Consider the following 230,686-nt stretch of genomic DNA (forward strand, 5'->3'; position numbering starts at 1 on the left):
GAAACAGCTGAACAGCGGTTACTGGAAGCTTCCAAGAAGTTCATGATCTTTTACAGCAATCTTACCCCATTCGTTTATATCAAGGCTGAGGACAGCGGAGTGCTGCTCACCATCAGGTATCTCACATTGCCCAAAACGAGACGGATCACTGAACATCGGATCTGGGAGAACATCCTGGAGGAGTTTGCCAAGGAAGAGGACATTGACTTTGCCTATCCTACACAGCGGATATACTACAACCCGAGTGAGGGCAAAGGCGGGACCATTAAAAACCCTCTGAAGCACTGATTACCTAAAAATTCTTAAAATACTTTTTGTATTGCCATACCCTTGGAAGAAAGGCGAGGTATAAAAAGGGATATGTAAGCATTGTTAACACTGTGTTACCCATGCTAAAAGTGATGCGGTCTTCTATGCGGGCTCCATCACCATCCTTGAAAACATGATGTTCGTGATGCCAATTCTTCAACCCAAGAGGAAGAATTACGCCTTCGTCAACAAAAAAGGCATGTTCATTCTCCTCGTGATCCTGTGTGATTTTGCTTTTCCATTCCATGTTCAAGGGAAACCTCAAGTGGACAATATCTCCGGATCGTGATCCGTCAAAGCGGAGAAGCTTTGCCCCTGGTGGTAACAGGAATTCAAATAATGTTCGGTCAAACGCACGAAAGACCGATTGCCAGTCTCCTTTGACATCAGAGCGCAGTATAATCTTCATAATTCAAAAACAGCCATACGTACACTTATGTTCAGCAACTAAGCGCCCCAGGGATTTTCAGGCTTTGAACGTCTTTGGGGTGGTTTGTCATACGGACAGTGACGACAACCGCTTCCACAGCAAAACCCTCGTCGGCGAAGATATTCTTCTGTGAATACCAGGTTGCCGTTTTCGATGTAATAATCCCGACCTTTGGCAGGTTTACTTTCCATTAGCTTAAAATAAAATAAACCTGCCCCTTTTTACAGAGGCAGGTTACCCACTAACCACATCGAGACGAAATGGTTCTCTTTAGTATCTATTTACTTTCTTTCGAACGTCAGAAAATCAGTTCCTCCATTGCCGCCACTCACATCGATCAGCTCAATTTTTGAAGAGGTCCGTGATTTGATATCCCAGTCATCGCTTAACTCGGCGAATTTTTCCGGCGAAATGAAATTAATATTGAAATCAATATCTCCTTCATCCGGGTTGTCATCATTGCTGTCGTCGTCACGTGTTACCGACCATGTTCCGGATACTTCTGTTGATCCATTCTTTGCAATAATCGAACCATTTTCGTTGAAAGTAAACGTATAGCCGGCATAGTCAGCCGTTTCATCCTTATCATCGAAATAGTAGGTAATGATCCAGTCGCCCGACTTAGCCAATGACTGGACATCTTCAATCTGAGATTGTATATCAGGTGTAACTTCGTTGTCGTCGCAGGCGGCTAATATCATTATCATTCCCACCAGCAGGTAATTCAGAGATTTCATCAATTTAGTTTCTTTAAGGTTAAAAATGCGGTGTCTTCATCCGTCTGTTCTTCCAGGTCGTCGGTTGATTTTATTTCTGTTTCGTCGTAAGAAATGATTTCCCAACTATTCTTTAGTGCCTTTATGGCATCATCCAGATCTACACCATTGTCTTCTATGGATATTTCAAGTTCAATATTTCCGGAGTTTCCATCAGACTCCCATGTACCCACGATTTCGCGGTCATTATTTTTCAGATGCAGAATCCCATCAGGCCTGAATTCAAGGATATACGACTGAAGATCTGAGGTATAATCGATCTCATCATTCAAAAGCGAGACCATCCAGCGACCATCGGTGATTACAGATACAAATTCACTATCATCGACATCATCATCGTCGAAATCGTTATCATCATCTTCATCACAGTCGTCGGCCACATCTTCAATAAGATCTTCCAGACTGTCATTGTCCCTTACTACTATCTCCTGTCCGTCCCAAAGCACAATAGTTATTGGGAAGTTGAAGCTTATAAAGTCGTCATCATCGAGGTTATCAATCAATTCATAGAGTTCCTTATCGTTGTTGATTGTAATTACATCAGCCAGTTGATTTGAAGCATCGTAAACCGATATCGTAAAAGGATATTCGAAGTCAAGACATTCGATGTCATCATCGGCTCCACCTTCGGTACAATCTTCAGTAAGTGCCTCCAGTTGATCTTCATTGTTTACCAGAATCTCTGAATAGTCTGAAGTGACAACCGTAATTGGATATTTAATATCAAAGGAATCGTCATCATCACTCTCCTCAATGAGTTTTTCCAGGTCATCCAGGTCATCGGAAGAACTTACCAGGTATTCAATATCATTCAGATATACGCTGTATGGGAAGGCGAGATATATGCAACTCGAGCCATCAACAATATTGTCGAATGAACCATCATTGGTAGCAGTACGCTGTATAAGGATCGCTGTCTGGGAATTGGCCGTAACCACATTTTGTGGTGATGGATCGGTGATTTCAACAACTTCCTCCTGGCATCCTGATAGTGCTGCAACGAGCAAGGCGAAAATGAGTGTAAAGTTTATTTTCATGTTAAAAATTTTGTGCTTTCACATACTAAACCGGTTGAGTAACCAGATTCCTACCCTTGGATAAAAAAAACTTTTAAATTGGTAGCAAAATTATCCTGATGGCAGAAGAATCCGGTGTTTGTAAGGAAGAGCTTTTTAATGGTATTTTTCGGAAATACTCGAAAGATCTGTATCAGTTCCTTTATTATAAGTTCGGTGCAGACCGGAATCCCGAAGATCTTGTACAGGAAGCTTTCCTGAAATTATGGAATAATTGTGCAAAGGTACCTCCTTCAAAGGCCCGGTCTTTTCTTTTTACAGTGGCGAATAACCAAATGCTTAATGACCTGGACCGCGCTAAAACAGCTCTCAAATACAGGAATGAGGCAGATTTAAGGCATATCGACAAGGAATCACCTGACTATAAAATGGAAGAAAGTGAATACAGTGACCGGCTCAAAGCTGCGATAGATTCGCTGAGTGAAGAACAGCGGGTTGCGTTTTTACTGAACAGAATTGAGGATAAATCGCATAAGGAAATCGCAGAAATGCTGAATATATCCAGAAAGGCAGTTGAGAAGAGAATCTACGGCGCCCTGAAAAAAATCAGAAAATTTCTCGAAAAAAGTGATGATGAGGGTAGGAATCCCGAACCTCCGCCGGTTATATAACCAGAATACCATGAAAAACGAGGAAATTATACAGAAATGGCTGCGGAATGAGCTGACCGATGCGGACAAGCAAATTCTTATTGATTCAGGCGACTGGGAAGAACTTCAGCGCATGATGAAGGCACTTTCAAATTTTCGTGCCCCTGAATTTAATGTGGAGGAACAACTTTCAGTATTACAATCGAAACAGCACCGCAAAGCTTCAAAACAACGCTGGCTGTTGCCTGTATTCCGCGTGGCAGCGGCTGTTTTGCTGCTGATCAGCGCATATGCTGTCTTTTTCAATAACCCGCTCACAGAATATCAGACGCGTGCCGGAGAGGCGTTGTCGTTTTATCTTCCAGATTCAACGCAGGTAGATATGAATGCTGAATCATCTGTTAGCTATAGTAAAAACGAATGGCAGGCGCAACGGACTGTGAACCTGCAGGGAGAAGCATATTTTGATGTAATTCCGGGATCAGTCTTTGACGTGAACACATCCAACGGGATCATCAGGGTCGTCGGAACTGAGTTCAACATTCGTTCACGCGATAATTATTTCGAAGTGACATGCTATGAAGGAAAGGTATCCGTTATAAGAGGAAAGACAGCTGAGCTGCTTACACCCGGGGAAAGAGTTCGTGTTTTTAATGGCCAACTGACACTTGATAAGATTGAACTGGAACCGGCTCGAAATGGCATACAACGTTATGAGGAAAGCCACTTCAAGAGTGTTCCGTTATTTGCTGTTGTTGATGAGCTGTCCAGACAATTTGATATTGAAATTGAGTTGAATAACCAGAAACGCGATATCGTATTTACGGGTGCCTTTACGCATGAAAACCTTGAATTGGCACTACGGGCTGTTTGTATCCCGCTGGATTTGAATTTTGAAATATCAGAGAATCGTGTGATTATAAAATAACTTGACTGCTCTAAAGTATTACCCACTGGTACTTGCAGGCTTTCTTCTTTGTTTCCAGGCATTTGGCCAGGATCCGAATAATCCGGAAAGCCGTCCCCTCCGACTGATTCTCCAGGAAACAGAACAGAAATTTGACGTTTCGTTTTCGTATGCCGATTCCATACTTGTGAATCTTTCCTGTAAGACACCCGACTATTCACAATCATTAGATGCAGTCCTTCAATATATTTCTTCGGAAACAAAGCTGGTCTTTGAAAAGATTGATGACAGGTTTATTGCGATAAAAAGAGCTCCTGACAAAAAACCTGAACTAGTACGCATCTGCGGCAAACTCATGGATCGCATTTCAGGTGAACCGATACCTTTTGCTTCCATTGTTGCAGGCGATAAATTCACCACGAGCGATAGCAATGGAAATTTTCAAATGGAAGTTCAGGCGGATGCGATCATACAGATCCGATCATTGGGATACATTGCATTTGAAGGAAGTGCAGATAGTTTGACTTCCTGTAACCCTGTTCAGCTGACTCCTTCGGTGACTACCCTGGATGAAATTGTTATTCGTGAGTATCTTACAGCAGGAATCGACCTTACCGCAGGAGGAATTTACAAGGTGTCCGGTCAGCGCCTGGGTATGCTGCCGGGGCTCATAGATCCGGATGTATTGCAGTCGATTCAGACCCTTCCCGGGATTCAAAGTGTTCAGGAGTTGGTAAGTGACATCAATATCCGGGGAGGCACACATGATCAGAACCTTATTTTGTGGGATCACATTCGCATGTATCAGACCGGCCATTTTTTTGGCCTGATCACATCTTTCAACCCGTACCTCACTAACGAGGTAAGCCTCATTCAGAACGGAACCCCCTCCTGGTATAGCGATGGTGTTTCAGGTACATTAGATATACGAACGGAAAATACCATCGCCGATGAATTTAGCGGTGGTGCAGGAATAAATATGATCAGCGGAGATGTATTTGCACATGTTCCGATCATTCCGAATAAACTGTCAGTACTCCTTTCTGCCAGAAGATCGATTGCCGACCTTGTAAGATCCCCCACCTACAGGTCATACTATGAAAGGGCATTTCAAAATTCGGATATTACCGGCGGTAGTGACACGAGTTTGGTATCAAAACAGGAAGACTTCGTGTTTAATGACATCTCTGTAAAAATCCTGGCTAATCCCGATAAAAAGACGCCAATCAGAATTAACTTCATGCGTGCAGCCAATGAGATCTCCTATGAAGAGAGTGCGCTGGTAGGTAACGAGCAAGAAACCCGAATCAGCGGCCTGAACCAGCAGAGCACTGCTCTTGGACTGGATGTTTCAAGGAATATCACGGGCGATTTGACTTTAAGGGGACGAATGTATTATTCGTCTTATTCACTGGGCGCCACAAATAATGACATATTCAATAATCAGCGCCTTATCCAGGAAAACGACGTACTTGATACAGGTCTGAAATTTGATCTGCGTTATGCACTGAATCCCAATCTCCTTCTGGAGGCCGGATATCATTTTACCGAAGTTGGGGTAAGTAACCTGGAAGACCTTAACAATCCGGAATTCAGGCGATATGTAAAACGTGTATTGCGCACACATGCCGGATATGCCGACATTACCTATCAGTCATCCAGTAAAAATACCTGGCTGCGCGCAGGCGGGCGGGTGAATTATCTGGACAAGTTTAACCGGTGGATCCCCGAGCCACGCTTTTCATTTAGACAGAAAATCTACGGACAGCTCTTTCTTGAAATTGCGGGAGAACGTAAGTCGCAAACGCTGGCCCAGGTAATTGATTACCAGACAGATTTTTTGGGCGTGGAAAAAAGAAGGTGGATTCTGGCCAATGACGGAGACATTCCGGTAATTATTGGCAGCCAGGCATCAGCTGGTGTTCAATTTAAAACAGATAATTTCATTGTGCGCACCTCTGCCTACTACAAATATGTGGAAGGTGTAACCACCGCTAGTCAGGGCTTCCAGAATGAATATCAGTTTGACCGCATTTCAGGAGAATATGAGGTACGTGGCGTGGATGTTTTATTGAATTATCGTCGTGAGAACTGGAATTCATGGATCACCTATACCCTTGGTGAAAACACTTTTTCTTCAGACTCTCTATCTCCTTCCTCCTTCCCTAACACATTGGATATCCGGCATACGGTTTCATCCGGACTGTCATTTGAAACAACCAGCATCAAAATTGCAGCTGGGATTAACTGGCACAGCGGGAAGCCTTACTCGAGACCCGTTGAGATCGGGCCTGCAAGACAAATTACCTTTGAATCGGTCAATAATTCAAGGCTCGACTATTATCTTCGGCTGGATGCTTCTGCGGCTTATAAATTCAGTCTCGGCGGAAAAGTGCGTGCGGAGACTGGCATTTCTGTGTGGAATATTCTGGACAGAACCAATACCGCCAATATATTTTACAGGGTCGATGATAACGACCAAATTGAAGAGATCAGGCAGAATGCACTTGGATTTACGCCAAACGTGATGTTCAGGATCTATTTCTAATAATTTGAATTGGCAACTGCCTCTGCTGCAATTCGCCCACTGGTCATGGCGGCATTCAGCGATGGATTCAGAAGGTGATCTCCTGCAAGAAAAATATGCTCCTGTATCTTAGCTTCCGTTGGCTGTATGAAACATTGCATATCGTCAATAACGGGAAGAGCCTGAGCAATCGTAAATACCCCGACCTCCTTTAAACGACGGCCGGTAACATCTTCCATCTCCTTACGTACCCTTTCAGAAAACGAAGATGTGTCTGCGACCGGCCCAATGACCGTAGCCGATAGAAGCGAACTTCCAGCGGGTGCATATCCCGGATAAATATCCGTCATAAAACAAAAATTATTGACCAGTCGGTCCTCGCCCGGCAAAAGTCCGATTAACGGCTTTCCAATTGACGAGGATTCGGCGCTAAAATAGAAATTGGTCACCTCATGAAATTCAGCTCTTTCATGCCCCAGGCCGTTCAGGATTTTTGCCGGATGTGTAGCAATAATCAGATCGTCATATTCAAATGTCTGATCCCCGGCACTCACAATCCCGGGTTCGACCTGATCGACCTTCACATTGAATTTAATCTCGGTTCTCTTTAGTTTATCTGATAACTGCCCGGGGATGGCCTGAATCCCTTCAGCAGGAATGGCAGCTTTTCCTTCTGCGAACATTTTGAAAACAAATTGAAACATGCGGCTGGAGGTTTCCAGCTCATTTTCCAAAAATATCCCGGCAAAAAATGGTTTAAAAAACTGGCTGATAATGCGCTCTGAGAAACCATAGGATCTAAGAAAATCGATTGTGGCAACAGAAGGCTGTTCAAATATTTCGGAGATAGAAAGGGATGTCACCCGTGACGCAAGTTTTATCACTTTCAATTTATCTGAAAGTGTTCCGATCCCGGAAAAAAGCATTGGAATGGCCGCCGCCCAGTTCCTTCGCGGGTCAAGCAATGTGGTTGTTTTATTTTCTCCGAATATCATAGCGCCAGGCTCAAAATACTGGAGGTCCAGCGCATCAAAGTCAAGATATTCCCGTGCCTCCGGATAATTGGTAAGTAACACCTGAAATCCATGGTCCATGTAAAAACCGTCACGCACAGTGGTCTGCACCCTGCCACCGACCTTGCTATCCGCTTCAAGGATCAATGGCGAATATCCTCTTTTTTCCAGTTCGATGGCGGCCACCAGCCCGGAAATACCAGCACCGATAATTATTACTTTTTTATCCATGTCCAAGAAACAACCGGTTTAGTAAAGTGTTTGAAAGACTTATTTCCAGCGATCATCCCAATCATTCTCCAGTGCGGCTCTTCGGATTCGTTCGCGGAATTCCGGTGTGTGGATGTAACCGGTCTCCCGGCTACTGGATGTAAGGTGGTAGAATCCGCAAATTTCACAAAGATAGATCCCATTCGGACTACCCGCTCGTTCCCCGTACTTCGCCAGTACACGCACCAATTCTTCCTCGGCTATTGTACGGTTATCATGACAGACTTTTCCTGAAGAGCAATTTCTCATGTCCTTACCTTGTTAACGATGTGATCAAATGCTCGTGTTGCGGAAATTCCGCTATTAACTCCTCACGTATTGCAAGATGAAAATCATGAAAATCAAATCCGGGTGCCACCGTACATCCTACCAGGCTGAAAGCGGTATGGTCATTTACCCTTGATGCGAACCAGTGATTGGCCGGAACAACTGCCTGCAAACATTCACCACTGGAAAGATCCCTTCCAAGCACTATTTCAGTTTGTTTACCCCTTGGATCAATCACATACACCGTCATGCTTCCGCCTTCATAGAAATGCCACATCTCATCCGACTTGATTCGGTGAAAAGCACTGAAATTACCCGAAGTAAGCAGGAAATAAATCCCGGTTGAAACATTCCTTTGGTCTGATGTCCAGGTCGGAGTCATCAGATCCTGTGACCTGTAAGTTTCCCTGTAGTAACCCCCTTCCGGATGAGGCATGAGTTCCAGCATTCGGATGAGCTCTTCGATCCGGTCTGACTTCAAATCCACTCCTGGTTATTTATGGTTCTTTCCGATTCAATTGCTCCCGAATGCAATGTGGATGCCGGTTCAAAGAGCAAAACCCAAACTTCCTCGTCATTTTTTGTATAGGGATAATGTTCAACACCTTTAGGTACCACAATCAATTCCCCCTCACGGACTACTTCTTCAGAATCACGGTACTTCATATACAGTACACCCTTAATTACCATAAAGAGTTCATCTTCATTTTCATGACTGTGCCACATAAAACTGCCGGACAGCCGGGCAAGTTTTACCTGCTGGCCGTTCAACTCGGCAATAATATGCGGGTGCCACTGATGGGTGAATTTTCCGAATTTTTCTAAGATATTAATGGTTTTCATTTTTTCACGTAGGGTACTGCGTCCAGAATGTAACGGATTGCCTCCATTCGCGCTCTTGGCTTTTTGTTTGCCTTTATGATGATCCAGGGGTTTTCTTCTGTATTTGTTTCAGCAAACATCTTTTCCTTGTATTCCGTATAAACAGGCCAGAGTTCCTGGGCCTTTTCATCTACAGGAGACAGCTTCCACCTTTTCAGCGGATCTTTACGGATATCTTCGAAACGCAGTGCCTGTTCTTCCTTTGTGATCGAAAAATAAAATTTAATCAGGTGAATTCCGTCGCTGGTAATCATCTTTTCAAAGGCGTTCACCTCATTCATGAAGCGCTGGTATTCTTCGGGTGTACAAAAACCGTTAACCGGTTCGACCACAGCACGATTATACCAGCTCCGATCGAAGAAAACTATTTCACCCGGATTCGGCAGCCGCTGGATATAACGCTGAAAATACCACTGCCCCTTCTCAATTTCAGTGGGCTGAGGTAAGGCCACTACCCTGTAGTGCCGTGGATTCAAATGATGTGTAATCCTGCGGATCGCACCGCCTTTCCCGGCTGCATCCCTTCCCTCGAAAAGAATACAAAGTCTTTTCCTGTGATTAATAATCCAGTTCTGCAAGGCAATAAGCCGCACTTGTAGTTTTTCAAGTTCCTTTTCGTAAAGCACAAACCTGAGTGCCTTTTCGGGGGATACATTCCCGGACTGTTGCAGCATGTGCATTAAGGCTGAATTTGAATTCAGGCTTTTTATTTCAAGCGGCTTTAATCGGTTCTTTTCCATAACTATTAACTGTCAAAGGATGTAACAGAGCGATGATACCGGTTCACAAGATTCGGATCCGGCAATATGAGTGCATTCGTATCAGACTTTCCATCGTATTCGAACTGAGAAAGGACGTAACGAATGCTTTCAAGCCGCGCTATTTTTTTCTTGTTAGTCTTTACGATAATCCACGGACTGAACGAAGTATGCGTCATGCTGAACATCTGATCTTTGTAGTAGGTATACTTATCCCATAATTCCTGGCCTTTCTGATCTACCGGGCTCAGTTTCCACTGCTTCAGCGGATTCTTACCCCTTGCCTGAAATCTTTTAGCCTGCTCTTCCTTGGTGATCGAAAACCAGAATTTAATTACAATGACCCCATCTTCAAAAAGCATATGTTCAAACTCCGGGACCTGCCGCATAAACTGACGATACTGGTCTTCATTACAAAATCCCATTACCGGTTCCACCACAGCCCTGTTATACCAGCTGCGATCGAAAAATACGATCTCACCTGCATTGGGCATTACTCCTATATACCGGCGAAAATACCATTGCTTGCGCTCCAGATCGGTAGGTTTTGAAAGCGCCACAACCCGCATAGCACGCGGATTCAGATGTTCTGCAAACCGCTTGATGGCACCCCCTTTTCCCGCGGCATCTCTTCCTTCAAATATGATTGCCACCCTTAAATTGTTGGCGATCACATGAGCCTGTAATTTCACCAGCTCTATCTGAAGATCCCTCAACTGCTCCTCATAGTGAATATTGAATTCTATTTTGCTTATGTCGCGTTTGCGATCCCTAAGCTTCTTCCTGAGGGTATCTTTATCTTTTAGTTGTTTGAAATCTTCTGCCGTAAGCAACTGAGAAGGATCAAGCTTATTTTGCAGCGCCTTATCAGTTAATATAAATTGACTCATTGATTATTCGTTAGATAGCAACCTAATTTACAAGAATTGTGAAAAGAATGATATTAATCCGTTTTAAATTGAACGCTGAATTTCACTTTTAAGAACGGATGCAACCATTGCATCAATGCTGATTTCATTGGTTTCATGGGGAATAGAGTTTGTCGTAACCACTCGAAGAATGGCATCATCATGTAAAATCCGCTCTGCATCCCCGGCAAATATTGCATGGATACCAATGCAGATGACCTTCCGGCCCGTCTGATTATATATTGTTGAAGCTGCCTGCTTCATTGTCCTTCCTGTTGAAAGAATATCGTCCACAAGAATCGGTTGTCTTGTCCCGGCCAATTCCAATCCACGCGGATCAATAGAAACCGAAAAATCTCCCTGCCGCATTTTCGCAAGCACTACATAGGGACAGCCCAGTTTATCAGCCATCGCAGAAACCCAGGGCTTGCTTTCACTGTCAGGTCCGATCAGAACCGGGTCAGGAACATTCCGTTTAATCCAGTCTGTAACAATGCCGGTTGCTCTCAGTACACGTGCCTTCCCCTTGTATAGATCATTCAGGTCTGTTATCCGATGCAAATGCGGCTCAATGCAAATAAGCTCATCTATCCTTCGGGAAATAAACTGCTGCATTATTGAAGCTGTGATCACCTCTCCCGACTGAAATCGAATATCCTGCCGCATATAGGGCAGATAAGGTGTGATAATACTGATCGTTTCGGCACCCATTTCTCTCGCTGTTTTACAAATGAGCATGAGCTCAATGATCCTGTCATTAGCGGGAAATAACGAGCCATAGATCCAGAGGTACCTGCCATTAAGGTCTGTCGGAAAGCGTATGTAACTTTCCCCATCAGGAAAATGACGGATTTCAAGCTGTATTAGCTGAATGCCCAGCATAGCTGAAATTTCCCGGGCAGAATGCTCATAGCCCGGGAAACTGGCAAGAATGTGTTTCTCAGGCAATTGTGATAACATGATCTTCTGTCTTTAAGAAATTGAGTGCATAATCCAGCTCACCGGTAGATTGGGAGTGGATCACAAAAAGCAGGTCACCCTTATGCACTTTTCGCCCTAGTGGTGCATCAAACCAAACACCAGCTTCCGGGTCTGAAGGAGCGCCAGCCAGCTTGGCTATCCTGGCCAGTTTACGATTGTCTATTTCAGTTATCGTTCCCGACTTTTCCGCGTAAATGTTCCTGGTATATTTGGCAATTCCAGGTTCAGTAAATCCCCCCTGAGCCATGCAAATTGCCATAAACTTGTCTAGTGCCTCGCCTGATTCCAAAATTCGCCGGGCAGCATCTGTGCCTTTTCCTTTCAGCTCCTGATCTACCAGCTCAAGAAGTTCACCTGCGAGCTGAATAGACTTTTCCTTTAATGCCCCGGGAGCCTGGGGATCATTCCGCAGTACCGCTAAGACGTCATGCGCTTCAAGTGCGGGCCCGATACCGCGACCAATGGGCTGACTGCCATCAGTGATCAGAACCTTGAGAACAAACCCAAGTTCCTTCCCTACAACTTTAAAATAATACTTTAGACGTTCAGCATCTGATTCACTCCGAACCTTAGCCGTTGATCCAACAGGAATGTCAATAATAAGGTGTGTGCTGCCTGCAGCGGTTTTCTTTGAGAGAACAGAGGCGATCATCTGACCTTCACTGTCGATATCCAGCGATCTTTCGACGCGTATCAGTGTATCATCTGCCGGACTCAGGTGATTTTCACCGGAAACAATGCAGCCATTATGCAAATAGACTATCCGCTGAATCTCTTCCAGGTCCAGTCCGACCTGCGTCATCACACGCATTGTATCTGCCGTACCCGCAGGTGACGTGATTGCCCGTGAAGATGTTTTTGGTATAGTGATTCCGGCAGCTGCGACGATGGCAACCACAATGGGAGTCGTACGATTTCCCGGCAAACCACCAACGCAGTGCTTGTCGGCAATTACCGACTTTTTCCATTTCAACCGGTCTCCTGCATCCACCATAGCACGTGTAAGTGCGATTATTTCATCGGTCGACAGTGAATCCCCTGCACATGCGGTGATGAATGCCGACAGATGAACTGCCGCATACCGCCCTTTCACAATGTCCTGAATTATCTCCGTCATCGCCCCGAAGTCCAGTGTTTTCCCATAAATTTTTGAGCGCACATGGCGTAAGGACTTGATATCACTTAAATGACTGATTTCTAATAAGTCACCTTCCTTTACCTTGAGCATTTGTGCAGCACCATTCGATAAACCTGCTTCGCCAATTTTCAGCAATGATTCTGACGTCACCATCTGTATACTGGCAACCAGCGATCCTTTATCACTCTTCACACGAACACGTGTGAGGGCTTCAAAGCCTTCAGAAACACAAACCTCACTGTCCTTGCGAATGAAGATCATATGCTCCTGGAGGGTCTCTATGCCAAGCTCCTTGTAAAGAGGTCTTCGGTCTGTTTTATTGATTATTTCTGACATAATACTTCGGCTTCTTCTATGATTCGGTCTTTCCTCTGTTTACTTCTTACCACACGGTCGAGCACATTGGGTTGGGCTATAAGTTCTGAACACAGCAATATTCCCAGGTCGATCAGTGCACGTTTTTCGGCCCTGGCAATGGTTGTAAGGCAGGTTACCGGATGCAATCCGCTGGACTCAATCAGATCTTTCAAAGAATATTTTTTAGGGTGTCCCCAGGAAACAAGCCTGAGGTCCGAGCACCGGCCATATTTCTCTGCATCTTCTGAAAAACGGGTATTGGTCACGAGCCAGCCCTCTTTTTTCCTGTTTTCGTCCGATAGTCCGCCGGCAATATCGATGAAACGGGAATTGAAATAAAGCGAGGTTTTAACATCTGATTTCCTTCCCTGATCGGTGTGATATTTACACTCCATGAATATGACCTTTTCCGTATTTTGCGCAAAAACATCGACCTCGTGCGTAACGCATTTGCCCTTTTGAATAAGATTGGTCTGTACTTCATAACCGTTATTTTCCAGTATTTTAGCCATGAATCCCTCAAAGGGATATCCTGCAGGTCCTAACTCCAGTATGGCGGACTTCAGTGAATACCTTGCTGCGGTACTGTTCTGCTGTTTTTTCAAATACCGAAAAGCCTGCTTATAGATTTCCTTCGTCGTAATAAGATCATGCATACCTTTCATTACGTATTCTACAACCTCATCTGCCAGTAGTACATCAGCCCCTGCTCGCTTTAATGAATTTCTTAGTTTATTGGCATCAAACTTTACTTTATCGCCGGAAGCTTTAATGACAGTATAGTCCTGATCATTCATGATTTCGTTATTTTCTTTATTATCCGGATGATAAACAATGGAGCAGCACTTGCCAACAAAATAATCAGCCAGGACCTGGGCTGAGGCATTGCCAGGCTGAGGATTTCGTTTAGGAAGGGTACCAAGAGTGCTATTGCCAGAAGAATCAAACAAAGCACAATGGCGATCCAGAGAAAGCGGTTCCTGAAAATTGGATTCCGGAAGAAGGAATCGCCTGAGCTGGTAAGATTAAACGGGTGGATCAACTGAGCCAGGGCCAGTGAGAAGAATGCGATCGTATTGGCTTCAGCGTAACTATCTGAGAGAAAATGTACACTGTAGTAATAACCCGCCAGGATAGTCAGGGTCATAACTGCCGAATACATGAATATTGATATCCAGCTTGAGCGATCCAGGATGGGGTCATTGGGATCCCGGCTATGATGTTCCATCACCCTTTCATTTCCTTTACCCATTCCCAGTGCAAGCGCTGGAAACACGTCGGTAACAAGATTCAGGAAAAGAATTTGAAGGGCAAGCAACGGTAACGAAGTGGAAAGAAAGGCCGCAATGGACACAACCATAATTTCTGTGAGGTTACACGAGAGAAGGTAAATTATAAAGTCCCTGATATTCCCAAAAATGATCCTCCCCTGTCGGATGGCTTTCACAATTGATGTAAATGCATCATCCTGAATGATCATGTCTGCCGCTTCTTCTGCCACCTGCGTACCCCGTTTGCCCATAGCGATTCCTATATCAGATTTCTTTAGTGCCGGGGCATCATTCACGCCATCTCCGGTCATTCCCACAATATGGCCATTATCCTGATAGTAGGTCACCAGCTGCAGTTTCTGATAGGGAGTAACGCGCGAGAATATGTGGGCACCTTCAACCATCGATTCCCATTGAGCCCCCTCAGTTTTATCCAGATCTGAACCGTGTATGATTTTTAATTCTCCGGAACCAAGTCCAATCTGCCGGGCGATCGCCTCTGCAGTGGCAGGATGATCCCCTGTGGCCATTATAATTGTTATACCGGCTTTATGGCATTCCATAACAGAATTTTCCACATCACTTCTGGCAGGATCGAGAAAACCAATCAGACCCAGAAAGTGAAGATCCGCATCAATGCCGGATGGCTCCTTTGTATGTCGATGTGCTGCGAATGCCAGCACTTTCAGACCCTCTCTTGCCAATTGTTCTGTGTGCTGATTCCATTCATCCAGAAATTCGTCGGTAATGGGGATGTGGTCCCCGGCAGACACACATTTATCGAGCAATTCTGCCGGACTTCCCTTTGCGACCGAAAGAAACTGTTCCCCGTGCTTGTAAAGGTTAGCCATATACCGAATATCACTATCAAAGGGTAATTCATCCACCTCTTTCCATTCATCCCTGATTTTTTCAAAATCCGCAGGATTTTCCTTTCTGAAGTAATCCCATAGGGCTGTCTCTACCGGGTCTCCCTGAAGGTCTCCATCCTGAGAAATGGATGAATTATTGCATAAAACAGCAGACATCATCAGCAGTTGCAAAACTTCCCCATCATCGGCCACAGGGACGACGGTATGTACCACCAGCTGATTTTCCGTAAGTGTTCCGGTTTTATCGGTTATGATAACGTCTGTTTCACCAAGTGTTTCAACCGCAGCCAATTTTTTAATGATCACATTCTCGCGTGAAAGCAGCATCATACCGCGGGCAAGTGAAATGGTTGCCACAATGGGCAGGCCTTCCGGAATGGCTGCCACAGCAAGTGCTATAGCTGTCTCCAGGATCAGGTAAAATTCATTTCCGCGAATCCAGCCGGTAGCTATAAAAATGAGGATCAGCCCCAGTGTTAGCCAGATCAGTTTTTTTCCAAACTGATTCAGCTTTTCATTCAACGGTATTTCGTCTTTATCTGCCGATTCAACCATTTGAGAAATTTTGCCTATCTCGGTATCAATTCCGGAATGAACAATCACGGCAACCGCATTACCTTTTGTAATAGAGGTGCCCTTATAGAGCATATTCACCCTGTCTCCCAATGATGTACCCTCTTCCAGTACAATTTTAGATTGTTTCACTACAGGAACTGATTCACCTGTAAGGCTGGCTTCATTTACTTCAAGTCGCTGATCTTCCATGAGGCGGGAATCAGCCGGAATCATGTCTCCGGCCTGCAACTGAATTATATCACCCGGAACTAGCAAACGTGACTCTATGGTTATTAACTCGCCGTTCCTTCTCACCTGGCAAAATGTCTTATCTAGCTTACGCAGGGCCTGCATTGAATGGATGGCCTGTGATTCCAGGGTATAACCGATACCGCTGTTCAGCAGGATCACACAGGCAATGGCAATGGACTCTGCAATATCTCCAAAGAAGTATGAAATGACGGCTGCAATTAAAAGCAGGTAAACGATCGGACTTTTGAACTGTCGAAGTAATATCTGCCACCTGGGAGTTTCGAAGGAACCTGGCAATTCATTATATCCATATTGTTCCAGTCTGTTTTCGTTTTCAGCGTCTGTAAGACCTTCCGATGTAACAGCTAAAGCCTTCAGTGTATCCTCAATGGATAGTGCGAAGGGATTCTCTATGGTTTTATTCTTATTCATTTGCCTATGATTCCCATGTTAGCGAATTCTCGTGCCAATTCGTTTGGCATAATGAAATGATTTAGCGCCAGAATGAGGGATCTGTGCGTAGAATACATTTCCCGGTTTACTGTGAGGGCGGTAGAAATATCGAGCGGTGGAACCTCTTTTTGAAATTTCTTTTCAGAAATGAGCAATGGTATGTCGTCGTAGTTCTTCTGAATTTCAGCACTTAGTTTAATCAGCATTTCCATGTCATGCGCTGTGGCAGAAAAAAAGATAACGGCATGTTCAATAAATTGGCCTGAGTTTGACTTGAACGCCTGGTAGAGATTCATCAACGAGTCGATGCCGGCATTTTCGAAATCCCGTAGATTCGGCTCTATATCCTTCAGGCTCTTGGCGGAATGAAGCGCATAGCGAACCACAAGCATTATCTGATTGAGTCGCACAGATTCTTCCGGTTGGAGCTTTTCCTGCTGTAGACTGTTGTAAAAGGCAAAAATTTCGGACTCCAGCTGTTTGACTTGAAGGTACTGCTTGCTAAATGCATCCCTGCCCTGCCAGAAGCTCGAATGAACCTGTTTGAATGCCAGCCTATTCAATTGTATTACATCTTCAAGAAGTCCGCCCGTTTCGTTCTTTAGTGCCTGAATGGCTTCTTCGGATAATTCAAATGAGCTGATTTGGTGAATGAATCTGCCCATGAATGGTGTTGACTTTTTAAAACGGTTTTCAAGGAACCGGGCGAAATATGAAAGTGTTGGTGCAAAAATCAGTATCCCAATCAGGTTAAACGAGCTATGAAACGCCACAACTGCCATCAGTGGATCGGCGATCCCTAGTACTTTCGTGATAAAATTGGTGATGGGTACCATAAAGATGAAGGCTATTATATCCGTCACAAGGTTGAAGAGAAAGTGCCCGAGGGCTACCCTTTTCTTAATAGGGATACCGGGCATACCTCCTATCAGAGCAGTAATAGTGGTACCCAGATCAGCGCCAATCACCATGGCTGTAGCAGCAGGGAATGTAATGATGCCACTGTTCAGCGCACTTAAGGTAATTACCATCGTGGCAGAACTGGATTGAATTATCGCGGTGAATATGAATCCTACCAACAGAAAAACTACCGGGCCATAATTGGCATAGGGCGACAGATCAAAGGTTTGGGCCAGAAAATCAATGCTGGTCTTCATAAAATCAAGTCCGAGAAACATGAATCCAAACCCGATGAGGAGGCGACCGATATTCGAGGGCTTTTCATACTTGCCAAGAAGCAGATAAGTGATGCCACCAATGGCAAGCATGGGCAGGGAAAAACTTTCAATGCTGAATTTAAATCCAAAGATTGCTACAATCCAGCCTTTCAGTGTTGTGCCCAGGTTCGATCCAATGATGATACCCAGCGCGCTCGTCATGGTCATTATTCCTGCACCTACCATGGCCAGGGTCATCAATGATACCACCGAGCTGCTTTGAAGAAGTGCAGTGATGACAATTCCGGCAAGGATCGCCTTGATACGGGTATTGGTATTATTGCGAAGAAATACACGAAAAGACCTGCCTGCAAGCGTGCGCAGCGCTACCTCGATCTGCGACATTCCAAATAGAAAAATGCCCAGACCTGCAAGAAATTTCCAATAGTCAAATTGGTCCCACATCGTTATGGAAGGTACCGAAATAACTGTTGCATAGGTTATGACCTTACTCAAGTTCGGCTTTGATTGTAATCACTTATTGCTATCGGGCTCAACAAATGATTCAGACTGATTAACATCATTTGTCAGGTTGAATCAAGTCATGGTTAATACCATCTAAAAAATGCTATTTTCTTCCGAACGATCTTGAACCTCCGGAAGAAATAGTTCCGGATAAAATAATGTTGTTATGGATGCCCAGAGAATTCTCGTACCTGTTGATTTTTCGCGTTGTTCAATGAATGCCTTGAATAGTGCAGTTCACATTTCAAAACACTTAAAAAGTGAACTCATTCTATTTTATGTAAAACAGGAAATGATTCTTCAGGATAATGAGCATTCACATTTTGAAGACGACTTGCTGGATCCTGATCTGGAAAAGAAATTCAAACGGCTTCAAAAGGAAATATCTGATCTCAGGAATATACCACACAGGCATATCACTCGTCTTGGTGAAGTTGACAAGGAGATCGCACGCCTGGCAGCAGAGGAAGAAGCAGACCTCATCATCATGGGCACCAAGGGTACAAGTGGAATATACGAGGTGCTCATGGGAAGTAATGCGTACTCCGTAGTTCGTACAAGTAAAATTCCCGTCCTTGTAATTCCACAAGGCTCCCAGATTGATGAAATACATCATGTTGCACTGGCCGGGGATTATAAACCGATTATGGCAGAAATGCTGGAGCCGGTGAAACTGCTTGCCGGCATTGATGGTGCCGACATTCATATTGTTCATGTTGGAGAGTCTGCCAATCTTAATGAAAAGGAAAAAACAGAAGCGATGAAGTACGACAGGTATCTTAAGAATTACCGTCATCATTATCATCTTATCGTCGGAACAGATGTTGAAGAATCTCTGAACGACTACTGTTCAAAAAAGAATATCGACATTCTCGCCATGATCCCACGGAAGCATAAATTGTTTGACCGTGTTTTTGACGGAGGCGAAACCAAGAATATGGTGTTTCATACCGACATTCCTTTATTAGCAATCCCGGAATAAACCTAAAAGACCATGAAAATCCTTGTACCAGTAGACTTCTCTCCCTCTTCAAAACGGGCCGTTACATTAGCAGAACAGCTGGCCGATGCATTGGATGGTAAGGTTATGCTCATGCATATTCTGGAACCTGTCGGTGGCGATGTTGCTTTTGTGGCTGATTATGATCAGATGATCACAGATGCTCAAAAAAGTCTTGACGGAATCCGGTCTTCCATCAGGGAGAAACGCATGGGTTCCGTTGAAACGGTTGTTGAGGTAGGATTTCCTACTGAGCGAATTCTGCACAGAATAGAAAAGGACGGCATTTCCCTGGTGGTTATGGGAATGGAAAATGATATGTCCTGGCTTGATCGTGATGTGTTCGGCAGCAATGCCTATGACATTATCAAAAAGGGAAAATGTGCAGTTCTGACCGTTCCCGTAGATTGCAAAGTCAGCAGCCTGAATAAAATCATGCTGGCTGTTGAATTACGGGAAAAAGAAAATATCTATCTGCTATCCTTCCTCAAGAGAATAGTCAGGGAATTCAATTCCGAATTGTACATAGTTCATGTTTCTTCTTCAGAACATGTGGATCTTACATTTGCCACATCTGATTCCATATTATGGCTGAAAGGTCAGCTTGAAGATGTGCCACATCACTTCATTAACCTCAAAGCGGAAAATGTACCTGATGCTCTGAACCTTTATGCCGAAGATCATGACATGGGACTGATGGTCCTTAGTCCGGAAAAACATTCATTCATTCAACGTTTGTTTGAAGGAAGCACAACAAGAAAGACGGTGCTCCACGCAAGGGTACCGATTCTAACATTTCCAATAGACTATTAAGACTACGATTATGAAACCTGCAAAGAGACAGTATGGTGTTTGGCTTGATTCCAGGAAAGCCTACATTTTTGAATTGGGTAAGGATGATTTCATAACAATCCAATCAGATATTGAAGAATATAATCCAAAAGGTGGGTACGGGACACAGGTACCATACCAGTTCCAGGATGCGACATCCGAAAGCACCTACCTTGAACGGAAAAAACAACAGGAGAAAAAATACTTTACCGATATCATATCAGCATTACAACATGCCGAAAAGATTGTTATAATGGGGCCTGCAGAAACCCGCAAGCATCTTGAAAAGGCAATCAATGAAGACCATAAACTAAAGGGTAAAGTAGAAGATAATCTTCCGCTGGATTCTCTAACCGAAAACCAGATCCGTGCTCAGATAAGGGATTATTTCAGCGTTCATTAATTGCGCCCAGTTCTTTCGAATAACCCTGCATTAAATCCAGGTATCGGGCAGCTTCGCCCAAATAAGCATCATTATGAGCATCGCTGATGGCTCTCAGAAGATTTACTTTTGCGCGGACGTTGGCACGGTAGGCTTTGTAAAAAACAAAGAGGGCATATTCCCTTTCGTTTCTGCAGATCGGGTAATTTGTGTTATAATATTCAAGAAAGACTTCAGCGAGTTCACGGCAGCCGAATGACTCCAGGTCCATACAGAAAAAAGCGATCTCATTCAGAAGATCTATGCGACGATAGTCCGGGTTAAATTCAATACAATCAAAAATTATGGGTCTTTCGGCCAGAAAAATATTTCTGGAATGCAGATCACCGTGACAGTCCCTGACAAATCCAGAATGCCCCCTTTCCTGAAGCATCAGGTGATTTTCATTCAGAAAACGGGTATTCAGATCAATCATTTGCCTGATGATAATCCCATATTCCTCTCCCAATTTTTGCGTTACATACTGCTCGTGTTGCTGAATGGCATTAACCTTTACCAGTAACCCCTCCGTATCCTGATTGTCGAATCGAGTGGTTTTCGAGTGAAACGTAATTAGCTGATCTGCAATGGCAAAAATATCCTGATCCCCAACCATTCCTCGTGTGAGAAGCAAATCCATACGGCGCTGATCGGGCAGTCGCTTCATGTGAACGGCAAAATCAATGGTTTCTCCCATGGATGTACCAATAGCAAATCGATCCTGTAATCTGCTTACTGTAACAACCCCTAAATAAATACCCTGAGTAAGCCGGTTGTTCAGTCGGACTTCCTCCTGACAGAAATATTTTCGTTGTTCCGGTGTTGAGAAATCCAGAAAATCATAATGGATTGGCTTTTTGATTTTGAAAACATCCTGATCGCACAGGATTATCCAGGAAATATGCGTTTCCTGTAACTCTGGTTGATTACAGGCACAGGAAAAGGAGCCCTTTTGAATAAGGTTATCAATATCGTCCCGGTTCATGGTAAGCCTGCTCAGGCAATTGCTCCATGCCAAAGACCCTTAAGGTTCGCCGGCAGCGCGTTTTCAATATCGGCACTTTCACCTGCTGAAATATGTCTTTTTAGTACAGTAATCACTGCTCTCAGCGCGTTTTCACCATCTTTCAGGGTCATGAAATCGTGGTGTCCTGCGGGATAGTCCTCATGGATCATTTCCCGGATCAGGCTTCCTGTATCCCGGATTGTCCTGTTGGGCTTTTCATGATATTTCCAGCCATCAACATAAAGTGCCTTGATAATGAACGGCAATTCAGCCAGCAAATGAAATGATTCCTGAATAGGCAAGCGTTCACGGAGTGCATGGAGGACGGATCTAAGTACGCGAAACGCGAGATCCCGGTTATTTTCCATTCCTAACTGTTCAGCCACCTCATCCAGAATCAGGTTGCCTTTTTCTGTATGTTTATTAAAATCCATGATTAGCATTTTTAAGTATTCTCAGTTCTTAACGGTCGTGGCGGGCTTAAAATCTTCGAGATATTTTAAGGCACGCTTAATCATCTCATCAAGATTTTCATTGGTTGAATCAAGTGTGAGATGCTCCCTGCGCATTGGTTGAAAATTCTTTTTGATTAATAAGTGGATCGGGTAATCCGCATCACTTTCGGGGCGATTAACATTTAGCCGGGTGCGGATAAGGGTATCCTCAGCCCTTATTTCTATCCATGCAATTCGACAACCAATAGATTCAGCTTCATGATTGAATGGATCCCTGATTTCTCTGGTGAAGAAAGTTGCATCCATCACAAGGGGTTCTCGGCGATGCAGGTAATCGTACATGATAGCCAGCATCTTACGGTAAACAGCAAGTTTCTCATCATGAGAATAGGTGGGAGAATTAAATAATTCACGCCTGAGGCTATCCGAACTGATGTAGGTTCCCTCAAGTCGTTCTGCGAGCTTCCTGGCAAAATAGCTTTTACCACTACCGGGTAATCCAAATACGGCGACAATCATTGCCTTTTCTTTTCAATGAAGTTACAAAAAAGCAGTCAGACGGCTGTTGATTCGCATCAAGGCGCGCAGTGATTCTGGTCAGTAGAATGATGCATAAAAAAAGCAGACCATGTTGGTCTGCTGATAATTTTATCCAGGCTGTAATACTACCAGGTTGTGTCTTTCAGGTTCTGGCAAGCCCGCATGATGTCACGCTGACTGATCTGCCCGAGTAATTTACCATCCTTTACCACGGGAAACCTCCGAATCTTCATTTCGAGGAATTTCCTGGCAGCGTCAAAAATATTTGTTTCCGGAGGCAGGGTATACACTTCCCTTGTCATATGTTCCTCAACACGGCCTGATAAATTCGGTGTATTGTTATATTTTCCCCGAACTACCTCTTTCAAACAGTCACCTTCGGAGATAACACCAACCAGGTTTTCATTCTCATCAACGACCGGCCCCCCCGATATTTTCTTTGTGATCAGGGTTTTGATTACGATATCCATTGTTTGATTCGGACTGAAAGTGATCAATCGACGTGTCATGTAATCTTCGACATGAACATCTTGCATTTTGTGCCCTTTTTCCTTGACGACAGCGACACCCCGATAGCTCTTTACCATGATTATAAAGTTTGGTCCTTTCTGAAAATACAAAAAAATGATGGATTATCAAGATTTTCTATTCACTTCCATGTGTATCAGGGGATAATATTGGCATAGACACACTGGTTTTTCTTATTGATGATAGGTATATTGAACTGATATTGTAATAAAAATAAATCGGGTTCAATTATGACCAAGTCTGTTTTAGTTTTTTGTATTATCATGGCTTTTTGTTCCTGCAAAAGTACCAACACTATGAGTTCTTTTGATTTTCTCACACAAAAAGCCTGGGTGCTGACTCAAATGAATGGAGCATCAATTCAGGATGACCTGTTTACAGGTGAGTTGCCATTTCTTGAATTTAGTGATGGAGGCGGACTTACCGGATTTTCCGGGTGTAATAATTTCAATGGAAATTTTTCACTTACTGACGACGGAATTATGCTGGATCCTGGTGCAATGACCCGCAAAATGTGTCCCGGAGACGGTGAACAACAATTTCTGGATGCACTGGCCAAAGTGGATAATTTCGATGTCAACTCTGAAAGTCTTGTTCTTCGCGGAAATGGCAATAATCTACTTTCTTTCCAGCCAAAATAAAAAACGGGAACCAAAAGGCTCCCGTTTAATAATGGAACGGCATCCGGCAAATTATTCCTTGATCATGAAATAGACCGGTATTACCATTCTAACCCGCACTGTCTTTCCACGTTGTTTACCCGGGATCCATTTAGGGGCGCTTTTAAGCACTCTTACCGCTTCTTCATCACATCCGCCCCCTATTCCTTTTACCACAAGGAAATCCTGAAGGGAACCATCCGCATTCACAACAAATTGTACATAAACACGGCCACTGATCTGCATGCGAAGTGCCTTTGACGGATATTGCAGGTTTTCAGCCAGGTATGTCATAAAGGACTGCATTCCACCTACAGGTTCAGGTGCCTGTTCAACAATCAGAAATATCTCATCTGCATGCTCCTCTTCAGGTGCATCCATGTTTTCAATGATTACCTCTTCAATTTCCATATCTTCAGTAATCTCCATATCAAGATTGATCTCAATCTCTTCAATGATCTCTTCCTCACTCACTTCAACTATATTGGGTTGCTGTATGACTTTTTTGGGAGGTGGAGGTGGTTGTTCAGTTACCGGAATATCAAGCAATTCTTCAACCTGAGAGATATTAGCCTGCAGATCTATATTGTCTGCGCGGTCGTAAAACTTCCAGTTGAATAGCGTAACAATAGCAAGCATGCTCACCAGGAGGCCTATACTTGCAAACAACATTTTACGGGTTTTAAACTCTTCATATCGCTGGCGTTTCAGACGGATCAGATCGCCAACAAAATCGGCCCTCTCATATACCTTTCTGGTATTTTTATGACTGATGATCAGCGAGGGTTCTTGTGCGGGTTTTTGTAAGGGTAACATAACGCTGAAATTTTGTTCCATTAATCATATAGGAATATCACTATTTCAGCACAGTTTTAAACTGACCGGTATAATTCGTCAGCCTGATTGATATCAGATAATCAGCTGTACATTTATCATGCTAAGGTGAACTATTTGGTCTACAGAGTTATCTCCCTGCCATTTTGCATGGCGCTCTGATGAATGGCTTCTACAATGCGAATGTCCTTTAAGCCTTCTTCCCCGGGAACCAGAACTTCTGTATTTCGCAGTATTGCCAGCGCATCATCGTCCATCTGTCGGGCCTGCTGGTTGGGAATGTTTTGATTCAGCACCTTCCCGTCACTTGTGGTTCCCTGAATACCTGTATAGGATTGAAACGGACTGAGCTCATACCAGCCATTCTTGCAATCAACATGGAGTGTGTTCAGGCTTTCTGCAAGGCTTGTCTTGCATGTTGCCTGAACGCCTCCCGGGAATGTCAATTGAAAATGTGTGATCTCATCTGCCTTGCTGAAGATTTCAGGGCGCGTATATTCATAGGTTGCTTTAACCGACAAGGGCTCTGAATTGGTTGCGTAACGAACCGCATTTAACGGGTAGACTCCCATATCATACATGGCTCCCCCTCCCATTTCCTTGTTTAACTTCCAATGACTGGTTCTACCCTCACGGTAACCCGCCTCCGCAGAAAGTGAGATGATATTTCCATAAGGTCGTGTTTCTGCCCATTTCATGATTTGCCTGGTATTTGGTTCATGCTGCATGCGATATCCGATACTTAAATAACGTTTGTTTTTCCTGCAGGCATCAATGATAGTCTGGCACTCAGCGGCCGTACGGGCCATAGGCTTTTCACACCACACATGTTTACCTGCCTCAGCAGCAATTACACTGTATTTTGTATGCAACGAAGGAGGAAGGACAATGTAAATGACATCAATAGCGTCATTGTCAGCCACCTCATGCATATTTTCGTAGGAGTAAACATTCCTGTCCGAAATTCCATACCTTTCCTGCCATACCGGTATTTTTTCCTTGCTGCCCGTAACAATGCCCCGTAATTCACAATACTCTGTGAGCTGAAGTGCTGGTGCCAGCAAATCGGTACTGTAATATCCTAGTCCGACTAAAGCTACGCCTAACTTGCGGGATGGCTGACCGTAAATCCGTGTGAGTGGAATGCCTGTTGAAAGTACGGCAGCCCCGGCAGCCATTTTTTGGAGAAATCTGCGTCGTTGAATTGTCATAGTGTTTGGAGTTTGTTTAGAGCACGGGCTATTATTTCCTGGTGATCAAAAGCCAGTTCTGGTAGATTATTCGTATGGAACCAGCCGGCTTCCTTTGCATCATCACCGGCCTGAATGGCGGGTGCAGTCTCAAAGTATACCATGTATGCAACAGAGACTGTTCTTCCCCTGGGGTCACGTCCGGGTCTGCCAAATACGCCTACTTCGATGAGTTCATCACCCGCTGTAACATGCGTTTCTTCAAGCAGCTCCCTTCTCGCAGCTTCCGGAATATCCTCGTCGGGGTCGACAAATCCGCCGGGCAGCGCCCACGATCCCCTGAATGGTTCATTTTTACGTTGTATGAGTAAAATTTGAGGAATATCTCCACTGGCGAGTACGATAATATCGACAGTAAGTAAAACAGGTACTGGCAAGGTCATGCCAGAAGTTACATCAATATTTTTTGCAAATCAATCAGATAAAAAAAAGGGCCCAAATTTGGGCCCTGAATAAAAAATTAAGTTTGGTAGTTCAGGCTAAAAAATAGTTATTCAAATGACTTCCATGAATTATATTCATCCATCAGTACCTTCAGATCCTTGAAGGAATATTTATTGCTTTCCACATCTTTGGTGAGATATGAATGATCAGCGATATAACTTACAATTGTGGTCTTGAAACTGTTAGAAGAGATTTCACGTGGCAATAATTCGTCCGATCGTTTCAGAAGATAGATACTGCGGCCATCACTTAGCTCGGAAGCATAAAGAACAATTTCACCCCAGCTTAACGTTCTGATCCATACTGATTGCCCACTACGGTTACTCGACTGATCGATATAGAGTGTATTGATGTATTCCACCGTTTCACCGTTGAGCACAACCGTGATTGAACGAATCTCACTGCTCTCGACCTCCGTATTTTGGCCGGTTTCAGAATCCTTAAAAATAACTGCCTTGGCAGTGGCGGTTTCAGGCACTTTTACAAGCGTACTCAGGCGACTACCATCAACACGAAGCACCTGTCCCGGTATAAAATTATCTTCATCAGCTGCGTATAAAGCCACACTCAAAAGACATAAGGATATAGCAATTCTGATCGTTTTCATGTCCATTGATATCGCCCGCACCTTTGCTGTAACCTTTCATGTAAGGTATGCGTGAAGAATGCCCTAAGTAATTACTTAGACGTCTGAATATCAGTAACTTTATTGCTTCTTGAGCTGAAATGCCCGTGTAATATTAAATCCAAGGTGGATATCTCCGGCAAAAAAATCATTCATTGTTTCAGCAATAAACCCCTTTTCAATCATAGAACGTGAATTTGTCAGCTGAATCTGAAAAACATGTCCGCCAGTTTCAATATCAATGCCGATGGCCAGTGAATTGTAACTATCGTCATTCAGCGGTTCAACCTGATAATAATATTCAAGGTTTAGCGAGATCCTTTTGCTAAGCTTTACTCTTCCCCCTGCGCCAATTGCCAGAATATCATTTCGCAGGTCATTCTCCCCTATTAAGTTAAAGTGAATGTAGGATGGCATAAGCTGTAAGGAAACCGATTCACTGAATTTATGTGCAATCAACAACTGTGTGGTATAGGCAAGCTTGTCCTTGAAAGACAAATCCTTTTCGGGCTGTCGAAGTGTTTTAACTGTTCCGGAAGTAAAAAGTGTAACTGAAACAGGTGAACCAACACTCTTCTGTCGAATGACCCTGTATTTGAGAAAACCATCAAAAGTTTTTTCAAACGAACTTCGGCCAATTCCAATGTAGAGCTTATCCGATATTCCATACTCCAGTCCAAATCGGATGTTACTGTTATCGAGTCCAAAAAGGTTATAGCCCCCGCTGCTCAATTCGCCAAACCGATGCGAAATAATGAACTCAAGCGTCCCTGCTCCTCTTGTTTCCACAGAATGACCATTAATCAGACGTGTACCCTTAAAGGTCGATTCAATTATTTGAGTGGCTTCAACCTGTTCAGATTCGAGGCTTTCTAACAAATCATTCTGTGCCAGGCCTGGAAGGGCAATGATCATCAGGCTGACAAAAGAAAAAAACGTTCTTAACATGGATTATGGTTTTTAGAAAGAAAATTCCGCAGTTACATCTACGACTTCAGCAATATTCTTTATGACCAGTGTTGGAATCTCTATTTCATGGTCCGCCACGGTAACTTTAAAATTAGTCGTCACATGAAGAACACCACTTTTCTTCTCAAAAATAACTTCAGCTGTAATTTTTCGGGTGACCCCGTGTATAGTAAGATCACCGATCACTTCCCGTGATATTTTTTCTGAAGGGTTGAGCAGCGACCCATTAAAATCCTGGATGTTGCCAATGAATGTAGCCTTGGGATATTTTCCGGACTCCATATAATTTTCATTGAAGTGTTCCTGCATCAACGACTTTTCAAATTCAAAACCACGCATCAACATAGTCACTGCTACTTCTCCGGTGGTGCCATCGATTGCTGCCAGTGCCTGACGGTTCACAGCTTCGATATCTTCCAGCGGAGCTTTTGAGTAAAAATGAACAATCCCTTCCCGGTCAATGAGACGCTGGGAATGGGAAATTCCTATCGAGAATATTGCAAAAAGCAGCGTTAAAAATAATTTCATCTGAGGATACATTTACTGAGTTGGACGTCGAGGAGCATGCCTGTGCAGACTCCCTCGACAGTAATCATTTCATTTATTTCAATTGATTTCGGTAACTCGCTGATAACTAGGGCACAACTTATCAGCAATTGATTATTTGATTTAAGTAAGACAACTCCGCTTTCAGGGTTATAACTATCAACCAGACCCGAAACAGCCAGGCGTTTTCCGCTGAATTTCTCCATAGCCGACGTTTCATCCTGGCTAAATTCTTCTGCCAGCTCAGACGCAGTCAATTCATACTCAACCTTTTCCTGATCAGGCCAGAGGATTGTCAGCACCAGTAACAATATTGCCATCCCCAGTACAGCGAGATAAACATTCTTTCTTTGCATCACTAATTATCCCTCGCACCGTCATCAACCCAACAGGCGATCAATTGCTTCTGTTCCTCAGAAAGGGTGGCATTCGGCGGCATGGTTCCATTACCAGTACGGGTTTTGATGCGGTCTGCATTCGAAACCACATTTGCGAATTCACGGAAATCAGGCGGTTGTGTACCAGCGTGACATCCTGATATTGCACAATTGTTAACGATGATCGGTGACACTTCAGCGTCCCAGCTGGTTCCATTAAAAACCTTTACAGTCTGCGATGTTTCGCAATCCTGAGCATCTGAGATAAGAACAGTATACTCCCCTGCCGTAAGCTGACTGAATATGGCTTCATCCTGAAACGGCCCTCCATCAATCGCATAAGAATAAGGGGGAACACCTTCTATGGCGGTGACTTCTATAGCGCCATTATCTGAACTGCAACCCGCATCAGTAAGACTAACTGCACCGAATTGCACTCCATCGAGATTGTTCACGGTTGCGGTGACGTTCGCACTGCACGGTGAATTGTCCTTCACAGTAACCGTGTAGACGCCTGCAGCCACGTTGGTGAACTGACCATTCGTATTGCTGTTTCCACCATTAAGTGAAAACGTGTAATTTCCATCACCTCCGGTAGCACTTACGGTTATCGCCCCATCCGCATTACCGCAATTTGCATCGGTTGTGCTGCTGAGTTGAATTTGAAGTCCGTATGTGGAACAGTTTACAGATGGTTCTTCCTGTTCGCTCTGACAGCCGAACAGAAGAATGATTAGCGAAAGTATTGAAAGTTTCTTCATAGTGTTTTGTTTAAAGAAGGGGCGATATTCAGGGAATATCACCCCCTACTAACCATATCAACCAGTTATTAGTTATTCATTAATTTTAAAATGTTTGCGAATTGTAAACATCATTCCGGAACCGAACAGGTCGACCTTTCCAAACCCCACTTGCTTCATCGGAATCTTCGCATACGGTTCGAGCCTCAGTGATAAATTCCTTCCAATGGTCGATTCGACCCCGAATGAGCCATTGAAGTACCCAAGCCATGCACTGGAATTCTCCGTAGTTTCCCATCCTTCTGAACCATAATAATTCGGCACACTGAAGTCATACTTGTAATCCTCATTGAGTATGAAATAATTGCTGATCCCGGCGCCGATGAAAAACCTGATTTTCGAATCAGGGTTAATAATGAAATTCAGATTGATCGGTAAATCGAGTATGCCGCAAACTGCGCGTACCTCATCCGGAATCATACCATCGGTATAATAATCCCAATAGCCTTCCGGTGGATTATACTGGTCACCTGATGCCAGATATCGCTTATTGCTGTACAATAATCCGGTATTGACCGACCACTGTCGACTGAAAGTATAGAAGACCTGTAACCCGAACTCACCGGATACTCTCCAGGGATCGCCATTTCCTGTACTGTTGAAGTCGGGTGAAATGCCCAACCCAATACTCCAATTGCTGAAGGTATCTTCCCTCTCTTCATCTTCATTCTCCCCGACAGATAATTGTTGAATGGTATTATCAGGAATACTGATATAGACTTTTTCAGGCATCCATAGATTCAGACTTTGCGGAAATGGCTCAAATGGCTTAGGTTCCCATGAATGAAGCAGCCCTGCCGGGAGTTCAGGGAGTTTGCCCCCCTCCTGTCGGAGGTTTATATCACCGGCATTCAATTGCTCGTCCGAAATTGTTTCAACCTTAGTATTACCCGGGTTATTATGATTCAAATTGTGATTTATCTCGTCAGATTCCCTCTCAAAACCTGGTTTGGGCTGGTTGTTTGCCAGATCCCCGGAATCTGAAGATTGTTTACTATCCCCGGGGCGGGCGATTGTCCCGGAATCGGTTTCAGTAGCCGGGTTGGACCCTTCAGAATTATCAGTGATTTCCGAGCGGATACGCTGCGTATTTTGGGAATCATCCGCTTGACGGGATACAGCGGCATCAGAACGGGTATCTCCCATTTCTTCGGTTTTCGGATTTTCCTCCGCAATCTGAGGGCTATTGTCCTCCCCACCAGCATTCTCCACAGTGAAATAACTATGCATGATCCAGCCGGAAAGAAATGCAAGAATTACCAATGCAATCCAACCCCATGGACGTACGCCATTATTTCTTATCCCTCCCGCAAGAAGATCATCCTCATCAAGCCGCTTCTCCAGGTTTTCCCAATCTCCTTCATTAAATGGAAACTCCACCTGTCTCAGCCTTTTCTCAAAGAATTTTTCTATATCGTTATTTTCTTTATCCATTTCGTACGCCAAAATATTCTTTCAACATAATCTGCAACTTTGCTCTGGCCCGTGAATAATTCGATTTTGATGTCCCGGTTGATATATTCAATAGTTTTGAAACTTCTTCATGTTTGTAACCCTCAATAGCCACCAGGTTAAATACGGTTCTGTAGGCATCCGGCAGCTTTTTCACAAGCGACAACATTTCCTCATAAGTGATAGATTCCAGAATAGTACTTTGCCCGGCAATCGTTTCAGTGTGATATGTATCATCCTCAAAAAGCATTCGGCTCTTTCGCTTAAAATGATCGATTGAACAGTTCACCATCACACGTTTTAACCACGGCTCAAATGGCTGATCCAGTTCAAAGGAGCGTATATATTTAAAAGCCTTGAAAAATCCATCATTCATGATTTCAACAGCATCCTCGCGGTTTTCACCATATCTCATACAAATACTCATGGCAAAACTGTAATAACGCTGGTACAATTTTTTCTGCATCGCCCGGTCGTTATCCCTGCAGCCCTTAATAAGGTTGACAATATCATTGTCAGGTTTGTCCAAAAGTGGTTACTGGTTGGTTAGGTATTGGTATCTACCTGCAAACTATAAAAAAAGGTTGCGTGTGGTTATTAAATAATCAGGTAATTCTTACTTTGGAGCCTTAAAGACAATCAATGGGTGCTACTCAATACATTTTATCCGGTCTTGGAATTTTTGCATTGGGATGGATTTTATATAAAGTTATTGACGAATCTGTTCAGGTAACTAAAATCATTTTCAATTATTCGACGCAATACAGGTTCAAGCATCTCTGGCATCGTCATATGATCCGCCGTCCTCTAAAAGAAAAATACAGGGTTATTCTTCAGGACTACTTCATCTACTATCTGAAATTAGGGGAAGAAGACAAGCAGCTTTTCGAAAAACGGCTGCAGCAATTCATCGACATGAAGGAATTCATCGTGAGGTCAAAATCACTAACCCTGAGTGATGAAATGATTGTTCTGATCTCCGCAAGTGCAATTCAGCTTACTTTTGGTTTTCCGGGAATATATTTCACCCATTTTCAGCGGATCCTGATCTATCCGGACAACTATTACTCGCTTATTACCCAGAAATATCATCAGGGTGAGGTGAACCGTGCTGGAATTATCGTTCTGTCATGGAAAAACTTCCTTAGTGGGTATACCGACCGTACCGACGGAAGAAATCTTGCATTGCATGAAATGGCTCATGCGTTGCTCCTTGAAGATAAAATTGTGAACGGGGAATACGAGTTCCTCTCACGAAGGCATCTTCGCGCGTGGGACTTGCTGGCCACGATGGAAATGGAACGAATCCGCAACGGTCAATCGATCTTCAGGGAATACGGAGCTACAAACCGATATGAGTTCTTTGCAGTGGCAATCGAAATATATTTTGAAAAACCGTACGAACTGAATGCTTACAGTCCGCAACTCTACCGAACCCTGTCAAATTTACTGAACCAGGATATTATCAAACTTCATTCGGCATGAACGATGAAAGGGTGACCGAAACCAATCACCCTTCCTTGAGAAAGTAATTACCTATTCCTCAAATTTAAAAACAACGGGCAAACTGAATCTGTATGCAACAGGTGCACCATCCTTCATTGCAGGATTCCATGCGGGCATCAGATTAACAACCCTAAGTGCTTCTGTATTCAGCAATTCGTCCTCAGCCGGTTTTGTAACCCGGGCATCACGAATGCTTCCATCCGGAGCAACGACAAAGTCTACTACTACCGTACCTTCCGATTCATTTTCGCGAGCTTCTATGGGATAAGTGAGATTCTCGCGCACAAAATCATTCAACGTTCCTGGTCCGGCAAAAGAAGGCATATTCTCCTCTGTGAGGAAGGTATATACCATATTTCCTTCCTCATCAATGAAGAAATCCTGACCCTCTTTTATAACGCCAGATTGTTCTTCTGCGTCGTCCATTACTTCTTCCATGTCATCCGCATCGATCACCTCGGTTTCAGATGGCTGTGGATTGCAGGCAAATAGTAATGCACCACCCATGAAAACGATTGGGATTATTCGTTTTAATAACATAGCTATCAGGTTTATTTTCCTCAGAGAATTTACTCAATTTTCATGAGAATAAATATGAGATAAATCAGAACATATAGCGCAATGCAATACTGAATGAGACGATTGCAACAAAGTAAATGATCAGGCCTAAATTCATTCTGGTAAGCAATGGCTCGAGTGTATCACCGCTTGCTTCATCCCGTGACGGGGCAGACCGGAAAGCGGAGATGAGCAGCGCGACCAGTAAGCTCACAAAAAAACCAATGGCATTCCACCAAAACCAGAAAATAGAATTTCCTACGACAAGCCACATGAAAATATTTACGCCCACCCCTGTCAAAAGGCCGGTATTCATTGAAAATGCACCTACACGCTTAAATCTGATCGCAACGAGAAATGTCGCAAGGATCGGCCCGAAAAAAACGGACCCTATTTTGTTTATCGCTTCAATGACCGTTGGCGCTATATCACCTGCATAAAATGAAAGTCCGATACAAACCAACCCCCAGAAAAGTGATGTCATTCTGGAATATCGAACATACCGGTCGGGTGGCACGGACTTACCTCTTAAAACAAAATCTTCAGTTGTGACTGCGCTTAGCGAATTAATGGCAGAACTTAATGAAGACATAGCTGCTGACAGGATTGCAACAATCAGAATTCCTATGATCCCGTGAGGGAGGTAATCCCTGATAAAGACAGGAATCATTAGATCAGGCTTATCTGCCGGGATCTGAGCGATAAATTCCGGGGTATTCATTGCAAACACCCCAACAATCAACCCCATGATGCAGTAGCTCAATGTGATAGGGAACCGGAGGAGACCGTTATAGAACAACGTCTTTTTTACAGTCGCCAGGCTATCCGCTGCCAGCAGACGCTGAACCTGGCTCTGATCAGTCCCATAGTAGGATGCATACAGGAAAAAACCACCAAAAAGCATGGGCCAGAAGCCAAAGGACTCCCCTTCAGCAAACCCGAGTGATCCAAAATCCACTGCTGTTAACCTGTCTGTTTCGACTAATTCAGTAAATTGACTCCATCCACCCAGCAGATCAAGACCGTAATAAAGACATATGAGAATACCGCCGAATAAAATGATCATTTGGATCATATCACCGTAAACCACGGCTTTCATTCCTCCCTGGTATGAATAGATGAGTGTAACCAACCCGATTACCAGTATCGTTTGCCAGAATGGAATACCAATAACGCTCATGATAATGAGAGCAACCGCATAGATCATAACGGCCGTTGCAAATGCGCGGCTAATCTGAAAAACCAGGCTCAGAAGCAATCGGGTGGAAATCCCAAAGCGTTTCTCGAGATATTCATAAATACTCACCACGCCGCTCCGGTACAGTGCTGGTATTAAAACCGTGGCAAGAAAAATCATAGCCAGCGGAACAGCAAACTCGTAGCTGAGCCACTGCAGTCCCCCTCCTTCCCGGATCCCCACAAATGCAGGGGCAGACATAAAGCTTATGGCGGAAAGCTGTGTTGCCATCACCGAGAGACTCAGTGGAAACCAGCCAAAAGACCGCCCGCCAAGGAAATAATCTTCCTTGTTGTTTTGCTGCTTAAAAAAATAACCAAGACCTAAAAACCCAATGGCATATAGTATGACGATCGTGTAATCGAGTGTATTCATTAGACGTGGTTTAATCCGGAATCGGTTAAAATATAAATTTTAAGCTCGGAGTAAAAAGGAATTCCGTATTAATGCCGCCTGTAGAATACAGCTGGTTAACTTAATAGCAGGCTGACCCGTGATACAACTTATACCTTACAGAAATTTATAATTTGGTGGCTCTATACCATTCATCCGAAGATAGAGGTTCGCCTTTGCCCGATGATTGGTAACGTGGTCATGAGCAAAAATCACTGCCTGTCCGCGCGTAATGGTTGTGTTCTTTCCAAAAGGAAGTTCTGCTGCGAGATCTTCACTGCTCAGTGTGCCCATTGCAGCCATCATATCGTCAAATCCTTTGGCAACAAGACCCCTGATCTCATCCTTAGACATAGTTGAGGCATCGGGCTCTTCATATTTGATGCGATTACCCTTCATCATTGCCTCGCTGAAATAGTGAAGTGAATAGCCGATATGAACCATCTGGCTTCCAAAGGTCTTATTGACTTCGGTAGGCTGATAATTAAAGTTTTCTGCCGGCATTGCATCCAAAACTTCCAGCGTGTGGCTTTTGGCCGTTTCCATCAGTGGCATGGTGAGTACAATAAATTCCGGTGTTTCTTTAGTACTACTGGTGAATGCCCCGAGTGTGAGGACCAGTGCTGAAGCCAGTGTGAGCGTAATCAGTATTGAATTCTTCATGGTAAATTGGGTTAGTCGATGAATAAATAATTGAGGCGACAATGCCTCTGGGCTTTAATTTAGTTTTACGAAGACAATTTTTGTCAGGTTGTGTTATTTTACTGAACTTCACAATGAACCTGATTAAAATACAATGAAATACCTTCAATTTACAGACGGAACAAAGATACCTCAGCTCGGACTCGGCACCTGGAAATCAGCACCAGGTGAGGTCTATCAGGCAGTGATAGATGCTGTAAATGCAGGCTATCGCCACATCGATTGCGCTGCTATTTACGGGAATGAGTCGGAAATAGGAGAAGCACTTACCCATTTACTTAAATCAGGATCTGTAAAACGGGAAGATCTTTTCATCACATCCAAGCTCTGGAATAATGCGCATCAGCCGGATGCAGCGCATCTGGCACTGAAAAAGACCCTTTCGGATCTTCAGCTGGATTATCTGGATCTATACTTAATCCATTGGCCCATTTCAATTAAGGTTGATGCCGGTTTTCCATTTACAGGTTCCGATTTTATAAGTCCTGAAGAGCTCCCGTTCACCGTTACATGGAAAGCGATGGAGTCAATGAAAAAAAGTGGTTTAGCGCGGCATATCGGTGTGTCAAATTTTTCCATTCCAAACCTGAATAAACTCATCAGAAGTGCCGAACTCATGCCGGAAATGAACCAGGTGGAAATGCATCCGTTTCTGGCTCAAAAAGAATTATTCCACTTTTGTTCAGACCATGACATCCTTGTTACAGCCTACTCGCCGCTCGGATCATCGGATCGTTCGTCGGGCATGAAAGCAGATGATGAACCCTCTCTCCTGCAAAATGAAGTGATTCAGGGAATTGCAGGTGATCTTGACTGTAGTCCTGCCCAGGTATTACTCGCATGGGCATTACAGCGAGGTACCGCGGTGATACCTAAATCCACCAATAAGGGTAGGATTGCAGAAAATTTCAGGGCCCAGGACATATCCCTGAGCAGTGATCAGATGAAGAAACTGGAGGCTTTGGATGGCACCTACCGCTTCGTGAATGGCAAATTCTGGACGCCTCAGGGAAGTCCGTATACCCTTGAATATCTCTGGGGATAAACAGAAATAACTTTTTTGGGTTATACGATTATGCAACAGATGGCATTTATGCGTATAACCCTCAGGGCGGCCGCAATCTATAACATTGTATGGGGTGCGTGGGTCGTATTATTCCCACAACATTTTTTCTCACTTGCAGAGATGTCACCAATTAATCACCCGTTGGTTTGGCAGGGAATGGGAATGGTAATCGGAGTTTACGGCCTGGGATACTGGTGGGCTTCGTTCGACCCGGTCCGTCACTGGCCGATTGTCGCTGTGGGTTTTCTGGGCAAGCTCTTTGGTCCACTGGGATTTGTCATCAATTACCTTCAGGGCAATGTGCCTTTTAATTTTATTATAACCCTGATCACCAATGATTTTATCTGGTGGATCCCGTTCTACATAATCCTTAAAAATGCCGCTAATGAGGGCTGGCCTTTACGCACAACTACCAACTGATCATGAAATATAAACAAACCAGACCGGCCTCATTCGACGAGCACGTCTATTCAAAGAAATATATCATCAACTCCCCGGTTTCTGAGGTTTGGAACGTGCTCATGCGCGAGTCTACTTTCAGAGATACACAATTATGGCCTTTCAGGGTAGAATTTGATTCAGACGGAGCAGAAGACCGAATGACAGTGGGTATGGATAATGTCCACCACGGACCTCTCATGCTGTTTACCGGAGTTCTTACGGAAATACGCGAACGTGAATATCGTGATCTCCACTATTACCTTGGAAGCTATTTTCTGAGTGTCCGATGGATTCGCCCTGCACGGCTGGAATTTTTTGTGGTGGATCAAGGAGATAACACCGGCCTTGAATTACGTCTTACCACATATGTGAGGCCCTGGATTAAAGGTATATGGAATAGTATGCTATCAGTATTCTGGCTTAATTTCGGATCCTGGTTCAACAGGTACGTTAAAAAGCAGATCAGAAGAGCGTAGAAATTTCAGGCTGATTTGATTGAATTCTTTTGGATCATCGATGTTGCAGATATGTCCGGCACCATCAATTTCATGTATCATTACACGCCGGTTTTTTGAGGCGAATTCTCTTGCTGTTTTCAGAAAGACATAATCATCAGAGCCCATTACCACCATAACCGGAAATTCTATCTGCTGATTCCAGAATCTAGTAAGCAGCCTGAAGAATTCATCATACAACGTTACCCAGCGCAAATACGCCTCGGGATCAATTTTTCTTGCCTGGAGCCTGTAAATCCTGCGGGATCGCTGATGACTGTCCTTTGGCATCAGCAAATAGGAGAACATCGAATACATCATTCTGTAAGGAAGAAAAACATTAAATAACCTTGCCGCAGCGACGAACAGGCGTATCGGTACATTACCCCTGAATATGGCCCCAGCCATTACTGCCGCGCGAACCATCCCAGGCGCACGCATAGAGAGATCCTGCAGCAGAACACTTCCAAATGAAAGAGATATAAAAACCGCGCGTTGAATACCCAGGTGAAACAGAACCTCGAGTATATCCGAAGAGATTAATTCGAAGGTATACGAATTTTCATTCTTGCCCTCTGATTGTGACTTACCGTGATCCCTCAGATCCAGCAAAAGAACCCTGAAATGCTCCTGATATGCATCGGTCTGATATTTCCAGGTTTCAATACTTCCTCCTGCGCCATGAATAAATACAGCCCAGGGAAGTCGGCTATCCTGATTGATGATTTTGTAATGTAACACGGATAAGAACATTTGGCGGAGAAAAAAGTTAAGAACTGCATGGAGTATGTAAACATTTTCCGCAGTATGGCCGACTTTGGACTTGTCGTGCTGATCTGGTTGGTACAGATGATCATCTACCCTGGGTTTAATGTTATTGACCCGGCATCATTCGATAACTGGCACAGGAAATATATGGTTCTGATCACTTTTGTGGTTGCGCCTCTTATGTTTGCACAGGTTTTCCTGACTGGAATACAGCTATGGATGAATCTCACAATAATCAACATAGCCAGTATGGGATTGATCATTTCTGTTTGGCTCCATACTTTTTTTAAAGCAGTGCCTCTGCATAATTCGCTTGCCCGGGAGGGCAATCAAGCGCCGATCGTGGATGAACTGGTGAAAGCAAACTGGTACCGAACCATCATCTGGTCACTTATCTGGCTATTCGGGTTAGCTGCATGGTTGTTTACTTGATAGTGAATTCAAGTTGGTTTATTAACCCGGAAGGAGCAGAAGAATCTGTTAGGTCTTCATCAAATAAACGATCAATCCTGTTCCCGGATAGGTCCTCAATTGTATTTTTAATTTCAACTATATATCTACCTGTTATCCAATTACTTATAGGAGTAAATACTATTCGGCTTTGCTCAGTTGAAATACTAACTACACCCTGAACCTTCTCTCCGTCGGCCTTCATGATCTGGATTGCAGCAGGCGCAGATAAAAGGTCTAGCGGCTCATTGGACATGATAATCAATGACTGTTTTGTATTTAGCTCAGGAAACTTCATTTTCCAACGGGATGGGTCAATTCGGCTGCGGTCTGCCCGGGTTACATAAAATTTTTTTGAAACCGCCTCTGGTAACGGCTGCCCCTGTGCACTCATCCATCCATTCAAAATAAGTAGTTCATAGGATGTGCCTTGCCTGAGTGGATTACCTTCCTCCCGGTTAGGGATAAGATCACGCTTTATGCGGCCGGGATTTAACCACAGGGTAAGTGTATCACCACCAGGATTCCATAGTTCAGGGGATAGATCGAGGAAGACATTTTCGAGAAATCCATTCTGCCCTTGTTCACGGATCATTACAAATTCTGAACTTTTGCCTGACTGCATTTCACGATCGAAGACCAACTGCATTTTTAGCAAATTTTCAGGCAATGAATCCGGCGTTGGGTGGATCGAAAGTAATCGGGGTGGATTGGAAACGTTATCAGGCGTTCGAAAGGCCGCTATCCGTTCTCCCAGGTATGTAACCTCGTAATCAGAAGCAAAATCCAACGGCAGGAAAGGCAGGAAAGTAATGTAATGTTTTCTGACTTCCCAGCGGCCGGCGACCTCCCGCTCTGCTGATTTCAGGTATAGTTTAAGATGCTCCGGCGTTGAAACTTCTACTTCCAGATCAACTTTCGATATGCCACTTTGATCCAAGAGGAAATTAGCCTGCCCCAAGACGGACAGGCTTATTACTGTAAAAATGGCGGTAATGAAATATTTACAACCAGAAATCATTCCCGGTAATAAGATCGAGATCCCCATTGGATTGCCGTTTGAGCATAATCCAGCCTGAATCCCCCCATTTATCCATTTGAATCACATTGGTCATCGGAAAATTTAAATAAGGAACACCTGCTGTAGCTGCCGGTATATCAACCGGTTCAGTAAGGCTACCTTCATACGAGACTATATCACTCAACAGTATTTTCATCACCGGGCGATTTGAATTAGCCATCAGCAGTACTTCCCTGCCGTCTTTTTCAAGTATCACCATGTCCAGCGGAGTATTACCGGCACCTAATTCAGCGACGGTTCGTCCCTTAATGTGTTCACCTTTCTTTAAATCAGAAAGCGGAAATAAAACAAGAGGGGTACAGGTATAGCTCGCGATGACATAGGTTTCATTATTTAATGTAGCAGTTGTGAAGGTCTTAACAGGTGAGTGAGTTTCATACTGGCCGTGCGCTGCATGATAAATTTCAAGCGAAGCATCCTGTTGATCATCTGAAAATGGATAGCTAATACTTCGAAACGTACTTCCGAATTCCTGGTTTGAAAGGCCTGTTACAAGTAACTGGTCCCCCGAGAAGTGTATATCAGAAATAGCCCAATGGCGAAGCGGACGCCCTCTCCTGTCTTTGCTGTCCTCTTCTACGGCATTGGCAATCGACTTTTGGCTGTAGCTCACAGTAGAAAGATCCACCGGGTTAATGGCTCCCGACTGATCAACTGTGAGAAGAACAGGTTGATTATTTTTTGCATGAACGGCCATGTAAATCACACCACTTTTCGGATGCACTGCCATGTCCTGAATCGTTATCATATCAACGCTTGTCCCCAGAACCTGGGCAATGGAGATATCAATTTTTGACAGGTTTACTTCGCCGAACGAAGCTGTTGATTCCTGGCTGGTGGCTAATGCAAAAATCTTGGCTGATTTACTGTCTCCAATAAAGAGAATGCCTTCCGGACTGAATGTAAGGGCATTGATGGATTGTACTTCTTCGCTGAGAGGCATAGGCTTATCTGAAGAATAAGCCATAACCACAATCAGACAGAAGATGCCTGTAAGTATAGATTTCATAAAAGTGGTGGTTTGGTGTATACATTAAATATACTCAAACAAACCACCGAAGGTTTCATTTATTCCAACTTATTGAGCGGGAAAATCCCTGAACAGCATTTCTACTCCTTTATTGATACGCTTGATCATTTCACTTTCCTTCCCTGAAATTGTTCCTGCTGCTACACCCTGCCAAACGAGATTGTCGGTTTTGGTGTCGACAAAATCGAGCACAACAGTACCTTCCTTATACTGATTCACCACAACTTCCTCGCTTTGCCAGGAATAATTACGCTGGCCCATGTATGCAATGTCGCGATAGTCGGTTTCCCGGGTCTGAACCTTTTCTTCAACAGTGCTTCCTATGTTGATCATAAGATCCGGATTGTCACTCAGAGCGTATCCCTTTGTTTCCAGCTGACTCACAACCGCCTTTTTCAGATCATTAAGATACGGGCTTGTTGAGTTTTGCACTTCATAGAAGTTAAAGGTTTTGTAACCTTCGAAGTCCTTCTCAATTATTTCAGTAGACACAACACGCACAGGAGTGCATGCGAGCATGAATCCGGCAATAGCCAGAATTATAAAATTCAGTGTTTTCATGGATTATTGAAAGTTTCGGATTTAACACAACGAAAACCCAGGTGTTCCTGCCCGGAGTCGATGGCGGTCGCCATGCGCGCACTCGGACGGTAATTTGAACAATACTGAATGCTGCACAAGTAGGAACCGCCTTTTATCACCCGTTTCGGGTTATAGGGATCTGTGGGGTCATAACTTGATTCAGGACCGGTTGGATTCTTGCAAATGGTCATCTTATCCAGCTGTGCGTAAGTATCGGGTCGATACCAGTCGGAAGTCCACTCCCACACGTTACCAATCACCTCGTATAGACCATATGAATTTGGCGGATAACTTTTCACAGGGGCAATACCCGCATAGCCATCCTCACCGGTCATCCGGTATGGAAAATCACCCTGAAAAAAGTTTGCCAGGTACTTTCCCTGAGGGGTTAACTCGTCTCCCCAGGCAAACGGAGCCCCGCTCTTTGCATTTTTTGCTGCAAATTCAAATTCCGCTTCAGTAGGCAGTCTTTTTCCTGCCCAGTCGGCGTATGCCACCGCATCTTCATAAGCAATATGAACAACCGGATAATTATCCTTGCCCTCAATCGAGGATTCCGGGCCATAAGGATGCCTCCAGTTCGCACCTACCACCCATGCCCACCATTGGGAAAAGTCGTTTAGCTGAACCGGGTAATTTGGCGGTGAAAATACCATGGAGCCGGGCTGGAGAATACTGTCGGCAGGCTTGGGAGTGCCCGCAGGAAGATTTTTCTTTAGTTCTTCCCAGTCAATGGGCCGTTCAGCAACGGTCACATATCCCGTTGCCTCAACAAATTCACGATACTGGGCATTTGTAACTTCCGTTTCATCCATCCAAAAACCATTAACTTCAACGGTATGCGCCGGACCTTCATGTACGCTGGCTTCATTTCCATCGTTACCACGTATGAACGTGCCACCCGGAATCCATACCATCCCATCGGGCGCTTCACCGGGAGGTGCTTCCATGACCTGGGTTTCAGTTGACTCCATTGCCGGTTGATCCGGCTTTGAAGTACACTGGGTGAAATATAAAAGTATGATAAAACAATATGTGAACCGATGCATGAATTACGTTATTATTGTAATGTGAAAGTTACGATGGTAACAAAACAATTATCCTTAAAATTTTGAATTTTTCGTGAAATCCGGAATTTTTTTATGGTCAGGATTATAATTATATCCCTATTACTGATTTTTCCTGCCGTGCTTTTTGCACAGTCCCTGGATGATGTGGCTAATATGGTAAAGCCGCCTGACGTGGATTCTTCCTTTGTTGAACTGAATCAGAATGACTGGACGGTCCGGTTATTTTCAAATCTGAAATATCAAAGCTTCAGCTTAAAGAACAGGGACGGTCGAATTTTTTTTCGGCCACGGGGTCCATTCTCAGGCGGAATCGGAGGTTCCTACAAAACACTTCTCCTCGATCTGGGGCTCCGGTTCAATAACGATGGATCCCAGCGTTTCGACCTTCAAACAAGCTTATTGCTAAAGTCGTATTTCATTAACCTCTCGGTTCAAAAATACACAGGATTTGAAGAGACAAACCCGGATGAATTCGAAACATTCCGGGGCGATATTACGACCTTCACCATCAATCTTGAAGCAGCCGTTTTCCCCAACCACAGGGAAATTTCATTTCGTTCTCTTCAGTCAGGCATCGACAGACAAAAAAAGGGTTCCGGTTCCATATTGTATGGTGGATTCATAGGGTATCATAAAATGTCAGCCGACAGCTCAATTATACCATCCTATGCGGATGAGATTTTTTCAGAAAAATATGATCTCACATCCCTGACTGTCAGAAATATCGGCGTAATAGCCGGTTATCTTTATATTTACCCGGTATCAAACAATCTTTTTATAGCTGGAAGTGTCCGCCCGGGTTTGGGTGTCCAGTGGGGAAAGATTACCACTGAAACGGATATCATTCCCGATTACGGAGTATTGTATATGAAGATGGCAATCTCGGCCGGTGCCGGTTTTAACTGGCAAAAATTTTACTCCACACTTAATTATAACCTGGAAGCGAATTACATACGGCTGGGTGACAGCCACATTTACAACTACAACAGCGGCAAGGTAAAACTGGCCGTTGGCTATAAAATTTAGGGATTATTCAGCTGCCATGGTTTCACCGGGTATCTTGATGTATTCTTTGTCAATAGGCTCCCACAGTTCTATCTTTCTCCCTTCCGGATCCAGGACCCATGCGAATTTGCCATAATCATAGACTTCCAGTTTACCAACCTGCTGAACCCCGTTGGATTTCATTTTACTGAGAAGTCCCTCCAGGTCATTTACCCGATAATTGATCATGAAATCATGTTGGGAAGGCTCAAAATAATCTGTATCGTCTTTAAACGCACTCCAGACCGTAAACCCGGGCTCATTTCCCGTCGACTCTTTTCTCCATTGCCATTGTGCCCCGTACTGACCAGTAAGTATTCCGAGGTTTTCCCTGTACCAGGTCTTCACCATTTCGGGATCTTTGCACTTAAAGAAGAATCCACCCGGGCCAGTTACCCCGGGTTCCCTGGCAGGCACAGGATGTTTCTCCGTTTCACCCAGCCGGAAATGTGGATTTTCGATCAGCCCGACCGGGTTGCCCCACGGATCACCCATCACGGCGACCCTGATGCCACCCCCTACATCTTCCAAATTTTCCAGTACGGTTGCTCCTGCTTTACGAAAGGATTCAACCGACTCTTCCAGGTTGTCAGTTCCCCAATATGAAACATGATGCGTCGGGTCCAGATTAGTACCGTCGCCGGGCTGCAGACCGAGTTCAAAACCTCCTATATTGAATCCGATATAGAAAGGCTCATCAAAATATGGGGAAACATTAAATACATCGCTGTACCACTTCCGTGCTGCCTGGAGGTCTGGTACCCGATAAACAATGGTTCGAAGTCCGTTCATGTGTGAAAATTTTAAGGTAAAATACAAAAACATCTTTGATCTTCCCGGGTTTTATCAGCATGAAACGCATTGGCTGGATCGCACTTTCGATATTTTACATTGTTGCCGGACTGAATCATTTCAGGGATCCGGAATTTTATCTGCCGCTCATCCCGGGCTATTTCCCCAATCCCGAATTAATTAACCTTGGCGCCGGAATTGTGGAGATTCTGCTTGGAATTCTGGTCGCTATTTCCTCTACCCGGAAAGCTGCCTGCTGGATGATTATAATCCTCCTGGTCTGCTTTATCCCATCCCATATCTATTTTATTCAGTTGGGAGGATGCGCTGGAAAGCTCTGCGTTCCTGAGTGGGTAGCATGGGTTCGTCTTCTTCTAATTCACCCTTTGCTCATCATTTGGGCCTATCGAATAAAAAATGTTTAATCTTTTTAACAAAACATTAAACAATGTATGCCACTTGTGCATTATATATACAAACAAATAAACACCATGAAAAACTTAGTAAAAATAGTAGCAGTAGTTGTTGTTGGCTTAATGATTTCTGTTTCTGCCATGTCACAGGATAAAACCATCGTAGGTTTGGCAGCAGGAAATTCAGATTTATCCACACTGGTTACTGCAGTTAAAGCGGCTGGCCTTGTAGACGTATTGAATGGAGATGGTCCGTTCACCGTATTCGCCCCGACAAACGCAGCATTTGCCGCTTTGCCTGAAGGAACATTAGAAACTTTATTAAAACCTGAGAACAAAGACATGCTCGTAAGCGTTCTTACGTATCATGTGGTTGGCGGAAAAGTCATGTCAACTGATTTAAAAAATGGAATGGTAAAAACCGTTGAGGGAAGCGATGTTACTGTAAAGGTAGGTCCCAAGGTTTATATCAATGACGCAAATGTATTAAAAGCTGATGTGAACGCATCAAATGGAGTAGTTCACGTTATAGATAAGGTCATCCTGCCTCCTTCAATGAGGTAGATGATTGTTGGTTGATTGTTGGTTAAGGGGAGCCCTCACTTCGGTGAGGGCTTTTCTATTGTGTGGTTTTGAAGTTTCGGATCCTATACATAAAATTCAGCATGACATATTGCTGTAATACAACACTCGTGGCATCCTCGATATAGGTTTCTGTGACCGTCCGCGTTATACTTTGGTTTTGTTTCAGAATATCAAAAACCCGTAAAGAAACCTCTGCCCGATCATCGGCCATGAATTTCTTTCCTAAAGAGGCATTCCATAAGGCATAGTTTTGATTGAACCCTTCGGAAAGGCCATCATACCGCTGGTAATTAATATCTGTTCTGAACACCCATCCCTGTCCAAAAATCCAGTTCAGTCCGGCCGAAAACGACGAATTCAAATAATTTGTGTTTAATTCAGGCTGAATCGAATTATCCACAATATTAAAATTTCCCGAATAGCCTATATTGAAATCAACACGTTCGCTGATATTGCTGGCAATCACAATACCTGCGCTGAACCCATAATTATTGGATGTGTTTGATTGTTCATTGATAAGGCCCGGTATTTTGTTGTAATTAATGCCGGCATTTACGTTTATAATGGATTTCAGCAGGATTGATGGGATACTGTAGGTAAGCAGACTTCGCACATTCCAGTATCCGTCGAGATTCACGGGACGTGTTATCTGGCTGCCCTTTCGAAGTAAATAATCACCCACAAGGATGTCTTCATTTTCTGCGATAATGGTTTCATTTGAAATGTAATTGGCCGCAGTTTGAGCAGAAATGAAACCAAAGAAACTGGCGGAAGATTGTTGATTCGAATTGGAATACCGTACAACGAGTCGATGACTGTAGGCCTGGTCCAATGCCGGATTCCCCGTTGTAAGTATCAGGGGGTTTGAATTGTCGATCACATTCTGTAACTGTGAGATGGACGGGGCATCGGTATTGGTCCGGTAAAAAAACCGCAGATTTTTATCTTCTGTCAGGTTAAACCGGCCCGAAACGGTCGGTAGAATATTATTAAAACTACGGGTTAGCTGATCCGTCTGAGGAAACAATTGTTCATTCTCAAGTCTTGCATGTTCATAAGCCAGGCCTGCGCGAACAGAGCCAATTTCGCCCCGGTATGACAGGCCGGCTGTAGAGGTATAAGTTGTATAGATACTTTCAAAAACATTGGACAATTCCGGATTAAGCTCCCTTTCTTCAGAACGCAGGTCATAGTTCTTATTATCTGATTCATTCCACCTCCTTTCCATGGTCTGGGTCAGTTGTAACTGAAACTTTTCCCCAAGCCGGTCGGTGTAGGTCACATTTCCCTGTACTGATTTTTGAAGACTGAAACGATCTGTTTCCTGGGCAAGCGTATCTGAAATTACGGTTGTCCGGTTATAGTAATTAATAGCGTTCAGGTCAATATTCCCATCACTTTTGAGATAGGAATTACGCAGTCCGAACGACAAGGTCTGACCTCTTCTTTCAAATGCATGCCGGAAGACAAGGTTATTCGAAAAATTAATGCCCTGCAGATCATTCAGCTGCATATTTTCACTTCCACTGATCAACTCATCGGCCATGTTTGAAGTAAGAATACTTGTTGTCAGCTGATTCGTATTGTTTTGCAAACTCAGAGCAGGTGTCACAATCAGCATATTCTTTTTATCAATACTGTACTGGATGCGGGAGTTAAATCTGTGATTATAATTTACATTATCCTGAATGGAGTTCTGTTCATAGAAATAACTGCTATCTGCCGACAGAAAGTATTCTCTGAGGCTTTTCTGATCATTCGTATTTGTCGCGTGATTAAAAAAGTAACTGGCAGATAGTTTGAGGTCACCATTGAGAAATTCATCCACATAGTTTATCCCGAATGAATTAACCTGGCTGATTCCATTTTGCTGGGATGTGAGAAAATTATTGGCACCATTATTTCTTCCCCCTCCAAAATTTCCACCTCCCCTTCCTCTTCCGCTGGAACTGCTGCTGGCCACACCTACCAGGTCTTCCGAAGAGAAATTTTGCAGGTTAATATCGTTGCTCAGACCAACGATTGAAATTCGTTGCTGATCGTTGAAAAAATTGATATTACCCCCGAGATTGTAATGCGCGTCTGTCCCGCCACCGGCGTAAACACGTCCAAAACTGCCATTTCGCGTTTCAGGTTTGGTGACAATATTGATTGTTTTTACCGTATTCCCGTCATCATAACCGGAGAACTGAGCCTGTTCACTTAACTGATCAAACACCTCGATTTTCTCGATAACATCTGCAGGAAGGTTTCTGAGGGTGGCCGCAGGATCATTACCAAAAAACTCCCGGCCATCCACCAGTATACGCTGGACAGACTCTCCCTGTGCCTGAACACCATTCCCGTCAACCACCACTCCCGGCATTTTTTTAAGCAGATCACCCGCCGTGGCATCGGGATTCGTTTTAAAGCCACTGGCTAAGAATGCCGTGGTATCACCTTGTTGAACTACCACGATGGGCTTGTCTGTAATCCTGACCTCCTTAAGTAATTCAGTTTGTTCGACCAGTTGAATATCCGGAACACGATAATCCGGTCCTGTAATTCTGAGTATCCTTGTGAACGGCTGATAGCCAATGAATGAAACCTGTAATTTGTAAAAGCCGTCTTCCGGCAGTTTCACTTCGTAGTTGCCTTTTGCGTTACTGGAAGCAAAGGTCGTAATAGTGGTGTCTTTTACCAGCCTGAACTGAACAGTCGCTCCCGGGAGCACCTGATCATTGCCCTTAATAACCCCCGAAACATTCACCTGGGAAAAAAGCGATTGGCCGCAGAGGTAAAGGATCGCTAGTAGAATGAATGACTTATTCATTTGGCGGAGGTCTGCGCTGTCGGCGGTTTTGTTGCATAATGAAGGTAAGCCTTGCCATTTGCTCATCAGTTAATATTTCACTAAGCATGGTTTGCTTTTTTTTCCTGATTTCCTGCATGGCTCCCCTCATCTTATCACGGTCTCCCTGGTTCTCTGAAAATGCAGCTGTTATTTCTTCGGAGTAGGTCTTGTAAATTTCATCTATTACAAGCTTCTGGTCTTCAGAAAGATCCGTAATACTGTCAAGCACCATTTGTTTTTCACGGGCCACCATTTCAGATGGATTGCGCTGGGGCGGCTGGCCGTTCGTTTCGGTAATGAACAAGGGTCCAAGGATAATCAGCGAGAATAGAATAATGGTTTTCATGAATCTAATTTACCGCGTTTTATGGTCAGTTCTTGATTATTTCAATCAACGAAGCGATAAATTCAACCAACGCAGATACGCCTGATGTTCGTTGAGCGAAACGGTTGTTTGTTGAAAATAACAAAGACACATTTTTGTAAATGCGTATCTTACTTGCATGAATTCAGCATTACCCAAGGGAATTTATCTCCATGTGATATCATGGTGTGCTTACTTTGTATTACTGCTCTTCTGGTTTGCAATACCGTTCACCTATGAAACCGCCGCCTGGCATGCCGGCAGGATGCTGATCATTCATATAATCATCTTTTACATCAATACTCGTGTGCTGCTTCCACTCCTGATACAACGTAATTCCTGGGGTTACTATCTGCTTGGAATAACGTTGCTCATGATCGTTGTGTATTATATATTCACCGTCACCAATCAGTTCCTGCCAATCAACCGTCTTGAAGGTGTACAGATGAGGGTGCCACGTACTTTCCGGTCTTCCCGTTGGATCGTTCAGAATATGTCGCTTTCCTTCGGCGTATTATTTTTCAGCGCCCTCCAGTTTTTAATGGATGAATCAAGAAAAAGGAAGGACATGGATGCGCAGCGCATCCAGGAGAAACTCGTAACAGAAATGAAATTACTGCGGAGCCAGATCAATCCACATTTCCTTTTCAACGCACTTAATAATCTTTATGCCATGGCCATCAGCCATCAGGAAAAAACTCCCGACCTGATTCTCAAATTATCGGAAATGCTTCGGTATGTGCTCTACGAATCGAATACAGACCTTGTGCCGGCGGAAAAGGAATGGGAATATATTCTCAACTTTGTTCAGCTGCAGGAGCTGAAATTTGAAGACGAGGTGAATTTACGCGTGGAAGGTGAAATAGATCCCGGTTCACAGATCGCGCCTATGATTCTCCTGCCCTTCGTGGAAAACGCCTTCAAGCATAGCCATATTGAAGACGATGGAAACGGGTGGATAGAAATCTCATTGAAAATTCAACATGGCATGCTGGATTTTAAAGTTTCCAACAGCAATCCGGGAAAATTGATTTCTAAGGATAATGAAGGTGGTATTGGTATGATCAATGTGAAGAAACGCCTTGAACTTCTATATCCCGACTGTCACAAGCTGATCATAGAGAAGCCGGAAGGCAAATTCAGAATCCATCTCCATATTGATCTGCCATGAATAATTTACGCTGCGTAATCATAGAAGATGAATACCCTGCCCGCACGCTCTTAAAAGGCTATATCGAACAATGCGAAGGACTTGAGCTGGTTGCTTCGTTCAAAAATCCAGCCGACGGCTTACACTATGTGAAAACACATAGTCCTGATATCATCCTGCTCGACATACAAATGCCAGAGATTTCCGGACTGGAATTTATCAGACGTCTTGACAAGCCGGCCAATATCATTCTCACCACCGCCTACCAGCAATTTGCCCTTGAGGGCTATGAACTTGATGTGGTCGATTATTTACTCAAGCCAATCTCCTACGAACGGTTTTTAAAGGCGATCAATAAAGTTCGCGCAACACACCACAGTTACAGTACTCCCGGGTCTGGTGAACGGCTTATCAAATCAGGACACAGCGTCTATCGCGTACGCTATTCCGACATACTGTATATCGAAGGAATGCGCGAGTATGTGCGATATCACACCTCAGACAGCTGGTATATGGAGCTCGTATCCCTGAAACATTTGGAGGAATCTCTTCCATTCCCTATGTTTAAAAGAGTTCATAAATCCTTTATTGTCAATATCAGGTATACCAACAGTCTCCATACAGGTTACGTGATGTTGAACGATCAAAAAATTCCCGTCGGCCAAACCTATCGTGATGAGGTTGCTGACTGGTTCAATAAAAACACAATCGTATGAGGTATAAAATCAGTGTTTTGTATGGTTCTGTACGCACCAACCGACAGGGTATTCGTGCTGTAACATTCATTTCAAATCAACTAAGATCGAAAGGCTTTGATGTTCAGGTGATCGATCCTATGTTATTACCACTTCCTTTCCTGGATAAAATGTTTAAGGAATATCCGGATGGTACTGCTCCTGAAAATATGCAGATCATAGGTGATCATCTCAGCCAGTCGGATGGTTTCATAATCGTTACCGGGGAATACAACCACAGCATGCCTCCCGCACTTAAAAACCTCCTGGACCATTATCAAAAGGAATATCATTACAAGCCATCAGGAATCCTTTCCTATTCTGCAGGCAGGTTTGGAGGGATCCGTGCGGCTATCCAGGCAAGAATTACCCTGGCAGAGCTGGGAACACCTTCGATTCCCACTATTTTATCCGTTCCGCAAATTCAAAAAACAATTGATGCTGAAGGTTCAACGCAGGAAGAATGGCTGCTAAAACAAACCACCCGATTCATTAATGAATTTGAATGGTATGTTGCCGCTCTTGCAAAGCAACGAAATGAAGGCCGGCCAGGATCATGACCGTACCCTCCTGATACCTTTGATCTGACTCTGAATGTCTTCAATGATAATTTCGGGAAATTCATTTACCAGGTAATTCTCATAGCGAAGGATGTGAAAACCGAGCGTCTTAAGATGACAATCCCTTGTGGCGGAAGAAGATAACATCATATCCTCATATCCCTCCAGTTCAACGACCAGGGAAGCTGCAAAACTACAGAATTGGGCAGTGCAACAACCAAAGGAATGATACTGCTTAAAATTGAAATGCTTCAGGGTTCGGTGCTCATTAAGTAATTTCCACATGATCAGGTGTTCCCTGACATACAAAGGGTGGTTCCGTTGATTTCTGATTATCTTCATGGTAATATGTTTTACTGCATATTACCGGTCGAGGCGGACAAGAATTACATTATTAAAATTAGTTATTGTCCGTCCCCGGCAATCTCCATCCACGCTTCCCGAATAGATTCCATCCGTCTGCGGTTCACTCCCAGATCGTAATAACCTACCCTTGAGGCAGAACGGAAATGAATCTCATTCCGGAGTGTATCTGCCAGAAATTCAACATCATCCTCAAATCCAAAAAGAGCAATGGTGAAAACGACTTTCAGATAAACGTTCGATGAGTCGGTTATATCCGTTCGTGGCATTTCCCTTATCACATCCTTCAGCACTGCCATGGCCTTGTCATAATCACCACTGTAGCGGAGTGGCTCCATAGGAGTATGCTCCTCATCAGACTGATAGGAATTCACACAATTGGGTGAGTCGGGGCACGGTGCCAGCACGGGAACTTGCTGAACATTCCAGAAAAGGGCCAGGATAAGTTGCAAAGCGAGACTGTTCATGGAAGCTTCCTCATATAAAGAGCATTCATTATTCCTTTACGATTGTGAATTCCACCCTTCGGTTTAGACGACGCGTCTCTTCATTGCCATTATCAGCGATCGGCTTGGTTCCCCCATAGCCTTTACCTGTAATTCGCTTCTGATTAATCCCCTTGCTCACCAGGTACGCCTCTACTGATTCCACGCGTGCTTTTGATAGTCGAAGATTATGCTTGGGTACGCCTGTATTATCCGTATGTCCTTCCAGGCGAATCTGTACGGATGGATTGGTCCGCATGAAATCCACTACCCGGTCAAGCTCCGGATATGATTCGGATAAAATATCAGGTGACGATCGTTTGAAGAGCACATTCGGTAATTGAACCGTTGTACCCACTGTTATGGGCTGAAGTAAAAACTGTCGTTCAATAGCACTGGAATTACGATCTCCTTCCACCAGAACTGTTTCATTATTACTGATAAACCCGGGTGCATCCATCGAAAACAGATAGCTGCCTTCCTCGATAATGGGTACACTGAATGTACCCGTCACGGCATCTACCGGTACAACCTGCTCCTGTGTTCCAACAGTAAGACGAAGCGTAACGTTGCCTATCGGTGTCCTGTTATCTGCGCTCTTTACAGTACCGAAAATCACGTTTTTATCGATCTCTACGGTCGTCTGCACTTCTTCCAGCACTGAATCAGGGACATCCACCACCAGCGGTTCGATGCGCTGCTCGGGGGAATCTGTATACATCCGGATATCGCTGTAGCCGTCACTGTTCATAGTAGAGGTGTAAAGTGCAAATCCTTCATACGGACGGTATCCCAGTTCTCTTCCCTGGCTGTTGATATTGGGCACCGGAACAGGTGACGACCAGTTCTTCCAGGTGTCATCCAGCCGTGTCGACATGAAAATATCGCTGCTTCCACTTCCGCCATGACCATTCGTTGCGAAATACAACGTCTGCTTATCTCCGGAAAGGTAGGGCGTGAATTCCTGGGCGTTGGTGTTGATGGTTCTCCCAAGGTTCTTGGGCTCACTCCATTTGCCGTTCCCTTCATTGAAGCTTACATAAATATCCTCACCACCTACTGTATTGTATCCTTCAATTGAAAAAAGAAGGACCTGTCCGTCCACACTGATATATCCTCCGTGATTCTCTGAACGATTCAGGAAATAAGGAATTGTGATGTTTTCAGGATTACCCCACTTATTTCCACGCCGTATGGATCGCGAAACCCCCTGGGTGGCAGCCCGTGAATCATCTTTATTATAGTGATTGAGCAGGTAAATGGTTCTTGAGTCGACTGTAAATCCGATTACACCATTGTAACCCCTGTTATTCAATTCCACAGCATTTGCAGGAGCAGACCAGCTTCCATCTTCCTGCAATTCGCTGTACCATATGTCTCCCGGATCCTGAACTCCACCGACATTCTGCGGATGGCGTGTGCGGGTGAAGTATAATGTCTTATTGTCCGGTGAAAGTACGGGTAATTGTTCATCATACGATGAATTGACTTCGCGGAATATGTCCTGAGCCTGGCCTGCGGATAAACAGAATATCAGAAGCCCTAAAAAATAAAATCTCACAATACAGTAGTTTAGGTTAAAAAGCTAAGTTATGGACGCTCAGTTACAATATTAGAAATAAATCGTTGAATCAACCAATATCTCGATATCACCGTGGAAATGGCCGGCTTAAAAACCGGTTCCCGCCAATTCCAAAGCGCCATGGCAACAGGGCATCCTCCCCTGCGTAATCCACACCAATTCTCGGTCCTTCTACAATTTTACGTACACCAACGCCTTCATCGGAGATCCAGATCTGGTCTCCTAAAAGGGGTCTGCCGTCATGCTCCAGTGATATACTTAATGCTTCAGAGAGTTTACCGGGACCGGAGGTTAGTCCGGTATAGGCTATATTCCCCCTGCGTGACTTCATGAGTTCGACTCCGGTAACAGGTTCAAGAGCACGAATCAGAACCGCTTCGGCAATACCTTCCGCATTCGTTACAACATTGAACAAACGATGAATACCATAGCACAGGTATACATAGGCGGAGCCTCCGGCAGAAAAAAGTGTTTCCGTCCGCGCTGTACGCCTGTTCCCGTAGGCATGGCAAGCCCGTTCCCGATATGAGTATGCCTCTGTTTCCACGATCATGCCACCACATATTCCTTCGGGACCTTCAACATAAAGGACCTTGCCCAGCAGGTTACGTGCGGCGTCGCAAACGTCGTCATTGAAATAAAATGATTTTTTCAGTTTCACGTACTCCGTTAAAATTGTGTAGATTCGTACGACCAAAAATAAATGAACCATGAAAAGAATACTACTCATTAATTGCCTTTCCATTGCGCTATTGATCGCATTCTCAAGCGCGAATGCGCAAATCCAAATGCCGCAGCCAAGCCCTGCCGGCTCAGTTTCAACAACAGTGGGCCTTACAGATATTACCATTGATTATTTCCGCCCCGGTGTTAAAGGAAGAAAAATCTTTGGAGAAGGTGGTGATTATCTCCAGCCCTATGGCCAGATATGGCGTACAGGCGCCAACAACGGATCAGTACTTACCCTGAGTACCGATGCCATGATTGGTGGCCAGTCGGTCCCTGCCGGAAAATACCTGATATTTACCGTACCCGGAGCCGATGAATGGAGATTCATGCTTTACAAAGACTTAAGCATTGGTGGAAATACTGCTGCCTACAATAAAGATAATGAAGTACTTAACATTGGCGTTAAATCAAACAAGACATCCAATACCGTTGAATCACTTACATTTCAGATCCATGACATCAGTGCCGACAATACAGAGGCAAAAATTGCTATGGCATGGGAAAATGTTGCTCTGCGCATTCCAGTAAAGGTAAGTTTTGATGACATCGTCATGGCCGACATTAAGGCTAAAACACAGGTTGATCCAAACGTTTATATTCAGGCAGCCAATTATTACTATACGACCGGACGTGACCTTGAGCAGGCTCTTGCCTGGATGGACATGGGGCTTCAGGCAAACCCTAACGCTTTCTGGAACATTCACATGAAGGCACAGATCCTCGCCAAAATGGGTAAAAAGAAAGAAGCCATCGAAACAGCGAATGAATCAATGGCTAAAGCAAAAGCGTCGGGAAATGATTTCGGATATGTGAAAAGAAATCAGGATCTGATTAACAGTCTCAAATAAAGATCAGAAGATCACCAAGATAAAGAAGCCGGCTCTACAGTCGGCTTTTTTTAATTGCTGTTGATGATCTTTTGAATAATAAACCCGAGTATCACAACCATCCCGCAGCCAATTACATTATACCAAAGATATCCGATCGGAGTTGTCATGAACAGGAATATGACCATGGACTGGGAGATAACCGCCGCGATAAATATGGCATTACCTCTGATGTATTTAATGTAAAAAGCGGCCAGAAATATACCCAGGATACTTCCATAGAAAATTGATCCCACGATATTCACAAGCTCTATCAGATTCTCGAGCAGTGAGGCAAAAGTGGCGAACATAATAGCGATCAGGCCCCACATGAGCGTAAAAAGACGTGATGCATTGAGGTAGTGCTGCTCCGACTGCGCGGGCTTTACGGATCGCTTATAAATATCCACTGTAGTGGTAGATGCCAGGGCATTCAGTTCCGATGCGGTGCTGGACATTGCCGCAGAGAAGATCACTGCCAGCAAAATTCCAATCAGCCCATGGGGTAAATTATTCATGACAAACGATATGAATACATAATCCGTATCGTTTGTTTCAGCCTTGGGGTCGGCTTTTACGATGATTTCCTTGGCCTTATTCCTGATTTCCTCATCCTGATCAAGATAATTCTCAATCTGGGTTCGGTATGCCTCCGATTCATCAGCCTTATTCGCATTCTCCGCCTGTATGAGTCCTTCTATGGCCTGTCGCTTCTGGGCAAACAGGTCCTGATGCGCTGCTTCAACCTCTTCGAATTGCTCCCGGTATTCCGAATTTTTAACCACCTCAATGGCCGCATCGTTGAAGAAAACGGGTGGCTGATAAAACTGGTAGAAAACAAATACCATCGTTCCGATGAACAGAATGATGAATTGCATCGGCACCTTAAGAAGTCCGTTAAAGATTAATCCGAGACGGCTTTCACGAATACTTCTGCCCGACAGGTAACGCTGAACCTGCGACTGATCCGTTCCGAAATACGCCAGGGCAACAAAGAGTCCGCCAATGATTCCCGACCAGATATTGTATCTGTTGGTGGGATCGAATTCCAGGTCAACGGCTTCAAGCTTACCCATTTTCCCCGCAACGGTAATAGCATCACCGAAGTCCACGCCATCCGGGAGCATTTTAACAACCATGATTCCTGCCAGAATCATACCTCCCATCATCACTCCCATTTGCTGTTTCTGCGTAACACTTACCGCCTTTGTCCCGCCTGATACCGTATAAATTATTACAAGGACTCCAATAATCAGTGTAGTGAATGTAAGGCTCACTTCCAGGATACTTGACAAAATAATGGACGGCGCAAAGATGGTTATTCCGGCGCCCAGTCCCCGCTGGACCAGAAAGAGAAACGAAGCAAGTGTTCGGGTTTTCAGGTCGAACCTGTTCTCCAGGAATTCATAAGCGGTGTATACCTTCAAACGATAGTAGATCGGAATGAAGGTCACCGACAAAATGACCATTGCAATGGGCAGACCAAAATAAAACTGAATGAACCTGAGCCCGTCATCATAGGCTTGTCCGGGTGTAGATAAAAATGTAATTGCGCTCGCCTGGGTGGCCATAATGGATAAACCGATTGTCCACCATCGCATACTCTTATCACCCAGTAAAAATCCTTCAATGTTCTTGCTGCCACGGCTTGCATAGACTCCATACACAACAATAGAAATCAGTGTGCCGAATAATACAAGCCAATCGAGATTGCTCATGAAAAACTAATTGATAAGAAATACAAAAGTAGAATCAGTGCCAGCAGGTTGCCAAGCACGAGGATATACCAGGACTTCCATTTTTTGAAGAGCGGTGGCTCTTCCGGGTAGATCTCTTTTTCCTCGGAAGTCATTTTTTTACGTTAATTGAATTATCAATCAGATCGGCATTTCCCAGTGAAACCATATTGGTAAATAACCGAATTGCCCCTGGTACACCGGCCGGTAATTCCCTGAACCAGCTGTAACCGGTATAAATATAATAACCTTTGCCGTATTGGGCTACAAGTAATCCTCCATCAAGAGGGCTCTCTCCGGAATCATTACTGGAAAGAATCGCCGTGTACCGATCATCCCATTTGCCGGGAAAATACAATCCGCGCTCCTGGACCCATCCTTCAAAATCTGCCTGCGTTATCTTATTGGGCGTATTCAACACGGGATGTTCCGGGGTCAGTATCCGGATCTCCGCATCCTCTTCCGCGACACGATCCCGTGACAGCTGAAGTGGATATGGGGCAAACTCCCCGGTCTTCAATCTGAAATTGGTATTATACTGAACGATCAGCGTACCTCCCTCTTTCACATAATCCAGCAAGGCAGGCATTTGAAAAGCAATACGTTCATTGGTATTGAGAGCCCTTACACCCAGTATAATTGCGTCAAGCTGGCCAAGATTTTCGGGTGTCACATCCTCGTCACGCATCTCCCAAACCTGGTAACCGATCTCACGCAGTGTAGCCGGAATGGCATCCCCTGCCCCTGCAATGTACCCAACGCGATCCCCTTTCTTATTAAGTGGGATATGAACAAACCTTGATTTTGCATCAGGCAGTAATACCTGCTTTGGAATATGCTCATAATCAATTACTTCCATATTCTTCGAATAGGTGGCACCTGCCGTTCTTACCTGGGCAACCAGATCGCTTACAATCTGTCCTTCAGGCGGACTTACCCGGAAGGTTACAATGGATTCTTCCCCATCCTGTTGCAGGTTAAATGACCGCGTTGAAGGTGTTACTTCCCATCCATCAGCTCCTAAAAGCTGAACCTCTCCTGCCACATTCGCAGTTCCCGCTTTCACGAGTACTTCAATTTCACGCGAATTATTATCCGGGAACAGATATACCGCCTCCTTGATTGAAACGAGCGCAGGTGGCGTTATCACCAGCGGCTCATGTTTTTCACCCTGCACAGGATCATTCCACCGGTACTGCAGCGGAATTTCATAACTAAATGCCACTCCTTCTATTTCAACATCCACAGTTACAGGGATACTCGGATTATTTTCAGGAAGCCCTATCAATTGAGGGTCTTCAACTGTATACATTCCCTTCTTTTGTGGCAATTTCAACCAGTATGGATCTGAGTATGGAATTCCGGCTGGGATCGTAACAGCAGTATCCAATACTATATCAGTACCTGCGGTCATCTGCAAGTTCAGATTCATCCCAAGAATATCGCTCCTGAATCCTTTCAAAACTACTGACAGCGGTGATTGCTGGATGGCTTCCAGTTCCATGCGTATATTCTGACCAGGAACAACCTGTCCTTCGCTGGTGCGTGCTTCCAGATACAGGCCGGTCATATCTGAAATTATTTCATCAGCCTGTTCCAGTTTTCGGGATTTCCAGAAGGAATCCTCAATTTCTGAGATCATCCTGCGGATGCGCAACATATCCCGAACGCTGGCATAAGGCTTTCTGGGATCGAAATTGGAGATAAGCTCGTTGATCGATTTGCCAATCTTATCTCCACCGCTTACGCGGGACCAGCTGGTATCAATTCCCTCGAAAATATCCGATTTCGCTTCAACTCCTTTTACATATTCCAGAAATTCTTCGCTTGAGCCCCTGCTGCCTGTCGCTCCAAATCCCTGGCTTTTATGCTGACTTCTGCTGAGTGCAGCCATTTCGGTATAAGTCGTACCAAGCAACGGATTATATGTACCCACATCGATGGTAAGAACGCCCGGCTCACTCCCATCCATATTTGGATTCCACCAACGGCCTGTGTTGGTAAAAAGACGCTTGGGCGACCAAACAGTGAGGTCTTGCAGTTGCTCAGGATAATAATTTTTATCGCCCGATATATCGAAGGCGCGTTCAGCCATGATTGCCGAAGTAGTATGATGTCCATGCCCGGCGCGCTCATCCGGCGGAAACCGGGTGATAATCACGTCGGGTCTGAATTTTCGAAAAGTGCGCACCACATCAGACAGTACCTGATCCTGATCCCATACCTGAAGTGTTTCTTCAGCGGTCTTGGAATATCCGAAATCGTTAGCCCGGGTAAAGAATTGTTTCCCGCCGTCAATCCGACGCGCTGCCAGTAATTCCTGTGTGCGTATAATGCCCAGTCCCTCCCGGATCTCAGGGCCAATCAGGTTTTGTCCGCCATCACCCCGCGTCATTGAAAGGTAAGCTGTATGGGCCTTTCTTTCGTTAGCCAGGTAGGCAATAAGTCTTGTGTTTTCGTCATCGGGATGAGCAGCCACATATAGAACTGTACCCAAAAAATTCAGACGCTCTAATTTCAGAAGGATTTCAGACGCACTCGCTGGTTGTTGCCGCTGTCCGTAAAGCGGAAAGAAGTGCATTGATACAATCGAGACAAGCAGAAAAATAGATCGGATCATTGTTTTCTTAAGTATCATATCAAATGCAATTTTTCAACGAATTATCTTATCCTGCAACTATTCAACGTGAAATTACAGGAACGGTTTACTTATATGCAATCGATTGAAACGAACTGACCTTGGTGTATCTGTAATTAATTCTTTCAATCCCTTTTAAATGGCCCCTGAATCTGCTTATTTCGTCGTTAAATAGAAATACCTCATTCCGTGAAGAAATATTTTATCATAGATTTTGATTCCACATTCACCCAGGTCGAAGCCATGGATCTGCTCGCAGAGATTGCACTGAAAAACCATGCGCGAAAAAAGGAACGTGTGGAAGAAATACAGGAAATTACAGACAGGGGCATGGAGGGTACGCTTTCCCTCAAGGATTCCATCGAACGGAGACTTGAGCTGCTGGATGCCCATCGGGATCATTTGCCGGAGCTTATTTCATCCCTGAAAGAAAAGGTATCGTCCTCATTCCGCCGAAACCGTGAATTTTTTGAGAAATATTCTGATCGGGTATATATCATATCAAACGGTTTCCGTGATTTCATTGTACCGATCGTAGAGGAATTTCACATTAAGCCGGAAAATGTTTTTGCTAATAGTTTCACCTTTGATGACACCGGGAAGATTACCGGTTATGACAAGGACAATGTACTTGCCTCCAATAACGGAAAGGTTGAGCAACTGAGGCACTTAAATCTGAAAGGAGATGTTTATGTAATTGGAGACGGCTACACGGATTATGAGATCAAGGCAGCCGGTCTGGCCAATAAATTTTATGCATTTACCGAGAATGTGGAACGTGAATCTGTGACTGAAAAAGCCGATCACGTCGCCCCAAGTCTCGATGAATTCCTTTATATGAACAAGCTGAATACTGCCATTTCCTACCCCAAAAACAGAATCAACGTATTATTACTGGAGAACATTCACCCGCAGGCCATCAAGCTCATGCAGGAAGAAGGTTACAACGTTTCTGTATATCCTGCAGGACTGGATGAAGACGAACTTTGCGAAAAAATCAGGGATGTCTCGGTTTTGGGTATCCGGAGTAAAACCAATGTGACTGCCAAGGTACTTGAGCATGCAAACCGCCTGATATCAATTGGGGCGTTCTGCATTGGCACGAATCAGATTGACCTGAATGCATGTCTTGACAAAGGAGTTGCCGTATTTAATGCACCCTTTTCCAACACACGTTCGGTGGTGGAGATGGCCATTGCAGAAATGATTTTTCTGATGCGCAAGCTTGCAGATAAATCATCCTCGATGCATCAGGGTCTCTGGGATAAATCAGCTAAAGGGAGCTTTGAGATTCGCGGTAAGGTGCTGGGAATCATCGGTTATGGTAATATCGGTGCACAATTATCCGTCCTGGCCGAATCCATGGGCCTGAAAGTTATTTACCACGATGTCGAGGAAAAACTGGCACTGGGTAATGCTCAGAAATGTGATTCCCTCGAAGAGTTACTCCAAAAAGCAGAGATCATCAGCCTTCATGTTGACGGAAGAAAGGAAAACAAAGACCTGATTGGTCCGGAAGAATTTGCTCACATGCGGGATGGGGTCATTTTCCTGAACCTGAGCCGCGGGCATGTAGTGGATATTGAAGCACTTGCCTTAAATATTGAATCCGGAAAAGTTGGCGGAGCAGCAGTAGACGTATTTCCTGAGGAACCTAAAAGTAACGATGAGGAATTTTCGTCACGCTTGCGGGGTTTACCCAATACAATACTTTCTCCCCATATCGGAGGAAGCACGATGGAAGCACAGGAAAATATTGCATCCTTTGTGCCTGGAAAAATCATGGAATACATCAATACCGGTAGTACATCAAACAGTGTAAACTTCCCGAACCTTCAGTTGCCAACACTGAAGAATGCACATCGCCTGATTCATATTCACCAGAACATGCCGGGTATTCTTGCCAGGATCAATAAGGTGCTGGCTGATCATGACATCAACATTGTCGGGCAATACCTGAAAACAAATGAGAAGATCGGATATGTAATTACCGACATCGATAAGGCCTATGACAGGGATGTAATAAAGGCTTTACGGAAGATTGAGCATACTATTAAATTCAGGGTACTTTATTAATTCATAAACCCCTGATTAATAGGTATCTGAATATTTACATTTGAACAAAAAAAAAGGGAGTGCTTTCACACTCCCTTTCTCTTTTGAGAATTTGTTATCCCTGATTTTTCTTATCTTGAACTTCTACTCTGATATCTTGAGCAAGATTCTTTAATTCTTGCATACCCTTTCTTACGCGGGTACCTGCAGCATTATTTCCTTTTTCATAGAACTTCTCGAAGTCAGCCTCCAACGACATTACAAGGTCTTTGATTTCGTTAAATCTTTTCATGCTTGATTGGTTTAAAATAGTTTATTTAAAAAGTTTCTGTTGATTTATTTAGCGTTGGCAATATACTCAAAATGTGATTAAATCAACTAAAAACACACTTTTTTTATTTTATTTGGTCACTGCAACCAGTTCTTCCCTCTGATAGAATCCATTATCCAGCTTATGTTTGACTGCTGCGAATGCATCAATGGTTTCTTTCACATCATCCAGGCTGTGAACAGCCGTTGGAATAAGCCGAAGCATGATCACATCGCGTGGTACCACAGGATAGATCACCATCGAACAGAAGATGTTATAATTTTCACGAAGGTCCATGGCCATATTAGCACCTTCTCCAAGTCCACCCTTGAATAAAACAGGCGTTACCGGAGACTGTGTTGTTCCAATATCAAATCCATGTGCCTTAAGTCCGCTCTGCAGTGCATTCACGACCTTCCAAAGATTGTCTTTAAGTTCAGGTTGTGTACGCAACAGCTCCAGGCGTTTTAATGCACCGATAACCAGGGGCATTGGAAGAGACTTCGCAAATATTTGAGATCGCACCGTATATCGTAAATAATCAATTACACCGGCGTCTCCACCTACAAATGCGCCAATACTGGCCATTGATTTCGCGAACGTTGAGAAATAAAGGTCGATGCCATCCTGAACACCCTGCTCTTCTCCGGTACCCGCACCAGTTTTACCCATCGTTCCGAAACCATGTGCATCATCAACAAGCAGACGGAATGGATATTTCTTTTTGAGGGCTACGACATCTCTCAGGTTACCCTGGTTTCCAGACATACCAAAAACTCCCTCTGTAATCACAAGGATTCCACCACCGGTCTCATCAGTGATTTTCTGTGCACGCTGCAATTGTTTTTCAAGGTTCTCGATGTTGTTATGCGGATAAACGAAACGTTTTCCCATGTGCAAACGAACACCATCTATGATACATGCATGTGACTCCGCGTCATAAACAATGACGTCCTTCCTGTCCACCACCGCATCGATAATAGATAAAACGCCCTGGTAACCGAAATTCAGCAGTTGAACCGCCTCTTTATTGATGAAAGATGCTAGTTGTTTTTCCAGTTCAATGTGATGAACGGAATTACCCGACATCATACGCGCCCCCATAGGGTACGCCAGACCCCACTGGGCCGCGGCATCTGCATCCGCTTTTCTTACTTCAGGATGATTGGCCAGGCCGAGATAGTTATTCAGGCTCCAGGTTAGCACTTCCTTTCCGTTAAACTTCATCCGGGGCGCAATCTCCCCTTCAAGCTTTGGAAACATAAAATAGTCTTTGGGTAGGTGGGAATGCTGACCTAGTTCCCCTCGCTCCACTCTTAATTTATCAAATAGATCCACGTCTTATGTATTTAGTTCGTTTTTCCTGTTCATCAAAAAACACACAAAGTTAACACTATTGTGCATCTTGGCAAACCTGACCCTGTTTAATAAGGCTCTGTTTCGAAAATAATAATTTATTAAGTAGCATTGTAAGGACACCCACGATTATTATGATAAAGATTAAGAAAATTCTGGTTGCCAACCGCGGAGAGATCGCTCTTCGGATAATCCGGTCGGCCAAAGAAATGGGAATTAAGACCGTCGCCATTTATTCTTCGGCAGACCGGAACGCCCTGCATGTTCGTAATGCGGATGAAGCCGTCTGGGTTGGTGAAGCAGCCAGTTCTGCATCCTACCTGCAAATGGATCGTATTATCGATGTTTGTAAATCCCTCCAGGTAGATGCAATACACCCAGGGTATGGATTCCTTTCTGAAAATGCCGTATTTGCCGAAAAAGTAGAAAAAGCTGGTATCATTTTCATTGGACCCACCCCCGATGCTATCAGGGTTATGGGCGATAAACTTGCATCAAAAGCCGCCGTCGCCGATTATAACGTGCCGCTTATTCCTGGTACGGATGGTGCGATCGGCGATATTGATGAAGCGCGAAAGATATCCGGTCAGATCGGGTACCCCGTACTGATCAAAGCCAGCGCAGGTGGTGGAGGAAAAGGAATGCGTGTAGTAGAAAACGAAGAGGAGTTTGAATCTCAGATGAATCGTGCGGTGAGTGAGGCGAAATCGGCTTTTGGTGATGGTCGCGTATTTATCGAAAAATTCATCACATCCCCGCGTCATATTGAATTTCAGATCCTGGGAGATTCCCATGGAAATATCATTCACGTTTTCGAACGGGAATGCTCTGTACAGCGGAGGCACCAGAAAGTTGTTGAAGAAGCACCGTCTTCAGTCCTCACGCCTGAACTGAGAAAGCGAATGGGCGATGCCGCTATTGGAGTGGCCAAGGCCTGTAAATACCGTGGTGCAGGTACGGTGGAATTCATCGTTGATGAAAAACTGGATTTCTACTTTCTTGAGATGAATACCCGCCTTCAGGTTGAACACCCGGTAACCGAGCTGATCACCGGACTGGATCTTGTAAAAGAACAGATCAGAATTGCCGAAGGTAATCCGTTACCCTTTGCGCAGGATGATCTCAAAATTCACGGCCATGCTATTGAACTTCGGGTTTATGCAGAGGATCCGGCTAATAACTTTTTACCGGATACCGGCACGCTCAATACCTATGTTCGCCCACAGGGCCCCGGAATACGTGTTGATGACGGGTTTGAACAGGGCATGACCATTCCTATCCATTATGACCCGATGATCGCCAAATTAGCGGTTCATGCAGACAGCCGCGAAGAGGCCATCAACAGGATGATCCGTGCAATAGATGAATACCTCATTAGTGGGGTACAAACAACATTATCCTTTGGCAGATTCGTAATGGAACATGAGGCTTTCCGATCCGGTAAATTCGACACAAAATTTGTGGAACGATATTTTACACCGGATGTACTCGACGGGGTACCCGATGCGGAGATGGAAGAAATTGCAGCTGCATTAACAGCAAAAATCTATGGCAATGGCGCAAAATCATCTGCAGCAGAATCCAAGGTAACATCAACATCGGGCAATTGGAAAAAAAGAGCCCGCTTCCCGGGTAATTAGTTATGGCAGAAATTCAACCGCTCAGGGCGTGGAGATATAATCCGGAGTTTTCTTCCCGTATAGAAGAGTTCACTTCTCCCCTTTTTGACGTTGTATCAGACCGGCAGCGCGAAAAATTATACCTGAATCCGCTTAATAGTATTCACCTTTCTGTTCCCAGGGGCGATAATGCAGCCAGTAATGCTGCTGAACGTTTAAAACAATGGAAGCTCGATGGAACCCTGAAAAGAGATGAATTGCCGTCGATTTATGTTTATTATCAGTACTTCTCCCTGCCGGGTAACCGCCGTACGTTCTGCAGAAAAGGGTTTATATGTAACATCAGGGCATATGACTGGAAAGATAACGTTCTCCTGAGACATGAGAATACCATCCCTAAAGCTGTAAATGACAGGGTTGATGTTCTTCGATCCACCCAGTTGAATGTAAGCCCAACCCATGGCCTTTATACTGATCCATCGTTTACCCTGGAAAAGTATATGGATGAAAGCATGAAAAATCCCATTTACGATGTGGAAGATTATCAGGGGGTTCGTGACGTTCTGAGTGTAATTCACGACAGACAGGCCATCCAGGAATTTATCAGCCTGATGAAAGAAAAGCCTGTAATACTTGCCGACGGTCATCACCGGTATGAAGGGTCTCTGATCTACAAACATGAAATGATTGAAACCAATCCCGGCCATTCAGGAAATGAGGGTTATAATTTCCACCTCATGTACTTCACCAATACAGAAGCCGATGACCTCAGGATTTTACCAACACACCGATTGATCCAGGGTTTAACCAGCCTCAATGAAACGAAAATTTTGGAGCAGGCTGCCAATGACTTTATCATTAAACCAATTGATGACCCGCATTCTGCTGTTGAAATTATTGCCGGAAAACCATGGGCGTTCGCGCTCATGTTTCAGGAAAATGCGTGGAAAGTGCGGCTGAAGCCAGAGCGAATTGGGGAAATTCCCTGGAAATTCCCGGAAGTTGTAAAAAAGCTGGATCTAACCGTAATGCACTACTTCATTTTGGAGAAACTCCTGGGTATTCGGGGAAAAGATCAGCGTAGTTCAGAAAATGTTTCCTTTGAACGAAGTTTCAGTGAATGCCTGAACCAGGTTCAGCACGGTGATAAGCAACTTGCCATCATTACCAATGGAATTTCTATGCAGGAAGTAAAGAATGTATGTTATTCCGGTTATATCATGCCTCAAAAATCCACTTACTTCTATCCTAAAGCGATTTGTGGCTATCTTTTTAGTTCAATAGAAAATGAAGAATTTCAGCAAAACCATATTGCTTGCCTCTAACTCACCCAGGCGACATGAACTGCTGCGTCAGGCCGGACTGGGGTTCACTGTAGTGCAAAACCTGATGGAAGAAACTTTCCCACAGGATATGCCTCCGGAAGAGGTTCCACGCTACCTTGCAGAGCAAAAGGCTGAATTCAATAAAGAAATCCTGGAAGGTGATGAAATTCTTATTACAGCAGATACCATTGTTAAACTCAATGATCAGATCCTTGGGAAGCCCAATAGCACGCCAGAAGCTACTGAGCTGTTGAAGTCTCTTTCAGGGAAATGGCATGAGGTCATAACTGGCGTTTGTTTGCTTTCACGTACACTGCAAGTTTCCTTTTCAGAAACCACGCGGGTTAAATTCAGAAACATTACCGAGGAGGAAATCGACTACTATGTGAGAAACTACATGCCCTACGACAAAGCAGGGGCCTATGGAATTCAGGAATGGATCGGGCTCATAGGAATTGACAGAATTGAAGGTTCATACTTCAATGTGGTAGGATTGCCCATCAACAGGGTCTGGTATGAACTACAGCAATTTCATTAAATTCAGCGAAGCAGTCCCAGTTTATTCTTGAACCACTTGGTAAGCGTATAGTTCCGCATCTTTCGCTCGAAAACTTCCGGCAATACGGCGTCTACCATATTTTGATTCAAATCTTTGTATGGAACGAGTTTCGGATAATTATCCAGCTCTGATTCCTTCACATACATGAATGAATTCTGTGCATACCAACTCTCCACCCTGGGATCATTCCAAACATGGGGCCGAATGGTATCCAGGAGAATATAACCATGTTTTTTGAATATCGACTGCCAGTATGATGGCCACTGCTCATTGAAATGTTTTACGCCTCCCTGAAATGGGATCGCTGCTGAAAACAAAATAAGGGGCGCAAGAGACGTGAGATTGATCACAAATTGTTCGGCATATTCTTCCTCCAGGTGCTCGGCTACTTCCAATGAAATCGCCAAATCAAACTTTCGCTGTAATGAAAGCGGTTGCTTTAATTCGGCATGCATGAATTCATCTTTACCGATCACAACATTATCCACATTAACCCAGGATCCTTCTAATCCCATTACTTCAGCTATTCCCTTCTCTTTGAAAACCTTCAGCCAGGTACCCACGCCGCAACCCAGGTCTACAACACTATTTGGATCTGTCAGCTCCAATACCCTTCCGATTAACCTTTCTGCCGAATAACGGGTTCTGGCATCCCTGTCACCATAAAATTCCGAATCATATTTCTTATGCATGATCAAAAGAAGTAGTTAATTGAATAAGTCTGTCCAAAATAATGTCTAAAGAAACAAGAATTTCATCATTATCCATAATGCCAGCCGGTGGAAAACCTAATGCCTTGAGGACCGTATCAGCCATATTCTCCGGATCTGCTTTGCAGGTGAGGATATTTTTTTTACGCATTGCCTTGCGAATTCTTTCCTCCTGATCAGCCGATAATGCCACAGCCACACAAGGTATATCCTCAGCCATAGCCTGAAAAACGGCCCCACCCCCTCCGCTTAAAAATGCAGTGGACTGCGAGATGGCAACATGGAAAGCCTCAGGTGAAAGTTTAGAGATACCAGTAATTCCTTCCTGATCGAGCAATTCTCCGGTATAATTTTGTCCATATACAAAAACCACCGGAAGGCCGCTTTGTCGGTGGATTCTCTTCGCAGCATCCTCAAATAACTTTACCGCCGGCACACCGGAAATCTCATGACCGCCACCCCCGGGGTTGCAAAGAATATATTTTTCCTTCAACACCGTGAAGTTATCAAGAATCTCTCTTTTCTTTTCTGGGTTTATAACCGGAAAAACGGGTCCCGTATGGACAACGGTCTGATGAAAAAGCCTTGCTTTCAGGGCATTCCAACCGCTGAGCGGAAGGACATATTCCGGCTGAACAATCCATATTTCATCGGTAAAACCAAGACGGAGAAGCCCCAGAGCCCTGTTCAGGATTGCGGAATTCTGGGCAATGAACACCGTACGCGCACCTGATTTCTTAGCCAACCGAAGTTGGGATGAACGCCCCGTTGCGTCAAAGATGACCAGGTCAGGCTTATAATCGGCTATTGCCTGCTTTACCTCTGTTGTACAGAATGTAGGCGTATCTGGCAGCATGACCGCAGAATATGGACATGTTTCAGAAGCAGGAGATTGCCTGCTCAGCAAAAACTGAATATGGGCCGAGGGAAATCGACTATTGATGTGATTCGCAATATTGAGTGAACGGATATATTCACCCGAACCTTTCGGTCCTGATGCCGGTATGAACAGAATTCTTTTGAAAAATCCGGAAGTGTCCGCCATAGATTACGAAGGTACTGCATTCCCATAAAAAAACCCGACCAATAGTTAGCCGGGTTTCTTTTTGAAAATCAAATACGCTAATCTGATTCGGTATTTTCTCTAACCGGTGAATTGCCCCTTGACTTGCGGGCTGTAACATTGTCGCCATCCTCAAGGCGTTTTGACACTACCAGGAACGGACCAGTCACAATCTCCTCTCCTTCACTTACGCCTTCGATGATTTCGATATTATCAAAGTCACTGATCCCTGTTTTGACCACCCGCTTTCTTGCAACACCGCCCTCATTAACAAATACAACCTCCTGATCTTCACTCTTGGAAGTCTGCTGCCGGGCCTCATTTTCCGGTTCCTCTTCAGACTCTTTTCCGGATCGTGACCGAATAGAATTAGGATTTCGTGTGGTTACAGATGACAAGGGAACTGTAAGTATATTGTTCTTTCGCTGCGTGATAATATCCACACTGGCTGTCATTCCAGGTCTGAAAGGAAATTTATTCCCCTCAGAAGCCAGATCCTGATATGAGGAGTTCAGTATGCGAATGCGTACTTCAAATTCTGTTACGGCATCTGCCGAGGCTTTATCGTTCGCTGTATTGGCAATGGCAGTTACAATCCCCGTAAACTCCTTGTCCAGGTAAGAATAGGAATCCACATCAATTACAGCCGTATCACCAATTGCCACCCGAATAATATCATTCTCATTCACGTCTACACGAACTTCCATTTTATTCAGGTCTGCGATCCGCATGATCTCGGTTCCCTGGAATTGCTGGGTACCCAGAACGGTTTCACCCTGTTCCACATTCAGCTTTGAAACAATTCCACTCATAGGGGCGGTAACCGCAGTCCTCCGCAAGTTTTCGGTGGCCTGTTCAAGGGATGCCTGGCTGCTTTTTACAATGAAAGATGCTGCCTGAACGTTTTGCCGAGCCGATTTAAGATCATTTTCGGCAACGATGATATTCTGCTGGGCCAATTCCCAATCTGATTCAGAGATCACTTTTTCATCGTACAACTTCTTTTGACGGTCATAATCCTGCTTTGCCCGCTGATAGGTGGCCTGAGCACGCGAGAGCGATGCTTGTGAGGACATTAAATTTGCCTTTTGCTGATTCAGGGCTGCCTGTGCCTGATCACGGGCAGCAATGAAGTTGTCAGGCCTGATTTTCGCAAGCACAAAATTCTCAACCACAGAGTCTCCTTCCTCGACATTCAATTCGATCAGCTCGCCGGAAACTTCCGGACTGAGTTTTACTTCCACAACCGGCTGCACCATTCCCGATGCACTTACTTTTTCAACAATCGACTGCCGGGTGGCTTTTGCCATTTCAACCTCGATTTCCTTTGCTTTGCCTATCCAGCCCTGTGATCTTCCAACAAATAGTAAAACCACGATAAGTACAAGGGCTCCGATAACATAATATAACCAGCGGTTTGATGATTTTTTCTTTGCCATTTTTTAAAATTCTAAAGGTTTGCCTTGGTAGAAATCAAGTATTTTTTGTTTAAATATTAGGTCGTACTTCGCTCTTAACAAATCAGATTGCGCATTATAGAAATCATTTTCAGCCACCTGGTAATCCACAAAATTAGCAGCTCCGCTATTATACCTTTTTTCGATTACCCTGAAAGATTCTTCTCTTGCACGTACCTGTGAAAGGCTTGAATTATATGATTTGGAGGCAGCTTCCACATCATTATACGATTGCTGAATCTGTTGCCACAGTACGTATTCACGATTCTTTTTATCGATAATGGCACGATCCTGATTGATCATTGCACGCTGATAGTCATATTTTGCTGAAAAGCGGTTGAAGATTGGAATATTCATACCCAGCGAAACCGACTGACTCAGGTTTTCATTCATCTGTTCAGGGAAACCAAATGCCTCTTCAGAAACATTGGGTACATCTATGGTCGAAATTACCGGATCACCGGTGCCCTGTACCTGACCAATCACCACGGTCGTTGGAGTTGACGTCCCATCCGGCAGCGTTCTTGTATTAATCCGGTCGGAATAGTTGGTGAAAATATTTCCTGACAGGAGAAGTGATGGGTAAAAGGCCCCCTTAGCAGATTTCACAGCATATTCACTGCCTTCCACATTCAATTCTGCCGCTTGTATTTCGGGCATGTTGGCAAGTGCGATCTCGTATATTTCATATGCGCTCAATTCCAGGATCAAGTCTGTCTCTACATCCATTTCCGGAACCTCAATCTCAACTGATGCCTGCGGGGGCAGCTGCATGGCGAGCATTAACTGTACTTTGGCCTGCTGATAATTGTTCTCGGCTGTCACCAGGTTAAATTCATTCGTAGCGAGCTGTGCCTGAAGGTCCAGGAGGTTGGCCTGTGGTAATGCTCCGGCTTCAACCTGGATCCTTGTTCGCTCCACCTGTTGCTGTATAGAATTCAGCTGTTTCCTGGCATTTTCGGCCAACTCCCTGGTAAACAGAACATTCGTATAAAACCCTACTATATTCAGCATCACATTATTTCTTGTCACGTCCACTTCTTTCCGTGAGGCCTCATACTGAAACAGGTTTTGTTTCACCGTGTTGTTGATCGTCATACCATTGAAAAGTACGACAGAACTGGAAGCGCTCAGATTCACAGAATTAATCGCCTGGCTCACGAAAAGGTTTGTTACCGGGTCAATAGAACGACCCCAGTTTCTTCCTGCGGATGCCCGGCCGGTAAGATCAGGGAAGCGCTGCATCTTAGCCTGTTGATAACCAATTTCAGATGTCTGAAGATTCAATTCAGACCGCTGGATGTCCAGGTTATTTTCAAGAGCATAGTTAATACATTCTTCCAGCGTCCACACCTGGGGTCTTTCCTCCTGTGCCATTGCACCAAGTGAGAAAAAAACCAAACAGCTTGCTAATATTTTGAGTTTCATTTCAATTGTTATTATACATCTATATCAGGGATATAAATTACTTCCGTTACCCAATCAAGTCCTTTGATATATTCCAGCGACACAGGCTTTAACCCCGAATCCATCTCAATCACCAGGCATGCCAGATCATTCTTAGCTTTCCGTGAAACCGACATAGTCGCAACATTGCAATGGTCATGGGAAAGGACGCTGGAAATATGTGCAATACTCCCTTTTACATCATGTGCCTTGATGATCAATGTGTGCAGGCTCGCCGAGAAATCAGCTTTAAATCCATCCAGTTCCGCAATATTAATCACACCGCCACCCTTACTTTCACCGATGATCTCAATTTTATGATCACCTTTCTGAAGAACGAATTTCACCGTATTCGGGTGAACGGTAGAAGCGTTACCAACCGATTTAAACGTATATTTTAAACCTGCCTTTTCAGCATGATCAAAAGAATTCCTGATGCGTTCATCATCCGTTTTAAAATCAAGCAATCCGGCAATTGCCGCTTTATCGCTGCCATGTCCCTCATACGTACGTGCGAAGGAATTGTAGAACGTGATAGTGGCTTCATCAGGCCTTTCTCCTAAAACACGGATTGCCACCCTGGCCATTCGTACCACGCCTGCGGTATGTGAACTTGACGGGCCGATCATCACCGGTCCGATCATATCAAAAATTCCACTTTTTTCGCTCATTCAGGATGATTTATATTCCAATATTAAGCATATCTGCTGTATAGTGTGTGATGAAAATTATAAATGGTTAAATTCCCATTTGAGTCTCAAATAAAGGGTACTGAACAGGACAAACACTACAATAGATGAAGGCATTATTTAACAATAACCTGATAGATACACCACTTCCGATTATGCCGGAAAACCGCGCATTTCAATATGGTGACGGCATTTTTGAAACGATTTGGTTCCGCAACGGTAAAGCTCCGCTCCTTGAATTTCACAAAATGAGGCTGCAGCGTGCAGCCCAGGTTTTACGACTGGATATCTCCCCAAATGAACTACGTTATCTTGAAGCCAATATTGAAACATTAAGTCAGCTTAACTTTCCGGAGGAGACACAGGTGACGGCCAAGCTCATGTTCTGGAGACATGCCTCCGACAAACCCGGATATGGAGCAGATGCCACCACCACCGATTCACTGCTAACAATTCGCCCCTTCACTGAGGGAAATGGTTTGTATTCACTTGGAATTTCCAAAGAAATCAGGATATGCCCATATCCCTGGTCCTTTACCAAAAACATGAATGCCCTCCCCTATATCATGGCCAGTATTGAATGCCAGGACCGTGCACTCGATGAACTCATCCTTTGTAATCAGAAGGACGAAGTTGCCGAATGTATTTCTCACAATCTTTTCGTCCTGTTTGATGGAACCTGGATCACACCGCCGCTTTCGGCAGGAGGTGTGGCAGGTACAATGCGCTCCTTCATTCTTAAGAACGAAGATCACTGGTCAGTGCCTGTTCAGGAACAAAGTATTAAAACTTCCGACTTAACGAACGCCTCGGCTATGTTGATTACCCGTGCAACTGGCCTCGTTGTTATTCACGAATTTGAAAAGGCTAAAATTGATACAAAACCCGCTGAAGTTTTCAGAGAGGAAATCCTCACCGAACTCCATAAAAAAAGCCCGGCGTAACCGGGCTTTCATAATATACAGATCTGATTCCTTATTTTACTTTGTTTACAATTGCTTCAAAAGCTTCAGGGTGATTCATTGCCAGGTCGGCCAGAACTTTGCGGTTCAGATCGATATTTGACTTTTTAAGATTACCCATTAACTGCGAATATGACATGCCGTGCTGACGGGCACCTGCATTGATCCGCTGAATCCAAAGTTTTCTGAAATCTCTTTTCTTCGCTTTTCTGTCACGATAAGAATATTGCCATCCCTTTTCTACGGCATTCTTTGCAACGGTCCAAACATTTTTTCTTCTTCCAAAATAGCCTTTCGCGGCTTTTAGGATTTTTTTTCTGCGTGCTTTTGACGCAACATGATTTACTGATCTAGGCATTTTATTAAAATTTTTTGGTAAAAGGCGGCTGTTACGCGCTTAAAAACCTGTTACCTGGTTAAACACTAAAACCTGTTGATAACATTGAGAATCAGATTCTCAACATATCCCTGACGTTTGACTCATCGGCCTTGTGAACCAATGTCATATGCGTCAGATTGCGTTTTTGCTTTGTCTCTTTCTTGGTCAGGATATGACTCTTGTACGCATGCTTGCGTTTGATCTTACCCGTACCAGTGAGCTTAAAGCGTTTCTTTGCTCCTGATTTTGTTTTTACTTTAGGCATTTTCCTATCTGTTTATGATCTGTATATTCTCTTTATTTCTTTCCCGGCTTCTTGATCGGTTTGGGGGATAGAAACATCGTCATCCGCTTCCCTTCAAGCTTTGGCAATTGTTCTACCTTTCCATACTCCTCCAGTGCCTGGGCAAATTTCAACAAGAGAATCTCTCCCCTTTCCTTGAAAACAATACTACGTCCCACAAAATGAACGTAAGCCTTTACCTTGGCACCATCCGCCAGAAAATTTTGGGCATGCTTCAACTTGAAATTGAAATCATGCTCTTCAGTATTCGGACCAAAACGTATCTCCTTGATAACCGTCTTCTGCGCATTCGCTTTGATCTCCTTCTGCTTTTTCTTCTGCTCGTACTTAAACTTCGAGTAATCAATTATTTTGCAAACAGGTGGATCCGCCTTCGGCGATATCTCTACCAGGTCCAGATTCTGCTCTTTAGCCATCTGAAGCGCCCGGTTGATCGGATATACATCCACTGCCACGTTATCTCCCACGACCCTTACTTTGGGCGCAGTGATTCGTTCGTTAACCCGATAAGGCTCCTCTACTCTTCCACGGTAGCCTCTCCTTGTATTACGTTGTTTGCTAATTGTTACCTCCCTTGTTTTGTTCGACAAAAATAAGTTGCAAATATCGTGATATAATTTGTATTATTCAACGACTCCGCATATTTCATTTATAATTTCACCAGGGTTTCATCCCTTTCCCCCTGAAAGTAAGAAATAAATTCATCAAGTGCCATACCTCCTACATCTCCCTGACCATGTCTTCGTATGGAAACCGTACCAGTTTCCTGCTCTTTTTCACCCAGAATCAGCATAAAAGGAACTTTACTTACTTCCGCATCACGGATTTTCCGGCCGATTTTCTCATCACGGTTATCAAGGAATCCGCGAATATCAGCCTCACTCAGCTCCTGGAATACCTTTTCAGCATAGGCCTGATATTTTTCTGAGATCGGTAAAACGGCGATCTGATCCGGGGCCAGCCATAGCGGGAAGTTACCCGCACAATGTTCAATGAGCACTGCAATAAAGCGTTCCATGGATCCGAATGGTGCACGGTGTATCATCACGGGCCTGTGTTTCCGGTTATCTGCCCCGGTATATTCCAGTTCAAATCGTTCAGGAAGTGTGTAATCAACCTGGATGGTCCCCAGCTGCCAGCTTCGGCCGAGTGCATCTTTAACCATAAAATCGAGCTTCGGGCCATAAAAAGCTGCTTCTCCCAACTCCACAACGGTTGTAAGTCCGCGCTCATCAGCTGCCTCCTGTATTTCTCGCTCTGCTTTCTCCCACAGCTCGTCGGCACCGATGTACTTTTCCCTATTGTCAGGGTCCCGCAATGAAACCTGCGCTGTATAATCCTCAAATCCGAGTGCTTTAAAAACATAAAGAACCAGGTCGATCACTTTAATGAACTCTTCCTTTACCTGGTCTGGCCTGCAAAAGATATGTGCATCATCCTGCGTGAATCCCCGTACCCGGGTTAATCCGTGTAATTCCCCGCTCTGTTCATACCGGTAAACGGTTCCAAATTCTGCCAGGCGAACCGGCAAATCACGGTATGACCGTGGTTTGGAGGCATAGATCTCACAATGATGCGGACAATTCATGGGTTTCAGCAGGAATTCCTCACCTTCGTGGGGCGTATGAATAGGCTGAAACGAATCCTGCCCATATTTTTCGTAATGACCGGATGTTATATAAAGCTGTTTACTCCCGATATGGGGCGTAACTACCGGATCGTAACCTGATTTGATCTGCGCACGTCGCATAAAATTTTCCAGACGATCCCTGAGAATGGTTCCTTTCGGCAACCACAACGGCAAACCCATCCCAACTTTTTCGGAAAAAGTAAACAGTTCAAGTTCCTTTCCCAGTTTACGGTGATCCCGCTTTTTAGCTTCCTCGAGCCGCTCAAGGTATTCGGTGAGTTCCTTCTGCTTTGGAAAAGTAATGCCATAAATTCGGGTGAGTTGCTTCCTCTTCTCATCACCCCGCCAGTAAGCACCTGCCACATTGGTGAGCTTAACCGCTTTAATAAATCCTGTATTCGGAATATGCGGCCCGCGGCATAAGTCGGTAAAATTTCCTTGCTGATAAAATGTGATGGTACCGTCGGCCAACTCATCTATGAGCTCAAGCTTATATTCGTCTCCTTTTTCAGTGAAATATTTCAGCGCATCGCTTTTGGAAACTTCCTCCCGTTTGTATTCGTTTTTCTCACGGGCCAGCTCCACCATTTTCTGCTCTACACGTACCAGGTCATCTTCACCGAATTCCTGATCGCCAAGGTCTACATCATAGTAGAAGCCGTTGTCGATAGGCGGACCAATACCGAATTTAACCCCCGGATAGAGGGCTTCCAGTGCTTCTGCAAGTAAATGCGCCGAAGAGTGCCAGAAGGTCGTTCGTCCTTCATCATTATTCCAGGTTAACAATTCCACGGTGGCATCTTCCTTAATCGGCCTGAAGGCATCCCATACTTCACCGTTAACTCGTGCCGCCAGTACATTTCTGGCGAGGCCTTCGCTGATACCATAGGCAATATCCAGTCCTGTAACGCCCTGTTCGTATTGCTTTACCGTTCCATCCGGCAATGTGATATTGATCATAGGTTCGTGTTATTCTTGCTTTGTTCCGCAAAGATGCATAAAAAAAGATATGATGGGAAAATTTAGGTTACCTGATGGAATCATTCAGATCGATCCTGTCGGGCTCTGGAGGTGTCATTTGACTGGCCTTTTCTTCCTGTTCCCGTAAATATCTTAAATACTCGCTTCTACGCTCCAGCCGGGTGATCGCTTCAGAGGCTTCAGAAACGGTAGAATCACGTTCCAGGATTATTTTGTACTCGTTTTCCGCCTCGGAATACAATCGCTGAGCTTCAAAGGACCGGGCCAGAATCAACCGTGCCAGGGGTTCATCCTGCAGCATCAGGGCCTGGTTAGAAAGGATGGCTGCGCTGTCATACTTGCCTTGTTTGTAAAAATTTTCAGCCCGAAGTCTCAGAAATTCAGGGTCTGAAGGATTATTCAGCAGCCGGTAAAGATCACCGGCTTCCCTGTAGCTTCCGCTTTTCTCCAGCATTTGTGCTTTTATCATAAGAAAATCCCGGTCCAGGGGCTCCCTTGAAAGCCAAAGATCCGTCAATTGCCCTGCCTTTTCAGGCTTATTCTGACTCAAGTACAACGTACCGAGCCCCAGATAATTTTCGCGTATAGATGAATCCTGACCTATGGATACCTGAAACTCACGTTCTGCACGCACAGTATCGCCCGCTTCGAGTAGTACCTGCCCCTTTAACGTATGGAATTCGGGTTTTTGCTGTAGTGCCAGCAGTGTATTAACAGACTCAATGGCGGCTTTATTATCGCCCAGTTTCAAAGATGCTGCTGCAGATAAATAAAATAATTCATCCTCGGTAAAGCCCAATTCACGGGCATCTTCCAGGTATCGCTGCGCATCCGCATAGGAACCGAGGTAGAAGGCAGTTTTTCCCTTCAGGAATGAATGTTGCGGATTACTGACAAATTTGAATACTTCGCGATTGAGACGTGTCCAGGCCTGATCATATTCTTTTTTTTGAATCAATATTTCCGCCTGTTTTAACAGAAGATCACGTGAATTTCCACTTTGCTCCAAAAGGAAATCACTTGACTGCCAATCTACCTGAATATCAGACATTTGATCATTAGATCGACTAAAACAACCCCATAAAATGCCCGATAAAGCCGTGTAAACAATTATTCGAGTTATTTGTCTCATATTATAAATAACCACATTTACCGGTTACTACCGGAAGAATTATACTATTAATAAGTGTAAATTCGTGTTACACCTTACAATTATACCGATTAAAATGGTGAGAACCTTTAGTAAAATTTTCTTGAACGGCTTATTGTTGATGTTTTTTTCCTTGGGCCTGATGAACTGCGGCGCTGATGAGGAGCCTGTGAATGTTGAGGAACTGCTCATGAAGTCTGTGATCGATTTCGATAAGGACGGAATCTTCAATATCGTAGGTAATGTAACCCCGTTCACCAATGGGTTGGGTACAACAGGATATCAATTCAACCAGGCTTCCGATCTTCCGGGATGTGAAGAAAGCCCCAGCAGCTATATGACAATCGATAGTATCGGGCCAATATGGAACGATGGTTTTTCCGTTGTTGCAATCGTTGAGTTTTCAGAAAATCGATACTTCGAGCGCATCATTGACTTTGGAAATGGTCCGGGAGAACAGGAAGGTTTTAATGTTACCCTTTCAAGACTTCAGGAAAGTAACAGTCTTGCCTTTACGAGCTGGATCAATTCAGATTCATTATTAAACAGAACACGTGGCCGTGTTGTCGCAGCAGACGTTATCGAAAATGGACAGCCCATGTTTATTGCTGGTACCATATCCGAAAATGGAGTAATGGCTATTTATGTTGATGGGGTTCGAATCAATCGTAAATCCAACGGACATCCTGTGATTAATATTCCCAGGACCAGCAATTTCATCGGGCGATCAAATTGGTGTGATGAAGACCCGGATTTCAAGGGAAGAATTGAAACGCTGATGATCTTTAATAAGGATTTATCCAGCAATGAGGTTACCGCTCTATATGATTATTTGAAATCACTCTCTGCGATTTAGCCAACCAGGCAATTACAGGATGAATTGAAAACTGATCTTTACTCCAAATTTATTGGCGTCCTCTACTTCGCGGTATGTCAATCTGTGGATAAAATCTACACGAATCACCTTAAATATATTCTCGATACCATACCCGATCTCGACATACGGTCGATTCGGGTCGAGAAATCCAATGGGTGCCGTAAGGTTTCCTTCCTCGGTTAATTGTGGCAGATTATTCAGGTTTTCCTCCCTTAAAGATCCAAACAAGACATTACCGGTCGCCAGCAATCGCCACTTCAGCTTTTTCATTAATGGGATTCGATTGAGAATGAAACCTTCAAAGTAATGGTTCAATCGCAACGTCACATACTGGTCACTTGTGAATTCCGACCAGTTCATCAGGTTATATGCTGCAGTAGTATAAAAAATTGATTCGTTACCTACGTGGTTTTTAAGGAGCGGGTACGGAATAACCTCAAATATTTTTTCTGCAGTAAGGGACAGAGATGTTGTCCCTAAAAAGCCCACTTTATACTTATCGGTAATGTTAATACTCAGTTTGTTATAATTAAAATCTCCCCCAAGCAGACCCTCAAACCCACGTGTATACTGAACTGTAAAGATAGGCCACTTCAGGGTTCCCAGGCTCAAACGCTCATTGTCGTTCTGCACGTACAGTTCATCCTTGGCAAATCTCAGCTGCACGCGTAATTCGCTCGTGGTAAAATTAGTTGCGATTTCATCAAGTTGCCGGGATTCACTCGTGTAGTAGGCAAAATCAAATTCCGGTTTGTAGAATTTATGGGTAAAAGAAACACTGGGGGTAAATCCCTTCAGTACTTCACGCTCAAAGGTCATTCTGAAATAATCCTGGTAGTAAGGACGATTAAGCCTTCCAAAACGCGTTGCCGCAAGGAAAATGTTATTTCCTATCAGGTCCTCTGCTGAAAGCCCCACCTGGTCAATTTCATGTCCGTGTGCCAGGCGGAGGGTTGTCCAGTGATCACGGTCCAGGATTCGCTCCACAAACATCCGGTACTTGAACTCCTCATCCTTGATACCATAGGCCAGATATCCACCCAAAATCCATTTGTTACTGAAATCGATGTTGGTACGCATACCCAGGTGAAAACGGCTTCCTTCCACATTGTTGTTGGCATACAAGGCCAGATAAGGTCCAAGGTCAATCTTGCCAATCTTCCGGTATCCGTTGATCGCTACTTTAAGTATGTCTGTATAAGTTTTAACTACAGGGATACTTTTGAGCGTATCGATCATCTGATATACGTTCTTTTCAGTTTCTGACAGCGGTTCATGCCGATGCTGATCCCAATAATCCTCACTCTTGGCATCCAGACGGTAATCTTCATTCAATTCAATAGGCCTGGCATAGAACTTTGGTTCCCTGGGCTGATTTACTACCATTTCCCGGTTGGAAGTATAAAATTTTGCCAGCACTCCAGCCATATTTTCGGTTATCTCACCAATGTCAAGTAAAACACGTGTCTGCGAGGGCAGCCATGCACCTCCAGACGTCTTCTGAAGCTCCTGCTGGATCTTGATCTTCTCGATGTAATTCAGATTAGCCGTACGGCTAACTGTGGCATCAATCCGCTTTAGCGCATAATCCTCCTTCGTAATCCACATCGTTCCTGAGAAAGCAAGGTCCTGCTCACTCTTGGGGTAAAAATCCAGGCGATAACAGAAGTCATCATCTACATAAAGGCTATCATTAAGCTCATAATCATAGTAGGTCTTCCATCCTACCGAAATCGGAGAAACAAACTCCTTGCTTACAATATTGAGCCAGTTCTCGTAAAAATTATATTGCTGAAACGAAGAGCCAATAAATTGCGACACCAGGCTGCCGTCTTCAACACCAACACCGGTGATCTTGGTTTTGATGATCTTTTCATGCTGCATACGGGGATCCCGCCGGAAAAAATATTGCGACAAGGTCTCTGAAATAAATAACGGAAGAATCGGCTTACCGTCTTCCCCTGCCAGCTGATCAACACTATCCATCACGCTTGTGATCTTTTTCATGAATTTCTTTTCGCGAAATGACTCGGAAATATTGTCGACATCTACCTCGATCTTTGTATAAGTCTCGTATTCGTACGCATCCAGGGTGCTCTTGTCATTCCGACGCTTATTTTCAACAATCTTTCGAAGAATCGGGAATGCTGGGTTCTCACCGGCTATAAATACTACCTCATCCAGGCTGATCACATCCTCCGCTAATTGAAAATTCAACTCCTGCCGCGGAGCATTCGTCAGAGGCTTTGTCCGTGTCACATACCCGATGTAGGAAGCAGTAAGCGAGTCTGCCGATTCCCTGATAACCAATTCGTACTTGCCATTGAAGTCGGTAGTTACCCCTGTATTAGTGCCTTTGAGAAAAACATTCACAAACGGTATCGGATCACCTGTATTGGCATCGGTGACTTTGCCAAAGATGATCCGCTCCTGTCCGAGAACAGGAATTGAAAGAATCAGAAACAATATGGATATATAGAACCGCAAGTTGAAATGTATTACCGGTGTATTGAACTCAAATCAGAGGTTAAGGGTTTCCTTTTTGCCGAGAAATTTCGGCTCCTTATTGACAACATAAAGCTCCCAAACAGCCAGTGACCGGGCCAGGTATTCCCGCACAGCCATTTTAAAGCTGGCTGAGTGGACCTTTTTGGTTGCATAGGCATTCGCCTTCATGTCAAGGTAATTAGCAATAAAAAGGGCTCTGTAGGTATGAAATGGCTGCGTTATCACAGTTACTTCATTCTGCCCAAAGACCTTCTGGCACCTGAACATCGAATCGAGTGTTCGAAAACCTGCATAATCCAGTGTGATGGCAGTTTCCGGCACACCGCGCTTCAGCAATGCCTGTTTCATCTTTTCGGGCTCATTGTAATATACCGTGGCATTATCACCGCTCACAAGAATGTGCTTAATTTTTCCCATCTCATACAGGTCGGCTGCTGCTGATATCCTTTCTTCAAAATACGGATTAGGACCTCCCTGCATTGTTTTCGGACTTGTACCCAATACAATTCCAACAGCTGCAAATGGAACATCGGCGGATTGCTCAAAAACCTGTTGACGGGTTGAATTATAGACCCAGATATTCGTAACGCTCATAAATACAATTACGATACCCGTGAGAATTCCTGCAACTTTAATTATCCGCCTAACCATACACCGTAAACCTAATAACTTATTTCAACTTTTTGAGAAATTCTCTTTCCAGTATGTCATAACGATTTACCGACTGCCGGTACCAGGATAATCGAAGCTCATCCTTTTCGGCATCAGTTAATTGCCACGAATCCGAGGAATTTCGCAATGCGGGTATCACCGCACTCAAACATAACGAAACGCTCACTGAAATATTCAGACTTTCTGTAAATCCGTACATTGGGTAGGTAACCATCTGATCACATAAATCAATGGCTGTTTCAGATAATCCAAGTGCCTCGGTTCCGAATAAAATCGCTGGTTTTACCTCCGGATCCAGATCATAAATAGACATGGCGGTTTTATCAGGGGTAGTGCCGACAATTGTATAACCTTTCTGCTTCAATAAAGTCAGACATTCCGATGTATTATTCTCGGAAGTATTGAACCGGTACATATTAATCCATTTGGAAGCGCCGTGAACAACACGTGGATTGAGGTTATATTCATGCCGGTTTTCAATAATGTAAAGATCCTGTATCCCGAAGCAATCACATGTGCGCACGACTGCACTGGCATTTTGTGACTGGTAAATATCTTCCAGAACAACTGTGACCTGTCTTGTCCGGTCTGAAAGTACCTGGTCCATCAGCTCTTTCCGTGATTCACTTACAAAACCGCTGAAATATTCCAGTAGCAGACGGTCTTCCCTGTTCATTAAAAATCAAATTCTATGGTTTCACCGATATTGTAACCTCCTTCTTCCTTACCTTTTCCACTTCCACCCGATTTCTTCGGCTCCTTATTCTCAATCTCCTTTATTTCAGAACCCGATTCATTATTATCAGGTTTGTCCTCCTTTGGTTCACTTTCAGCCTTTGAAGGGGCCTTATCCTTTTTTTTCTTAGCTGTATCTGTTCCGCTTTCTGAAAGTAACTCTACTTTTTTTACTTTTTCGGAGGAAAGTTTATTCCCGATCGCTTTCCATCCCTTAACATCGATGATATCCTCGAGCTTCACGATTTCCTTATCATGCGATTTCGACTTTGGTTTCTGAACAGAAACTTCAACCTCAACAGATTCTGCCGTGGATGCCAGCAATAATTTGGAGCCCCCGGCTTCGCTGATAAATCCAAACCGCTTGTTAAGAGTGGATGTTTCGATCTGAAAACGCTTCACATAATAAGTTTTGCTTTCGCCGTCATAATAGACCGCAGAAATAACCTTTTCGGAATCAAATCGCTCAATTAGGATAATTTTTTCAGGCTCATATCGATTGGTGAGTTCATATGAGGTGAGCTCGTAAGAACCATCCTTATAAATGACAAGAATACTGTCATCACCATTAAAGTTTCCAATATGACGTCCACGTTCATCTTTATTGAGCCTGCCTACCGAATCGTCGTACCAGATATCGAGGCCACTCAACGTGGAAACGCCCTCGGCTTTCAGGTCAATACGCCTCACCGGATATTTCGTTAATATATTTCCTCCTGCGCCACGCCCTTTTATTTCAAGTTCTGAGAAATCATAATCAAAGATTTTGATTCGGGCTTTGGATCCTGATGTGAGTTTCACTGTCACAATTTCTGCCTCTCCATTCGGATTGGCGCTCAGGTAAAGGACGCGTGAATTCTTATGGCCTTTTGTGAGGTCATATTCCTTATCCCGGGTAATGGCAGTGATCTGGAACCTTTTTACCATGGACCTGCCGGTTTTTCCGTCCAGGTAGATCATATTATAGGTCATCCGGTCATCACCCTTTTTCCAAACACCTACATGCAGAATATCCTTGCCCATAAAGACCTTTTCTGCAATCCGGGAGACCATACATTTACCATCTTTACGGATGACAATGATATCATCCAGGTCTGAACAGTCACAAACAAACTCATCCTTACGCAGTCCGTAACCAACGAATCCATCAGCCCTGTTCACGTAAAGCTTCTGATTGTTGGCGGCTACCACGGTTGTATTAATCGCGTCGAAAGAACGAATTTCAGTTTTGCGCTCACGTCCCTTTCCATACTTCTCCAGGAGTCCCTGATAGTAATTGATGGCATATTCAGTGATGTTGGCCAGGTTGTATTCCGTTTCTGCCAGTTCATCCTGAAGCCTTTTCAATAATTCATCGGCTTTAAAGGAATCGAACCTGGATATACGCTTGATTTTGATCTCTGTCAGGCGTACAATATCATCCTCCGTGATTTCACGGTAGAACTGAGGCTTAAATGGATCCAAACCTTTGTCGATCGTGGAAATAACCGCCTCCCATGTCTCACACTCCTCGATATCCCGGTAAATTCTGTTTTCAATGAATATTTTCTCGAGCGAAGAGAAAAGTATCTTCTCCATAAGCTCGTGCCGGCGAATTTCAAGTTCCCTTGTCAGTAAGTCAACCGTCTGATCCGTATTGCGCTGTAAAATCTCACCGACCGGCATGAAATGAGGTTTGTCGTCAATGATCACGCATGAATTTGGCGATATGGATAATTCGCAATCGGTAAATGCATATAACGCATCTATGGTAATATCGGGTGACTGACCCGGAGCAAGCGAAACAAGAATTTCCACATCCCGTGCGGTATTGTCGACCACCTTCTTAATCTTGATCTTACCCTTATCATTGGCTTTTATGATCGATTCAATGAGGTTGGTAGTCGTTGTACTGAACGGAATGTCACGGATGACCAGGGTCTTCTTATCATATTCCTCAATCCGTGCACGAACCTTAATGCGACCACCCCGCATACCCTGGTTGTAATCAGAAAAGTCGGCCATGCCCCCTGTCGGGAAATCCGGATAAATTTTGGGTTTCTTTCCTTTCAGAATATCGATCGAGGCTTTGATCAGTTCACAGAAATTGTGCGGAAGTATTTTTGTGGAAAGCCCAACTGCAATCCCTTCAACACCCTGTGCAAGCAGCAGGGGGAATTTAACCGGAAAGGTTACCGGCTCCCTTTTCCTTCCGTCGTAAGATACCTGCCAATTGGTGGTCTGAGCATTAAAAACCACATCAAGAGCAAATTTTGACAAACGTGCCTCGATGTAACGCGGGGCCGCTGCACTGTCGCCTGTACGAATATCTCCCCAGTTACCCTGGGTTTCAATCAGCAGTTCCTTCTGACCCATGTTCACCATGGCATCACCAATGGAAGCATCACCATGCGGGTGATATTGCATTGTTTGTCCGATCACATTGGCGACCTTATTGAAACGACCATCATCCATTTCCTTCAGGGCATGCATAATTCGGCGCTGAACAGGCTTAAAGCCGTCTTCAATCGCAGGTACTGCCCTTTCAAGGATCACATAGGACGCATATTCGAGAAACCAGTCCTCGTACATACCGGATACAGGTATAACATCATGAATCTGATCCTCACCACTATATTTTTCAGGTTTTCCGTTCTCTTCGTGATTATCCATGCTATACTAAATATTTGCTTAAAACTTGTGAGTATAAAATTGCCAGGCAGACAGATAAAATATTGCCTATGAGATAAAAATCGTTGGTAATACGGTCGTCATCCTTAATGCGGGTTGCAATTTTCAGGGCTGCGAAAAATGTGAGTGCCTGGGGGTAGCCACTTATCAGGGCATAAACCAGGAACGCACGCTCCACCCAGCCTTTAAATAAACCTCTCCAGGTAAGCCGTGAAGATCGACGCACTTCAGGGGGTTTGGCATTCCAGCGGGCCAGCAAATAAAATACCAGTGCCGCCAGCAATTCACAAACGACAATAATCAATCCGACATGAATCCAGGCCCTATGCATCGCTTGCCATTAAAGTTATCAATTCCCTAGAGGCGTAAAAGTCTTTCATTTTTAGTGTTTTTTCTTTCCGCCACATGGTCGACGGATCTTTGCCATACATCGAGGAAAGGATCTTGTAATCCTGGTGCTTAATAAAATCAGAGGCTACCGACAAATCCTTTTCATGCCAGTCATTATAAAATGCCCGGTATAACCTAAATGCCAACTCGAGACGTTTACTGTTCGGTGCCGACAGGCCGGATACAACTATCTCAAGATCACCATTTTTGATCTCCCCAAGCAATTCCCGTGTCCTGGTGAGGCCAGGGCCCAGCATTCCGTATGATTCGATTGTATTAACAGGGGTTTGTATCTCGCCGTAATGCAATACATAACGCAAACGAAAGACCGGATCTGCAATCAGGCACTGTTCATCAATAAAAAATATAATTTCTGTGGCCGTTTGCACATCTGAAATAATCCCCTGAAACTCATCACCCAGCGTAATCGTCAGTGGAGACAGGATCCCTGACTCAAACTTTTTATTAGCCGCTTCTACAATTCCGGAAAATGCATTCATCAACGCTGCCCCTTCCTCGCGGGAACTGCCAATGATATCCGCCATCATTATTAAATAATTCATATTGCAATATAATTACAATTATTTATATTTTGCAATTTTATTACAATTTAAGCAGCTGTTTCTTCGACGAGGTCTTTTTCAATCCTCAGGTTATCCACAATAAAATCCTGACGTTCCGGTGTATTTTTACCCATATAGAATGACAGCAATTGCTTTATGGTTGTGTCCTTCTTAATGATGATGGGTTCCAGTCGCATCTCATCACCGATAAACTTTCCAAACTCATCAGGTGAGATCTCCCCTAACCCCTTGAATCGGGTAATTTCAGGTTTGTTCCCAAGCTTGGCGATGGCTGCACGTTTCTCCTCTTCCGAATAGCAGTAGATCGTTTCCTTCTTGTTACGTACGCGAAATAAAGGCGTATCAAGAATGTAAACATGGTTATGCCGGACCAAATCGGGAAAGAACTGAAGAAAGAATGTCAGCAGTAACAGGCGAATGTGCATCCCGTCGACATCCGCGTCTGTGGCGATAATGATTTTTCTGTATCGCAGACCTTCGATACCGTCTTCGATATTCAGTGCATGCTGAAGAAGATTGAATTCTTCATTTTCATACACTACTTTTTTCGTCAGGTTAAAACAGTTCAGGGGCTTACCACGCAAACTGAATACCGCCTGGGTTTCCACATCCCTTGATTTGGTAATAGACCCGCTGGCCGAGTCTCCCTCGGTAATGAAGATCATCGTCTCCTCTGCACGTTCCTTGCTCTTATCACTGAAATGTACCCGGCAATCGCGTAATTTCTTGTTGTGAAGATTTGCTTTTTTAGCACGATCGTTGGCCAGTTTCTTAATTCCGGCAATCTCCTTGCGTTCCCGTTCCGATTGCAAAATACGCTTCAGCAGGGCATCGGCGACCGGAGGATTCCGGTGTAAATAATTGTCGAGCTCTGTCTTCAGAAAATCATTGACAAAAGTTCGCATAGTGGGTCCGTCGGGCGCCACATTTTGTGAACCCAGTTTGGTCTTTGTCTGAGATTCAAATACAGGTTCCTGAACACGTACAGCGATCGCAGCTACCACGCTGGCCCGGATGTCGGTCGCGTCAAAGTCTTTTTTGTAAAAGTCACGTACAGTCCTCACAAGCGCCTCACGCAGCGCGGCCAGGTGCGTTCCTCCTTGCGTCGTGTACTGTCCGTTCACAAAGGAGTAATATTCTTCGCCGTACTGATTGCTGTGGGTAAGTGCAAGTTCTATATCGTTGCCCTTGAGATGAATGATGGGATAACGGATATTTTCGACATCGGTTTTCCGCTCCAGCAGATCACGCAACCCATTCTCACTGTGAAATTTTTGTCCGTTAAAATTTATAGTCAGACCCGCATTCAGAAATACATAATTCCAGATCAGGTCATTCAGGTATTCCGGAATAAAATGAAAGTTTTTAAAAATGGTTCCATCAGGCTCAAATGCGACCAGGGTACCATTCCTCCCGCTTGACGAACCGATTTTGTGATCCGTAATAATTTCTCCCTGCTTAAATTCAGCAACCTTCGTTTGTCCCTCCCTGTAAGATTGAACCTTGAAATAGTTCGACAGCGCGTTCACGGCCTTGGTTCCCACCCCGTTCAATCCGACTGATTTCTGAAATGCCCCGGAATCATATTTACCCCCGGTATTGATCTTCGACACGCAGTCAACAACTTTACCCAGGGGAATTCCCCGACCGTAGTCGCGCACCTCAACCCTGTGATCGGTGATTTTCACATCGATGGTTTTGCCATATCCCATCATATGTTCATCAATACAATTGTCGATCACTTCCTTCACCAGCACATAAATTCCGTCGTCCTGCGCTGATCCGTCTCCGAGCTTTCCGATATACATTCCCGGACGCATTCTGATGTGCTCTTTCCAGTCGAGTGACCGGATACTATCTTCGGTATATTGAACTTGATTTTCTTCAGACATAAATTTCCTTTTCAACACATGGCTTGTAAGCGAATAAACACGAAAAACACCATTTATTCAAGCAATGATTTTGATTTAATCAGGCTGTTCTTCTAAACAAAAAAATGAATTAATCTGATATAATTACCTGTATATTAAGTATTTATAATCAGGACAATAAACTACTTAGCTAAGTATTTTTCGGGAGAATACAAATGGCAGCATTAGGATCCAGAGCCCGATGAGCCCGAGGCATACATATACCAGGTAGCCGAAATTATTGTAATCAAAAGCCTCTCCGCTATTGACCAGCATCAGAAAAAAAACACTGGTTATAAAGAAGAGATTCAGTACCCCTGCGAAACTAAGCTGCCAGCTGATGAGCGTAGACCGCAGCTTTTCATCCCGGTAGCCCATATTTCTTGATAGGGTATAAAAAGTAAAATTAAAAATCACGAGGATTAGCAGAGCCAGGTAAAAATACCATTCCCTTGAAAATGTATAGGACCCGAATGTAAGCATTTCACCCACCGCCGCATACGTGTAGAGCAATGAGCCCAGTGCCACCAACAGGGTAACCAACCAAATAAATTTTATAAGTCGTAACATCCTAGCTGTGCGAAGTTATATTTTTATTCTTAAACTAATTTCAATTATTTTGAGTTTTTAAACCACCTATGGATTTCAATCCGATTATATTATCCATCCCCATTTATTTCCTGCTGATCGGTATTGAATTACTGATCGAACGGTTCTCAAAACGCAAGCTTTACCGGCTCAACGATGCCATAACAAATATCAGCTGCGGCGTCACCCAGCAACTCACCAATATCTTCTTCAAGGTATTGGGCGTTGCCGCTTTCGCATTCGTCTACGAATATCGATTTTTCACCATTCCGGAAAATGCCCTTACCTTCATTTTACTATTTATAGCAGTGGATTTCTGTTATTACTGGGCGCACCGAATGTCGCATGAGATCAATTTATTCTGGGGCGGTCACGTAGTACATCATCAGAGTGAGGATTATAATTTTTCAGTGGCACTTCGACAGGGGTCTTTCCAAATCCTATGGACATTCAGTTTCTATCTCCCGTTAGCGCTGATAGGTTTCAATCCCACCACCTTCGTATTTGTATCTGCGCTCGTTACGGTTTACCAATTCTGGATCCATACCGAGACCATCGGAAAACTGGGCTGGCTGGAATATGTTTTCAATACTCCCTCCCATCACCGCGTACATCATGGTCGTGACCCGAAATATATAGACCGCAATCATGCGGGTGTTTTTATTGTTTGGGATCGTTTGTTCGGAACCTTCCAGGAAGAGGAAGAAAGACCGGTTTATGGAATTACAAAACCAACCAATTCATGGAACCCTTTGTGGGTCAACCTGGCCCATTACCATCAAATGTGGCAAACAATGAAGGCCATCCCCTCTTCCAGCGATAAAGTCCGGTATATATTTTACAAACCAGGATGGCTTCCTGCAGAAATGGGTGGAATGCAGCCAATCCCCGAAGTAGATCGCACTTCCTACATCAAATATAATCCGCGTTTTCAGCGGGGTGTGATCCCCTATGTAATGACCCAGTATGTGATCGCGTTGCTCATTACGGCGGTATTTCTCTTCACAATGGAATCAAGTGCCTGGTACGAGAATTTAATGATTGTAAGTCTTATTATCATGCTGGTGGTATCCTGTGGAGGCATGCTGGAAAACCGTTCGTGGGTTACGCCATTCGAGTTCATTCGTTTATCACTGTCGGCAGGCATTGTTACAGTTATGCACTATGCATTAGATTTTCCGTTTTACCTGTTGCCGGCTGCCATGCTATATGCCATAGTCTCCGCCGGTTGGTTTTTCTATTTGAACAGAGCTCTTAAATCTTCATCCGTAAGTCTTTCATGAAAAATGTCCTTTTCATCCTGATCATCGCGGGCCTTTCGGCCTGCAGTTCGACTCCTGCTCCCGGTTATCTTGATAAAGATGAATGGAAATCTGACCGTAACGGATGCATGGGCTACCGCTCGCTTTTCATGCAGGAGCATCCTGATTTCATCGATGCGCTGAAGGGGCAGTCGGAAGAAACCATTTTGCTCTGGCTGGGAAAACCGGATAAAAATGAATTGTACAAGCGTAATCAGAAATTCTATATCTATTTGCTGGATCCCGGGCCAGACTGTGGAGAAGGTGACAGCACCTCCGGAATGGACCTTCAAATTCGCTTTTCAGCCACCAACAGGGCCACAGAAGTTATGCTTTATCGTCGCTAGCAGCCAGCCGGACGCCTTCACTTTCAAGCAGTACCAGCCGGTCCCTGTACAAATTACCCAGGGCTTTTTTAAATGCCTTTTTACTCATACCCAGTGTTTGCTGGATGACTTCCGGACTGGATTTATCGGTCAGATTAAGATATCCGTCATTCTTATGCAAAGCATCCAGCAACATTTCCCTGTGCTCATCAGCACCCTCACGTCCTCCCAGGCTCAGGCGCAGATCAATTTTTCCATCTTCCCGTATTGCGCGGATATACCCGTCCGTTTCTGTTCCGATGGCAAATTCGACAGGACACTCACTTCGATATAACAAACCGGAATAGGTCCCGTTAATTACCGCCTGAAAACCCAGATCGGTAACAGAATAGATTAAGAGATTTACCTTTTGCCCTTCTTCAAGTCCATCAGCATCTTTTTTCAGGAATGCCCGTATCTTGCTGGTGCCGATAAGCCGGTTAGTCTTATGGTCAAGCAGGATGCGAACCACATAAAACTTGCCCACTTGAAATGGAACATGCTGTTCCCGCTTAGGAACAAACAGGTCCTTCTCCAGTCCCCAATCCATAAAGGCGCCATGCGGATTACTATCCTTTACCTTCAGGGAAACAATACTTCCAACTTCCCCTGCAGGCTGAAGTGTAGTGGCTATCGGACGGTCTTCGGAATCCTTGTAAACAAAAACACGAAGTTTATCACCAATGCTGAGTCCATCAGGAACATATTTGGTCGGCAACAGTATTTCCTCATTTCCGTCCCCAAGGTAAAGACCAAAGTCAACTTCCCGGTTTACTGTAAGCAACTGATGTTTCCCGATTTCAATCATACTGCAAGGTTAAAAAAAAAGAGCGGCTGAACCGCTCTTTGATGTTATTGTTTTTTCAGTAAATCCCTTATTTCAGTCAGTAATTTTTCCTCATTGCTGGGTGCCGGAGGCGCAGCCGGAGCCGCTTCTTCCTGCTTTTTCAGGAAACGATTGTACGATTTTACTACCATGAAAACCGCAAAGGAAACGATAATGAATGTAATGATGGTATTTATGAAATTACCATAATTGATGCTAACAGCTTCCACCGTGCCATCTGCCAGTACATTTTCACCAATTTTCAGTTTCAGCTCAGAAAAATCGACGCCTGCAATCATCTTTCCTACAGGAGGCATAATGATATCATCGACAAATGATTTTACGATAGCTCCGAAATAGGTTGCCATGATCAAACCTACTGCCAACTCCAGAACGTTTCCGCGAGAAATAAACTCTTTAAATTCTTTGAACATAGTTAGTTAGATTAAAATTTACCGTCTCCAATATATAAATTAAATTTATATTGAGGGAGCAAAATATGAACTGTTGAATTGATTATTCCGTCCTGTTCATTTCTTCCTATATTTGAATCCAATCAAAAACACTACACATGATGAAAAATATTGCGGTAATTGGATCCGGAACCATGGGAAATGGAATTGCACATGTCTTTGCTCAAAATGGTTTTCAGGTAACGCTTATCGACATATCCGCTGAATCTCTGGAACGCGGACTTGCAACCATTTCCAGGAACCTTGATCGACAGGTAAATAAGGAACTGATCAATGAAAGCCAGAAACAGGAAACACTGTTACGAATTTCAACTGAAACAGCGTTGGAAAAAGGTGTTGCAAAAGCGGATCTGGTGGTTGAGGCTGCTACCGAAAATGTTGAACTCAAATTAAATATATTCCGTGATCTGGATAAATTTTGTTCTGACCATACGATTCTTGCCACCAATACCAGCTCGATTTCCATTACGAAAATTGCTGCTGTAACCAATCGTCCGGATAAGGTGATCGGAATGCATTTCATGAACCCTGTTCCAGTGATGAAGTTAGTTGAGGTTATACGTGGCTACAATACCACGGATGCCACCACAAATACGATAATGGACCTTTCTGAAAAACTGGGCAAGGTTCCGGTTGAAGTGAATGACTATCCCGGATTTGTTGCAAATCGTATTCTGATGCCAATGATCAACGAGGCAATATACAGTCTGTTTGAAGGTGTGGCTGGCGTGGAAGAGATCGATACGGTCATGAAACTTGGTATGGCACACCCGATGGGCCCGTTGCAGCTGGCAGATTTCATCGGCCTTGATGTTTGTCTATCAATCCTCCATGTGCTCCACGACGGGCTTGGCAATCCTAAATATGCGCCATGTCCATTATTGGTGAATATGGTTACTGCCGGACATAAAGGCGTTAAAAGTGGCAGCGGATTTTATGACTGGAGCCATAAAACAAAGGAATTAATCGTCGCATCGCAGTTCAAAAAATAACATTAACATATGAGTAAGGAAGACTTTCGCTCCATCATCGAAAAGGCGCATACCAATAAAGGAAGAGAAATTGTCCTGGGAACCGCGATGATCGATGGTGCTCCCCTTGATAAGGCTTTAATAAAGGCCCCTCTTAAAACCATGAACCGCCATGGCCTGATTGCTGGCGCTACCGGTACCGGAAAGACCAAAAGTCTGCAGGTAATGGCCGAAGCGCTCTCTGAACAGGGCGTACCTGTCTTACTCATGGACATTAAGGGAGACCTTAGCGGGCTTGCTGCACCGGGCTCCCCTCACCCCAAGATTGACGAGCGAATGGCGCATATCGGTATAGAATATGTGCAGCAGGGATTCCCGATAGAGCCCCTCACACTGTCGGATGAAGCCGGTGTGCGGCTCCGTGCAACTGTTTCTGAATTCGGGCCCGTGTTGCTCAGCAAGATGCTTGAACTCAATGATACACAGTCGGGTATTATGGCCCTTGTATTCAAATATTGTGATGACAATAAATTGCCCCTGCTGGATCTGAAGGATTTGAAAAAGATTCTTCAATATGTGACCGATGAAGGAAAGGAAAGCGTTGAAAAAGAATACGGAAGAATATCTACGGCTTCGGTTGGAACGATCACCCGGAAGATCATCGAGCTAGAACAGCAGGGAGCAGAACGTTTCTTTGGTGAACGGTCGTTCGATCCGGCCGATCTGCTACGCACCGACAAGGACGGAAGAGGAATGATCAGTGTATTACGTCTTGTGGATATTCAGGATCGTCCAAAGCTGTTTTCAACCTTCATGCTCTGCCTGCTGGCTGAGATTTACTCGACGTTCCCTGAACAGGGTGATTCAGATGAACCCAGGCTGATCATGTTCATTGATGAGGCTCACCTTCTTTTCAAGGAGGCTTCAGACGCACTGTTGGATCAGCTCGACTCGATCATTAAACTCATTCGTTCCAAAGGTGTGGGTATCTATTTCTGTACCCAGGTGCCGGATGACATACCTGAAAACATATTGAGTCAGCTTGGCTTCCGCGTACAGCATGCCTTACGGGCGTTCACCGCACGCGATCGTAAGAAGATCAAACTTGTGGCAGAAAATTTTCCTCCTTCCGAGTATTATGACATCGATGAACTGCTTACCACATTGGGTATTGGTGAAGCACTTGTTACCGTGCTGAATGAAAAAGGTATACCCACCCCGTTGGCGGCAGTATTGATGTCGGCCCCAAGATCACGCATGGGTATACTTACAGATGATGAGCTAAAAAAGATTATTTCAAAATCGGAGATACTTGATGAGTACAATGAGGAGATCGATCGCAGAAGTGCCTATGAATTGTTAAATGAGAAAATCGAGGCTGCAGCTGCTCCGGAACCCGAGACGAAAAAAACTACCAAAAAGTCAGAATCTTCCAATGATGAATCACTGGTGGAACAGTTGTCGAAGAATACAATGGTTCGTCAATTGGGCAACACCCTCATGCGGGAAATCTCAAGGGGACTGATGGGGGCGCTTGGAGTGAAACCACGCAGAAAAAGAAGAAGCACCTCCCTTTGGTGAGAGGTGCTTCAGCCTTTTGTACTAAAATTAATTAGTGAGTGATTACAGGGTCAAGCGTTTTCGCATGTTCAACGAACGCCTGAACCTTGGACAATGAAGGAAGCTGACGCACCAGTTTCTTCTTAGCGTTCACTTCAACCATTTTAGCGTGCAGATTCTCAGGCTTGCGTGTTCTCAATTCCTTTACGGTATCCACACCTGCTGCTTCCAATAATTCTGAGTATTCGCTTCCTACCCCTTTCACACGATATAAGTCGGCCATGTTGGCAAACTTGAGGAGTTTAGACTCATCAATGCCAGTAGTTTCAGCCACTGCCTTACGTCCCTTTTTGTCACAGCATGTCTTCAAAAGTCCATTTACTGATTTAATGCCTGCCTTTGCGAGCTTCTTCTCCAATGCAGGGCCTATTCCTTCGATATCCGAAATTTTAGCCATAGTATGTAATTATTATAATTGTTTGATTTAGTTTCTCAGTTAAATAATCCCTTCAGGGCGTCCGTTATACCTCCCATACTCTGTTCGCCCCCCAGAATTTGCGATAGATGATCTTCAGTTAGCCCCGACGACGGGGTACTTGAGTCAAGTTTCGACAATAACATGGGAATGAGCATGGCAGCAGCACTTTTGGCAATTTCAGGCGAGATGCCAAGCTTTGAGGCTATCTGGCTTGCAAAATTTCCAACCATACCATCGACCAGTGAACTGCTTCCAATGGCCTGGTTGCCATTAAACAGATTTAACATGCCAGACATGTCACCGCTTTTGGCATTTTGCTGGAATTGATCTGTGAGTGCGGAAGTCGCCATCGACAGAACATCTGAAGTCTTGTCTGATGGGATACCCAGATTTGTGAGTTGTTTACCTACATCGCCATCCAGGCTTTTGATTAAATCATCGAGCATAATTTAGGGTTTAGAATGTTTACCATAAATGGTTGATGAAGGTTAAGAGACTGGAAGTTAGCCATTAACCTTAAATATATCAACATCCAAATGTCCTAAATTATAATCCTCACCGCATTAGGCGGATTATTTGCAATATTTCTCGATGTATTGGGAGACTTCCTGATCAAGCGCCTTGGCTCTTTGAAAATCTGAACACGCTTTGTTGTACTGGTTGAGGTAAATGAACAAGCTTCCCCTGGAAAGGTATGCGTCAGCATAGGAATCGTTGGTGCTCAATGCGTCATTGTAGGCTGCCATTGCCTCGGTGAGCTTACCCATTTTTTGATAAGATTTGCCTTTCACAGTAAATGCAATGGCATTCGGATTAGCTTTCAGGACCTTATCCGCATAGAAAATGGCGTTCTCGTAGTCGCGCAGGCGGTTAAAATAATCATTGGATACACTCAGCAGCGCATTCACATTGAGCGGGTCTTCCTTAATCACCCGCTGAAAATCCTCCAGTGCTTTTTCATTCTTACCCAGTTCCTGGTATGCCCTGCCCCGGTTATATATAGTTTTAATATCACTCGGATTCAATCGAAGGTATTCTGTATATGCAGCAATGGCCTGTTCATAATTGCCTTTACGAAACATACGGTCTCCTATTTCTGACTGATCATTGGAACATCCCGTAAGGCATAAGGCCCAGGTTAAAAAAATAAAAACAAATTGTCTCATAAGTATACTACGCTCGATAACAAAAAAAGTGGCAGGAAAAGGCCACTTCCTGCAAATTTATAGATCAAAAACTGATTATTTTACCGATTCCAGAAAAGATTTCACCTTTTCCCAGTAATCCGCCGAATCCGGAAACTTCGACCAAAGTGCACGCGAACCGTGATTTCCTGTCGTATTGGGCCAGAAATAGCTTTTGTCCATATCCGATATTGCCACATAAATTCCCCACCAATTGCTCTTTTCATTATGGGCAGAAGTGATGAAAACGGGTTTAGTAATGTTTGCAGCGCTACTGGAAATATAATCGCGTGATTGCCCCTGCGATGTAAAATATTCTCCCGGTGAAAACGCAACCGCAGCATCAACCCATTCCGGATGATCACCCGTTACCTTTAAAACGAGGGCTGCGCTGAACGAGCTGCCCCAGATGATCAATTTCCCGGTACTCAGATTTTTTCTGGCATACTGAATCGAGGTTTCAATATCCTGAAGTCCGTCGATATACCGCGTTTCTTTATAAAGACCTTTAGCGGATTCATGGGTCTGATTGATCACGCCATTGATGCTACCCCCGGCCCTTAAATCCACTGCCAGGCAGTTATACCCCATTTCATTCAGCTTTGGAGCAATTTCATTATACTCACCCCTGCTCCAGCCTGCCTGATGAAACAGGATGATCATCGGGGCATCTTTGGAATGTGGAGCATACAGGTCTGCTGTAATGGTCACACCGTCTGATGACGGAAACGTAATGGTTTCCTTACCCGGCAACGGAAGACTTAATATGGCCAATACAATTAAAAGCATGTGCTATTATACAAAATTGAAATGAAAGCAGTTAGGTAGATATGGTTAAATTCTTACATCAGGAAAATTACAATCCTGAAACCGGATGTCTCAAATTGTTGAATCCGCTTAATTCAAGGGTTGTATTACCCACGAACATTTTTGCTTCAATCTTTAGCGGAACTTTGTTTTCATCAGCTGAAATCCATAATGTCACAGATTTCTCACCGTCGAACACACCACCTTCAGGCATAACAGGTACCAGTTTAATGGCCCTGAATTTCCCCGCTTTGGTCTTAATCCTTTCAACTCCGCCATATACCATTTTCATATCATAGAAGGTATCCTCCAGGAATCCGCTGATTTCAAACGAATCACCCTTTTTCATACCTGAGAAATCCACGGTCCTCAGGTAGAGGTAGCCAGCCAGCATATCCCTGATCTCCCGGCGCTGATTATGAAAGACTTTAGGTTCTTTATATTTTCCTGTTTTCTGATCCAGTGTACGGGTTTCAATAACACCCCGGTCATGATAAAACCGGGTGATCTCATTTTTCCGATAATTTCCTTCCTGGATATTCCGGTAGCTGATGTGGGGAACCAATGCGCTGGTATCCACATAGGAACCCCAATGATCATCCACACGTGCTACCCAGTCAACCATTCCAGTCGTTTTACCATAGACATCCACCTTGTACACGGGCCGGTCATTGACACTACGAACCTCCCTGTCGATGACCATCCTGGCATCACCAATACCGATTATTCCAAAGGAAACACGATATTGAAGCTCTTCACCCGGACCAAAACTGTCATGATCCACCGGTTGATAAACGCGGGGAGATGCGGCGGTAAACAAAATTACCGCACACAATGTGGCCGATATCTGAATTATAAAACTTTTCATCTGTGGTAAGATGAACAACTAATATGCCAAACGGCTAAACCGCTACATTATTTTCTCTCAATGCCTCATTCAAAGAGGTTTTCTTGTCGGTACTCTCCTTCCGTTGTCCAATGATCAAGGCACATGGCACCTGGTAATCTCCCGCGGGAAACTTCTTCGTATAACTTCCTGGGATTACAACAGAACGGGGTGGCACATACCCCTGATACGTAACGGGCTCACTCCCGGTTACATCGATGATCTTAGAACTGCCCGTAAGCGTCACATTTGCACCCAGGACGGCCTCTTTCCCAATTCTAACCCCTTCGACGATAATGCAACGCGATCCGATGAATGCGTTGTCTTCCACGATTACAGGCGCCGCCTGAACTGGTTCCAGTACCCCACCTATACCAACGCCACCACTGAGATGTACATGCTTTCCGATTTGCGCGCAGCTTCCTACTGTGGCCCAGGTATCCACCATTGTACCCTCATCGACATAGGCGCCAATGTTTACATAGGATGGCATGAGGACGACTCCCGGACTAATATAAGCCCCATACCGGGCTACCGCATGCGGGACAACTCGTACGCCAAGCTGCTGATAATTTCGTTTGAGGGGTATTTTATCGTGAAATTCAAACGGACCAACCTCTACCGTCTGCATTTGCTGGATTGGAAAATAAAGGATTACGGCTTTCTTTATCCATTCATTCACGGTCCATTCCTCAGCTCCTGGGGTTGCTACACGCAAATCACCCTTATCCAGGTCCTCAATTACCGACCTGATAAGCTCCTGTACATCCTTTTCTTTTAGTAATGCACGGTCTGCCCATGCCTTCTCAATGATTTCTTTTTTATTGTCCATTAACAACGTAGGTTTATCTTTATACTGTAATATGAAACGTAAGCGAATTGTTTTTGCTTCGGTGCTGAAACCGGTCGATGACCCGCGCACATATCTTAAGCTGGCAAAATCGCTTGTGCCTTCCGGCAAATATGACGTAAATATAATAGGGTTCCCGGGCAAAGCGCCTATAATTGACCCGGAAATCAACTTCATCCCCCTTGAGCCCTTCCCAAGAAAAAGCCTTAAACGGTTATTGATAACCACTAAAATCGAGAAATTAATTAGGCGTCTTGAGCCAGATCTGCTGATCATCAACACCCATGAATTACTGGGTATGGCCAAAAGACTGAAAAATAAAGATCTCAGGATCATTTATGATGTCCGCGAGAATTATTATCAAAATATCCTTCACCGGAAACATTTCTTCAGTCGGCCCCTGGCCAGGTTAACCCGTCGCAAGGAAACAGGTTCTGTTAAATTCATCGATCATTACATTCTTGCCGAGCGATGTTATGCAGATCAACTGGCTTTCACACGGAACAAGGCGACAATACTGGAAAACAAGGCCATTATGCCTGAATCCGCAACTTTTCCAGGAACTGCCCGTAATCCACTCACATTTGTTTTTACTGGTACACTTGCAAACCATACCGGTATATCAGAATGTATTGAAATGGTTGAACAAGTCAGGAAGATCGATCCCTCGGCTCGATTGCTGATTTGCGGAAATAGTTTTGACACCTCGTTTCTCAATAAGCTAAGGAACAGGATCACAAAATATCCTTGGATCGAAGCAAATATCAGCGAAGCACCATTACCCTACGATCAGATCCTGAGAACACTCGTGAAAGCTGATGCTGCCGTCATCAGTTACGAATCCTGGGTTTACGATAAAATGCCCTCTAAGCTTTATGAATACCTGGCGCACGAAATCCCCATTGTTTTTATTAAGTACAGTAGCATATGGAAGTCATTCTGCGATACCTATCGGGCGTCTGTCGTCTATAAATCGGATCCTGAACAGCTGATTAAAGAACTGGCAGATTCCCGATTCTATATGGATAAACCCGGGGCCGAAGTTCATTGGGAGCATGAAGCCCTGGATTTCAGGGCGCTTGTAGATAATTTACTAAACAGCTGAAATACAGCTATTAATGACTTTAACTTTACTTGAGTTAAGCTTAAATTGGGATACAAATGGTATAATTCATCAATTTTTATACATCTTAAATATTTTTTAGATTCGTCTAAATATCTATATTTGAATATGTCGTTAATCGAATTAAGCCTCGCCGAGGAAAACTACCTGAAGTCGATCTACCATCTTTACTCTGAGACGGGCAAACCGGTATCGACCAATGCCATCGCCGAAGCCATGAACACAAGGGCCGCGTCTGTAACAGACATGTTAAAGCGTCTTGCCTCTAAAAAACTGATCAGCTATAAAAAGTACTATGGGGTAATGATCACCGAATCGGGAACCACGCTGGCGCTACGTATCATCCGTAAGCACCGGCTTTGGGAAACTTTCCTGGTGGAGAAGCTGCGTTTCAACTGGGACGAGGTGCATGAAGTGGCTGAACAACTGGAACACATCCAGTCCCAGCTCCTCATAAAACGCCTGGATGAATATTTGGGGAGCCCGAGATTTGACCCCCATGGGGACCCCATTCCCACCGAAGACGGTGAAATAGCCGACGTACAGCAGGTCCAGTTGCTGGAGCTCAGGCCGGGCGAGGCAGGTAAGGTTACCGCTGTAAGGGATACATCAAGTGCCTTTCTGCAATATCTCGATAAAACAGGCATCTCTATCGGTTCATTCATACGTATTGTGGATCAGGTGGCCTACGACAATTCCCTGGAGATTCGGGTGAACGACACCAATACAATATTCATTTCACAACAGGTAGCCGGAAACCTGTGGGTTCAAAGGGTGCGAATATGAAATCATTCCTGTCATATCTACTGCTAATCGTTGTATTCGCAGGATGCGGACGGGTGCAGGACCAGGTTATCAGTGACGGTCAGCTGTACATCGTTACCACCACCGGCATGATTGCCGATGCGGTAACCAACATAGGCGGCGACTCCGTTCGTGTGGAATCACTGATGGGACCGGGAGTTGACCCGCACCTCTACAAAGCCACCCAGGGGGATCTGAAAAAGTTAATTGAGGCAGACATCATCTTTTATAACGGGGTTCATCTTGAAGGTAAAATGGGTGAAGTCCTCGAAAAGTTGTCGCGCCAGAAACGGGTCATTGCCATTGGCGAAAGCCTGGATGAAGAACGGCTGCGCGAAGCTGCAGGTTTTGCAGGCACCTATGATCCGCATCTCTGGTTTAACGTACTGCTTTGGCGGGATGCGATACGCTCTATTGAAATTATACTATCTGATATTCAACCAGATAAGTCAATGTACTTCAAGCAAAATGCTGATGCTTATTTCAATGAGCTCACTCAACTGGATCAATGGGTACGAATGCGCATTGAAGAACTCCCCCCCTCTTCCCGGATCCTTGTTACCGCCCACGATGCCTTCGGGTATTTTGGTGACGCCTATGGTTTCACTGTACGCGGACTGCAGGGATTATCTACCCTTTCGGAATTCGGTTTAAAAGATGTATCAGACCTGGTAAATTATATTGTAGAAAACCGTGTAAAGGCAGTTTTTGTCGAAACCTCCGTTCCGAAGCGCAGTATCGATGCTGTAGTAGCCGGTTGTCGTGAACGCGGTTTTGATGTCAGAATCGGCGGCAACCTGTTTTCCGACGCAATGGGTGCCGAGGGAACTCCAGAAGGCACATATGTGGGAATGGTGCAGTCGAATGTTAACACAATTGTTGATTCACTCCTATGAAAAACAAAAATATAGCGCTCGAAGTACATGATCTTACCGTGGCATACGACCGCAAACCGGTCCTTTGGGATATCGATCTGAAAATCCCCGAGGGTAAACTGGTTGGTATTGTAGGTCCCAACGGAGCGGGCAAATCGACCCTTATCAAAGCAGTAATGGGCCTTCTCCCCAATACGAGCGGGTTTATCCGCCTGTTTGATCAGCCGCTGGAAGAGATCCGGCAACGGGTAAGCTATGTTCCACAGCGCGAATCGGTGGATTGGGACTTCCCCGCATCGGTGAAAGATGTGGTGCTGATGGGGCGCTACGGAAAACTAGGGTTATTCAAACGGCCCCGAAAGGCCGATATGATGGCAGCCATGGACGCACTCAGGCAGGTTGGAATGGAGGCTTACGCAGGAAGGCAGATCTCCCAGTTATCCGGCGGACAGCAGCAGCGTGTATTTCTCGCCAGGGCCCTGGCACAGCAGGCCGATATCTACCTGATGGATGAACCGTTCGCTGGAGTGGATGCTGCCACGGAAAAAACGATCATTACCCTTCTTCGTGAAATGACGCAGCAAGGCAAGACCATTATCGTGGTTCATCATGATCTGCAGTCGGTAACGACTTACTTCGACTGGGTGATACTTTTGAATATGCGGCTCACCGCGTATGGTCCGACAAAAGATACGTTCACACAGGAACTTCTCCAGGAAACCTATGGCGGTAAACTTACCCTGCTCTCAGATGTAGGTGACCTGATGCAAAAGAAACGTTTTCCACACAGAGAAAACCCGTAGCCATGGATAAGGATATTTTGTCATTCTTCACCTTTTCCGACCCGAACGTACGGTATGTCGTCATCGGCGCCATATTGCTTACGGCAACATCGGCGGTGGTAGGCACCTTCACCTTTCTCAAGAAAAAAGCACTTGTAGGTGATGCTGTCGCCCATTCGGTACTGCCCGGAGTTTGTCTCTCGTTTTTGGTTTGGGGTGAAAAAAATCCCCTGATACTCATTCCCGGGGCCTTTGCGACCGGGTGGCTGTCGCTTGTGATCATTGATTACGTCCGTGCCAACAGTAAAATAAAAGAAGATACCGCAATCGGCCTTACTCTCTCTGTTTTCTTTGGTATCGGAATTTTTCTTTTAACCATTATCCAGAAAAGCGGTAATGCGGCGCAATCGGGACTGGATGCGTTCCTGTTCGGACAGGCGGCCTCCCTGATTGGTCAGGATCTGATCGTCTTTTCCATTACTGCATTCCTGCTCCTTATAACTGTTTTCTTTCTTTTCAAGGAGCTCACCATTTTAGCCTTTGATGCAGATTTTGCAGCGACAATCGGGATTCCCATCCGTGCGATTGAATTGGTGCTCACCACACTCACCGTTCTGGCAGTTGTGATTGGAATTCAGGCCGTAGGAGTCGTTCTCATGGCTGCCATGCTGATCACACCCGCGGCAGCTGCACGATTCTGGACTGAGAATGTCCATGTAATGGTCATCCTGGCTGCCATTTTCGGAGCAGTAAGCGGCTTCGCTGGTGCCTTTATCAGCTATACTGCTCCATCCATGCCAACGGGCCCCTGGATTGTTGTGGTCGTTTCGGCCATAGCATTTTTCTCGTTCTTCTTCGCACCTGGTAAAGGAATACTTCACCGACTGCTTGTCAGCCGCAGGATCCGGCACTCAATGACAGACGAGAATATTCTGAAGACATTCTATAACCTGGGTGAACGCGACGGCAATTTCGAAGAGTCCCGCTCACTGGAGGACCTGCTTGCCCTGCGGTCTTTTGAAAAGGAAGAGCTGCTTAGCGGACTCAAACGACTTTCCAGGGACGGATTTATTGTACGATCACCATCTGGTTATGCATTCACCACAGATGGGATGAATAAAGGAAAGAGAACTGTAAAACTGCATCGTCTCTGGGAATTGTACCTAACTCAATACCTGCGGATTGCCCCCGATCATGTGCATGATGATGCAGATACCATCGAGCATATTCTTACGCCGGAGCTTGAAGCGAGACTTGAGAAATTGCTTGATTATCCAAAGGTAGATCCTCACCAATCAGAAATCCCCTATTGATATGCAGGCACTACAAATCATATTCACCGGATCTCTCGTGGCCATTTCGTGCGGCCTGTTGGGATGTTTTCTTATCCTGCGAAAAATGGCCATGATTGGCGATGCCATTTCCCATGCCGTCCTGCCCGGCATTGTGATCGCGTTTCTGATAACGGGTTCCCGCGAATCACTCCCCATGCTCATCGGCGCCGGTTCAATTGGAATACTCACCACATTTCTAATCGAATTCTTCCATAAAAAGGGGAAACTACAGACGGATGCATCCATCGGGGTGACCTTCACGGTCATGTTCGCCATCGGTGTGATCCTGATTTCCGCACTCGCGGGCAAGGTCGACCTCGATCAGGAATGTGTGCTGTACGGAGAAATTGCCTACGTCCCGATTGATTTGTGGATCCTTCCCGACGGTTTGATCATGGGACCTCGTGCGATGTACATCAGCGGAGGTATACTCGTACTGGTCATTGCCTTCATCACGATCGGGTACAAGGAATTATATATCACGACATTCGATCCTGCGTACGCGGCCGCAATCGGAATTTCAACCGGCCTATGGCATTACCTGCTGATGGGGGCTGTTTCGCTCACTACGGTCGCATCATTCGAGACAGTTGGTGCTATCCTGGTAGTAGCATTCCTGATCGCCCCTCCTGCCACGGCCTACCTGCTCACCGATCGCCTGGACCGCATGATGATGATCACGGTGGTCATCGCCATACTCATTTCCATAGGCGGTTATTACCTGGGCGCTGCCTTCGACGGCAGCATTGCCGGTGGCATGGCATCTGTCGCCGGATTATTCTTTGCCATGGCCTTTGTTTATCATTTATATCAGCGAAAAAGGAATATGCAGTTGGGTGCAGAGGCGAGCGTTTAGGGGATACAGGATACAGGATACAGGATACAGGATACGGGATACAGGATACAGGATACGGGATACAGGATACAGGATACGGGATACGGGATACAGGATACGGGATACGGGATACAGGATACAGGATACAGGATACAGGATACAGGATACAGGATACAGGATACAGGATACAGGATACAGGAACACCCCCCTTAATCCCCCCTCAAGGGGGGACGTTATCCATATGCCGTCCCTACCCCGAAGGGATGCCTTTGGCACAGGACGGCCTACCTCCATGAGGAGATCCCTGCCTCCCGGCACGCACCCGGCCCGACTCCGCGATTCCACGGAGTTCCTACCTGCGCCATAGCCCCGGAAAGTAAACCGGGAGGCAGTAATAAACGTAATAGTGCCACTACTGACTACTGACTACTGACTACTGACTACTGACTACTGACTACTGACTATCCGCAAAAGGCGGACGCCAACGGCGCTGACTACGTACTACTAAAAGTCCACCCACTTCTTACTGTCATCATACCCGGCTTCCACTACCTTGTCGATGAATTGCATACCGCGGATACCATCTTCCACATCCGGAAAATCGAGCCATTCGGGCTGGGGTTCTTCACCATTCATGCGTGCACGAAGGGTAAGTGAGAAGTTGCGATAAATATTGGCAAACGCCTCGAGGTATCCTTCCGGATGTCCGCCTGGCGTGCGTGTATTGTGTTTTGCAATGTCACTCATATAGCCAAGGCCAGTGCGCACCATTTCGGTAGGCTTATCGGTCCACTTCACCCAAAGTGTATTGGGTTCCTGCTGTGCCCATTCAATTCCGCCCTTTTCTCCATACACGCGAATCTTCACGGCATTTTCTTCTCCGGCTGCGATCTGGGACGCAATGAGTACGCCCTTGGCTCCATTGTTGAAACGCAGCATGGCCGTACCGTCGTCATCGAGCTGACGTCCTGGTATGAAGGCAGTGAGATCTGCACTGATCTGGGTAGTTTTTAATCCGGTAATGTATTCAGCCAGGTGATGCGCATGTGTTCCGATATCCCCCATGCACCCAGCTTTTCCTGATCTCTTGGGATCGGTACGCCAGGATGCCTGCTTGTTGCCGGTATCCTCCAGTTTGGCCGAAAGCCATCCCTGCGGATATTCAACAATCACCTTTCTGATTTCACCAAAATCTCCTCTGCGGAAACGCTCCTTTGCTTCTTTCACGGCTGGATAACCGGCATAGACGTGTGTGAGTGCCAGCAGCAGACCAGTCTCATCCAGTTTCTCCTTCAAACTTACAGCTTGTTCCAGCGTAAGCGTGATGGGCTTGTCAATAACCACATGAAAACCATGATCCAGTGCCATGACCGCAGGATCGTAATGGGCAAAGTTGGGTGTTACGATGGTGACAAAATCCATGCGGTCACCTTCAGGCAGTTTAGCTTCCTTTTCAAACATCTCCTGGTATGTGTCATAAACACGATCAGCAGGAAGATAATAAAGCTTCCCTGATGCCTGTGATACTTCAGGGTGCACACTAAAACATCCGCAAACCAATTCTATCTGGTTATCCATAAAGGCCGCTAGCCGGTGAATGGCTCCGATAAAGGCATCGGACCCTCCGCCAACCATACCCATTCGTAATTTTCTATTCATGGTTCTAGTTCGTTATTTTGATTTGATTTATTTCCGGGCTACAATATGAGCAGGGCAGATAAAAAATCAAATTATCCTTCGAAGTTTTGATGATTTTAAACTCAAGAGATGGGCAATCATTCCCTGGACTTAGCAATGTAAAACTGCAAACCGAGTGAAAAAGATGCATTATCATAGAAGAACAGCTGTGAAACATCCTCATAATCAAAATTGAACGTTGAAAGAACCAGTTGTGTATGTACCTTCACAAACTCTCCGCCTGCGCGCAATGTAAGTGCAGGTTCAAAAATAACCTGATTCCCATTTTCTTTGAAAAGCTCCATAAAATCCTGGCTCAGGGGTTCTGATTTAGCACTCAGATAACCAACATAGCCAAGACGGGCCGACAGGATTGCCTCGAAATTTCTACTGGCAAACCCAATGCTTGGTTGCACGAAGGGTCTGATGAAAGACGCTTTGAATTCGATTAATTGATCATCCTCCGCCCTTGTTCCAGCATAACCTATCCCCGGGGCAATGGCCCATACGAATTTGGGGTTTTCACCAACCAAACCATGACGGATATAGTAAGCCTCGAAAAAGTTTAATGCACTTCTCTGTTCCGTATCGTTTTCGATACCCCGCAGAATATTCAATGAGGCACCTATTCCATCCTGCTCACCCACGCCTCCTGCAGCTGCAACCGCCGCGCCCTGGGTAAACCCGGTGTCGGCATAGGAAGCTTCGATTTCCATGTCACCTTTACCTTTAAGAACAGGAACGTGCTGAGAACTGGGGGCATAAATGATCGGGTCACACGCCATACACGTTAAAATCGCGAGTGAAATAAGTACGCATTTTTTCATGGAAAGTAATGTACGATAAAATCCAGAATTTAAAATTGCTCGTGCTTCCATTTGAATCATTTTTATCGGTTTATGCATATCAAACGCAATAATTGTGGATTGACCTGTTTCAAGCTAACTTTGCCGGATGAATCAGGATACCATTGTGGCATTATCGACTTCACCGGGTATAGGTGCCATTGCAGTGATACGATTATCAGGGCCGGAAGCCATTGAGCTGACAAACCACGTTTTTCATGGAAAGGATCTTACCAAACAGGAGTCCCACACTATCCATTTCGGAACGCTGCGTGATGGGAGCAAGATCGTTGATGAGGTGCTGGTATCGCTTTTTATTGCGCCCCGTTCCTTCACACGGGAAAATGTAGTAGAAATATCATGCCACGGCTCTCCCTATATCGTTCGCCAAATCATTCAGCTCTTGCTGAAGCAGGGCGCCCGGCTGGCAAAGGCGGGTGAATTCACCCAGCGGGCTTTTCTGAACGGACAGTTCGACCTTGCCCAGGCGGAAGCAGTGGCGGACCTGATCAATGCCGACAGCGAGGCATCCCACCGGGCGGCGATGAACCAGATGCGCGGCGGGTTCTCGGATCAAATCAAAGCACTGCGCGAGGAGCTGATCCATTTTGCATCGATGATCGAACTGGAGCTTGACTTCGGTGAGGAAGATGTGGAGTTTGCCGATCGCGATGACCTGAAGAAACTGATCAACCAGCTGCTGTCGGCCATCAATCCGCTGATCGACAGTTTTGCACTGGGCAATGTGATCAAGAATGGTATCCCCACCGTGATTGCCGGTAAGCCGAATGCGGGAAAATCAACATTGTTAAATGCCCTGCTGAACGAGGAGAAAGCGATTGTCTCCAACATTCCGGGAACAACGCGCGATTTCATTGAGGATGAGCTGAATATCGGCGGTGTGGTATTCCGGTTTATTGATACAGCCGGATTGCGTGATACCGAGGATACGATTGAGAAGATCGGTGTGGCGCGTACTGAAGAGCAGATGAAAAAAGCCTCACTCATTCTATATCTCATTGACTTAGAAGATGATACAGTAGTTGAATTACACCGTGCATTGAATAAGCTGGAGAACCTGGGCATCCCCTTTTTACTGATCGGAAATAAGGGTGATTCTGCGAAACCTGAAATGCGGACTGCATTGGAAAAAATACCGGGCAGCATCGTGATCTCGGCGGGAACAAAGGAAAACCTGGAAGGTCTGAAGGACCGGATCCTGGAGGTTGTGCACCTGGAGGATTTCAAAACAGGCGACACGATTGTGACCAATGTACGGCACTATGATAACCTGTTCAAAACGAAGCAGGCGCTGCAGGACGTATTGAACGGACTGGACAATAACATCACCGGCGACTTCCTGGCGATGGACATTCGTCAGTCGCTGCACTACCTAGGTGAGATCACCGGCGAGATTACGACCGATGATCTGCTGGCGAATATTTTTTCAAAGTTTTGTATTGGGAAATAGAGACGCTCGCCGCTGGGCCTCACTTTTTGCATTGATCAAAAAGTAAGCAAAAAATCTAGTGACTCGCCGAAACTCCCCTGTAGTTGATGCTAAAGCCTCACTACAGGCTCATACAGCGCCGAGTCACGATCCTTTCTGTAGCTCATTATCAATATTTAACTAATTCATTCAATTGAAACAACTGGAACAGTTTTATGTATTTCCATTTTGGTTTCATATTGATATGTGCCTATTTGCCTTGCACACATCTCCGGAGGAACTTGAATTTTTTCACTATCATAATAGGATTTTCCATTATAGTTCACCAGTAAAACAAGTGTCGTGTTTGGAAATTCACCAAATTCTGCCAAAGCCATATTAGGCTTTATGGTTTGAAAAATTTTGAGTTCCGATTTAGTTAAGCATTCTCCTTTTTCAGGAAACATTAAAAGTCCTGGTATAGAATCTTCAGGACTAAGAGTGTTTACATCAGATTGAGATGACTTGAATAATAGGAATAATCCTAAAAATGTCACGATTACTCCAGTAATAAACCCACCTAAAAATTTCATACTATCTTCCCGTCAATTATTTTTTATTTGTTATTATAAATGTCCCACAAAAGTAACTCTTCCAGCGTGATTGAGCAAGTCCAGCGGGACAGGTGCTAGCCAAGAATTTGACAAAAAACATCCTTCGTTGAAAATTAAAGCCATTTTTTAATTGTTCAGCAATCTTTAGCATCCCTTCGAAAACATTTATGTTCGCTCGATATTCGATACCATAATTAAACTCACAAAACGAGTCACACATTGACCATTTGTTTGGGAATAACTACTTTAGTTTCTGTATTGGGAAATAAGTCTATATAATGGACAAATCTTTTACATATTTCTGCTTCATTTTCTCAACTTTTCTGGTTGCCTTAGGAATATTGTTTGAAGTCAACCAATTGTATGTTCAAGGTCGGAATTGGTATACGAAAGATTACACCGCATACGGAGGAGTTTATATGATTTTTTTCGGAATACTCGGATATTTTCTCTGGTACCAGACTCTCTCACCCTTTAGCAGGATTAAGCAATTTTTTGAAAAATTTCGTAAAAAATGAGTCCTTTATGTTGCGTTGCAAGGTTTTACTAAGCAAAACGTACTTTAGTTTCTGTATTGATGACTATTTAGAAATGAAAGATCACAACTTAGAAAATGTTTATTAGGATTCAGACAAATATACCGTACGGGTTGCTATTCGCCATTATTGATTTATGGGTGTTTTTCGGCAGTTGTTTTTTAGTAAGCCTTATTCCTGCTGAAGGATACTATAACGAAGAAGATGATGAGTAGACTATTTTGAAAATCCTGGGTTCTGTAAATTATGTATCGGAAAGTGACACACAATACGTCCCCCTTTTAGGGGGGTTGGGGGTGTTTCGTTTAGGACAACAACAGCAAGATGCTCATTTAAATATCAGACAAAACGATTAGTTTAAAATTCAAAAAGGTCTATGCCTACGAAATCTGGTTACAATAAAATTTCGAAAACATCATATGGCATTAAAAAATTGATTTTAATAATCTGTTTTTCCTCGATTTCTATTGCATCAGTTGGATATCTATTCTTCAAGGATCAACTCCTGCTTACTATTAGAAAACTTCGAAAAGCAAAGCAATCGTTATAAAAACACAGCGAATTCATAGAGGACATGGTATTTTCACTAATAAATACACGTATCTGTTCGAAGCTGAAAATAATACTTATACGGGCACATATGATGAAAAAAACCTTTCTTCATCGAAGACAGAAACGGGCGATTCAATAGTAATTAAATACGTTGTGGAAAACCCAAAAATTTCCAGATACGAAAGTTTGTCTGAATGAAGTGCATTGAAGCAGCCAGATAACAGCCAATGTTTTCAACAAAATTGAAGTTTAATTACAACTGATTGAAACGAATCTACCTGACACTACAGGCTAAATGACCATGTCGAATGATTTGCGCATATGAATCAGGCTTGCTCTAAGGTTGATCTGCAATTTTGAAATTCAGATGGATATTATCAATTTGTGTATTGCATTAATTAAGCTTATTCAGTACTGAGCTGATCAATAATCAACTTTACAGGTGTTTAAATCCTTTCTAATTTCATATGAATGTCAATAATATAATCCGCTGCCTGTGGATACTTTTTTTAGTATCCGCATGTCAGTCTAATCCGCATGAGGCAAACCGATTTCCATCAGAGGAATTAGTGGTCAGTCAAATGGATTCCTTAGTAAAGGCGAGTGAACTGCCTGGCTTTGTTGCCATTGCTGTAAATAATGAAGGAGAAAGCATTACCTACACGTTTGGGAATGCAATATGGAATGAAGAGTCCCCGATCAGAGCCAATAACATTTTCAGAATTGCATCTATGACAAAACTGATTACGAGTATTGCCGCGCTTCAATTAGTAGAAAAGGATTCTCTTGAATTAGATGAGGACCTGACCGGTCTTTTACCTGAAATGGCATCCATACCAATTTTGACAACCGAAAAGGAATATATTCATGGAAAAAGGCCTATTACACTCAGAAGTCTATTAACCCATACCTCAGGGTTTGGCTATTTCTTTACGGACTCATTATTGGCAGAGCATGATGCCACTGACTGGAATTATGAGGACTTACCGAGAAGATTTGAAGCCGGGAGCCAGTTTCTATACGGAACCAGTACCGATTGGGTGGGCAAGGTGGTCGAAAAAATATCAGGGCGTACTTTGGAAGAATATTTTCGCGAAAACATAACAGGACCATTGGGTATGAACCGAACCTGGTACAATGTCCCTGATTCTCTAAAGAATGAAATTGTATCATATGGTCATATGGGAGACGATGGAACTAAAGAGCTGTCTGAGTACCCGGATAGAATTCCTGAAAATGAGACTCAATTTTACAGCGGTGGTGGCGGTATGTTTTCATCTCCTGAAGACTATACAAAGTTGTTATACTGTTTGTTGAATAATGGAATCTTTGAACAAGAACGAATACTACAAGAAGAGACCGTTAATCAACTATTTACCGAACAGCTGGAAGGTATTTCTATGGACATTGAACAGAATTATTTCCAGCAGGGCCTTTGTTGCAATTTCAAGGGGTTAATTAAACCTACTTCAAATTGGGGTTTAGCAGGCTTAATCGATACAGAAACGACTGCATATGGCCGGAAAGAAGGCACTTTACTGTGGGGCGGAATTTTTAACACCTATTGGTTCATTGATAAAAAATCAGGGATTGCCGGAAGTATCTATACGCAATATTTACCTTTTAATCATCCGGCAACAACATCGCTCTTTGATAAATTCTCCCAAATAATATATCAAAATTACAACCATCATTAAAGACAAGTTCGATGCTTCGTCGAAACTTTAGTTACTGAATTGGGAAGTGATACATTGTCAAATTTTTTCATTGAATACACCTGTGAAATCCACAAAACATACAGGGATATGTGTAAGGCTTTACATGTTGGAAATGGCGACCTTACCAGGTCACAACGAATAAAGAATAACATGAAAACCAGGACGAATTTAACACTTGTATATAATTTCTTTTTCATTACAACAGTGTTCTTATTTACAGGATGCTCCCAGGAGTTTGCTTTTCAAAGCTCTTCAGTAGTACCCTCTGCGGAAGGCTCAGTCAGTGTAAAGAAAGGCGACAACAACAATTACAACATTGATTTAAATGTGAAACGACTGGCCGAACCTGACAGGTTATCACCTCCGATGGCCGTGTATGTCGTTTGGATGGAAACCACTCAAAGCGGCGTTCAAAACCTTGGCCAGTTAGAAACTTCCACAAAAGGATTCTCCAAAATGCTTTCCAGTTCATTAAAGACCGTTACACCTTACCAGCCCACGAGCTTTTTCATCACCGCGGAAGATGATGCCCTTAGCAATTATCCAGGTCAAACTGTAGTTCTTAAGACCTCATCATTTAACATCAAATAGCAGTTGGCCTTCTAAGTGATCGCGGCTGATTCCATTTTAGGCTAAATTTGATTACTCCAAACATTAAGTAATTCTGATGCTTTGGAAAGAATAGTGAATTCAGAAATGACGTTCTTTTGCAATGACTACTAATAATGGGTTTTAGTTATAGAACGCTCTTTTTAAAAATCAAATTTTTGCATCCTTTTGCTAATAATACTCTGAGTATTTGTACCTTATCTAGGTATCAATTTTGGTTGCTTGGTAATCCCAACCTGATTAAGCGACAATTATGCGGGTACAAAAGATACATTTATCGGTAAAATTCGTCCATGCATTTTTTATGTATTGGATTCTTGTCTCCGTGCCCTCTTATGTCTACTCACAACAACCTGCGCATGCTTTTAAAAGATTTACTATTGAAATCAATAATGTTGCATATGATTTCAGCATTATTTCTATTGTACAAGATGATCTAGGGTACTTATGGATGACAACCGGGGATGGACTCCTTAAATATAATGGTTATGAATTTGAATTGTACCGCAATATTCCCGGAGATTCAACCTCTTTAATTCATAATACTACCGAATCCCTTCTTGTAGACTTCTACGGAGATTTATGGGTCGGAACAGGCCGTGGATTAAGTCGTTATAAACATAGTTGCGATTGCTTTATCCAATATCATTCCAGACCAGGTAATCCGGCGCCTTCGGGATTTATTACATCAATGTCTGAAGATACGTCTCATAACCTCTGGATTGGAATGCAGGAGGGCGGACTGTTTCGATATGATCGTGACCGCGATCGCTTTACACGGTTTCTGGATGATTCAGAAGATCCGAATTCACTAACTGGTGAAATTATCAGGGTGGTGTTGGCAGACAGCAAAAACAATATTTGGATTGGAACTGGTTATGGAGCCATAGAAAATGGTGGCGGTCTTATTCGTTTTGATCCTGTATCCGGAATTTCATCGAGGTTTATGCATGAGCCGGATAATCCAAACAGTTTGATGGATAACAGGGTGAGCGCTCTTATGGAGGACCGGGATGGCAACATATGGGTTGGTACCTATCAGAACGGATTGCATCGTTACGATCCAGGCAGAAAAGAATTTGCCAGAATGGTAAACGATCCTTCCCATTCAAGCCGGTTATATCCATCTCCCGGGCAAAAAGCGTGGGAACTTCCTCCATTTATTTCCGTGCTATATCAAGACCAGGCTGGTGGTTTTTGGATCGGTACCTGTGGAGGAGGAATAAATTATTTTAATCCTGACACCAATGAAGTGAGTTATTATGTCCACGATCCCGAAGATCCCAACGGGGTTTCAAATGATAAACTCTGGTCTTTTTTTGAAGATAAATCTGGTCAATACTGGCTGGGAACACTGGCTCAGGGGGGGCTTCATAAAATGGACCCATTCAAATCAAAAATCACAAGGTATACCACGTCCAATAATATGCATGTTATATGCATCCAGGAGTACAGATCCAAGCCGGGAAATCTGTTGATTGGAACCAGTAAACATGGTCTTCAGCAATTGGATATCAAAACAGATGAAATAAAGAAAATATATTCTGATGAATTACAACGAAGCAAGTTTAAAGAAAGCATTATCAATGATATTCTCGAGGACTCCAATGGGATGTTATGGTTAGGCCTGAGTGAGGAGCACCCTGAGGAAACTGCAACATCAGTTTCAAAGATAGATAAGGGAGGGTTGGCTAGTTTTGATCCTGAAACAGGCAAATTGATGCTCCATCCGTTCCAACAGGATAAAAAATCGGAAGTAACAAGTGAATCAATTTACAGAATTTGTGAAGATCAGGATGGCTATTTATGGCTCGGGATGGGTAAAAACGGTCTTTTCGGTTTTGATAAAAAGAATTCGATTTTCAATCGGTATAATTTACCCATGACGGGCAGGCAGTCTCGGCCTGAGATCTATATGATAGAAAAGGATTCGCACGGGACACTTTGGGTTGGAGATGTGTCAGGGGCCGGAACCTTGTTTCGGCGAAATAGCATGAATGAAAGGTTCGAACCTTTTCTGGAAGGTTACAAAGTCAAAAGCTTCTATGAAGATTCTTCCGGCAGATACTGGGTGGGCACTGAAAACCAGGGGGTACTTCACTTTGACAAGGACAAACGTATTTTTCGTCAATATACTGAGGATGATGGTTTGCCCAGCAATACAGTAGTTGGAATACTGGAAGGTCCACCGGGTACATTCTGGTTTTCAACCTACCGGGGATTATCCAGGTTTGATCCTGAATCAGCCAAGTTCACTTTTAAGGGATTGCCCAGTCATCGATTCGACAAGGCTAATCATAAGGCCAGTGATGGCGAACTCTATTTTGGAGGAAGCAGTGTATTGTTTTCAATAGTTCCCGATAAGACAAGTGGTAATCAGATTGCCCCGAGTGTATTGGTTAGCGGCCTCAGGATATCTGGGAAACCTTATGATCTTGACATAGGAAATGCTTCCAATTCAGAGAAGATCATACTGGCCCATTCACAGAATGATGTGACATTCGAATACCTTGGATTACATTTTAGCGATCCTTCAAAGAATCAATACAGATATAAGCTGGAACCCTTTGATCTTGACTGGATTGATGCCGGTACCAGGCGAGTAGCTCAGTATACCAATATCGATCCGGGTACGTACACCTTCCGCGTGATTGGATCCAACGATAATGACGTATGGAGCGAAAAAGGTGCATCACTTCAGTTTGTGATTAAAAAAGCGTGGTGGTCCAGATGGTGGGCATATCTCTTGTACGCAACTATTCTCTGTTTTCTCGCCTATAACATTTACAGATTTCTGCTTTCCAGAAAATTAGCTATCGAAGAAGGTAAACGTCAGAAACAAATCAATGAATTAAAAAATAATCTGTATACAAACATTTCACATGAATTCCGGACTCCACTAACCGTCATTCTGGGCATGACAGACACCCTGGAGAAGGAACTTAATAATAAAGCCACACACGGCGTTACTAATACACTGGAATTGATCCGGAGAAATAGTCAAAGTTTACTGATGCTCGTAAATGAAATGCTGGAACTGAGCAAACTGGAAAGCGGACATGTACATCCTGATTATGTGCAAATCGATGTTGTTCTTCTAATTAAATATTTGGGTGACAGTTTTTCCACCTATGCCAACAAAAAGAATATTCAGCTCAATGTGTTTTCTGAAATAGATGAACTCCTGATGGATGTGGATACCGAGAGATTTTCGGCCATACTTTCGAATCTCCTCTCAAATGCCATAAAATTCACGCCACCTCATGGGACTATTGAACTGCATTTTCAACGTAATAATGACGGATTTCTTAAAATATCGGTACGCGATTCCGGAGTGGGTATATCCAGGGAAGATCTGCCTCATATCTTCGACCGTTTTTATCAAGGTGATTCAGCAACCGTAAAAAAAACAGAGGGCACAGGCATTGGACTCGCGCTTACAAAAGAGTTAATAAACAAACTCGGCGGTGAAATTTCAGTGACAAGCACTCCAGGCAGGGGCAGTGTATTTACTGTATTGATACCCATTACCCGTAATGCGCCAATTAAAAGCCAGGAAAACCTCAACCTGAATTTGAAGGACTTCCCAGGTTTTCAAAATGAACTGGAGGAAGAAAATACTATTTCCACTTCAAATCCCGAACGTCCGTTAATTCTGATTATTGAAGACCACAAGGATGTGGCCGGTTATATCATTCAATGTCTGTCTGGTACATATGAAACGTTATATGCTGCAAATGGAGATACTGGCCTGGAATTGGCATCTACACACCTCCCGGATATCGTGATATCGGATATTATGATGCCTGGCAAGGACGGTTATGAGGTGTGCAAAACGCTTAAAGAGGATGAACTTACCGACCATATCCCAATTATCATGCTTACTGCGAAGGCAACAACGGAAGATCGTCTGAATGGGCTTTCGCTTGGTGCAGATGCCTACCTGGCGAAACCCTTCCTCAAAGAAGAATTGTTAACGCGTATAGAGCAATTGATATTACTTCGAAAAAAACTGATCAGTAAATTTGAATATTCCGGTTTCAGACAACAAAACCAGGGCCGAAGAATAGACCCGGAAACCAGATTCATTCAAAAGGCCGTCGCTTATATTCATAATAACTTATCGGATGATACTTTCGGTGCGTCCAGACTTGCGTCCGAATTGTTCCTGAGCGAATCCCAGCTATATCGAAAATTAAAAGCCTTAAGTGGGAAATCAACCGCCGTGTTTATCCGGTACGTACGTTTACAGGAAGCAAGAAATCTGCTGAGATCAACCGATCTGACCATCACCGAAATCGCATATGAAGTAGGCTTCAGAAACCTGTCCTGGTTTAGCCGAATTTTTAAGGAGGAATTTGGCTTTCCGCCCACTGAAGTGCGCAAATAATCAAACGCTCCATGTTAACAGTCTCAACACCTGATGTAAATGTTCAGGCTATTTAAGGCTATGACCAAATAGCAACATCGATTGATTAAATAGTGAAAATGAGTCTCTTAAGTATCTGTTAATTTAAGTTATCCGGTTGTTCCGGATATTTTCTGATTTGTCTTCTCAAAAAAAATCAAAGTGAAATTAAACAGGTAGTCATTATGAAAACGAAATTGATATTGCAGATGTTTGCTTATGCCTTCATTGGATTTTTTCTGGCGTGTTCCGATGATGAAGTCGAGACAGAACCACCACAGATTTGTGACACTCCGCCTTGTGGCCCCATAATTTTTGATAGGGTGGAAACTTTTCTTATTACGTCCAATGGTAAGCGTTGGGAAGCAAAAATATGGATCCCTGCTGAATACGAAACAAACAAGGACCTCCCCTCTATTTACCTAGTAGATGATGAAGAACAACACTATCCTGTGGCTACTGATGAATTTGAAAAGGTAATTGAAGGATGCCAACGGATAGGTGGTCTGAATGTCCTCGTAATTACAGTGGCAGATTTGGACCCGAACATGAATGTGGTTAATGACTTTCAAGAGTTCTATGACATTTACAAGGACATTGTTTCTTACGTTGAAACAAACTACACAGACAATGATTCCAGGACATTAATAGGACGGGGAAGTGCTGCCAGCTTGGTACTAGCGACGCTTTTTATGGAAAAACAAGAGACCACACTTTTCCAACATTATATTGCAACTACAGTGCCAGGCCTTGCATATTTCAACGAAATAATGGACAAGGGTAATTTCCCGCCGGAAAAGTCCGATAAAAAGCTACACTTTTCCTTTGATGGAGAAAGTAACTATGACTTAAATATGAGATTCATAAATACACTAAGCGATAAAGCCTATCCCTGGCTGGAATTTGAGTGGGCAGAATATCCTGATATGACTTTCATCAATTCATATCCAACAGCCTATGCGGATGGCATTGCTTTTATTTTTGAAGAGTAAATTACCAATTCCCTAACCTTCCCGGGAAACCGGATCAACCACGTTTTGGAGACGCAAAATCTTGCGTCTCCATTTTTTATTGATGGAAAAGAAAATTGAACATTATGCATTCCCAAAGAAATTCACAGCGTGCTCATCATTTACTTTCACTCAGCTCCTCTTCCGCTAATTGAATTATTTTCAAATTCAATTCCCTGACGCTCTTCAATTCGTTAACGGCATCCGTCATTCTGGAATAACGATCTGAAATATAATCTTCGAACAAAGGGTCCTGAACTAACCCTCTGTAGTCCGAAGAAAATTTGCTTTTCCCCATCTCCGTTCGGTCTGTGCTTCTGTAATCAACATTTCTAACGTATTTCTCAATCACCGGCTTTGCAGCCAACCTCGTATCTAACGATCTTAACTCATCCTCGCGGGCATCCGCCACCAGGTCTTTCCAGCTAAAAAGCATGTTCGTCAGGTCTTCGTTAATGATGAGGTTGATTTCGCCAGACGAAATTCCGGACTGCAGCGCCCCATTTTGCGGGTCAAAAGTCCACGTCCAGCTGGTATTTTGCAGTAAATTCCTTATGTAATCAGCATCATTTAAAATTGAGTCGGTATGACTAATTTTCAGAAACTCATATGAACTCCTGACGACCAGGTCATCATATCTCAGAACGGTATCCAGTTGTTGCAGATTCTGAGTGAATTCGCGTTGGATCGATGTTAGAAGTGCATTCTTTCTATCAATTCCCTTTCTGTGTTCATTCCAGTCATTGATTGCCAAGGCAATCAAAATACCAATAACTACCAGTACAATTTCACCGAATGCATATTTCAGGTACCCTATTCTACCTTTTGAAAGAAGCGTTCGCCTTATTTTTCTAAAGAATGTTATCATAGAATGCGGATGGTGATAATGAAGATGACCCTCTTCAAACTTGCCTAAATATATTAAATCCACCTAACTTTCACAGTCCATTGCACTGCCTTCTGCTTCAGGGGGTAAGGCAGGAAATTGAATTGGCTCATTGCCATACGCAAATGTCAAAGATCTCCGTCAGACGTTGACAACTATACCGTCAAGTGGTTATTATTTCACGGCTTCACCAACCTCTTCAGTTCCACTTTATCCCCGGTAATGATCCTGACCAGGTAAACCCCGCTGGGGTATTGGGAAATATCAAGTTGTACATTGCCGAGGCCGTTACCCGGATCAAGCCAAGACTCATAAACCATCTTCCCTGAATTATCCAACACCTGGATATGGGTCTTATGAGATGGATCCTGTTTCCAGTCAACAGTCACTTTACCCGAATTGGACGGATTGGGATATATGCTCATCGAGCTAACTTCTTCCGGGGCACAGCCGGCCAGGATTTCTTCAATGGTACAGGAATTATTTTTAAACACAAATTCACCTGTGATTGATCCATTTTTCAACAGGTTGTACAATCCGCAACAGTCTCGGATAACATTTACTCCCTGGATATCCAATGAGCCTACAGATTCCAGATCCTCCAGGTCGTCAAAAGATTCCAGATATAAATTATTAAGACGCAATCCTCCCACCTTCGATTTTCCTTTCAAACCCACAAGGATGTCTTTCGGGCCATTGTATTCCACATGCAGAAAACTATTTTCTCCCAATTTTGGAATAATTCCCGTATACAGTGTAGAATCAAATACCCAATATAGACGAAGTGTATCAATGCAAGGAACGTTCGGCAGCCAGTTTGAATTGCTCAAATGCAACTCATCCTTATCAATAGATAGATTATCTTCGATGAAAACATAATCAATAGTATCCATCAACGATACTATTTGACCTTTGGTCTTAGCCCATTTGAAGTCAATTCTGCCTAACGAGGAGAGATTTGAAAATGAGCCCAGATCAATAAAGGTGCCTGTAATATTTAATGATTCCCCTATGAATTTCAAATTTTGAAATCCGGGGAATTCCATCTGATCATAGCTTCTATAACCATAGAAAACAAGACTTCCTATAATGGAATCGAGTTGAAGGAAAGGTGTTGTTTCAATAGCTTCATTACTTCTTAAATACAGGCTGCCACCTAACGTCTTACACGCAAATTTATCCACATCATCCTGGGTGTAGACATAGTAATCCCCTTCACATGGAAAATCGCACAAATGCATCAGATCATTCAATTCAATGGCATTTGATTCAAAGATCAAATTTCCGGTTATCTCACCTTTGGACAGCAGATTACATAACGCCGAGTAATCTTCAGACTCCACTGCAATTAATTCAAGTTCATCAATCTCCATCAGCGATTCAAGTCCTCTAAATGTGTTTACAAACGCTGTTTGCAAATGAATCCCCCCAATTTTAGTTCTGCCTTTAAATCCATCAAATGAGTTAAAATAAGCAAATTGATCCCCGACATTATAAGCAAAGAAATGTCCATCATCACTTAAATATTTCAAAATATAATCATTACCAAAATAAGGGGTGTTGTAAATGGCAATTGTATCAACTGAGGGTACTAATGGCATCCAGTCGGTGGTTTTATCACCCCAGATTCCATTTAAATGTACTGACTCAACCTTATGGGTTAATTCCACAAGCTTACCTTTCTGAAATATACTATCAAGACAGATTTGCCTCACATGATTCAGGCTGGCAAGCGACGAAAAGTCAAAAATTTTTATATCCGGATTAATTCCATTATTAATGTAGAGTCTGTTCCCAATGAAGGCAAGGTTAGAAAACCCGGAATGATCCGCCTGATCAACATCAATTATGAGGTCCCCTTTTATGGAATCCAGGACCAGCAGCGGCGAGGTATCTACCTCTTCTCCCATCGTCCTCAAAGTGAGATTACCTTCAACCGTTTTACAAGTGAAATTATCGATGTATTCCTGGCTCTTCAGTACAATATCACCCGAACATGTATAACACCCTGACAGAATATCTTCCAGGCTACAGGAATTGTTGGAAAAAACAAACTCAAGAGGTTGGGGATCTCCCCGAAGGTAATGCGAAAGGCCACAACACCCTTCTGATGTCCGCACATTCGAAACAATGAAATAATCTGCCGAATCCAGCTCAGACAGACCGTCCAGGCTGAGACCATATGCCCCGGTCAAATCCAGCCTTTTTAGATGATGAATTCCTTTCAGTCCATCCAGTTTAGAAAATGCGGAGTAGTTCAGCGTTAACTCCCCTCCTTCCGGAATCCTCGAGAGAAACGCTTCATTGTGATCAGCGGCGATCGTACTGTTAAGAACCAGCGTCTGAATGGTGTCAATATTATTCAGCCATGTGATATCCTGAAAATAAGAAGCATACATGGACAGATGGCGCAAATACTTCAGGGCAGGAAATGAATTAACCAGTGTCACCTCGTTTACAGAGAGGCTTAAAAGGCTGTCCAGCTTCTGTAATGAACCAATCTCAATTCGGGTATCACCGCTGGATCCGCCGCGGGAGGAAATCTTTAACTCCCGGGCTTGTTTGAGGTTTCTTAATCCGCTCAGGTCAGGGGATATTTCAGGAGAAAACTCGATATACAGGGTTTTATGGACTTCGGTAAGAATTGAGAGGGGTTCTAAATTCAACTCCTCCGTTATGATCAGGGTTAAGTTCCCGTCAACAATAGCACAATTAAAATTGTCCAGGTCTTCCTGGTTCTGAATTTTAATATCTTCACTGCATATGGACTGGCTTTGAACACCATAAATCCCCATGAAGAAGATAAGAAAGAGGGTAGTAATGGTTTTCATATGTACGCATATTTTTTACGAATTTTTTATTCAGCATTATCCGTATAACTGCCTTGAAAAAATTTACAAAAGCATGAATTGAAAGGCAATGACGATTGTCATACCTGGAGGAAAAGTGTGATCCCCATAGTTGCTTTGCAGGAGGTTGTTTTTATGTGGTGATTGTACGGAGAGGTGACCAAAACGACTGCGGCGTCACGCTTAAACGGCTGAAAGAAACCCTCTATTCAAACCTGACTCTTCCGAATAACTTGTATTCATGAAAATTCTTTACGATGGGTTTCCATTCCCAACGGTCGCGCATGCCGGAATCATAATCCATCCTGTAAATATTCATTCGCCATTCCATACCGCTGGAGGGAGGCACGTTTCTCAGTGGCTTAAGTAATTCATAAGGAATGAAGAACTCTGCCGTCCACGATTCCACCGAAGCCATACTTTTCTTCTCCCCTCCTTTTACGCTTGTCTGATGTTTGATCCGACGTCCTCCTTCATAATGCCAGGGAATCCACCCCAGAAAGTCGCCGTCAAAATTTGGAATAATAAGAACAAGCTCATAATTCAGCGGGGATATCTCATATTCAAAATATAAGGGATGTTCTTCATCTGTCCAGAGAAATACCTCTACAACATCTTCATTGTACAGATCAGTATTGTCTTCAGTGAGTGATGATGTGAGTTTGCGGTCCTCGCATTCAACCAGGAAATACATTCCTTGATCCGAATAAAGCACCTTAGCCTGAGTACGCATCTTTTCTCCGTTACCGGTTCGCTGAGGTATCTCAAACCAGTCTGCTTTTCCCCATTCTCCGGCTGAACCATGGCCGGTTATTTCAAAATCAGAAGTTCGATGAATGGTCATTGGATTTTCCTGTGATGTTGCCACGATTGAAAAAAGGATTAAAGTGAGCGTACATAAAATTTTCATTAATCGAATATAAGCATTCGGACCGAGCTTTTTTCGGCTGATATGGAGTCTGACACTAAAGATGTATGACCGCAGCTCTTATTCTCACTGTGCGAAACGTCAACCGCGGGGAACAAAAACAAGTTGATTTAACCGCCTGGTCCTGTAGGTGAATCATAATAGCAAAGGCAAATTCCTTAAATCAAATATATTATATTGATTAAGAATTAAATATAACCGGCTGTTTGCTATCAATATAGGTTGTAATGAGCCTAAAACATTGATTTACATGGATTACGAACTTATCATAAATTCCGTCGCAAGTTTGGGAGTCATCTTATCCGTATTTTTTCTTGCCTACCAGATAAAGAAAAATACTACTGCTGTTAAAGCCAATTACTCTGATTCATTAAACAGGACCAACATGGAGTATTTGAGACAAATGATCGAAAACAGCGAGTTGGGTGAATTGATGGAAAGGGCATGCAATGGCTGGGATGAACTGGAAGAAAATGAAAAAAGAACTTCCAACTTCATGTTCATACAACTCTTCAGGCATTGGGAAAACATGTATTATCAACACGAGCTTTCTGTATTGGACAAACGGCTCTGGTCAAGTCATCGCAATACGATGATCGGCTATTTTCATCATAAGGGAACCCAGGAATGGTGGAAACACAGGAGGGTGGCTTTTGCCCGGGAGTTCAGGGAGTTTCTTGAAAATAGTGATAAACCGGCAAAGATCTACCCCACTATTAAGGATTTAACTGGTCAAAGTTTCACTGAAGAATGACAATAAAATAATTTAAAAGAAAGAGCCACTTTTATCAATACATAGTTAATGCAGGTAGGTTTTCAACCGTTCACTTTATAGATAATCAGAATCTGCACAATCAGGCCGATGGCAATCAATACCCCGATCTCAATTTTCGAAATGAGATCACTGTTGGCAATTGCCCGGTTTGAATACTCAATCTGCCGCTTCCCTTCCGTTAACTGGATTTCTGATAGTTTGGCAAGGAGGCTCTCAATTTCCTGGTACTGTTTTGTCACATCATTCCGAAGACTGTCATCCATAGCTTCCCACTGGTTTTCAACCTTTTCCAGCGTGGCTAATTTATCACGGACATCTCGCAGTAGTCCGGCCTCCCTGGAAGTGAGCTTTGTGCCGGAATACAGATCCATAAGAATCTGTAAAGAATCATTGGCCGTAGTTAAAACCTCAGGAATATGTTCCTCATCCCCAGTCATAATGGCCAGCTCCTTATGCTTGAGTTGTGCCGACATTCGGAAAATATAATTTTTTGCTACCAGCCGGTCTTCATAAACTGTTTTAAGCGTTTTCTTAACAACCTCAAAATGATGATTATCCATCATATTGGTCGCCAGAACCAACAAAAACACCAGCATCAGCGCAGCAAGTAATTTTAATTTCCGGAAGAACTTATTATTCCATTTCATATATGCATAACATTTAATTCCTGTTCAAAAGGCTCAAACCGGTCTTCCGGCAATGGCCTTAACGATATAACAACCTGATAGTTCTACAGCAAAGAATATGCCCTTTACTAATATAAACTAATTTTCTAAATCACATAAGTCTGCCGTATTCAGGCTGTAACTGCTTGTTTGTTGATTCATTGTTTGGTTTTCAGAATTAATTCCCTTCCATTTGATTGAAGTCATTTTATGGAATTTATACTAAATTGATTCTTTCTCATCATATAAATCATAAACCTGCATACAAATGAAAGGTTTTCAATCCCGAATTCACTGGCTATCCATAGCAGTGTATTTAATCTGTATCACTTCGACCATCAACGCCCAGGACGGAACCATTTATCCCCTGGAAGCTCCTGATGAACCAAATGCAATTCTTTTAAATACTGGCGGCGTGGAGGACCAGACTTCTCCCGAAACCTGGTTCCGGCAGTGGGGAGATCCGATGGCTCGGAATATTTCAATTGCCACCCTCACTCCTTTCCTTCCAGACCCGGAAAAAGCAACAGGCGCAGCCGTGATTGTAGCTCCCGGCGGAGGTTTCCGATGGCTATCCATGGGCAACGAAGGATGGGAAGTAGCAGAGGCGCTGGCAAAGCAGGGAATTGCTGCCTTTGTCCTGAAATACCGCCTCTTTCCTACCGCGGAGAAACTCGAGGACTTTTCCGACTGGATGAACCGTCCGAGACCAGCACCTTCAGATAACTCATCCGATACGCCTCCCTCCCGACCGCCACAAGTGGATCTTTCCAACCAGCTTGAAGATGCCGAAGCTGCCTATGCCATCATCGTCGACCGTGCTGAAGAATGGGGTGTGGATACCGACAGAATCGGGATGATTGGTTTCTCGGCCGGTGCAGGCCTCACCATGCATTCTACCTTGTATTCAAAGACCATGAAGCTGGCTTTTATTGGTCCTATCTATGGTGGAATGGGACCTGTTGATGTGCCTGAAGACGCCCCGCCGATGTTCAACGTGATCGCCACGGATGATTTTCTTTTCCGAGGTCAGTTTGGAGTGATTGATTCCTGGTATAAGGCAGGCATACCTGTTGAGTTCCATTTATATCAGAATGGCGGCCACGGTTTTGGTCTCGGCAATCCGGATCGCACCAGTAATCGCTGGTTTGAAGCATTCATCCACTGGCTGGATGTAAACAAATTTCTGACTGCCAGCACAGATCATTAATTTCCTCACATCAACACCCCATCAACAGGTTTCAGTTTTTCCGGAATTACATCGGATTCTACAGCTTCAAGCATATCTATTTCGATTGTATTGCAAATAGCATCCAGGGGTACGTCCCATCTGAAGTTTTCAAACGGATTGGCAATTAGAATTCCCAACCGGTGTATCGAGTAAAACGCCCATGAAATCATTACCGTAATAGGAAAGACCAGCCACCAACCATTCATTTGATCGAAAATGGGCAACAGTGCAAAGGGAAGAAACAGGATAAATAAGTCAAGCAGGATACTGTTAAATAGTTCGTAAGCCTTCGGAAAAGGCGTCCCTTTTATACGTTCCGATTTACCCTGGTAATCTGAAAACCGCGTAAGGGTGTTATCAAGTTGCATATGACGGAAGTCATCGATGAGTCCGGCACGCTGACAGTCTTCCAGTTTTTTTCCCTGCTGGATGAGCAGCTGCGTTGCCTTATTCGATTTGTCCCTGACCTGTGCCAGCGTATGCTCATTCAGAGTACTGTAAACTTTATCATTCCACATGTCTTGATCAGCAATGCCTCTTAACTGCAGTTTGAGCGCATTGATGAAACCTATGTGAGTATTGACGATATCTCGTTGAATCTCTTTCAACTTAATGGTTTCAGGATCATTGGCATTGTCCAGATTAATCATTGACAATACCTGTCGGGCATAGGACCGACTGTCATTTACCATTCCGCCCCAGATCTTCCGTGCTTCCCACCAGCGATCGTATGCCGAACCATTGCGGAACCCCAGAATTATCGCCAGCGCCGTACCCAGCGTAGCAATAATCGCCATTGGAATCTGCCATGAATTAACACCATAATTAAAATGAAGAACGGTGGCCAGTACAGTTACACTCAGGCTGAACAATATATTCTTCCAGCTGAATTTAAAAATGAAAGGCCAGTTAATCTTATTGTGTGTAATCATTGGTTGAAGGTTAAGTACAATGGAAACTATTGTTGATTAGACTAAGTAATAGAAAAAAAGACATTTTACAATGAATATGGACATTCGGTGACCGTCACAAAGCTTAATCTTAAGGTTTATGGTTCGTCTATTCAGAGGAAAATATCGTATCGATACAATCCGCTTATCAAACTGGGACTATGGCTGGAATGGGGCATATTTTGTAACCATATGCACAAAAAACAGGTTTCACTGGTTTGGAAATGTCCGGGATGGCAAGATGAAATTATCTGAAATCGGAAAATTGGCAGACCAATGCTGGCTATCGATACCGGATCATTTTCCTTTTGTCAAATTGGGCAATCATGTCATCATGCCGGATCATGTGCATGGGATAATAATTATTGACAGGCCTGTGGACATTGGCAATCCTGCGGAGGCGCAAGATCTTGCGCCTCTAGTCGCCATGCCGAAAAAACCATTATTACAATCCAATAATATTTTCGGCCCACAATCCAAAAACCTGGCATCAATCATCCGGGGTTACAAAATCGGGGTGACAAAAAATGCCAGGAAAATTCACCCGGATTTCATGTGGCAATCCAGGTATTATGACCGTATAATCCGGGACGAAATGGCTTACCGAAATATTTCAAGGTACATTAGGAACAATCCCGTCAACTGGATGAAAAATTTAGGATAATCAGATTTATCAAATGACTCCGGCTCATTTGTCGCGATACTATTTCAGAAAATAATAATCTCCCAAATAACTATTTATTCCATGAACATAGTATCTTATCAACTGTATTCATTCCAAATTAAATATTCATTTCCAACAACAGCCTGAATAAGCGAATCATCAGCACCTTCCTACTATCTTTATGATCACACTCTTTCGTAAAATCAGACGCAAACTTCTCACGCAAAATTCATTTACCCGCTATATTTTGTATGCCTCAGGTGAGATCGTTTTGGTTGTGATCGGAATCCTCATCGCCCTTCAGATCAATTCGTGGAATCAGCAAAGAAAGGATCGTCAGCAGGAGCAAATAATACTGAATCAACTTCATCAGGAGTTTATGAGTAACCTGGATCAGCTGGACGAAAAAATTGGTATCAGAAAATCCATCATACATTCCTCGTTACGCCTGTATGATTATATTGATCACCCGGAATTAAGATCAACCGACAGCATATACTCGCATGTATCCACACTCGGCATTGCTCCTACATTTGATCCGATCATCAATGATCTGATCGGTTCGGGAAAATTACAGCTTCTCCAAAACCAGGAATTAAAAGAAAGACTGTCCCTATGGACCAGTGAAATCATACAGCTCACTGAAGAAGAACAAAACTGGCTTCGTTTCAGGGATGATCATTTTATGCAGTTTGTCATTTTAAATTTCAATGTCCGGAATATCGATATTTACAGGTGGAATAATAATTCTATTTCGGCCTTTTTACTGGACAGGAATGATAGTCTGGGTATCAAAGCCACACCATCTCAACATGCCGACAATCTTTTTGCAATTCTTGATATACCCGTTTTTGAAAATCTGGTTGCCCGGGGCAAATTATTGAATGAGATTGCCAATTTACAGTCCTACGCCCTGCGAAAACGAATTGTAGAAATTATTTCACTGATTGAAAAAGAAATGAATACGAAACCCGAACCCCTGAAAACAGATAATGAATAATCCGAACAAATCAATTATTAGCCAACGTAGACAGTTCATCCGGTGGATGGGTTTATCTTCTCTCGCGCTGGCATTACCGTATGTCGGATGTGATATCAAGGACAGACCCGTGTTACTCGAGGAAATACAGGAGGCAGATCTGGCCCTTCTGAAGAATATATTTGACCTTGAAAAGCTTTCCGGCGAAGCTATGGGAGAAGATGCTTTGTCCTACCTGAATGGCGGTGCCGACGACCTGAAGACGGTACGGGCAAATCACGAGGCATACGGAAACATCCAAATCCGTCCCAGGAGATTAGTCGATGTCCGCAATATTTCCACCAAAATCGAGCTTTTTGGCAAGGAACTGGATAATCCCATCATCCTTTGTCCGGTAGGATTTCAGAAAGTATTTCATCCCGATGGAGAAATTGCCAGCGCAAAAGCAGCTGTAAACAGAAATCATCAAATGATTGTCTCTTCCGTATCCAATTTCTCGGTAAACGAAATAGCAAAAGAATCAGGCGCGGATTTATGGTTTCAGCTTTATCCAACTTCAGATCGTGCCATTACTAAAAAGTTGCTGGACCGGGCTATGGCTGCTGGCTGCAAGGTATGCTTCCTAACGGTTGATACGCCTGTTCTTGGAAACAGGGAAAACCACGGAACAAATCTCGCAAAAATGATCGAATCGGGAGAAATTGAAATGGGCAATTTCAGGGATATTTTACCTGAAGGTATGGGGATAAATGATCCCGGAATGACCTGGGAAATGATCGGCTGGCTTCGGGAAAACTGTGATATGAAAATAGTGCTCAAAGGGATTGTTACCAGGGAGGATGCCCGCCTGGCTGTACAACACAACGTCGACGGTATTGTGGTATCAAATCATGGGGGCAGACAACTGGAAAGCAACCGGGCAACCATCGATTGTCTGCCGGAAGTCGCAGAGGAAGTGAACGGAGCATTCCCCGTTTTAATTGACGGAGGTATACGGAGAGGAACAGATATTTTTAAAGCACTGGCCCTCGGTGCATCGGCTGTATGTATCGGCCGTCCTTTTTGCTGGGGACTGGGTGCACTTGGACAACAGGGCGTTGAACTGGCCCTTGAAATTCTGAAGACGGAATTGATTCGGGATATGCAGCTTGCCGGAACTCCATCTGTCAGCGATATAACCAGTAACTATGTATTGAGGAGCTGAATGCACCTTTGGTTTTATACATGTATGGGTTTCCCTACATATATCATGTACCCGCTGGCACTGGCAAAGGGACTAGGACTGCTGGCGATCTGGCTGAAAAAATCGAGACCGCTCACCGAATCGGCGTATGCAGAATTTTTCTTTAATACACTACTGGCACTAACCGGGCATTTGATGGTCAAAGATGGGGGTCACTAAATGGCACTGGTTGCATTTGTTACCGTTATTCTCTCCTGCTTTGCTTACCGTAATTTATATCAAAAAAATAAAAATGCTAACCGGCATTTTCCTCGACGTATTTAAGACTGATCGCTGGAGCCTAAATTATGTTCTGATTCTTTAATATGTCTGCAGCTCTGCAAAAATTAACTGAAGTTCAGCCCGCGTCTTCTCCAGCTTTACCGAAAGCCTTTCCAGCATGCAGTCACGGTGACCTTCTTTAAACTCAAAATCCTCATCTGATAAAACGGAAAACCTCCGCTTCAGCATGACCTTTTGTTCCCGCCAACTTCTTAAAATTTCCATTACTTTGTTGCCATTCTGGCTTTTTTATTTTCTGCGGCTAATTTCCTGTCTTCCACCAGTTCCCGCTCAAAATAGACAAGTTCCCTTCCTTCGCGGTTATCTTCCACGTTACAGTAATATACCTGGTCAATATACCGCCTGATAACAAGTTTTCTCCCGGGATCAGTTTTGGCATACACCACATCCCCGGCAATGTAGTTGTTTTGGAAAAATCGTTTGCTCATAATGTTATTCTGCTTCGTACAATAACTATCCTAAAGACCACCAATCATAAATTCCCCGATTGAGGAATTGATCATCTAATCTTCACTTCGCTTCTTCTTACGCTTCGCTTCCTTGGCAGCGCGCTTCTCCTTTAAGTTTTTGGCAGGGGCCGTCTTATCAGATTTCGCCTTGCCTTCTCTTTCCTTTGACATGATTTCCTGGTTTATGTTTCGACATTGATTATGGGCCTGAATATCAATAAATAAAAAGGGGGATTGCCCCCCCTTCGTGTTGGCTGACCGGACTTTTTATAAAGCCTGTGCAGGCTGCACTTTTCTGATGATGTTTACAACCTCATCATGATTTTTATTGAGTCGTTTTTCCACTCGTTTAAAAAGGTCATTTTCTTTACCTGCTTCATACTTCAAATCCTCATCTGTTAATTGTGAGTACTTTGCTTTCAACTGTTTAGATTGTTCTTTCCAATCACCTGTCATTTTGAAGGCTGCAGCGGGTTTTTGATCTTTAGAATGTTCCATGATCTTATTTTTAATTGTAAAAGTATTTTTACAACAACTCAAAGGTGCGATTAACAACTACATAAAGCCTTACATAGCACCAATTCATTGTTACATCTATCACACGTTTTGGCGAAATAAACGCTAAATTGGGTATTCATGACTGCAAAGAGGAAGTATGAGGTTGTATGTTAAGTATATGGTGAGTTTGCGATGCAAAATGATGGTAAAAGAGGAATTGAAAAAACTCGGCCTTCATTATGTGATCGTAGATTTAGGTGTGGTTGAATTACTGGAGGAAATCACGGCCGAACAACGGGCCCTTCTGAAAGCAAATCTTCTTAAGTCGGGGCTTGAATTGCTGGATGACAAGAAAAGTATTCTGATTGAGCGAATCAAAAATGTAATCATCGAAATGATCCATCATTCTGATGAACTTCCGAAAGTAAATTATTCCGACTATATCGCTGAAAAATTAGACTATGACTACACCTATCTGTCCAATATTTTTTCGGAAGTAAAGGGCGTTACCATTCAGCAATATATTATCATACATAAAATTGAAAGGGTAAAAGAACTGTTGATTTATGACGAACTGACCCTATCCGAGATTGCAAATATGCTCCACTACAGCAGTGTAGGCCATCTGTCAAATCAATTCAAAAAGATTACCGGACTCACCCCTACGTTCTACAAACAGCTCAGGGATAAGCGAAAGCGGAATCTGGAAGATATTTAATACAGTGGCCAGGCCAGGAATTAAATCATTAATTCTGGTCAGTATTCCAGCACAAACTTCGAAAGGTTTTGATGGGTATCGAGTCCGAGTTTCTTACGAAGCCGGTATCGGGCTACTTCAACGCCTCTGAGGGAGACCCCCATCAGGTTGGCAATCTCCTTGGTATCCATATTTAGTCGTAAAAAGGCGCAAAGTTTCTGCTCCCCCGGCGTAAGGTCTGTGAATTCTGTGGTTAACCTGGTGAGAAAATCTCCATGGACCCGATCAAAATGGTGCTCAAACTGCTTCCAGTCTTCCTGAACTTTCAGCGTAGAATCAATTTCACGTACTAAACGGTCAAGAGATTTGCGCGTTTCTGCAACATCACCTTTCACCTTGATCGACTTGATCTCTTCTTTTATATTCTCCATGAATTCGTTCTTTACGACCAGGTTCATGGTTGAGGCTGCCAGGAGGTTGTTCACATGTCGAAGCTCGCTCTTTACCTGTTCCTCCTTTAATTCCTTCAATTCAAACTGCTTTTGTGCCAGGGCAGTTTTCTTATCCTCTTCCAGCTTTATCTCCTTGGATTTATAATACTTCCGCTGAAGACGATAAAACACATATAATCCGACAAGTGCTAATATCAAATAGATGAACCTTGCAAGTATACTCTTGTAAAAAGGCGGACTAACACGTAAAAAAATCGGGTCACTTGTAACAAGCTCACCTACATTATTGAGGGTCTGCACATAAAACTCGTAATCACCTACTCCTATGTTATTGTATTCTTTGAAAACAGTATTGCTCCATTCACTATAGTGATCATCAAAACCCTTCAAAAAATAACGGAATTGAGCATTATTCACACCTTTGAAGTTGAAGGATTCTACTTTGAACTGAATAATCTTAGTCCCCTGACTAATGGAAATCGGATCAGATCCCGGTTCATAATTCCTGAATGGCAGTCGTTCAAACAAAATTGAATCTTCCCCCACATTGTAGATTTGTTTGACTATTGGTTTTCTTTCCAGATCAAGACGAGTCTCAAATTGAGGGTAATAATAAATAAACCCTTCATTAGCATTCATCACGACGCCATTGGAAATATTCCTGGACACATTCAGCAGATCATTGTTGAAAGAGTTGCGTAAAAGGAATAGAGATGACGGAATGTAGGCATAATTATTCTTACTTACCTGCTTAAAAAATCCAACAAGATTTTCAGTATATACATGAACATGTTTCTGATTATCCTGTGCCAGAAAATAGACCCAGTTCTTTCCAATCACCTCACTAAAATTATCAGCTTCTACGATGTCATCAGTCGTCTGATCAAGCCGGTATATTCCCTTTTCAGTTCCCAGATAAATCTCGTCATCAATACGGCTGAGAATCAAGTGCCGGTCTATAGGTAAGCCTGTCAAGTCAGAAATTTTGTTTACCGTGGCTGTTTTAAGGTCATCAGATAATTGCAGTTGATAAAGTCCCTTGTAAAATTGCCCCACCCAGATACGCCCTTTTCGGTCTTCCTCGAAAAATCGACTTGATTCGTTAAACCCGCCTATCCTCCCAACACCTTCAAGCTCATCGTTTTCATTGAACCTGAATAGAAATAATCCGGAATAGGTTCCTCCAACAGCATAACCCGGATTGGATCGTAATTGACGGACAAGCCACAATCCATCGGTACTGGCACGCCGTCTGGCACGCCCATTTTCCAAAATAAATAATCCGGTATGATGACCTGCATACAGTTTATTATTGATAATCTGCATGCCGTAGGCAGGCCCCTCCGTACCTGAAAGAAATACACTGCTGGCGGCATTATTTGCCAGGAAATAGATTCCGTTTGAAGTGGTATAATAGGTTCCCTCATCGGTTTCAAATGCTTCGTAGCCACTGCCTTGCAGGTTAATATCCTCATTAATCAGCCTTGAGGCTGAATTAATATCGATCAATGCAATACCATTTTGCATACCCACCCATAGGTTACCCGTATGATCCTGGAAAGTTTTCAGACAGGCATTAGTCTGAAGGCCGTCCTCAATCGAAATATTTTCAATGGCGCCTGACTGCAGATCGTAGAAATAAATTCCTTCCTGTTGTGTTGTAATGACCAGCCGTGTATCTGATAATTCTGTTACATGATTTACATATTTCCCTTCGAGTGATTGTTGTAATTCCGGAAAAACTTCCTCTACACCTAATGGACCAGAGAACTCTATGGCTCCTGAATTATAAAACACCAGAATCCCTTCGTCCTTCGGTATAATACCGGCAACTATATCATTACGACGTTTTTGAGGAAACGATTCCGTCAGCTGAAGGTCATTAACTTCAAACAGTTTCCCGGTGGCTGACTGGGTGAAGATTTTATTTCCTGTAAAAAATGACTTGTTCAATCCAGGCTCATGACGGATCGTTTTAATAGACTGGCCGTCAAAAACAAAAATTGCCTGAAACGTGCAGAAATAAACATCAGAATTGAAGATAAATACGTTCCAGACTTCATCAAAATCACGCTCATCTTCCGGTATCTCATCAACAAGGGAAACATAGTTCCACTTCCCTTCAAAATAGCCAAAATCACCCTGTGACCCTACATATAACCTGCCGGTATGTTCATCAAATGCCAGTGACCGTTGCTTTTTTCCAGTGTTCAGCGCATATGTTTTCCATTCACTTCCATTAAATGATAACACACCAAGGTTATTGGCCACAAATAAATTCATGTCCCGGTTTTGTGCGAAATCTATATTCTGGATACCCGCAAGATAGTCCTCAGGCGTAAAGTTCTTGATCGGGTACTTACCTACCTGGGCGTGCATGTTCAAGGCCCCAATAAGGATTATCGCTACGCAACAAAATTGCTTGAGAAATTTCATAACCACATTCATGTATAACATGTTGTATAGTAAATATATGCAAATAAGCCTTATAAAGGGCTATTGGTGATAGTTTTGTAGTAGTATTTGTGGGAAATTGATGTAGTCTCTTTTTAGGAAGAGATGTTAATTTAGAACAAATTACGATCAATTCTATACATATGCATTTAACGGCGTACAGGTTTTGTCTCAATGCAATGAATAGAATCAATTTAAAATAAACCGCCTTCCGAATATGAAAAATATCTATTCAGCATTACTTCTTCTGTTGGCATCCACATTCGTGCAAGCACAGGCTGATCGGGTGACCATCCTGGAAAATAGCAATGGCATGAAGTTAGTCGTCAATGACAAGGATTTCATGATCAACGGTATGAACTGGGATTATTTCCCTGTGGGAACCAACTTCTCCTACAGTCTATGGAATCAGCCGGATGACATTATTAAAGCGGCATTGGACCGGGAAATGTCGATGCTCAAAAACATGGGAGTTAATACAATCCGCCAATATACAGGTGTTCCAGCCAGGTGGATTCAGTATATCTATGAAAACTATGGCATTTATACGATGCTCAACCACTCCTTTGGACGCTATGGATTAACGATAGATGGTGTATGGATGGCCAATACAGAGTATTCAGATCCACGTGTCAGGGAATTACTGCTGGCGGAAGTAACCCAAATGGTAAATGACTATAAGGACACACCCGGCCTTTTGATGTATCTACTGGGCAATGAAAATAACTATGGCCTTTTCTGGGGAGGTGCGGAAACCGAAGATATTCCTATAGAGGACCGGAAATCCACTGAACGTGCCAGAGCAATGTACAAGTTGTTTAATGAGGCAACCCTGGCCATGAAAGGAATGGATACTTCCCATCCCATCGCGATGTGTAACGGGGATGTGCTTTTCATTGAAATTATAAAGGAAGAATGCCCTGATATCGACATTTACGGCACCAACATGTACCGTGGAATCTCATTTGGAGATGCCTTTCAGGTGGTGAAAGATCAATTGAACAAACCAATTATGTTTACTGAATTTGGCGCTGACGCTTTCAATGCCAAAGAAAATCAGGAAGATCAGGAATCGCAGGCGTATTATATGCTGGGTAACTGGAAAGAGATTTATGAAAATGCCTATGGATTAGGTAAGGTAGGCAATTCAATAGGCGGCTTCACATTTCAATTTAGTGATGGCTGGTGGAAATTCGGTCAAACCAAGAACCTCGATGTTCATGATAATAATGCATCATGGGTCGGCGGCGGCTACACAATTGACTTGGTTGAAGGTGAGAATAATATGAATGAGGAGTGGTTTGGTATATGTGCAAAAGGGCAAACGAGTCCGCGGGGATTATATGAATTATATCCCAGAGCTGCATATTACGCCTTGAAAGATGCACATACCTTTGATCCGTTCGCACAGGGTGTGACATTGGGCACGCTGGAAGATCATTTTTCCAGCATCCAGTTAATGGATGCCGTTCTCAGGGCCCGGGGTGATAAAGCCGCTATGATTGGAGAAAGGGGTAGTCTCGTTGGTATAAGTGAACTTCGTGCCGAATTCAGCACCTACAATACCGGCGGTAAACTCATTACAACGCCTGACCAACCCGATCCGAACAACCCTACCATTCCAAACCAATTAGGGTTCGATCATATGGAATCCTTTTTCGTTGGTGTTGAAGCCAATCCGGCTGCCAACGTGCATGCAAATGTTACTTTTAACATCCTCGGTAATGTGGCCCAAAACCCCATTAATGAGATCTTCTACGAAAACCGGGGAAGGCCGCTGGCAGTCACCACCCCTACCGGTAATGCTGTACTCGACGCACTCGGGCGACTTCAGGTTTACCAGGCTGAATACAGTTGGAATAACAAATATTTTAACCTGACCGGGTTCTACCGTACAGGGCATTACCACTGGGGATATGAAGGTGATTTCTTCGGACTCTATCCGGAAGCGAATTACGGTCCGAATATAGACATCTACAATGGACTGGCTCCGCAGGGACTGGAAATAGAAGGCAAGAAAATGTTGGAAGGCTTGAAAGTCGCCTACGGCCGCGAACTGTGGTGGGGAGCCAATCCTGCGGTTTTGCTCAAATACACACGGGAAGTCGGGAATTTCAACTTTTCAGGGATGTTTCATGAGGACCTTGAAGAGCCTGGGGTAGCTGTTAGTTCCATTGCTGTTCCGCAACCGAGAACACGACGGGCATCCCTGGCGGTAGAAACTTCTTTAGGTAAATTGAAAGTGCAAGCCGGAGGAATTTGGGGAGGTCAGCCGTTGGTTGGACGCGAATTCCAATTCACGCGAGGAAGTGACGGTGATTATGAAATCTTTGTAGATAAAATTCAATCATCAGATACCTGGGGCGGAAAAATTAAACTGTCCTATTCAGCTGGTAAAATTAACTGGTATGCACAGGCCGCTTCAATGGGATTGGTAGCCAACGGTGGCGGTGACTATACTCAAACGTTCACAGGATGGAGACTCAAGGACAGCGGCAGTGGAAACCAAAACAATTTCCTTACCGGATTTACCTACAGTGTGGGTAACTGGCAAATCGCACCAAATTTCCTCTGGCAAAAGCCTCTTGTTGACCCAATGCCAGGCGATGTTCAAAATCCCGGACGACTTAGAAATATTCTGGATGACCCGTTTGTGGTTAGAAACAACAGGGAAACAGTTGCTGGTGAATTACTTCTGACATTCGACCCAACACCAGGTACATGGATGTACGAATGGGACAATGACAGGGCAGAAGATTCCAGATTTGCCGCGAGTATAGGAGTAGTTTATCGACACTTGCCGACCTCCCAGGATGCGGCCGTTATTTTTCCCGGAACCGGCCGTGTGCCTGTTGCTGCCGACGGAGCGCCCCCGGCACTGGACTTATGGGAAGTGAATGCGAGAATTGTTTCAAAAATCAATCCCGAATTAGGAATTATCGCCAACCTCTATGGCGGTAACGGACAGGCAAACGGACCTGATACCCGAACCGTCGAGCGGTACGGAGGTGAAGTGCGGGTGATTTACAAAACAATGAAACTCACATCACACCTGAAATTTAACGATTGGGGTCCTTTCGATTATCACAGGGATTTCAACCTCACTTTCCCACTTCAGGTGATGGCTGATATATCAACTTCAATCGCCAAGCAGGATTGGTTCATATTACCGAGCACAACGCTTGGCTTACGATTTACATGGCGTTCATTAAATGAGTATTCTCCCCGCTACCTGCCGAATGCCACTGCAAATGAATTTGCAAATGCTCCTATAGTAAGCCCTGTGGGATTTCCTAATGGAAATGAATGGGAAATCAGGACATATGTTAATATAAATATTGGGAAATAAGTAGACAGACAATGAAGAAGTTAAAAATTCTAAAACCAGGCATTTGTATCCCCGTCTTATTCGTCGCTGCGATTTTTTCGGGCTGCGAACGAAACCCATCAGATGATGTGGATTTCGCTAAATTTCCGGATCGGCCTGAAGTATTTATAGATGGATTCAGCGGAGGCCTGGAATACCTTCCTTTTGACGGTTCCAAACCCGATGCTTTCACCGTTGACAATGAGACAGTCTATCAGGGTTCCGCTTCCATGCGATTTGATGTACCCAACGTCGGTGATCCTACAGGGTCATTTGCAGGGGCTATTTTCCCTGATTACGGCGGCCGAAACCTTACGGGCTATGACGCACTCACCTTCTGGGCAAGGGGCAGTAAAGCCGCCACGATCAATGAAATCGGCTTTGGAAATGATTTCGGAGAAAACAAGTTTCAGGTAACCATCAACAATCTGCAAATAAGTACAGGCTGGAAGAAATATACAATTCCCATTCCTGATCCATCTAAACTGACATTGCAGAAGGGTATGTTCTGGTATGCCGAAGGACCTGAAGATGGCCAGGGATATTCGTTCTGGATTGATGAGCTGAAATTTGAAAAACTTGGAACAGTCGCACAATCCCGCCCTGCCATTCTGAATGGAAACGACGAGTCCATTCAGGCCTTCATAGGTGTGAATTTCTCAATGCCTGGCCTGACACAAACCTTCAATCTCGGCAACGGTCTGAATCAAACTATTTCTCCTGCTCCCTCCTATTATACCTTCACATCAACAAATCCGGATGTGGCCAGGATTAATGAGATTGGACAGGTATCCATTTTAGGGGCAGGTGAGGCCGTCATCACGGCAATGTTGGGAAATGTACGGGCGGCAGGATCTCTTACCATTGAATCACTCGGAAATTTTGTATCTGCACCTACCCCAACACGCGACCCTGCAAATGTTATTTCCATATTCAGCGATGCCTATACCAATGTACCTGTCGACTTCTATAATGGTTTCTTCGCACCATTTCAGACCACCCTTGGCGGAGCAGACCTGAATATCGGTGGAGATAACATTATCCGTTACACGCAACTGAACTTTGTTGCAACTGAATTCAAGAACCCGACCGTAAATGCATCAGGCATGACACACCTGCACGTTGATATTCAGGTAGAAAACCCGATCGCAAGCGGGGACTTCATTACAATTGAGCTGGGAGATTTTGGCCCTGATGGAGAATTTGGTGGTGGTGATGACTCGAGTGGAAGAGTAACAATTTCTGCTGACGAATTATCGACCAGAACCTGGCTGAGTTTTGATATCCCACTGGCAGATTTTGGTCTTTCAAGCCGAAATAATCTGGCCCAGATATTCTTTATCACCGACGGAACAAACCCTGCCCTTCCGGGCAACATCACGGAAATTCTGGTCGACAACATGTATTTCTATAAATAATTATGATGATGAGTAAAAATACACCTGACAGATTAAGATCTCTTCGGTATTTATCAATCGGACTGATACTGATCATTTCAGTATTAACCGGATGTAATTCCGACGATACGCAAACCGTCGTTACCTATAAAAACCTCGTCCTCCAGGATGAATTCGATGTTGATGGCGCGCCCGACCCGTCCCTGTGGAGCTATGAAATTGGCACAGGTAACAATGGCTGGGGTAATAATGAATTACAGTATTACACTGATCGAACTGAAAACGTTGAAGTTCAGAACGGCATGTTGCTGATCACCGCACAAAAAGAGTCTTTTGAAGGCTCAGGATACACATCAGCGCGGTTGATTACCAAGGGCAAATTCGAGCAGACCTATGGCCGGTTTGAAGCGCGTATGCGACTGCCTTACGGTCAGGGCATGTGGCCGGCCTTCTGGATGCTGGGTGCAGACATAGACACCAATCCGTGGCCCGGAGCCGGCGAAATCGACATCATGGAATACCGTGGCCAGGCTCCAACTATTGTGTTAGGGAGTGTTCACGGACCGGGTTATTCTGCCGGTAATGCCATCACGAAAAGCTATGACCTTCAGAACGACCGTTTTGATACAGGGTTCCATATTTTCGGAATCGAATGGGGGCCGAAATTTGTGAATTTCTATGTGGATGATGTTCTGTACAATCAGATCACACCCGACGATGTACCCGGTGAATGGGTATTTAACAAGCCTTTTTACATACTTATAAATCTTGCCGTTGGCGGATCATTCGTTGGACCGCCCAATAGTGAAACTGTTTTCCCGCAAACCATGCTGGTTGATTACGTGCGGATATATCAATAAGAATTAGGAACTATACGAAATGACCATGAAATCTCTACTAAAAAACATCACCTTACTTGCCTTCCTGATCCTGGCGACTAATTTCTTCGGTTGCTCGGAAGATGACGAAGACAATCTTCCCAAGGTAATTGCAGGTTTTACGCAAAAGATCAACCAGGAATCCGGAACTGTCACATTTTTCAATACTTCAGAAAATGCTGACCAATACCTCTGGGATTTTGGAAATGATGAAACATCCACAGAAATCAATCCGATACGTACATTTTCAAACGGAACCTACACGGTAACGCTTACAGCAATAAATTTTGCAGGTGCATCCGATACCTTTGAGGACACCTTTACCATCGCGGTTCCTGAAACAGCTGCCCTGCCCATCACCTTCGATAACAGTGGTGTCAACTATGATCCAACTGTTTTCGGTGGAACTTCCTTTGAGGTAGTGAGCAATCCTGACCAGTCGGGATCAAACGATAAGGAAACCAATGTAGGGGCCATAACGAACAACGGCGAAGAATTTGAAGGGTTGTTTTTCGATCTTGGAAGATCTATCGATCTCACCACCGACAAGAGAATATCCATGAATTTCTGGTCGGAAGCTCCTATATCTGTCCTTATGAAACTTGAGGAAGGAACAGCAGCAGCCATCGAAACCACTGCAAATCACGGAGGATCCGGTTGGGAAAAAATCTCATTTGACTTCACATCCATTGCAGAATATAACCGCCTCACCATCTTCGTAGACGGCCCGGGCACTACCGCGGGAACATTCTACATAGACGACATCATCCAGGAATCAGCTTCTTCCGGCGGACCTGTATTGCCTACATCTCCAGCTCCTACCCCTTCACAGCCCGAATCGGATGTGATCTCGGTTTACAGTGACGCTTATACAGATGTTCCGGTTGAAGGATTTAATTTCTACGGTGCTGCAGCCTTTGAAGAAGTTGATATTGCTGGTAATAAAGCATTGAAATACACCTTCGTGGAAGGCGACGGAGGAAACTTCCAGGTTATTGAGCTGGGTGGTGCTAATCAGATTGATGCGGCAGCCGCAGGAATGACCAACTTCCGTTTCGATATTTGGTTTCCCAATGAGGTTGACGAAACATCGGCAATGCTCATGAAACTGGTAAACTTCGGCACATCAACTTCAGAAGGTCTCATTAACGTGAATCCTTCATCATCCCCGGCAATCGCCCAGGGATCATGGTTATCGTTTGACATCCCTTTCAGTGAGTTAGAATCGAATGGCCTTACAGAAAGCAGCAACATTCAGCAAATCGTGGTGGATCTGCTTACTTCGGGTGAAGTTTACATAGACAATATCTACTTCTACAAAACAGCAGGCAGCGGAGGCCCCATACCTCCTACCTCTCCGGCGCCAACACCTACAGATGCTCCGGAGAACGTGATATCCATTTACAGCGATGCGTACACCGATGTTGCCAGAGAGGGATTTAATTTTTACGGAAACGCGGCATTTGAAGAGGTGAGTATTTCGGGTAACGGAGCGTTGAAGTATACATTCGTTGAAACGGACGGCGGCAATTTCCAGGTAATGGAACTTGGAGGTGCGAATCAAATAGATGCTGCCGGAGCAGGAATGACAAACTTCCGCTTTGACCTTTGGTTCCCGAACGAACTGGATGAGAATTCGGCATTCCTGATGAAACTGGTTGACTTCGGCGCCACAACTTCTGAAGCACTGATCAACATCAATGCTTCATCAAGCCCGGCAATTGCCCAGGGCACATGGCTCCAGTTTGATCTTCCGTTTACTGAACTGGAAAGCAACGGTCTCGCCGGAAGCAGTAATATTCAGCAGGTAGTTGTCGACCTTATCAATTCAGGCGAAGTGTATATCGACAACATCTATTTCTATAAGCCTGCCGGTAGTAGTGGACCGGTGCCTCCGACTTCACCGGCACCTACCCCTACCCAATCTGCGGCTAATGTAATCTCAATTTACAGCGACGCATATACTGACGTAGCCAGAGAAGGCTTTAATTTTTACGGAAACGCAACATTTGAAGAGGTGAGTATTTCCGGAAACGGCGCATTGAAATATACTTTCGCTGAAGTGGATGGCGGTAACTTCCAGGTAATTGAACTTGGAGGCGCCAACCAGATTGATGCTGCAGCAGCAGGTATGACCAACTTCCGGTTTGATCTCTGGTTCCCTAATGATGTGGATGCAAATTCGGCATTCCTGATGAAACTGGTGGATTTTGGAGCCGTTACATCTGAAGCGTTGATCAATGTAAACGCTTCATCAAGCCCGGCAATCAAAAAGGGCCAGTGGCTACAGTTCGATATTCCGTTCTCGGTACTCCAAAGCAACGGACTTGCCGCAAGCAGCAATATCCAGCAACTGGTTATCGATCTTGTAAATTCAGGAGAGGTTTACATCGACAATATCTTCTTCTACAAAGAGGAGTCAATGCCATCCGGAAGCATCATTAACCTGACTTTCGATGATGCTGCATCCATTACCAACTGGATGCGCCTCGCCGATGCCAATAGCGACGAAGCAAGTATAGAGTGGGTTGCAGACGGCGGTGTACAGGGAGGAGCAATGAGGCTGTCGGGTCTTAATCCAACAGACGCAGCCGGAAAAGCATATATCTTCCAGCTCGATTTAACGGACCTGAACTATGACGGGGCGTCGAACGTCCGGCTGACGTTTGATATGAAACTTGGGGCTCCCCTTGTTGCAGCCGTTGTTCACCTCCAAACCAACATCCCTGGCGTTGGCGTGACAAACAACTATGAAATTCATGCACAGGGTCTGAATGAATCTATTTACACAAGCCTGACATTCGATTTTTCGGGTGTAGACGCAGCGGGTTCTACAATGATGATACATTTCAATATCGCAAGCGGAGCTGTTGTAGGTGCCGGTGGAGTTGTTCTGGTGGATAATATCAAACTGGTTAAGAACTAAACCAAAATTATGATATATTGGCCGTCGGTTTTTTTGTCGACGGCCAATATTGGTTTTTGAAACCTGGGTGGATAGCTCACAGCCGTCAGGCACGTTCAATCAGAAATGGACCCTTTTAAAACTACCAGGAAACTAACACCATATTAATGACAGAGACTACATTCAGGAACGTTGAATTAAAGGAAGCACAATTTGAAAATGAAACGTATTATTTCATTTCAAATTCAGACAGGATGCGGCCATTTTTCATGAGTATCGTAAGTGATTCAAATCACTGGATGTTCATTGGAAGCAATGGAGGAATAAGCGCAGGCAGGAAAAATTCAGATTATGCTCTCTTCCCTTATTATACGGATGATAAGATCATCGAGTCCGCAGAAATAACCGGAAGCAAGTCGATATTTAATGTCACTAAAAACGGAAAAAATCATATCTGGGAGCCATTCTCAATCCGATTTGCACATCTCTATTCCACCACCCGCAATCTCTACAAGAATGTTCATGGCAACAAAATTCTATTCGAAGAGATCAATCATGACCTCGGTCTTGCCTATCGGTATCAATGGAACTCCAGTGATATCTATGGTTTTGTGAAGAAAGTTCAACTCACCAATAACACAAATGACCCGGTTGAAGTAAAGGTTTTGGACGGTATCCAGAATATTATGCCCAGCGGTGTTGGGGCTGCAGTGCAAAATTCAAGCAGTAACCTCGTTGATGCCTACAAGCGCAATGAACTCATCGGGGAGGGCGGTATTGGTATTTTTGCCCTCAGCTCAATCATTGTAGATAAAGCTGAGCCAAGTGAAGCGCTGAAAGCCAATATCGCCTGGTCAGCAGGAATGGATAATCCTTCATACCTGCTTTCTTCATTACAGCTCGATTCATTTCGGAAAGGCCTTCCCATTCACCAGGAAAAGGATGTAAAGGCTGAGAAGGGTGCATATTTTGTGTTCAGTGAAATGACACTTAACGGCGGATCACAAAAAGACTGGATGATTGTGGCCAACGTGAACCTGTCTATTTCAGCTATTGTGGCTCTTTCAGAAGAAATAAAAAAGGGAGGTGATCTGGCAGAGAAAATTCAAAACGATATCGACAAGGGCACCAGGAGGCTGCTTGAGTTAAATGCTGCTGCAGATGCATTACAACTCTCAGAAGATAAATTCAGGAACACCCGGCACTATTCGAATACACTATTCAATATCATGCGCGGTGGCATTTTTGATCAGAATTATCTGATTGAAAAGAATGATTTGTACCGTTACCTGGCGAATGCCAACAAGGAAGTGGCCAAACAGGGTAAAACCATGCTCGACAATCTTCCGGAAGTATTTTCTCTTGATTCCTTGACTGAACTCGTTTCAAGGACAGATAGCACTACTCTGAAACGACTATGCCTGGAATATCTGCCACTCAAGTTCAGTCGGCGCCATGGAGACCCTAGTCGTCCGTGGAACCAGTTTTCCATCAATACAACGGATGAAAATGACGGGTCGAAAATACTGGACTATGAGGGCAACTGGCGCGATATTTTCCAGAACTGGGAAGCATTGGCCTACTCCTACCCTGAGTTCAGTGAGGGAATGATTTTCCGCTTCCTGAACGCATCCACTTTCGACGGTTACAATCCTTACCGCATTACCAAGAATGGCATTGACTGGGAACGCATCGAGGAAGATGATCCATGGTCGTATATCGGCTACTGGGGTGACCACCAGATCATTTATCTACTCAAATTCCTTGAATTTACAGAGGCCCACTATCCCGGTAAACTTAGCAGCTACTTCAACCAGGACCTGTTTGTCTATGCCAATGTTCCATATAAGATTAAGAGTTATCCTCAACTCTTAGCCAACCCAAAAGACACCATTGATTTCGATCATAAGAAGGATGAGGCTATCCTGAGCAGAATATCAAAAATTGGTGCGGATGGTGCACTTTTAAGTGATAAAAATGGTGACATCTACCAGGTTAATTTCATCGAAAAAATACTTGCCACCGTGCTGGCAAAAATGTCTAATTTCATTCCCGATGGCGGAATCTGGATGAATACGCAGCGACCGGAGTGGAATGACGCGAATAACGCCCTCGTTGGAAACGGTGTTTCAATGGTCACCCTCTACTACTTAATTCGCTTTTTAAAATTCTTCAACAACCTTCTGGAGAATACCGATGTCGAAAAAGTTCATGTTTCGGCTGAAGTGAATTCGCTCCTGGAACAAATGCATCAGGTTCTGAGTGAACATAGAAGCATTCTTTCTACATCTGTCTCTGATAAAGACCGTAAAAAAGTATTGGATGGCCTGGGTTCTGCTGCAAGCAGCTTCAGGGAGAAGGTATATTCAGAATCCTTCGATGGCAGGAAATCCGAGCTGGATCTTAGGCAGCTGAAAGACTTTAATGACCTTAGCCTGCAATATTTGATCAGGTCACTCCAGTCAAACAAGCGGGCCGACAAACTATATCATGCTTATAATTTGATGTCCGTTAACGGTTCGGATGAGGTTTCGATCTCATATCTGAGTGAAATGCTGGAAGGCCAGGTCTCGGTGCTAAGCAGCGGCCTCCTTTCCGCGGAAGAAACAGCTGATTTGCTGGATGCTATGAAGTCAAGTAAGTTATACCGGGAGGATCAAAACAGTTACCTTCTGTACCCGGAAAAAACTCTTCCGGGATTTATGGAAAAGAATAATATTCCTGCAGCGGCCGTTGCAGAATCTCCTCTCCTGAAGAAACTTGTAGAGGATGGAAACAGGCACATCATTGAAAAGGACATACAAGGAACATTCCACTTCAATGGCAATTTCAGGAATGCCGCAGATCTGGAAAAATCATTGAACAGCCTGAGCGACGGAAAGTACGGTGATTTGGCTAAATCAGATAAGGCAAAAGTCCTGCAAATATTTGAAGCGGTTTTTAATCACAAAGCATTTACGGGCAGATCGGGCACCTTCTACGGATACGAAGGCCTTGGTTCCATTTACTGGCATATGGTTTCAAAGCTATTGCTCGCGGTACAGGAATGTTGCCTTGCCGCCATTCACGGAAATGAAAACAAAGATGTGATTGACAGACTCATTACACATTATTATGAGATTCTTGACGGCATTGGAGTCCATAAATCGCCCGAGCTTTATGGAGCATTTCCTACTGATCCCTATTCGCATACACCAAAAGGTAAGGGTGCTCAACAGCCTGGAATGACCGGACAGGTTAAGGAAGATATCCTCTGCCGGATCGGAGAGCTGGGAATCGAGGTAGATCATGGGAAATTGCGCTTTAACCCGCGTATTCTAAAGAAAGAAGAGTTCCTTTCCCAAAGTGCTGATTTTGAATATATCGATATAAATCAGAATTGGAATAAGCATGCGGTGGAAAAGGGATGCCTTTGTTTTACATATTGCCAGGTGCCTGTAATCTATAAACTTTCAAGTACTGAAGGGATCCGGCTGAATTTAAATGATGGCTCAACCCGTGAGGTTTCTGGGTTGGCACTTGACCAGCAAGTGAGCAAAGATATATTTGAAAGAAACGGAATGATAGCAAGTATTACCGTAGAAATAAGTCCAGACAGGTTACTCTGTTGAAATGATGTAAATGAGAACAACATGGGTAACTCCGATAAAAAAGAACTATTATGAAACTGATTATAAATTTAATAATCGCAGGAGCGTTCTTTATTGTTGCGTGTAATCCAAAAAAAGGCGAAACCGATCAAGTGAAAGAGACTAAAACCAACGAAGTGACTGCAAAAGATATATTGGGAAATCCCGACTACCAGGCGATTTCCTTTGGAGGATACCGGGAGAAATCCAGGGAGATCCAGCCTACTGTGGGACAATTGAAGGAAGATATGCTGATCTTGTCGGCAATGGGAATAAAAATCCTTCGGACATACAATGTCCAGCTTCCCCACGCCTCCAATGTATTGAAGGCGATCAGTGAATTGAAGAAAGAGGATCCCGGTTTTGAGATGTACGTCATGCTGGGAGCATGGATCGACTGCAAAAATGCATGGACAGATCAGGCGCCGGATCATAATGTGGAAAGCGAGCAGAATGAGGGTGAAATCGCCCGTGCTGTTGCGCTTGCGAATCAGTACCCCGACATCGTAAAGATACTGGCTGTTGGAAATGAGGCGATGGTGAAATGGGCGGAAAGCTATTATGTACAACCCGGCGTTATCCTGAAATGGGTTCGTCATCTTCAGAAGCTGAAAGCTGAAGGGAAATTACCTGAAAGCCTCTGGATCACATGTTCTGATGATTTTGCCTCCTGGGGTGGCGGTGACCCGCTTTACCACACCAAAGATCTGGAAGACCTGATCAGAGAGGTCGATTATATTTCAATGCATACCTATCCATATCACAACTCTCATTATAACCCGGAATTCTGGTTTGTTCCCGAAGAAGAAGTGGATCTCTCTGACCGTGAAAAGATTGATGCTGCGATGATGCGCGCACTGAAGTTTGCTCAGAAACAGTATGATTCGGTTTCAACGTATGTCAGGAGTCTGGGTGTCAATAAACCAATCCATATCGGCGAGACAGGTTGGGCAACCACTTCAAACGGTCATTACGGTCCGCACGGTTCTAAAGCAACGGATGAATATAAACAGGGGCTGTATTACAAACACATGCGTGAATGGACCAATAGTGCAGGGATTTCATGTTTCTATTTCGAAGCCTTTGACGAACAATGGAAAGATGCCGGAAATCCCAAGGGTTCGGAAAACCATTTCGGCCTGTTTACGCTGGACGGCCATGCTAAATATCCGTTGTGGAATTTGGTGGATAAGGGAGTTTTCGGTGAGTTGACAAGGGGCGGAAACCGAATTTCAAACACTTATAATGGTGACAGCACTGCATTGTTTGCCGATGTAATGGTGCCACCCTCCCATCCGGAAGTTGAAATGAATAAATGAAATTGATCACAAAATATATTCCCGTCCTGTTATCTATCCTCATGATGGGAGGATGTAAAACCGATATGAAAGCGCCTGCGATTGAAGTATATGAGACCTCTGCCGATGGCCATAAGCTTACCCGGCTCACCTCCTTTGATGAAGAAAGCAATAGATCGGTTATCAAACTGATCCCCGAAGATGAATATCAGACCATTACCGGTTTCGGCGGATCATTTACAGAGGCATCGGCTTACGTACTCAATCAGCTGAGTCCTCAAAACAGGGACACTGTACTCGAAGCATACTTCGGAGATTCCGGCGCCAGATATTCCCTCACGCGGACGCACATGAACTCCAGTGACTTTTCGCTGGGCAATTACTCCTACGCACCAATGGAAAATGACATGGAACTGACCCATTTTTCGTTGGATGAGGATAAGGATGACATCATTCCGATGATCAGGGATGCGATGAAGAAATCGACGGAAGGCTTCAAAATCATTGCCTCGCCCTGGACTGCCCCTCCATGGATGAAAGACAATAAGAACTGGGTTGGAGGAAGACTTCTGCCGGAATACAATGATGTCTGGGCTTTGTTTTTCGCAAAATATGCAGACTCTATGAAGTCGGAGGGAATTGATATCTGGGCGTTTACTGTCGAAAACGAGCCACTGGGAAATGGCAACAACTGGGAAAGTATGCATTTTACACCCGGGGAGATGACACTCTTCGTTCAAAATCACCTCGGTCCGATTCTGGAAAGAGAAGGAAAGGCAGACATTAAGATTTTGGGTTACGACCAAAACCGTGAGCACCTTCGGGAATGGGTAGACGACATGTACCGCAATGAGCAAAGCTCCAAATATTTCAGCGGTACGGCCATCCACTGGTATGCGAGCACTTTCGAGGTATTCCCGGATGAATTGCGCTACGCCCACGAAAAGGCTCCTGATAAACACCTGATACAGACAGAGGCCTGCATCGATGCTGAAGTTCCCAAATGGAAGGATGATGCCTGGTACTGGTCGAAGGAAGCCACCGACTGGGGTTGGGACTGGGCGCCGGAGGAAGACAAGCACCTTCATCCAAAGTATGTACCAACATATCGTTATGCTCGTGACATCATTGGTTGCCTCAATAACTGGGTGGACGGATGGGTTGACTGGAATATGGTGTTGAACACCCAGGGCGGTCCAAACTGGTTTAAGAACTGGTGCGTTGCTCCGGTAATTGCAGATACAGAAAATGATGAAGTGTACTTCACACCACTCTACTATGTGATGAGCCATTTCAGCCGGTTTATCAGACCGGGAGCGAAAAGAATTGGATTTGAATCGGAAGATAAGGAGATGATGGTAACAGCAGCGAAGAATCCAGACGGTTCCATTGTGGCAGTGGTTTTCAATCCAACAACAGAGAAGAAGAATTTTTCATTGAATATCGGTGAAGAATCATCATTAATTTCTATTAACCAACAAGCCATTCAAACCATCATAATAGCACCTTAACCCCCGACAATATGACTAAATCAACCCAAACAAGCGTCGCACAGGTACCCTTTGGTCTTAAGGTTGCCTTTGGTATTGGTATGCTTGCCAACCAAATGTTTCCGGCCGCATTGAGCATCTTCATGGTTGTTCTGGTTCAGGACCTGGGTTTCCCGGGATGGATGTGGGGCGTCCTGTTTTTTCTGCCCCGGGTATTTGATGCCTTTAGTGATCCGATTATGGGATTTATTTCCGATAACACTAAATCAACATGGGGCAGACGAAGACAATACGTGTTTCTGGGAGCCCTGGTCATGGGTATTTCCTTTATTATCATGTGGCAATTGTACAGGGTTAACGGTGTAACCTATAATTTTACATTCTTCCTGATCTGGTCATTCATATTCTACCTCGGGTTAACCATATTCAGTGTTCCGTACGTGGCCATGGGGTATGAAATGAGTACCGATTTCCATGAACGAACCGATATAATGGCTGTCGCCCAGTGGATCGGTCAGTGGGCATGGGTTATTGCACCCTGGTTCTGGGTTGTAATGTACGACCCCGACTGGTTTGAATCTGCCGATGTGGCCACACGAACGCTTGCGATCTGGGTTGGCGTGATCTGTATGATATTTGCTATGGTGCCCGCCATATTTATTAAGAGCAGATCAACGCTGAATGAAAATTATTCGCCTCTCACCTTGAAGCATATCGGCACAGGTCTGAAGGAAATTTTAAATGGATTTGTCGAATCATTTAAAATAAAGCCTTTCAGAAAACTGTGCATTGCCACATTCTTCATCTTCAACGCGTTCAATACGATTGCAGCATTCTCCTTCTTTATAGTTGTTTATTATCTTTTCAACGGTGATGCAGCAGCAGCAGGAGTCTGGCCTACCCTTTTCGGAAGTATCGGCGCGCTGGTCACAACTTTTGCTGTGATACCTGTAGTGGCGCGCATGTCGAAGAAGACAGGAAAGAAAAAAGCTTTCCTCATCTCGCAGGGTATCTCCATTATCGGATACATTATGCTTTGGTTTCTATTTATACCTGGCAAACCATACATGTTCATTTTCGCGTTGCCATTTTTCTCCTTCGGCATAGGCAGTTTGTTTGTTCTGATGATGTCAATGACAGCCGATGTGATAGATCTCGATGAACTCACCTCCGGAAAACGACGCGAGGGTATATTCGGGGCAATTTACTGGTGGATGGTGAAGTTCGGCTTTGCCATTGCCGGACTGTTAAGCGGTGCAATCCTATCCGTTGTTGGATTTGATCCGGATGCCGCATCTCAAACTGAAGGAGCTATTATAGGACTCAGAGCATTCTATTCTGGCGTTCCCATACTAGGTACATTGGTTGCAATGATTGTCATGTGGAATTATGATGTAACTGAAGATCGAGCTCATGAAATTCGCGCAGAACTTGACAAACGTAAAGAAGGTCCGGAAGAGAAACCCCTCACATATTATCAAGCGGAAAAGCTGCTGTCTCTTGTAAGGCTCGATATCAAAAATGGCCTTGAGACGGATATGGATTTTGCTGCGATGAACCATCTGGAAATCAAACAGCACTATGCTGAATCCTTAAGAAGGGGTATGCACGGATTGTGTTTCAGTCCGTATGAAGAGGGCCAGGATATCGGCGATATTTTAACAGAATCCCAAATCCGTCGACGTATGGGTGTGATTACTCCATATACCAAATGGGTGCGTTCCTTCTCCTGTACAGAAGGTAATGAATTCATTCCGAAGGTCGCCCGTGAAAGGGGTTTGAAGACCATGGTAGGAGCCTGGATCAGCAAGGATAAGGCACAAAATGAAAAAGAGATCAATTCACTAATTGAACTGGCAAAGTCGGGAGTGGTGGATATCGCTGCAGTTGGGAACGAAGTTTTGCTTCGCGGTGAATTAAGCAAGGATGAATTAATCCATTACATTAAGCGTGTGAAAGAGGCTTTGCCAAATATCCAGGTCGGATGTGTGGATACCTATTATCAATTCTACGAACATCCGGACCTGGCTGATGCCTGTGATGTTCTGCTTGCCAACTGTTATCCTTTCTGGGAAGATTGCGACATTGACAAGGCCACTGTCTACCTCGATCAAATGTATCAGGTTGTGAACAAGGTTTCAAAGGGAAAACCTGTTATTATTGCAGAAACCGGATGGCCGGGAGGTGGTGAAGATCACAAAAGCGCCAAACCATCCCCTGAAAATGCGATGAAATATTTCGTCAATGTGAATAACTGGCGACAAAAACAAAACATCGAAGTATTCTACTTCTCCTCATTCGATGAATCCTGGAAAGTTCACCATGAAGGTGACGTAGGCCAGCGATGGGGAATTTGGGACAAAAATGAAAAATTAAAATACAGTTAACGATGTCAAAACGTTCAGAGCGATTCTTATCTCTTTCGGCTGTAAAGCTATCAACTGCGAACCGTCAGGAATTAATTGAATTGTATAAAAAAACCCTTGAACAGGGAATGCATGGATTGTGCTTCAGTCCGTACACGGAAGGGCAACAACCTGGAGATCAGCTTTCAGAAAGTCAGATTCGTCACAGGATGGAAATCATAAAGCCCTACACCAAATGGGTACGGTCGTTTTCCTGTACCGACGGAAATGAACTCATTCCCAAAATAGCAAAGGAATACGGGATTAAAACCCTGGTGGGTGCCTGGCTTGGCGATGACCCGGAGATCAATAACCGGGAAATTGAAAATTTAATCAAGGTAGCAAGAGAAGGCTATGTCGATATCGCTGCCGTAGGTAACGAGGTAATGTACCGCGGTGATCTGACTGAAGAGGAATTGCTTCAATTTATACACCGGGTGAAAGAAGCGCTCCCGGATGTTCAGGTTGGCTATGTGGACGCATACTACGAATTTGCCGACAGGCCTAAAATCACGGATGCTTGTGACGTCCTTTTGGCCAACTGCTATCCGTTCTGGGAAGGATGCCACAGCGATTACTCCCTTCTGTACATGAAGGAAATGTACAACATGGCGGTGAACGCGGGCAAAGGAAAAAAGGTGATCATCACCGAAACCGGGTGGCCGAGCCAGGGAACCAGTCTGAACGGGGCAGATCCTTCAGAAGAGAATTTCATGAGTTACTTCATCAATACCCAGCAATGGTCCAAAGAAGACGATATTGAGATCTTCTATTTTTCATCCTTTGATGAATCCTGGAAAGTAGGTGCAGAAGGTGACGTTGGTGCATACTGGGGTATCTGGGATAAGGATGAAAATCCCAAATTTCATTGAATATCAGAAAATCGTATCCGGTAGTTTCTTGTGCCGGATACATTTCACGATCTATAGAACAGAAAGGATCTTATCTATGGGTGTCTCACCAATAAATTCATTCTGAAGCTTCCCGTCTCCCGAATATACATACACCGACGGCGTGGGTATCGATCCGTAGTGGGCAACAATATGCTCGGGCAGCGCAAATCCAAAATGGAAATTGGTCAGGCCATTCAATTTGTATTCAATGGCAAATTGCTGGTTCTCATAATTGGAAGAGCTTGATACAAAGTATACCTGGTAGTCATTGAAACTTTCCAGGTTTTTCTGAATCTGAACTGCTTCCCGCTGACAATGATCACACCCTGGCTGATACAGGACAACCATGCTCTTCCCCTCTAATTCATCCATTTGCATTGTGGAGCCATCGATAAGCTTCACCGGGATTGAAGGAAGATCATTGGGTTCCTGGCTACAGGCTTGTAGAAAAATGACTAAACACAGGTACTTAAAATATTTCATGACGGAAATATACTAAAATATACAACTGTATTCAGGCATTTGAAAGAATTGATCTACTCCTCAAAGTGCAGCTTAATATACATGCTGTCGAGCGCTTCTGAATCGCCGTATTTCTGGCGTAACTTACCCAGGCGGATCGTTAGATCTGCCACCACTTCGGCATAATCCGGATCATTGTAGACGTTGTGCATTTCCATGGGATCTTTCTTTCTGTCAAACAGCTCCCATTCATCCACATCATAGTAAAAGTGAATGAGTTTATACTCTTCAGTAACAATGCCATAATGCCGTTTTACCATGTGCACTGCGGGATATTCATAATAATGATAATAGACTTCCTCCCGTGTCCACAGATCATTCTGACCCTTTAAAAGCGGAACCAGGCTTTCTCCCTGCATATCATCAGGCGCCGGAATATCTGCCATCTCAAGCATCGTTTGGGCAAAATCAAGATTTTGAACCATTTCGGTGGTCCGACTGCCCGGCGTCACTACTCCCGGCCAACGTATAAGCAAAGGTGTTTTGAATGATTCATCATAGATAAATCGTTTATCAAACCAGCCGTGCTCACCCAGGTAAAATCCCTGATCTGACGTATATATCACGATTGTATTCTCGGCTAGCCCGCTTTCCTCAAGATAGTCCAGCACCCGGCCGATATTATCATCCACAGATGATATGCATGCCAGATAATCCTGCATGTACCGCTGATATTTCCACCGCATTTTATCTTCCATACTGAGACCTGCCCAGTTCTCCTTAAACCAGGAATTGATCGAATCAAGGGTGGGGTCGTACAACGCCTTCTGCGCCGGAGTGGCCCTGTTATACGGACCGTAGAATTCATCCCAGGGCAACGGCTCCACATAGGGTTCCACATCTCCCATAGCTTCAAGCGTCTCCGGTCTTATTTTCGAATCATGACTATATCGCTGGTGCATCAGGATATTCATTTCTGCATCACGTGCAGCCGTACCCCTGCCTTCATAGTTATCAAACAGAGTTGGAGGCTCAGGAAACTGCTTCTTAGTGAATTCGGCAAACTTATCCGGACGAGGCCACCAGGGTCGGTGGGGAGCTTTGTGCAGGTACATCATCATGAAAGGCTTTTCCTTATCCCTGCCTTCTTCGAGCCAGCCGAGTGTCAGATCAGTAATTATATCAGTAACATAGCCTTCAATGGTAGTATCGCCTTCCGGGGTGATAAATTTCGGATTGATATAGTTACCCTGCCCGGGCAAAATCATAAAGTCATCCACACCTTTCGGATTATTACCGAAATGAAGTTTGCCATACATGGCTGTCTGATATCCCGCCTTCTGAAACAGTTGCGGAAATGTAACCTGCGTGGAATCAAATGGCCGCCGGTTGTCGACCTTCCCATGAATGTGAGTATGTTTTCCTGTCAGGATCGTTGCACGTGAAGGAGCGCATATCGAATTCGTCACGCTGGCGTTCGTGAACAGCATACCTTCCTTTGCTATCCTGTCAATATTTGGTGTCTCGATGAGGTGATTGCTATACGCGCTGATGGCCTGATAGGCATGATCATCCGACATGATAAATAATATGTTTGGCCGCTGAGGCTCTTCGGGTGATTCTTCCGAAGTTGAACAGGAAACAAACACGATAAGTGCAAAAAGGATTGTAAAGAGATTTCTGATTATCATAGGACAGGGATTATTCTGATACAAAATAGTCAATTCAGTCCGAATACAGAAACCGAATTCTTTTTCAGCAAAATGTGTAAGTGAAGAAACCAGTTGCTTGTGAGATTTTAATCTTTACCGATATGCATTAACTTGTAATCCGCTTAATAATCAAATCATGAAAGAACTAACCCCGAATCGCAGAATGTTCATTAAATCACTTGGAGTCGCATCAGCCTCCTCCCTTCTACTGCCATCCGGGGTTTTCGGAGGGATCCCGATTTGGTCAACAACGGTGGGTGATATCATCGACCGGTTTATCGGAGAGGTATCAGGTGCACCCTTTTCACAAACGGTAGACACACTTAAAGCCGGCCGGCGGGATATGGAAGTGACCGGTGTGGTGACCACCATGTTCGCAACCATCGATGTTATTGAAAAGGCACACAGCCTGAATGCCAATTTCATCATTGCTCATGAGCCGACTTTTTATAACCACCTCGATGATACAGAATGGCTCGAGCAGGATGATGTTTACCTGTACAAAAAGGAACTTCTGGAAAAGTATGCCATGTCGGTCTGGCGTAATCATGATTATGTCCATACTCTATATCCAGACGGCGTTCAGCAGGGAGTAGTCGATCGGCTGGAGTGGAATGATTACTTTGACCCGGACAACCGAAACCGTTACAGGATACCTGCCATGACGCTGGAATCACTGATTGAACATTTAAAAAAGAGTCTCGGAATCAAGACCGTCCGTTATATAGGAAATCCGGATCAATCCTGCAGCAGGATATTGCTTATGCCGGGGGCTTCAGGGGGAAGACGGCAAATTTCACTTACGAGCGCTGAAAAGCCGGATGTGCTGATATGCGGAGAAATATCCGAATGGGAAACGGCAGAATACATTCGTGATGCACGTTCCAAAGGCGATTCCATATCCCTGATCGTGCTCGGTCATGCTGATAGTGAAGAGCCGGGTTCGGCATTTATGGCCGAGTGGATGGGAGCAAATTTTCCGAACATACCGGTAACAAATATCCCGGCAACAAATCCATTCTCATTCAGGTAAGTGAGATCAGCCTGAAATCAGGTATCCCCCGTCTGCAGCGTATACTCCGCCGGTCATGTAGGATCCGGCATCGGAAGCCAGCAACATTACCAACCCGGCCATTTCCTCTGGTTCAGCAATCCTGTGTAGGGGCACCGCACTCATGTATCCCTCAACGAGTTTATCATTTTTCCATAACCCTTCGCTGAATTTTGTCTTTATCAGGCCGGGACATACCACGTTTGACCGGATACCATAGGGCCCCCACTCCTTCGCCTGGTTTTTTGTAAGCATAATGAGGGCTGATTTGGTAACACTGTACAACCCAAGACCAAACCCGGGATGAATCCCTTCTACTGAAGAAATATTGATGATGCTGCCCCCTTTATTAGCCTTCATATGCGGTAACACAAGGTTCGAAAGAATCCAGGGCGCCTTCACATTTACATCCATTATCTTGTCAAAAACCATTTCATCGGCGCTTTCCAGCGGACCGTAAAACGGATTAATTGCCGCGTTATTTACCAGTATATCAATCCGACCGTAATGCTTCATTGCTGCCGATATGAGGGACTCCCGTTGTTTGGCATCTCCTACATGGCATTCAATACCGATGGCTTCGAGCCCCATGGCATTAAATTCTTCAGCAACCGCGTCGACAGCCTCCTGTTTTCGGCTGCTGATGATAACGCGTGCACCGCTCTCCGCCAGGCCCTGTGCAATATACTTTCCAATACCCTTTGATGCCCCGGTAACAATAGCGACCCTTCCATCCAGATCAAACTGTGATTTAATATTTTTTGTCATGCAGGTTTATACTTAAAGTCCTATGAAAATAGTTCAGAATCATCCTGGAGTGTAATCGCTTCCTTATCCATCAATGTAACGGAAAGACCTATCGCCTTTGGCATTTCATATCGAAAATAGAATTTCATGGCTTGTAATTTAGCGCGGGTAAAGGCTGTTGATTCGTTACCACCTTTTTCCGGATCTATGGCCGTCAACGCAATTTCAAGCCATTGCCAGCCCACTACGATGATCCCCATATATTCCATAAGGATTGTAGCGTCCGACAAAAATCGCTCGTAGTCACCTTTTTGGGCAAACTCCATGAGAAAATTCACAATTTCATCCGTTAAACTAATTGTTGATCTGAGAACATCGGCAGCGGGTTTCAGGACTTCTGTTTCGGAGGCCCGACTGACAGTTTCGCGAATCTCATCCATGAGAAGTTTGTACGCCATGCCATTCTCCATGGTCATTTTTCTGCCAAGCAGGTCCAGTGATTGTATGCCGGTAGTACCTTCATAGATCGAGAATATTCGTATATCCCGGTAATACTGTTGTAGCACAAAATCTTCACAAAAGCCATAACCACCAAGTACCTGCAACCCCGCACTCACCGAATCAATACCCTTTTCAGCGGGGTATGTCTTGGTGAGTGGGGTCAAAATATCAAGGAGATGATTGTACTTCTTTCGGGTTTCAGGATCTGAATGAGATTCAGCCAGATCCTGGTACCGGGCTGATAGCAGGACAAGGCTTAACGAGCCCTCGGCCACAACTCTCTGTGACATCAGCATGCGTTTCACATCAGGGTGATTGATAATCAGCGTCTGTTCCTCCTGCGGGTTCTTATCCCCTGAGGAAGAAAGCTTTCGGCCTTGTGGACGTTCCCTGGCATAGGTAAGTGATGAATGATATGCCGCTGTTGCTATGGCAGCTGCGCCCCTACCCACCGCTATACGGGCTGTATTCATCATTTTGAACATGTAGTTAAGCCCTTCATTTGCATTTCCTACAAGCCACCCCCGGCAATCATCCCCGTCACCAAATGACAGATGCGTCGTACAATAACCTTTTTGGCCGAGTTTCTGAAAATCACCCAGCGTGTTCACATCGTTGGGATGCAGTGTTCCGTCTTTTTCGGGTCGTAATTTAGGAACCACAAACAAGGAAATACCCTTTGTTCCTGCAGGCGCGCCTTCAATCCGTGCGAGCAGAAGATGCACAACATTCTTAACACCCCGATAGTCCCCTCCTGAAATGAAGATTTTCTGTCCGTGAATTTTATAAGCCTCCCCATCAGGCACCGCTGAGGTCACAATATCAGATAATGAGCTTCCGGCCTGTGGTTCAGTCAGACACATTGTACCGGACCATTCACCTGCCAGCATATTCGGGACGTACATTTTTTTAAGTGACTCAGAGCCAAAGTGCTGAATAAGTTCTGCAGCTCCTGCAGTTAGTCCGGCATATCCCGGCAAGTGATTATTTGCCGTTTCCTTAATAAATGCAGCTGCTGAAAGCACCATATTCGGTAGCTGTAAACCACCAGTATCCTGCTCAAAAGTTGCCCCTATGAATCCCGATTCACCGCACAGTTTCAGAAACCTGACTACCTGGGGATGAACAATGATTTCACCATCCCTGTAAAATGCAGGGTCCCGGTCCATTTCGCGAAAGTATGGATACATTTCCTTATCTGAGAACTCCTTTACCGAATCGAGGTAATCATTGATTGCCGATGTGTCATATTCCCTGAAACGATTCATTTCGAGGATGCGACTCAGCTTATGCACATCAAACAGCAGGAATTTGAGGGTAGACAGGTCTACATATTGATCTTTCATAACGGAAGGATTACTTCACGATCAATATAGAAAAATTCTTCCAGTACTGGCGGGGCTTAGAAACACAAAGAAATTAAGCGTCATACCTTCTTTCGTATCAAATAACCCAATGAATCTATTGTTTACTATGTACGGGAAAGTTCAATAAATTATCGGAAGTTTGCCGACATACCAACTTCTCAATTAAAATGAAAGTTGCGCTGGGTCTTCGGAGGAATTGGCAACAATTCACTATACTTCTTGTGATCAATGCTTTTGTAGGTGGAATGGTCGGATTGGAAAGAACGATCCTACCTCAAATTGCGGAGGCTGATTTTGCGGTTGCGGCCAAAACAGCCATACTTTCCTTCATCATTGTATTCGGAGTATCAAAAGCAATAACCAACTACTATGCAGGTGCATTCGCCAACCGTTTTGGAAGAAAAAGACTTCTTGTCCTGGGATGGTTATTCGGTTTGCCAGTACCCTTGATCCTGATCTATGCAGGCAGCTGGAATGCCATTATCGCAGCAAATATTTTACTGGGGATAAACCAGGGACTCACATGGTCCAGCACCATTGTCATGAAAATTGATCTGGTTGGTCCCAGGAACCGGGGTTTCGCGATGGGCCTGAATGAATCGGCAGGATATCTCGCTGTAGGGGTCGTAGCTTTTCTTACAGGATGGATTGCCTCTGAATATGGCCTGCGCCCCTATCCTTTCTATATGGGTATCGCATTTGTACTCATTGGGCTATTCGGAAGTATCCTACTGGTTAAAGATACCATTCATCATGTGAGTATCGAATCCGAAACCAGTAGTGTACCTCTTCTTAGGAACGTTTTTCTGGATACAACATGGCTTAACCCCAATCTTGGATCAATCACTCAGGCAGGGTTAGTGAATAACCTGAATGATGGAATGATCTGGGGACTCTTTCCAATTCTCCTGGTAAGTAAAGACTTTACGTTGGAAGAGGTTGGGAAAATTGTGGCGGTCTATCCAATTGTTTGGGGGCTGGGTCAGTTAGTCACAGGAAAAGTTGCCGATCATCTCAATAAAAAATCAATGTTGATTTGGGGAATGGTGATCCAGGGAATTGCAATTCTGGGAATGTCATTCGCCTTAACCCTGAATCAGTTCCTGGCACTAAGTTGTACCCTCGGTTTAGGAACCGCCATCGTATACCCAACGTTTATGGCGGCAATTTCAGATTATACCAATCCACTGCAGCGTGCCAGGAGCATCGGTGTCTTCAGGTTATGGCGTGACCTGGGATATGCCATTGGCGCAATTCTGACAGGTATTGTAGCCGACAAATTCGGAATCTTCAGTTCCGTACGTCTTACAGCGATCATTACCCTGGTATCCGCTGTAATAATCCTGATAAGAATGCAAAACCCGGCCAAACAGCCCGATTCAAACATCATGTCACAGAACATTACTTAATTAATATTCGTATACTATAATACTAAGTATACCGATCATGAGTAATGGAATAGGATTTGCCGGACTGGGGAAATATCTTAATGATAAAAGCCTGAACCTTCTCAGGCGAGGGAAAGGTGCTGCCCAACCTGATCCGTATCGGGAGGATTTGAGGGAATCAAATACCAATAAAACTGAATACGAAAAGCTCATTACCTGGCAACGGGAAAAACGACGCGAGATCATTCGAATCCGGCTGATCATCTTTAGCGTGCTGTTTCTTGTACTCCTTGCAATAACGGCTCTCCTTGTTTTTTGAATCTGATCTGGATATTTTAATCAAATCCCGGATAAATTATTGCTCAATAAACTGGGTTTAACTGAAGTTAATTAATACTTAAAAAAAGGTTTCCCCGGCATGAAAATGCCTGCGGCCAGATAAATGATATAAGTGCATGATCAAATTATTCAATAACTTACTATATGAAAAAAGTGATCATCACAGGATCTTCCGGAATGGTTGGAAAAGGGGTACTGCTGGAATGCCTCGACAATCCGGAAATTGAACATGTCCTCATCATAAACCGAAAGAGTATACATCTTTCCCATCCGAAAATTGAAGAAATCCTTCTTGAGAATTTTCAGGACATCGCACAGATTCAGGACCGGCTAGCCGGATATGATGCCTGTTTCTACTGTATGGGAATTTCAGCGGTTGGTTTGAGTGAAGAACAATACACGGAAATAACCTATACAATCACAAAAGCATTCGTTGACATACTTTATGATCTGAATAAAAAGATGGTATTTGTTTATGTGTCCGGGCAGGGAACAGATAGTACGGAGAACGGCCGCATTATGTGGGCAAGAGTGAAGGGCCGTACCGAGAATATGATTTTTTCCAAAGGCTTTTACGATGCCTATGCGTTTCGTCCCGGATTTATACTGCCTGAAAAAGATATTACCTCACGAACAAGGCTTTACAATATAATATACAAGATCGCTAAACCTTTTTTCCCGCTATTGAGAAAGTCGAAAAACGTTACAACCACAACGAAATTAGGGCTGGCGATGATCGCAACGCTGTTTCACCCGTCAACAAAGAAGATTCTTGATAACCGCGATATTAATCAATTGGCAGAATCTGTTGTTTAATTATCGCAGCAAACAGGAAATGAAATGAAGCAATTCGGCGGTAAAATAACACAGGAATTAAAGGAACGATATTCGAAGTCAGACAACTGGTCGGAAAACAAATTCCAGAACCTGGTAAAGACAACAATGGATGTGAACATCCAGACCCTTCCCAAAATACTTTACAGGCAATTTTTTGAGACAGCTGGAAGGGAGCCCGGGTCTCCCCTTCCGATCCAGCCTTTCAGAGCCAGTGAATTTCTTACCCCAACAGAGACACCCAAATTCATCTGGTATGGTCATTCAGTACTGCTGATGCAGGTGAGTGGTAAGACCATATTGATAGATCCAATGTTTGGCTCGAATGCCTCCCCCATTGCGCCATTTGCCACAAAACGATTTTCAGCCGGGTCACTGGAGATCATCGATTCTCTTCCTGAAATCGACCTGGTTTTACTCACCCATGACCATTATGATCACCTTGACCTGGATAGCATGCATCGGCTGATTCCCAAAGTAAAACACTTTTATACGGCCCTTGGCGTTGGCAGACATCTTAAATACTGGGGTGTACAAGGAAAAAATATAACCGAATTTGATTGGTGGGACCAGGAAATATTTCATGAAATCCAGATCACTTTTACTCCTTCCCGTCACTTTTCCGGCAGAGGTCTTACAGATAGGGCAAAATCACTATGGGGAGGATGGGTTCTGAAAGAAAATGGTTCCAGTATATATTTCAGTGGCGACGGTGGCTATGGAGATCATTTTAAAGAAGTAGGCTCCCGCCTGGGGCCTTTCGATATTGGTTTTATGGAATGCGGACAATACAATGAGCACTGGCGACAGATACATATGTTTCCTGAAGAAGCTGTTCAGGCCGGATTGGACTCGGGTGTTAAGCGAGCGGTTCCGGTTCACTGGGGTGCCTTCTCCCTGGCTCAGCACACCTGGAAAGATCCCGCGGAACGTTTTGTTCAGGCAGCAATGGAACAGAACCTGAAATTCCTGACCCCGCGCCTCGGCGAACAGTTCAACCTGGAGACCAGTCCCGGTGCCCACTGGTGGAATGATCATTCATAGGTTTGAATTTATTGACAGCCATCGTAAATTGAAAATCAACTAATCTCATCCGAATGAAACCAGCATTGTATACATTTCTTATAATTCTCCTCACCGGATGCTTTTCTGAGCAGAAGTCTGACTCAGAATCTAAAAATGGAAGCCTCCTGAACGGTACCATTATCGACCTGACGTATCCCTTTGACAGTACAACCTTGTTTTGGCCTACAGCCGATGGATTTCATCTCTCCGGATCTGCTGGTCTTACAGATAAGGGGTTCTATTATTCAGCCTATTCCTTCTCCTCAGCTGAGCATGGAGGCACCCATCTCGATGCACCCGTCCATTTTTCAGAAGGAAAACAATCTGTTGATGAGATCCCGTTGGAAAACCTGATAGGTAAGGCCATCGTAATTGATATTTCTGACTCCTGTGTGTTGAATCCAGACTACCAGATCAGTATAGCAGATATACAACAGTGGGAAAAGGAACATGGCACAATTAAAGATCAGACCATCCTGTTATTTCGAACCGGGTTTGGGAAATTCTGGCCGGATGCAAAACGATATATGGGAACCGACGAAAAGGGACCTGACGCTGTGGCGAAATTGCATTTCCCGGGCATCCATCCCGAAACAGCTGAATGGTTAATAACAAATCGTAAAATCTCGGCAACAGGCATTGACACACCTAGCCTTGATTACGGACAATCATCTCTCTTTGAATCACATCGCATACTCTTCAGCGCCAACATTCCCGGATTTGAAAATGTCGCGAACATGGACAAGCTGCCTGAAACTGGTTTTCAGATCATTGCTTTACCTATGAAGATAAACGGTGGCAGTGGCGGCCCACTACGCATTGTTGCTATTGTACCATGAAAGGAATCAAATGAACACCTAATCCTGATGCCCGGCTTCTGAATTACCCTGTTCTTTATTTTCCTCCTCCTCCAGATGTTGCATTCCCTCCTTCATATGTTCAACACCGGCAGGAACCATGTGATCTATTACTTTTTCGCCTTTAACAACAAGGCTCGAAGGATCCAAAGAATCACTGAAGGTGGCACCGTAAATCTCCCACATGGTTATAAACAATGCAGCCACGACCGGACCAATGATCAAACCCGATGCTCCGAACAATGCCAGACCACCCAGTGTACTGAAGAATATCATCAGATCCGGCAATTCAGTTTCTTTACCAACCAGTTTAGGCCGTATGAGATTATCGATGTTTCCAATCACGATTGCACCAAAAAGCAATAAGCCTATTCCTGCGGTTATGTTTCCTGTGATTAACAGATAAATGCCTGCCGGCAACCAGACAATCGCCGGTCCTACCGCGGGAATAATGGAAAAAACTGCCATAATAACCCCCCAAAAGAGTGTATTAGGTATTCCGGCAATCCACATTGCCACACCTCCCATAGCTCCCTGTACTGCACCAATAACAAAGGTTCCCTTGAGCGTTGCCCTTGAAACCGTAATAAACTTTGATAGTAATAAATTCTCTTCTTCCGAATTGAGCGGAAGCATATAAAGGACCCAGGCGAGATAATTCTTTCCATAGATTAAGAAGTAGTACATTGAAAAGAGCATCACGAAAAAATGAAAAAACAAACTCACCGCCCCTGAAGAGATCTGTCCAAGGTTATTAATCACGAATTTCCCGATACCGGCAATGAGACCCTCTACTGTGTCGACAAATTTTTCGTGGTCCGGGAAGAACTTTTCCACAATCGGAATATCATTGATCCGGTCGAGCAACGTACTTTGATCTCCAATTTTATCCTTGAGGATCGGCCCTATTGTTTCAGTGGCATTGATCGCCTGATCCACGACTACAACCAGCAAACCACTAACGGGGAGTAAAATGAGAAAAACAAAAATCAGAAGGGTGACGATACTCGCCCCTGAAGACCGACCGCCAAACCGTTTCTTAAGTCGTAGAAATAACGGGTAAAGCAGACCGCTGAAAATGGCCGATAATAATATGGTCATAAAAAACCCCTTGATCATGGCAATGAAAAGAGCTGACACGGCAAGGGTAATGGTGAGAACGGTTACACGGTTGAAGTAATCTTTGTTCATAGTTTATTGAATTAAACAGATCAAGGTAAAAAAAACAATTGATTTTTGAACATGCAATTTTTGATTAACACTAAATACTAATGAACACCGGCCATCCCGGTGTCTATCGGATCTGATAGTTCACCTGCCAGGATTTTGAATGGAAGGCGATTCTGTGGAGGGGCAAATTTGCATGTTGTGAACTCAGAGAAAATACATGCGGGATTATAGGCATAGTTAAAATCAACCTGTACAGGACCATTCTTCTCCGGAAGTGTAATATATAAATACCGTCCTGCACCATATGTTTGGTCTGCCGAAGTTTCATCGGCGAAGGTGGTGAACCCTTCCTCCCCCACATCCAGTGTATAAGTCTCATCACGATAATTAAATTTAACCTGTCCAATAAAGACTGAATTTTCCTTGAAGTCCAGGGTCGACGGAACTTCCTCGATCAGGGGCTGATCGAAGTATATAAACTCTCCATCCAGTATAAATTCTGCATTCGGTTCAAACCAATGATATCCTTTGAAATTCATTGCCTCAGGATGTTCATGATCACGGATCCGTAAAAAGAAATTTCCTTCACGGTTTAAAAAATGCCAGCTGAACCGGCCATATTGATAATCCTCCGACCTGAACCAGCCTGTACGTGGCAGTTGCACGGTAGAGTCTGAGGATCCATCGGCAGTTTCGAATAAAAACCCGGCTGAAACAAAAATCAATGAGTCCGGAGTGAAGTGTACCATGCCCAATTCCTCCGGAAAATCCTCATATTCAACCATAATGGCCTTGTCAGGGCGGGTACCAATATAATTCTGTTGATCCGGGAAAAGTTGATAACGACCAATCAACTGTAGGTATTCCATACGGCTTTTTTCTGCAAGTGTCTCCCGATAACTGCTCAGTGAATTCAAATAGACTTCATCCAACTCAGATTCCTTTTTTTGTGAATCACATGAAAAAAGAACTGACAAGATCAGTAACACAGGAGAAAAATAGTATCGGCTGGATTTTACCGTGATTTTCATAACCTAATATTACTTTTATGGGGGCAAATAAAAAAGGGGCAAATGCCCCTTTCTCAGTGAATCCCAGTGCCTAAACCAAACCAACCCTGGATTCTTGAATCATTTTGAAAACTAGTTATTCATCATATCCTGATTTCCACCACCATCTTTCAGATCGTTATTTTCGACCTTACGCTGTCTTCTGCGTGTCTGACCGGTTGTGAGCTTACCGATACGGTAGCTGAAATTCACTTTGAAGTTCATATTCCGCATGATGTTGGTATTAAACTGATCTACAAATGGCGTTGTCACTTCACTGGTCATCTTCATTCCGTTATTCAGGAAGTTTTCAGCTCCAATACCGACACTACCGCGCTTCTCCTTGAACATCCGGTTCAAACTGAGACTGTAAACATAGTACCCTGTCTGATAACCCTGAAGCTGTACCTGACGGCCACGAATGAATCCGAAGAACTGCAGTGCCCACTGCTCAGTTAATTCATAACTACCAAACAATCGGCCTGATACGACAAAACCTTCGTTAGATGCGTTGAAGAGTGGGTCTTCCAAATTATTATCCAACATGGCATAATAAGAATCAATACCTCCGCTGAGTTGTAATTTACCAATCTTGCCATTCGCGAAAATACTCACACCCAGGGCATCTTCCTGACCAATGTTCTGGAACGTTGAGAATATCGTATCCTGTCCGATAGTTTCACGTACCTGCTGGATTGATCCTGTTGTATTTCTCCAGAATGCTGAAATATTGATCGAAGTTCCTTTTTTGAACGTACTGTAAGACACTTCAAAATTATCGGTGAATTCAGGGTCAAGTGTAGGATTACCCTGTGAAATATTCAGTGGGTTGGATGCGTCGATATTCGGGTTCAAAAAGCGTAGTGACGGACGCTGGATTCTTCGATTGTAGGCAAATTTAACTGTTTTCAACGGAGTCAGCTTCTTCGAGAAGTTTATGCTGGGCACGAATGTTCCGTAATCCGGAATCTCAAGATCTGCTTCATCCGAAAAGTTCGCAGCAATCGTTGTATACTCATACCGACCGCCGGCCATCAGCGTGTAACCCTTACCTAAATCAAAGGTACCAGAGAGATATCCAGCAAGTACATTCTGAACGTAATCAAAATTATTGCTCAGATTTACACCTTCTACTGGTGTTAATGAATTTTCATCATCTCCCACCAGGTACAGAAAATCACTTGTTACATCACGCATAATATTCTTGGCACCCATTTCAACGATGATCTTGTCATTGATGGGCTCCACATAATCCAGTTGGATCGTGAATTCTTTGTTGTAACTGTCGTTATTATTCCGGATAAATGCGTTATCTATCGGTTCGCTGCTTTGAAGAGTAGCAATGTCAAAATCATTGGTTTGCTTGTTCTGGCTATACAGCGTAAGCAGGCTGATTTCTTTACCTTTTTCTTCAAAGGTCCTGAGGTAATTCAAACTAACATCAACCTGGTTGCCAAGATTATCGATCCCCACATCTTCTGTTGATGAGCGCAGACCCATTGAATTATTGGTTTGTGTCAGACGACCATCCTGGTTCGAACTAAAATTCCTGATTCCCAGGTTCACAGAAGCGCCGACCCAATTGTATTTATTAAAGGCATAGTCGGCACCGAAGTTATAACGCCCAAAAAGATAGTTGTTACGGGTATCCGCGAACTGACTGGTCGTTGAAACAATCGAACCGAATTCATCCTTAGTCGTTTGTTCATTCTCAAATTCACCTACCACATTGTAGCCGGCTCTGCCATAGCCACCCAGGGACAAACCGAGTCGACCCGTACGATAACTGGCATTCAATCCTAAGCTGGATCCTCTTAACCCTGCGCTGGAATTGACTGACAATGATCCTCCCTGAAGGTCATTTTTCTTGGTAATAATGTTTATAATTCCACCCGTTCCTTCAGCATCATAACGAGCTGATGGCGAGGTAATTACTTCAACTGTCTTAATCTGATCTGCAGGTATTTGTTTTAAGGCGTCAGCGATACTGGATGCTGTGATGGTTGAGGGCCTTCCATCGATCAACACCTTTATATTGCTGCTTCCCCGCAGGGAAACATTACCGTCGAGATCAACTGTAAGCAAGGGCACTCTTCGCAGCACGTCGGTTGCATCTCCACCCATTGTCGTTTTATCCTGATCCGCGTTGTACACAATACGGTCTACCTTATCTTCAATTAGCTCACGTTCTCCTTCTACCACAACTTCATCCAGTTGAGTGCTTACACTTGTGATGTTCAATGTACCGACATCATAGGACTCTCCCTTTCCGGTAATCTCAAACGGCCCCTTCTCAAGGGTCTGAAAACCAATGAATGTAACGCTCAGTGTGTAGGTACCTTCAACAATGTCTCGAATAACAAAGGACCCCTTGTCATCAGCCACTGTTCCGTCTACAATCCGGTTACTCTTTTGATCAACGATTGATATGGCCGCGTATGGTACCGGTTCCTGATTTTCATCGAGGATGGTTCCGGAAATCTTGCCGTATCCTACTTTTTCCTGCTGACGTTGAGTTACGCCGGGAGGCGGTCCATTCTGTGCCTGAACGTTATCCAGGGCCAGCATAGTAAAAATTGCGCTTAGCGTAATAAGTAATTTAATGTTAATCTTTTTCATCAGTTGTTTTGTTCGTCAACAGTATAGACGCATAATTAGCCTTATTGTTTACACCGATAGATGGAGAGTGCCTTAAACTCGACAGTTGAGCCCAATGTATCGACCATTTGGCATTTAGCACCTATGAAATCCCTTCATCTATGGAAGTGTGGTAGTCATCGATCAAGAACGCTCTCTGGTCGATTTGAATAGATGGATTGAAGCTTTTCAACCCTAAATCGCGTTCTTACATTATGTTGCAACGAAAAAAAGGATTTGAATATGTATCCGTCGGTATTCTGTGGGTACTGATTCTAACGCTTACCCCGAACAGCGTGGATGTCAACTGGCCTGTGGAATTTTGGTACCGTCAGCTATTTCTGGCATTGCTGCTCACCGTCGGGTATATTTTGCACTCGCAATACTTACTTCCAAAACTTCTGGACAGGAACAAATTCCTGATTTACGGCTTGTCTGTAATCGGAGTTATTACAGCTATCCTTCTTCTGGTACATTTCTTTGAAGACCAGATTGAATTACCCCGAAGAATGCATGAGTTATTCAGGCCTGAAAAACCTTATAATCCGGAAAACCGGCGAGGTCCATTCGATTTTACAAGCTTCTTCCTGATCCTTTTCGATCTCAGTTTGGGTGTCATTATTTTTCTTGTCCGCAAACAACAGAATGAACAGGAGATCCGAAAGGAACTGGAGCAGCTGCAGGTTCGCACAGAGCTTTCCTACCTGAAAGCGCAGATCAATCCACATTTCTTCTTTAATACGCTTAATAATATCTACGCGCTTACATCTATCGATGTAGAGGCATCCCGTACGGCGATACTGAAGTTATCCGCCATGATGCGCTATGTTATCTATGACGGTGATTCACAACATGCCACTGTCTCCGATGAAATCAATTTTATCGAAAATTATATTGAACTGATGAAACTGCGCCTTTCAAAAAAGGTTACCCTGAAGTTCACCAAGCCATCAGGTACGTACGATCAGCCAATTGCACCAATGTTACTCCTTCCCTTTGTAGAGAACGCCTTCAAGCATGGTATCTCCTCTACAGTGGCCAGCGAAGTGATTATTACCATTCAATTGACAGGCAATGTTCTTGACTTATACGTGGAAAACCCGATTTTCCCAAAGTCAGGTGAACAGCACGAAGAACACGGAATTGGAATTGCCAACACCCGCAGAAGACTGGAATTACTTTATCCCAGCCGTTATAATTTTGAGATTGACGATAAAGACAATACCTTCAAAGTCTCACTGCAAATTGAATTATGACAAAATTACGGTGTATTGCACTGGATGATGAGCCACTGGCACTGGCCTTAATTAAGGAATTCATTTTAAAAACCCCTTTCCTTGAACTCGTTGGCACATGTGAAAATGCCATAGAAGCGCTTGAAATCGTGAGAAATGAAAAAATCGATCTGATCTTCTCCGATATTCAGATGAATGATCTGTCGGGGCTCGAGTTCGGACGCGTTATAAGTGGTATGGAAGGTACGGGCAGGCCTTTACTAATCTTCACAACAGCTTATGATCAGTATGCCTTGCAGGGCTATAAAGTAGACGCGATTGACTATTTGCTGAAACCCTTCAGCTACGAGGATTTTGTTAAGGCAGCTACTAAAGCCCTGAACCTCCGCAATGCGAGGGCTTCCGCCTCACAGCCAGCCAGCAACTTTATCATGTTCAAAGTGGAATATCAGCATGTCAAAGTATTTCATGATGATATCCTGTACATCGAGGGTCTGAAAGACTATGTGAAGGTCCATATCAAAAACCAGACAAAACCCCTGCTCTCACTGATGAGCCTGAAATCCCTGGAAGAGCGCTTGCCTGACAATAAATTCATGCGGGTGCACAGATCCTTCATCATCAATCTCGACGAGGTTAATACCCTTGGACGCAATACCCTTACAATTAGTAGCCATGAAATACCGGTTTCGGATAGTTACCGGGACAAGTTGCAGCAATACTTTAACAGCGAACTTTGAGAGAATAAACGTGGAAATCACAAACTTCGGTCAATGGGCAATGGTAGCCGGTTCAGCGGAAGGCCTGGGCGCGGCATTTTCACGAAGCCTGGCGAGACGGGGATTGAATTTAATTCTCGTTGATCAAAATGAATCTGCACTTGAATCGCTAAAAAAAGACCTGTGCCGGGTATTCAATATCCGTGTTGAGACCATTATAACGGATCTGGCAAAGTCTGACAGTCCTTCACTCCTTCGGGATGTCATGGAGCAACATGATTGTGGTTTGCTGATCTATAATGCCGCATTCGGTCCGGTAAGGCTTTTTAAGGATTTATCGGAAAAGGATATCGATACCACGATCAACGTTAACCTGGGAACCCCTACGCGACTTATACAAATGTGGCTTGAAGGAAGACAGGATAAAAAAACTGGCGTAATACTGCTATCCAGCCTGGCAGGATTCAGGGGAACCCGGCTGGTTGTGCCATACGCGGCCACAAAAGCCTATCTATGGAATTTCACCGAAGGACTCCATTATGAATACCAAAACAAACCATATACGTTCGCGGTGTGCTGTCCCGGTGCTATTGGTACACCTAATTACCTGGGCACAAAACCCCGGCCTTTCTGGCTCGCTCCAATCCCGTCCAAACCATCGGACGTTGCCGAATACACACTTCGGAAATTTGGCGGGCAACTCTTCATTATGCCTGGAAGAATGAACAGAATATCTCATTTTTTCATGTCATATATCTTGCCAAGAAGCTGGGCCAGTGGATTGCATAACTATGTAATGAGGAAGCTGTACGAAGCCTAAAAGAGCCGCTAAGCCACCCTGATGGCTATAATTATCATATTAATTTACCCAGGTAAAGAATTAATATTGGTGATTTCAAATCAAAATTGTGTATATTGAACCTTGAATGTTCCTTTTTCAAGACCTGAAGCGGAACTTCAAACCACTACTACTAAATAAGACTTGTTGAGATCTAAAATCAGTTTCAGACTGCTGGCTTCGGTATGTGCGGTTGCATTTGGCGTAATCTCGGGCTGTTCATCACCCGAGCTCGATGAGACAGCCTGCCGGTCTGCCACCTATGAGGGAGATGTCATTTTGAAAACTCAGAATGACATAATCAAATTCGCTAATACCTGTTATACCGGTGTGGATGGTATGCTGCAGATCGGCGCATTTGTTTCAACAGATCCCAATGCCATCACCGACCTGACTCCCCTCCGGTCAATCGTACGCGCCAACAGCGTTCATATCGTAAACAATCAATCACTCTCTTCGCTATCCGGATTAGAAAACATAAAGAACATAAGCGAAAGTATCCTTGTATATGGTAATCCTAAGATTCGATCACTGAGTGTTTTTCGAAATATTACAAATGATCATGTCGCCCTTACCATCTATGAAAATGAATCACTTACCGGCCTTGAAGGGCTTCAGGGAATCCGTGAATTTCATAATGTAGATATTGTCAACAATAAATCTCTTATTGACCTTTATGCACTTGAAAATGCGACAAGGATGAGTTGTCTCTACATTGAGAACAACAAAACACTCACATCTCTTTCCGGTCTGGAGAATGTGGAGCATGTTAATTGTATTTATATATGGTCCAACCCCGTACTCACCGACTTTTGCGGGATTGCACAGTTGTTTCAGCGCGAAAGCGCCCAGCTGGAGTTTCAATGTGAAAGCAATGCTTTCAACGTTTCTGCTGAGGACCTCCATGAAGGGCGGTGTACAATTTTCTAAAATAGTCGCAAAACTGACCTCAACGATTCATTCATCTAGAATTCAATTCGGTTCATTGTGAACCTGTTCCCCATATCAAGATTTTTGGTGAAATACCAATCTCAAAAAACGCGCTCATAAGTATTGGCGGAATTACACTTGTAGACAAATTTAAACAGATAATCTCCTCCCTTATCATCCCGTCAGATATTCAGGCTGTTACTTCAATCATTGAAGAATTAATAATTAAATCAATAAACATGCGGTAAGCTTTACCCTAAAAAAACTATTAAAGATTTCTACCTAATTCTAGTGAATTTTCATGATTTAATTCTTTTAGCAGTCTGAATATTAGAGATTTAATCGCCTATTAAGTATATTCCTTTAACGATTAAAACCGCATAAGCCATGAAAACCAGGAACGTCATTTTATTTCTGTTAGCCGCATTCTTCATAACAACATCCGCCGATGCACAGCTACTGAAAAAACTCAAACAGGCGGCTGAGGATGGCGTGCAGGAAGCTGTAGAACGACGTGTTGCCCATGAAATAGAGAAGGCCGCTCAGAAACAGACAGACCGTTATCTGGAACAAATTTTCGGACCGCCAACCCAGTATGAGGGTGCAGGATATGATTACAGTGAAATGTTAAAGGGCATCGACCTGAATGTTGAAACCGAAGATAGTTATCATTTCGAAGGATTTACAGATATGGAAATTTCTGGCACTGATGAAAAGGGAAAAGAAATAGACCCCACACAGTTCAGAACTTTTATGAGTACCAACGCCGAGGTTTGGGCCATGCAATTGGAAACGGATGATAAGGACCTGGAAAGAACTGTAATGATTTTTGATAACACTCATAAAGCCACAATCATGCTACTGGAAAACAAGAAGGGCGAGAAATCCCGTGTGGCATATGGGCTTGACTGGAGTAAAATGATGGATTCTTCAATTGAAAGCACCATGGATTCAATGAAGGTTGCAGATTTTAACATAACCAAAACAGGTAATACAAAAACCATCATGGGTTATACATGTAATGAATATCAGACAGAAACAGATGAGTATACGGCCCGCTATTGGGTCAGTGAAGAACCTATTCAGGGATATTCCTCCTACTGGTCCAAAAATAACTTCCTTTTCTCTCAGCAAATGAAAAAGAAATATGCCACATATTTCGACCAGCTTCCTGAAGGTGATGTGCTTGAAATGAACTATGTCTCTAAAACAGGCGACGGTGACACCACCATGAAGATCATAGAAATCAATACCACCGAAAATTTTGACTTTGTGATGGCCGATTATGAAAATGGCCTGGAACAGACAGAAGAACAGTAGTTATCCGGTTCTGACCATTTCACATTTGCCCTGTTCAAACACAGGGCTTTTTTGTTGCTTAAAACCCCGTTTATGCTCAAATCCGAGGCATTTATTACATGAGTATATTCGAACGTCTGATTTAAATCGATTGGACGTATGTGTGGCCTATATTTATGCCTCTTTTAAATTGGTATACTTATATGCAAAAAATTTTACTTTTTCTTGCGCTCACACTTACTGCACTTGGCGGTATTGGATTCCTTTTTTGGGAGCAGGAATATAAGTATACCCTTCCCACACCCATCCCGCAAAACCTTAAACAGGTAGAAACAGGCGACAGTGTAGAAGCGATCCTGCCCCGGCTTCCCGGCAAAAAGGGAGTATTCGTTCACTTTTACAATTATGATTGTCCGTGTTCTCGTTTCAACATCACTGAATTCCAATCTATGGTTCGCAGGTATTCAGATGACATTCAGTTTATTGCGGTATTGCAAAGCGAAGATCAGGATCCTCTGAAAATCGAAGAATTCAAAAAGAAATATGATCTGGGCATAGAAGTAATCGATGACCCGGATGGAAGCATCGCAGATGCCCTCGGTATTTACAGCACACCACAGGCGGTTTTAATACAGGACCATAAGATTTATTATAAAGGCAATTACAACCGGGCACGCTTTTGCGTTTCACGCAATACCAAGTTTGCCGAAATTGCCCTGGATGCAATGCTCAATGGGGAAGAACCTCCCTATTTCCCTGAAGTGGCATTAACCGCATATGGCTGCGAATTACCCTCCAACTCTGAAGCAAATAACAGTACAAACCTTTTATCAATTTTTTAAAAATGGCTACGAAAAAGGAAATACGTCAATTTTTTAATGAGGTTCACGGCAAGTCGAACCGTATTATTGAGAAAGTCCTGTTTGGATATTTTGCATTTGGCATCCTGCTGTCATTCTTTTATGACACCTGGATCGTAGGTATCGGCGTAGGATCACTCTGTTTGATACTTTATTTCGGAACGAAGGCAATTTTTAAGGAGAATTATATTCTTCAGTACGTTGGCAGCCTTGTCTTCGGAATATTCATGGCACAATTCATTTATCAGATGCATGGGCTGTTTGAAATGCATTTTACTGCATTCATTGCCATCATAGCCATGATCACATATCAGAACAAATGGGCATTCCTGCCGCAATTGCTGTTTGTGGTCGTTCATCACTCTGCCTTTGCATACATACAATATTTGGGAGTAGTCAATGAGAATATTGCTTATCAGCAAATCTATTTTACCCAGTTGGAGTTCATGGATTTCCAAACATTCCTGTTCCATGCCGGGCTGTATGCTTTTGGTGTTATACTGGCGGCAATCTATGCGCATAACCTTGCCCAACATACCATCTCAAATGCTGAAAATATCTTAAAGCTTCGCGCTTCCGATGCAATCACTTCCAAGAACATTGAAATTGCTAATGAGATTGCTAATGGAAACCTGGAAACTGAAATAGAACTTCGTGAAGGCGATTTGTTAGGAGCGGCACTGATGGAAATGCGCAACAGCCTGAAGGAAAGCAGCGAGCGGGAAAAAGAAGAACGATTTATAAACCTGGGCATCGCCGAATTGAGTGAAATTATCCGTGCACATGATAATGATCTGGACGAACTTTCATATCAGGTAATAAGTTACCTGGTCAAATACCTGAAGGCGAACCAGGGAGCTATTTTCATACACACTGAGAATGAAGACGGAGAATATCTTGAGCTAAAAGGATGCTACGCCTACAATCGCAAGAAGTTCCTCAACAAAAAAATAGAAATTGGAGAAGGATTGGTTGGACAATGTTTCCTTGAGCGTGAGCCAACCCTCCTGAAGGAAATTCCCGAGGGTTATCTCAATATCACTTCCGGTTTGGGTGAAGCCTCTCCCCGCTTTCTGGCAGTACTCCCGATAAAAACTGACCAAATCATTGAAGGGGTTATTGAAATAGCCACATTCAAGGATTTTGAACAGTTCCAGATCGATTTCCTGATCAAGGTATGTGAAAGTATTGCCTCAGTAATTGCCTCTGCAAAGGTAAACAGCAAGACAAAAATGCTTTTCGAGAAATCACAGGAGCAGACTGAAATGTTAAGGTCACAGGACGAAGAAATGCGACAGAACATGGAAGAATTATCCGCAACACAGGAAGAAATGCAGCGTAAATCCAAGGAATTTGAAAGCCGTTTTCAGGCGCTCAATGAAAGTAATCTTGGATTCGTTGAATTCGATATGAGCGGTAAGATCATCAATACCAACACGGCATTTGCCAGGATGCTCAGCTTTGCACCGGACGATCTTCTTGGTCAGAAATATTCTTCACTTATCAGCACGTCTGAAAAAGATCTTGATACCTTCCAGGCACTGATTCGAAATGTGCGTCCCGGAGAACCACTACACGGACGATTTGAGAAGATTGCATCAACGGGAAAGATAATTGCTTTCCAGGGATCTTATTCAATGATCACAGACGTGAATGGAGAGCCATCGGGAATCCTTCATGTTGGCATCCCTTTGTCAACAACTGTTGAAAAATCAGCCGAACTGGTGGCAGAATAACTTCTATCTGTATCCTGCCGCCTGAAGCTCGAATAATTCGGCATAAAGCCCTTTATTCTGCATGAGTTCTTCGTGGGTGCCGAGTTCTTCGAGCCGGCCCTCGCGAAGAACCAGTATCCTGTCTGCCATTCGAACCGTGCTGAACCTGTGAGAAATGATGATACTGGTTTTGTCCTGCGTAAGTCCTATGAAACGCTGAAAAACTTCGTACTCGGCTTTAGCGTCCAGCGCCGCTGTTGGTTCGTCAAGGATCAGCACATTCGCGTCCTTCATATATGCCCGCGCTAAAGCAACCTTCTGCCATTGTCCGCCAGACAATTCCTTTCCCTGAGCAAAGCGCCTGCCCAGCTGTTGATCCAGACCAAGTTCAAGCTCCGATATAACCTCACTTGCCAGACTCCTTTCGGCCGCGACCTCAATCCGCTCCATATTTTCAAGTTCATCAATATTGCCGACCGCAATATTTTCCCTCATCGTAAATTCATATTTGAAGAAGTCCTGAAAAATAACGCCGAAGAGCTGCTGGTATTGATCTCGGTTGTAGCGGCTGATGTTAACCCCCTCCAAGGTGATCTCTCCTGATGTTGGTTCATAAAACCGAAGAAACAATTTGATGAGGGTGGTCTTACCTGCCCCGTTTTGTCCGACAAATGCCATTTTCTCACCGGGCCGCAGTGTAAAACTAACATCGGTCAGCACGTTCTGAGCTGAACCGGGATAGGCAAAGGATAAGTTCTTCACCTTAAATCCCTCCCTGATAACCTTGGGAACCGGCAGCGACTGATCGGAAGGATCCTCAACGACCAGATCAATAAAATCAAAGTAATCCCGTAAGTACAATGCCCGCTCGGTGATACGTGTAAAACGAAGAAAAAATCCCTGCAGGTTTCCCCGTAAGCGGTTAAAAGAGCCCGACAGGAACGTGAGATCCCCCAGGGTCAGAACGCCCGCTATCACCCGTAAAATAATCAGAACATAGGCTCCATAATAGCTAAGAACACCCAGCATATTAAAAACGGCACCAAATGAAGTCTGACGAATAGCTAGTGCTTTATTGAGTTGATAGTATTCATCGGAAACCTTTTGGAATCGCCCTGCTATGAAATCAGAAATTCCGAATAATTTAACTTCCCTGGCCGTCTGGTCATTCGCTCCTATATAACGCAGGTAATCCAGCTCACGACGTTCAGCAGTCCATGAACGGGCCAGTGAATAACGCCTGGAACTGAATTTGATCTCATTGATAAATGATGGAATGATACTTAACACGAGCAAAATAAGTAGCCATGGTTCAAAGTAGATCAGTCCGGCGATGAGCGAGATCATAGAAATGATGTTTTCGACCTGGGTCAGAGATTCTGACATCAGGTTTACGCGGCTGGTCGTCTGTTGCCTTGCCCTTTCCAGCTTATCATAAAAATCAGGGTCTTCGAGCTGACTGATCGTAATATCCTTGGTCTTACGAATAATAATGATCGATGATGCATTGGCATACAGGTCACCGAGCAGGCCGTCAGTAAGACCAATAGCTCTGCTTAAAAGGTCGGAAAGCAGCGCGAGCACTAATTCGGCACCCACATACATCCATAAAGCAGAAAGATCTGTTTCGTCCAGTGAAACCTGGAGCACAATTTCATCTATGATTAATTTCCCAACCCATAATAGTGCGATCGGCACGAAGGCGTTGAGCAGGCGGCACAGCAGATTTGACAGGAATAAAAAGCGATTTGTTCGCCAGATTTCCATAAAAAACCTGGGGATAAATCGCAGGGCCCTGAAAGATCCTTTCAATTCTGGCTTATCTTTTATTGATTCGGGAGTTCGCATAGTGGTTTATAAAAGCGAAAATGCGTAAGCGATCTTTGACAAAATGCTTTTCTCACGCATTGCAGGAAAATATGCCAAAAATTAGATCAATTTTGCCTAACACTTGTTAAACTTGAAAACTAATTTAATTCATTACCCTATTCTATGATTGCAATTATTTCACCAGCTAAAACACTTGACTTTGAAAATCAGACCGATTTCGTTCAGACAAAACCTGACTTTAAAACAGAGGCTAATAAGCTGGTTAAAGAGATGCGTCAGAAATCGGCAGGAGATCTGCAGTCGATGATGGACATCAGCGAAGACCTGGCTACGCTCAATGTTGAACGTTTCGATAACTTTTCCCTTACGCGCCACCCGGCACATGCACGACAGGCCGTTTTTGCTTTTAAAGGTGAGGTGTATCGGGGACTGGATATCGAATCACTTGATGAAGAAGCCTGGAATTATGTTGGTGAGCACCTTCGAATATTATCCGGCCTGTATGGATTGCTCCGTCCGTTTGATGTTATACAGCCCTATCGTCTTGAAATGGGCACAAGAGTAGCTGTTAATGGTTATTCAAATCTCTATGAATATTGGGGAAACAAGATTACCCGTAAACTGAATAAGGCCCTGAAAGAACAGGATAACCCTGTGCTGATCAATCTTGCATCCCAGGAATATTTTAAAGCCGTCGATGCTGAAAAAGTAAAGGGCAGACTCATCAATATTGAATTCAGGGATTTCAGTCAGGGCGACTACAAATTCATTGCTGTTTACGCAAAGAAGGCACGCGGACTGATGGTTCGATATATGGCGGAAAATAAACTCACCGATCCGGAAGATCTGAAGGGTTTTAACCTTGAAGGATATGAGTTCGACGCGAATCGATCTGATTATAGCACTTTCTCCTTTCGAAGAAAGTAAGCGAAGTCGATCGAAATTCACATCGCTAAAACTTAAAGGAACAACTTCGTTCTGATCAGCCCGGATAATTCATCGCAACAGGGATTGCACAATTTACTTGTATCTTTGGTCAGGCGAAGTCTGCTCCTATGAAGAAGATTGATGTAACACACGTACTGGAAAGTATCCAAGAGATTCCGCTCATCGACGTGCGATCGCCATCGGAATATACATTTGCCCATATCCCGGGAGCAATAAATATACCCTTATTTACAGATCTGGAAAGACGGCGCGTAGGCATTTGCTATAAACAGGAAGGACAAAAAGCCGCTATTAAATTAGGGCTCAAACTGGTTGGCCCAAAGATGGTTCATTTTGTTGAATCTGCGGAAGCGCTCAAAAGTGATAAACTGATGATTCATTGCTGGCGTGGCGGAATGAGATCCGCAAGCATGGCATGGCTCCTTCAAACCGCAGGCCTTGAAGTCATGGTTCTGCAAGATGGTTATAAAGCATTCAGGCGTGCCCTTCTTGAATACTTCGCGCAACCCCTTCCGATCATAATCCTCGGTGGCAAAACGGGCAGCGGCAAAACCGAGATCCTTCTCGAACTTATGCGACAGGGGCATCAGGTAGTGGACCTCGAGGGCCTTGCTAATCACCGCGGATCTGCTTTTGGCAGTCTCGGACTCCCGCCGCAACCTTCCACTGAACAATTTCAGAATGAATTATTCATGACTATGTATGTCATGGATCATGATCAACCCATATGGCTGGAGGATGAATCATCGTCGATTGGGAAGGTAGGCCTGCCTGAGGACCTATGGAAACAGATGTCCCATGCGCCGGTTGTAATGCTGGATATTCCACTAAAAGAGCGGGTGCGCCGGCTCGTAGATGAATATGGGGAATTTGATCGAGCCACCCTTGGGGAAGCTATTCAGAAGATCGGAAAGAAACTTGGCGGCCAACATGAAAAAAGGGCCATGGAAGCACTCAAATCAGGGGAACTGGCTATAGTTGCGGAAATTCTGCTTACGTACTATGATAAGTCATATGACTATGTTAAAAATCGAAGAAATCAGCATATAGTTGATATTCTCACCTTACAGCACGATTCAATTGCTGAGACGGCATCCGTCCTTTCGGAAATACCCAATAAACAAAATGCGTCGATCCTACAATGGAAAAAATAAAACTAACCCAATTTAGTCACGGTGCGGGATGCGGCTGTAAAATTGCCCCTGACCTTCTTGAACAAATCCTGCAGCATAATCCAAACTCCTTAACGTTTCCTGGACTCCTGGTTGGGAACAGTACGAAGGACGATGCGGCCGTTTTTGACCTGGGTAATGGTGAAGCAATCATCAGCACGACTGATTTCTTCATGCCCATCGTAGATGATCCGGAGGATTTTGGTGGTATCGCTTCTGTAAATGCTATTTCAGATATATATGCGATGGGCGGTACTCCCCTCATGGCGATAGCGATTCTCGGATGGCCGGTGGATAAACTTTCTCCGGATATCGCCGCTCTTGTATTAAAAGGGAGCAGGACAGCTTGTGAATCTGCCGGAATACCCCTTGCCGGAGGTCACAGTATTGATGCCCCCGAACCGATCTTCGGATTGGCCGTAACAGGGCGTATAAAAACAGGGCAAATAAAAAAGAATGATGGTGCACTTCCCGGCTCCTTGCTATACCTGACCAAACCTATTGGAGTAGGCATCGTTACAACTGCACAAAAAAAGGGGATCGTGCGCGATGAAGACCTGAAAGTGGTTCGTGACAGCATGCTTACACTGAATAAAACAGGGGAAATGCTGGCCGGATTGTCCTATGTAAACGCCCTCACCGATGTTACCGGATTTGGATTACTCGGACACCTGGTCGAGATGTGTGAAGGTTCGGGCGTAAGTGCCATGATTGATTTCGAAAAGGTCCCAAAATTTAGTTTTCTGGAGCCCTACATTGCCGGGAAATGTTTTCCTGGCGGAACTAAGCGCAACCTGCGTAGCTATGGACATAAAATATTAGCAGAGAATACCGACTGGCTGGATATTCTTGCGGACCCACAAACGTCAGGAGGATTACTAATCTCCGTAGACAGCGCCTTCCGGCAGGAGTTTGAATCTGTGATGTCTAAGCAGGGAATGAACTTGTGGCCTTTCGGTGAATTGCAGACACCGGCAGAGGATATTCCTCTGATCCGGATTTCCTGAATCATAATCCTGATCGGGAAAATTCACTAATTAAAATACACCTGATATTGTAACAGAACGGCTCCTCTCCTGCCATCCAGATCACCGTTGGTGCGAAACAAGGGCCTGTTTTGATAGGCAATGGTCAGCTTTGATGTATTTGCATCGAGCAACCAGTTAATACCGGCATCATAAAAGACCATCGTATCGTTCAGTCGTTCGAAAAACCCTATTTCAGTGGCGATATATGGCATAAATGAAGTTTTCCACAATGCATTGTCTTTAAGCTTATACCCCAGCTGCCCATACAGCATATTACCAGTTCCGCCCACCGGATATCCATTTCCTCCCCCATTCAAAAGAGTGTTATCACTGGTCCCGTTTGCCGGATTCATGAGGGCAAGGTTCCGGGTATAATTCGGTCCGAAGTCGTAATGGGTAAAGACGCCATAGAAGCTTAATGTCTTTCCTTCATTACCAATGGGACTGTCATAATAAATGTCGACCGCCACGTTAAGCAAGTCGGTCGTAACGGTATCCATCGGGGATACGGTATGCCACATGGCATCGGGCTGAAAAATGAACCCTGCCCCAATATTGAATACATCCTTCTTGCCCAGATAGGTTCCGGTCATATAGGGCATTTTGTTTGATTCAGAGTCCCTGAATTGATATTGAAAGTATCCGTTCCACTGTTTTTTAGGAGGTTTGGCAGAGAAAGTTGATACAGATGAAATCTCCGGATTATAAAAACCTGATTTCTGAATCGCCATGGGATGGGCAATGGTTAGCCTGTAATCAAAACGACCTAATTTTCCTTTGGCATATACTGACAGCTTTCGCAGGAACTGGTCAGTGATATCGTTCGTCGACTGCAGGAAGAGCGGTACATCAATTCCCATAATGGAAGTTATCGATGGGGTGGAAAACCTTGAAAGTCCGGACCAGGCAGTCAACCCTGTTCCCATGGTAAATTTATCAGCCACTATCTCATACTCTCCCAGGGCGTCATGGACAAAAAAACCAGCCTTTCGGTCACTGAGAAAGTTGAAGTTATTCTCTCCAATCTGACTGTAAATAAATACGCGATCGCTTAATTGCCCATAAAACTGAATCCTGAAACGCCGTATTCCAATATCATATCCATCGGATTGCGGCTCCCCGTATACCGTTGTCCCCGGATTGAATTTCTGATAGCGGTTCCAAACCTGTGCAAGCAAGGTGAATTTCACATAATGAGTACCGTCTTCATTAAGGGTGAGTTTGCCGTCCTTCAGCGTTTGGCCTGACCCTGAGACTGAGAGCGAAAACAACAGAAAGAACAGAACATACTTTCCTGGGTTAAATATCATCAGGTGGAATTTATGAATTCGTAGAATATGTTAATTGGATCATAACATATTTATGTCTGCCCAATAACCCAAGTCATTTGTCCTTTATTTCTGAAGGCAAGATTAAATAGTTATATATCGTCGATGTTTTTTCTATTTTTAGGGATTAAACCTTGATCAAGCTACTACATTATGCTAAAATTCAGCCTCATTCTCATCCTTAGCGTTTGCTGTATGACTGCCTTTTCACAACCTGCACCTATTCCGGGAAAATTTGTTCACTCAGTTTATTTCTGGCTGAAAAACCCCGACAGCGAATCCGACAAGAAGGAGTTTTTGGCTTCACTTGAAAAATTCATACAAAGCAGTAAATACATAACTTCCTATCACATTGCCCCACCTGCAGGTACCCCGCGGGAGGTGGTTGATAATTCCTATACCTTCAACCTTGTCGCAACTTTCGAAAGCGCCGAGCTGCAGGATCTCTACCAGAAGGAAGATGTGCACCTGACCTTCATCGAGGAAGCCAGCCACCTTTGGGAGCGGGTACAAATTTATGACTCCTATCCGGGCCGCGACCTGAAGCCTGATTTTGTTCGGAGCGACATACAGGTCGGAGTGGTCGTCAGTGACCTTGAAAAATCGGTGAACTTCTATACGAATGTTTTGGGGATGGTGAAAACGGGTGAATTCTCGATCGATGAGGATTTCGGCAAACGTTCCGGACTAAGCAATGGTGAGCCTTTCGATGTGGTGGTTTTAGGAACCTCGGATAATCCATCAGCCAGTCAATGGAAAGTAATGAGTTTTAAAAATCCTGCACGACAGGCAAAGAATAATCACATTCAGGATCACCTGGGCATGCGATACATTACGCTTTTCGTGAACAACCTCGACACACTGCTGAACAGACTTGAAGCAGCTGGCATTGAATTACTTGGCGAATCGCCCACTTCGCTGCCCGACGGTCGCCGCTTTGTGCTCATCCAGGATCCGGATGGAATTTTCATTGAATTGATTGGTAATTGATAATCAGTTCGGCGAATTCTTTTTGAACCATTGATTTTTATGAAAGCGATAGGCTACAATAAATCTCAGATTACCTGTATTCAGAAGGTTTCGGTAATTATTACTAACCTGTACGCGTTGGGTTACGAAAAATGCACTTACCGTAAACCTGTTGGAATTGTAGCCGATAGCGGTTTTTAAGCCCAGATCAATACAAGCATAGCTTTCACGGAATTCGTCATTTTCTGCACCCAGCTTATAGTATCCAATACCCAGGTGCGCTGTGGCTGAAATCAGGAAAAAAAAGTGTTCTTTCAACACAAATTGATGGGCGTAACCACCGTTCGGACCAATTTTAAAAAAATCCAGTTCATCATATTCAATTAACTGTTCTACTTCAAATGAACCAGGAATAAGACTGCTGTCTGCCTTTACTTTTCCAAAAAAGAAGTCTCCACCCAGAATCCAGGTACCTGCAGATCGCTTCTGATATTCGGAATTCATCATCGCAGCCCGAAAAGAGAATTTCCGGTGATTAAAAATGTATTGATAAACCGCGCCAAATTCACGAACCTGTAAATCTTCCCTCAGATATTTTTCTCCGGATGCGGTCGTGTAGTCTTTCAGGTAATAACCCCGGTAAAACTGACCGAACAAATCGATATTCATTTTTCCCAGGTATTGATGTGCCTGCAGGTCGAGATACCTTGTTTTACCCTTGCCCTGATCGGGGTTCATGAAATCGAATCCATACGCCAGGTTTAACGTAGCCCATTTATAGGTGGCACCAATACCAAGATTACGCGTTGTATTTGGAAGATATTTGAACGTTTGATCTACCAATAATGGATAGCTAATATTGAAACCCGTGTATTTCCTTGAAAAATAGAATCTGGCCGTTACCTGGTCCGGAAATGTTTGTATATACGTCGTATCAATATCAGAGAATACTTTATCCTGTGCTGTTAATGAACGACTCAAGGAGAGTAATACTATGATTACACTAAATAGTATACAGGATTTCACTGACCTGAAGTTAATATTTATTTCGGGAACAACGAATCGTCAGCATACCTCACCGTTCACAGGTTAAAATTGGCTGTTCACTAAAGTTTCGATGGAAAATGAAGTTTCTGGGTGTATGTTCGGAAGAACTGAAAATATGAACCCATGCAGCTAACCATTTCAAATCTTTCTAAAACATATTCTAATGGCATCCAGGCACTTAAGGATGTAACCCTGACAATCCCTCAAGGTATGTTTGGATTACTCGGCCCCAATGGTGCCGGAAAATCAAGTCTCATGCGAACCATTGCCACTCTCCAGGAACCGGATTCCGGCGAAATTACCCTCGGCGATATTGACGTGCTACGGCAAAAAGATGAAGTCCGTAAGGTACTCGGATATCTGCCGCAGGAATTTGGTGTATACCCTAAGATATCAGCCGAGGTTTTACTGGATCACCTCGCAATTCTTAAAGGCATCTCAAACAAGGGAGAACGTGCAGATCTTGTGGAAGCTTTATTAAAGAAAACCAATCTCTATCAACACAGAAAAAAGAACCTGGGAGGTTTTTCTGGTGGAATGAAGCAACGATTTGGTATCGCACAGGCGTTGCTTGCAGACCCAAAACTGATCATCGTGGATGAACCTACCGCGGGACTTGATCCGGCGGAACGAAACCGTTTCCATAATCTCCTGGCTGAATTGGGGGAAAATACAGTAGTGATCCTGTCAACCCATATCGTAGATGACGTACGTGAACTATGTACCGATATGGCTATTATACACCAGGGTCAGGTACTGTTAAAAGGAAACCCCGCGGAAGCTATTGATGCAATTAAAGGAAAGATCTGGCGGAAACGGATTGAAAAAGGTGAGATTGAGGGCTACCGTTCACAATATCACGTCATTTCTGAAAAAATGTTTGCCGGACAGCCGGAAATACGTGTAATGAGCGATCTTCAGCCGGACCCCTCCTTCGAGGCGGTGGAATCACATCTTGAGGATGTTTACTTCACAACCATCCTGTCGGAGAACTCAACCGTAAACGAGGAGAACTATGTGGCTTAAGATTCTTGCTTTCGAACTCAAATACCGCTTCAAGCGGCCGGCAACCTATATTTATTTTGCCATACTGTTCCTGCTCTCATTCCTGGCAATATCCACCGACGTGGTACAGATTGGCGGTGGAGCCGGACTGGTAAAGGAGAACGCGCCTACAACCATCGCTACCATGATGGCCATTTTGGCCGCCATTTTCATGATGATCCCGTCTGCCATCATGGGGGTTGCTGTCCTTCGTGATTATGAACACGACATGGCCTCCATCATGTTCGTGAATCCGATTTCAAAATTTGATTACCTGGCAGGACGATTTGTAGGGTCATTCATCACGCTTCTTTTTGTTTTCAGCGGTATCCTGTTTGGATTCATCCTCGGTGAATTCATGTGGTGGAGAGATGTTGACAAACTTCTTCCCTTCAGTCTCTGGAATTACCTCCATCCTTTCGTCTGGATAGTTATTCCGAGTCTGTTTTTCTCGGGAGCCATCTTTTTTGTCAGCGGGGCGCTTTCGCGAAAAATGGTGTATGTATACCTCCAGTGGATTATTTTATTCATTGTATATCAGATTACAGCCATTCTTTTCGAAGAGATAGATAACCGGAGCCTCGCATCAATACTTGATCCGTTTGGGATCAGCACCATAAACGTGGAAACACAATACTGGACAGTGGATGAAAAGAACAGTCTTACCATTCCAATCGCCGGGGATTTCCTGTTAAACCGGATTCTTTGGACCACCATTGGAGTGCTGGCACTGATCGGCGGATACTTTGCTTTCAATTTTAACGTGGTACGCTCACGAAAAGGCCGAAAAATTCAAAGGGCGGTTAAAGACGCGGTGGCAGCCACCATACCGATTCCGGCAGCAACACAGCTTTTTGGCTTCAAAACGACTTTGAAACAACTCACAAGTCAGACCTGGTTCTATTTTAACCAGGTATTAAAAAGTATTCCCTTTCAGGCCATCGTCTTTTTCGGGATGTTCATTCTGATTGTGAATTCGTTTTACATGGGTCGCACATTTGGTACGTATACCTACCCCACAACGTACCTGATGCTGGAGCTTATCAGCGGTTTCCAACTGTTCATGATGATCATCCTGGTCGTTTACAGCGGTGAACTCATATGGAAAGAACGGGAAGTAAAGATCAACCTGATCTATGATGCCATGCCTGTGCGGGATATGACCAATTTGCTGGCAAAATTCTTTGGCATGGTCCTGATCTACGTCACACTTCTGCTGGCACTGATCGTGACGGCAATTATTATCCAGGCAGCACGAGGATATTATAACTTTGAGCTGGGTGTATATTTCTCGACACTATTTAGTGACACACTGTTCTTCCTGATTCTGTTTACCATGCTGGCATTCTTCATCCAGGTAATGGTCAACAATAAATTCCTCGGTTACGCGATGATGATCGTTTTCTTTATTTCGACCCTCGTATTAACGAATTTGGGTGTTGAACACCGGTTATTCAGGTTTGGCAGTTCCGATCTGGGTCCTTACTCCGATATGAACGGTTTCGGTCATTATGTACCCGGATTCAGCTGGTTCAATGTTTACTGGTTCGGCCTGGCAACCCTTCTGTTTGCAGTCGCTACTTTGTTTGCTGTCAGGGGGTCTGAGGCACTGCTGAAGATCCGATTCCGAATAGGAAAACTCAGACTATCAAGGTCACTATCTATTTTTATTATGACCTCCGTTATCGTATTCCTGCTCTCCGGATGTTATATATTTTATAACACCAACATGCTGAATAAATATCAAAACTCAGATGACCAGGAGGAATTGCAGACAGATTATGAAAAAGAGCTGAAACAGTATGAATACCTGATTCAGCCCAAGATCACCGATGTTACCATGGATGTAGATATCTACCCGTATAATCGTGATTATGAGGCAACAGGTAGCTATATATTGAAAAATAAAAGTAATGAACCTATTCGGGACATTCATGTTCAGCTGAGTACAGATTTCCAGATTCATACCGATACCATCTATTTCGACAGACCGGCAGTATTATCTGAGAACTTCAGCAAATTCGGGTATCGGATTTACTCATTGAATCAGGCACTCGAACCAGGTGAAGAAATGGAAATGCATTTTAAGACCTCTTTCATCACACGAGGATTCGTTGAGGGCAGTCCGAATAACACCGTCGTATTCAACGGAACTTTCTTCAATTCGTCTCAATTCCCATCGCTCGGATATAACGAAGGATTCGAACTATTCTCCGACAGCGACCGTAAGGATTATGATCTGAAACCAAAGGACAGGAATCTTGACCGGGATGATCCAAGAGGGCTGGCAAACAGCTTTTTCGGAGATGACGCCGATGGCATTATGTTCGAAATGGTGGTAAGCACAAGCCCGGACCAGATTGCCATTGCTCCGGGTTACCTGCAAAAAGAATGGGAAGAAGGTGACCGGCGATACTTCCACTACAAAATGGATGTACCCATGGCCAATTTCTACAATGTAGTTTCAGCACGGTACGAAGTGATGCGGGATAAAATGACGATTCCGCTTGACAGTGGTGAGAAGGAGATCGCTCTTGAAATATATTATCATAAGGGCCATGAATATAACCTGGACCGTATGATGAAAGCCATGAAGCAATCGTTCGCCTATTTCTCCGAAAATTTCTCGCCGTATCAATATCGTCAGATGCGAATTATGGAATTTCCCAGGTATTCAAGTTTTGCGCAGTCATTTGCCAATACTGTTCCTTTTTCCGAAGGCATTGGTTTTATGCTGGAGATAGAAGATGATGATGATGTGGATGTCGCCTATTTTGTAACGGCTCATGAACTCGCTCACCAGTGGTGGGGACATCAGATCGTACCTGCGAATGTGCAGGGAGCCGCCATGCTTTCTGAGTCTCTCTCACAGTATTCGGCTCTTATGGTAATGAAGAATGAATACTCCATGGAAAATATGAAGGAGTTCCTGAAGGAAGAGATGAACAGGTATCTTTCAGGACGGTCTGGCGAACAAAAGCGTGAAATGACCCTTACAAAGGTGGAATCACAAAACTATATCCATTACGGAAAGGGTGCGGTAAACATGTTCGCATTACAGGATTATATTGGCGAAGACAGTGTTAATACGGCATTACGGCGTTTTGTGGAAGAATGGCATGCCTATGGAGACAAGGACCGTTATCCGTCAACCAAGGACCTCATCCCCTACCTCAGAGATGTTACTCCCGATAGTCTGCAATTTCTTGTTACGGATCTCTTCGAAAAAATAGTTCTTTTCGAGAACAAGGTTAATGAGGCTTCCGTCGTTAAGAAGGGAGATCAGGAATGGGAAGTAACACTGGATTTGAGTGCAAAAAAACTCGAGGCCGATACGCTTGGTACGGAAACCGAGGTTCCTATCCGGGACTGGATCGACATTGGGGTATATACCTTCAAGGACGGCAAGGAACAACTTACGTACCTCAAAAAACACAAGTTTGAGAGTAATGAACAAACGATTACTATAACAGTGAATGAGGATCCGGTAAAAGCGGGAATAGACCCGATTAATAAACTAATAGACCGTAACCCGACTGATAATACCAAAGCTGTCACCTTCAGTGATGAAGGTACCTGATAAACCGATTGGTTTTTGTTTAGGAAACGCCCCTTTGAATGAAGGGGCGTTTTATTTTTCCAAACCCTTGGTGAGAAATTGAGTTACCAGTAATTTAATGGTATGGAAGAATTCTCAATTTACACGGTATTTAATCAGCCCAAAGCGGGATTACTCGGAAATACGGCGGCAGTGGTTTACCAGGAAATTATGCCTTCAGGTGATTATATGCAACGGCTTGCCGCCGACCTGAATCAACCTGCAACAACCTTCATTGCTCCTGCAGGTGACGATGTTCATTACCTGGTTCGATGGTTTGCACCTGATGCAGAGATCGGATTGTGTGGGCATGGAACGCTCGCTGCCATAGCTCATCTCGCAAATGACACCAGCACAACTGTCCGTTTGATTGCGGGTGAACAAAAATTATACGGTCAGATCACTGCTGAATCGCAAGCAGTCATGGAACTCGATTCGATCCTGGTGAGCGGACAAACTGACGCCCCTGACGGACTTCAGGAAGCACTTGGCAAACAAATCGTCGGGTATTTCCCGACTCCAAACAAAGATATCGTTCTTCTGGAAACTGAAGAGGACGTTTTTAATATGGAGCCCGACTTCGCCGCCCTGCGGCAAATCAAAGTCTTTGGGTACGCTGTAACCGCCCCCGGTAATGTAGCGGATTTTGTAAGCAGAACACTTGTGCCCCATGTTCAACAACTGGAGGATCATGCCACCGGGTCGTCCCATGCTGCTCTCGCCCCATTCTGGGCAGAACGCCTCGGGAAGACGGAACTGAAAGCGGTTCAACTCAGCCCAAGGGGTGGATATTTTAAATGCCAGGTTCAGTCAAATACGACTCGCCTGCAAGGCTATTTTCAAAAAATAGCAACCGGAAAATTAACCGTATCCGAAGTTGCCAATGTCGGATAAGTGCATTATCCTTTTCCTGTTATTAGTTTCGCTCTGTAATATCTCATTCTCGCAGGTCACTTTTGAAAAGAGTATTTCAGAGGAGAAATTTATACTTAAAGCTAAAAATGAATTACCTGTTGATATCAGACTGATAATCAAAGATTCAACAAATATTAAGACATATTTATTACCTTCCGGAAATGTGCCTGAGACTGTGCTTGAGTTGCCTCTGAAAAATCAGCCGGATACTACGGCCATTCTTGATTCTTTTAATTTCACCGTGCGGATCGGAAGTGGAGAACAGTTAAAAATCAAACGGTATAGGTACACGCTTCCTTTCAAGGAAGGAAGCCGTTATAAACTCATCCAGGGATTTAATGGTGCTTTCTCACATGACTCAGAAGCCAGCAGGTATGCGCTGGACTTCTCGATGCCTGTCGGAGATACTGTCTGCGCTGCACGGGGCGGGATGGTGGTCTGGACCGAGGACCAGTTTGAAGAAGGGGGCAACGACCGCAACCTGATCAACAAGGCGAACAGAATCCTCATCATGCACGATGACGGAACCATCGGCTTCTATGTGCATTTGGTGAAAAATGGCGTATTGGTGAAAATTGGAGAAAAGGTTGAGGAAGGCGACCCTATAGGATTAAGTGGCAATTCCGGGTTTTCAACCATGCCACACCTTCACTTCGCTGTGCACGACGATGACCAGTCAATACCCATTCGATTTAAGCAACAACCCCGGAAACTGGTAACGGGAAATTATTATGTGAATCAGTGATTTGGTTTGATCTTTTAAGGGAATATTAAGGTGTCCTGATTGGACATCGGGTTATTTCATGCGTATTTTGGAATATGAGAATTCTCATTGTGGAAGATGAACCGGGTATAGCGTCATTTCTTAAGGAGGGACTTGAGGAAGAGGATTTTAGCGTGGATCTTGCAGGGGACGGTGAGGACGGATTGAAAATGAGCCGGTCTGCCAACTATGACATAATGCTCATCGATTGGATGCTTCCAAAACTATCCGGTCTGGATCTGTGCAAAGAAATACGAAAACGTGACAAGAACGTCCCGATCATATTTGTAACTGCGCGGGATACCCTGGAGGATACCGTTGCAGGACTAAAATCAGGGGCAAATGATTATATCAAGAAGCCGTTCCATTTTGAAGAACTACTGGAACGAATACGCGTTCAATTGCGACCCATCCAGCGAACTGGGGAAGCATACAAACATGGTAGCCTTACCCTGGATACGGTAAAGCATTCAGTAGATCATGATGGAAAGCCCGTGAGTCTCACGCAGAAGGAATTCGCCCTGCTGGAATACCTTTTGAAGAATAAAAACAAATTATGTTCGCGCAAGGATATCATCAGAGACGTTTGGGACATTCATTTTGAATACGACACGGGTGTGATCGATGTCTACATCAACTCGTTGAGAAAGAAACTCGGACTGGATGTTTCCGGGGACTTTATTAAAACCGTCCGTGGATTGGGCTATATTATCGAGGATTAGGAGGTATGTCATACAGAAACAGGATTGCATTTAATTTCTTACTCGCCACCGCGTTAATAATGGCACTTGTCTTCGCGATGGTTTACATGATAGTTCGAATTAATGTATATGAGCACCTGGATAATGACCTGGAATACGAAGCCCGGAAACACGAGAAAGAGGTGATGTACGTAGATAACCAGGTAGTCTTCATCAATAAAGCAGAATGGGAAGAACGGGAACACCGCGAAGTACAGGTTAATCCTGTATTTATTCAATTACTGGATGATACGAAATCAATAACCGATAAGTCACCCAATCTTAAAACTGATTCATTAACACTTCGAACGGAAATTCCAGCATATGAGCATCACAGTGCAAGTCTTCAGGGCAAACCCATCCGACAGGTGTATATTCCTTTGGAAAAGGACGGAAATGAAACCGGCTATCTGATCGCGGCCATCCCACTGGAAGATGCACAGCTTGTTTTATCCAGTCTGAAAAGGATCTTACTCACCTCCTACCCGCTTATTCTCCTTTTTCTGTTTTTCAGCACGCGCATGCTGGCTGGAAAAAGCATTGAGCCTGTGCAGACTATTACAAGTACCGCAGACCGGATTACACGTAAAAAGCTAAACGAGCGCATTCCACTGCCAAAGTCACGCGACGAGATTTATACATTAACCAATTCGATCAATGATCTCCTGGACCGGATTGAAGGCGCTGTGATCCGGGAAAAACAATTTACTTCGGATGCTTCTCATGAGTTGCGAACACCTCTCTCTGTTATGAAAGGAACATTGGAAGTATTGGTCCGAAAACCACGGACGAGCGAAGAATATCAGGTAAAAATATCGGAAATGATCAATGAAGTTGATCGCATGTCCGTCATGGTGGAACAGCTCCTCCTGCTGGCCCGGTTTGACAACATGACAACATCGGTTAAGAAGCATCCGGTGCTATTGAATGAGATTGTTGATGAAAGTATCCTCCACTTCAGAACAGAAATTGAAAACTCAAATCTCTCCATCAGAATTTCAGACCCTGATCAGGTCACGGTCACTTCCGATCCCACATTGCTTCAGATTGCCATGGACAATCTGATTTCCAATGCCGTAAAATATTCCGAAACCGGTGAGGAGATCAGTATAGTGATTGGAAGGAAGAACGATCTACCCTTCATCTGTATCAGGAATTCAGGAAATTCAATTGCCATGGAGGATCGCGAACATATCTTCCAACCCTTTTTTCGCGGGAACATTACCCACCAGAAAAAACACCGTCCGGGACAAGGACTGGGATTATCGATTACCAAAAAGGTCTGTGATGTTTTGCAAATCGAAATTGAGCCAAAATTTGACAGCGCTGATGCAATTTCCTTTACACTAATATTTAATGAAAGTGAAAATTAAGAAAGCTTTAAGCATTAATAAGGCCATTGACAACGCTCATATTATAATTTTATGATCTAATTACGCCACATGCTCGACTCAATAATACGCTTCAGTCTTAAAAACAAACTTCTGATATTTTTAATGATATCGGGTATTTTGGGATTTGGACTTTACGCCATATACAATATTCCAATTGGTGCGGTGCCGGATGTGACCAATAACCAGGTTCAGGTAATTACAACTTCAAGAAGCCTTTCAACGGAGGACATTGAAAAATACGTAACCTACCCTGTCGAACTTGAAATGGCCAATTTGCCCGGTGTAAAGGAAATTCGTTCTATTTCAAAATTTGGTTTGTCGGTCGTTACAGTTGTATTCGATGATGATATGGATACATATCTGCCGCGCCAGTTAATCGCAGAAAAGCTTAAGAATGCAGAATCCATAATTCCCAGTGGTTTCGGAACGCCTGAAATGGGACCTGTAACAACGGGTCTGGGAGAAATTTATCAATACGTGCTGGACGTTGAACCTGAATACAAGGATCAGTATTCCATTACCGACCTGCGAACAATACAGGACTGGATCGTAAAGCGGCAATTGTCCGGAATACCCGGCGTGGTTGAGATCAATACCTGGGGAGGTTACCTGAAGCAATATGAGGTGGCCATAAATCCGGAACGGCTCAGGTCGATGAATATCAGCTTGCTGGAAGTATTTAGTGTGCTTCAAAAGAACAACAGCGTCGCTGGTGGCGGGTATATTGAAAAGGGCGGAGAAAGTTATTTTATCCGTGGCGAAGGCCAGATAGAATCTCTGAATGACATCAACAACATCGTCGTTACCATGCGCGCTGGTAATCCTGTATATATCCATGATATCGCAGAGGTAGGTTATGGCAATGCTATTCGCTTTGGGGCCATTACCGGCAATGGAGAGGGTGAAAAAGTTCTTGGTCAGGTTATGATGCTGAAAGATGCCAACTCAAAAGCGGTTATCGGGCGTGTTAAGGAGCGGGTTGCTGAAATTCAGGATAATCTTCCTCCGGGGATTTTTATCAATCCATTCCTGGAACGCAGTGTCCTGATAGAAAAAACCACCCATACGATCATCGAAAACCTGGTACTCGGTTGTTTGATTGTAATTTTTGTAGTGGTCCTCCTGCTGGGTAATCTCAGATCAGGTTTGATCGTAGCCTCCATTATTCCGTTAAGCCTGTTATTCGCACTGGGAATGATGTTCATTTTTGGCGTGGATGCAAACCTGATGAGCCTTGGAGCCATTGACTTCGGAATTATCATCGATGGGGCCGTCATTATTGTGGAATATATTGCATTTCGAATTGCCCAGAATTCTGATCAGCTTACTGGTTTAAATAAGGCCGACCGTCGCGTCGCGATGGATGATGTGACGTATAATGCCACTTCACGACTGATGAATTCTGCGATTTTCGGTCAGCTGATCATTATAATTGTTTTTATTCCCATCCTTTCGCTTTCGGGTGTTGAGGGCAAAATGTTCCGCCCGATGGCCCTTACCTTCAGTTTTGCGCTTATTGGCACCATGTTGCTCTGTTTTACGTATGTACCGGTCATGTCGTCGTTGTTCATCCGACCCGGCAAACAAACAGATAAAAATATTTCAAGGCGACTTATCCACTGGATACAACGGCAGTATGAGCCTGTGATTACTTTTTCACTTAAAAACCGGAAACTGGTACTGGCAGCTGCTTCAGCAGCATTGGTTGCTACCGGCTTCATCTTCTCTACCATGGGCGGTGAATTTGTACCTACACTGGATGAAGGGGATTTTGTGATCCAGCCCGTACTGAAAACAGGCACGTCCCTGGAACGGACGGTGGAGATTATGACCGACATTGAAAATATTCTCCGGCAATTCCCCGAAGTGGATCAGGTTGTCACCCGAATCGGAGCCGCTGAGGTTCCCACCGATCCGATGTCAATGGAAGAATGTGATGTTATCATTACACTGCTTCCGAAAGAGAATTGGGTAACGGCCGATACCAAAGATGGGCTTGCCGAATCATTTAAGGAGGCCTTATCGGCTTTGCCAGGAATCGATTATGAGTTCACCCAACCCATCGAAATGCGTTTCAATGAGCTTATAACCGGGGTTAGGGCCGATCTGGCCATTAAAATATTCGGTGAGGAAATGGATGTGCTGAATGAACTGGCCCAAAAAGTTGAAAGCCTGATAGAGAATGTAGAAGGAGCTTCGGATATCACAACGGAAAAGGTCGTAGGCCTTCCGCAAATGACCGTCCGGTATTACCGAACAAAGATCGCGCAGTATGGATTGAATATTTCTGACCTGAATCAAATGGTTGCCCTAAGTTTTGCGGGATTAACGGCCGGAAGCGTTTATGAGGGAGAAAAACAATTCGACCTGGTGATCCGCTTTCAGCAAACCTTCCGGAAGGATATTGATAACCTGCGGAATTTATATGTTCCGCTTCCTTCGGGCGGACAAATACCTTTACGCGAGCTTGCCACCATTGATTATGCGACAGGTCCGGCCAAAATTTCCAGGGACAACACACGGCGACGGATTGTAGTCGGCGTAAATGTACGAAACAGGGACCTGGAATCTGTCGTGGAGGAAGTGAGCGGTATCATAGATGCGAATGTTCAATTACCCGTAGGATATTCTGTCACTTACGGGGGACAGTTTGAGAACCTGCGTTCAGCGCGCGCACGTTTAATGATTGCTGTTCCCGTTGCCCTGCTCTTGATTTTTATCCTGTTATACCTTGCCTTCAATTCCCTGCGAGATGCCTTAATGGTTTACAGCGCCATACCCCTTTCTGCTGTTGGTGGAGTTCTTTTGCTCTGGATACGTGGCATGCCCTTTAGTATCAGCGCAGGTATCGGGTTCATTGCTTTGTTTGGTATAGCAGTTTTGAATGGTATTGTTCTTATTGAGCATTTTAAAAAACTTAAGGATGACGGCCACAGTGATCTGCGGAAACGAATCATCAAGGGAACCAGGGAGCGCTTACGGCCTGTATTGCTTACAGCATCGGCTGCTGCACTTGGATTTCTGCCGATGGCTGTTTCAGGGTCTGCCGGCGCCGAGGTGCAACGTCCGCTAGCGACTGTAGTAATCGGTGGATTGATCTCCGCAACCATGCTTACGCTTGTTGTTCTTCCAATTCTTTACTCCTATTTTCATAAACCTCAGGATACCCATGAATAAACAGATCTCTTGTACCTTTATCCTGATATTGATAATTTCCGTATCTGCACCCCTTGCCGCGCAACAGGACAGCGTCATCCTCGATCTGCCCGAAATCATTGACCTTGCTATACAGAATAATGCCAGTCTTCGGGCCGGTGCTCTTGAAGTCGACCGGCAGGAAGAACTGGTTCGCCAGGGGTACAACTGGGATAAAACAGGCCTGTTCTACCATTACGATGAAAATAACATCGCCGAGAATGGTTTCCCGGTACGCGTATGGGGTGTTCGGCAATCCTTTGCATTCCCAACGGTATATAATGCCAGTAAGCAGGCACTAATGGCAAACGTTTCCTTAACCCGGCATGAATATACATTGCGCGAATTCGAACTGAAGAAACAGGTTTCCAGGGCTTTTCATCAACTGGGATATTATTCCGAACTCCAGAAACGTTTTGTCTACCTCGACAGCCTCTACCGTAATTTCTCAACAGCTGCCCGCAGAAGATTTGAAACAGGCGAGAGCAATTACCTGGAACGGATTACGGCAGAAGCGAAGATGAAAGAAGTTGAACTGATGATGAACAAGAACCGTCAGGAACTGGCCTCGGCCCGGCTCGAACTTCAGACCCGTATCCAATCCGACAGCCTTATCGGTATCCCCGATGACAGTTTCAGGAAAACAGTACCACCCCAATCCGCTGAATTTTCGATTCATCCCGGAGTCGAGATTTGGAATGCATATGAGGAAATGGCCGACTGGCAAACCCGTACCGCCCGGAATCAGCTTCTTCCCGACTTGCAGCTATCCTATTTTCAGGGAACGAATAATCAGCCGGAGTCAAAGGTTTATCAGGGCTTTGAAGTAGGTATCGCAGTTCCATTGCTCTACGGCACGCAGAAGGGCCAGATCCGTGCAGGAAGAATCCAGCAGAACATTTATTCACGACAGAAAGAAAATTATTTGATCGGACTGGAATCACAGCAGAAAATACTTCAAAATAAACTGGCCCAGATCCAGGAATCACTGGATTACTACGAAAACAACGGACAAACGCTGTCAAGAGAGATAATCAGAGCCTCGGAAAGAAGCTTTCAGGAAGGCGAGATTGATTATTTTCAGTTTATTCAAAGCATTGACAATGCAGTTCGCATTGAGATGACCTACCTTGAAAGCCTGCTGAATTATAACCTGACGGCTGTTGAATTACAATACCTTACTAACAAACCATGAAATACGGAACGTTATTATTTATACTAATCCTGGCATCTTGCGGACCTCAAAACGGGGAGCCGGCGAAGAGCGAACCAGCGGGAATAATTCCGGCAACTCAGGATCTCTCATTCAATGAAGAACAACTTGCCGCACGTAACCTTAAAATAGTACAGCCTGATAATTTCAATTTTGGGAATTACGTTCGCGTTAATGGCTATATCGATGTTCCACCGGAAGGCCGTGCGTCGGTTAGCGCCTTCTACGGCGGTTATGTAAAAAGGCTGGAATTAATCCCGGGGCAAACAATTAAAAAGGGAGAGATTCTGATGTCCCTTGAAAACCCGGAATACCTGGAAATGCAACAAGAATACTTGAGCACACTTGATCAAATGACCTATCTATCAGATGATTATGAAAGACAAAAGACGCTCATGGATGAAAATATCACTTCTAAAAAATCTTTCCTGAAAGCAGAATCAGAATACTTAAATGCACGTGCCCGGCTGGAAGCTCTCCGGCAGAAACTAACCATGCTGGGTATCTCCGTCTCTGATGTAACCAGCGGAAAATTCACACCCGTCGTTCATCTTCGGTCACCCATTTCCGGTCATATCACCGAAGTACAGGCAGTAATCGGCCAATACCTGCCCCCTGCTCAACCAGCGGTCAGCATTGTGAATTCAGATCACATTCACCTGGAACTGCAGGTATTTGAAAAGGACCTTACTAATATCAGTATCGGACAGCCAATCCGCATGAGGCTTCCCTCTGCGGGTGATACGACTACCTACCATGCTTCCGTTTACCTGGTAGGCAAAAATATTAGCGGGGATAACAGGATTGCACTGGTACATGCCCACCTGAATAATGAATCTGATGAGGAAAAATTAACACCCGGCATGTATATCGAGGCAGACATACTAATCTCCGAAGAGATCAAACCATCATTGCCTGCACAAGCCATTCGCAGATCAGGTGACCAGGCATATATACTGGCTTCTGACGACGAAAAATGGCCCAAAACATTCCGGAGGATGGAAATACGGATTGGAAAGGAAACCGACTCTCACACTGAGATCCTGTCTGAACTGGAACCAAACCTCTGGGTTCTGACGGGTACCATATAATTTTTTTCAGGCTTTCATTAAACCTTTGTTTGCGGGCTGCATCAAAGACCCAAATCAAACAAAGAAATTATGAAAAAGTCAGTTAATCACACATTTCGCCTGATAGCCATCTTACTTACGGCAACTTACTTCACTGCGTGTAACAACGACGAAGATGCCGTGCAGGCCGATACCAGCGCAGAAGATCTGGAAATCGTTTCAGAAGCAAGTTTCACCAACACGTTAGCCGACGAAGACCTGGAAATGGTTGAACTCGTTACCGAAGCAAGTATTTCCGGAGGGAAAACGTCAAATCACCACCTGCCTGAATGTGCTGTGGTAACCCGCGATGCAGAGAACCAGCAGGTCATCATAGATTTTGGTGAGGAATGCATCGGACCTTTCGGACGGACACGCAGTGGGAAAATCATTATTTCCTATGGAGGGGAGTTCAATGATCAAATGGCCAACAGGGTAATCTCATTCGATAATTATGTTGTGAACAATCGTCAGATCTCCGGAACAATTGAACTAAGGAATTTTAACCGCAGTGAAGAAGGATTTCTTACTGCAACACGTGCACTCGTAGGGTATACAGTAACCTATCCTGACGGAAATTCAGTAACTGTAAACGGCAGCACACTCAGAGAATGGATTGAAGGCGAGGGTGACGGGGATCCTTTAACCAATGTGATCCGGATTACAGGTGGATATGAGGGAACATCAACACGCGGCGTTCGCTTTACCCACACGATCACCGAACCCGTAATTGCCCGTTTCGCTTGCAGAGCCCAGGGAGGGTTCCTTCGGACTGCCGGAATCATAGAAATGATCCGAAAAAATGAGAACTTCAGCAAGGAACGTATACGAACTATTCTTTATGGTGATGATATCTGCGATAATACAATCACCGTTATAATCAACGGAAGAGAGTTTACCATTACCGAAGAATAAGTATCTATCAGAGAGCGTTTTTTGAGGTGCCGGGAGTTAACCGGCACCCATTTTTTATGTTAGGCCAGAATTAAGACTTTTGTATAACGCGATATCCACCGAGAATTTTCGAGAGATCGTTCGTGCACACCAGGAACGTGTGTACCACGTGATCCGTAAAATGGTCATTGACCATGATGATACGGATGATCTTGTACAGGAGGTATTTGTCAAGGTTTGGCAAAAACGCGACAGTTTTAATGGCGAATCTCAATTGTTTACATGGATCTACCGGATCGCGGTGAATGAAGCCCTGCAATTTCTTCGTAAAAAGAAACGGCAACAACTCATTCCAATTGACGAAGAGGATAACATGATCGAACGTAAATTGAAATCAGAATTATCACTGGATGCAGATGAAGTGCAGTTTCAGCTGCAGAAGGCCATTGCATTACTGCCTGAGAAGCAGAAGGCAGTATTTATAATGAAATATTATGATGAAGTTCCATATGAGGAAATGGCTAATATCATGGGTGGTTCCGTGGGGGGTCTGAAGGCCAGTTATCATCATGCCGTGAAAAAAATTGAAAATTCTTTAAAGGCGGGATTAAACCATTAACCGGGAAAAGCATCTAATAAGCAGGATATGAAAAAAGACTTAAACGATATTGACAAAAAACAGCCATTCAATGTTCCTGAAGGCTATTTCAATAGTCTCGAGGACAGGATTATGGCCCGGGTGGAGGAAGAGCAGAAGAAGGAAGCGAACCCTAAGGTGATCAAAATAAATACATGGATTAAATACGCCGTGGCAGCTTCCATTTCAATTTTGGCGATTTTCTTTATCCTGAATACCAACCAGGATGCCGCCCCAACCGCAGAAGAAATCCTGGCCGACATCCCTGACGATGCAATTGTGGATTACCTGGCCTTCAGTGATCTTACTGCCGACGAAATCATGGACGCTGCCTCATTTACTCTTTCAGAGGCAGATAGTCTGCAAACGGTGAATCCGCTTGAATTAACGATCGAAGAAATTGATGTATTGCTTGAAGAATATAGTCTTTATGACTTAGATAGCAATAAGTTATAAACTTAATAATGCACGAAAATGAAATATTTATTCACTCTTATACTTGCTGTTTTTTTCACTACCGGATTGGTAGCGCAGGACGAAGCAGCACGGCAAAAAATTGAAAGCGCCCGAATAGCGCTGATCACTGAACGCCTTGAACTGACACCAGATCAGGCCGAAAAATTCTGGCCGATCTATCGGGAATATCAGGAAAAGATGAATGGTCTCCGCCAGGAATATCAACAGGCACGCGGAAATGTTCGCCGGCAGGACCTGACAGAGGAAGAAAGTCAGCGACTTCTTGAACTCGGGATGAAAATGAAGGAACAGCAACTCGGAATGGAGAAGACCTATTCCGAACGGCTAACAAAAATCATTACAAGCCGACAGTTGCTGGCACTCCGAAAGGCAGAGGATGACTTCCGACGGATGCTCCTTGAGCGTTTGGAAAAACGACGTGAAATGCAGCAGAGACTGCAAAACCGAAAGGATCAGATTGATAATCAATAATTGTTGAACAATACAATAAACCGATTCCCCCTGAGGAACGCCTTTTTTACAGGCGTTCTTCTTGTATTCATACCCCTCTGGGCTATGTCACAGGACCGGTCTGCCCTGGATTCACTGTACGACGAACTGGATGTGCTTTTTGAAGAAGCAGATCTGCCGATTGGCTTACTGGAAAAGGCTGACAGCCTCATGCGTCTGATGGATATCCAATATCACAGTCTTGGAATGCGTGCCGGTTATATGAGCAATGTACTTACGGCCGGCAGGGATCTGGGAATTGATCAGCATGGATTCAACACCGGTCTCTCCTACTTTCACCCTTCAGGAATGTTCGCGGATTTTTCAGGATACTGGAACAGCGAATATAACCCGACCTACTATCTGACAAATATTGGTCTGGGGTACTGGCATAATTTCAGCAATTACTGGACCCTTAGTATCGGCCACGATTTCATGCTCTACGATAAAGAAATTGAATTCCTGTTTGATAAAGCCGCGCGTGCATCGGTATTTTATCAGCGAAAAAACTGGGAGGCAGGGCTTGACTACCGCTATCTCTATGGCAGGGAGAAAGCCAACCGGTTAGTGGGTATATTCAACGGGCGAATCAGCTGGAAAAATGTTGGATTTATTGATCGGGTCAGCATTATTCCCGGGGCAACCGTTCAGTGGGGCAATTCTGACGTAATTTATTATCGCCAGTCGGAAACTCCGCTGCAGGACCTGTACAAGGTATTGCAGGAAGGCTCCTATCCTCCCCTCAGCGACCGTGAATTTTTGCGGTTGAGCTATTTTATATACCAGGGTTATGATCTGAGAGCCTACCAGTTTCTACGGGAAAAAGGCTTCACAAACAATGACATACAAAACATTTACGATGATTATGAGTCAAACCTGATCACAACCGACAATTCCTATGGCATTATGAACTTCGCGCTGAATACAGCCATATCAATTAGTGAGAAAAACTGGAATCTCTTCATTAACTACACGTATAATTTCCCACAGGCCCTGCCCGGCGAGACCTATGAATATCCAAAAAATGACTATGTGAGTATTTCTCTAATGTATACGATCCTTTGGCCCGCCAAATAAAAAAGGGCCGGCAGACGCCAGCCCCTTTCAAACCTGAATTAAAGTCTTAACCCTGGCCCCTCTGTTCAAATGCTTCACGCGCGTCTTCAATCTTTTCACGCGCATGATCCACTTTATTTTCAATCCATTTGCTTCCTTTCCTGATCTTGAATGAAATCACGATCATCAGAATCCCCATGACAATGGCAAAAAATGCCAACAGACCGATGAGTCCTGCAATGGCCATATCAGGACGGGCGAGTAACACAATTCCCAAAATAACTGAAACTGCACCTCCGGCAATGAGCCAGCCCTCCCCCTTTATTTCCTTTCGAACCTGGATCGCCAGACCGATCTTAACGACACCCGAATAAATAAACCAGAAAGCAAGCATCAGCGATACATATAATAAGGTAATACTGGGATTTCGAATCAACAGGATACCCAGTACAATGCTGATAGCCGCCTCGGCAAACATCAGCCACTTGTCGTCATTATCTTTCCAGTGCCGGAAAGTGTGAATCAGGGCAAAGACCCCATCAATGAAAAGGAAGGCGGCAAACCAAATTGCCAGGGTTGCAGCGGTAACTACCGGACTTACAAATGCGATGATTCCGAAAACCACAAACAAGAGTCCGCGCAGCAGCCAAACCCACCAGTTAAGTGTAAATAGAGATTTCATAGTTAGGTTGAGTATTGATTTGCAGATAATATAGCGCTTTAAATACTCTAATGAAACTTACGATTGTAGCGATTTATCATATGGAACAATCCCCGGTCGGCAACTTTCAAATACGGCACAGTGCATGATCTGATACAAATTGATTAACTTATCAACCTACTTAACCAACAATCCATTCATATGAAATCACACATTTATTTCTTTCTGTTATTCGGACTGCTATTCTCCTGCAGCAAAACGGAGAATTCCGAAAAAGCAGCAGACATTCCGTTGTATACCATCGAGCAATTCATGGATGTAGAGTCGATCAACGGAAGTTCGTTTTCACCGGACGAATCAAAAATATTAATCAACAGCAATAAATCCGGTGTATTCAACGCGTACGAAATTTCCATCGAAACGGGAGAGATTACCCAGGTGACCTCTTCAGAAGACAATGCAATTTTCGGACAGAGTTATTTCCCGGAGGATGACCGGATCATTTATTCAAGTGATCAGGGAGGCAATGAGCTTACACAGGTATTCATCCGCGAACCGGATGGATCCACCCTTACACTTACTCCTGACAGCACGGCCAAATCGATGTTCGGTGGTTGGAGCCATGACCGTCAGAAATTCTACCTGGTCTCCAATAAGCGGGATCCGCGTTTTTTTGACATGTACCAGGTGAATGTTGATGAGATTGGCGAAGACAATGTTTCCCAGTCGAGTATCATCTATGAAAATGTTAAAGGTCTCGACCCATCGTCCATTTCCGACGACGGGCGTTATATAGCCCTGGTGGAAACCATTACCACAAACAACAGCAACATGTATCTCCTGGATACGGAATCTGGTGAAACCCGGCTATTATCAGAACATGAAGGTGATGTTCAATATCAGCCACAGTACTTCAGTTCAGACGGGTCTGAATTGATATACCTGACAGACGAGGATAACGAATTCATGTATCTGAAATCGTATAATCTCAAGGACGGCAGCACATCGGTCATTCAAAAAGCAGACTGGGATATCTGGTATTCATACCTGTCACATGGCGGCACCTATCGTGTAACGGCGATCAACGAAGATGCGCGTACCAAAATGGAAATATTGAATACCAAAACCGGCAAACTGGTTGAACTTCCCGACCTTCCGGAAGGTGATTTAACATCGGTAAATATTTCTGAAAGCGAAAAATACATGACTTTTTACGCGAGTAACTCGAAATCACCCAATAATCTGTACCTGTATAATTTCGAAACCGGGGAATTAAAAAAATTAACCGATACCATGAATCAGGAAATCAATCCTGACAACCTGGTGTCCGGGGAGGTGATCCGGTACAAATCATTTGATGGAATGGAAATTCCCGCGCTGCTCTACAAGCCTAAAACAGCCAGCGCTGAAAATAAGGTTCCTGCCCTCCTTTGGATACATGGAGGTCCGGGGGGACAAACCCGATTAAATTATTCGGCGAGTTTGCAATACCTGGTGAATCACGGTTATGCGGTTCTCGCAGTGAATAACCGGGGTAGTTCCGGTTATGGCAAATCATTCTTTAAGGCAGATGACCGTAAACATGGTCAGGATGACCTTCAGGACTGTGTTGAATCGAAGAAGTTTCTGGCTCAGCTCGATTACATTAATGCCGACAAGATTGGAATTCTTGGTGGAAGTTACGGGGGCTACATGGTAATGGCTGCCCTTGCGTTTGCTCCTGAGGAATTCGAAGTAGGCGTAAATTATTTCGGTGTTACGAACTGGCTAAGAACACTTAAAAGCATTCCACCATGGTGGACTTCCTTCAAAGAAGCGCTCTACACGGAAATGGGTGACCCGGTAGCTGATTCTGTTATGCTCTACAACAAGTCTCCGCTTTTCCATACAGAAAATATAACGAAACCCTTTATCGTATTACAAGGATCAAATGACCCTCGCGTGCTACAGGTGGAATCGGACGAGATTGTTGAAGCGGCGCGGGCGAATGGTGTTCCGGTAGAATATGTAATCTTCGATGATGAAGGACACGGATTCCTGAAGAAGGAGAATAATATTGAAGCCTCGCAAAAGGTACTGGAATTCCTGGACACCTACCTTAAGGGCACCGGAGAAACAACCCCCTAATAGAGAAAATCATGCACCGGTTTGATCGGTTCGGGAAGATCTTCCTCTCCAAGAATCTCCCGTAAATCAATTTCAATAGTCCGGCTGAGGGCAGTTATAGGAATATCATTATAGCTGCCCTCAAACGGATTCTCACTGTAATCACCAATCATTTCCATTGTAAAGTAAAGCCAACCGATCAAAGAACTGAAAGGAATGGCCAGCCATACATTGACATCGTGAAAGGTATCGATCATTCCAAGTGGAAGCAGAAACGCAAAAATCCAGACCGCGATGGTATTGTAGGTGGCATATTGCCGGGGAAAGGGATAATTTTTGATCCGCTCACTCTTACCCTGCTGAGTATAAAGATCTATTAACAGGTCCTGCAACTTCATATGGCGGAACTCGTCGATAAGCCCTTCTTTTCTGAGAACTTTCAGACGCTCACTCTGTCTTGAAATGAGCTGGGTTGCAGCGTTGGCACTTTTGATAATGGATTCCCTTTCCTTTGATGGAATCAGACTGCCAAGATCATCCTCCAGGGAAATCCTGTATTCAGGAACAACTCCCTTGAAATAGGCTTCCTCCTTCGCTTTATTCCTGTGCTCCCATCGTCTCCTTTCACGAAGCTGATGCCGGAGAGCAGTAAGCCATGCAATATGCCGATACACCAACTCCTTATGAATACGATCCAGTTCTTCCTGATCCACGTCTGTAAAGGTGTCGGTAATAAGGTCACGCACTGAAATTGCCCAGGAACGGCTCGTATTTACGATCGCACCCCAGATCTTTCGGGCTTCCCACAGTCGGTCGTATGAAGCGTTGTTTTTAAATCCCAGGAAGAATGCAACAGCGACACCAATCACCGACATCGGTAACCAGGGAATCTTCAGCCAGTCTTTACCCAATAATTCATAGAGGGCAACAACGACGCTGGAATAAATAAACATGATCACCAGGTATTTTGATGACCACAATATCGTTTGGGTAATGGAGTAATTTCTGCGGGTTTGCAATTCGTTGTTTTTAGTTCAATGGTTACAAAAATCAGGAATCGCCTCAATACCTGAAGTATTCAAAAGATACTGAAAATCCTGAAACGATCCTCTGATGGCCAACTAAAATTGAATACGGCACATGATTCATTGCGCAAAAACCAGGCAGTAAACGGACATTCCTTGTGATTCAGAATCTTTGGCGAATTCAGAACCTGGCCGAATGCCGAGTAAATTCTAATGCGTACCTTTACCTTATGATCGAAGGAACAGAATTGGTAATTAAAAATATGGTCTGCCCCCGCTGCATTCAAGCGGTTAAATCGACATTTTTGAATCTGGATATCCCGGTGAAACAGATTGACCTCGGAAAGGTGATCATCGATCGGCCGCTTCAGGAAGGCGAATACGAAAAATTGGCTGTTTCATTAAAGAATGAAGGTTTTGAGTTACTGGAGGATAAAAATGCCAAGTTGGTAACGGCCATCAAGAATGCGTTACTAAAACAAATCCATTCATCGCATACTCCCATTCACATTAATTTCAGCTCATTCCTGTCGGATTTATTTAACCACGAATACAGCTACCTGAGCCGTCTCTTCTCCTCAGTTGAAGGTATCACCATTGAACGTTACATCATACGGCTGAAAGTTGAAAAAGTGAAGGAACTACTTACCTATGAGGAACTAACCCTTACCGAAATTGCAGACCAACTCGAGTATAGCAGCGTGTCGCATCTTTCCTCCCAGTTCAAGAAGGAAACCGGAATGACGCCGTCAGATTTCAAGGCGCTGCAAAATCCGCCCCGGTCCTCGCTCGACGAGATTTAGACAAAATTTCGTAAACTATTATCAGTATTCTGAAAGACCGTCCTCAGCCATTCTTCGTACTTTTACATAGTAATCATGAAGGCTACGAAAGAACAATTTGCTATTGACGGGATGACCTGTGCATCCTGTGCCACAAGTCTTGAGTCCTACCTCAGTCATGTGAAGGGTGTGCTGAACGTTTCGGTCAACTATGCGGGCAAATCACTTCGAATCGAATACGATGCCGACCAGGTAAACCCGCAAATACTGGATGACAAGGCCCGGGAGATTGGATATCATATAATCACAGGGAAAGACAATGCGCGAAAGCAGGAGCTGGAAACACTGGAAAAGTCGAGGATGATCACCCTGAGAAGAAAACTCATCGTGGCTGTGCTATTTTCAGTACCTGTTTTTATTCTTTCCATGTTTTTTCCAAACGTATTTCAGGGCTCGCACTTCCTGCTGTTACTGCTGTCACTCCCGGTAATGATATACAGCGGCAGCGAATTCTTTGTCAATGCCTTGAACCGCTTGCGGCACGGCTCTACCAACATGGATACCCTGGTAGCGTTGAGTACAGGCATCGCATTCCTGTTTAGTGCATTCAATACTTTTTTCCCTTCCTTCCTGGCAGACCGTGGTCTGCCCGTTCATGTCTATTATGAATCTGCAGTAATCATTATTACCCTGATCCTTCTGGGGCGATACCTGGAGGAACGGGCTAAGAAAGGAACCACAGAAGCTATCCGGGCTTTAATGGGTCTTCAGCCAAATGAGATGACTGTAATCCGGAATGGTGAAGAAATGCGGATTGCCATAACAGAAGGCATGGTTGGGGACCTTGTTATCATAAAACCGGGAGAAAGAATACCCGTCGATGGAAAGGTGAGGAAGGGTTCTTCCTTTGTTGATGAAAGTATGATCACGGGAGAACCTGTGCCTGTTGCGAAGGAAAAGGGTGATGAAGTATATGCGGGAACCATTAATCAAAACGGTCATTTACGCATTTTCACCACCGGGATCGCCGGCGAGACCATGCTTTCAGGAATCATTAAACTCGTTGAAGAAGCCCAATCAACCAAGCCCCCCGTTCAAAAAATGGTCGATAAGATCGCAGCGGTTTTTGTGCCGGTGGTTATCGTCCTGGCAATACTGGCAGGTATTACCTGGTGGGTATTCGGACCCGAACCCGGGATTACGCATGGAATCATCATACTCATTACTGTTTTGATCATCGCTTGTCCGTGCGCCCTCGGTCTTGCAACGCCTACGGCCATTATGGTAGGAATCGGCAAGGGTGCAATGAATGGAATTCTGATCCGTGATGCTTCTGTTCTCGAAATTGCGGGCAAACTTGATACAGTCGTCCTTGATAAAACAGGAACCATTACTACCGGTGAAATTTCCGTGCAAAATCTGGCTTTTAAACCCGGCACAGATCATGCCTCCAGCGCAGCGGTGTGGAAGACCATGGAGACACATTCCGAACATCCACTGTCAAAAGCGATCATCGAGCACTTCAATGATTATAATGAAATTAATATTACTGATTTTCAATCTGTTACCGGAAAAGGATTAAAGTGTTCATTTAATAATGATACCTACTATACGGGCAATGCTGCCCTCATGGATTCTGTCGGTTTATCTACGAAAGATGTCTGGATGAACGAGGTAATCAGCGACGGCGAAAAAGGTGCAACGATCGTTTACCTGGCGAATGAAACCGAGGTAATGGGGGTTATCTCATTAATGGACCAGTTGCGGCCTGACACCCGGAAACATATCGATGAATTACACAGGATGGGGCTGGAGGTTCATCTCCTCACCGGTGACAATCAGATGGCTGCGCGGCACATGGCTGAAGCAAGTGGCATCACCCATGTACGTGCAGGGGTTCTGCCTGCTGACAAGGAACAGTATATAGCAGGGCTGCAAAAGGAAGGAAACATTGTGGCCATGGTTGGTGACGGCATTAATGATGCACCCGCGCTCGCCAGAGCTGATATTGGGATAGCGATGGGTACAGGCACAGATGTGGCAATCAAAAGTGCTTCCATCACCATCGTAGGTCAGGGAATTGGGAATGTTGTTTCGGCGATACGTTTATCCAAATCCAGTATTAAAACGATCCACCAGAATCTTTTCTGGGCATTTTTCTATAATATAATTGCCATTCCTGTGGCAGCAGGTTTACTGTACCCCTTCTTTGGGATTTTACTGAACCCGATGATTGCGGGAGCCGCGATGGCCTTTAGCTCTGTTTCTGTTGTACTGAATAGTTTAAGACTTAAAAAAAGTAAGATCTGAATGTATACCTATAAATTCAAAACCAATATGACCTGCCAGCATTGCATCATGACGGTCACCCCATTTCTGAATGAACTGGATTTTGTCGACCACTGGCAGGCAGATCTGAATCCACCCAACACCGTTTTAACTGTTGTCGCTGATGAGGACCGGCCTGGTGAAATTATCGATGCCGTAGTAAGGGCGGGATATTCAATCGAAAAAGTAGCAGAACGTTCGTAATGTTCGTATCTTTTAAGAATGCCTCTGAAAACAGTATTATGTGGTCATCTTAAAGATTTGAAGGTTATCCCTCCTGATAAGGATTATTGCGAGGAATGCCTTCCATCAGGAGACGAGTGGGTACACCTGCGTAAATGCCAGGTTTGCGGGCAAACCCTGTGCTGTGACTCATCAGTGAATCAGCACGCCCGAAAACATTTTGATAGTACAGGTCACGAAGTAATCATTTCCGCGGAACCTAATGAACACTGGTCTTACTGCTATGTCGATAAGTATTATAACATGAACGCATTCTGATATGAATTTTACCTATCCGCCATTACCACTTGAAGCCTGGGAAGACAGCAAAATAACCCTTCATTTGTATCTTCAGATCGTCGGTAAGATCATGCTTGACATGAATGTGCGGAAGAATCACTGGTGGCATATGACCTTCAAGTTCACCGACCGGGGATTAACGACTGGACCCGTCCCCTATTCAGAAGGTTATTTTACGATTCTTTTTGACCTTGTAAATCATCAGCTAAGAATTACCACCAGCACAAACGGGACAGTGGCATTCGCTCTTCATGATGGATTGTCAGTGGCGTTTTTCCATGATAAGCTGTTTGCTTCACTCCATTCATTAAATATCAACCCAACAATTGTGGGTGTACCGTTTGATCATCCATGCAAGGAGCCATTTGATGTTTGCACCACCCATCATCACTACGATAAGAAATATATACAGCGCTACTGGGAAGTACTACGGCATATCGCCTATGTATTTGAGAAGTTTTCCGGCGAATTTTCGGGTAAAGTGTCTCCTGTGCAGCTCTACTGGCACCATATGGATCTCGCCGTTGCACGATTTAATGGCAACGAGGCACCAGCCATGCCTGAAACTGCACGCATTTCTGACAGGGATGCCTATTCACATGAAGTGATCAGCGCTGGATTCTGGGCGGGAGATGAGCAGGTGCGGGGCGCTGCTTTCTACAGTTATACCTACCCTTCACCCGACGGCTTAGAAAAGGAGCCTGTTTCACCCGCTGAGGCCGCCTGGGATATGTCGTCAGGCTCACCTATGGCGGTTCTGATGTACGACGATCTGATTCGGTATGAGAATACAGATGCCATATTGCTTGACTTTCTGAGATCGACGTATCGGGCGGGAGCCAAACTTGCCGGATGGCCCGTAAAACAGCTTGAATATACCCCTCCGGCATAAATCCACACCTCCTTTTTACCGTTTACATAAAAGGGGCGGAATATCAGAAAAATCACATACAAAAGCGCTGGTAATTTGTTCATCTTTACATAAAGCGATGAGGATTTTATGAAATATTTGCCATTTCTCGGTCTGTGCTGTGCCCTGATCTTCAGCGGTTGCAGTAAAGAAAAACCTACAGTTTCCCGATCACAGGGGTCATCGGGCGGATTGGCTGTAGAATATTTTATAGCCCGGCCCACTTACTTTCAAAGCACCGTTTCAACCACGGCGGAAATCATTCCTTCTGAGGCGGTTATGCTGCGTGCTCCTGTTTCCGGAACAGTTCTGGCTATTAATTTCAGGGAAGGCAGCTATGTACAGAAAGGCCAGTCGATTATTCAGCTGGACGACAGGGCATGGAAAGCGCAAATCAGCGGACTGGCGGCAGAACTGAATCGGTTAAAAAGTGACCTTGAAAGAAAGCGTATTCTGCTGAAAGTTGAAGGAGCTACACAGCAGGAGGTCGATGTAATTGTCGCAGAAATGGCCTCAATAGAAGCACAGATGGAAGAACTGCGGGTGAATATTCAACTTGCTAATGTTTCAGCCCCTTTTAGCGGACAGGTGGGATTGCGTGATTTCAGTGTGGGCTCATACATGGGCCAGGGTGACGAAATTACCACACTCGCCGATGTTCAGTCACTCAAGGTTGAATTCAACCTGCCGGAACGTTACCAGGATGAAGTGAGTTTGAATATGGACCTGAGTGTTATCGCTGATACCGATACGTTCCCTGCCTCCATATATGCCATTGATCCGATCATTAATCCCGAATCAAGAACACTGCGAGCGAGAGCACGTATCTCGAACCAGGACAAAGGATCACTACGGCCCGGAGTTTTTGCAACTGTGATTTTACCAACCCAGGTATCGGAAAGTGCTCTGCTGGTGCCTACACAGGTAGTGGTGCCGGAAATAAATGTACAAACAGTGTATATAGCCAGGAATGGAACAGCCATTCGGAGGGAAGTTGAACTGGCTGGCCGGAATTCGGACATGGTCCAGATAGTTTCGGGCATTTCGCCCGGAGATACGGTCATCACGACCGGTTTATTGCAGGTGAAGGACGGTTTACCCGTTTCGCTGGTTAAAGGTACAAATACATTAGCGCCATGACCCTATCAGAATTAAGTGTTAACAGGCCTGTGTTGGCGACGGTATTCGCCATTGTCATCGTCCTGCTGGGTACCGTAGGATATTTCTCCCTGGGTGTTCGTGAATATCCCAGCGTGGACCCACCCGTAGTTACGGTATCAACCACATATGTGGGTGCGAATGCTGAAATCATTGAAAATCAGATTACTGAACCACTGGAGGAATCCATCAATCAGGTTCCAGGAATTAAAAACTTAAGTTCCGTGAGCACTGACGGACGGAGTACAATAACTGTTGAGTTTCTTACCGATATCGATCTGAATAATGCTGCCAATGATGTGCGCGATAAAGTTTCACAAGCGGTTCGCAGTCTCCCGCCCGATACGGAACCACCTATCGTAAGCAAGTCAGATGCCGATTCACAATATATCTTCGGTGTATCCATACAAAGCGACCGGCGCGACCTGCTGGAGCTTACACGTATTGCAGATAAACTGTTCAAAGAACGATTGGAGACCATCAACGGTGTTTCTTCCGTAGGGATCTGGGGGGATAAGGAGTATGCAATGCGCATCAAACTGGATCCGGTAAAAATGCGTGCCCTGCGCGTAACACCACTTGACGTACGGAATGCGGTGAACCAGCAAAACATTGAGCTTCCGAGTGGCCGACTCGAAGGAAGTGAAACAGAACTCTCTGTTCGCACCGTTGGCCGGCTGAATACCCCGGAAGACTTTAATAATATGGTTATCTCCGACAGGGGTTATACGTTAATCCGCCTAAAGGATGTGGGTGAAGCAAAGCTCGAACCTGCCTCATTGCGTTCGGTTCTGCGAGGGAACGGCGTGATCCCGATGTTAGGCGTGGTTCTCCAGACACAACCCGGATCTAACTATATTGAAATTGTTGATGAGGCATTTCGCCGTATCGAGCAAATTAAGAAGGATTTGCCTGCGGACATCCAGCTGGATGTATCCTGGGATACCACCACCCCTATTCGTAAGGCATTGAAAGAAGTTCGTGAAACGATATTTCTTGCTTTCGGACTGGTTGTACTGGTGATCTTCTTTTTCCTCCGAAACTGGCGCACAACACTCATTCCCGTTATACTGATCCCAATTTCACTGATCGGAAGTATGGCTGTATTGTATGCAGTGGGCTTTTCCATCAATATATTGACGTTACTCGGACTGGTACTCGCAACGGGTTTGGTTGTGGATGATGCGATCGTGGTAATGGAAAACATTTACTCTAAGATTGAAGATGGGATGAATCCCGTAAAGGCAGCTATGGAAGGTTCACGCGAGGTATTCTTCGCAGTAATTGCCACTTCGATTTCCTTGGTGTGTGTATTTCTGCCCATTTTTTTCCTGGGCGGACTTACGGGGCGGCTTTTCCGTGAATTTGCTATGGTGGTCGTGGGATGCATTGTAATCTCCACTTTCATAACCCTGTCGCTTACCCCGATGATGAGCTCAAAAATGCTTAAGAAAAGCAAGCAGAAGCTCAAAATTCAACAGGCGCTGGGGAATTTCGTAAAACAGCTAAGCCGGCGTTACGGCTACACACTCAAAAGGTTTATGAAAAACCGCTGGATTGCATTCCCGGTTGTGGCGGTTCTGGCTGGTGGAATTTACTTCCTTGCCCAGTTCATTCCTTCGGAACTTGCGCCACTGGAAGATAAAGCGCGTTTCAGAGTTGTATCCACCGCACCCGAAGGGACATCATATGACGCGATGGATGCCTACCAGATACAGCTCATGCAATTACTGGATTCTTTGCCGGAGCGGGAAAATCTGTTGGGATTAACGGCTCCGTCCTACGGAAGTTCAACTTCTGCCAATACATCTTTTGTGCGCGTTGCTCTCACCCCTCCGGAGGATCGTGAACGTTCACAAATGGAAATTGTGGCCGACGTTAATGCCCGGCTTAGAAATTACAACTTTGCCCAGTCATTCGTCATTCAGGAGCCCACGATCAGCGCAAGCCGTGGTGCCGGAGGAAGTCTGCCTGTACAAGTTGTTCTTCAGGCGCCGGATTTCGAACAACTGCGGGATAAAATACCCACATTCCTGGAAAGAGCCCGACAAAGCCCTGTCTTTGAGGTTGTTACAATGGACCTTAAGTTTAACAAGCCGGAATATAAGATTGAGATCAACCGTGATAAGGCCCTGGGAATGGGCATCAGTGTGGCGGATATTTCACAGACATTGCAGACATACCTCTCAGAACAGCGGATCGGTTATTTTGTAAAAGATGGCAAGCAATACTATGTGATTGCCGAGGCGGAGATGATGAACAGAAATGAGCCTATGGACCTTCGTAATATGAGTGTCCGGAATAATATGGGCGACATGATTTCTCTCGATAACCTGGTGCAAATGGAATTAGTCAGCCGCCCTCCCAGCCTTTTAAGGTATAATCGATATTCATCTGCGACGGTATCAGCCTCGCCAGCTGCTGGATACTCTATTGCCGATGGAATTGAAGAAATGGAATCCCTGGCAGATGAAGTACTGGGTGAAGCGTTCAGTACCGAACTGGCAGGAAGTTCATCTGATTTCCAGGAAAGCTCTGCCGATATCGTGCTGGTATTTGTTTTTGCCCTCACGCTCGTATATCTCACGCTTGCCGGTCAGTTCGAAAGTTTCCGCGACCCGTTAACCATTATGTTCACCGTGCCCCTGGCGCTGGCCGGTGCAATGTTGTCGCTGTATTTCTTCGGACATACCCTGAACATTTTCAGTCAGATCGGTATGATCGTACTTATCGGTATTGTAACAAAGAATGGTATACTCATCGTTGAATTTGCCAATCAGAAACGCGATGCCGGCATGAGCCGATACTACGCTGCCATTGAGGCCGCGGAGCAGCGTTTCAGGCCGATCCTGATGACCAGTCTTTCTACGGTATTGGGTGTATTGCCCATTGCACTTGCATTGGGAGAATCATCGACCAGCCGTATACCTATGGGAATTGCGATCATTGGCGGACTGCTCTTTTCATTATTACTCACATTGTATATTATCCCGGCGGTTTACTCGTTCCTGGCCAGTTCTGCACCGAGAAATTTAGAGGAAAAGACAAATGCATAGATTCCTTCTCCTGATCCTGTTTTGCCTGTCAATTTCAGCCGGCGCACAACCGCTTGAATTTTTTATTCAGGAAACACTTGAAGCTAATTACGATATCCGGATCGTACGTGTTGAATCGGATATTGCCGCCAACAACAATACTCCTGGCAATGCGGGCTTTCTTCCGGTGATTGATGCCGGTGGCCAATACCAGATTAGTGAAAATAATACGGTTCAGAATTTCTTCGACGGATCAACACGAGAAGGAGCCGGCGCACGAAATACCGGTCTTAACGGAGATATAAGCCTCAACTGGACACTGTTCGATGGCTTTCGAATGTTTGCCAATCAGGACAGGTTTGGATATCTCGAATCTATCGGGCGTTCAAACGTTCGCTTTTTCATCGATCAAACCGTGGCAGACCTGACGGCCGTCTATTATCAGATCGTAAAGGAATACCGTGTTCTTGATATCCTCGAGTCCTCCCTCGAGGTATCCCGATACCGGTTCAGACTGGAAAATGCAAGAAAGCAAGTGGGCGCAGGAACCGCTCTTGATTACAACCAGGCCCTCGTTGATTACAGGAGCGACAGCAGCCTGATCATCCAGCAGAAGGGACTTATCCGTCAGCTGGAAGTAGAACTCAACCGGATATCAAACCGGAACCTTGATGATTCATTACAGCACACCAACGATATACCGCTCGAGATGAATCTTCCATCGCGCGAACAAATGGAAGCACTTGCTATGGAGAACAATCAGAATCTGGAAATTTCCCGCTTGAATGAACTCATTGCAGAATCTGATATCCGCATTGCACAATCCGACCGATACCCCACGGTAAATCTGTTCGGAAATTATACCTATAACCGGTCTACAAGTGAAATTGGATTCGTGGAATCCAACCGGAGCTATGGGCCCCAGGTGGGAGTCCGCATCCGGATGAACCTCTATAACGGCGGGAATATTAATCGTGAGATTCGCAATGCGCAAATGCAGCGTAATGTGGCCGGACTCAACCGCGAGGCGGCAGAACTGAATATTCGCGCGGAAATCTATCAGCAAATGATCATTTATCAGGCTTTGATCCAAAGGTTGGCCATAGCCGATGAAAATGTCATCTCTGCCGGCAGGGCACTTGATGTCGCAAGGGCCCAGCTGAATGAAGGGGCCATCAACGGGGTTGATTTCCGGGTCGTACAGCTTACACTCATCAACGTGCGTAACAACCGCGAACAGGCCCTCTTTACCTTGAAGGCAGTAGAGATAAATTTACTTCGCCTTATGGGCCGCGTTGCCAATTACTTCATGTAACTATTCTGAGCGGAGAGCAAACCGCCTAAAATTCCAACATCAGCGTCCAGATATAACCCCGGTTCACCACAGAAGTGATGTGGGACATCCCGGCACCCAGTACTTTCCGGATACTTAACTGCGAATATCACATCCCAAGGGTATCGAGATGTTTTACCTTATGGTAGGTTAAAGCTGCCTTAATGCATGATTTCAATTCCCTCACCGGAATCTGATCGTTCAAAGCAAAAACGATTGCCCTGCTCCCTTCATATCTGAAGGTATTCCCGAAAACTGTTTTAAAAGTTTCCACCAGCCTGCTCGTGCATTTAAAGTAGATCGCATACTGATCCGGAGATCTGGGCTTCCAGTCCATCCGAATGGTAGAACCATGTTTGGTAAGATAGGAAGGCTCCCCCCATTTCAGCGTTTCTTCAAGCCTTGCAATTCCTTCTGTTTCGCGAGCTGCCTGGAATACCAGTTCTCTCAGAATGCCCATCTTTTTTCGGATGTGGTCAGGATAGCTGTCAAAAATTCGCTCTACCTCCGGGCTCGTATTAATTTCCAACTGTTCCATGATATCACAAAGGCTTATTTTTTCAATTCAATACGGATCAGCCGCAACAGTTCATTGATGGAGGCACTGATCTCAACAAGATAATTTCTGCCAGTTGAAAAAATGCCAAAGATATCCTTGCTCTCATTGGTGAGCTCAACATAGTGTTCCCTGAAGAGATCAGGATCAGCATGACTCAGAATGACAAAATCCGGGTTGTACTCACCAATAAAACCAATCTTCTGACGAAGTACCGGACCAAGTTGATAGTGGTATTTATGATCAATGATCGCATCCACATTTTCATACCGCTTGTATTGAAAATCATACAGGTTTATCAACAATTCCTTTATTCGCGCTGATTTCAAAAGATCGATGCCATCATTCGAAACGATAAGATCATAGACCCCTGTCTTTGGAAAAAAACTCAGTGAAGCACTTGCAATATGTGTAACGAAAAGATCCAGGCTGTCCCTGTTTATTTGCAGTTGGTTTGATCCACTTAAAATTAACTTTCTGTGGACTTCAAGGCTTTGGGTCTGAATACGAATTATGTTTTCCACTTCAGCAGAATCCTGCTCTAACGATGTAAGCAGATTTGCATACACATCCCTGGCCATCAGTTGCGCTTTCCTGCCTTCATTCCAGTTATTGATGGACAGGGCGATAAGAATCCCAATCACTACCAGCACAACCTCGCCAATCGCGTATACAAGATACCTGCCAAAGGGCGTGGCAGGTTTTCCTAACCTGCTTTCTGACAGTAAACGTTGTCGGATTTTTCGGAAGAATTGAATCATGTTAAAAGAAGCCGCTGAATGTGAGGATGGTACAAATGCCCAGGAATAAAAGACTTACGATCATCAATATATCCGCTTTCTTTCGAACAGCAAATCGTATTCCGATGACCAGGAAAACGATCTGTGCCAGGAGAAGTGGGATCGAAAGTAATTCTCCCAGCACGGAAATCAGCTGAAAATCAAGCTGAAAATAATAGGCCAGGTAAATCAGGACAAAATATAGAACGATACCAAAATTAATAAGGGTGAGCTTGCGCTGATCTGTCATATCTTGGTATTGTTACGAGACAAAATGAACTGATTAATGGTGATAATATAAACATTCTACCCGGTAATGAAATGGACATTACTCCATTTCATATTGCTTCAGTATACTTTTAAAGATAAGGTCGCCTCCCAGGCCGTCCGCTTCAAGTCAATGCTATCTCTATCGTCTTTCTAATATAATTAAATCGTAGTTACCTTAACGAAGCGGACACTTCCACATGCTCCATATCACAGGGCAAAGAAGAAGACAAATGATGCCAGGCAAACGATATTTTCTTACTGCTATAATAGTTTATCCATGTTAAGCAGGAAGGTATTTGGGGAATTAACTTTGACCATTTTCAATTACCGAAATTATTTCTTTGGCCAGTAAAATGGTCTTTGAATAAAACTGCGCCAGCCTGATTGCCTGATATCTTCTGCCATTCACCATAATCTCCAGTCTTTTGTCAGCGATAACACTTGCCAAATCAATATTATCAACGGGTCTCGGATCATCCACATAAAAATTCGCCTGGCTGGGCCAGGGATTCGTTTTATTGTAGATCCAGTAGTAATTTTCCTTCACATAGGGCTCAAACATCGTTTTTATTTCTGCATTCGCATTTATCTCCCGGCTTTCCAGCTGCTCTATATGCCTGTAATACTCCAGGATTTTGGTTTGCAGGTTTTCTTCAATATAGGACAGACCATTGGAATTCAGCAGTGCCCCTATTCCACTGTCATTCACCTCAATGTTGCGTTCATACATGAGATAGATCAAATACTTCTGAATATTATTATCCGGCGGTATTTTCGTTTTGAACTGATCTAAAAATATGCTTGAAAATTTCATGGCACTATCGGTTTCTGCCAAAAGCATTTCCGCCTGAGCAACATCATCAAGAAGGTTGAGATTGATTGTGGACAGGTGTTGTTTAGCCTGTTGAAGATTATTTCGTTCCGTATTCCAGTTGTTAATAGACAAGGCGATCAGGATCCCAATTACTACAAGGACGATCTCGCCCATGGCATATTTAATATACCGGCCTGGCCGGTAGGAAGGCGTGTCGGTTTTGTTTTTATCCATAAGGTGATATCTGAATTTTCTGAAAAAGTTTATCATTGATTAGTTATTGATCCGGATAAATAACAGCTCATTTACGAAATTTCTATTTTGGATTAATAGTTACGATAACTCTTTGATACCTTGATAGCTGAGGCTCCCCTTTATCAGTTACTTTCAAAATGAAATGAGCCGTTTTCTGCTCACGTACTTCAGGTGCTGTGAAATATGCCTTGTACACATTTTCTGCTCCGTTAACCTTTATCGGTTCTTTATACGTGCCGGCCTCAGCATAATTAAACCACAAAAAGCTCAGGTTATCACCATCAGGGTCATATGATTCAAAAGCATCCAGAATAAAACCAGCGCCTGACTCCACCGATATGCGGGCAGGATGAGATAAGACCGGGACCGGCGGGTGATTTGCTTGCTCAACGGACATGATACACCAATCCATCCTGGCGGCAAAATCATGTTGAAAATCATCTCTCCAGCGCCAAAGTGTAGCTTTGAAATCCAGAAATGTTAGTGTGTCCTGTTTTAAAGACCTGCCATATTCATTGTCAATATAAGGTTGATAAAAATCCACCGCATTTGTCCAAATATCCCTTGTTTCAGGAGCAATGGTGACTATTGAACTTCCATCCTTCATTGTTGAAAAGTCAGGTTTATAGAGTTCATATCGACCTCCCCACCCACCCCATTCAGGATGTTCTGAATCATTAAGTCCATTTTGAATCAAGGAAAGGAACGCCGGTGTATCACCCTCTACTCCCCAGGCGACATCCGGATAGGCAGCACCGAGAGGGCCATGATTTTGCTGTATATTCATCGCTAACCAGCTATTGCTGATAGTAGTATTATCTATACCCTGAATATAACTATTGATGCCCGTCCAGGTCGCACTACCATAATCATCTCCCGGACTCACGATGTAAAACAAGTCAGGGAAATTATCCCGTATCCAGATACCGCTGTCATCCTGATCTGAAATGGTATAAACCCGCAGTTTGGAAATAAGTCTGTCGGCCTCTTTTTTACTTTTGGTCTTGTTTATCTTATGCAACGCCTGGGCAAGGGTATTCACTCCGCCCCATGTTGAGATCCATAAAGGCCGATCGTCGTCATCCTCAAGAGTTTGAATAATCCACTCCGACCCTTCAGAATCCATACCCTCACCGACCCCATTCATACCATATATCGGTAAGCCACTCTTGATCAACATAGATAATTCCTTTGCATCCGGAAACCCCGGCTCGTGTTTTAAAAGGTTTGGCTGAACCTTGCCGTAAGCGTCGATTACTTTTTGGATGGACTCAGGGTGAATCGCTGAAGTTTGCCAACAGGAAGTTGTAGCAATGATACCTTTAATATCGATCTGGTTGGAGTATAAAAACAGCCGAACCAGCGACTGAGTATCATCAGGATCTGCCTCAATGTCTGTGAGTATTATAACCCTGTTATTTTTGGAGGTTTGCCCGACTAAGTAGTGGACATTCAGGAACAGGAAAAGACAGAAAATGGCGGTTTTTATCATTACGCATCAATTGGGATAATCAAAAGCAGAACCGATGATTAGTCAACTCGGTCATAATTAATTCGAAAACATTTCAAAAAAGGCCTCAGTATCCCTGATATCCTGTAACCCTAAAATCCAGCAAACCTCCGATAAATCAGAAAAATCGAGACCCCCGGCCGCTATGGCCTCATTATTATATCTACCCTCTTTTCCGTTATATTGGTTTGACAAATCAATGGCCAGCTGCCAGATACCCCTAAGGCCTGGATCCGATAGTATATCCATGAGTTTGTTGTAATCCGGGGACCGGAATCCGGGTGTACCGTTACCCACAGCGTTGCCATCCGGAATTTTATGATAATCGGCGTTTTCCTTCACGAACTTCAGTTTTTCCGGTGAAGTGACTTCTTCATTCCAATCACTGTGCTGCACCACATGAATCCGTTTTCGGGTATTAATTCCGGGTAAATCAGAATGGAGTCTTCGGACAAGCATTGCCGTAAAATCAGACTGCCCTGCATCCGCGATCCAGATATCTCCCTTCTCATCCAGTGTTTTAATAACTACTGACATCACCTCATCAACAGCCGCATTCACATTTTCATGCGCATCGGTCCAGTTATCTCCAAAAGCCAATTGAAATAATGAATTAGGCGGCACGTATAGTCCGTCCTGAATCCCATACGTACCGGCAACTGCATGATATTGAATATCTGAATAATCAGGGTGATTAAGTAAGGTGACAAGAGCCGCTGCCGACTGAAGGTCATCCACATCGGTCTTGCAATCAAACTGTACCAACAGCAGATCCCTTTTCCGATCAAAATTTTTGGACAGATTGGACTTCATACCAACAGTGAAACAACAGATGAAAATCACTGTAACTGTAAAGAGGTTTCTAAATTTCATTGTTCACTTTTTTATTCCAACTGATCTATCGAAGCGATGATAGATTTTGAGGACTCGATTAAATCACTATAAAATTTCTGTAGTGCTACGCACTGGTAATATCGCGAAACAAGTTGTGACTCCAGGGTTTTATCTTTTAAAAACTTATCGGCATCCATCATATACACAGGCCGCGGATCATTCGCGTAATATGATTTTACAAAATCCCAGTCATTGTCAGATTGGAAAATATCTGCATACTCGTTGTTAATATAAGTCTCGTATTTAGTTTGGATCTGTGTATTGGATATATGTTCCCGCTCCTTCGTTTTTTCGATCAGCGCATAGTGATCAAGTATGGCTGTACGTAAATCAATATCCAGGGAAGGCATCTCATTCGATTGGGTAATGGTTTCAATGGCATTGGTATTCGGACTGAACTGAAATTCCTGAACCAGCGTAATCAGATATCTCTTTACGTTATTATTTACCGGAATCAGGGTCTTAATCTGGAGCATTAAGGAATCTGCACACTGAATATTTACAGTCATATTCTGCTTAAGGCTTTCCAGTTGAGTCTGATCCTCCTGCAGATTTTGCCTGAGAATTTCGAGGTGACTTTTTATGGACCTTTCGATCTTCTTTTGCTCATTCCAGTTGTTGATTTGGAGGGCAATCAGGATACCGATGACAACCAGGATAATTTCACCAAGGGCATATTTTAAATACTTTCCGGATTTGCCATCTGAAAGCAATTGCTGGCGGATCTTTCTGAAGAATTTTATCACTTTCTGCTAAATTGACTTTGCATATCCCGCATTCTGACAAGGTTATATTCTTCTGTTAGAATACAGTTGGTATACGCCTCTATTATTTCTTTTGCTTTTTGCTCCGAACCCGCAAGCTTAACCACACCATTCCACCATTTTGTCTCTATATCGGCATTTGGCTCACTTAATTGCTGCGGGCCATCCTTGAGGTGCAAATAGGCGATATGATCCCATTCACCCATATCAGACTCAAATGTAAGTACGAGTCTTCCCGATATTTCATTGGCTCTGTAAAGGTATTCCTGGAGCAGTCTCCGCGCCTCCATTGCTTTCCCCGGTTTGAATTTGACATATTTGGCCTGAAACCAGTCATAATTCTGAAAGCCCTCCTGATCCTGGGAAAATGCGGCAAATGTGAGAAATACAAAAAGAACGGGAATGAGTTTTTTCATTGAAAATGTATCGTTTGAAAATCAGGGTTTATTCGCCTGATTATTTAATTTTTAAATTACTGACAATCACATGAAATCCATCAGGATCCTGAATCATTATTCCATTGTCATTCCAGTATGGATTCCTGGCTTTCAGCTTTTCAATATTATTCGCCTCAATTTGATGAATTATCTCATCATATTCTTCCTGATGCGTGGGATAAAACACTAATATATCCTCCGCATCAAATTTATGTTCAGCCTTGTCCCCGGAGGTAGTGAACTCCAGATGCCAGTCATGCCCTTCCTTGCCAAGGAATACACCACTATAGCTGTTATGATCTTCAAAGGAAAACAGGACGGTGAGACCCATAACATTCGTATAAAAATTTTTGATCCGCCCTAAGTTATCCGTATGTCGTGCACTTCTAAATTCCATAACCTTTTTATTGTTTAAAATTGCTCCTGATAAAAGCCCAATACCAGTCCATTGGGTTCCTGAATATAAAAACTTCTGTGCCCCCAGGGCTGATCAATGATCTCCTGAATAAATGGAAGTTCTTTTTCCTTATAGATGCCGAATAATTCATCAATATTCGAAACCTGGATTCCGGTAAAAACACCCTGAGGTACGCGATAGTCGAGTGCAATATGATTATTTTGAGGATTTTCAGGCCGTTGCAGAATTTCGATGACACCCTGTCCTATCTTAAAAAGTGCTCCTTTATCATCATCACTTCGGTCCCATGAATGCTCCAGGGCAAAGCCCAATTTGTTCTCGTAGAAATCAAAGGTCTCCGGGTATTTATCAGTAAAGTACGTAAATCGGAAAATTCCTTCATTTTGTTTCATGATACCTCCTTCAAATCATGATTGGTTTTTGTAAATGACGGGACCCTGTGTTTTTGCTCGTAATCAAATTCATGCCGGATCTTATTGTCTACGATGCATCATCCCTTTTGCTCTGACTAAGTCGTGCTCCAATTCCTGCTCCCAATGCCACTCCTATGCCTATCCATGTTCCAATATTATCCAACGCAACACCTATCGCACTGCCAATCGCAATTCCAATGGCCATCCCAATTCCCATTTGTTTTTTGTCCCTCATAATATTGAAGTAAAGATCCCTATTATTCATTTTTCATCAAACCAACGGAATATACACAATACCCCTGTATTTTTAAATCGCACAAGGGGTTATCCTGGAAAAGAGAAGGTACTGATGAGAAAACAGATGGGTGGCTACTTACGGTCTGCCCAGCCGTTCAGGGTTTTAGAGCGGTCGAGCCATGGGGTTTCCTCAGGTGTTTCCTTGGGCCGTTTGCCAACAACAGACTGAATCCAGCGAATCAGTTTCTTAAGCATGTCTGTAGTAGTAGTCAATAGTACAAGTTATAACACATTTTACTATAAAAAGATCACGGTTTCACCTGAATTTTTTCTTCCGGTCATTTAACGGTAACAGGTTGTCCGCCCCAATCCCCACATTGTTCCTATGTGGAGAATACTAAATTTCCTGTTGCTCGTTAGCCACTCAATTTCAGCTCAAACTGCCTGGATCAATGAATTTCATTATGATAACGCCGGCATTGATGCGCAGGAATTCATAGAAGTCATTGCCGGGGATTCAATAGCCAATCTAACTTTGTACCTGTACAACGGCGTCAACGGCCTGCCCTACGACAGCGCACTCCTGGATACGTTGTCGTGGCACCCGGTATCACCGGGCTTCAAAGCGACAGTCTGGTTTAAGCCGGGCATACAAAACGGACCGGATGGGTTTGCACTCTCAACTCCTTCGGGAGTGCTCGATATTCTCAGCTACGAAGGCGATTTTACTGGTTTAGGGGGGCCGGCAGCCGGACTTATATTTGAAGCTGTTTTGGTGTCGGAAACGGGGACCTCACCCCTGTCCTATTCCATTCAACGAACTGGTCCGGGAAGCCGCGGACCGCATTTTACATGGAAGTTCCAGTCAAATGCCTCGCCCGGAACCTTGAACAAAGATCAATGGTTAACCTTCGCTCCAACGTTGGTTTCATTTGGAAGTGACACGCTTTTCTTTGGAATCGTCCCATTTGGCACGAGTTCGTCTGTTCAGTCGTATGACTTTACCGCAGTGAATATTTCTTCCGATGTGTCGGTTTATCCTCCCCTCGGATATGAGATCTCTTTGTTTCCGGATTTTGCTGAATCGCATACGTTCCTGCTGCCCCTGATTTTATCTGCAACGACCGATTGCCTTCCTTACCAGCGTATTTATGTGCGCTTCAAACCGCCTTCTCCGGACGGCCTTAGCTATGATGATTTTGTGGTTCATGAAACCCCGGGGATTACCTCGCTGCAAATCGCTGTCAGGGGAACCGAAGGAATTCCTGAACTCCCCAACATGTGGATCAATGAATTTCACTACGACAATGTAAGTACAGACACGCTTGAATTTGTCGAAATCGTAATCCAGTATCCTGAAAGATATGATCTTAGTAAAGTACGATTGTCTCTTTACAATGGATCCAGTGGGCTTATGTATCGTTCCCTCGACCTGAATGATGCATGGGCAGGAGAAAAGGATGACCCTGGATTTCAACTTTTTGTGTTTCCCATTTCAGGGATACAGAACGGATCACCTGATGGTATTGCACTTTCCTTTGGTGAGTTCACCAGTGAATTTATTTCCTATGAGGGTGCTTTTACAGCGTCTGAAGGACCGGCAGCGGGCATTAATTCCTCGCCGCTATTGCCAGAAGAAAGCGGCGAAACACCTCCTTTATCATCCATTCAACGTATTGGAAAAGGTGATCATGCCGATAGCTTTGAATGGATACTGGTGCCCGGCAATCATACCATGGGTGAAGTGAACCTGCAACAGATTCTTCCGATACATTTGCTCTCCTATAATTTGCGGCGCATTAATGATTCTTCGGTGGAAATATCCTGGCAAACAACCACTGGTCCTGAAAATTTTGGATTTGTCCTCGAGTCATCGGAATCCGGAATCATCTTTGATTCACTATCTTTTATTCCGGCCACATCGGGAGGTTTTTATTCTCAGACAATCTCTTTGGCTTCCAACCTTCAATATATTCGTATTCGTCAGCTTAGTTTTAAGGGTAACTATGAAATTCTGCTGACCGACCGTGTGCCTGAAATAACCCCTGGGAAAAATGCTTCCCTTCTGATCGGAAAGAACCGTTACATTCTGAATTATCCTGGCACCGAACCCGGAAACGTGGTGATTGCTTTGTTGAACAGCCAGGCGCAACACCTTCGAACCCTGCATGATCGAATTGAAACAAATGAATTGAACCTTACCCATTGGCTTGCCGGATTACCTGCAGGCATGTATCTCATCCGGGTACGAAGCGATCATGCAACACAGACGATCAGGTTTATTATAGACTAGGCAATGCTACTTCCCCAAAAAGAAGTACCTTTGCGCCTTTAATGGAGATTCTATGATTGCAGTAAACAACTTATCGTTACAGTTTGGAAAACGCGTCCTGTTTGATGAAGTAAACATCAAATTCACCCAGGGAAATTGCTATGGCGTTATCGGTGCCAATGGCGCGGGGAAATCAACTTTTTTGAAAATACTCTCCGGCGAACAGGATCCAAATCGTGGTAATGTGAGCCTGGAGCCAGGAAAACGCATGGCAGTGCTGCGACAGAATCACTTTGCATATGATGAATTTTCGGTAATTAATACGGTCATGATGGGTCATGAGCGGCTATGGCAGATCATTCAGGAGAAAGATGCACTTTATAGCAAGCCCGATTTCTCAGAAGCCGACGGTGTAAGGGCCTCCGAACTTGAAGGTGAATTTGCAGAGCTTGACGGTTGGAACGCCGAATCGGACGCAGCGGCATTACTGAGTGGTTTGGGGATCGATGAATCACTTCATTATACCGACATGAAGGAATTAAGCGGACATCAGAAAGTTCGTGTATTGCTGGCCCAGGCGTTGTTCGGAAATCCGGATGTGCTCATATTGGATGAACCTACCAACGACCTTGATATCCACACCGTAACCTGGCTGGAAAATTTCCTGCTGGATTTTAAAAATACTGTGATCGTAGTATCTCACGACCGTCACTTCCTGGACACCGTTTGTACCCATATTGTAGATATCGACTTCAAAGAAGTTCGTTTATTCACGGGTAACTATAGCTTCTGGTACGAATCAAGTCAGCTGGCCCTGCAGCAACGGTCATCTGCCAATAAGAAAGCTGAGGAAAAGAAAAAAGAACTACAGGAATTTATCGCTCGTTTCTCAGCCAATGCGTCAAAGTCGAAACAGGCAACCAGCAGAAAGAAATTGCTTGATAAGCTCAATGTGGAAGAAATTAAACCCTCTTCAAGAAAATATCCGGCCATCATCTTCACTCAGAACCGTACTGCAGGTGACCAAATTCTGCAGGTGGAAGGCCTTACGAAATTTGGGGAAGAAAAGCCCTATTTCAAAAACCTGGATATTATGGTTAACAAGGGTGATAAGATCGCCATTATTTCAAAAGACAGTCAGGCAACTTCGGCCTTTTACAAAATTCTTGCTGAAGAAATCAAGCCGGATGCGGGCTCATTCCGTTTCGGTCAAACCATTACAACAGCGTATCTGCCAAATGACAATGAAAAATACTTCCAGTCAAATCATAACCTGATGGACTGGTTGCGCCAATATGCGGATGGCGAAGAAGCCGATGATGTATATATCCGCGGTTTCCTCGGTAAAATGTTGTTTTCCGGGGAAGAGGTTTTCAAGAAATCCACTGTACTCAGCGGAGGTGAGAAAGTACGTTGCATGATCTCACGAATGATGCTGAAAGGAGCAAACTTCCTGATGCTTGATGAGCCTACAAACCACCTGGACCTGGAATCCATTCAGGCATTTAATAACGCGCTGGCCGATTTCCCGGGTACGGTCATATTCACATCACATGATCATACCTTTACCCAGTCGGTTGCCAACAGGATCATTGAGATCGGCCCGAACGGATACCTTGATAAACTGATGTCATTTGATGACTATATCAATGATGAAGCAATCGAGGAACAGCGAAAGACACTTTATTCATCAAGTAAACTGGAGAAGAGCCTTTCATAACCATCCAGGGTGTTTTCTATGGAAAAATCAAGACGGGCAGTTTTATAACCGCCTTCTGCGAGTTTTTCCTGTAATTCCGGGTTTTCGCGTAGCAGCACAATCTTTTCAACAAGCGCATCAATATCTCGGTCGTTGAAGAGCAGACCGTTGCGACCATCTTTTACCAGGTCAAGATTACCTGCCGCTGCAGTTGCTATCACAGGAACTTTCATGAACATACTTTCCAAAAGGGATTGCGAGAGACCCTCCATCGTTGATGCCAATATCATGATGTCAAAAATGAGATAATAAGGCAATATGTCTTTGGCAGGAAGCCTGCCCTCGAAAAATATACGGTGGCCTTTCTCTTTTAATTTTTGAATATCAAAACCCGGAATTTCCTCAACGCCTACAAAGATCATGGTTACAGGATCATCAATTTGTGCGAGGGCCTGCAGGATTTGCAACTGGTTCTTAAGTCGGGAAACACAACCGATCACAAAATCGTCCGGATTGATATTCAGCCTCCTGCGTATATTTTCGGCTGCGTTTGTATCCACAGTATCGTATTTGGAGGCAGGGGTTCCGTTATAAACCACCGAAATATTTTTCGCTTTGATACCATCAGAAATCAGTGAATCACGTATGCCGTCGCTTACGGCCACAAACCGGTCGGCACCCCATTGGTACAGCCAGCTTTGTGGCCCCCCGATACTTTTGGAAACCTGTCTCCGCGTGAAGACAAGTTTTGATTTCATGCCAAAAATTTTTTTGGCTATCAGGCTGGTGTATCTGTCGAGCGAAGACTGGGCATTGACAATATCAATATCATAGGTATCCGTGATACTCTTCAGGTTGCGGGCATTCCTGAAGTCCAGCTTACCCCTAAAGACCATCGGAATCACTGTTACAGGCGAGTCTTCAAAGTAACCGGCCAGCAGGGCATCTGCCGGGCATCCAACATAGACTGCATGTCCCCTTTCCGCCAATCCCCGGGCAAGGTACGTTATAGACAGGGTTGATCCGGCAATACCACCCTGGTAGGTCAGCAGCAGAATATTCATAGTGCGAAGATACAATATCCTGAAGATTCATTGATTGATCTGACACATTCAGGTATTTTTAACATGACCATGACAGAAAAAAGAGAAACCGCACTTAAGCGTATCGAAGCAGTTTCCAAATTAATGGATTCGCAATTTGAAATCCCGGGAACAGGTATACGGTTCGGACTGGATCCAATCCTCGGGCTAATACCCTTCGCCGGAAGTTTGATTGGTTATTTGGTGGGCGCATACCTGGTGATTGAAATGTACAAGAACGGTGCGAGCGGAAAACTGGCAATTAAAATGATCGGTAACGTAATACTTGATGCAATATTTGGATCCATTCCATATGTGGGAATCATACCAGATGTCTGGTACAAGGCGAATATTCGAAATTTAAAACTGCTTAAAGAACACTACCAGGAAGGTAAACATACCGGCAGCGGATTCGGAATTATCATAACAATACTTGCAATCACACTCCTTTTGATCGGTTTACTGGTGTACGGAGTTGTCGCACTCATCAGCCTCCTTTTCAGTTCGCTGGACTCACTAAATATGTAATGTTAATTAGTTACCGGTATGGATAGTTGTCGCCTGTTTCAACAGATTGTCGAAATCAAAACTTTCTGACCGAACGGGATAATCCTTGTGGAAGAATTCACCGCGATGTGCATCAAACTTATAGTCCAGTGACCATTCAGGTGCATTTGATGCAACCTGCTCGATGGCATCCAGAACAAAATTGAGTTCCTCATCGGTCATTGTAGGATGAAGTGATAGTCTCACCCATCCCGGCTTTTCGCTCAGATCACCCTGGTCAATTTTACAGGTAATCGCATCCGACACGTCTTTGGAGACATTCAGCAGTAAATGGCCATACGTACCCGCACAGGAACAGCCTCCCCTTACCTGAATACCGAAATGATCATTGAGCAACGCCACAACAAGATTATAATGAACTCCTTCAAGATAAAAGCTCACAACACCAAGCCGGTCTTCAGGGGCAACGGGCTGATCAGCCAAAATATGAAGTCCTTTAATTTTTCTGAGTCGCTGAAAAGTAGATTTCAGTAATTGCTCCTCCCTTTGGTGAATCGCTTCAATGGTCAATTCTTCTTTCAGCTTAATACAAAGCGCCGTCCGGATTGCCTGAAGAAAACCCGGAGTTCCACCGTCTTCACGAATCTCAATTTCATCAAAATAACTTCTCCCACCCCATGGGTTGGTCCATTTCACGGTACCCCCACCCGGCTGATCCGGAATAGTGTTATGATATAGTTCTTTATTGAAGATCAGAATTCCGGCACTTCCCGGTCCGCCCAGAAATTTATGTGGCGAAAAGAATATGGCATCAAGTCGCTCGTCAGGATTCTCGGGGTGCATATTTATCTCGTCATATGGCGCCGATGCTGCAAAATCAACAAAGCACCAGCCTCCATGGGCGTGCATCAGCCCTGCAAGTTGATGATAGGGTGTACGAATACCCGTAACATTGGAGCATGCCGTGAAGCATCCGATCTTTACAGGCCGGTCCTGATATTCATTCAACGCATCTTCCAGTTTCGCGGGATCAACCAGTAAGTTTTCATCCGGAGGAATCACCACCACATCAGCCATACATTCAATCCATGAAGTCTGGTTGGAGTGGTGCTCCATGTGAGTAATAAAGATTACCGGGCGTAATGAATCGGGAATATCACAATATTGAATTACCTGTTCAGGAAGACGAAGGCCCAGTATACGCTGTAATTTGGAAATGGCACCTGTCATACCTGTGCCGGTCGCAAGAATAACATCGTCTTGCGATGCATTCACATGACGCTTGATCTGATTTAACGCCTCATGGTAGGCCTGGGTCATGGTAGCGCCTGTGAAACTGGATTCGGAGTGGGTATTAGCCACATACGGACCGAAATGATGGGTCATCAGATCTTCGATGGGCTTGTACAATCTGCCGCCCGCGATCCAGTCGGCATAGATGATCTTCTTTTCACCGAAGGGGGTTTGAAATTTATGATCAATACCTACTATCTCCTGGCGTATGTTCTCAAGGTTGCCCATCTCCATTCATTCAATGTAACTGTTGCAAAGATATTAAATTTTGAACCTGTATGTCCTTAAATAAGCAATAAATGCACTTCTCGTCTGAACGATTCATACAGAAATACACCGATAAAACCGGTGTATTCCATGATTTTCAACTATGACTAATTGTTATCTGCTGCCCGTAAATAAGGCAAGACCCAGAAATACAAAAATGATCAAGTAGAGCACAAATATGATGGCTAACCAGATCAGGGTCGCTTTTGCCCAGTTCTTTTTGTTTTCGTTCGTATCACTGCCAAAGGCCCACACAAAGAGCATAATAATATTTACAACCGGGATTGAAGTGATCAGGATGGTGATGATCCAGTCCTGAATGGACATTACAGAGGTATTACGATTTTCCATTTTAGGTTGGTTTTTGGTTTAACTCAAATTCGGGAAAGAACAATTCAAATCAAAATCTTAGAATTAATTCATTTCTAAAACGATCTTACCCATATGTTCCGATGTCTCCATGAGTTTATGTGCAGACAGAGCATTACCGAACGAAAATGTGCGAAAAACCACCGGTTTAATGGATCCGTCGGCCATCAGCGGCCAGATATTCGATTCCAGCTCTTCAGCAATCCGTTGCTTGAACTCCGGCGAACGAACCCTCAGCGTCGAACCCGTTATCGTAAGCCGTTTTACCATCACCCGCATCAGATCCACCTCTGCCTGACGACCGTTCATCGCATTGATAATGATAAGCCGTCCCTCTTCACGCAAACAGTTCAGGTTTTTCGGTGTATAATCCCCTCCGATCATATCAAGAATTATATCAACGCCTCCGAATTCCTCACGAATGACCGATTCAAAATCCTCGGTCCTGTAGTTAATTGATCTGTCTGCTCCAAGCCGCTTGCAAAAAGCACATTTTTCATCCGTACCTGCGGTAATGATTATTTTCCCTCCCATAGTGCTGATCATCTGAATGGCTGCCACACCAATGCCTGATGAACCTCCATGGACGAGCACAGTTTCGCCTTTTTGAAAATGGCCTCGCTGAAATATATTGGCCCACACCGTGAAAAACGTTTCAGGAACCGATGCCGCCTGTATGAAATCCCAGTTGGCTGGAACGGGCAAGCACTGACCCGATGGAACTGTGACATATTCTGCATAACCCCCTCCTGCCAGCAATGCGCAGACACGGTCACCCACTTTCCAGCGAGGGGCATCCTTACCCACCATATCAACCACTCCAGCCACTTCAAGGCCGGGAATGTCTGCCGGAACACCTGGGGGAGCCGGATAACGCCCTTGCCGCTGAATAACATCCGGTCGGTTTACTCCGGCCGCGTATACCCTGATCCTAACCTCCCCCGGGCCGGGATCTGGCAGAGGTGCATCCCGAAGTTCGAGAACATCCGGGCCTCCCGGCTCAGAAATTACAACCGCTTTCATTTATTCCTTCATACCTTCGGGACGGCGCCATTTTACCGGAGCCGGAGGTTCCGGCTTCAGCTGGAATTCATTATTTTCCAATAGACGAAGAGCCTCTTCAACCGCTTTTTCCAACTGGGGATCGTGGCCTTCCAGAATGCGCTTCGGATCCTGAATAACTTCAATATCCGGACTTACCCCAACACCTTCCACAGCCCATTTTCCATCTGCGTCGTAGAAACCGCCGCGGGGTGCAACCATGCGGCCGCCATCTATGAAGAGTGGAGTATCCCATGTGCCTACAAGTCCGCCCCAGGTGCGTGTACCCACCAAAGGGCCGATTTCAGCCTCTTTAAACATGTAGGGCAAAAGGTCCCCCCCGGAACCGGCGCGCTCATTGATGATCATTACCTTTGGTCCCCAAATACCCGCCATTGGGGTGGTCCATGGCCGGTTATCATTTGCCTTGCTGTTGAAGAAGCCAAAAAGCTTACGGTTCATCACATCGATCATATAGTCTGCCGCGGATCCCCCTCCATTGTTGCGCTCATCAATCACAGCACCTTTTTTATCCTGCTGCGCAAAATAATACCGGTTGAAATAGGTGAATCCGGGACCACTGGTGTTTGGCACATACACATATGCAAGCTTTCCACCGGAAAGCTCATCAACCTTGCGACGGTTACCTTCCACCCAATCCATACCACGAAGCATTGATTCATTGGCAACAGGAACCACCAGTGATTCCCTGGCTCCGTTCATAGCGGGGTTGGAATTTGTCGTTATGGTCACCGCCCGACCTGCGGTTTGCTCAAACAGACTGTACGGGTTCATCGGGGCCCGCAGTTCAATTCCATTTACTGCCAGCAGATAATCACCCTCTTTCACCCCAATGCCCGGAACACCCAAAGGCGCAGTTAAATTAGGGTTCCATGTCTCTCCATCATAAATCTTTGCAATCCGGTAATATCCGTCCACCACTGCAAAGTCACACCCCAGTAAACCCACAGGAACGAACTCTGTATCAGGCATATCCCCACCGCGTACATAGGAATGCCC

General features: G+C 44.2%; 216 protein-coding genes (2 of these 216 only partly in view). 100 read left to right on the forward strand and 116 right to left on the reverse strand.

From position 1 onward, the window contains the following. On the forward strand, positions 1 to 288 hold the 3' portion of the coding sequence (locus LDX50_RS18245; protein WP_225697634.1) for a mechanosensitive ion channel family protein. The gene continues 645 nt to the left of window position 1, outside the view; the window shows 288 of its 933 coding nt (coding positions 646-933); its start codon lies off the left edge, out of view; it ends in the stop codon at positions 286 to 288. Positions 289 to 292: 4 nt separating this feature from the next. Here the strand turns inward: LDX50_RS18245 and LDX50_RS18250 are convergent, their stop codons facing one another. The 4 genes from LDX50_RS18250 to LDX50_RS18265 form a co-directional block, all read right to left on the reverse strand. Beyond that, positions 293 to 718: an SRPBCC family protein gene (locus tag LDX50_RS18250; RefSeq protein WP_225697635.1), complete on the reverse strand. Its 426-nt coding sequence runs from the start codon at positions 716 to 718 to the stop codon at positions 293 to 295. Between the two features lie 38 nt (positions 719 to 756). Then, positions 757 to 930: a C1orf53 family protein gene (locus LDX50_RS18255; RefSeq protein ID WP_225697636.1), complete on the reverse strand. Its 174-nt coding sequence runs from the start codon at positions 928 to 930 to the stop codon at positions 757 to 759. Between the two features lie 90 nt (positions 931 to 1,020). Then, complete coding sequence (locus LDX50_RS18260) at positions 1,021 to 1,476, reverse strand: hypothetical protein (protein ID WP_225697637.1); 456 nt, start codon at positions 1,474 to 1,476, stop codon at positions 1,021 to 1,023. Continuing rightward, complete coding sequence (locus LDX50_RS18265; protein WP_225697638.1) at positions 1,476 to 2,552, reverse strand: hypothetical protein; 1,077 nt, start codon at positions 2,550 to 2,552, stop codon at positions 1,476 to 1,478. The genes LDX50_RS18260 and LDX50_RS18265 overlap by 1 nt, the downstream gene beginning before the upstream one ends. A 98-nt stretch (positions 2,553 to 2,650) precedes the next feature. Here LDX50_RS18265 and LDX50_RS18270 point away from each other — a divergent pair, with 98 nt between their 5' ends. Genes LDX50_RS18270 through LDX50_RS18280 form a run of 3 tightly spaced genes read left to right on the forward strand, consistent with a single transcriptional unit; the run spans position 2,651 to position 6,636 of the window. Further along, the gene (locus LDX50_RS18270; protein ID WP_225697639.1) at positions 2,651 to 3,202 is read left to right on the forward strand and encodes an RNA polymerase sigma factor; all 552 of its coding nucleotides are present in this window, start codon (positions 2,651 to 2,653) and stop codon (positions 3,200 to 3,202) included. Positions 3,203 to 3,212: 10 nt separating this feature from the next. Next, entirely contained in the window at positions 3,213 to 4,109 is an 897-nt protein-coding gene (locus LDX50_RS18275) for a FecR family protein (RefSeq protein WP_225697640.1), read from the forward strand. A gap of 1 nt (position 4,110) precedes the next feature. Next, positions 4,111 to 6,636, forward strand: a complete 2,526-nt coding sequence (locus LDX50_RS18280) for a TonB-dependent receptor (RefSeq protein ID WP_225697641.1) — start codon at positions 4,111 to 4,113, stop codon at positions 6,634 to 6,636. Here the strand turns inward: LDX50_RS18280 and LDX50_RS18285 are convergent. The 11 genes from LDX50_RS18285 to LDX50_RS18335 all read right to left on the reverse strand — a co-directional run bounded on the left by LDX50_RS18285 (position 6,633) and on the right by LDX50_RS18335 (position 18,265). Further along, positions 6,633 to 7,859: a protoporphyrinogen/coproporphyrinogen oxidase gene (locus LDX50_RS18285; protein WP_225697642.1), complete on the reverse strand. Its 1,227-nt coding sequence runs from the start codon at positions 7,857 to 7,859 to the stop codon at positions 6,633 to 6,635. The two genes, LDX50_RS18280 and LDX50_RS18285, sit on opposite strands and share 4 nt — an antisense overlap. Before the next feature lie 39 nt (positions 7,860 to 7,898). Next, entirely contained in the window at positions 7,899 to 8,147 is a 249-nt protein-coding gene (locus LDX50_RS18290) for a hypothetical protein (protein ID WP_225697643.1), read from the reverse strand. Between the two features lie 4 nt (positions 8,148 to 8,151). Beyond that, positions 8,152 to 8,652, reverse strand: coding sequence for a cupin domain-containing protein (locus LDX50_RS18295; RefSeq protein ID WP_225697644.1), 501 nt, complete (start codon positions 8,650 to 8,652; stop codon positions 8,152 to 8,154). Beyond that, positions 8,643 to 9,008, reverse strand: coding sequence for a cupin domain-containing protein (locus LDX50_RS18300; RefSeq protein WP_225697645.1), 366 nt, complete (start codon positions 9,006 to 9,008; stop codon positions 8,643 to 8,645). The genes LDX50_RS18295 and LDX50_RS18300 overlap by 10 nt, the downstream gene beginning before the upstream one ends. Beyond that, positions 9,005 to 9,787 (reverse strand): polyphosphate kinase 2, encoded by a 783-nt coding sequence (gene ppk2, locus LDX50_RS18305; RefSeq protein WP_225697646.1) that lies wholly within the window; start codon positions 9,785 to 9,787, stop codon positions 9,005 to 9,007. Before ppk2 (LDX50_RS18305) ends, LDX50_RS18300 begins: the two co-directional genes overlap by 4 nt. A gap of 5 nt (positions 9,788 to 9,792) precedes the next feature. Next, the gene (gene ppk2 / locus LDX50_RS18310; protein ID WP_225697647.1) at positions 9,793 to 10,695 is read right to left on the reverse strand and encodes a polyphosphate kinase 2; all 903 of its coding nucleotides are present in this window, start codon (positions 10,693 to 10,695) and stop codon (positions 9,793 to 9,795) included. A gap of 63 nt (positions 10,696 to 10,758) precedes the next feature. After that, the gene (locus tag LDX50_RS18315; protein WP_225697648.1) at positions 10,759 to 11,673 is read right to left on the reverse strand and encodes a ribose-phosphate diphosphokinase; all 915 of its coding nucleotides are present in this window, start codon (positions 11,671 to 11,673) and stop codon (positions 10,759 to 10,761) included. After that, positions 11,654 to 13,168 (reverse strand): thymidine phosphorylase family protein, encoded by a 1,515-nt coding sequence (locus LDX50_RS18320; RefSeq protein WP_225697649.1) that lies wholly within the window; start codon positions 13,166 to 13,168, stop codon positions 11,654 to 11,656. The genes LDX50_RS18315 and LDX50_RS18320 overlap by 20 nt, the downstream gene beginning before the upstream one ends. Continuing rightward, positions 13,156 to 13,986: an ATP cone domain-containing protein gene (locus tag LDX50_RS18325; RefSeq protein WP_225697650.1), complete on the reverse strand. Its 831-nt coding sequence runs from the start codon at positions 13,984 to 13,986 to the stop codon at positions 13,156 to 13,158. The genes LDX50_RS18320 and LDX50_RS18325 overlap by 13 nt, the downstream gene beginning before the upstream one ends. Continuing rightward, positions 13,983 to 16,571 (reverse strand): cation-translocating P-type ATPase, encoded by a 2,589-nt coding sequence (locus tag LDX50_RS18330; protein WP_225697651.1) that lies wholly within the window; start codon positions 16,569 to 16,571, stop codon positions 13,983 to 13,985. The genes LDX50_RS18325 and LDX50_RS18330 overlap by 4 nt, the downstream gene beginning before the upstream one ends. Further along, on the reverse strand, positions 16,568 to 18,265 hold the full coding sequence (locus tag LDX50_RS18335) for a Na/Pi cotransporter family protein (RefSeq protein WP_225697652.1): 1,698 nt from the start codon (positions 18,263 to 18,265) through the stop codon (positions 16,568 to 16,570). Before LDX50_RS18335 ends, LDX50_RS18330 begins: the two co-directional genes overlap by 4 nt. 175 nt (positions 18,266 to 18,440) lie before the next feature. Here LDX50_RS18335 and LDX50_RS18340 point away from each other — a divergent pair, with 175 nt between their 5' ends. Genes LDX50_RS18340 through LDX50_RS18350 form a run of 3 tightly spaced genes read left to right on the forward strand, consistent with a single transcriptional unit; the run spans position 18,441 to position 20,508 of the window. Then, the gene (locus LDX50_RS18340) at positions 18,441 to 19,256 is read left to right on the forward strand and encodes a universal stress protein (RefSeq protein WP_225697653.1); all 816 of its coding nucleotides are present in this window, start codon (positions 18,441 to 18,443) and stop codon (positions 19,254 to 19,256) included. 12 nt (positions 19,257 to 19,268) lie between these two features. Beyond that, positions 19,269 to 20,087, forward strand: a complete 819-nt coding sequence (locus LDX50_RS18345) for a universal stress protein (protein ID WP_225697654.1) — start codon at positions 19,269 to 19,271, stop codon at positions 20,085 to 20,087. A 10-nt stretch (positions 20,088 to 20,097) separates the two neighbouring features. Next, on the forward strand, positions 20,098 to 20,508 hold the full coding sequence (locus tag LDX50_RS18350) for a hypothetical protein (RefSeq protein WP_225697655.1): 411 nt from the start codon (positions 20,098 to 20,100) through the stop codon (positions 20,506 to 20,508). On the opposite strand, the gene LDX50_RS18355 is transcribed toward LDX50_RS18350, so the two are convergent. From LDX50_RS18355 to LDX50_RS18370, 4 genes are all read right to left on the reverse strand, one after another. Continuing rightward, positions 20,495 to 21,544, reverse strand: coding sequence for a hypothetical protein (locus LDX50_RS18355; protein ID WP_225697656.1), 1,050 nt, complete (start codon positions 21,542 to 21,544; stop codon positions 20,495 to 20,497). The genes LDX50_RS18350 and LDX50_RS18355 overlap by 14 nt on opposite strands. Then, entirely contained in the window at positions 21,523 to 21,966 is a 444-nt protein-coding gene (locus LDX50_RS18360) for a DUF2267 domain-containing protein (RefSeq protein ID WP_225697657.1), read from the reverse strand. The genes LDX50_RS18355 and LDX50_RS18360 overlap by 22 nt, the downstream gene beginning before the upstream one ends. Positions 21,967 to 21,987: 21 nt before the next feature. After that, positions 21,988 to 22,506: a P-loop nucleotide/nucleoside kinase family protein gene (locus tag LDX50_RS18365; RefSeq protein ID WP_225697658.1), complete on the reverse strand. Its 519-nt coding sequence runs from the start codon at positions 22,504 to 22,506 to the stop codon at positions 21,988 to 21,990. 146 nt (positions 22,507 to 22,652) lie between these two features. Further along, positions 22,653 to 23,114, reverse strand: coding sequence for a CBS domain-containing protein (locus LDX50_RS18370; RefSeq protein ID WP_225697659.1), 462 nt, complete (start codon positions 23,112 to 23,114; stop codon positions 22,653 to 22,655). Positions 23,115 to 23,351: 237 nt separating this feature from the next. Here LDX50_RS18370 and LDX50_RS18375 point away from each other — a divergent pair, with 237 nt between their 5' ends. After that, positions 23,352 to 23,696, forward strand: coding sequence for an META domain-containing protein (locus LDX50_RS18375; RefSeq protein ID WP_225697660.1), 345 nt, complete (start codon positions 23,352 to 23,354; stop codon positions 23,694 to 23,696). A 51-nt stretch (positions 23,697 to 23,747) separates the two neighbouring features. Here the strand turns inward: LDX50_RS18375 and LDX50_RS18380 are convergent, their stop codons facing one another. The 10 genes from LDX50_RS18380 to LDX50_RS18425 form a co-directional block, all read right to left on the reverse strand. Next, a complete protein-coding gene (locus LDX50_RS18380) occupies positions 23,748 to 24,530 on the reverse strand; it encodes an energy transducer TonB (protein WP_338029999.1) in 783 nt (260 codons plus the stop codon). 140 nt (positions 24,531 to 24,670) lie between these two features. Next, positions 24,671 to 25,759, reverse strand: coding sequence for a Gfo/Idh/MocA family protein (locus LDX50_RS18385; protein WP_225697661.1), 1,089 nt, complete (start codon positions 25,757 to 25,759; stop codon positions 24,671 to 24,673). After that, complete coding sequence (locus LDX50_RS18390; RefSeq protein ID WP_225697662.1) at positions 25,756 to 26,181, reverse strand: NUDIX domain-containing protein; 426 nt, start codon at positions 26,179 to 26,181, stop codon at positions 25,756 to 25,758. Before LDX50_RS18390 ends, LDX50_RS18385 begins: the two co-directional genes overlap by 4 nt. Before the next feature lie 107 nt (positions 26,182 to 26,288). Continuing rightward, entirely contained in the window at positions 26,289 to 26,849 is a 561-nt protein-coding gene (locus LDX50_RS18395) for a hypothetical protein (protein ID WP_225697663.1), read from the reverse strand. Positions 26,850 to 26,948: 99 nt separating this feature from the next. Next, positions 26,949 to 27,815 (reverse strand): DUF5777 family beta-barrel protein, encoded by an 867-nt coding sequence (locus tag LDX50_RS18400; protein ID WP_225697664.1) that lies wholly within the window; start codon positions 27,813 to 27,815, stop codon positions 26,949 to 26,951. Positions 27,816 to 27,827: 12 nt separating this feature from the next. Further along, the gene (locus tag LDX50_RS18405; RefSeq protein WP_225697665.1) at positions 27,828 to 28,364 is read right to left on the reverse strand and encodes a YceI family protein; all 537 of its coding nucleotides are present in this window, start codon (positions 28,362 to 28,364) and stop codon (positions 27,828 to 27,830) included. Next, the gene (locus tag LDX50_RS18410) at positions 28,361 to 28,738 is read right to left on the reverse strand and encodes an OB-fold putative lipoprotein (protein ID WP_225697666.1); all 378 of its coding nucleotides are present in this window, start codon (positions 28,736 to 28,738) and stop codon (positions 28,361 to 28,363) included. Before LDX50_RS18410 ends, LDX50_RS18405 begins: the two co-directional genes overlap by 4 nt. A gap of 2 nt (positions 28,739 to 28,740) precedes the next feature. After that, positions 28,741 to 29,520, reverse strand: coding sequence for a SprB repeat-containing protein (locus LDX50_RS18415; protein WP_225697667.1), 780 nt, complete (start codon positions 29,518 to 29,520; stop codon positions 28,741 to 28,743). Between the two features lie 72 nt (positions 29,521 to 29,592). Next, entirely contained in the window at positions 29,593 to 30,993 is a 1,401-nt protein-coding gene (locus LDX50_RS18420; RefSeq protein ID WP_225697668.1) for an outer membrane beta-barrel protein, read from the reverse strand. Next, positions 30,986 to 31,540 (reverse strand): RNA polymerase sigma factor, encoded by a 555-nt coding sequence (locus LDX50_RS18425; RefSeq protein ID WP_225697669.1) that lies wholly within the window; start codon positions 31,538 to 31,540, stop codon positions 30,986 to 30,988. The genes LDX50_RS18420 and LDX50_RS18425 overlap by 8 nt, the downstream gene beginning before the upstream one ends. 113 nt (positions 31,541 to 31,653) lie before the next feature. Between LDX50_RS18425 and LDX50_RS18430 the strand changes: the two genes are divergently transcribed. After that, positions 31,654 to 32,496: a zinc-dependent peptidase gene (locus tag LDX50_RS18430; protein WP_225697670.1), complete on the forward strand. Its 843-nt coding sequence runs from the start codon at positions 31,654 to 31,656 to the stop codon at positions 32,494 to 32,496. A gap of 51 nt (positions 32,497 to 32,547) precedes the next feature. Here LDX50_RS18430 and LDX50_RS18435 read toward each other — a convergent pair whose 3' ends face one another. The 3 genes from LDX50_RS18435 to LDX50_RS18445 all read right to left on the reverse strand — a co-directional run bounded on the left by LDX50_RS18435 (position 32,548) and on the right by LDX50_RS18445 (position 35,368). After that, positions 32,548 to 33,057 (reverse strand): energy transducer TonB, encoded by a 510-nt coding sequence (locus LDX50_RS18435; RefSeq protein WP_225697671.1) that lies wholly within the window; start codon positions 33,055 to 33,057, stop codon positions 32,548 to 32,550. 64 nt (positions 33,058 to 33,121) lie between these two features. After that, positions 33,122 to 34,687 carry a sodium:solute symporter family protein gene (locus LDX50_RS18440; RefSeq protein ID WP_225697672.1) on the reverse strand — a complete coding sequence of 522 codons (1,566 nt, stop codon included), beginning with the start codon at positions 34,685 to 34,687 and terminating at the stop codon, positions 33,122 to 33,124. 135 nt (positions 34,688 to 34,822) lie between these two features. Beyond that, entirely contained in the window at positions 34,823 to 35,368 is a 546-nt protein-coding gene (locus LDX50_RS18445; RefSeq protein WP_225697673.1) for a DinB family protein, read from the reverse strand. 133 nt (positions 35,369 to 35,501) lie between these two features. Between LDX50_RS18445 and LDX50_RS18450 the strand changes: the two genes are divergently transcribed. Genes LDX50_RS18450 through LDX50_RS18460 form a run of 3 tightly spaced genes read left to right on the forward strand, consistent with a single transcriptional unit; the run spans position 35,502 to position 37,390 of the window. Next, positions 35,502 to 36,452 carry an aldo/keto reductase gene (locus tag LDX50_RS18450; protein ID WP_225697674.1) on the forward strand — a complete coding sequence of 317 codons (951 nt, stop codon included), beginning with the start codon at positions 35,502 to 35,504 and terminating at the stop codon, positions 36,450 to 36,452. A 15-nt stretch (positions 36,453 to 36,467) separates the two neighbouring features. Next, complete coding sequence (locus LDX50_RS18455) at positions 36,468 to 36,893, forward strand: alkyl hydroperoxide reductase (protein ID WP_225697675.1); 426 nt, start codon at positions 36,468 to 36,470, stop codon at positions 36,891 to 36,893. A gap of 2 nt (positions 36,894 to 36,895) precedes the next feature. Next, entirely contained in the window at positions 36,896 to 37,390 is a 495-nt protein-coding gene (locus tag LDX50_RS18460) for a hypothetical protein (protein WP_225697676.1), read from the forward strand. On the opposite strand, the gene LDX50_RS18465 is transcribed toward LDX50_RS18460, so the two are convergent. Next, positions 37,322 to 38,149, reverse strand: coding sequence for an alpha/beta fold hydrolase (locus tag LDX50_RS18465; RefSeq protein ID WP_225697677.1), 828 nt, complete (start codon positions 38,147 to 38,149; stop codon positions 37,322 to 37,324). The genes LDX50_RS18460 and LDX50_RS18465 overlap by 69 nt on opposite strands. Positions 38,150 to 38,188: 39 nt before the next feature. Here LDX50_RS18465 and LDX50_RS18470 point away from each other — a divergent pair, with 39 nt between their 5' ends. After that, positions 38,189 to 38,608 carry a hypothetical protein gene (locus LDX50_RS18470; protein ID WP_225697678.1) on the forward strand — a complete coding sequence of 140 codons (420 nt, stop codon included), beginning with the start codon at positions 38,189 to 38,191 and terminating at the stop codon, positions 38,606 to 38,608. Here LDX50_RS18470 and LDX50_RS18475 read toward each other — a convergent pair. The 4 genes from LDX50_RS18475 to LDX50_RS18490 all read right to left on the reverse strand — a co-directional run bounded on the left by LDX50_RS18475 (position 38,601) and on the right by LDX50_RS18490 (position 42,293). Then, positions 38,601 to 39,674 (reverse strand): Ig-like domain-containing domain, encoded by a 1,074-nt coding sequence (locus LDX50_RS18475; RefSeq protein ID WP_225697679.1) that lies wholly within the window; start codon positions 39,672 to 39,674, stop codon positions 38,601 to 38,603. The two genes, LDX50_RS18470 and LDX50_RS18475, sit on opposite strands and share 8 nt — an antisense overlap. Continuing rightward, positions 39,631 to 40,716 (reverse strand): hypothetical protein, encoded by a 1,086-nt coding sequence (locus LDX50_RS18480; protein WP_225697680.1) that lies wholly within the window; start codon positions 40,714 to 40,716, stop codon positions 39,631 to 39,633. The genes LDX50_RS18475 and LDX50_RS18480 overlap by 44 nt, the downstream gene beginning before the upstream one ends. 69 nt (positions 40,717 to 40,785) lie before the next feature. Further along, entirely contained in the window at positions 40,786 to 41,298 is a 513-nt protein-coding gene (locus LDX50_RS18485; RefSeq protein WP_225697681.1) for a DUF4136 domain-containing protein, read from the reverse strand. Further along, positions 41,295 to 42,293, reverse strand: a complete 999-nt coding sequence (locus LDX50_RS18490) for a formylglycine-generating enzyme family protein (protein WP_225697682.1) — start codon at positions 42,291 to 42,293, stop codon at positions 41,295 to 41,297. Before LDX50_RS18490 ends, LDX50_RS18485 begins: the two co-directional genes overlap by 4 nt. Positions 42,294 to 42,461: 168 nt before the next feature. On the opposite strand from LDX50_RS18490, the gene LDX50_RS18495 reads away from it, so the two are divergent. Next, entirely contained in the window at positions 42,462 to 43,415 is a 954-nt protein-coding gene (locus tag LDX50_RS18495) for a DUF4421 family protein (RefSeq protein ID WP_225697683.1), read from the forward strand. Positions 43,416 to 43,418: 3 nt separating this feature from the next. Here the strand turns inward: LDX50_RS18495 and LDX50_RS18500 are convergent, their stop codons facing one another. Then, entirely contained in the window at positions 43,419 to 44,225 is an 807-nt protein-coding gene (locus LDX50_RS18500; protein WP_225697684.1) for a VOC family protein, read from the reverse strand. Between the two features lie 59 nt (positions 44,226 to 44,284). Here LDX50_RS18500 and LDX50_RS18505 point away from each other — a divergent pair, with 59 nt between their 5' ends. Then, positions 44,285 to 44,650, forward strand: a complete 366-nt coding sequence (locus tag LDX50_RS18505) for a DoxX family protein (protein ID WP_225697685.1) — start codon at positions 44,285 to 44,287, stop codon at positions 44,648 to 44,650. Between the two features lie 66 nt (positions 44,651 to 44,716). Then, positions 44,717 to 45,202, forward strand: a complete 486-nt coding sequence (locus LDX50_RS18510; RefSeq protein ID WP_225697686.1) for a fasciclin domain-containing protein — start codon at positions 44,717 to 44,719, stop codon at positions 45,200 to 45,202. Between the two features lie 55 nt (positions 45,203 to 45,257). Here the strand turns inward: LDX50_RS18510 and LDX50_RS18515 are convergent, their stop codons facing one another. Continuing rightward, positions 45,258 to 48,035, reverse strand: coding sequence for an outer membrane beta-barrel protein (locus LDX50_RS18515; RefSeq protein ID WP_225697687.1), 2,778 nt, complete (start codon positions 48,033 to 48,035; stop codon positions 45,258 to 45,260). Next, on the reverse strand, positions 48,028 to 48,402 hold the full coding sequence (locus tag LDX50_RS18520) for a hypothetical protein (protein ID WP_225697688.1): 375 nt from the start codon (positions 48,400 to 48,402) through the stop codon (positions 48,028 to 48,030). The genes LDX50_RS18515 and LDX50_RS18520 overlap by 8 nt, the downstream gene beginning before the upstream one ends. Before the next feature lie 157 nt (positions 48,403 to 48,559). Here LDX50_RS18520 and LDX50_RS18525 point away from each other — a divergent pair, with 157 nt between their 5' ends. From LDX50_RS18525 to LDX50_RS18535, 3 genes are read left to right on the forward strand one after another with little or no spacing between them, the layout of a single operon-like run. After that, positions 48,560 to 49,591: a sensor histidine kinase gene (locus LDX50_RS18525; RefSeq protein ID WP_225697689.1), complete on the forward strand. Its 1,032-nt coding sequence runs from the start codon at positions 48,560 to 48,562 to the stop codon at positions 49,589 to 49,591. Next, positions 49,588 to 50,286 carry a LytR/AlgR family response regulator transcription factor gene (locus LDX50_RS18530; protein ID WP_225697690.1) on the forward strand — a complete coding sequence of 233 codons (699 nt, stop codon included), beginning with the start codon at positions 49,588 to 49,590 and terminating at the stop codon, positions 50,284 to 50,286. The genes LDX50_RS18525 and LDX50_RS18530 overlap by 4 nt, the downstream gene beginning before the upstream one ends. Continuing rightward, entirely contained in the window at positions 50,283 to 50,864 is a 582-nt protein-coding gene (locus LDX50_RS18535) for an NADPH-dependent FMN reductase (RefSeq protein ID WP_225697691.1), read from the forward strand. Before LDX50_RS18530 ends, LDX50_RS18535 begins: the two co-directional genes overlap by 4 nt. On the opposite strand, the gene LDX50_RS18540 is transcribed toward LDX50_RS18535, so the two are convergent. The 4 genes from LDX50_RS18540 to LDX50_RS18555 all read right to left on the reverse strand — a co-directional run bounded on the left by LDX50_RS18540 (position 50,859) and on the right by LDX50_RS18555 (position 53,955). Continuing rightward, the gene (locus LDX50_RS18540; protein ID WP_225697692.1) at positions 50,859 to 51,206 is read right to left on the reverse strand and encodes a DUF559 domain-containing protein; all 348 of its coding nucleotides are present in this window, start codon (positions 51,204 to 51,206) and stop codon (positions 50,859 to 50,861) included. The two genes, LDX50_RS18535 and LDX50_RS18540, sit on opposite strands and share 6 nt — an antisense overlap. A gap of 62 nt (positions 51,207 to 51,268) precedes the next feature. After that, positions 51,269 to 51,694, reverse strand: coding sequence for a DUF1499 domain-containing protein (locus LDX50_RS18545; protein WP_225697693.1), 426 nt, complete (start codon positions 51,692 to 51,694; stop codon positions 51,269 to 51,271). Positions 51,695 to 51,722: 28 nt separating this feature from the next. Beyond that, entirely contained in the window at positions 51,723 to 53,273 is a 1,551-nt protein-coding gene (locus LDX50_RS31040; RefSeq protein WP_225697694.1) for an OmpA family protein, read from the reverse strand. 88 nt (positions 53,274 to 53,361) lie between these two features. After that, the gene (locus tag LDX50_RS18555) at positions 53,362 to 53,955 is read right to left on the reverse strand and encodes a DNA-3-methyladenine glycosylase (protein WP_225697695.1); all 594 of its coding nucleotides are present in this window, start codon (positions 53,953 to 53,955) and stop codon (positions 53,362 to 53,364) included. 49 nt (positions 53,956 to 54,004) lie between these two features. On the opposite strand from LDX50_RS18555, the gene LDX50_RS18560 reads away from it, so the two are divergent. Then, positions 54,005 to 54,871, forward strand: a complete 867-nt coding sequence (locus LDX50_RS18560) for a DUF2911 domain-containing protein (protein WP_225697696.1) — start codon at positions 54,005 to 54,007, stop codon at positions 54,869 to 54,871. Between the two features lie 50 nt (positions 54,872 to 54,921). On the opposite strand, the gene LDX50_RS18565 is transcribed toward LDX50_RS18560, so the two are convergent. Genes LDX50_RS18565 through LDX50_RS18575 form a run of 3 tightly spaced genes read right to left on the reverse strand, consistent with a single transcriptional unit; the run spans position 54,922 to position 59,263 of the window. Then, complete coding sequence (locus tag LDX50_RS18565) at positions 54,922 to 56,607, reverse strand: sodium:solute symporter family transporter (RefSeq protein WP_225697697.1); 1,686 nt, start codon at positions 56,605 to 56,607, stop codon at positions 54,922 to 54,924. Next, on the reverse strand, positions 56,604 to 56,741 hold the full coding sequence (locus LDX50_RS18570) for a hypothetical protein (RefSeq protein ID WP_225697698.1): 138 nt from the start codon (positions 56,739 to 56,741) through the stop codon (positions 56,604 to 56,606). Before LDX50_RS18570 ends, LDX50_RS18565 begins: the two co-directional genes overlap by 4 nt. After that, complete coding sequence (locus tag LDX50_RS18575; RefSeq protein ID WP_225697699.1) at positions 56,738 to 59,263, reverse strand: PIG-L family deacetylase; 2,526 nt, start codon at positions 59,261 to 59,263, stop codon at positions 56,738 to 56,740. Before LDX50_RS18575 ends, LDX50_RS18570 begins: the two co-directional genes overlap by 4 nt. A 189-nt stretch (positions 59,264 to 59,452) precedes the next feature. Here LDX50_RS18575 and serA point away from each other — a divergent pair, with 189 nt between their 5' ends. Continuing rightward, positions 59,453 to 61,339 carry a phosphoglycerate dehydrogenase gene (gene serA, locus LDX50_RS18580; RefSeq protein WP_225697700.1) on the forward strand — a complete coding sequence of 629 codons (1,887 nt, stop codon included), beginning with the start codon at positions 59,453 to 59,455 and terminating at the stop codon, positions 61,337 to 61,339. A gap of 94 nt (positions 61,340 to 61,433) precedes the next feature. Here the strand turns inward: serA and LDX50_RS18585 are convergent, their stop codons facing one another. Next, entirely contained in the window at positions 61,434 to 61,610 is a 177-nt protein-coding gene (locus LDX50_RS18585) for a histone H1 (protein ID WP_225697701.1), read from the reverse strand. Between the two features lie 108 nt (positions 61,611 to 61,718). Next, complete coding sequence (locus LDX50_RS18590; protein ID WP_225697702.1) at positions 61,719 to 62,966, reverse strand: aminotransferase class I/II-fold pyridoxal phosphate-dependent enzyme; 1,248 nt, start codon at positions 62,964 to 62,966, stop codon at positions 61,719 to 61,721. 152 nt (positions 62,967 to 63,118) lie between these two features. Here LDX50_RS18590 and accC point away from each other — a divergent pair, with 152 nt between their 5' ends. From accC to LDX50_RS18605, 3 genes are read left to right on the forward strand one after another with little or no spacing between them, the layout of a single operon-like run. Next, positions 63,119 to 64,624: an acetyl-CoA carboxylase biotin carboxylase subunit gene (accC, locus tag LDX50_RS18595; RefSeq protein ID WP_225697703.1), complete on the forward strand. Its 1,506-nt coding sequence runs from the start codon at positions 63,119 to 63,121 to the stop codon at positions 64,622 to 64,624. A 2-nt stretch (positions 64,625 to 64,626) separates the two neighbouring features. Continuing rightward, positions 64,627 to 65,928, forward strand: coding sequence for a DUF1015 domain-containing protein (locus LDX50_RS18600; RefSeq protein WP_225697704.1), 1,302 nt, complete (start codon positions 64,627 to 64,629; stop codon positions 65,926 to 65,928). After that, complete coding sequence (locus LDX50_RS18605; RefSeq protein ID WP_225697705.1) at positions 65,891 to 66,466, forward strand: Maf family nucleotide pyrophosphatase; 576 nt, start codon at positions 65,891 to 65,893, stop codon at positions 66,464 to 66,466. Before LDX50_RS18600 ends, LDX50_RS18605 begins: the two co-directional genes overlap by 38 nt. 2 nt (positions 66,467 to 66,468) lie before the next feature. On the opposite strand, the gene LDX50_RS18610 is transcribed toward LDX50_RS18605, so the two are convergent. The 5 genes from LDX50_RS18610 to sdaAB form a co-directional block, all read right to left on the reverse strand. Next, positions 66,469 to 67,179 (reverse strand): methyltransferase domain-containing protein, encoded by a 711-nt coding sequence (locus tag LDX50_RS18610; RefSeq protein ID WP_225697706.1) that lies wholly within the window; start codon positions 67,177 to 67,179, stop codon positions 66,469 to 66,471. Then, positions 67,172 to 68,242, reverse strand: a complete 1,071-nt coding sequence (locus LDX50_RS18615; RefSeq protein ID WP_225697707.1) for a glycosyltransferase family 9 protein — start codon at positions 68,240 to 68,242, stop codon at positions 67,172 to 67,174. Before LDX50_RS18615 ends, LDX50_RS18610 begins: the two co-directional genes overlap by 8 nt. 77 nt (positions 68,243 to 68,319) lie before the next feature. Further along, entirely contained in the window at positions 68,320 to 69,699 is a 1,380-nt protein-coding gene (locus LDX50_RS18620; protein WP_225697708.1) for an efflux RND transporter periplasmic adaptor subunit, read from the reverse strand. Positions 69,700 to 69,702: 3 nt separating this feature from the next. Beyond that, positions 69,703 to 71,145 carry a TolC family protein gene (locus LDX50_RS18625; RefSeq protein ID WP_225697709.1) on the reverse strand — a complete coding sequence of 481 codons (1,443 nt, stop codon included), beginning with the start codon at positions 71,143 to 71,145 and terminating at the stop codon, positions 69,703 to 69,705. A gap of 11 nt (positions 71,146 to 71,156) precedes the next feature. After that, positions 71,157 to 71,834 (reverse strand): L-serine ammonia-lyase, iron-sulfur-dependent subunit beta, encoded by a 678-nt coding sequence (gene sdaAB, locus LDX50_RS18630; protein WP_225697710.1) that lies wholly within the window; start codon positions 71,832 to 71,834, stop codon positions 71,157 to 71,159. Positions 71,835 to 71,959: 125 nt separating this feature from the next. Here sdaAB and LDX50_RS18635 point away from each other — a divergent pair, with 125 nt between their 5' ends. After that, positions 71,960 to 72,796 (forward strand): aminotransferase class IV, encoded by an 837-nt coding sequence (locus LDX50_RS18635; RefSeq protein WP_225697711.1) that lies wholly within the window; start codon positions 71,960 to 71,962, stop codon positions 72,794 to 72,796. Positions 72,797 to 72,827: 31 nt separating this feature from the next. On the opposite strand, the gene rplT is transcribed toward LDX50_RS18635, so the two are convergent. The 5 genes from rplT to LDX50_RS18660 all read right to left on the reverse strand — a co-directional run bounded on the left by rplT (position 72,828) and on the right by LDX50_RS18660 (position 77,159). Then, positions 72,828 to 73,172 carry a 50S ribosomal protein L20 gene (rplT, locus tag LDX50_RS18640; RefSeq protein ID WP_225697712.1) on the reverse strand — a complete coding sequence of 115 codons (345 nt, stop codon included), beginning with the start codon at positions 73,170 to 73,172 and terminating at the stop codon, positions 72,828 to 72,830. A gap of 91 nt (positions 73,173 to 73,263) precedes the next feature. Beyond that, positions 73,264 to 73,458: a 50S ribosomal protein L35 gene (rpmI, locus tag LDX50_RS18645; RefSeq protein WP_225697713.1), complete on the reverse strand. Its 195-nt coding sequence runs from the start codon at positions 73,456 to 73,458 to the stop codon at positions 73,264 to 73,266. 32 nt (positions 73,459 to 73,490) lie between these two features. Continuing rightward, entirely contained in the window at positions 73,491 to 74,087 is a 597-nt protein-coding gene (infC, locus tag LDX50_RS18650) for a translation initiation factor IF-3 (RefSeq protein WP_225697714.1), read from the reverse strand. 59 nt (positions 74,088 to 74,146) lie between these two features. Next, complete coding sequence (gene thrS, locus LDX50_RS18655) at positions 74,147 to 76,087, reverse strand: threonine--tRNA ligase (RefSeq protein ID WP_225697715.1); 1,941 nt, start codon at positions 76,085 to 76,087, stop codon at positions 74,147 to 74,149. A 67-nt stretch (positions 76,088 to 76,154) separates the two neighbouring features. Beyond that, a complete protein-coding gene (locus tag LDX50_RS18660; RefSeq protein ID WP_225697716.1) occupies positions 76,155 to 77,159 on the reverse strand; it encodes a tetratricopeptide repeat protein in 1,005 nt (334 codons plus the stop codon). Positions 77,160 to 77,400: 241 nt separating this feature from the next. On the opposite strand from LDX50_RS18660, the gene LDX50_RS18665 reads away from it, so the two are divergent. Then, positions 77,401 to 78,114, forward strand: a complete 714-nt coding sequence (locus LDX50_RS18665; RefSeq protein WP_225697717.1) for a LamG domain-containing protein — start codon at positions 77,401 to 77,403, stop codon at positions 78,112 to 78,114. A 12-nt stretch (positions 78,115 to 78,126) separates the two neighbouring features. Here the strand turns inward: LDX50_RS18665 and LDX50_RS18670 are convergent, their stop codons facing one another. The 8 genes from LDX50_RS18670 to LDX50_RS18705 form a co-directional block, all read right to left on the reverse strand. Next, positions 78,127 to 80,622: a DUF5686 and carboxypeptidase-like regulatory domain-containing protein gene (locus tag LDX50_RS18670; protein WP_225697718.1), complete on the reverse strand. Its 2,496-nt coding sequence runs from the start codon at positions 80,620 to 80,622 to the stop codon at positions 78,127 to 78,129. Positions 80,623 to 80,655: 33 nt separating this feature from the next. Next, positions 80,656 to 81,237, reverse strand: a complete 582-nt coding sequence (locus LDX50_RS18675) for a SanA/YdcF family protein (RefSeq protein WP_225697719.1) — start codon at positions 81,235 to 81,237, stop codon at positions 80,656 to 80,658. A gap of 76 nt (positions 81,238 to 81,313) precedes the next feature. Then, complete coding sequence (locus LDX50_RS18680) at positions 81,314 to 81,991, reverse strand: TrmH family RNA methyltransferase (RefSeq protein WP_225697720.1); 678 nt, start codon at positions 81,989 to 81,991, stop codon at positions 81,314 to 81,316. Beyond that, entirely contained in the window at positions 81,991 to 84,702 is a 2,712-nt protein-coding gene (locus LDX50_RS18685; protein ID WP_225697721.1) for a DNA gyrase/topoisomerase IV subunit A, read from the reverse strand. The genes LDX50_RS18680 and LDX50_RS18685 overlap by 1 nt, the downstream gene beginning before the upstream one ends. 1 nt (position 84,703) lies before the next feature. Further along, the gene (locus LDX50_RS18690; RefSeq protein WP_225697722.1) at positions 84,704 to 85,051 is read right to left on the reverse strand and encodes a hypothetical protein; all 348 of its coding nucleotides are present in this window, start codon (positions 85,049 to 85,051) and stop codon (positions 84,704 to 84,706) included. Further along, entirely contained in the window at positions 85,044 to 85,673 is a 630-nt protein-coding gene (locus LDX50_RS18695; RefSeq protein ID WP_225697723.1) for a SatD family protein, read from the reverse strand. The genes LDX50_RS18690 and LDX50_RS18695 overlap by 8 nt, the downstream gene beginning before the upstream one ends. Before the next feature lie 47 nt (positions 85,674 to 85,720). Further along, positions 85,721 to 87,586: a DNA topoisomerase IV subunit B gene (locus LDX50_RS18700; protein ID WP_225697724.1), complete on the reverse strand. Its 1,866-nt coding sequence runs from the start codon at positions 87,584 to 87,586 to the stop codon at positions 85,721 to 85,723. Positions 87,587 to 87,751: 165 nt separating this feature from the next. Further along, entirely contained in the window at positions 87,752 to 88,174 is a 423-nt protein-coding gene (locus tag LDX50_RS18705; protein ID WP_225697725.1) for a hypothetical protein, read from the reverse strand. 68 nt (positions 88,175 to 88,242) lie between these two features. Between LDX50_RS18705 and LDX50_RS18710 the strand changes: the two genes are divergently transcribed. Further along, the gene (locus LDX50_RS18710) at positions 88,243 to 89,475 is read left to right on the forward strand and encodes a sterol desaturase family protein (RefSeq protein WP_225697726.1); all 1,233 of its coding nucleotides are present in this window, start codon (positions 88,243 to 88,245) and stop codon (positions 89,473 to 89,475) included. Beyond that, positions 89,472 to 89,840, forward strand: coding sequence for a hypothetical protein (locus tag LDX50_RS18715; protein ID WP_225697727.1), 369 nt, complete (start codon positions 89,472 to 89,474; stop codon positions 89,838 to 89,840). The genes LDX50_RS18710 and LDX50_RS18715 overlap by 4 nt, the downstream gene beginning before the upstream one ends. Here LDX50_RS18715 and LDX50_RS18720 read toward each other — a convergent pair. Beyond that, positions 89,821 to 90,666 carry a CvfB family protein gene (locus LDX50_RS18720; protein ID WP_225697728.1) on the reverse strand — a complete coding sequence of 282 codons (846 nt, stop codon included), beginning with the start codon at positions 90,664 to 90,666 and terminating at the stop codon, positions 89,821 to 89,823. The two genes, LDX50_RS18715 and LDX50_RS18720, sit on opposite strands and share 20 nt — an antisense overlap. A gap of 44 nt (positions 90,667 to 90,710) precedes the next feature. Further along, the gene (gene mscL / locus LDX50_RS18725) at positions 90,711 to 91,118 is read right to left on the reverse strand and encodes a large-conductance mechanosensitive channel protein MscL (protein ID WP_225697729.1); all 408 of its coding nucleotides are present in this window, start codon (positions 91,116 to 91,118) and stop codon (positions 90,711 to 90,713) included. Between the two features lie 140 nt (positions 91,119 to 91,258). Between mscL and LDX50_RS18730 the strand changes: the two genes are divergently transcribed. After that, on the forward strand, positions 91,259 to 92,149 hold the full coding sequence (locus LDX50_RS18730) for a 3-hydroxybutyryl-CoA dehydrogenase (RefSeq protein ID WP_225698745.1): 891 nt from the start codon (positions 91,259 to 91,261) through the stop codon (positions 92,147 to 92,149). A 9-nt stretch (positions 92,150 to 92,158) separates the two neighbouring features. Continuing rightward, complete coding sequence (locus LDX50_RS18735; RefSeq protein WP_225697730.1) at positions 92,159 to 93,709, forward strand: helicase HerA-like domain-containing protein; 1,551 nt, start codon at positions 92,159 to 92,161, stop codon at positions 93,707 to 93,709. 31 nt (positions 93,710 to 93,740) lie between these two features. Here LDX50_RS18735 and LDX50_RS18740 read toward each other — a convergent pair whose 3' ends face one another. The 6 genes from LDX50_RS18740 to LDX50_RS18765 form a co-directional block, all read right to left on the reverse strand. Further along, positions 93,741 to 94,145 (reverse strand): DUF4332 domain-containing protein, encoded by a 405-nt coding sequence (locus LDX50_RS18740; protein WP_225697731.1) that lies wholly within the window; start codon positions 94,143 to 94,145, stop codon positions 93,741 to 93,743. Between the two features lie 35 nt (positions 94,146 to 94,180). Then, a complete protein-coding gene (locus tag LDX50_RS18745) occupies positions 94,181 to 94,612 on the reverse strand; it encodes a DUF937 domain-containing protein (RefSeq protein ID WP_225697732.1) in 432 nt (143 codons plus the stop codon). 126 nt (positions 94,613 to 94,738) lie between these two features. Next, positions 94,739 to 95,248, reverse strand: coding sequence for a tetratricopeptide repeat protein (locus tag LDX50_RS18750; protein ID WP_255647352.1), 510 nt, complete (start codon positions 95,246 to 95,248; stop codon positions 94,739 to 94,741). 159 nt (positions 95,249 to 95,407) lie between these two features. Further along, positions 95,408 to 96,139: an alpha/beta hydrolase gene (locus tag LDX50_RS18755; protein ID WP_225697734.1), complete on the reverse strand. Its 732-nt coding sequence runs from the start codon at positions 96,137 to 96,139 to the stop codon at positions 95,408 to 95,410. A gap of 67 nt (positions 96,140 to 96,206) precedes the next feature. Continuing rightward, positions 96,207 to 97,025 (reverse strand): DUF3108 domain-containing protein, encoded by an 819-nt coding sequence (locus LDX50_RS18760; RefSeq protein ID WP_225697735.1) that lies wholly within the window; start codon positions 97,023 to 97,025, stop codon positions 96,207 to 96,209. A gap of 34 nt (positions 97,026 to 97,059) precedes the next feature. After that, entirely contained in the window at positions 97,060 to 97,875 is an 816-nt protein-coding gene (locus tag LDX50_RS18765; protein ID WP_225697736.1) for a 2,3,4,5-tetrahydropyridine-2,6-dicarboxylate N-succinyltransferase, read from the reverse strand. A 31-nt stretch (positions 97,876 to 97,906) separates the two neighbouring features. Between LDX50_RS18765 and LDX50_RS18770 the strand changes: the two genes are divergently transcribed. From LDX50_RS18770 to LDX50_RS18795, 6 genes are all read left to right on the forward strand, one after another. Then, complete coding sequence (locus LDX50_RS18770) at positions 97,907 to 98,998, forward strand: glycosyltransferase (RefSeq protein WP_225697737.1); 1,092 nt, start codon at positions 97,907 to 97,909, stop codon at positions 98,996 to 98,998. A gap of 126 nt (positions 98,999 to 99,124) precedes the next feature. After that, positions 99,125 to 99,802, forward strand: coding sequence for a metal-dependent transcriptional regulator (locus tag LDX50_RS18775; RefSeq protein WP_225697738.1), 678 nt, complete (start codon positions 99,125 to 99,127; stop codon positions 99,800 to 99,802). Then, a complete protein-coding gene (locus LDX50_RS18780) occupies positions 99,799 to 100,716 on the forward strand; it encodes a metal ABC transporter solute-binding protein, Zn/Mn family (protein WP_225697739.1) in 918 nt (305 codons plus the stop codon). The genes LDX50_RS18775 and LDX50_RS18780 overlap by 4 nt, the downstream gene beginning before the upstream one ends. After that, positions 100,713 to 101,498, forward strand: a complete 786-nt coding sequence (locus LDX50_RS18785) for a metal ABC transporter ATP-binding protein (RefSeq protein ID WP_225697740.1) — start codon at positions 100,713 to 100,715, stop codon at positions 101,496 to 101,498. Before LDX50_RS18780 ends, LDX50_RS18785 begins: the two co-directional genes overlap by 4 nt. Positions 101,499 to 101,500: 2 nt before the next feature. Next, a complete protein-coding gene (locus LDX50_RS18790) occupies positions 101,501 to 102,790 on the forward strand; it encodes a metal ABC transporter permease (protein ID WP_225697741.1) in 1,290 nt (429 codons plus the stop codon). Between the two features lies 1 nt (position 102,791). After that, complete coding sequence (locus tag LDX50_RS18795) at positions 102,792 to 103,667, forward strand: metal ABC transporter permease (protein WP_225697742.1); 876 nt, start codon at positions 102,792 to 102,794, stop codon at positions 103,665 to 103,667. A gap of 483 nt (positions 103,668 to 104,150) precedes the next feature. On the opposite strand, the gene LDX50_RS18800 is transcribed toward LDX50_RS18795, so the two are convergent. Then, the gene (locus tag LDX50_RS18800; RefSeq protein ID WP_225697743.1) at positions 104,151 to 105,305 is read right to left on the reverse strand and encodes a Gfo/Idh/MocA family protein; all 1,155 of its coding nucleotides are present in this window, start codon (positions 105,303 to 105,305) and stop codon (positions 104,151 to 104,153) included. Positions 105,306 to 105,421: 116 nt separating this feature from the next. Beyond that, positions 105,422 to 106,150, reverse strand: coding sequence for a hypothetical protein (locus tag LDX50_RS18805; protein ID WP_225697744.1), 729 nt, complete (start codon positions 106,148 to 106,150; stop codon positions 105,422 to 105,424). Positions 106,151 to 106,277: 127 nt separating this feature from the next. Between LDX50_RS18805 and mnmE the strand changes: the two genes are divergently transcribed. Continuing rightward, complete coding sequence (gene mnmE / locus LDX50_RS18810) at positions 106,278 to 107,639, forward strand: tRNA uridine-5-carboxymethylaminomethyl(34) synthesis GTPase MnmE (protein ID WP_225697745.1); 1,362 nt, start codon at positions 106,278 to 106,280, stop codon at positions 107,637 to 107,639. Between the two features lie 164 nt (positions 107,640 to 107,803). Here mnmE and LDX50_RS18815 read toward each other — a convergent pair whose 3' ends face one another. After that, a complete protein-coding gene (locus LDX50_RS18815; RefSeq protein WP_225697746.1) occupies positions 107,804 to 108,190 on the reverse strand; it encodes a hypothetical protein in 387 nt (128 codons plus the stop codon). A gap of 1,576 nt (positions 108,191 to 109,766) precedes the next feature. On the opposite strand from LDX50_RS18815, the gene LDX50_RS18820 reads away from it, so the two are divergent. From LDX50_RS18820 to LDX50_RS18835, 4 genes are all read left to right on the forward strand, one after another. Then, positions 109,767 to 110,996 carry a serine hydrolase domain-containing protein gene (locus LDX50_RS18820; RefSeq protein WP_225697747.1) on the forward strand — a complete coding sequence of 410 codons (1,230 nt, stop codon included), beginning with the start codon at positions 109,767 to 109,769 and terminating at the stop codon, positions 110,994 to 110,996. A gap of 108 nt (positions 110,997 to 111,104) precedes the next feature. Continuing rightward, a complete protein-coding gene (locus LDX50_RS18825) occupies positions 111,105 to 111,608 on the forward strand; it encodes a hypothetical protein (RefSeq protein WP_225697748.1) in 504 nt (167 codons plus the stop codon). Between the two features lie 469 nt (positions 111,609 to 112,077). After that, positions 112,078 to 116,016, forward strand: coding sequence for a hybrid sensor histidine kinase/response regulator transcription factor (locus tag LDX50_RS18830; RefSeq protein WP_225697749.1), 3,939 nt, complete (start codon positions 112,078 to 112,080; stop codon positions 116,014 to 116,016). Positions 116,017 to 116,219: 203 nt separating this feature from the next. Further along, positions 116,220 to 117,026, forward strand: coding sequence for a hypothetical protein (locus LDX50_RS18835; protein ID WP_225697750.1), 807 nt, complete (start codon positions 116,220 to 116,222; stop codon positions 117,024 to 117,026). Positions 117,027 to 117,162: 136 nt separating this feature from the next. Here the strand turns inward: LDX50_RS18835 and LDX50_RS18840 are convergent, their stop codons facing one another. The 3 genes from LDX50_RS18840 to LDX50_RS18850 form a co-directional block, all read right to left on the reverse strand. After that, positions 117,163 to 117,912, reverse strand: coding sequence for a DUF6090 family protein (locus tag LDX50_RS18840; RefSeq protein ID WP_225697751.1), 750 nt, complete (start codon positions 117,910 to 117,912; stop codon positions 117,163 to 117,165). Positions 117,913 to 118,109: 197 nt separating this feature from the next. Then, positions 118,110 to 120,761 (reverse strand): T9SS type A sorting domain-containing protein, encoded by a 2,652-nt coding sequence (locus tag LDX50_RS18845; protein WP_225697752.1) that lies wholly within the window; start codon positions 120,759 to 120,761, stop codon positions 118,110 to 118,112. Positions 120,762 to 120,984: 223 nt separating this feature from the next. Next, on the reverse strand, positions 120,985 to 121,689 hold the full coding sequence (locus tag LDX50_RS18850; protein WP_225697753.1) for a carbohydrate-binding family 9-like protein: 705 nt from the start codon (positions 121,687 to 121,689) through the stop codon (positions 120,985 to 120,987). A 268-nt stretch (positions 121,690 to 121,957) separates the two neighbouring features. Here LDX50_RS18850 and LDX50_RS18855 point away from each other — a divergent pair, with 268 nt between their 5' ends. Continuing rightward, complete coding sequence (locus LDX50_RS18855) at positions 121,958 to 122,461, forward strand: hypothetical protein (protein WP_225697754.1); 504 nt, start codon at positions 121,958 to 121,960, stop codon at positions 122,459 to 122,461. Positions 122,462 to 122,523: 62 nt separating this feature from the next. On the opposite strand, the gene LDX50_RS18860 is transcribed toward LDX50_RS18855, so the two are convergent. Then, positions 122,524 to 123,129: an MCP four helix bundle domain-containing protein gene (locus LDX50_RS18860; protein WP_225697755.1), complete on the reverse strand. Its 606-nt coding sequence runs from the start codon at positions 123,127 to 123,129 to the stop codon at positions 122,524 to 122,526. 286 nt (positions 123,130 to 123,415) lie between these two features. On the opposite strand from LDX50_RS18860, the gene LDX50_RS18865 reads away from it, so the two are divergent. Continuing rightward, on the forward strand, positions 123,416 to 124,357 hold the full coding sequence (locus tag LDX50_RS18865; RefSeq protein ID WP_225697756.1) for an alpha/beta hydrolase: 942 nt from the start codon (positions 123,416 to 123,418) through the stop codon (positions 124,355 to 124,357). A gap of 5 nt (positions 124,358 to 124,362) precedes the next feature. Here the strand turns inward: LDX50_RS18865 and LDX50_RS18870 are convergent, their stop codons facing one another. Beyond that, a complete protein-coding gene (locus LDX50_RS18870; RefSeq protein ID WP_225697757.1) occupies positions 124,363 to 125,310 on the reverse strand; it encodes a bestrophin family protein in 948 nt (315 codons plus the stop codon). Positions 125,311 to 125,428: 118 nt separating this feature from the next. On the opposite strand from LDX50_RS18870, the gene LDX50_RS18875 reads away from it, so the two are divergent. The 4 genes from LDX50_RS18875 (at position 125,429) to LDX50_RS18890 (ending at position 128,373) form a co-directional block, all read left to right on the forward strand. Next, positions 125,429 to 125,992: a transposase gene (locus LDX50_RS18875; RefSeq protein ID WP_225697758.1), complete on the forward strand. Its 564-nt coding sequence runs from the start codon at positions 125,429 to 125,431 to the stop codon at positions 125,990 to 125,992. A gap of 181 nt (positions 125,993 to 126,173) precedes the next feature. Beyond that, positions 126,174 to 126,992, forward strand: a complete 819-nt coding sequence (locus LDX50_RS18880; RefSeq protein ID WP_225697759.1) for a DUF6090 family protein — start codon at positions 126,174 to 126,176, stop codon at positions 126,990 to 126,992. 46 nt (positions 126,993 to 127,038) lie between these two features. Continuing rightward, positions 127,039 to 128,175 (forward strand): alpha-hydroxy acid oxidase, encoded by a 1,137-nt coding sequence (locus LDX50_RS18885; protein WP_225697760.1) that lies wholly within the window; start codon positions 127,039 to 127,041, stop codon positions 128,173 to 128,175. Further along, positions 128,176 to 128,373, forward strand: coding sequence for a hypothetical protein (locus LDX50_RS18890; RefSeq protein ID WP_225697761.1), 198 nt, complete (start codon positions 128,176 to 128,178; stop codon positions 128,371 to 128,373). It begins immediately after the preceding gene. Between the two features lie 141 nt (positions 128,374 to 128,514). Here the strand turns inward: LDX50_RS18890 and LDX50_RS18895 are convergent, their stop codons facing one another. The 3 genes from LDX50_RS18895 to LDX50_RS18905 form a co-directional block, all read right to left on the reverse strand. Then, positions 128,515 to 128,700, reverse strand: a complete 186-nt coding sequence (locus LDX50_RS18895; RefSeq protein ID WP_225697762.1) for a hypothetical protein — start codon at positions 128,698 to 128,700, stop codon at positions 128,515 to 128,517. Further along, a complete protein-coding gene (locus LDX50_RS18900; protein ID WP_225697763.1) occupies positions 128,700 to 128,924 on the reverse strand; it encodes a hypothetical protein in 225 nt (74 codons plus the stop codon). Before LDX50_RS18900 ends, LDX50_RS18895 begins: the two co-directional genes overlap by 1 nt. 288 nt (positions 128,925 to 129,212) lie before the next feature. Beyond that, positions 129,213 to 129,443: a hypothetical protein gene (locus tag LDX50_RS18905; RefSeq protein ID WP_225697764.1), complete on the reverse strand. Its 231-nt coding sequence runs from the start codon at positions 129,441 to 129,443 to the stop codon at positions 129,213 to 129,215. 157 nt (positions 129,444 to 129,600) lie between these two features. On the opposite strand from LDX50_RS18905, the gene LDX50_RS18910 reads away from it, so the two are divergent. Beyond that, a complete protein-coding gene (locus LDX50_RS18910; RefSeq protein ID WP_225697765.1) occupies positions 129,601 to 130,161 on the forward strand; it encodes a helix-turn-helix domain-containing protein in 561 nt (186 codons plus the stop codon). Between the two features lie 38 nt (positions 130,162 to 130,199). Here the strand turns inward: LDX50_RS18910 and LDX50_RS18915 are convergent, their stop codons facing one another. Beyond that, entirely contained in the window at positions 130,200 to 132,971 is a 2,772-nt protein-coding gene (locus LDX50_RS18915; protein ID WP_225697766.1) for a hypothetical protein, read from the reverse strand. A 292-nt stretch (positions 132,972 to 133,263) separates the two neighbouring features. Between LDX50_RS18915 and LDX50_RS18920 the strand changes: the two genes are divergently transcribed. The 9 genes from LDX50_RS18920 (at position 133,264) to LDX50_RS18960 (ending at position 151,287) form a co-directional block, all read left to right on the forward strand. Beyond that, positions 133,264 to 136,395 carry a glycoside hydrolase family 2 TIM barrel-domain containing protein gene (locus LDX50_RS18920; RefSeq protein ID WP_225697767.1) on the forward strand — a complete coding sequence of 1,044 codons (3,132 nt, stop codon included), beginning with the start codon at positions 133,264 to 133,266 and terminating at the stop codon, positions 136,393 to 136,395. An 11-nt stretch (positions 136,396 to 136,406) separates the two neighbouring features. Further along, positions 136,407 to 137,831, forward strand: a complete 1,425-nt coding sequence (locus tag LDX50_RS18925) for a hypothetical protein (protein ID WP_225697768.1) — start codon at positions 136,407 to 136,409, stop codon at positions 137,829 to 137,831. A gap of 2 nt (positions 137,832 to 137,833) precedes the next feature. Further along, a complete protein-coding gene (locus LDX50_RS18930; protein WP_225697769.1) occupies positions 137,834 to 138,670 on the forward strand; it encodes a glycoside hydrolase family 16 protein in 837 nt (278 codons plus the stop codon). A gap of 25 nt (positions 138,671 to 138,695) precedes the next feature. Continuing rightward, on the forward strand, positions 138,696 to 141,614 hold the full coding sequence (locus LDX50_RS18935; RefSeq protein ID WP_225697770.1) for a PKD domain-containing protein: 2,919 nt from the start codon (positions 138,696 to 138,698) through the stop codon (positions 141,612 to 141,614). A 146-nt stretch (positions 141,615 to 141,760) separates the two neighbouring features. Next, positions 141,761 to 145,204, forward strand: coding sequence for a hypothetical protein (locus tag LDX50_RS18940; RefSeq protein ID WP_225697771.1), 3,444 nt, complete (start codon positions 141,761 to 141,763; stop codon positions 145,202 to 145,204). A gap of 50 nt (positions 145,205 to 145,254) precedes the next feature. Further along, complete coding sequence (locus LDX50_RS18945; RefSeq protein ID WP_225697772.1) at positions 145,255 to 146,541, forward strand: glycosyl hydrolase family 17 protein; 1,287 nt, start codon at positions 145,255 to 145,257, stop codon at positions 146,539 to 146,541. Further along, complete coding sequence (locus tag LDX50_RS18950; protein WP_225697773.1) at positions 146,538 to 148,031, forward strand: glycoside hydrolase family 30 protein; 1,494 nt, start codon at positions 146,538 to 146,540, stop codon at positions 148,029 to 148,031. Before LDX50_RS18945 ends, LDX50_RS18950 begins: the two co-directional genes overlap by 4 nt. A gap of 11 nt (positions 148,032 to 148,042) precedes the next feature. Next, positions 148,043 to 150,397: an MFS transporter gene (locus tag LDX50_RS18955; RefSeq protein ID WP_225697774.1), complete on the forward strand. Its 2,355-nt coding sequence runs from the start codon at positions 148,043 to 148,045 to the stop codon at positions 150,395 to 150,397. A 2-nt stretch (positions 150,398 to 150,399) separates the two neighbouring features. Next, entirely contained in the window at positions 150,400 to 151,287 is an 888-nt protein-coding gene (locus LDX50_RS18960; RefSeq protein WP_225697775.1) for a glycoside hydrolase family 17 protein, read from the forward strand. A 51-nt stretch (positions 151,288 to 151,338) separates the two neighbouring features. On the opposite strand, the gene LDX50_RS18965 is transcribed toward LDX50_RS18960, so the two are convergent. Beyond that, positions 151,339 to 151,791, reverse strand: coding sequence for a peroxiredoxin family protein (locus LDX50_RS18965; RefSeq protein ID WP_225697776.1), 453 nt, complete (start codon positions 151,789 to 151,791; stop codon positions 151,339 to 151,341). 53 nt (positions 151,792 to 151,844) lie between these two features. After that, positions 151,845 to 153,461 (reverse strand): sulfatase family protein, encoded by a 1,617-nt coding sequence (locus LDX50_RS18970; RefSeq protein ID WP_225697777.1) that lies wholly within the window; start codon positions 153,459 to 153,461, stop codon positions 151,845 to 151,847. Between the two features lie 157 nt (positions 153,462 to 153,618). Between LDX50_RS18970 and LDX50_RS18975 the strand changes: the two genes are divergently transcribed. Beyond that, positions 153,619 to 154,515, forward strand: a complete 897-nt coding sequence (locus LDX50_RS18975) for a Nif3-like dinuclear metal center hexameric protein (RefSeq protein WP_225697778.1) — start codon at positions 153,619 to 153,621, stop codon at positions 154,513 to 154,515. A 6-nt stretch (positions 154,516 to 154,521) separates the two neighbouring features. Here the strand turns inward: LDX50_RS18975 and LDX50_RS18980 are convergent, their stop codons facing one another. Next, a complete protein-coding gene (locus tag LDX50_RS18980; RefSeq protein ID WP_225697779.1) occupies positions 154,522 to 155,301 on the reverse strand; it encodes a glucose 1-dehydrogenase in 780 nt (259 codons plus the stop codon). Positions 155,302 to 155,321: 20 nt separating this feature from the next. Continuing rightward, positions 155,322 to 157,127, reverse strand: coding sequence for an acyl-CoA dehydrogenase family protein (locus LDX50_RS18985; protein WP_225697780.1), 1,806 nt, complete (start codon positions 157,125 to 157,127; stop codon positions 155,322 to 155,324). Positions 157,128 to 157,315: 188 nt separating this feature from the next. Between LDX50_RS18985 and LDX50_RS18990 the strand changes: the two genes are divergently transcribed. The 5 genes from LDX50_RS18990 to LDX50_RS19010 all read left to right on the forward strand — a co-directional run bounded on the left by LDX50_RS18990 (position 157,316) and on the right by LDX50_RS19010 (position 161,613). Further along, a complete protein-coding gene (locus tag LDX50_RS18990; RefSeq protein ID WP_225697781.1) occupies positions 157,316 to 158,557 on the forward strand; it encodes an MFS transporter in 1,242 nt (413 codons plus the stop codon). A gap of 37 nt (positions 158,558 to 158,594) precedes the next feature. Further along, a complete protein-coding gene (locus tag LDX50_RS18995; RefSeq protein WP_225697782.1) occupies positions 158,595 to 158,855 on the forward strand; it encodes a hypothetical protein in 261 nt (86 codons plus the stop codon). Between the two features lie 164 nt (positions 158,856 to 159,019). Next, on the forward strand, positions 159,020 to 159,691 hold the full coding sequence (locus LDX50_RS19000; RefSeq protein ID WP_225697783.1) for an NAD-dependent epimerase/dehydratase family protein: 672 nt from the start codon (positions 159,020 to 159,022) through the stop codon (positions 159,689 to 159,691). 24 nt (positions 159,692 to 159,715) lie between these two features. Then, a complete protein-coding gene (locus tag LDX50_RS19005; protein ID WP_225697784.1) occupies positions 159,716 to 160,753 on the forward strand; it encodes an MBL fold metallo-hydrolase in 1,038 nt (345 codons plus the stop codon). A gap of 53 nt (positions 160,754 to 160,806) precedes the next feature. Further along, positions 160,807 to 161,613, forward strand: a complete 807-nt coding sequence (locus LDX50_RS19010; protein WP_225697785.1) for a cyclase family protein — start codon at positions 160,807 to 160,809, stop codon at positions 161,611 to 161,613. A gap of 18 nt (positions 161,614 to 161,631) precedes the next feature. Here LDX50_RS19010 and LDX50_RS19015 read toward each other — a convergent pair whose 3' ends face one another. From LDX50_RS19015 to LDX50_RS19025, 3 genes are all read right to left on the reverse strand, one after another. After that, positions 161,632 to 162,822, reverse strand: a complete 1,191-nt coding sequence (locus LDX50_RS19015) for an AI-2E family transporter (RefSeq protein WP_225697786.1) — start codon at positions 162,820 to 162,822, stop codon at positions 161,632 to 161,634. A 77-nt stretch (positions 162,823 to 162,899) separates the two neighbouring features. Next, entirely contained in the window at positions 162,900 to 163,832 is a 933-nt protein-coding gene (locus tag LDX50_RS19020) for a DUF1684 domain-containing protein (RefSeq protein WP_225697787.1), read from the reverse strand. Positions 163,833 to 163,943: 111 nt separating this feature from the next. Further along, positions 163,944 to 166,469 carry a TonB-dependent receptor gene (locus LDX50_RS19025; RefSeq protein ID WP_225697788.1) on the reverse strand — a complete coding sequence of 842 codons (2,526 nt, stop codon included), beginning with the start codon at positions 166,467 to 166,469 and terminating at the stop codon, positions 163,944 to 163,946. A gap of 233 nt (positions 166,470 to 166,702) precedes the next feature. Between LDX50_RS19025 and LDX50_RS19030 the strand changes: the two genes are divergently transcribed. From LDX50_RS19030 to LDX50_RS19060, 7 genes are all read left to right on the forward strand, one after another. Continuing rightward, positions 166,703 to 167,743, forward strand: coding sequence for a sensor histidine kinase (locus LDX50_RS19030; RefSeq protein ID WP_225697789.1), 1,041 nt, complete (start codon positions 166,703 to 166,705; stop codon positions 167,741 to 167,743). Continuing rightward, on the forward strand, positions 167,740 to 168,462 hold the full coding sequence (locus tag LDX50_RS19035) for a LytR/AlgR family response regulator transcription factor (protein ID WP_225697790.1): 723 nt from the start codon (positions 167,740 to 167,742) through the stop codon (positions 168,460 to 168,462). Before LDX50_RS19030 ends, LDX50_RS19035 begins: the two co-directional genes overlap by 4 nt. 10 nt (positions 168,463 to 168,472) lie before the next feature. Further along, positions 168,473 to 169,261 carry an SDR family NAD(P)-dependent oxidoreductase gene (locus LDX50_RS19040; protein WP_225697791.1) on the forward strand — a complete coding sequence of 263 codons (789 nt, stop codon included), beginning with the start codon at positions 168,473 to 168,475 and terminating at the stop codon, positions 169,259 to 169,261. Between the two features lie 165 nt (positions 169,262 to 169,426). Next, on the forward strand, positions 169,427 to 170,209 hold the full coding sequence (locus LDX50_RS19045) for a hypothetical protein (RefSeq protein ID WP_225697792.1): 783 nt from the start codon (positions 169,427 to 169,429) through the stop codon (positions 170,207 to 170,209). 387 nt (positions 170,210 to 170,596) lie between these two features. Continuing rightward, positions 170,597 to 171,529, forward strand: coding sequence for a DUF4412 domain-containing protein (locus tag LDX50_RS19050; protein WP_225697793.1), 933 nt, complete (start codon positions 170,597 to 170,599; stop codon positions 171,527 to 171,529). A gap of 182 nt (positions 171,530 to 171,711) precedes the next feature. After that, positions 171,712 to 172,350: a TlpA family protein disulfide reductase gene (locus tag LDX50_RS19055; protein ID WP_225697794.1), complete on the forward strand. Its 639-nt coding sequence runs from the start codon at positions 171,712 to 171,714 to the stop codon at positions 172,348 to 172,350. 2 nt (positions 172,351 to 172,352) lie between these two features. Beyond that, on the forward strand, positions 172,353 to 174,104 hold the full coding sequence (locus LDX50_RS19060; RefSeq protein ID WP_225697795.1) for a PAS domain S-box protein: 1,752 nt from the start codon (positions 172,353 to 172,355) through the stop codon (positions 174,102 to 174,104). A 3-nt stretch (positions 174,105 to 174,107) separates the two neighbouring features. Here LDX50_RS19060 and LDX50_RS19065 read toward each other — a convergent pair whose 3' ends face one another. Continuing rightward, positions 174,108 to 175,931 carry an ABC transporter ATP-binding protein gene (locus tag LDX50_RS19065; protein ID WP_225697796.1) on the reverse strand — a complete coding sequence of 608 codons (1,824 nt, stop codon included), beginning with the start codon at positions 175,929 to 175,931 and terminating at the stop codon, positions 174,108 to 174,110. A gap of 144 nt (positions 175,932 to 176,075) precedes the next feature. Here LDX50_RS19065 and yaaA point away from each other — a divergent pair, with 144 nt between their 5' ends. From yaaA to selD, 3 genes are all read left to right on the forward strand, one after another. Continuing rightward, positions 176,076 to 176,840, forward strand: a complete 765-nt coding sequence (yaaA, locus tag LDX50_RS19070; RefSeq protein WP_225697797.1) for a peroxide stress protein YaaA — start codon at positions 176,076 to 176,078, stop codon at positions 176,838 to 176,840. A gap of 128 nt (positions 176,841 to 176,968) precedes the next feature. Continuing rightward, the gene (mnmH, locus tag LDX50_RS19075) at positions 176,969 to 178,015 is read left to right on the forward strand and encodes a tRNA 2-selenouridine(34) synthase MnmH (protein WP_225697798.1); all 1,047 of its coding nucleotides are present in this window, start codon (positions 176,969 to 176,971) and stop codon (positions 178,013 to 178,015) included. After that, on the forward strand, positions 178,003 to 179,040 hold the full coding sequence (gene selD / locus LDX50_RS19080; RefSeq protein WP_225697799.1) for a selenide, water dikinase SelD: 1,038 nt from the start codon (positions 178,003 to 178,005) through the stop codon (positions 179,038 to 179,040). The genes mnmH and selD overlap by 13 nt, the downstream gene beginning before the upstream one ends. Positions 179,041 to 179,066: 26 nt before the next feature. Here selD and LDX50_RS19085 read toward each other — a convergent pair whose 3' ends face one another. Next, positions 179,067 to 180,371, reverse strand: coding sequence for a hypothetical protein (locus LDX50_RS19085; RefSeq protein WP_225697800.1), 1,305 nt, complete (start codon positions 180,369 to 180,371; stop codon positions 179,067 to 179,069). 171 nt (positions 180,372 to 180,542) lie between these two features. On the opposite strand from LDX50_RS19085, the gene LDX50_RS19090 reads away from it, so the two are divergent. Then, positions 180,543 to 181,379 (forward strand): VOC family protein, encoded by an 837-nt coding sequence (locus tag LDX50_RS19090; RefSeq protein ID WP_225697801.1) that lies wholly within the window; start codon positions 180,543 to 180,545, stop codon positions 181,377 to 181,379. 3 nt (positions 181,380 to 181,382) lie between these two features. Here the strand turns inward: LDX50_RS19090 and LDX50_RS19095 are convergent, their stop codons facing one another. Further along, entirely contained in the window at positions 181,383 to 182,339 is a 957-nt protein-coding gene (locus LDX50_RS19095; RefSeq protein ID WP_225697802.1) for a DUF4421 domain-containing protein, read from the reverse strand. Between the two features lie 189 nt (positions 182,340 to 182,528). Here LDX50_RS19095 and LDX50_RS19100 point away from each other — a divergent pair, with 189 nt between their 5' ends. The 14 genes from LDX50_RS19100 (at position 182,529) to LDX50_RS19165 (ending at position 199,950) form a co-directional block, all read left to right on the forward strand. Continuing rightward, the gene (locus tag LDX50_RS19100) at positions 182,529 to 183,431 is read left to right on the forward strand and encodes an ABC transporter ATP-binding protein (RefSeq protein WP_225697803.1); all 903 of its coding nucleotides are present in this window, start codon (positions 182,529 to 182,531) and stop codon (positions 183,429 to 183,431) included. Then, entirely contained in the window at positions 183,421 to 187,029 is a 3,609-nt protein-coding gene (locus LDX50_RS19105) for an ABC transporter permease/M1 family aminopeptidase (RefSeq protein ID WP_225697804.1), read from the forward strand. The genes LDX50_RS19100 and LDX50_RS19105 overlap by 11 nt, the downstream gene beginning before the upstream one ends. Positions 187,030 to 187,131: 102 nt before the next feature. Further along, positions 187,132 to 187,941 carry a PhzF family phenazine biosynthesis protein gene (locus LDX50_RS19110; RefSeq protein WP_225697805.1) on the forward strand — a complete coding sequence of 270 codons (810 nt, stop codon included), beginning with the start codon at positions 187,132 to 187,134 and terminating at the stop codon, positions 187,939 to 187,941. After that, positions 187,931 to 188,707 carry a M23 family metallopeptidase gene (locus tag LDX50_RS19115; protein WP_225697806.1) on the forward strand — a complete coding sequence of 259 codons (777 nt, stop codon included), beginning with the start codon at positions 187,931 to 187,933 and terminating at the stop codon, positions 188,705 to 188,707. The genes LDX50_RS19110 and LDX50_RS19115 overlap by 11 nt, the downstream gene beginning before the upstream one ends. Before the next feature lie 74 nt (positions 188,708 to 188,781). Then, positions 188,782 to 189,447, forward strand: coding sequence for a response regulator transcription factor (locus LDX50_RS19120; protein ID WP_225697807.1), 666 nt, complete (start codon positions 188,782 to 188,784; stop codon positions 189,445 to 189,447). Positions 189,448 to 189,452: 5 nt separating this feature from the next. Beyond that, positions 189,453 to 190,838 (forward strand): sensor histidine kinase, encoded by a 1,386-nt coding sequence (locus LDX50_RS19125; protein ID WP_225697808.1) that lies wholly within the window; start codon positions 189,453 to 189,455, stop codon positions 190,836 to 190,838. Between the two features lie 69 nt (positions 190,839 to 190,907). Beyond that, positions 190,908 to 194,036: an efflux RND transporter permease subunit gene (locus tag LDX50_RS19130; RefSeq protein WP_225697809.1), complete on the forward strand. Its 3,129-nt coding sequence runs from the start codon at positions 190,908 to 190,910 to the stop codon at positions 194,034 to 194,036. Further along, positions 194,029 to 195,249: a TolC family protein gene (locus LDX50_RS19135; protein ID WP_225697810.1), complete on the forward strand. Its 1,221-nt coding sequence runs from the start codon at positions 194,029 to 194,031 to the stop codon at positions 195,247 to 195,249. The genes LDX50_RS19130 and LDX50_RS19135 overlap by 8 nt, the downstream gene beginning before the upstream one ends. After that, entirely contained in the window at positions 195,246 to 196,358 is a 1,113-nt protein-coding gene (locus LDX50_RS19140; RefSeq protein WP_225697811.1) for an efflux RND transporter periplasmic adaptor subunit, read from the forward strand. Before LDX50_RS19135 ends, LDX50_RS19140 begins: the two co-directional genes overlap by 4 nt. Before the next feature lie 69 nt (positions 196,359 to 196,427). After that, positions 196,428 to 197,291, forward strand: a complete 864-nt coding sequence (locus LDX50_RS19145) for a hypothetical protein (RefSeq protein ID WP_225697812.1) — start codon at positions 196,428 to 196,430, stop codon at positions 197,289 to 197,291. 79 nt (positions 197,292 to 197,370) lie between these two features. Then, on the forward strand, positions 197,371 to 197,889 hold the full coding sequence (locus tag LDX50_RS19150; protein WP_225697813.1) for an RNA polymerase sigma factor: 519 nt from the start codon (positions 197,371 to 197,373) through the stop codon (positions 197,887 to 197,889). Between the two features lie 27 nt (positions 197,890 to 197,916). Next, positions 197,917 to 198,363 (forward strand): hypothetical protein, encoded by a 447-nt coding sequence (locus LDX50_RS19155; RefSeq protein ID WP_225697814.1) that lies wholly within the window; start codon positions 197,917 to 197,919, stop codon positions 198,361 to 198,363. A gap of 18 nt (positions 198,364 to 198,381) precedes the next feature. Then, positions 198,382 to 198,855, forward strand: a complete 474-nt coding sequence (locus tag LDX50_RS19160; protein ID WP_225697815.1) for a Spy/CpxP family protein refolding chaperone — start codon at positions 198,382 to 198,384, stop codon at positions 198,853 to 198,855. 3 nt (positions 198,856 to 198,858) lie between these two features. Next, complete coding sequence (locus tag LDX50_RS19165) at positions 198,859 to 199,950, forward strand: hypothetical protein (protein WP_225697816.1); 1,092 nt, start codon at positions 198,859 to 198,861, stop codon at positions 199,948 to 199,950. Between the two features lie 46 nt (positions 199,951 to 199,996). Here LDX50_RS19165 and LDX50_RS19170 read toward each other — a convergent pair whose 3' ends face one another. Beyond that, positions 199,997 to 200,611: an HdeD family acid-resistance protein gene (locus LDX50_RS19170; protein ID WP_225697817.1), complete on the reverse strand. Its 615-nt coding sequence runs from the start codon at positions 200,609 to 200,611 to the stop codon at positions 199,997 to 199,999. Between the two features lie 180 nt (positions 200,612 to 200,791). Here LDX50_RS19170 and LDX50_RS19175 point away from each other — a divergent pair, with 180 nt between their 5' ends. Then, positions 200,792 to 202,717: a S9 family peptidase gene (locus LDX50_RS19175; protein WP_225697818.1), complete on the forward strand. Its 1,926-nt coding sequence runs from the start codon at positions 200,792 to 200,794 to the stop codon at positions 202,715 to 202,717. On the opposite strand, the gene LDX50_RS19180 is transcribed toward LDX50_RS19175, so the two are convergent. After that, positions 202,714 to 203,715: a bestrophin family protein gene (locus LDX50_RS19180; RefSeq protein ID WP_225697819.1), complete on the reverse strand. Its 1,002-nt coding sequence runs from the start codon at positions 203,713 to 203,715 to the stop codon at positions 202,714 to 202,716. The two genes, LDX50_RS19175 and LDX50_RS19180, sit on opposite strands and share 4 nt — an antisense overlap. A 236-nt stretch (positions 203,716 to 203,951) precedes the next feature. Between LDX50_RS19180 and LDX50_RS19185 the strand changes: the two genes are divergently transcribed. From LDX50_RS19185 to LDX50_RS19220, 8 genes are all read left to right on the forward strand, one after another. Beyond that, entirely contained in the window at positions 203,952 to 204,524 is a 573-nt protein-coding gene (locus tag LDX50_RS19185) for a helix-turn-helix domain-containing protein (RefSeq protein ID WP_225697820.1), read from the forward strand. Between the two features lie 75 nt (positions 204,525 to 204,599). After that, positions 204,600 to 206,813: a heavy metal translocating P-type ATPase gene (locus LDX50_RS19190; RefSeq protein ID WP_225697821.1), complete on the forward strand. Its 2,214-nt coding sequence runs from the start codon at positions 204,600 to 204,602 to the stop codon at positions 206,811 to 206,813. Next, positions 206,814 to 207,035 carry a heavy-metal-associated domain-containing protein gene (locus LDX50_RS19195; RefSeq protein WP_225697822.1) on the forward strand — a complete coding sequence of 74 codons (222 nt, stop codon included), beginning with the start codon at positions 206,814 to 206,816 and terminating at the stop codon, positions 207,033 to 207,035. A gap of 18 nt (positions 207,036 to 207,053) precedes the next feature. After that, entirely contained in the window at positions 207,054 to 207,332 is a 279-nt protein-coding gene (locus tag LDX50_RS19200) for a UBP-type zinc finger domain-containing protein (protein WP_225697823.1), read from the forward strand. Position 207,333: 1 nt separating this feature from the next. After that, complete coding sequence (locus LDX50_RS19205; protein ID WP_225697824.1) at positions 207,334 to 208,245, forward strand: DUF5996 family protein; 912 nt, start codon at positions 207,334 to 207,336, stop codon at positions 208,243 to 208,245. Positions 208,246 to 208,353: 108 nt separating this feature from the next. Further along, positions 208,354 to 209,403 (forward strand): efflux RND transporter periplasmic adaptor subunit, encoded by a 1,050-nt coding sequence (locus LDX50_RS19210; RefSeq protein WP_225697825.1) that lies wholly within the window; start codon positions 208,354 to 208,356, stop codon positions 209,401 to 209,403. Beyond that, entirely contained in the window at positions 209,400 to 212,477 is a 3,078-nt protein-coding gene (locus tag LDX50_RS19215) for an efflux RND transporter permease subunit (RefSeq protein WP_225697826.1), read from the forward strand. Before LDX50_RS19210 ends, LDX50_RS19215 begins: the two co-directional genes overlap by 4 nt. Further along, complete coding sequence (locus LDX50_RS19220; RefSeq protein WP_225697827.1) at positions 212,470 to 213,771, forward strand: TolC family protein; 1,302 nt, start codon at positions 212,470 to 212,472, stop codon at positions 213,769 to 213,771. Before LDX50_RS19215 ends, LDX50_RS19220 begins: the two co-directional genes overlap by 8 nt. Positions 213,772 to 213,898: 127 nt before the next feature. Here the strand turns inward: LDX50_RS19220 and LDX50_RS19225 are convergent, their stop codons facing one another. The 12 genes from LDX50_RS19225 to LDX50_RS30845 form a co-directional block, all read right to left on the reverse strand. Further along, complete coding sequence (locus tag LDX50_RS19225; RefSeq protein WP_225697828.1) at positions 213,899 to 214,327, reverse strand: DUF1801 domain-containing protein; 429 nt, start codon at positions 214,325 to 214,327, stop codon at positions 213,899 to 213,901. 14 nt (positions 214,328 to 214,341) lie between these two features. Next, entirely contained in the window at positions 214,342 to 215,106 is a 765-nt protein-coding gene (locus LDX50_RS19230; protein ID WP_225697829.1) for a DUF6090 family protein, read from the reverse strand. A 1-nt stretch (position 215,107) separates the two neighbouring features. Next, positions 215,108 to 215,374, reverse strand: a complete 267-nt coding sequence (locus LDX50_RS19235; protein WP_225697830.1) for a hypothetical protein — start codon at positions 215,372 to 215,374, stop codon at positions 215,108 to 215,110. A 324-nt stretch (positions 215,375 to 215,698) separates the two neighbouring features. Then, positions 215,699 to 216,442, reverse strand: coding sequence for a DUF6090 family protein (locus tag LDX50_RS19240; RefSeq protein ID WP_225697831.1), 744 nt, complete (start codon positions 216,440 to 216,442; stop codon positions 215,699 to 215,701). Positions 216,443 to 216,524: 82 nt separating this feature from the next. Further along, positions 216,525 to 217,955: a DUF1593 domain-containing protein gene (locus LDX50_RS19245; protein ID WP_225697832.1), complete on the reverse strand. Its 1,431-nt coding sequence runs from the start codon at positions 217,953 to 217,955 to the stop codon at positions 216,525 to 216,527. Positions 217,956 to 218,012: 57 nt separating this feature from the next. Continuing rightward, entirely contained in the window at positions 218,013 to 218,846 is an 834-nt protein-coding gene (locus LDX50_RS19250) for a hypothetical protein (RefSeq protein ID WP_225697833.1), read from the reverse strand. Between the two features lie 11 nt (positions 218,847 to 218,857). Further along, on the reverse strand, positions 218,858 to 219,613 hold the full coding sequence (locus tag LDX50_RS19255; RefSeq protein ID WP_225697834.1) for a DUF6090 family protein: 756 nt from the start codon (positions 219,611 to 219,613) through the stop codon (positions 218,858 to 218,860). Continuing rightward, positions 219,610 to 220,047, reverse strand: coding sequence for a hypothetical protein (locus LDX50_RS19260; RefSeq protein ID WP_225697835.1), 438 nt, complete (start codon positions 220,045 to 220,047; stop codon positions 219,610 to 219,612). The genes LDX50_RS19255 and LDX50_RS19260 overlap by 4 nt, the downstream gene beginning before the upstream one ends. Positions 220,048 to 220,087: 40 nt before the next feature. Next, entirely contained in the window at positions 220,088 to 220,465 is a 378-nt protein-coding gene (locus tag LDX50_RS19265) for a VOC family protein (RefSeq protein WP_225697836.1), read from the reverse strand. A 14-nt stretch (positions 220,466 to 220,479) separates the two neighbouring features. Further along, a complete protein-coding gene (locus LDX50_RS19270; RefSeq protein WP_225697837.1) occupies positions 220,480 to 220,878 on the reverse strand; it encodes a VOC family protein in 399 nt (132 codons plus the stop codon). An 88-nt stretch (positions 220,879 to 220,966) separates the two neighbouring features. Continuing rightward, a complete protein-coding gene (locus LDX50_RS19275) occupies positions 220,967 to 221,134 on the reverse strand; it encodes a glycine zipper domain-containing protein (protein WP_225697838.1) in 168 nt (55 codons plus the stop codon). A 134-nt stretch (positions 221,135 to 221,268) separates the two neighbouring features. Beyond that, positions 221,269 to 221,391 carry a hypothetical protein gene (locus tag LDX50_RS30845; protein WP_255647353.1) on the reverse strand — a complete coding sequence of 41 codons (123 nt, stop codon included), beginning with the start codon at positions 221,389 to 221,391 and terminating at the stop codon, positions 221,269 to 221,271. A gap of 130 nt (positions 221,392 to 221,521) precedes the next feature. Here LDX50_RS30845 and LDX50_RS19280 point away from each other — a divergent pair, with 130 nt between their 5' ends. Further along, the gene (locus LDX50_RS19280) at positions 221,522 to 223,429 is read left to right on the forward strand and encodes a T9SS type A sorting domain-containing protein (protein ID WP_225697839.1); all 1,908 of its coding nucleotides are present in this window, start codon (positions 221,522 to 221,524) and stop codon (positions 223,427 to 223,429) included. 52 nt (positions 223,430 to 223,481) lie between these two features. After that, positions 223,482 to 225,128, forward strand: a complete 1,647-nt coding sequence (locus LDX50_RS19285; protein ID WP_225697840.1) for an ABC-F family ATP-binding cassette domain-containing protein — start codon at positions 223,482 to 223,484, stop codon at positions 225,126 to 225,128. Here LDX50_RS19285 and LDX50_RS19290 read toward each other — a convergent pair. Continuing rightward, on the reverse strand, positions 225,092 to 226,171 hold the full coding sequence (locus LDX50_RS19290; RefSeq protein WP_225697841.1) for a glycosyltransferase family 4 protein: 1,080 nt from the start codon (positions 226,169 to 226,171) through the stop codon (positions 225,092 to 225,094). The genes LDX50_RS19285 and LDX50_RS19290 overlap by 37 nt on opposite strands. Positions 226,172 to 226,240: 69 nt before the next feature. On the opposite strand from LDX50_RS19290, the gene LDX50_RS19295 reads away from it, so the two are divergent. After that, positions 226,241 to 226,717, forward strand: coding sequence for a DUF4112 domain-containing protein (locus LDX50_RS19295; protein ID WP_225697842.1), 477 nt, complete (start codon positions 226,241 to 226,243; stop codon positions 226,715 to 226,717). A gap of 6 nt (positions 226,718 to 226,723) precedes the next feature. Here the strand turns inward: LDX50_RS19295 and LDX50_RS19300 are convergent, their stop codons facing one another. From LDX50_RS19300 to LDX50_RS19315, 4 genes are all read right to left on the reverse strand, one after another. Further along, positions 226,724 to 228,223 (reverse strand): aminotransferase class V-fold PLP-dependent enzyme, encoded by a 1,500-nt coding sequence (locus tag LDX50_RS19300; RefSeq protein WP_225697843.1) that lies wholly within the window; start codon positions 228,221 to 228,223, stop codon positions 226,724 to 226,726. A 147-nt stretch (positions 228,224 to 228,370) separates the two neighbouring features. Continuing rightward, positions 228,371 to 228,607, reverse strand: a complete 237-nt coding sequence (locus tag LDX50_RS19305; protein ID WP_225697844.1) for a hypothetical protein — start codon at positions 228,605 to 228,607, stop codon at positions 228,371 to 228,373. Between the two features lie 63 nt (positions 228,608 to 228,670). Then, positions 228,671 to 229,648 carry an NAD(P)H-quinone oxidoreductase gene (locus LDX50_RS19310; RefSeq protein WP_225697845.1) on the reverse strand — a complete coding sequence of 326 codons (978 nt, stop codon included), beginning with the start codon at positions 229,646 to 229,648 and terminating at the stop codon, positions 228,671 to 228,673. Further along, positions 229,649 to 230,686, reverse strand: the end of a protein-coding gene (locus LDX50_RS19315; RefSeq protein ID WP_225697846.1) for a S41 family peptidase. It continues 2,217 nt past the right edge of the window; 1,038 of the gene's 3,255 nt are visible here — the last part of the coding sequence; the start codon falls outside the window, past its right edge — the gene reads right to left on this strand; it ends in the stop codon at positions 229,649 to 229,651. It lies immediately after the preceding gene.

The sequence above is a fragment of the Fulvivirga sedimenti genome, assembly GCF_020328055.1.

Coding starts and splice junctions, on each gene's coding strand:
- LDX50_RS18375 (WP_225697660.1), top strand. CDS start 23,352: ATGAGTTCTTTTGATTTTCTCACACAAAAAGCCTGGGTGCTGACTCAA.
- LDX50_RS19125 (WP_225697808.1), top strand. CDS start 189,453: ATGTCATACAGAAACAGGATTGCATTTAATTTCTTACTCGCCACCGCG.
- LDX50_RS19275 (WP_225697838.1), bottom strand. CDS start 221,134: ATGAGGGACAAAAAACAAATGGGAATTGGGATGGCCATTGGAATTGCG.
- LDX50_RS18480 (WP_225697680.1), bottom strand. CDS start 40,716: ATGAAATCTATACTTACAGGCATCTTCTGTCTGATTGTGGTTATGGCT.
- LDX50_RS19235 (WP_225697830.1), bottom strand. CDS start 215,374: ATGACAGATCAGCGCAAGCTCACCCTTATTAATTTTGGTATCGTTCTA.
- LDX50_RS19285 (WP_225697840.1), top strand. CDS start 223,482: ATGATTGCAGTAAACAACTTATCGTTACAGTTTGGAAAACGCGTCCTG.
- LDX50_RS18910 (WP_225697765.1), top strand. CDS start 129,601: ATGAGGTTGTATGTTAAGTATATGGTGAGTTTGCGATGCAAAATGATG.
- LDX50_RS18270 (WP_225697639.1), top strand. CDS start 2,651: ATGGCAGAAGAATCCGGTGTTTGTAAGGAAGAGCTTTTTAATGGTATT.
- LDX50_RS18445 (WP_225697673.1), bottom strand. CDS start 35,368: ATGAAGAATTCAATACTGATTACGCTCACACTGGCTTCAGCACTGGTC.
- LDX50_RS18985 (WP_225697780.1), bottom strand. CDS start 157,127: ATGAAAGATCAATATGTAGACCTGTCTACCCTCAAATTCCTGCTGTTT.
- LDX50_RS18905 (WP_225697764.1), bottom strand. CDS start 129,443: ATGGAACATTCTAAAGATCAAAAACCCGCTGCAGCCTTCAAAATGACA.
- LDX50_RS18285 (WP_225697642.1), bottom strand. CDS start 7,859: ATGGATAAAAAAGTAATAATTATCGGTGCTGGTATTTCCGGGCTGGTG.
- LDX50_RS19245 (WP_225697832.1), bottom strand. CDS start 217,955: ATGATAAAAACCGCCATTTTCTGTCTTTTCCTGTTCCTGAATGTCCAC.
- sdaAB (WP_225697710.1), bottom strand. CDS start 71,834: ATGAGCGAAAAAAGTGGAATTTTTGATATGATCGGACCGGTGATGATC.
- LDX50_RS18605 (WP_225697705.1), top strand. CDS start 65,891: ATGAAGAATTTCAGCAAAACCATATTGCTTGCCTCTAACTCACCCAGG.
- LDX50_RS19000 (WP_225697783.1), top strand. CDS start 159,020: ATGAAAAAAGTGATCATCACAGGATCTTCCGGAATGGTTGGAAAAGGG.
- LDX50_RS18885 (WP_225697760.1), top strand. CDS start 127,039: ATGGGTTTATCTTCTCTCGCGCTGGCATTACCGTATGTCGGATGTGAT.
- LDX50_RS18865 (WP_225697756.1), top strand. CDS start 123,416: ATGAAAGGTTTTCAATCCCGAATTCACTGGCTATCCATAGCAGTGTAT.
- LDX50_RS18665 (WP_225697717.1), top strand. CDS start 77,401: ATGAACTGCGGCGCTGATGAGGAGCCTGTGAATGTTGAGGAACTGCTC.
- LDX50_RS19195 (WP_225697822.1), top strand. CDS start 206,814: ATGTATACCTATAAATTCAAAACCAATATGACCTGCCAGCATTGCATC.
- LDX50_RS18510 (WP_225697686.1), top strand. CDS start 44,717: ATGAAAAACTTAGTAAAAATAGTAGCAGTAGTTGTTGTTGGCTTAATG.
- LDX50_RS18730 (WP_225698745.1), top strand. CDS start 91,259: ATGAAAAATATTGCGGTAATTGGATCCGGAACCATGGGAAATGGAATT.
- LDX50_RS18560 (WP_225697696.1), top strand. CDS start 54,005: ATGAAAAGAATACTACTCATTAATTGCCTTTCCATTGCGCTATTGATC.
- selD (WP_225697799.1), top strand. CDS start 178,003: ATGGAAAAAATAAAACTAACCCAATTTAGTCACGGTGCGGGATGCGGC.
- LDX50_RS19110 (WP_225697805.1), top strand. CDS start 187,132: ATGGAAGAATTCTCAATTTACACGGTATTTAATCAGCCCAAAGCGGGA.
- LDX50_RS18820 (WP_225697747.1), top strand. CDS start 109,767: ATGAATGTCAATAATATAATCCGCTGCCTGTGGATACTTTTTTTAGTA.
- LDX50_RS19065 (WP_225697796.1), bottom strand. CDS start 175,931: ATGCGAACTCCCGAATCAATAAAAGATAAGCCAGAATTGAAAGGATCT.
- LDX50_RS18835 (WP_225697750.1), top strand. CDS start 116,220: ATGAAAACGAAATTGATATTGCAGATGTTTGCTTATGCCTTCATTGGA.
- LDX50_RS18760 (WP_225697735.1), bottom strand. CDS start 97,025: ATGAAAAGTTTTATAATTCAGATATCGGCCACATTGTGTGCGGTAATT.
- LDX50_RS18955 (WP_225697774.1), top strand. CDS start 148,043: ATGACTAAATCAACCCAAACAAGCGTCGCACAGGTACCCTTTGGTCTT.
- LDX50_RS18965 (WP_225697776.1), bottom strand. CDS start 151,791: ATGAAATATTTTAAGTACCTGTGTTTAGTCATTTTTCTACAAGCCTGT.
- LDX50_RS18995 (WP_225697782.1), top strand. CDS start 158,595: ATGAGTAATGGAATAGGATTTGCCGGACTGGGGAAATATCTTAATGAT.
- LDX50_RS18825 (WP_225697748.1), top strand. CDS start 111,105: ATGTGTAAGGCTTTACATGTTGGAAATGGCGACCTTACCAGGTCACAA.
- LDX50_RS19120 (WP_225697807.1), top strand. CDS start 188,782: ATGAGAATTCTCATTGTGGAAGATGAACCGGGTATAGCGTCATTTCTT.
- LDX50_RS18430 (WP_225697670.1), top strand. CDS start 31,654: ATGGGTGCTACTCAATACATTTTATCCGGTCTTGGAATTTTTGCATTG.
- LDX50_RS18840 (WP_225697751.1), bottom strand. CDS start 117,912: ATGATAACATTCTTTAGAAAAATAAGGCGAACGCTTCTTTCAAAAGGT.
- LDX50_RS18515 (WP_225697687.1), bottom strand. CDS start 48,035: ATGAATAAGTCATTCATTCTACTAGCGATCCTTTACCTCTGCGGCCAA.
- LDX50_RS18720 (WP_225697728.1), bottom strand. CDS start 90,666: ATGATTGAAATCGGGAAACATCAGTTGCTTACAGTAAACCGGGAAGTT.
- LDX50_RS18695 (WP_225697723.1), bottom strand. CDS start 85,673: ATGAATTATTTAATAATGATGGCGGATATCATTGGCAGTTCCCGCGAG.
- accC (WP_225697703.1), top strand. CDS start 63,119: ATGATAAAGATTAAGAAAATTCTGGTTGCCAACCGCGGAGAGATCGCT.
- LDX50_RS18620 (WP_225697708.1), bottom strand. CDS start 69,699: ATGGCAAAGAAAAAATCATCAAACCGCTGGTTATATTATGTTATCGGA.
- LDX50_RS19060 (WP_225697795.1), top strand. CDS start 172,353: ATGGCTACGAAAAAGGAAATACGTCAATTTTTTAATGAGGTTCACGGC.
- LDX50_RS18360 (WP_225697657.1), bottom strand. CDS start 21,966: ATGGATTTTAATAAACATACAGAAAAAGGCAACCTGATTCTGGATGAG.
- LDX50_RS19310 (WP_225697845.1), bottom strand. CDS start 229,648: ATGAAAGCGGTTGTAATTTCTGAGCCGGGAGGCCCGGATGTTCTCGAA.
- LDX50_RS18615 (WP_225697707.1), bottom strand. CDS start 68,242: ATGGCGGACACTTCCGGATTTTTCAAAAGAATTCTGTTCATACCGGCA.
- LDX50_RS19160 (WP_225697815.1), top strand. CDS start 198,382: ATGAAATATTTATTCACTCTTATACTTGCTGTTTTTTTCACTACCGGA.
- LDX50_RS19230 (WP_225697829.1), bottom strand. CDS start 215,106: ATGATTCAATTCTTCCGAAAAATCCGACAACGTTTACTGTCAGAAAGC.
- LDX50_RS18715 (WP_225697727.1), top strand. CDS start 89,472: ATGAAAAATGTCCTTTTCATCCTGATCATCGCGGGCCTTTCGGCCTGC.
- LDX50_RS18340 (WP_225697653.1), top strand. CDS start 18,441: ATGGATGCCCAGAGAATTCTCGTACCTGTTGATTTTTCGCGTTGTTCA.
- LDX50_RS18690 (WP_225697722.1), bottom strand. CDS start 85,051: ATGCATAGGGCCTGGATTCATGTCGGATTGATTATTGTCGTTTGTGAA.
- LDX50_RS19100 (WP_225697803.1), top strand. CDS start 182,529: ATGCAGCTAACCATTTCAAATCTTTCTAAAACATATTCTAATGGCATC.
- LDX50_RS18980 (WP_225697779.1), bottom strand. CDS start 155,301: ATGACAAAAAATATTAAATCACAGTTTGATCTGGATGGAAGGGTCGCT.
- LDX50_RS18815 (WP_225697746.1), bottom strand. CDS start 108,190: ATGAAATTTTTAGGTGGGTTTATTACTGGAGTAATCGTGACATTTTTA.
- LDX50_RS19300 (WP_225697843.1), bottom strand. CDS start 228,223: ATGGAGATGGGCAACCTTGAGAACATACGCCAGGAGATAGTAGGTATT.
- LDX50_RS18935 (WP_225697770.1), top strand. CDS start 138,696: ATGAAATCTCTACTAAAAAACATCACCTTACTTGCCTTCCTGATCCTG.
- LDX50_RS19205 (WP_225697824.1), top strand. CDS start 207,334: ATGAATTTTACCTATCCGCCATTACCACTTGAAGCCTGGGAAGACAGC.
- LDX50_RS19200 (WP_225697823.1), top strand. CDS start 207,054: ATGCCTCTGAAAACAGTATTATGTGGTCATCTTAAAGATTTGAAGGTT.
- LDX50_RS18275 (WP_225697640.1), top strand. CDS start 3,213: ATGAAAAACGAGGAAATTATACAGAAATGGCTGCGGAATGAGCTGACC.
- LDX50_RS18250 (WP_225697635.1), bottom strand. CDS start 718: ATGAAGATTATACTGCGCTCTGATGTCAAAGGAGACTGGCAATCGGTC.
- LDX50_RS18785 (WP_225697740.1), top strand. CDS start 100,713: ATGAAAAACAAAAATATAGCGCTCGAAGTACATGATCTTACCGTGGCA.
- LDX50_RS18755 (WP_225697734.1), bottom strand. CDS start 96,139: ATGCTTTTAATTGTATTGGCCATATTAAGTCTTCCGTTGCCGGGTAAG.
- LDX50_RS18945 (WP_225697772.1), top strand. CDS start 145,255: ATGAAACTGATTATAAATTTAATAATCGCAGGAGCGTTCTTTATTGTT.
- LDX50_RS18475 (WP_225697679.1), bottom strand. CDS start 39,674: ATGGGGATCTCGATCTTATTACCGGGAATGATTTCTGGTTGTAAATAT.
- yaaA (WP_225697797.1), top strand. CDS start 176,076: ATGATTGCAATTATTTCACCAGCTAAAACACTTGACTTTGAAAATCAG.
- LDX50_RS30845 (WP_255647353.1), bottom strand. CDS start 221,391: ATGCTTAAGAAACTGATTCGCTGGATTCAGTCTGTTGTTGGCAAACGG.
- LDX50_RS18400 (WP_225697664.1), bottom strand. CDS start 27,815: ATGTTAAGAACGTTTTTTTCTTTTGTCAGCCTGATGATCATTGCCCTT.
- LDX50_RS18575 (WP_225697699.1), bottom strand. CDS start 59,263: ATGATACTTAAGAAAACAATGATCCGATCTATTTTTCTGCTTGTCTCG.
- LDX50_RS18570 (WP_225697698.1), bottom strand. CDS start 56,741: ATGACTTCCGAGGAAAAAGAGATCTACCCGGAAGAGCCACCGCTCTTC.
- LDX50_RS19190 (WP_225697821.1), top strand. CDS start 204,600: ATGAAGGCTACGAAAGAACAATTTGCTATTGACGGGATGACCTGTGCA.
- LDX50_RS18325 (WP_225697650.1), bottom strand. CDS start 13,986: ATGAATGATCAGGACTATACTGTCATTAAAGCTTCCGGCGATAAAGTA.
- LDX50_RS18450 (WP_225697674.1), top strand. CDS start 35,502: ATGAAATACCTTCAATTTACAGACGGAACAAAGATACCTCAGCTCGGA.
- LDX50_RS19140 (WP_225697811.1), top strand. CDS start 195,246: ATGAAATACGGAACGTTATTATTTATACTAATCCTGGCATCTTGCGGA.
- LDX50_RS18770 (WP_225697737.1), top strand. CDS start 97,907: ATGAAACGTAAGCGAATTGTTTTTGCTTCGGTGCTGAAACCGGTCGAT.
- LDX50_RS18610 (WP_225697706.1), bottom strand. CDS start 67,179: ATGCATAAGAAATATGATTCGGAATTTTATGGTGACAGGGATGCCAGA.
- LDX50_RS19115 (WP_225697806.1), top strand. CDS start 187,931: ATGTCGGATAAGTGCATTATCCTTTTCCTGTTATTAGTTTCGCTCTGT.
- LDX50_RS18875 (WP_225697758.1), top strand. CDS start 125,429: ATGGTTCGTCTATTCAGAGGAAAATATCGTATCGATACAATCCGCTTA.
- LDX50_RS18255 (WP_225697636.1), bottom strand. CDS start 930: ATGGAAAGTAAACCTGCCAAAGGTCGGGATTATTACATCGAAAACGGC.
- LDX50_RS19085 (WP_225697800.1), bottom strand. CDS start 180,371: ATGATATTTAACCCAGGAAAGTATGTTCTGTTCTTTCTGTTGTTTTCG.
- LDX50_RS18635 (WP_225697711.1), top strand. CDS start 71,960: ATGAAGGCATTATTTAACAATAACCTGATAGATACACCACTTCCGATT.
- LDX50_RS18970 (WP_225697777.1), bottom strand. CDS start 153,461: ATGATAATCAGAAATCTCTTTACAATCCTTTTTGCACTTATCGTGTTT.
- LDX50_RS18415 (WP_225697667.1), bottom strand. CDS start 29,520: ATGAAGAAACTTTCAATACTTTCGCTAATCATTCTTCTGTTCGGCTGT.
- ppk2 (WP_225697647.1), bottom strand. CDS start 10,695: ATGAGTCAATTTATATTAACTGATAAGGCGCTGCAAAATAAGCTTGAT.
- LDX50_RS18370 (WP_225697659.1), bottom strand. CDS start 23,114: ATGGTAAAGAGCTATCGGGGTGTCGCTGTCGTCAAGGAAAAAGGGCAC.
- LDX50_RS18435 (WP_225697671.1), bottom strand. CDS start 33,057: ATGTTATTAAAACGAATAATCCCAATCGTTTTCATGGGTGGTGCATTA.
- LDX50_RS18990 (WP_225697781.1), top strand. CDS start 157,316: ATGAAAGTTGCGCTGGGTCTTCGGAGGAATTGGCAACAATTCACTATA.
- LDX50_RS18545 (WP_225697693.1), bottom strand. CDS start 51,694: ATGAACAGTCTCGCTTTGCAACTTATCCTGGCCCTTTTCTGGAATGTT.
- LDX50_RS18320 (WP_225697649.1), bottom strand. CDS start 13,168: ATGTCAGAAATAATCAATAAAACAGACCGAAGACCTCTTTACAAGGAG.
- LDX50_RS18500 (WP_225697684.1), bottom strand. CDS start 44,225: ATGAACGGACTTCGAACCATTGTTTATCGGGTACCAGACCTCCAGGCA.
- LDX50_RS18680 (WP_225697720.1), bottom strand. CDS start 81,991: ATGAACAGGGAAGACCGTCTGCTACTGGAATATTTCAGCGGTTTTGTA.
- LDX50_RS18265 (WP_225697638.1), bottom strand. CDS start 2,552: ATGAAAATAAACTTTACACTCATTTTCGCCTTGCTCGTTGCAGCACTA.
- LDX50_RS18315 (WP_225697648.1), bottom strand. CDS start 11,673: ATGTTATCACAATTGCCTGAGAAACACATTCTTGCCAGTTTCCCGGGC.
- LDX50_RS18300 (WP_225697645.1), bottom strand. CDS start 9,008: ATGAAAACCATTAATATCTTAGAAAAATTCGGAAAATTCACCCATCAG.
- LDX50_RS18845 (WP_225697752.1), bottom strand. CDS start 120,761: ATGAAAACCATTACTACCCTCTTTCTTATCTTCTTCATGGGGATTTAT.
- LDX50_RS18975 (WP_225697778.1), top strand. CDS start 153,619: ATGAAAGAACTAACCCCGAATCGCAGAATGTTCATTAAATCACTTGGA.
- LDX50_RS18600 (WP_225697704.1), top strand. CDS start 64,627: ATGGCAGAAATTCAACCGCTCAGGGCGTGGAGATATAATCCGGAGTTT.
- rpmI (WP_225697713.1), bottom strand. CDS start 73,458: ATGCCTAAAGTAAAAACAAAATCAGGAGCAAAGAAACGCTTTAAGCTC.
- LDX50_RS19185 (WP_225697820.1), top strand. CDS start 203,952: ATGATCGAAGGAACAGAATTGGTAATTAAAAATATGGTCTGCCCCCGC.
- LDX50_RS19290 (WP_225697841.1), bottom strand. CDS start 226,171: ATGAATATTCTGCTGCTGACCTACCAGGGTGGTATTGCCGGATCAACC.
- LDX50_RS18535 (WP_225697691.1), top strand. CDS start 50,283: ATGAGGTATAAAATCAGTGTTTTGTATGGTTCTGTACGCACCAACCGA.
- LDX50_RS19215 (WP_225697826.1), top strand. CDS start 209,400: ATGACCCTATCAGAATTAAGTGTTAACAGGCCTGTGTTGGCGACGGTA.
- LDX50_RS19055 (WP_225697794.1), top strand. CDS start 171,712: ATGCAAAAAATTTTACTTTTTCTTGCGCTCACACTTACTGCACTTGGC.
- LDX50_RS19280 (WP_225697839.1), top strand. CDS start 221,522: ATGTGGAGAATACTAAATTTCCTGTTGCTCGTTAGCCACTCAATTTCA.
- LDX50_RS18775 (WP_225697738.1), top strand. CDS start 99,125: ATGTCGTTAATCGAATTAAGCCTCGCCGAGGAAAACTACCTGAAGTCG.
- LDX50_RS18930 (WP_225697769.1), top strand. CDS start 137,834: ATGATGATGAGTAAAAATACACCTGACAGATTAAGATCTCTTCGGTAT.
- LDX50_RS18735 (WP_225697730.1), top strand. CDS start 92,159: ATGAGTAAGGAAGACTTTCGCTCCATCATCGAAAAGGCGCATACCAAT.
- mnmH (WP_225697798.1), top strand. CDS start 176,969: ATGAAGAAGATTGATGTAACACACGTACTGGAAAGTATCCAAGAGATT.
- LDX50_RS18780 (WP_225697739.1), top strand. CDS start 99,799: ATGAAATCATTCCTGTCATATCTACTGCTAATCGTTGTATTCGCAGGA.
- LDX50_RS18890 (WP_225697761.1), top strand. CDS start 128,176: ATGCACCTTTGGTTTTATACATGTATGGGTTTCCCTACATATATCATG.
- LDX50_RS18505 (WP_225697685.1), top strand. CDS start 44,285: ATGAAACGCATTGGCTGGATCGCACTTTCGATATTTTACATTGTTGCC.
- LDX50_RS18365 (WP_225697658.1), bottom strand. CDS start 22,506: ATGATTGTCGCCGTATTTGGATTACCCGGTAGTGGTAAAAGCTATTTT.
- LDX50_RS18765 (WP_225697736.1), bottom strand. CDS start 97,875: ATGGACAATAAAAAAGAAATCATTGAGAAGGCATGGGCAGACCGTGCA.
- LDX50_RS18960 (WP_225697775.1), top strand. CDS start 150,400: ATGTCAAAACGTTCAGAGCGATTCTTATCTCTTTCGGCTGTAAAGCTA.
- LDX50_RS18855 (WP_225697754.1), top strand. CDS start 121,958: ATGGATTACGAACTTATCATAAATTCCGTCGCAAGTTTGGGAGTCATC.
- LDX50_RS18260 (WP_225697637.1), bottom strand. CDS start 1,476: ATGAAATCTCTGAATTACCTGCTGGTGGGAATGATAATGATATTAGCC.
- LDX50_RS18460 (WP_225697676.1), top strand. CDS start 36,896: ATGAAATATAAACAAACCAGACCGGCCTCATTCGACGAGCACGTCTAT.
- LDX50_RS19035 (WP_225697790.1), top strand. CDS start 167,740: ATGACAAAATTACGGTGTATTGCACTGGATGATGAGCCACTGGCACTG.
- LDX50_RS18660 (WP_225697716.1), bottom strand. CDS start 77,159: ATGTCTGATATTCAGGTAGATTGGCAGTCAAGTGATTTCCTTTTGGAG.
- LDX50_RS19225 (WP_225697828.1), bottom strand. CDS start 214,327: ATGGAACAGTTGGAAATTAATACGAGCCCGGAGGTAGAGCGAATTTTT.
- mnmE (WP_225697745.1), top strand. CDS start 106,278: ATGAATCAGGATACCATTGTGGCATTATCGACTTCACCGGGTATAGGT.
- LDX50_RS19025 (WP_225697788.1), bottom strand. CDS start 166,469: ATGAAAAAGATTAACATTAAATTACTTATTACGCTAAGCGCAATTTTT.
- LDX50_RS19020 (WP_225697787.1), bottom strand. CDS start 163,832: ATGAAAATCACGGTAAAATCCAGCCGATACTATTTTTCTCCTGTGTTA.
- LDX50_RS19105 (WP_225697804.1), top strand. CDS start 183,421: ATGTGGCTTAAGATTCTTGCTTTCGAACTCAAATACCGCTTCAAGCGG.
- LDX50_RS18800 (WP_225697743.1), bottom strand. CDS start 105,305: ATGAATAGAAAATTACGAATGGGTATGGTTGGCGGAGGGTCCGATGCC.
- LDX50_RS18490 (WP_225697682.1), bottom strand. CDS start 42,293: ATGGAGTCAACTGAAACCCAGGTCATGGAAGCACCTCCCGGTGAAGCG.
- LDX50_RS18920 (WP_225697767.1), top strand. CDS start 133,264: ATGAAAAATATCTATTCAGCATTACTTCTTCTGTTGGCATCCACATTC.
- LDX50_RS18530 (WP_225697690.1), top strand. CDS start 49,588: ATGAATAATTTACGCTGCGTAATCATAGAAGATGAATACCCTGCCCGC.
- LDX50_RS19030 (WP_225697789.1), top strand. CDS start 166,703: ATGTTGCAACGAAAAAAAGGATTTGAATATGTATCCGTCGGTATTCTG.
- LDX50_RS18700 (WP_225697724.1), bottom strand. CDS start 87,586: ATGTCTGAAGAAAATCAAGTTCAATATACCGAAGATAGTATCCGGTCA.
- LDX50_RS18385 (WP_225697661.1), bottom strand. CDS start 25,759: ATGACAATTCAACGACGCAGATTTCTCCAAAAAATGGCTGCCGGGGCT.
- LDX50_RS18740 (WP_225697731.1), bottom strand. CDS start 94,145: ATGGCTAAAATTTCGGATATCGAAGGAATAGGCCCTGCATTGGAGAAG.
- LDX50_RS18485 (WP_225697681.1), bottom strand. CDS start 41,298: ATGAAAACACTGAATTTTATAATTCTGGCTATTGCCGGATTCATGCTC.
- LDX50_RS19170 (WP_225697817.1), bottom strand. CDS start 200,611: ATGAAATCTCTATTTACACTTAACTGGTGGGTTTGGCTGCTGCGCGGA.
- LDX50_RS18750 (WP_255647352.1), bottom strand. CDS start 95,248: ATGTTTCGTAAAGGCAATTATGAACAGGCCATTGCTGCATATACAGAA.
- LDX50_RS18290 (WP_225697643.1), bottom strand. CDS start 8,147: ATGAGAAATTGCTCTTCAGGAAAAGTCTGTCATGATAACCGTACAATA.
- LDX50_RS19220 (WP_225697827.1), top strand. CDS start 212,470: ATGCATAGATTCCTTCTCCTGATCCTGTTTTGCCTGTCAATTTCAGCC.
- LDX50_RS19270 (WP_225697837.1), bottom strand. CDS start 220,878: ATGAAACAAAATGAAGGAATTTTCCGATTTACGTACTTTACTGATAAA.
- LDX50_RS19265 (WP_225697836.1), bottom strand. CDS start 220,465: ATGGAATTTAGAAGTGCACGACATACGGATAACTTAGGGCGGATCAAA.
- rplT (WP_225697712.1), bottom strand. CDS start 73,172: ATGCCTAGATCAGTAAATCATGTTGCGTCAAAAGCACGCAGAAAAAAA.
- LDX50_RS18470 (WP_225697678.1), top strand. CDS start 38,189: ATGGAGTATGTAAACATTTTCCGCAGTATGGCCGACTTTGGACTTGTC.
- LDX50_RS19090 (WP_225697801.1), top strand. CDS start 180,543: ATGCTAAAATTCAGCCTCATTCTCATCCTTAGCGTTTGCTGTATGACT.
- LDX50_RS18625 (WP_225697709.1), bottom strand. CDS start 71,145: ATGAAACTCAAAATATTAGCAAGCTGTTTGGTTTTTTTCTCACTTGGT.
- thrS (WP_225697715.1), bottom strand. CDS start 76,087: ATGATCAATATCACATTGCCGGATGGAACGGTAAAGCAATACGAACAG.
- LDX50_RS18830 (WP_225697749.1), top strand. CDS start 112,078: ATGACAACCGGGGATGGACTCCTTAAATATAATGGTTATGAATTTGAA.
- LDX50_RS18805 (WP_225697744.1), bottom strand. CDS start 106,150: ATGAAAAAATGCGTACTTATTTCACTCGCGATTTTAACGTGTATGGCG.
- LDX50_RS18705 (WP_225697725.1), bottom strand. CDS start 88,174: ATGTTACGACTTATAAAATTTATTTGGTTGGTTACCCTGTTGGTGGCA.
- LDX50_RS19260 (WP_225697835.1), bottom strand. CDS start 220,047: ATGAAAAAACTCATTCCCGTTCTTTTTGTATTTCTCACATTTGCCGCA.
- LDX50_RS19210 (WP_225697825.1), top strand. CDS start 208,354: ATGAAATATTTGCCATTTCTCGGTCTGTGCTGTGCCCTGATCTTCAGC.
- LDX50_RS18745 (WP_225697732.1), bottom strand. CDS start 94,612: ATGCTCGATGATTTAATCAAAAGCCTGGATGGCGATGTAGGTAAACAA.
- LDX50_RS19240 (WP_225697831.1), bottom strand. CDS start 216,442: ATGGATAAAAACAAAACCGACACGCCTTCCTACCGGCCAGGCCGGTAT.
- LDX50_RS19175 (WP_225697818.1), top strand. CDS start 200,792: ATGAAATCACACATTTATTTCTTTCTGTTATTCGGACTGCTATTCTCC.
- LDX50_RS18860 (WP_225697755.1), bottom strand. CDS start 123,129: ATGAAATGGAATAATAAGTTCTTCCGGAAATTAAAATTACTTGCTGCG.
- mscL (WP_225697729.1), bottom strand. CDS start 91,118: ATGTTCAAAGAATTTAAAGAGTTTATTTCTCGCGGAAACGTTCTGGAG.
- ppk2 (WP_225697646.1), bottom strand. CDS start 9,787: ATGGAAAAGAACCGATTAAAGCCGCTTGAAATAAAAAGCCTGAATTCA.
- LDX50_RS18420 (WP_225697668.1), bottom strand. CDS start 30,993: ATGGATAAAGAAAATAACGATATAGAAAAATTCTTTGAGAAAAGGCTG.
- LDX50_RS19130 (WP_225697809.1), top strand. CDS start 190,908: ATGCTCGACTCAATAATACGCTTCAGTCTTAAAAACAAACTTCTGATA.
- LDX50_RS18350 (WP_225697655.1), top strand. CDS start 20,098: ATGAAACCTGCAAAGAGACAGTATGGTGTTTGGCTTGATTCCAGGAAA.
- LDX50_RS18585 (WP_225697701.1), bottom strand. CDS start 61,610: ATGAAAAGATTTAACGAAATCAAAGACCTTGTAATGTCGTTGGAGGCT.
- LDX50_RS18900 (WP_225697763.1), bottom strand. CDS start 128,924: ATGAGCAAACGATTTTTCCAAAACAACTACATTGCCGGGGATGTGGTG.
- LDX50_RS18795 (WP_225697742.1), top strand. CDS start 102,792: ATGCAGGCACTACAAATCATATTCACCGGATCTCTCGTGGCCATTTCG.
- LDX50_RS18880 (WP_225697759.1), top strand. CDS start 126,174: ATGATCACACTCTTTCGTAAAATCAGACGCAAACTTCTCACGCAAAAT.
- LDX50_RS19155 (WP_225697814.1), top strand. CDS start 197,917: ATGAAAAAAGACTTAAACGATATTGACAAAAAACAGCCATTCAATGTT.
- LDX50_RS18950 (WP_225697773.1), top strand. CDS start 146,538: ATGAAATTGATCACAAAATATATTCCCGTCCTGTTATCTATCCTCATG.
- LDX50_RS19005 (WP_225697784.1), top strand. CDS start 159,716: ATGAAGCAATTCGGCGGTAAAATAACACAGGAATTAAAGGAACGATAT.
- LDX50_RS18405 (WP_225697665.1), bottom strand. CDS start 28,364: ATGAAATTATTTTTAACGCTGCTTTTTGCAATATTCTCGATAGGAATT.
- LDX50_RS19015 (WP_225697786.1), bottom strand. CDS start 162,822: ATGAACAAAGATTACTTCAACCGTGTAACCGTTCTCACCATTACCCTT.
- LDX50_RS18925 (WP_225697768.1), top strand. CDS start 136,407: ATGAAGAAGTTAAAAATTCTAAAACCAGGCATTTGTATCCCCGTCTTA.
- LDX50_RS18380 (WP_338029999.1), bottom strand. CDS start 24,530: ATGTTACCCTTACAAAAACCCGCACAAGAACCCTCGCTGATCATCAGT.
- LDX50_RS18915 (WP_225697766.1), bottom strand. CDS start 132,971: ATGCACGCCCAGGTAGGTAAGTACCCGATCAAGAACTTTACGCCTGAG.
- LDX50_RS18685 (WP_225697721.1), bottom strand. CDS start 84,702: ATGGATAATCACGAAGAGAACGGAAAACCTGAAAAATATAGTGGTGAG.
- LDX50_RS18540 (WP_225697692.1), bottom strand. CDS start 51,206: ATGAAGATAATCAGAAATCAACGGAACCACCCTTTGTATGTCAGGGAA.
- LDX50_RS19250 (WP_225697833.1), bottom strand. CDS start 218,846: ATGAAATTTAGAAACCTCTTTACAGTTACAGTGATTTTCATCTGTTGT.
- LDX50_RS19295 (WP_225697842.1), top strand. CDS start 226,241: ATGACAGAAAAAAGAGAAACCGCACTTAAGCGTATCGAAGCAGTTTCC.
- LDX50_RS18345 (WP_225697654.1), top strand. CDS start 19,269: ATGAAAATCCTTGTACCAGTAGACTTCTCTCCCTCTTCAAAACGGGCC.
- LDX50_RS18440 (WP_225697672.1), bottom strand. CDS start 34,687: ATGAATACACTCGATTACACGATCGTCATACTATATGCCATTGGGTTT.
- LDX50_RS19050 (WP_225697793.1), top strand. CDS start 170,597: ATGAAAACCAGGAACGTCATTTTATTTCTGTTAGCCGCATTCTTCATA.
- LDX50_RS19010 (WP_225697785.1), top strand. CDS start 160,807: ATGAAACCAGCATTGTATACATTTCTTATAATTCTCCTCACCGGATGC.
- LDX50_RS19145 (WP_225697812.1), top strand. CDS start 196,428: ATGAAAAAGTCAGTTAATCACACATTTCGCCTGATAGCCATCTTACTT.
- LDX50_RS18675 (WP_225697719.1), bottom strand. CDS start 81,237: ATGAGCGTTACGAATATCTGGGTCTATAATTCAACCCGTCAACAGGTT.
- LDX50_RS18710 (WP_225697726.1), top strand. CDS start 88,243: ATGGATTTCAATCCGATTATATTATCCATCCCCATTTATTTCCTGCTG.
- LDX50_RS18895 (WP_225697762.1), bottom strand. CDS start 128,700: ATGGAAATTTTAAGAAGTTGGCGGGAACAAAAGGTCATGCTGAAGCGG.
- LDX50_RS18390 (WP_225697662.1), bottom strand. CDS start 26,181: ATGACCTTGCCAGTACCTGTTTTACTTACTGTCGATATTATCGTACTC.
- LDX50_RS18850 (WP_225697753.1), bottom strand. CDS start 121,689: ATGAAAATTTTATGTACGCTCACTTTAATCCTTTTTTCAATCGTGGCA.
- LDX50_RS18410 (WP_225697666.1), bottom strand. CDS start 28,738: ATGCAAAGAAAGAATGTTTATCTCGCTGTACTGGGGATGGCAATATTG.
- LDX50_RS19135 (WP_225697810.1), top strand. CDS start 194,029: ATGAATAAACAGATCTCTTGTACCTTTATCCTGATATTGATAATTTCC.
- LDX50_RS18565 (WP_225697697.1), bottom strand. CDS start 56,607: ATGAGCAATCTCGATTGGCTTGTATTATTCGGCACACTGATTTCTATT.
- LDX50_RS18525 (WP_225697689.1), top strand. CDS start 48,560: ATGAATTCAGCATTACCCAAGGGAATTTATCTCCATGTGATATCATGG.
- LDX50_RS18870 (WP_225697757.1), bottom strand. CDS start 125,310: ATGATTACACACAATAAGATTAACTGGCCTTTCATTTTTAAATTCAGC.
- LDX50_RS19305 (WP_225697844.1), bottom strand. CDS start 228,607: ATGGAAAATCGTAATACCTCTGTAATGTCCATTCAGGACTGGATCATC.
- LDX50_RS18395 (WP_225697663.1), bottom strand. CDS start 26,849: ATGAAAACGATCAGAATTGCTATATCCTTATGTCTTTTGAGTGTGGCT.
- LDX50_RS18495 (WP_225697683.1), top strand. CDS start 42,462: ATGGTCAGGATTATAATTATATCCCTATTACTGATTTTTCCTGCCGTG.
- LDX50_RS18940 (WP_225697771.1), top strand. CDS start 141,761: ATGACAGAGACTACATTCAGGAACGTTGAATTAAAGGAAGCACAATTT.
- LDX50_RS18330 (WP_225697651.1), bottom strand. CDS start 16,571: ATGAATAAGAATAAAACCATAGAGAATCCCTTCGCACTATCCATTGAG.
- LDX50_RS18520 (WP_225697688.1), bottom strand. CDS start 48,402: ATGAAAACCATTATTCTATTCTCGCTGATTATCCTTGGACCCTTGTTC.
- LDX50_RS18790 (WP_225697741.1), top strand. CDS start 101,501: ATGGATAAGGATATTTTGTCATTCTTCACCTTTTCCGACCCGAACGTA.